Raw genomic sequence first — 230,686 nt, forward strand, 5'->3', positions numbered from 1 at the left:
TTCCAGTTCGATATCCGCTGACTTGACGGATACGCCTGCCCCGCCACGCCGGAAGTCTAGGATCCGGCGTTTAAGGGGGCATTAAACATGCGGCTCAATTGCTTTTCACAGGCACGATCTTGCCCTCGATCTTCGGCAGCTCGGCGCTGGCTTCCGGCCTGTCGGCGCCAGCCCGGCGGGCGAGCTCGACGGTGAGGCGCTCGGCCGCCTCCGGCGTCATCAGGCCGAGAATGTCGGACATTTTCCGCGGCGCGATCTGCGAGGCGATCTCGATCAGGACGGACATGTCGAGCCGGTCGAACACCTTGGCGGCGTCCTTCGGCTTCATGCCCTCGTACATGGTGACGATGCTCTTGAAGCGGGCGTTGTCGGCTTCGGCCTTGGCGGCTTGCGCGCCGGAGATACGGCCCTCGATCGCCTTCATCTCCTCGGTCTTGGACTGGATGCGCTGCTCGGCGGCGCGCAACAGGCTCTCGCGGATGTCGATCTCGCGCTGGCGCGCCTCGAGCTCCTGGCGGCGCGACTGCAACCGCTCGAGGATTGCCTTCTCCGCCGGGGAGACCTGCTGCTGGTTCTCCTCCGGCTTGATCACGATGCCGTCGGGTTTGGTGTCGGGAGCGGCAGGCTTCGGCGCCTCCTCCTTCTTCTCCTTCGGCGCGCCGTGGGTCGAGCCGGTAACGATGTCATTGTCCTCGCGTCCCGGATAGCCGAGGTTCTCCTGGGCCCAGGACCGCTTCGAGGATTGCGGATCATAGTCGAACACGTAGCCGCCATCGATCACGAGGCCGGCCACCTTCAGGACCGCGAGGCAAGCCACCGCGATCAGGACGACGGGAATGACGCGGATGTTACGGAACGCATTCATGCGGCAAGGCCACCGGTCCTTCGACGTTCAGAGAATGCCTGGGCCGCGGCGGCAACCGCCTTGGCGCCGGAGACGCGCACCGGCTCGGCCGTCGCGGCCGGCGCAGGCGCGGCCGCCGGCTCGGGCACGGCGTCAGGCGAGGTGATGGGCCGCGCAGCGCTCGCGATCCGCGACAGCCGGCGCACCACGCCATCGCTCTCGGCGAGCTGCTTCCTGAGCTGATCGGACATCTGCGTCGCCGCGGCGAGCTGATTGCCGAGATTGTCGTTGACGTCGCGCACCGCGAGCTTGAGGCCGCCGATCGCACGCTCGGCGATCTCGGTCGCGGTGATCAGCTCCGCGATCACGGCCTTCAACGAATGCTCGTCGGCCTTCAGCCGCTTCAGCCTGGAATTCAGCAGCATGCAATAGCCGATGGTCAGCACCAGAAGGACCGCCACCAGGCTTTCGATGATCAATCCGAGGGAGTGGTTCATTGGGCCTCCATCAACTTGTTCTGGCCTTCGGAGCCTTCGAACATCGCGAGCGTCGTATTCGGCTTGCGCAAATTCTTGGTGACACGGATCGCGACGCGGTCGCCGACGCGACCCATGCGTCCTTCCGTCAGCATGGTGCTGCCGCAGCGGACCGCGACCAGCGCATCGGGCCTGATGTCGAGCGGCAGGGTGTCGCCGACCTTCAGCTTCATCAGCTGCTTCAGCGGCACGTCGGCCTCGTAGAGCACGGCGTCGACGGCGATCTCGGCCTTGGTAATCTCGGTGGCGAAGTGGCCTTCCCAGACGGGATCGCGGCCGAACTTCTCACCCATGAACATCTGCAACAGCACGGGCCGGATCGGCTCGATGGTCGCATAAGGCAGCAACAACTCGATATTGCCGCCGCGGTCCTCCATGTCGATCCGGAGTTTCACGAGGATCGCGGCATTGGCGGGCCGGCTGATCGCGGCGAAACGCGGGTTGGTCTCGAGCCGGTCGATCGTGAAGCGCACCGGCGAGAGCGGCCGGAAAGCCTGTTCCGCATCGGCCAGCACCACCTCGATCAGGCGCTTGACCAGGTTGGTCTCGATGGTCGTGTAGGGGCGGCCCTCGACGCGCAGCTGGGTGTTGCCGCGGCGGCCGCCGAGCAGCACGTCGATGATCGAATAGATCAGCGTGGAATCGACGGTGGCGAGCCCGAAATTCTCCCACTCCTCCGCCTTGAACACGCTGAGCACGGCCGGAAGCGGAATCGAGTTCATGTAGTCGCCGAAGCGGACCGAGGTGATGCGGTCGAGCGAGACTTCGACGTTGTCGGAGGTGAAGTTGCGCAAGGAGGTCGTCATCAGCCGCACCAGGCGGTCGAAGACGATTTCGAGCATCGGCAGACGCTCGTAGGACACCATCGCCGAATCGATGATGGCGCGAATGCCGGAATGGTCGTCGAGGCTGACCTCGCCGGCGGTGAAGCCGAGGAGATTGTCGATCTCCTCCTGCGACAGCACCCGCTCGCCGCCGTTCTTGGTGGCGCCGAAATCGCGGCTGCCATCCTCGACCATCGCGGCCCATTGCAGGGCCATCGATTCCGTGAGTTCATTGGCTGCTGCGGCTTCCGCGGCCTCTGCGGGATCCTCCGAATCGAGCGAGGCCTCCCATTGCGCGGCTATCGCATCTTGGTCGACTTGATCGTTGCCCGCCATGATCTCTGAGCTTCTTTGCCTTACTGGACCACGATTTCCTTGAACAACACCGCGTTGACCTGGTTGGGCGCCAGCGCGACGTTGACCCGCTTGGTGAGCTCCTCCTTGAGCCGGAACAGGCCCGCCGAGCCGTTGAGGTCGCTCGGCCGGAGCTCGCGCAAATAGGTCTGGAAGATGTCGGTGACGCGCGGCAGGGTCGGCTTGATCGCCTCGACCTGCTTCTCCTCCTTCACCTCGAGCACGATCTTCACTTTCAGATATTGGACGCGGTCACCGGGATTGCCGACCAGGTTGACCAGCAGGTCCGGCACCTCGACGAAGGCCGGCGGCTTCGGCGGCGGCGCCGCCTCGGCGTGATGCTCATCGGCCTTGTGGCTGAAGAAGAAGAAATAGGCCGCGCCGCCGACTCCGAGCAGCGCCAGCGCACCGACGACCATGATGATCAGCTTGAGCTTGCTCTTCGGCGAGCCGAGTTGCTCCTCGCCTTCGCCCGCTCCGCCTTCATTCTCAGCCATGGCCTTCGGATCCTCTAGGACAGTCGAACCGATGCCGCCAGAAAGCTTGATGACGCGAAACTAACGCTCCCAGCGCATCTGCGCTTCGTTGAGGCAACGCTACGGTAACAATGGTTAACGGAAGCTTTCTTTTGTTGGGGAGGTGGGAAAATCTTGCCGGGCAATTATGGTTAGCGAGACGTTGTTGCCGGGTGTTTGGGACCCGATCGAAAATTCAAACCATTGATATCGGTACAGTTTTCGAGTTGGCACGGCTTTCGCTGTACCCCTTGCGAACCCGCCGGCTTGGGAGAGCCGAACGGTTCACAGAAGACCCGCTTCAGACCGCCTTGGGAGAGGCATCGGCTGCGGGATTCGTTAAGAGGGGAGATCGACCGGTGGAGAATGCGCTTCTCATCGGATTGTCGCGGCAGATGGTGCTGGAGCGACAACTCGACGTCGTTGCCAACAACGTTGCCAACGTCAACACCAACGGCTTCAAGGCCGATCAGCAGCTGTTCGAGGAGTATCTCTCCTCCGGCGCGCATGAAGACAATTTTCCGGGCGCCGCCCGCAAGGTCGCCTACGTCCAGGACCGCGGCACCTATCGCGACTTCTCGCAGGGCTCGATGCAGCGCACCGGCAATGCGCTCGACGTCGCCGTCACGGGAGACGGCTTCCTGACGGTGCAGACCGCAGCCGGCGAGCGCTACACCCGCGACGGCAACCTGCACATGAACAATCTCGGCCAGCTCGTCACGGCCGCAGGTGACCTGGTGCTCGGCACCGGCGGTCCGATCGTGTTCCAGCCGACCGACCACGACATCAACATCTCGCCCGACGGCACCGTCACCGTGGTCGAAGGCGTCAACCGCACCGACTCGATCCGCGGCAAGCTGCGCCTCGTCAACTTCGCCGACCCGCAACAGGCGCAGAAGCAGGGCAACAACCTCTACGCCGCCGTCGGCGGCGCCATCCCGCAGCAGGACATCAAGTCCACCGTGCAGCAGGGCTACATCGAGAAGTCGAACGTGAGCGCGGTCGGCGAGATGAGCAAGATGGTCGAAGTGATGCGTGCCTACACCCAGGTCGCCAACATGCTCCAGGTCCAGAGCGACCTGCGCAAGAGCGCGATCGAGAAACTCGCCGACGTTCCGGCCTGACCACGACAGACTTTGAAGGAGACGTGACATGCAGGCGCTTCATACCGCTGCGACCGGAATGGCGGCACAGGAACTCAACGTTCAGGTGATCTCCAACAACATCGCCAACCTCCGCACGACCGGCTTCAAGAAGCAGACGGCGGCATTCCAGGACCTGATCTACGAGCACATGCGCCGGGTCGGCGCGCAGTCCTCGGACCAGGGCACGATCCTGCCGGTCGGCATCGACATCGGCGGCGGCGTCAAGACCGTCGGCACGCCGCGCTCGATGACGCAAGGCACGCTGTCGCAGACCGGCAACGATCTCGACCTGGCGATCTCGGGCGAGGGCTTCTTCAAGGTCCTGATGCCGGACGGCACCTATCAGTACACCCGCGACGGCACCTTCCAGATGGACAATCAGGGCCGCATCGTCACCGCCCAGGGCAACCCGGTGCAGCCGACCATCACGATCCCGAACAACGCCTCGGGCATCACGGTCAACGCCCAGGGCCAGGTCTCGGTGACGCTGCCGGGCTCGACCACCTCGAACATCATCGGCCAGATCCAGGTCACCCGCTTCATCAACAAGGCCGGCCTGCAGCCGGTCGGCAACAACCAGTTCACCGACACGCCCTCCTCCGGCGCGCCGCAGGATGGCGTCGCCAACCAGGAAGGTTATGGCAGCATCACCCAGGGCAGCCTCGAGCAGGCCAACGTCGATGTCGTCAGCGAGATGAGCGAGCTGATCGCCGCCCAGCGCGCCTATGAGATGAACGCCAAGGTCATCTCCGCCGCCGACCAGATGATGCAGTCCACGACCGCGCTGTTCCGCTGAGGCCCGAGGGGAGATCACGACGATGACCCGCACCCGTCCCTTCCTGCTTGCAGCCGCCCTGCTCGCCTCGACCGCGCTGTCGGCCTTCGCCGGCGAGGCCGACGACCAGATCAAGGCGCCCGTGCTGCGCGCAGCCGTCAACGTCACCGGCGAGATCGTGCGCGTCGGCGACCTGATCGAGAATGCCGGCGTCGCGGCCAACGTGGCCGTCTACCGCGCGCCCGATCTCGGCACCACCGGCGTGCTGCCGGCGGCGCAGGTGGTCGCGGCGCTGCGCAGCCACCAGGTCATCGGCGTCGATGTTCGCGACATCAAGGAGGTCGCGGTGACGCGGCTCGCTCGCGCCATCGATGCCAAGGAGATCAGCGCCGCCGTGGCCCAGGCGCTCGACCACCGCAACGGGCTCGGCGACGCCGCCAGCCTCAACGTCAGCTTCGACCAGCCGGTGCAGGACCTGAAATTCGACGCGTCCACATCGGGCACGCTGGCGCCGACCAATGTCCGCTTCGATCCGCGCAGCGGCCGCTTCGACATCAGCTTCGAGCTCGGCCATGCCAACGGAACGAGCCCGACCAAGCTGCGCTACACCGGCACGGCGATCGAGACCGTCGAGGCCGTGGTGCTGACCCGCAACATGGATCGCAACGAGATGATCCGATCCGGCGACCTGCAGACCGAGCGGCGGCCGCGTGCCGACCTCGGCGGCGCCGAGCCCGCCTCGCGCGAGCTGGCGGTGGGCATGCAGATGCGCCGGCCGGTCCGCGCCGGCCAGCCGCTGAAGGCCACCGATCTCGCCAAGCCGGACCTCGTGCAACGCGACCAGGCCGTCACGCTGATCTATCAGACCGCCGGCATCTATCTCACCACGCGCGGCAAGGCGCTGGAATCCGGCACCGAGGGCGACGTCGTCAGCGTGCTCAATCTGCAGTCCAAGCGCACCGTGACCGGCCGCGTCTCGGGTCGCGGCCAGGTCTCCGTCGACATCGCCGTCGCCAAGCCTGCGCAGACCTCCGAGGCCGAAATCTCGGCGCCCGTCTCCGTCGCCAGCCGTCTTCCCACCTCCGCCACCCCGAAAGCCGAGTAAGTTTCATGTCCAAGTTCAAGTTCGATGGTCAGGGTGGCTCAAGCCTGCGGCGGATCGCGCTGGTCACGGTCTCCTTCGCGGTGCTGTCAGTGGCCGGCGGATGCTCCTCGATCGATCGCCTGTCGCAGCTCGGCGAAAAGCCGAAGCTGACGGAGATCGACAATCCGACCACCCAGCCCGGCTACAAGCCGGTGCAGATGCCGATGCCCAAGCCCGAAGCCGTGTCCTACGCGCCGAACTCGCTGTGGCGCAACGGCTCGCGCGCCTTCTTCAAGGACCAGCGCGCGCACCAGGTCGGCGACATCCTCACGGTCACGGTGAGCATCTCCGACCAGGCCAATTTCGCCAACGAGACCCAGCGCAGCCGCACCAACAAGGAGGATTCGGGCATCACCGACTTCATCGGCTCCAAGACGCTCGGCACCCAGGCGCTGAAGGTGCTGCCCGGCCGCATCCTGACCGCCGACGGCACCTCGTCTTCGGACGGCAAGGGCTCCATCCAGCGCCAGGAGACGTTGCAGACCAACGTCGCCGCCGTCGTGACGCAGGTGCTGCCGAACGGAAATCTGGTCGTCGAGGGCAAGCAGGAGATCCGCGTCAACTACGAGATCCGCGAGCTGATCGTGGCCGGCATCGTGCGGCCCGAGGACATCCAGAGCGACAACACCATCGAGAGCTCCAAGATCGCCCAGGCCCGCATCTCCTACGGCGGCCGCGGCCAGATCATGGACGTCCAGCAGCCGCGCTACGGCCAGCAGGTCATGGACATCCTGCTGCCGTTCTAAGGCGAACACCATGAGGCACCGGGCGGAGCCCCGCCCGGTCGCTCCACCAAGCCGCCGGCGAGCAAGTCGGCAACCGAAAACGAGGACGACGAGACGCGACAAAAATCCCTCCTGACTTCAGGAGGGTCGGACGAGGATTGGCCGAGCGCGAGTTCACGCCCCGAGATCACGGGGCCCGCAGCCGCCGCCCTTCTTCCTGAAACGAGCTCCCACATTGCCCAATGCGAACCTAGGCGCGGCGGGTGATGTATACGCGGCCTCCGGTAGCTCCCCTGCCGGAGGCCGTGTTCGTTTCGAGCCGACGTCGCTCGCAATTTAGTCATTCAAGAGTTGAGTTGCTCGACCGTTCGAAACGCGATCATCAGCTCTGGCCCTGAAGACTTCTGGCGTCGGGAAAGCAGCCGTTCACACTTACGGCCTTTCCCGAACCGAGTCGCCTGCTTTTCATGCACGCAATTTTTCCTCTCAAACGAATGGTGAAGACAATGGGCAGTTTTATTCCGAACGGAAGTTACGTTCGCTCATGTTTCCAGATCACCGTGAAGCTGACCTGCCAGGCCTGGTCGGCCGGAGACAATTGGGTCCCGGCGAGCTTCGATCTGACAAACGCTGAAGACGTTCAGCTTCTCAATGAAAACGGGGTTCTCAAGCCGGCCCCGGGGAGCGCCCCTCCGACAGGCTTCATTCCGGCAGGAAGCTACAAGCTCACCTGCAAGGATATTCACGTGACGTTGTCCTGCCGGGCCGAAAAGATCGATGGCAGCTACATCGATGCCACCTTCGATCTGACCCATGTGCCGGCTGCGGATCTGTGGAACGACAACGGCATTCTCAAGAACGCGTACAAGACGCTGGCGATCTATGTTCCCGGCCCGTTCTATCAGTCGTCGGGAGGGATCGAGCCGCTGATGTCGTCGAACTTCAACACGGTGATCGCCTGGGCGTTTCACGTCGAGGCCGACGGCAGCATCTTCAACGAGGGAATGGTCGTCAAAGGCGGCAAGTATGTCGGCGACCTCAAATGGGCCGAACGCCTTCACGCGCTCAAGGGCCCGACATCTTCGGTCAGACGACTTCTGTTCTCGCTCTGGGGTGAGGGCACCTTCAGCAACATTCAGAATTTGATCTGGGCCGACGGCCCCGGCGAGCCACAGACAGGACCCGGCACCCCGCTCTACGAAAACTTCCGCGCTCTCAAGGCTGCCATGCCTGCAGTCGACGGCATCGATCTCGACAATGAGAGCCTCTACGATACGCCAACGACTGTCGCATTCAGCCGCATGCTGGGTGTGCTCGGCTACCAGGTCACTTTCTGCACCTACACCGATCCGAGTTTCTGGTGCGACAGCCTGCAGGAGGTTCACGAACGGGATCCTCAGATCGTCGCGGAATTCAACCTGCAGTGCTACTCTGGCGGGGGAGGCAACAACCCCCAAGATTGGGTCGATGCCATCGAACGGAAGATGGCGCCTGGCTTCCATGCGGAGAGCTTTGTCTTTCCCGGCGTCGGCATCAATTACGGCGCGGAGACACCTGAGAAGGCCCAGGAGAAGTTTGCGTATTGGAGCAAACGTCACCCGCTGGCCGGCGGTTTTCTCTGGAAGGCCGACGAGATCCCCAGTGCCTACACCCTGAAACAGTTCGCGGATGCGATGAGAAGTGGACTGAACGCCTGAGATCGGTCCGGCATTGCTACGGATCCGACGTCCCACCGGTCATCGCCGGTCGGACGTCGCCCGCCGCAGGTCCAGGGGAGCACCCTACCGTCCAAACTGGCAAATCACCGCTCGGGCCGGATCTGGGCCGAACCACCTTTCAGAGCGTGCGGATTGGCATCCATCCGGCGTCCGGGATCGCACGGTATTGCACAACGTCCACAACGCTTGCCGACAGCCCGCCGGACGGCTCCTGCGCATGGCGCTGGCTCGATCGGCGAGCTTGCCAACCGACCGTCGGGCGAGGCATCACCCTTTTGAGGACGAGATCACACGATCGCCGCCTCGACGACGCCCAGCCCATCCAGCTCCATCCGCACCCGGTCACCCGGCTTGAGCCAGATCGTCTTGACGAGGCTGCCGGTCAGCACCAGTTGCCCGGCCTCGAGCCCGTCGCCGCGCGCGGCAAGATGATTGGCAAGCCAAGCGAGCGCGTGCAGCGGGTGGCCGAGCACGTCCGCGCCGGTGCCCTGCCCCGCCAGAGCCCCGTTCACGAAGGCGCGGCCCTGCACGGCGGCGAGGTCCCCGGCCGCATCGCGCGGGACGGCAGGCCCCAGCACGCACCCTGCGGCAAAGAAGTCGTCTGCCACCAGGGTCGGGGCGCCCATGGTCTCCCATTGCACGTAACGGTCGTCGACGATCTCGATCGCCGCGTGGCAGTCGCCAATCGCGTCGCCGACATGGGCGATGGTGAAGGGCGCGTCCAGTGGCAGCAGGTCCTTTGCCAGCCGCACCGCGATCTCGCACTCGACGCCGACGCGAATGAAATCGGCCGCGCGCAGTGCGACGCCCGAGGCATGCACGCCCCCTGCAAACACCCCGCCGGCGCAAGGATGCGGAATGCCAATGTAATCCTGCATCACCTTGCTGGTGCAGCCGATCTTGTAGCCGGCGAAATCGCCGGCATGCTCGGCGAGCAGCCAGTGAACCTCATGCTGGATCTCATAACCGGCCGCTTCATCCTTCGGCTGAAGGTGAGCCGGCAGCGCCGCCAGCGGCGTCCTCGCGCGGCGGGCGCCTACGATCAATTGCGCGGCAGCCAGGACCTCGTCTGCTCCCATGGTCGTTCAACTCCCGCTGCGAGCCGCTCGAAGCGGCCTCTCAAAACTTATGGTTAACCACCTGTTACTCAATCGCTTTTGACGGCCACCGATCTCGTATCGCGGGAGCTCGCGCCGCGCTTGAAGCGCGCCCCCGGTCGTTCGGAAGCTACTTCAACCACGGCCGCAGCAGCCGCCACATCAGCAGGCTCCCGGCCGTCGCGACGATGATCTCATCATTCGGTCGCGGATTCCAGCCGAGCAGCCGCCATACGCCACGGGAGACAGCACGGCGCAGCCCGAGCAGCGGTTCGACGTCGCGAAATTGCGCGGTCGGGGAGGCAAGACTGGCCGCGCGGCTACTTCGCTTCGCTGAGGGTTGCGTCGGCTCCCGGACTGCGCGTCTCAAGCCACGGCAGCTCGAACTGACAGATCAGGCCCCCTTCGGAAAAGGTGCGTTGCAGATGCCTCACGGTGCGGGTCAACAGGCGGCTGCCGAAGCCGACCACCGGAGGCTCGCGGGCCGGCGGACCGCCGCTCTCCTGCCAGCGGACGTGCAACGCGTCGGGCCCGAGCGACCAGGAGACCTCGACGCGACCGCTCGGCGTCGTCAGCGCGCCGTACTTGCTGGCATTACAGGCCATCTCGTGGATGACGAGCGCGAGCTGCGTGGTCAACTCGACCGGGACCAGGATAGCCGGACCGCTGAGCAACAGCTGATCGGGCGCGCCGGCGAACGGCGCCACCTGGCTGGTGACCAGCGAAGCGAGATCGGCACCCTGCCAGTCGTTCTCCGCGAGGCTGGTGTGAACCGTGGCCAGCGCGTGCAGCCGCGATGTGAAGTCGCGAACCTTGACATCGTGCCGCGGCAGCAGCTGGTGGGCCAGCGACTGCACCACCGCGAGGCTGTTCTTCACGCGATGGGCGAGCTCATGGACCAGCAATTCGCGCTTGCGGTCCGCCTCCTTGGCGGCGGTGACGTCGATATTGACGCCGATCATCTGCGGGTCGCTGCCGCCCTCGCCGCGCAACAGGCGCGCCCGCGCCTCGATCCAGCGGATCGAGCCGTCCGGCAGCGGCACCCGCCATTCCGAATTGAGCTCGCCGGTGATCAGCGCCTGCTTGTTGTCCCGGTCGGCGCGGGCCCGATCCTCGGGATGCACCAGCGCCAGCCAGGCGTCATAGGTCCCTGGGAAGGTTCCGGGCTGCAGCCCATAGAGCTCCTCGATCTCATCGGACCATTGGCTGGTGTTCGAGTTGCCGTCCCAGGAGAACGTCCCGAGCCGCCCATATTTGGCCGCGAGCTTGAGCTGCTCGGCGGTGCGCGAGGAGTCGTCCCTGGCCTTGGCGAGCAGCCTGAAATTGTCCTGGATGATGCGCGCGCTCTCGGCCTGAGCCCGGGCGGCGGCGGCAAGTCGTGCATTCAGCGCCCGCACCTCCGGAGGATCGGACGGAGCGGCCGCGCCGGGCGTGGAGCTCTTGATTGCGATGCCGTCGAGGGGCCGGGCAATGCTGCGGCCGATGCCGGCCGCAAGCAGCAGCGCCAGCGCGCAGATCGTCGTGGCCGCGATCGTGGCGGTCTGGACCGTCGAGGAGATCGCCTGGGCGAACACGCCCTGCTTGATGCCGACGCCGACGGTCCAGTCGCTCAGCTGAGGATGCGCATTGGCGTTGATGACGCGATCGCCTTCGATCGAGGGAAACTCCGCAATGCCGGCGACCTTGGCGCTCGCCCGCCAGCCGGCCGACGCGGGCTGCCCCGTCGAGGTCGCGTTCTTCGGGATGCGTGAGATGTACCGGCCGCTGCCATCCATGATGCCGACCAGCCAGTCGGCCGGCAGCTGCTGCTGGGCGAGCAGCCGCGTGTAGTTGGCCGCGGGCATCGCGATCGACAAACAGCGGAACGGCATGCCGTCCTTGAAGACGGGGATATCGACCGTCGCCACCCATTCGCCGGAATTGGGGCCGGTGAAGATGTCGGAGACCTGCGGCCGGCCCAGCTTGAACGCAAGATCCTGCGAGCGCTGGCCCTGCGGGGTGCGCTCGCCGAGCGGCTTGCCGGACGCCGCCAGGGTGTTGAGCAGCAGCCGGCCGCTGGGGTCGGAAACAATGATCCAGGCATCGCCGCTCACCAGCCCGACCCGGCGCGCCTCGGACTCGAACTGGTCGAGATCGTCTGCGGCGAGATCGGGTGACTTTGCCAGCACCTCCGCCAGCGCGATGTAGCGCCGAAGCTCGGCGTCGACAGCTCCGGAGATCGTCTGGGCTGCGTAAGACAGGCCCCGCCGGATCGAGGCATCCGCGGACTGCGCCATCGAGATGATGACATAGGCAATCAGCCCGACGCAGGGCAGGAACAGGATGCCCGCAAGCAGAAGCAGGCGTCCCTTGATGCTGAGAACGCCATACGAGCGCTGCAGCGTGACGAGCACGCCGCCGAGCGAGCCCGTCGGCATTGGTTCCTGCGCGCGCATGATCCCCCACGGCGTGTTCCAACACGGAACCCACTCCAATTCCGTGAGCGCCAAAAAGTTCCTGGCTTGTCCCGATAAACCGGTCCACGCGAGGGGGATGACAACGCGAGAATGCAGCTACCTTCGCGCTGCAGGGAGGCGCGAACTCAGCCGTCGCTCGGGCCTGCGGCCGCACCCGGCAGGCGGCCGCAAGGCTGGTCATGTCAGCATCGCGACCTACTCGTCGCGATAGACCTTCTCGCGCTTCTCGTGGCGTTCCTGCGCCTCCACCGACAGCGTCGCGATCGGACGGGCCTCGAGCCGCTTCAGCGAAATCGGCTCACCGGTCTCCTCGCAATAGCCGTAGGTGTTGTCTTCGATGCGCTGGAGCGCCGCGTCGATCTTGGAGATCAACTTGCGCTGGCGGTCACGGGCGCGAAGCTCGATCGCCCGGTCGGTCTCCGACGACGCCCGGTCGGCGAGGTCGGGATGGTTGACGTTCTCCTCCTGCAGAGCCTGCAGGGTGAGCTTCGATTCGCGCAGGATCTCCTCCTTCCATGCCAGCAGCTTGGCGCGAAAGTACTCGCGCTGGCGTTCGTTCATGAAAGGCTCTTTTTCGGAAGGTTTGTAGTTCTTCAACTTTTCCAAGGTCAGCCCATCTGTACGTGCTGGCGCCGGTTTCGGCACCGGCGGACGGAATACGCCCGTTCGCGGCCGCGTTATATAGCGGCCTCTTGTGACAGACAATATTTCCATCGACACGGGCGCCCCGCCATCAGGCCGTTGTCCAGCCAAAATCGCGACCGGACGGCGGGGGCGCCAGGGACTGCCTCAATAACCGACCGTGAAACGGGCCCGGCGGTGCGCCGGACGCTCGATTTCGTCGGCCATTGCGACCGCGAAGTCCTCGAAGGTGATGAAGCTCTTGCCGTCGGCATCGACCAGCAGCTGGTCCGTTCCGAGCCGGAACTTGCCCGTCCTGGCGCCAAAATCGATCATGGCCGAGGGCGACAGGAAGGTCCAGTCGAGCTCCTTCTCCTGGCGCAGCCGATCCAGGAACGCGGCGCCCTTCTCCGCTTCGGCCTTGTAGGCCGCCGGAAAGCCCGGCGTCGTCACCAGCCGCACACCCGGCGCGACCTCGAGCGAGCCGGCGCCGCCGACAACGAGGTAACGAGATACGCCGGAATCTTTCGCCGCCCCGATCAGCGCCTCGACGTCACTCGCCGAAAAATGGATCGAGCTGATCGCGACCTCGTGGCCGGCCCACAACTTCGCCAGCGCGGCGCGGTCGTTGGCATCGCCCTGCACGGCGGTGACGTTGGCGTGCTTCTCGATCTTGTCCGGATGCCGGGCAATGCCGGTGACCTGATGGCCGCGATTGGCCAGCTCGACGGTAATGCGCGACCCGGCACGGCCGGACGCGCCGGCGACGGCGATCTTCATGCTGCAACTCCATCGTTTGCGATCATTGGCTCGGATCGGGCCTCTGGACGAGACCCTCTTGGTATCCGATAGTGACTAGATAGCGAAACGAATGCTGGTGTTAAGAGCGCACTTTGAGATCACCTGGTCACGCCGGAGTAACCGATGCGAGCCCCGAACGTCTATTCGGCCGACTGTCCCACGCGAAGAATCCTCGATCGCGTCGGCGACAAATGGGCCGTGCTGATCCTGATCCTGCTGCGCAACGAGCCCTTGCGCTTCAATCAGTTGCGCCGTGCCATTGAAGGCATCTCGCAGAAGATGCTCTCGCAGGTGTTGAAGAGCCTGGAACGCGACGGTCTGGTGCGGCGGCGCGCGATCGCCACCGTGCCGGTCACGGTCGAATATTCGATCACGCCACTGGGACTGACGCTCGCCGCGGCGGTCGATCCGCTCCGTGACTGGGCGGAGCGGCATCTGAAGGACGTCACCGCCGCGCAACGGCGCTATGATGCGCAGGCGCCCTCGAAGGCCGCCTGAGCGCCCGATCCGGTTCAGCCCTGCCCCGCCTTGGCGAGCTCGACCTCGACCCGCAGCTCGATCTCGGACAGGATCGCATCCAGTCCCGGCTCGCCGGACGTCTGCTTCAGGTCGGCCGCCGCATCGCGCAGCCGCAGCGCCATCGCGGTGTCGAGCTTGCCGGACAGCAGCGAGAGCTTGAGATCGTCGAGCACGTCCAGCGCGCGCTTGCCGCGCTGGACCGAGCGCTTGCGGCGTTCGGCCGGATCCTCCTCGATGCCCTGCAGCGCCAGCAGCGCGTCGATGTTGGCGGTCTGCTTCGGCGCCAGCGTCGCGCGCGTCTCTTGCGTGGTGCCGACGTCGGGCAGCTTGAAGCCGCCGGACGAGGTCTTTCGCGTGGAGCTGGTCGACGTGTTGAGCGTCGTGCCGTTCGGTCCATAGATGCGCATCGGTGGCTCCCCGCAAGCTCTGCGTGTCGGAGCGGAGATTGGCCGCGTCGTGGTTAACGGTGCGTAAATGGCCCGGCAAATTCTGCCGGGGCGGCAGCTTCGTTCCTCCGGAGTAACCCTGGTTCGCAACAAAGCCCGCGATCGATTTCATACTCTTTCAATGAGTTAGCCGGGAGCATCACCCTGGCACGGCCCTCGCATAGTTAATGCCGATCGTGCGGTCATGGGAGTGGCCAAGTGATCACTTGCAGAGTTCGAGGGGAGCATAGGATGCGACGCGTCCGACTTACGCGCCTGTTTCAGGCCGCTTGCGCCGCCATGCTGGCGCTGGCCTCTATTGTCATGCCCGCGCATGCGACGTCGCGGATCAAGGATCTCGCCAATATCGAAGGCGTGCGCCAGAACCAGCTGATCGGCTACGGCCTCGTGGTCGGCCTGAACGGCACCGGCGATACGCTCAACAACATCCCGTTCACCAAGCAGTCGCTGCAGGCCATGCTCGAGCGCATGGGCGTCAACATCCGCGGCGCCACCATCCGCACCGGCAACGTCGCCGCCGTCATGGTCACCGGCAATCTGCCGCCCTTCGCGACGCAGGGCACGCGCATGGACGTCACGGTGTCCGCGCTCGGCGACGCCAAGAACCTGCAGGGCGGCACCCTGCTCGTCACCCCCCTGCTCGGCGCCGACGGCAACGTCTATGCGGTGGCGCAGGGCTCCCTGGCGATCTCCGGCTTCCAGGCCGAGGGCGAGGCCGCCAAGATCGTGCGCGGCGTGCCGACGGTCGGCCGCATCGCCAACGGCGCCATCATCGAGCGCGAGATCGAGTTCGCCTTGAACCGGCTGCCGAACGTGCGGCTGGCCCTGCGCAACGCCGATTTCACCACCGCCAAGCGCATCGCCGCGGCCATCAACGATTTCCTCGGCGTCAAGACCGCCGAGCCGATCGATCCGTCGACGGTGCAACTGAGCGTCCCATCGGAGTTCAAGGGCAATGTCGTCGCCTTCCTGACCGAGATCGAGCAGCTCCAGGTCGATCCGGATCTGGCCGCGAAGATCGTCATCGACGAGCGCTCCGGCATCATCGTCATGGGCCGCGATGTCCGCGTCGCCACCGTGGCCGTCGCCCAGGGCAACCTCACGGTCACGATCTCGGAGAGCCCGCAGGTCAGCCAGCCCAATCCGCTGTCGCGGGGGCGGACCGTGGTCACGCCGCGCACCAGCGTCGGCGTCACCGAGGACGGCAAGAAGTTCGCGATCGTCCGTGACGGCGTGTCGCTGCAGCAGCTGGTCGACGGCCTCAACGGCCTCGGCATCGGCCCGCGCGACCTGATCAGCATCCTGCAGGCGATCAAGGCCGCCGGCGCCATCGAAGCCGACATCGAGGTGATGTAATGGCCACGTCCTTCGTCGACTCCTACGCCGGCCGGGTTCCGCTCAGCACGCCCCACGCGACGGCCGCAGCCGCGCCGCGCACCGATCTGGACCTCGCGGAGGCCCTCACCAAGGTGTCTCCCAAGGCCCAGGCCAAGGCCAAGGCGACCGCGACCGATTTCGAGGCCATGTTCCTGAACTCGATGTTCTCGCAGATGACCAATGGTGTGAAGGGCGATGGTCCGTTCGGCAACACGCCCGGCACCGGCGTCTGGCGCTCGATGCTGACCGAGGAATATTCGAAGAACTTCGCCAAGGCCGGCGGCGTCGGCATTTCCAACGACGTCTTCCGCACCCTGATCCTTCAGCAGGCCAAGAGCAGCACTGCCGGCAGCAGTGCCGGCAACGGCAAAGCGTAACCGTAAGCGTAGACATCGCGGGGGTCCGCACCGCCCCACGCCGACAGGAGTAAAGAGATGACCGCACAGGGCCAGGCGAGAAACACGACCTACACGGCTGCCGCCAGCGCGGCGGAGGCGCGCGCGCTCGCTGACGAGATGGTCAGCGTCATGAGCGAGCTGATTGCAGTCATCGAGCAGGAGACCGAGCTGGTCCGCGCCGGCAAGTTGCGCGAGGGCATGGCGTTCGGACCAAGGAAGACCGAACTCTCGCGCCACTACGTCACGACGGTGGGCCGCCTCAAGGCCAGCCAGGCGTTCATGAAGCAGACTGCGCCGGAGCTGCTTGCCAGCCTGCACCGTCACCACGACACGTTCCGGGCGATGCTGCAGGTCAACCTGACGGTCCTGGCAACGGCGCATGCGGTCTCGGAGAAGATCGTGCGAGGGGTCAATGCCGAGGTTCAGCGCAGGAACATCCCGAGCACCTATACGTCGGGCGGCCACCGCGCCGCCCCGGGCAGCCGCCATCTGACCCCGCTCGCCGTCAGCCGAACGCTCTGAGCCCTCAGCCTGGCACAGGAATCGGTTCTCCAGAGCCGCGCCGCCCGAAAGGGTCGCGCGGCGCTCGCCGTTTAACGTTCGAACAAGCTTAAAAGGCCCCGGCGAATCACAACGCGCCGTTCATCCTATTTCCTAACATAACGTTGATTGGTGATCGGCATAGTTGCAAGCGGGATGGGTTGGGAATTGACTCGATGGCCATGAGGAGGCTGCCATGAGTTCCGATTTCAGCGTGAGACCGGTCGGCGCGCCAGCGTCTGTTCCGATCATTCAACCGTCGAGCCAGGCGGTGGTGAACGCTGTGCCGACGGACCTTCCTCCGAGCCAGACCGTGACCGCGGCCGAGGCCGGCGCCCCCGTGCGCAACGACGTCCAGCTCAGGGCCGCGAACGACTTGTCGGTCTCGCATCAGGCCTATTACGACCGCGCGGCCGCAGCGCTCGTGTTTCAGGTGGTGAACCGCAGGACCGACCAGGTCGTGGCGCAGTATCCGGATGAAGCCGTGCTGCGTCGCCGCGCCTACTTCAACACGCTCGACCTGCAGAAGGATCTGCAGAAGGAAGACGCGCCGCGCGTGATGCCCACCGATCGCACGGCCTGATCGCATCGCCGACGATCGACGTCCAGCCGCCCCGGCCGGCCGCCGCGGCGGTTCTCAGCATTGGAAAGATCAGCTGCTCTGCGTGGCGTTGGCGGCGTCGAGGCCGGTCTGGCCCGATGCGCCCTGCTCCGACTGCGCTGATGGAGCGCTGGACCGACGGCTTCGTACGTTCCGTCGCTCCAACACGTTCGATGTCTAGGACTTCGATGTCTAGGACATGGACAAGATGCTGGTGACGTCAGCCAAGGCGCTTCCTCCCGGTGTCCGGACCGGAAGGTCAGCTGCGTCCGGATAGCCCCGCCGCGATGTGGCAGTTGATGTCGATCAGCGACTTCAGCTTCGCCGGATCCGGATCCATCTGCATCTCGATCGTCTGCTTCATGACGAACACGCCAATATTGGCGATGTTCTGTCGGATATCGAGCGAGTTCGGATTGTCGTCCATCTCCATCGCGCTCATGAAGATCGTCCAGAGGCGACGATTGAAGAGCAGCGCCTTGTACATGTTGCGATCGGGGCCGCTCCAATTGGCCTGCACTTCCTGCAGCTGCCGCGCAGCCTTCAACAATGCCTGAGCTTCGATCTCCCGTGGTGATGCCGTCGTTTGCGACGTGCGTGCATAGGCTTGAGCGGCATATGACATCAAGTACTCCGGACTGACGCGGGGACACCAACAAACTGCACAGGTTTTGTACGTTGTGTGCCTTTAAAATATGGTTAGCAGCTATTAGCGGATTTCGCCTCTCGATATCGCCAGACGTCGAAAACAACCGCACCTGCGAGGCCTCTTAATTTGGTGCGAACGTGTTTGCTCAAATCGCTTGGAAAAATTCGGGAGTCTTTCGCCGCGGGCACGCACACCGCGCGCCGCATACCGAAGCATCGCGGGGGAGCCGGCGGACCGCGCGTGAGCGCGGTGGCCGAGGCGCAAAAAAGAAGCGGCGGGCCATGCCCGCCGCTTCGCTGGATGGAGATGCCGGTACGGTCGCGCTCAGCGGAGCAGCTGCAGAACGCTCGCCTGCGACTGATTGGCCAGCGCCAGGGCGGAGACCGCGATCGACTGCCGTGTCGACAGCGCCTGGCTGTTGGCCGCCTCCTCGTTGGTGTCGGCCAGCGTCAGGTTCGACGAGCCGGTCTGCAGCACGTTGATCAGGTTCTTGTTGAAGTCCTGACGGATCTGCACGATCGACAGGTTCGAACCGAGCGACGACGCTTCGGAGCGAATGGCCGTCGATGCGCTGTTCAACGTCGACAACACCTTGTTGGCCGAGTTGCTGTCGAGGAAGTCGGTTCCGACCACCAGCGCCGACAGACCGAGGCCGGTGCTGTTGAACGTCACGCCCGTGATGTTCAGGGTCGACCGGCCGGTCTCGTTGAAGGTCAGCTTCAGCGTGTCGCCGTTCAGCAGGTTGATGCCGTTGAACGATGCGTCCTGTGCGGTGGTGTCGATCTGCGCCAGCACGTTGTTGTATTGGGCAATCAGTCCGGCGCGCGTCGTCTGCGAGTTCGTGTCCGCCACCGGGGTCGATGCGGTCACGCCGTTGAAGGCCTGGCTCGCCGCGGTCGAGGAGCCCGCGACCGCGCCGATGGTCGACGAGGCCGCTTCGTTCGTGGTGAGGATCGTCAGCTGACCGGTCGTGCTCAGGCTGGCCTGCAGATTGTTCGCGGCAAGAGCGGTGTTGAGCTGGGCCAGCGTCGATATCTGAGAGGCGCCCGTGCCGAATGTTATGTTCGTTGCGACACCGCCTCCTGTCGAGGCGATCGTCAGCGTCTGCCCTGACAACGCCGGCGGATTTCGGGCCGTCGTGCCTGCTGTCAGCCCGAGCTTGGCCAAGGCGGTGCCCGATATCGTCAGGTCTTGCGCGGTGCCTGTGGCGATGGAGATCTGGCCGCCGCTCACCGAGGACGGCGTCGCGGTTGCGCCGGTCACCGAATCGATCGCGGCAAGAAGGTTGCTGACGGTGTCGCCCACGCCGATATTGGTGCCTGCCGAGACGGACCCGGCCACGAAGGTGAACACCACACCGTTGACGACCAGCGTGTCGCCGGTGGTGATGCTGCTCGCCAGGTCGTTCGAGGTGGAGCTCGCCGTACCCGACAGCCGGGTCGACCCGGTGATCGCCACCGCCGTGCTGAGATTGTCGTTGTTGACCACGCTGCCGGCCACGAAATTGTTCGAGGAGCTGCCGAGCAGGTTGTTTGCGGTCGCGCCCGGGATGACCGCGGAGGTCACGCTCGACTTGGTGGTATAGCCGGTGGGCGCCTGAAGGACCTGGCTCGCGATCGACTTCGCGCTATCGACCAGCTTCTGGAGCGAGGTCAGACCGGTATTCGCTGCCTGCAGAACCTGGACGCCGTTGCCGATGCTGTCGAGCAGGTTCGCAATGTCGCTCGCACGGTTGTTGAGCGATTGCGCAGTGAAGAATTCGGTGGGGTTATCGAGCGCCGTGTTGACCTTGTTGCCGGTGGCCAGGTTGTTTTGAGTCGTGGCCAGCAGCGATGCAGTATTTTGCAGCGCCAGCAGGTTTTGGCGAACCGAAGCCGAGAGAACGATACCGGACATGTGTGTGAAACCTTCCTAGTTATTCACCAGGAGGTTCTAGTCCACCCACTTTTAAAACATGGTTAATGGCGCTTTAAATTTCTTGCTTAACGTCTGGTTACGCTCCGTCCCGGGTCTCTGCCCCGCGTTCGGAGCCAGTATTGATACGGGCGGCAGCACCGAACCAGGCGCAAAAAAAGCGGCGGGGTCGCCCCCGCCGCCTTCGATCTCGATATGACGATGCCTGCGGATCAGCGCAGCAGCTGCAGCACGCTGGCCTGCGACTGGTTGGCGAGCGACAGCGCGGACACCGCGATCGACTGGCGGGTCGACAGCGCCTGGCTGTTGGCCGCTTCCTCGTTGGTGTCGGCCAAGGTCAGGTTCGACGAGCCGGTCTGCAGCACGTTGATCAGGTTCTTGTTGAAGTCCTGACGGACCTGCACGACCGACAGGTTCGAACCCAGCGTCGACGCCTCGTTGCGCAGCGTGGAGCTCGCCGTGGTCAGCACGCCGATCACCTTGTTCGCCGAGTTGTTGTCGAGGAAGTCGGTGCCCGAGGTCAGCGTGGTGAGCCCGAGCCCCGCCGAGTTGAAGGTCACGCCGGTGATCGACAGCGTCGACTTGCCGTTCTCGTTGAACGTCAGCTTCAGCGTATCGCCGTTCAGCAGGTTGACGCCGTTGAACGATGCGTCGCTCGCCGTCAGGTTGATCTGCGTCAGCACGTTGTTGTACTGCGAGACCAGGTTCGAGCGCTGCGTCTGCGCGGTCGTATCCGCCACCGGAGCCGCCGCGGTCAGACCGTTGAAGGCCTGGCTCGAGGCTGCCGACGTGCCGCCGATCGTGCCGATCGTGGCCGAGGCCGCGTCGTTGGTGGTGGTGAGCGTGATCTTGCCGGTCGACGAATCGATCGAGGCTTGCAGGTTGTTGGCTGCGAGCTTCTCGTTGAGGTCGTTCAGCGATTTCACCTGCCCTGTCCCCAGGCCGAAGGTGATGCTGGTCGCCGTGCCTCCTCCTGTGGCGCCGACCGTCAGCGTCTGTCCTGACAAGCCGTCGCCGACAGCAGTCAGCCCGAGCTTGGCCAAGGTGCCGCTGCTGCCCGAGAGCGTCAATCCCGCCGCCGGCGGCGTCAGGGTGATCGCACCTGCGGTGATCGACGAGGTCACGCCGGTCTGGGACTGGATCGCCGACAGCAGGTTGGTGACGCTGTCGCCGATGCCGATGCTGGTGCCCGTCGAGGACGTGCCGGTGACGAAGGTGAAGGTGGTGCCGTTGACGACCAGCGTCTCACCGGAGGTGATGCCGGTGGCGAGGTTGTTCGACGCGGTGCCCGACGTGCCCGACAGCTTGGTCGAGCCGGTGATGGCGGCCGGAGTCGTGTTGTCGTTCTGCACGACCGAGCCGGTCACAGCCGTCGAGCTGGAGCCAAGCAGGTCGGTGGCAGTCGCGCCGGTCAGAGCCGTCGAGGTCACGCTCGACTTGGTGGAGTAGCCCACCGCGCTCTGCAGAACCTGGTTGGCGATCGACTTGGCGCTGTCGACGAGCTTCTGCAGCGAGGTGATGCCGGTGTTGGCGGCCTGCAGCACCTGCACGCCGTTGCCGATGCCGTCGAGCAGATTGGAGATGTCGGAAGCGCGGTTGTCGAGACCCTGGGCGGTGAAGAAGTTGGTCGGATTGTCGAGCGCCGAGTTGACCTTCTTGCCCGTGGAGAGATTGTTCTGGGTGGTGGCGAGGAGCTGAGCCGTCGACTGAAGCGAGAGCAGATTCTGACGCACCGACGCCGAGAGAACAATACCTGACATTTTCATACCCTTCTGGTGTGAAACAAACGGCCGATCCTTCAGGATCGGTTGTGCCCGTATCGACTTCGCAACCGGGCGACGTGCGTTAAGGTAAATGGGACTGGCTAACAAAGGGTGAAGCCACCCGCCACAGCGGCCGCTTGCGGCCGCGCCGCCGCGCTCGACCATCGCAGAGCGCACCAGCGATCACATTGAAAACACCAGACATTTACCAAGCGCGCCGGTCATTTACCGATCATTAACCATGTTCGGAAAGGATCGCTGCGCGCCGAGCGATCGAGCGCGCAGACTGTTCGCGCGATTTAGACTGGCAGCACATGAGTGCCGGCCTCGCCGAAGCAGATTCGGCGCCGCGCCGATCGCGGCAACGGAGGACGAGAATGGCCCTGAAAGTCGAACTGAAGCCGCATGAGCGCATCATCATCGGCTCGTGCGTGATCACCAACACCGACCAGCGGGCACGGCTGCTGATCGACGGCGACAACATCCCGATCCTGCGCGAAAAGGACATCCTCACGCCGGAGACCGCCGACACGCCAGCCAAGCTCGTCTATCTCGCCGTCCAGCTGATGTACATCTCGCCCGGTGCAGATGCGGATCACGGCACCTACTTCAACCTGCTGCGCGACATCATCACGACGGTGCCGAGCGCCTGGCCCATCATCGAGGCCATCAACGGTCACATCCTCAACGGCGATCTCTATCAGGCGCTGAAGGAAGCCAAGAAGCTGGTCGCCTTCGAGAAGAAGCTGCTCGAGCAGGCCGAGGCGGAACAGGCCGAGCAGGCCGCCAAGACGGTCAGCTCCGCCGCCTGACCTCGGCGACAGCACTCCCACGAAGAGCCCGGTTCCGCGCCCGCGGAGCCGGGCTCTTCGTATGGACGCAAGACACGCAACGGCACGCGTGCTCCACAGACGCGAAAACGGCGGGGTCTCCCCCGCCGCCTTCGATCTCGAGATGACGATGCCTGCGGATCAGCGCAGCAGCTGCAGCACGCTCGCCTGCGACTGGTTGGCGAGCGACAGTGCGGACACCGCGATCGACTGGCGGGTCGACAGCGCCTGGCTGTTGGCCGCTTCCTCGTTGGTGTCGGCCAAGGTCAGGTTCGACGAGCCGGTCTGCAGCACGTTGATCAGGTTCTTGTTGAAGTCCTGACGGACCTGCACGACCGACAGGTTCGAACCCAGCGTCGACGCCTCGTTGCGCAGCGTGGAGCTCGCCGTGGTCAGCACGCCGATCACCTTGTTCGCCGAGTTGTTGTCGAGGAAGTCGGTGCCCGAGGTCAGCGTGGTGAGCCCGAGCCCCGCCGAGTTGAAGGTCACGCCGGTGATCGACAGCGTCGACTTGCCGTTCTCGTTGAACGTCAGCTTCAGCGTATCGCCGTTCAGCAGGTTGACGCCGTTGAACGATGCGTCGCTCGCCGTCAGGTTGATCTGCGTCAGCACGTTGTTGTACTGCGAGACCAGGTTCGAGCGCTGCGTCTGCGCGGTCGTATCCGCCACCGGAGCCGCCGCGGTCAGACCGTTGAAGGCCTGGCTCGAGGCTGCCGACGTGCCGCCGATCGTGCCGATCGTGGCCGAGGCCGCGTCGTTGGTGGTGGTGAGCGTGATCTTGCCGGTCGACGAATCGATCGAGGCTTGCAGGTTGTTGGCTGCGAGCTTCTCGTTGAGGTCGTTCAGCGATTTCACCTGCCCTGTCCCCAGGCCGAAGGTGATGCTGGTCGCCGTGCCTCCTCCTGTGGCGCCGACCGTCAGCGTCTGTCCTGACAAGCCGTCGCCGACAGCAGTCAGCCCGAGCTTGGCCAAGGTGCCGCTGCTGCCCGAGAGCGTCAATCCCGCCGCCGGCGGCGTCAGGGTGATCGCACCTGCGGTGATCGACGAGGTCACGCCGGTCTGGGACTGGATCGCCGACAGCAGGTTGGTGACGCTGTCGCCGATGCCGATGCTGGTGCCCGTCGAGGACGTGCCGGTGACGAAGGTGAAGGTGGTGCCGTTGACGACCAGCGTCTCACCGGAGGTGATGCCGGTGGCGAGGTTGTTCGACGCGGTGCCCGACGTGCCCGACAGCTTGGTCGAGCCGGTGATGGCGGCCGGAGTCGTGTTGTCGTTCTGCACGACCGAGCCGGTCACAGCCGTCGAGCTGGAGCCAAGCAGGTCGGTGGCAGTCGCGCCGGTCAGAGCCGTCGAGGTCACGCTCGACTTGGTGGAGTAGCCCACCGCGCTCTGCAGAACCTGGTTGGCGATCGACTTGGCGCTGTCGACGAGCTTCTGCAGCGAGGTGATGCCGGTGTTGGCGGCCTGCAGCACCTGCACGCCGTTGCCGATGCCGTCGAGCAGATTGTTGATGTCGGAAGCGCGGTTGTCGAGACCCTGGGCGGTGAAGAAGTTGGTCGGATTGTCGAGCGCCGAGTTAACCTTCTTGCCCGTGGAGAGGTTGTTCTGGGTGGTGGCGAGGAGCTGAGCCGTCGACTGAAGCGAAAGCAGATTCTGGCGCACCGACGCCGAGAGGACGATACCTGACATTTTCATACCCTTCTGGTGTGAAATCGACGCCGATCCCTTCGAGATCGGCGTGACGTCCAGCTCGACTTGGCGACCCGGACGACGGGCGTCACGGTGAATGGCAGTGGCTAACAAACGCTGAAGCGGTTGTGGGGCGGCCTCGCTTCAATCAACAGAACAGGCGCATCGACGCGTCTGATCGTCGCAGCGACGCGTAAAGCCGTCCGTTGAAAAGCCTCGCAGATTCACCAAAAACGGGTGTCGTTCACGACGCGTCAACCACCTTTGGAAACGGTTCGACACGCGCAGGCGTCATCGCTCCGGTGGTACTCGTCGACCAGCGGAGCGAAGCTGACAGGCCGTTTGCGATCAGAGCGCCAGCGGCGGCGCTTCGATCTCGACCAACGGCGTCAGGCCGGCCGCCCGTTGACGGCCGAACATGAGGACCGCTGCAATCAGCCGCTCGATGTCGCACACATCGGTGCGATGATTGACGATCGCGGCGCGGATCGCCAGCCGGCCGTCGAGCACCGTGGTCGACGGTGCCGCGAGGCCGGATTCGTGGATGTCGGCGACGATCTCGCCATTGAGCGCATCGGCGTCCTCACAGCGATAGCGAAAGCAGACGATGTTGAGATTGACCGGCGCCATCAGTTCGAGCTCGAGCTCGGCGCGCACCCGCGCTTCGAGGTGGCGCGCGAGCTCGCAGCTGCGCGCGATCATGGCGCCGAGCGCGTCGGTGCCGAACGTGCGCAGCGTGAACCAGGTCTTCAGCGCCCGGAAGCCGCGCGACAGATCGGGACCGAGATCGCACGGCCATTGCGCACCGGCTGCAAGGCCCCGCGTCTCCCGGCGCAGGTAGGCGGCCGGTGCGGCGAAGGCGTCGCGATGCTTGGCGCCGTTGCGCACCAGCAGGAAGCCCGCGTCGTAGGGCACCTGCCCCCATTTGTGGAAGTCGAGCGCGATCGAATCCGCCCGCTCGATGCCCGCAAGCATTGGTGCGAGCTCCGGCGACAGCATGGCGAGCGCACCGAACGCACCATCGACGTGAAACCACAGGCCCTCGCTGCGGCACAGCTCGGCCACCTGCGTGAGATCGTCGATCGCGCCGATATCGACCGTTCCTGCGGAGGCGACGACGAGGAAGGGTTTCAGGCCCGCGGCGCGGTCGGCTGCGATCGCAGCCCGCAGCGCGGCGACGTCGACGCGATGCGCCGCGTCGACGGCGATGCTGCGCAGCGCATCGCTGCCGAAGCCGCAGATATCCATCGCCTTGGCGATGCAGCCATGCGCGGCTTTCGAGGTGTAGGCGCGCAGGCACCGGCCGGTCTCACCCAGGCCAGCCGTGCGAACAGATGCGCCGAGCGCCGTGCGGCGAGCCACCAGCACCGCCATGAGATTGGCCATCGAGGTGCCGGTGACGAAGAGGCCGCTGGCGCCTTGCGGAAAGCCGAACAGCTGCCGCGTCCAGTCGACCACCTGCTGCTCGATCTCGATCGGCGCATGATCGCGGCCGCCGAGATTGGCATTCAGTCCAGCGGCGAGCATTTCGGCGAGCATGCCGACCACCGTGCCGCCGCCATGCACCCAGCCCATGAAGCCGGGGTGCACGTTGCCGGTGGCGTGGGGAACGACGAGCTCGCTGAAGTCGCGATAGACCTCGGCGAGATCGGTCGGCGCGTGCGGCAGCCGGCTGCGAAAGCGCTCGCGGGTCGGCGGTGACATCGGCTGCCACACCGGACGGTCGCGGATCCCGGCGACGTAGTCGAACATGTCATCGAGCATGCGATGACCTTGCGCGCGCAGCTCGTCCCAGTCCCGCGGATCGAGCGTCTCGGCCGGCTGCAACGTGACATCGCTGCGCAGCTCGGCGGTCACGCCGCCTGCTCCGCCGCCGCTGCCGCGCGCTTGGCGATCATGTCCGCGAAGGCCGCGAAGATCTTCCGCATCTGCGGCGGCTTGTAGGGGAAGACGTCAGGCGAATCCATATTGTGCACGACCGCCGTATTGTCGGCCTCGAACACCAGCAATGAGCCGTCCTTGGTCTCGGCGCAGTCGATGATGAAATAATCCAGACCGATGCGCTCGGCGATCTCCGCGAGCACACTGCGATGACGCCGGCCGAAGCCGATGTCGAAGGTCTGCATGAACGTCGCCTCTTCGAGGCGCTTGCTTTCGCTGGCCGCCATGCCGGCGTTGAGGTACCAGATGTCCCAGCGCCGCGCGATCGCCATGTGGCAGGCGTAGGCCACGCCGTCGACGAACACGATGCGGTACTTGCGGAACTGGCCGTCCTCGCTCGCATAGTCGACGAATCGCGCGAGGAAGAACTCCTGCTCGTCGCGCTCGTCGAGATAGAGCGACAGCTCGATCGGCTCCTCGACCCTCTCCAGGCCGACGCCGGCATGCGAGCCGCGCGGCCGGATGATCAGCGGAAAGCTCAGCGCGTCATCGACGTCGCCGATCCATTCGCACTCGTCCGCCACCGCGACCAGGCGCTCGCGGTCGACCGGCACCGTCGGCGGGATCGTCAGCCCTTCGATGCCGGCGAGCAGCGCATGCAGCTTGTCGCGGTCGAGATGCCAGATCCGCTGCGGCGGGTTGAGCAGCGGACGCGGCCAGCGCGCCGCGACGGCGTCGATCTCGTGCAGCGCGTGCTGACAATCCTCGGAATCGGAGGCGATGACGATGGCGACGTCATGCGCCGGCAGCGGCGCCGGCAGCTCCGCGCCCGGCACGACGTAGAGCAGCATCAGCTCGATGTCGGTGTCCTCGAGCAGGAACTCGATCGGCGTATTGCTGCCCATGTCGGTTGCCGCCGCGAGCGCGAGCACGCGCAGCCGCGGCGCCGGGTGATTGCCGGCCACGCGATAGAGCTGCTGCGACTGCAGCACGTCGTGCTGGATCGCGAGCCCGGACGATTTCTCGCCCAGCAGCTGTGCGATCAGCGCCAGATCGAGCCCCTCGCCCGGCGTGGCGCTGCCGTCGAGCAGCTTGCCGAGCAGCGCAGCCCATGTCGGCTTGAGATCCTGGCCGTCGAAGGCGGCCTTGGCGATCTTCGCCATGCCGGTGCGCTCGGCACATCCCGTGCGGCCGGCTTCGGCCAAAGCGAGCAGATCAGTTGGCATGGCAGATGTCCCTGAGATCGCGGCTGCTCAGATCCGATACGAGCAGCTCTGTTTTGGCGACCACGTCGGCGATGCGGTCGATTTCGGCTTCGAGATTGACGCGCGCGGTGGTGACGTCGTCGCACCATGTCTCCGTCAGCTGGCGCGCGCCGATGCACAGCCGCAGCGCGGCCGTCGGCGCCTCGCCGGGCCGCTCGATACGGACCGGCTGACCGATCAGGCACTGACGCGCGGCAACGGCCGCCGTCCGACCGCTGAAGCGGCTGCCGAGATCGTATTGGAGCGCACGATAGACTGCCTTCGTCTCGCCGAGATCGAGCGGCCGCCCCTCGCGCTGAAGCGCGAACGGGAAAATCGTCGGACGGCCGAACTCGTCATCGTCCTCGTCGGCGCTCGCATAGGGAGCGAACGGGCGCAGCACCGGCGACAGCAGCAGCAGGCTTTCGATCGCCTCTCCGAGTTGCCGGATCGCCATCCGGCGGAATGAAGCGGGCACCGCCTGATAGGCCGCGATCTCCTCGAGCGCGGCTTCCCAGCGCAGCCATTGTCCGACGTTGGCGCGCGGCGCCGAGCGGGCCCGCAGATCGGTCCAGGCCAGCGGCCAATCGCTGCGATTGACGTAGTCGAACAATCCGGACGCGACCGCGTGACCCTCGCCCAGGGCCGACGCCACGCGGCGCGGGACGAGCAGCGCGCCGCTGAAGGCCGGCCCGCCATAGAATTTGGAGCCCGACATCAGCACGAGATGGCCGCGGTCGAGATAGCAGCGCAGCCGGCCCGGGCCGAGCCGCATCTGGCAGGCGTCGACGACGACCTGGACGCGGCCCGGCCAGCGCCTGATCACCTCGTCCAGGCAAGCAAGTCCCGGCGCGCGCCAGCCGAGCTTGGAGGAGTCCATCACCTGCAGCAGGACGTTACGGCCGTCCCGGACGATCGCCTCGACCGTGTCGAGCACGGCCGGAGCGAGATCGCCGCGCGGCTGCATCGAGGCGCCGTCGAGCAGCGGCAGGAACACCGCCTCGCTCGCGAGGCCGTCGATCGGCGCATCTCTGGTCACCGCAAGGCCGTTCGCCGTCCGCGTGCTGAAATGACATCCGCGAGCGCTTGCCGCCGTGCCGCTGCCGGTCTGATCGCTCCCGACGACGACATGGGTGACGTGCTCGCCGAGCAGCGCGCGCGCCAGCGCCAGCGCATGGAGCTGCGCGTCGGTGCCCGATGGCGAGAACACGATGTCGACATCGTCGGCAAGACGCAGATGACCGCGCAATTCGCCGCGCATCTCCTCGGTGCGGCGGTCGAGCGCCTCGTCGACGCCGAGCGAGATCGCCGCATGCATCAATCGCTCGCGCGCCAGCTCGACGCGCGCATAGGCGCGCTCCGAGATCGGCGAGGCCGTGCTCGAGGCGAAGCACACCAGATCCGGCGCGGGCGATGGCGAGCAGCCATAGGCGTTGCGGCCCCAGGGCCGATCGAGCGCCAGGCGGGTGTCGCCGCCGTCGATCAGGAGATCGCCGAGCAAGGCGAAGAGATCGCGCAGCCCGGTCGCAGCGCCCTGCCCGCGCCGCTCGCTGCGGGACGATTGAAGACTTTCCGACCGGGTTGCCGCCGGGGTCATGTTGCGGATCGTCAGGCTGCGTCTGCCGCAGCAGCGGTGGGAACCGCCACCGCCGACGCAAACTGCGAGGCGACATTGCCGTGGAACACCGACGGACCGACATGATCCAGCCGACTGTCGAGATCGGCCCAGATCTCGCCGCCGAGATCGGTCCATCGCCTGCAGAAGGCGAAATCCTCGCTGAGATAGGTGCCCGTCTCCGGGTCGATCATGCATTCGAACAGCGCGAAGCGGTTCGGATTGCCGGCCAGCGCATCCTGCGAGTGCTCGCGGAAGAACTGCAGCGGAGCGTAGGCCGGATGCGCGATCATCGCCTCGATGACGCGGCGGCGGATCATCAGGAAGCCGGTGCCGGCATAGCGCACCCGCGTGAAGCCGTTGACCACCGCGACGTGGTCCGGATTGTCGATCTCCAGGACATAGTCGAGCGAGGCCGCCGGCACGTCCATGCGGTTGGCGTTGATGGCGCGCCGCGCTTTGTTCCAATTGACCTTCTTGACCGGATAGACGCCTGCGACCATGTCGCCGCCGGACTCGATCAGCCGGAACACCTGCTTGGGCGCGAAACCGATATCCGCATCGACGAACAGGAGATGCGTGGCGGAGGGATCGTTGAGGAACAAGGTGACGAGATTGGCCCTGGCGCGGGTGATCAGCGCATCGCCGTCGCGCATGTGGACGGTCAGGTCGACGTTCGACGTGGCGCGCAGCTCGCGCTGCAGGGCGAAGATCGAGCTTGCATAGATGCTCGACACTTGGCCGCCGAAACAGGGGGTGGCGATCACCAGGTGGATCCGCTCGTCGATCGGGTTACTCACGTCAGCCTCCAGAAAAAGAGGCTCTCGCCCCAGATCTGAACAAAAGCTAAAGAGACGTGGTTAACGAAAACCTAACCGCCGCCCCCGTTGCTTTACAGGAACTTCACCAGCGACAATTGCGACAGCATCGAGGTCGTCTGGTAGGACGCCTGGAGATTGGTCTGCAGCTGCAGGAGCTGGGCTGCCACCTCCTGCTGCGAGATGCCCTCGGTCTGGTCGACCAGTGCCTGCATCGCCGCCTTTGCCTGGGTCTGGCGGGCCGCGGCGTCCTTCATCGTGGTCTGCGCGTTGGCAAACTCGGTCTGGATGTCCGAGATCGACTGCTGGCCGATCCGCGCCGTCAGGTTGGCGGCAATGCGCTCGCTGAGCGCGCCGATCTGCTGCGGCGCGTTCGCGCCGGCCGGCGGCGTGTTGACGGCGGCGTACACCGCGGTCTGCTGCACGAGGTTGCGGATCGCGAACTCATTGCCCTGGGCGCCGAACTGAATGCTCTGCGCCGTGTCGATGCGGATGGTCGAGCTGGACCGTGCCGAGCCCGGGCCGCTGTTGCCGGTGTACCAGGCCACGGTGCTGGTCGAGCCGTTGACGAGGCTGGTCGCCGATCCCAGCGGCACGCCGGAAACCCGCAAAGGCGGGGTCGCGGCGGTGACGGTGCCCGAAAAGCCGAGCGCGGCGAAGGCACCGGCGTTCGAGCTCGAGACCGAGAAGGTCGCCGCATCGTCGGTGCGCAAGGTGATGGCGCCGCCGCTCACCGTGGAGGCCTTCGACGTCCCGCTCAGCGCATCGATCTTCGACAGCAGCGTCTGCACGCTGTCGCCGACGTTGATCTGGTTGTTGCCGCTCGCGCCCGAGGCAACGAAGGTCAGCGTCTGCCCGTTCACGGTGATGGTGTCGCCGGCGGTGAAGTCGGTCGCGATCGAATCGGTGCCGGCGATGCCCGACAGCAGCGTTGCCCCGGTGATTGGCGCCGGCGTCCCCGCCTTGTTGTTGACCGCGGTGCCCGACACCGAGCTGGCGGTGTTGAAGAAGTTGTCGCCCGCGGTCACGGCGGAGGCCGCCACGAGCGAGGTGTTGGCCAAGGTCGTGAGCGCCGTATTCAGCGCCGCATTCAGGTTGGCCGAGGTCGCGGCGGGAGTCGCGCCGATCGCAAACGTGTTGGTGGGCGCCGGCGTCGTGGTCGACGCCGTCAGCTTGATCGATTCCGAGGTTCCGTCGGGCAGCTTGAAGACGAAGCTGATCTGATCACCGGCGTTGGGATTGCCGGCGGTCAGGTCGACGGAGATTCCCGCCGGCGAGCCGGACGGTCCGGTCACGGTCGCATTGGTCAGCGACGAGGTCACCGAGCTCAGCTTGAATCCGAATGGTGAGCCGGCGACGTCCTCCGCCAGCGTGATCGGCATGGTCGCCGACGCGGAGAGATTGAGGCGGCCGAGACCGTTGAGGCCGAGATCGGCCTGCTGCCGCTCGGCGATCACCTGCTTCAGCCCGGCCTGGGTGGCGGTGCCGTTCAGGATGTCGTCGGCCGAGGCGATCGCCGGCCGGTCGGTGGCGCTGCCGGAGAAGATGTAGCGATCGCCGACCTGGGTGTTGAGGATGCCGGTGATCGCCGACAGGTTGGACGACGCCGTCAGTTGCCCCGTGGTCTGACCGGTGCTGGTCAGGTTCTGCGGCGTGGCCGAGGCACCGCTCTGGACCTGGCTTGCGATCTTGGACAACGACTGCAACGAGGTGTTGACCGCCCCGATGACGGTGTTGACGTGCGTCATCGTCGTGGTGAAGCCGGCGATGTTCGACAGCTGCGCCCGCGCCGCGATCGCAAACCCCTCGTCCGGCCCCATGCCGGCATAGTTGTTCGCCTTGACGCCGCTCGACAGCTGCGTCGAGAGGTCCGCGAGCTGGTTGGAGATGTTCCGCACGGACAGACCGAGCAGAGAGGTTCCGTAGTTGATACTGCTGATCGACATCTTACTCGCGCCTCACTAGAAAGCCTGGATCAGACTCTGCATCATGCTTTGCACGACCGACATGATATGAGCGTTGGCCGCATAGGTGTTCTGGACCTGGATCAGGTTGGACATCTCGCTGTCCATGTTGACCCCGGCGGTCGAGTTGAACTTTTCCTTCAGCGTGCTGACGACGACGCTCTGCCCCTGGCTGAGCTGGGTCGCGAGCGTCGAGGCGCTGCCCTGCTGGCTGACGAACTGCTGGAGATAGCCGGACACGGTGCCCTGGAACGGCTGCGCCGCCGAGCCGAGGCCGGTGGTCGGCGAATAGCTGAACGTCGCCGATGTCAGCTGCGCGAACAGGAAGTCCGGCCGCGTGGAGTCGCCCGCGGGTGTCTGCGGCGAGGTCGAATAGGTCGACAGCTTGGTCGCGTCGTTGAGCAGCGCCGGATTGACGTTGAGCCGCCCGGCGAGCCCGGTCATCTGCGATCCGGTCGAGGTGATCGCGCCGGTATACACCCCGCTGCCGTCGGTGAACACCGGCAGCTGCGGGTTGCCGCTGGCGAGCGTCTGCACCGTCACTGTCGACGAGGCCGACTTCACCGTCGCCTGGCTGGTGCCGTCATCGGTGATGCGCAGCGTGGTGCCGGAGGGATTGGCGAACTGCAGATGCGCGCCGCCGAGCGCGCTGTTGAGCTGCGTCACCACCGAGGCCATGCCGAGCGAGAAATCGACGCCGACATAGGACGGGTTGGCGCCGGTGGCGTTCTGCAGTGGCAGCGCGGCGGGATCGTTGACATTGACGATCTTGACCTGGCGCTGGACGTTGCTCGAATCCGTGTAGGTCAGGTTGATCGTGTTGCCGGCGAGCAGCCCCGTCGTCGAGACGTCGAAGCCGGCCGGAGGTCCCGTCACAGCCGTGCCGGCCGTGGTCTTGTCAGACAGCGCCGAGGCCATCGTCGCGGCGAGCTGATCGACCTGGGTCTGCGCCTGCACCAGGGTCTGGTCGCGCAGCTTGAGGTCGGCCGCGATCTGCCCGGAGTTCAGCAGATTGTTGGCCACGACGTCGAGCGAGACGCCATTCGACAGCTTGATGTTGAGCTGCCCGACGCCGCTCTTGGTCGGATTGCTGTTGTAGAGCGAGGTGGCGTCGAGCGTGCCGGGCGAGGAGAAGGTGAACTCCGAAGTCAGCCCCGCGCCGACCAGCTGAATGCCGGAATTGGTGAACACGCTGACGCCGTTGGTCGAGTCCGACACCACGCGGATGTCGACATATTTCGACAGCGTGTCGATGGCGTTGTCACGCTGGTCCTGCAGCGTCGCCGACAGCGGATCGGAGCTGCTGAGGCCCTGCAGCTGCGTGTTCAAGGTGGCGATCTGCTTGATCGCCGCGTTGGCCTGCGTCGCCGAGTTGCCGATGTCCTGCTCGACATTGGTGCGCAGCGTCTGGATGCCCTTGGTGGTCGCGTTGAGCTGCTGCGCCAGCCCTTGCGCAGCCGACAGCGCCACCGCTTGCGCGGACTGGTTGCTCGGATTGTTCGACAGCGACTGCAGCGCCGTGGTGAAGTTGTTGAGCGCCGTCTCCATTGTGCCGCTGCCGCCGGGCGTGCCGTACACGCTCTGCAGCTGCGTCAGGATGTTGGCCATCTGGTTGGCATAGGTTCCGCCCGACGTCTCGGTGCGGAGCTGGTTCTGCACGAACAGATCGAGCTGGCGGTTGACGCCCGTCGTCATCACCGTCGAGCCGAAGCCGCCGCTGGCGATCTCGATCTGGTTCGGGTTCTGTACAACGTAGCCGGGCGTATTGGCGTTGGCGACGTTCGACGAGATGATCGAGAGCGCGGCCTGCGTCGAGCGCAGGCCGGACATCGCGGTGGCGAGGGCGGAACTCAAACCCATGTTCGTTTGCCTTGTGTCAATTCAACCGCCACGCGCTGCGCCGTCAGCGCAGCACGTTCAGAAGATCCTGCACCATCGAATTGGCCGTCGTGATCACCTTGGTGTTGGCGGAATAAGCCTGCTGGGTCACGATCAGCTTGGTGAACTCGTCGGCGATGTCGGTGTTCGAGCCTTCCAGCGAGCCGCCCGAGATCTTGCCGGACGCGCCGATGATGGCCTGCCCCGACTGGTCGGTCGCCTCATAGGCGCCGCCGTCGAGCGCCTTCAGATAGTTGGTGCCGTTGAAGTGCGACAGCGTCACCTGGGCCAGATTGATGGTCTGGCCGTTGGAGAAGGTGCCGGTGACGATGCCGCTATTGTTCACGGCGACGGATTGCAGCTGGCCGGCGGCGAAGCCGTTCTGCGAGATCTGGTTGATCGTGGCCGAGCCGACGGTGCTGGCATATTGCGTCAGCGCGCCTGAGGAGATGTTGAGGCTGACGGTGCCGAGCGTGGTGCCGTCGACCACCACGTTGGGGATCGAGATGTTGGAGGAGGTCGGCGAGGTCAGCGAGCCGTCGGAGCCGAACACGAAATTGGTGCCGACGTTCTGCCAGGCCACCGTCGAGCCGGTCGCGTTGGAATCGGTCTGATAGAACAGGTTCCAGACGTCCTGATGGCCGGTGCCGAGCGTCGAGCTGTCGACCTTGCCCCAGCGCAGCTGCACGTTCACCGGCGTGCCCGCCGAGTTGTAGGTGGTGACCGCGCCGCCCGAGATGGTCTCGTTGTTGAAGTTGGTGAGGTCGTTGCCGATCACGATGCCGGTGCCGGCGCTCGCCGTTCGCGTCAAGGCCACCGGCGACGTCAGGCCAAGCGCCGCGAAGCCGCCCGCGGCGCTGCTCAGGCTCCAGTCCTCGCCGCTGCCCGAATGCAGCGTGATCTTGCCGGCGGTGATGGTCGGCGACACACCCGTCACCGCGGCGATCTTGGCCAGCAGCGTGCCGACGGAATCGCCGACATTGATCTGGTTGCCCGAGGCGCCGGAGGCGACGAAGGTGAAGGTAACGACGTCGCCCGCGCTGCCGGTCAGGGTGATGGTGTCACCGGCCGTGAAGTCGGTGGTGATCGAGTCGGTAAGCGCGCCGCCGGACAGCAGGGTCGAGGTGGTGATGCCCACCGCGTTCTTGTTGTTGGCCGTGGCGCCGGTGACCGTGGCATCGGCGTAGAAATTGGTGCCGACCGGCAGCGGCACGTTGGAGAGATCGGCCGAGTTGAGGCCGCCGGCCGCGACCAGCGTGCCGGTCGCCGCATTGCCGCTGGCGCCGGTCTTCGGCTGCGTCGGCAGGTTGGCGGCGTATTGGATCGCGGTGGTCGCCTGCGCCGGCACGAAATTGTTGGCGAACTGCAGCACCGTCGGCACGTTGCCGGTGGCGTTGCCGGTCTTGGCGTCGACCGCGACGCCCATCAAGTAATAGCCGGCGCCATTGATCAGGTTGCCGTTGGCGTTGAGCTGGAAGTCGCCGCGACGGGTGTAGTTGGTGACGCCGGTGAAGACCGGGACGTTGTCGACCACCGACGAGGCCTTCTGCACGTTGAAGAAGCCGTCGCCGTTGATCGCCATGTTGGTGGCGACCGAGGACGTCGAGACGGTGCCCTGGGTGGTGATGGTCGCCTTGGCGAAGGCGGTGACGCCGCCGGCATTCTGCCGGGTCGGGTTGGTGGCGTTCGGGATGAGGTCTTCGAAGCTGGTGCCGATGCCTTTGTAGCCGACGGTCGAGGCGTTCGCGATGTTGCCGGAAATGTTCTGCAGCGCGAATGATTGAGCGGACAGGCCGCTCACCGAGGTGTTCATCGCGTCGAAGATACCCATACCATTCTCTCCACATTGACCCGGCGGCCGGTCCGCCCATGGCCGCGTTTTCGTGGAGAGCATCGCAATCGCTGTGCCAGATGGCATTTCGCTGCGAAATCAGCGAGTTGGGAAATAACAACGTCAAAAAAGCGGTGCCGAAAGTGGTGAACAATTGCCGAGCCGGCAGTTCTTGCCGGGCCGAACGCGCACCATCGCGCTCCGGCCTGGCTGCTGCTCACAGGTGCCGGCGCGTCCTCGAAGACCCGCTTTTCAGGTCTTCAACGGACGCCGTCGACAATCCAGGCGCAGATTTTTCAGGTCGAGGACGGATTGGCCGGATGGAACACCAGCGACAGGCCGTCCATGCAATAGCGCAGCCCGGTCGGCTTCGGACCGTCGTCGAACACGTGGCCGAGATGGCCGCCGCAACGGCGGCAATGCACCTCGGTGCGGACCATGCCGTAGGTCTTGTCCTGCCGGGTGCCGACCGCATTGTCGAGCGGCTTGAAGAAGCTCGGCCAGCCGGTGCCGCTGTCGAACTTGGTATCCGAGGAGAACAGCGGCAGGTCGCAGCCGGCGCAGGCGAACGTGCCCTTGCGGTGCTCCTTCAAGAGCGGGCTGGTCCAGGGCCGTTCGGTGCCTTCTTTCCGCAGGATGTCGAACTGCTCCGGCGTCAGCTGGGCGCGCCACTCCGCCTCGGTCTTCTCGATCTCGAACTTCTCGGCGGCGCGTGCCGGCTCCGAGCCGCCGAACCAGCGCAGGGCGGCGAAGCCGAACAATCCGGCAGCGGTGGTGAACATCATGCGGCGGTCGATCATGGTTGTCTCCGTACGGCGGCTTGTTACCGGATTTACGGACGAGATCCCGCGAAGTTACGTCGGCTGCGGGTTCGATGCCTCACTTTCTTGCGAGCTACCCGCCCTCCCCGGCGTCCGGACGGCGGGTCAGGTCGGACGGCTGCGGCCGCAGCGGCAGGCGCGAGCCGGGGCGCTGCGCCGCCTGGCGGCGCGCCTCGGCGGCCCTGATCTCCCGGATCCGCTCCTGCGCCCGAGCCCGCTCGCGGTGCCGTGCCAGGGTACCTGCAGCCGCGGCGCGGCCTCGGACCCAGAGATTGACGACGTGGCCGGCGACCCGGCCGCTGACGCCGCCGGCCCAGACCAGCTCGAACGGCGAGAACAGCTTCCAGCGGTCGTCGCCGGCAAGGATGCCTTGCGCGATCAGCTGACCGGCCATCGCGGAGGTGTTCATCCCCTGCCGGCCGAAACCGCTCGCCACCCATAGGCCTTTGCGGAGCTGGCCGATCTGGGGCATGCCGTGCACCGTCTGGCCGGTCACGCCGCCGAAGGTCTCCGTGATCTCGACGCGGCCGAGCTGCGGAAACACGGTGCGGATCCGGCGCTGCAGCGCCGAGGCGAACCCGCTGGGACGCGCGTCCCAGGTCGTCTCCGGGCTCGCCCACATCAGCCGGTCGCCGTCCACGACGCGGAAATGGTCGATGCCGTCGGTGTCGTGGACCGAGCCCTTGAAGGCGATCGCCTCGGCGAGCGCCTCGCCGAGCGGCGCGGTGACGCCGCCATAGCGCCACACCGGCAGCAGCGTATCCGACAGCTTCTGCAAGGGCGCGCCCAGGTGGATGTTGCCGGCGAGCACGATGTGCGAAGCCCGCATCCGCGCCGACGGCGTCACGATGCGCTTGCGCACGCCGGACGCATCGATGCTGACCACCGGCGTGTCCTCGAAGATCCGCGCCCCGGCCTTGTGCGCCAGCCGCGCCAGCGCGTGGACATACTTGCGGCCGTCGAGCTGGAACGCCCGGGGGTAATGGACGCCATGAAAATAGCGGCTGGTCTTGAGCTCGCTCCTGACGCGCTCGACCTGCCAGCCCTCGACCTCGGTGGCGAAATCCTCGTGCAGCATCTGCAGGCGGCGGATCAGCGCATCGCCGGCGTCGACGTTGGAGACTTCGAGCGCGCCCTCGCTGAGGCCGATGCCGGGCATCGCGATCTCGGTGGCCTGGGCGCGGATGAACTCGGCGCCCGACCAGGACAGCGCCCACAGCGCGCGCGCATGCTCCAGGCCGACGCGCTCGATCAGGTCGGGGAGCGGCAGGTCGAATCCGGGCAGCACCGTGCCGAGCATGTGGCCGGAGGCGTTCCATCCGACCTGGCGGCCCTCCAGCACCGCGACGCTGGCGCCCTGCCGCGCCGCGCACAGCGCCGTGGTCAGCCCCGCCAGTCCCGCCCCGACCACACAGACATCGACGTCGAGGTCGAAATTCAGCCGGGTCCGGGTGATCGCACCTGCGGCATTCGCGTCATCGATCGCGCTTGTGAAAGTCTCGCTCATGGCGTTTTCTTAGCGAACCCTGCGCCGGTCTGTCACCTGACGTCATGCCGCTTCTAGTGGCGATAAAGAGACGTGATACAGGCTGAGACACCCTGACCGATTCGAGACCGGATTCCATGCGCCGATTGATGCTGCTGCGCCACGCCAAGACCGAGACTGACGCGCCCTCGGGCCGTGACCAGGACCGCCGTCTCGACGAGCGCGGGCACCAGGATGCCGCCATGATCGGCGACTTCATCGCCGGCCATCCGCTCGCGCCGGAGCTGGTGCTGGTGTCCACGGCGGTGCGGGCACAGCAGACCTGGGAGCTCGCGCTGGAGGCGATGAAGGACCGCATCGTCTCCCCGCAGGTCGAGTCCGTGCCGGAGCTGTACGGCGCCGAGCCGATGCAGATCCTGCATCAGATCCGCCTTGCAGCGGCGTTCGATCCGAAGCAGCTGCTGGTCGTCGGCCACAATCCCGGCCTGCATGAGCTGGCGCTGGCGCTGACCGGCCAGGGAGATCCCGAGGCGCGCCAGGAGCTGATGCGCAACATGCCGACCTCCGGCCTCGCCATCTTCGACTTCGACACCGACGATTGGGGGGATGTGAGCTTCGCGCGCGGCAAGCTCCTGATGTTCGTCACACCGAAGCTGCTCAAGCAGGGCTCCGATTGACAGGCCGCCGCGGCGGAGCGCGTAATGGTCGCGCCCAGTGAAGGAGGCCGCGATGTTCAAATCGATTCTGGTTCCCATCGATCTGGCCGATACCGACCTTGCCAAGCCGGCGATTGCGACCGCCGCCACGCTGGCGGAGACGTGGCAGGGCAAGGTGCATCTGCTCAACGTGATGCCGATGACGCCGGTGATGCTCGCCGAATATGTCCCCGCCGATTTCGACGCCCAGCAGCGCGAGACCGCCGAGGAAGCGCTGTCGATCGTGGCCCGCGAGTCCGGCATCCCGGCCGAGCGCATCAGCTACACGGTGCGCCAGGGCGGCATCTATCACGAGATCCTCGAGGAGGCCGCCAAGGTGCAGGCGGATCTGATCGTCATGACCTCGCACCGCCCGGCGATGCGGACGTATTTCCTCGGCAGCAATGCGGGGCATGTGGTGCGTTATGCGAAGTGCTCGGTGCTGGTGGTCAGGCCGTAGCAACGATCGAGCACATCACCGCAGCTCTTGGGCGCCAGAGCGACGCTGGTCAGATCAGCGCGCCGGCGCGAACCGCGCGGGCAAGCCAGAAGCTCCGCTCGCCATTCGAAGGATCGGCCGTCACATGCGTGATCGGCTCGAAGCCGTTGGCATGCAACAACGCCTCGTATTCCGACGGATCCAGGCTCGCGTGATATAGCGGATCGCCGCGATATGATCCCATCGCTTCGCCGTGCGCGGGACCGGCGTTGAACATCAGAACGCCGCCCGGCCCCGTGCAGGCTGCGAAGATCGGAAACATGCGTCGCTGATCATCGTGCGCGAGATGAAAGAAGCTGTCCCATGCCAGCACGCCGTCGAACTGCTGGTCTGAGGTGAACGAGCGCATGTCAGCGACGATCCACGTCTGCCCTGGCATCCGCGTTCGGCACAGGCTGATCATGGTCGGAGAGCTGTCGACGCCGGTGACCGAAAACCCCTGCCCCACGATGTGCGCTGCGACCGGCACGCCACCTCCGCAACCGACATCAAGCACGGTCGCCACCGGTCTGAGGAGAGATACAAAGCGGTCGATGGCTGGTCTATCGGTCCACGCCGCTGCGCGGCGGTCGGCGTCCCACGACAACGCACGGGTCTCATAGTGAGCGATGATGCGATGAGCTGCTTCGGTCATGGAAATGTCCTGGTACAGGCGTTGCTACGGCCACTCTGCAATGAAGCCCCTCTCCTTGTACGGCTCGATCTTGTCCCACTCGCTCAGCACGCGGCGGCGGAATTCCGGATGGGTGTGCCAGAGATGGCGCGGCACGCCGAAGCCGTCGACGGTCAGCAGCATCTTCTCGACCTGCGGCCAGTGCCGCTGCAGGGTCATTGCATAACGCCGCGCGGTCCAGCTGTTGCCGAGGCAGATGACGGTCCTGACATTGGCGAGGCCGAGCGTGGCCTCGATCACCGGCAGCGAGTACACGACGTTCTCGCCGGTGTTCATGGCGTGATGCTCTTCGAGGATGAGGTCCGCCGGTACGCCGCGCTTGACCATGGCGGCCTTGATCAGCGTGCACTCCGACAGCTCGGCGCCAGGCGTGATCCCGCCGCTGACGATGGCGTGGCGGAAACAGCCCTGCTCCCAGAGGCTGGCTGCCGTCTCGGCACGCAATTCCTCCTCGACGCGGGTGCCGAACACGAACAGCAGATCGGCGGGGCGCAGCGGCGTGTCGGCGAAATGCTGCGCGTTGATGGCGGCGATCTCACCGGCATCGGGCCAACGCTGCGCGCGATCCTGCATCGAGCTTCTCCAGCAGCGTCCTATCCTGCCTCGCGCGCCGTCATTCCGGGGCAAGGCCGCAAGGCCTTGAACCCGGAATACCGAGCTTGTCTTGCGCAACAACTTCGAGATTCCGGGTTCAATCGTCAACGCGCCGCCGCTTCGCGTCTGCGCATCGACGATTGCCCCGGAATGACCGTAGGGACGGACTCAACCGACATCGTCGCACGATGCGCCGCCAGCGCGGGTCACATTCGATGACCAGCGGTGACGTCCCGTGATCACGGCAGCAGCGCGGGCGGGATCGCTGCGAAAGTGTAGGTCTGCGGCTTGTTGCGGATGACGAAGCCGCCGACCTGCCAGGCGAACAGCGCGGCGAAGCCGATCAGGAACAGCGCTCCCGACCACTCGGTGATGACGAGCGCGCGCACCAGAAGCGCGGCCATGGCGACGGTCACCACCGCCATCACGGCCACCGCGGCGGCATAGACCGCACGACCGAGGCCGCCGGTCAGCCGCGCCGTGCTGCCTGCGGCTGCGAGCCGCGCATGCAGGGCAAGGATGAAGGTCCTGTAGGCCTCGCTCTGCGGCACCATCAGGGTCACGGTCTGCCAGGTGGTCGAGATGACGTTCAGTCGCCGGCCGTCACGGTGCGTGATCTCGGCGCGGAAGCGCTTGGCCTGCATCGACACCGGTCGGTAGGACAGCCGGATCGCGGCGATGTCGGCATAGGGCCATACCCCGGCGTGGCCGGCGAACCGCCACGACAGGCCCTGCTCGGTCAGCTCGAACTCCTGGGCGGAGCCGATCAGCGACGCCTTGTAGGCGTAGCCGATGGGCGCATCGGATGGTGTCGGTACGGAAATGGGGGCGGTCCTGTTGCGTGGGTCGGGCGCCTTATCCTACAAACGAACGATGAGCGAAACGATCCATTTTCCGCGCCACCTGATCCTGGCCGGCGCGATGGCCGCAGGCGTGCTGCTGGCGCTCGCCGTGCACATGCTCGGCGCCCGCTACGGCCTCGATCTCGGCGGCCTGTGGCAGAGCGAAGGTGCCTTCATGCCAGCCGGCTCGGCGATCGCCTGGTGGCTGATCGCGACGGTCGGCTTCTCGAGCGGCTATTTCATCGCCAACATCATGCACAGCGCGGTATCCGGCGAGATCCCGCAGCGTGCGCGCAACTTCCTCGTCGTGGTCGGCGTGCTGATGCTGGCCGGCATCGGCCAGGCGATCTCCGGACCGAGCCCGGTGCCGTCGGCCTCCGGCGTGCTGGCGGGACTTGCCGCGCTCTGCCTGGGCGCCCTGATGGCGTTCTGCGGCGCCAATTTCGCCCTGCGCAAGAGCTGATCACCCCCTCCGAAATGACGACGCCGCGCGGTGCTTCCGCGCGGCGTTTTGCCTCATCACGTCGTGCGGCGCGATCAGCTGGCCGCGCGCAAATTGACGGTGGTCTCGGCGAGCTTGGTGAGCTTCATGTCGGTCGCCTTCTCCTCGTCGAGCGTCTTCTGCAGCACCGCCGCGCAGTCACTGCGGCCGAGCTGCTTGGCCCAGGCGATCAGGCTGCCATAGCGGGTGATCTCGTAGTGCTCGGCCGCCTGGCCGGCATTGATCAAGGCGGCGTCGAGCACGGTCTTGTCGGCGACTTCGCCGGCGACCTCCTCGGCCTCCTCGATGATGCCGTCGATCGCCGGGCAGTCGACCGCCTTCGGCGCGATGCCGTGCATCTCGAACACCTGCTCCAGCCGCTTCACATGCGTCCGCGTCTCGTCGAGATGCGTGAGGAATCCCTGCTTGAGCTGCTGATCGGTCGCCTTGTCGGCCATCTTGGGCAGCGCTTTGATCAGCTGGTTCTCGGCGTAATAGATGTCCTGCAGCTGATGAACGAACAGGTCGTTCATCGTCTTGATGTCCTTGGTGAAGAGTCCCATTTGCCACTTGTCCTCTTGGTTCGGAACATGGCTTGCCCTCCCCGACCGATCGTGGCCATGTTCGCTACCCCCGCAGGCGCTAACCGGGTGACGCGTCCGTTGTTCCGGCCCGCGTCGGCGCGACCGCCGGAACCTCGCGGCCGGTCGTGACTTGCTTGGCGGGTAACCAATGGGACCGAACTAAGGCGGCCGCAGCTATGTGACTGGAGTGTGACAGACCCGCGGATCGACGCCGGAGCTGCGCTGTGTCAAGGACTGCACAAAGCGTCCGTTTTAGCTTAAGGAACAGGCTGTCACGGATTGCCCGCCCTCATCGTTCAATGGTTTTGTCCCTTCTCAAAGATCTAGTGCCGCCCCGCCGGGAGGATGAATGCAGCGCCTGCTGACCACGCTCTCGCGTGGCTTCAAGAAATGGATCGGCTGGAAGCGGCTGGGGATTGCAGCGAGCCTTGCGATCATCGCCTTCGCGATCACCACGCTCGTGCGCACGCTGAAGGGCGTCGACGGCGGCGTCATCCTGACGGCGCTGACCGAGATCCCGCCCGGTCACATCGCGCTCGCCGCCTTGTGTGTGGTCGGCGCGTTCTGCACGCTGACGTTCTATGACTATTTTGCGCTGCGAACGATTGGCAAGAAACACGTGCCTTATCGCATCGCGGCGATGAGCGCCTTCACCAGCTATTCGATCGGCCACAACATCGGCGCCACCGTGTTCACCGGCGGTGCCATCCGCTTCCGCATCTATTCGGATTACGGCCTGTCGGCGATCGACGTCGCCAAGATCTGCTTCCTGTCGGGGCTGACCTTCTGGCTCGGCAACCTGTTCGTGCTGGGCATCGGCATGACCCTGCATCCGGCCGCCGCCACCGCGATGGATCAGTTGCCGCCAGCGGTGAACCAGCTGATCGCGATCGGCATCCTCGGTGCCATCTTCGCCTATCTCGGCTGGCTCTATGCCGGCAAGAACCGGCGCCAGCTCGGACAGAACGGCTGGAAGGTGGTGCTGCCCTCCGCTCCATTGACCATCGTGCAGATCCTGATCGGTGTGGTCGATCTCGGCTTCTGCGCATTGGCGATGTACCTGCTCGTTCCCGCCAACCCGCCGATCGATTTCCTGTCGCTGTCGGTGGTGTTCATCCTCGCCACCCTGCTCGGCTTCGCCAGCCACGCGCCCGGCAGCATCGGCGTGTTCGACGCCGCGATGCTGGTGGCGCTGCCGCAGTTCGGCCGCGAGCAGCTGCTTGCCACCCTGCTGGTGTTCCGCGTGCTGTATTTCGTGATCCCGTTCGGCATCGCGATCTCGATCATGGGGGTCCGGGAACTCTGGCTCAACGTCGTCAAGCCATGGCAGGAGCGGCGCCGGCTGCAAGCGGCCGTCTCCGACGAGATCGCCGCCAAGCGCGCAACGGCGGCTGCAACCGCGCCGGTTCCGCAACGGATCAAGCGCCACTCACAAGGTTGACTTGGCGCTTCCGACCACCGTTTGTGATGGCGCGGTTGACGTTGCCAGCCGCCCTCTTATTTCCGCCCCATCGCTCACGTGAATCCTGGCGTATGACCCGATTTCTCTCTCGTCCGATGCTCGCCGCCTGCGTCCTGGGCGGCCTGCTCGCGCCTCTCGCCGCGACCGAGGCTGCCGCTCAGCTGGACGCAGCACCGCTGCAGATCAGCTGGGAGGTCCGCAACCGCTTCCGCCTGTTCCGCGAGGAGCGCGACTTCCTGCTCCACGTCGAGAGCACGCGCGACCGCTCCATCCTGTCCGCCGAGCAGGGACTGAGCATCCAGAGCGACGGCCGCGGCTGGGCGCGCAACGTCGTCAACCGGCTGTGCATCGACCTCGCAGGCCGCGTCAACGAGCCGTGCACACGTGACAACGTCAAGGAAAGCTATCTGACGCCGATCGACCATCCGGTCACGGTCCGCCTGACCGGCCCGGTGCCCGTCGGCGCCACCTGCGCGTGGTCGTTCGACGACGGCGATGGGCCGCAGACCTCGACCTTCGACTGCGCCGAGCCGGTCAATCTGCGCGTCCGCTATGGCCGGCAGACCGTCGCATCCGTCGACGTCACCAGCCCGGAAGGCACGCGGCAGGTCTCGACCGGGATCCAGGTGCGCGACGTCTTCATCGCCGGGCTCGGCGACAGCATCGCCTCCGGCGAGGGCAATCCGGACCGTCCGATCGCGCTGGCCGACGAAGGCTTCTGCTTCCGCTCCTATCTCGGCGGTCCGTCCGCGCAATATTATCGGCCGAGCCGCGCCGGCTTCAAGGGTGGCCGCGCCTGCGAGGCGCCGGACACGCTGCAGAACTGGCAGAAGCACAGCGCGGTCTGGTTCAATGCCGCCTGCCACCGCTCGCTATACAGCTACCAGACCCGCACCGCCCTGGCGCTCGCGGTGCGCTACCCGCACGTCGCCGTCACCTATCTGCCGCTCGCCTGCACCGGCGCCACCATCGCCGACGGCCTGTTCGGCAGCCAGCGCGCGCGCGAATGCCTTCCCGGCCGCTCGGTGGCGACCTGCGCCGGCGGCGTCAACGGCCAGCTCGGCGAGCTGCGCGATGCGTTGACCGCGGCCAAGCGCCGCCAGCCGGACCGCAAGCTCGATCTGGTGCTGCTGTCGATCGGCGCCAACGACATCAACTTCTCCGGTCTCGTCGCCGACGTCATCGTCGATACGCCGACCGAGCGCACGCTGTTCAAGCGCTCCGGCGTGATCGGCTCGGTCGAGGAATCGCGCAGCGAGCTGGCGCGCGACCTGCCGCAGGGTTTTGCCAAGCTGCGCGAGGCGCTCAAGCCGCTGGTCGGCGACCTCTCGCACGTCGTCTACACCTCCTATGGCAACCCGGCGCTGAGCGGCCCGGGCACGCCCTGCCGCGGCGGTCCGGCCGGCTTCGAGGTCCATCCCTCCTTCAACGCCAATCCGCAGCGTCTCGCCAACGTGGCCGGCTTCGTCGAGAACGAATTCCTGCCGACATTGCGCGGGCTCGCGCAGTGCACCGCCGGCATCCTCTGCCGCGACCCGCGTGCCGACCGGATGACATTCGTCGATGCGCATCAGGCCGCGTTCGCCGATCATGGCTTCTGCGCCCGCTCGCCGCAGGATCCGCCGTTCGACCGCGAATGCTTCTCCGCCAATGGCGAGAGCTTCGACTCGAACATCGTCAGCGCCGCCAACGAGCCGCTGCTGTGCGGCCGCGGCGCCAGCGAGTATCGGCCCTATCTGCCGCGCGCCCGCTGGATCCGCGACGCCAATGACAGCTACTTCTCGGCCATGACCTATCCGCAAGGGCTGCCGGCGGCGATGCAGCCTGCCGACATCCACGATGCGAGCTGGGGCGTGCTGTCCGCGGTCTATGGCGGCGCCGTGCACCCGACCGCCGAAGGCCACGCGGCGATGGCCGACGCGGCGTTTCCGGCCGCCGCACAAGTGCTCAACCTCGATGCGGTCGAAGCCAACGTCACCATCCAGCCGCTGCCCCCGGCAGGCGTGGTCAGGCAGTAGCGTGCCGGTCGGACCGGCATCTCGTCGCCGATGTCAGCGAGTCGCCCGTCGGGCGTGATGTCGCCACCGCGGATCGAACTAACAGAGCCTCGCGCATCCTGATCAGGATGCGACGGGCTGCGCCGGGAGATTAAATTCGCGTGCGGTCTCAGACAGATCACCCTTGTCCAGTCCCGCCGGACGAAAGAATTTCATTTCCCTTTTCCAGAAATCATGCTCTCTTGGCGCATCCCGTGCTCATGAGAGGGACGGTTCGCGGTCGTCACGAGCGTGGAGTGCGGGATGCGGTGGGCGCCATTGGTCGCAGCGTGATCCCGATCATGCCGACGAACGAGCGGTGGCGCACGGTGAAGTCGTATGGTCCTGGCACCCCGACGCTGGTGCCAAGCGGGTGGCGATGATCCGCCCGTGACGGGGGCAAGACAGCCCGGTCCCCGGGGAGAGTACGTATAAGCCGTCAAGCCATCGCGCAGGGAATGCCGGGTTGATCCGGCTGCACCTGTGGTACCTGCCGCCTGCATTTTCTTCAGCAGGCGGGCCATGGGTGAGGCCCTCACCCGGCATTCCCTGCGCCCTCTCACTTCGGAGGGCCGAGTTCAGCCTTCGCAACTCGGGCGCCATGCGCCGCGAGAGCGCGACAGCATGTCCATCGCGAGCAGAAATGACATGCAGGCCAGCCGCCAACTACTTCGCCGGCGCCGGCTTCTTCATCATCGGGGGGGCCTGCTTCGATCCTGGCGCGGTCGCCGTCGTCGCCTGGGCCGGGAGATACTTCGCGAGGATCGCGGGATCGATCTGCGCCATGTTGGTGTCCGGCAGGCGCGTCCAGGTCTCGTCCTTGCCGAGCAGCGAGAAGCCGAGATAGCCGCGCAAGGTCAGCGACTGGCCGTCCGGGCTGACCTTCATGTTGGCCTTCCAGATATTACCGTCGCGCGGATTGAGCACGTTGCCGCCTTCGTATTTCAAGCCTTCGCGCTTCATGTCACGCACGAAGGAGATACCGAGCACCGGCGCATTCTTGCGGTCGTCGGTGCACTTGGCGCAGACCTCGTTCGGATTGTCGCCCGGACGCGGAAACGTCTTGGCGATCACGCCCTCGAACACGCCGTCGTGGTCGATGAAGAGAAACCAGCCGACCGGCCTGCCGTCCTCGACCTTCTGCCACAGCCCGGCCGCGGTCGGCTCTGCCGCCAGCGCCGGCCGCGTCAGCAGCGCACCGGCGACGACGAGCGCGCCGACCGCGAGCGTCGTCACGCCAGGCACCAGCCGAAGTCGGGGAAACGCATTGCGCATCATCATCTCACCTTGACCAAGTCACAAAATGAATGGCCGCACAGTACGGCCGTTTCGCAGCTCCTTCCAGCCCATAACAGGTCTGGCGCGCCGGTGAAACCGGCACGCGCAGGAAACATTTCTTCACATTTGAGTTGGTGTGATGGTGCCGGGTTCCATGCCGCGAACGAATTAGTTGACGCCGAGCTTCTTCTGCAGGCTCGACGACGACGTCGTGTACTGGAACACCAGCCGCTTCTCCGGATACACGTAGCGGTGCGCCTTCTGCGCCATCAGCGCGCCCTCGTGGAAGCCGCACAGGATCAGCTTGATCTTGCCGGGATAGGTATTGATGTCGCCGATCGCGAAGATGCCGGGCACGGAGGTCTCGAACGCCGAGGTCTCGACGGGAATGAGATTGTGCTCGAGCGCGAGGCCCCACTCGGCGACGGGGCCGAGCTTCATCGTCAGGCCGAAGAACGGCAGCATCATCTCGCACGGGATGGTCTCGACGGCATTGTCGTTGCCCTTGATGGTCGCCGCCGACAGCTGACCATTGGCGCCTTCGAGCGCGGTCACCTGGCCGATGCGCAGATCCATCTTGCCGCCGGCGACCAGGGCGCGCATCTGCTCGACGCTGTGGGGCGCGGCGCGGAAGTCGTCGCGGCGATGAATGAGCGTGATGCGCTTGGCGATCGGATGCAGGTTGAGCGTCCAGTCGAGCGCGGAGTCACCGCCGCCGACGATGACGACATGCTTGTCGCGGAACTGCTCCATCTTGCGCACGGCATAAAAGACCGAGGTGCCTTCGTAGGCCTCGATGCCCGGCACCGGCGGACGCTTCGGCTGGAACGAGCCGCCGCCAGCGGCGATCACCACGACCTTGCACTCGAACACCTTGCCGGCATCGGTGGTGACGCGGAAACCGGGATCGCCGATCTTCTCGACGCTCGTGACCATCTCGCCGAGATGGAAGGTCGGGCTGAACGGCTTGATCTGCTCCATCAGCTGATCGGTGAGGCCCTGCCCCGTCACCATCGGCACGCCGGGAATGTCGTAGATCGGCTTCTCCGGATACAGCTCGGCGCACTGGCCACCGACCTTGTCGAGGATGTCGATCAGATGCGCCTTGATGTCGAGCAGCCCCAGTTCAAACACGGCAAACAGTCCGCAGGGGCCCGCGCCAATGATCAGCACATCGGTCTTGATCGCTTCGCTCATGTCGCTCTTCTCGTTGGAGACGCCGCTCGGAGGATGGCGGCAGGTGGCGGTTCCGAATTTGTAGCCAACAGGGCGGTCGCAGGGAAGGCACAAAAGCCACCCCTCGCGCGCGCCCGCGGCTTGCGGCGGCCGGTGTAGCGAGGTTTGAAGGGAGCATGAATGATGGAGATCAATCGGTGACAGAGACGGCCCGCCACGACCATGCGCCACGGCTCGAGGACTTCCCCTATCGCCTCGCGGATAATGTCCGCTTCGGCGACCTCGATCCCAACCAGCACGTCAACAACGCGGTCTATGCGACGTATTTCGAGACCGGCCGGGTGACCTTGATGAAGGACCCGCGCCATGGCCTGACCCAGCAGGGGCTTGCCTGGATCATGGTGCGGCTCGACATGCATTTCCGCGCCGAGCTGCGCTGGCCGGGCACAATCGAGCTGGGACTGGGAGTGGTGAAGCTGGGGCGCACGTCGGTGACCTGCGAGCAGGTCGTGTTCTCGGACGGGCGCTGCGTGGCCTCGGCCACCGCCGTGATGGTGCTGATCGACGAGGTGACGCGCAAGCCGGCGCCGCTGACCGAGCAGGTCGTCGCGGCGCTACGGCCCTGGGCTCGCCATGGCGCCACCCTCACGCCGGCGGCGTAGACCGCGCGGCGAAATTTCAAAGGAGATGTCAGCAGAAGATGCGCGCGACGACCCGACGATCAGGCCTGACGCTCGGGCGTCGCGACGACGAGACCATCGAGCTCGTCGGAGACCTTGATCTGGCAGGAGAGCCTGGAATTCGGCCGCACGTCGTAGCCGAAATCGAGCATGTCCTCTTCCATCGGGGTCGGCGGGCCGACCTTCTCGCGCCAGGCTTCGTCGACATAGACATGGCAGGTCGCGCAGGCACAGGCGCCGCCACATTCGGCCTCGATGCCCGGAATGGCGTTGCGGATCGCCGCTTCCATGACGGTCGCGCCGTTCTCGATGTCAACGGTTCGGGATTCGCCGGTATGGTCGACAAAGGTGATCTTGGCCATGTGTGCTCGTGCTGCGCAGGGAATGAGGTCGGGCTGTCCTATAACGGACCGCTCCGCTCCGCGCTAGTGCCGCGGACGGCCCGTCAGGCCGCGCCGAGCATGTCGGAAATGGCCGCGCGGGCCTGCGCCACGGCCGTGCCGAGCCAAGCCAGCGCATCGGCCGGATCGCCCGCCCGCAGTGCCGCTTCGAGGCCTTCGGCCGCGTCGGCGACGTCGAGCGCGCCGATGGCCCGGGCGGAGCCCTTCAGGGTGTGGGCGACCGAGGCGGCATCCTCGGGCAGCACCTGCAGCCGCTCCAGCAGGCGGACGGCCTGGGTCGAGAACATCGCGAGCACTTCACGCTCGAGCTCGGTGTCGCCCAGGGTCATGCGCCGGAGAAGGTCGAGGCTGATCGGCCCGTCGTCGGGAACCAGCGGGGGCGAGGGCATCCATTCGATCCGTGACAGGTCGGGAATCATGGCAGTCATCCGGTCCGGCGGGCGCGCATCGCGCCCCTGTGGTAACCCAAGCACGACAATGGTTAATGCATTGTTACCGTCCCAATTGCCGCGGGTTTGCCGCGATTTCGACCCGGCTCCGCCCCAATCACGGCCGAAACCGGAATTCGCAGACCTTCTAAAGTGTTAACGGCGGCTGCTGTTAACGATGATTAAGAATCTCTTAACCACGGCCATTTCTTTCAACAGGCACAGCCAATAGGATGATCCCCGGATGGAGTGGGTCACCTGGCGGAATTTGCCACCCCTGGTGCCTGCGAGGGATGACGTCCGGTTCGAGCGCGGCGAGGGGGTACTCGTACGCGGCTTGCCGGAACGAAATTAAGACGAGGGCTCGGACTCAACATGGCGAACACCCCCAAAAAGGTCAAAGACCCGACTGAAGTTGCGCTGTCCGCCATTCAGGAGGCTTTGAACATCAGCGATACGTCCGCGCCCCAGGACTCGCAGGGCCCGGTCCACGCTGACGGGGCGCCGCCGGTCATGCCGACCGGCGGATCCGCTTTCGATTCGTTCGACTCCCGTCCGGGCGTCGACAACCGCAGCCTCGACGAGATCGAGCCGCCGCCGCTTGCCGCTCGCCGTCCGGCCAATGACGACCGCGAGACCATCGGCCAGCTGCTGCAGGCGATCCAGAAGGGCCGCCCGTCGCGCGGCGTCTATACGCTGGCAACCGTGTTTGCAGGCATCTGGATCGTCGGCTGTGCCCTGCTCACGATCGGCTTCCTGCCGTCGTTGCAGGCCGTGATCGGCCAGAGCGGCGGCGTGCTGGTGCTCGCCGGCCTCGCCGCGGTGTTCTTCGCCCCCGTCCTGCTGTTCTATTTCCTGGCGAGTCTCGCATGGCGCGGCCAGGAGCTGCGCATGATCGCGCAGTCGATGGCGCAGGTCGCGATCCGCTTCTCCGAGCCGGAGGGCGCCGTCAGCGATTCCATCGTGACCGTCGGCCAGGCCATCCGCCGCGAGGTTGCGGCGATGGGCGACGGCGTCGAGCGCGCGATCGCACGCGCCGGCGAGCTCGAGATGCTGGTCGCCAACGAGGTGGCCGCGCTCGAACGCGCCTACAGCGACAACGAGGTGCGCATCCGCGCCCTCCTCCAGGACATCGCTCATCAGCGCGACAACCTGGTCGGCCAGGCCGAGCAGGTCCGCAGCGCCATCTCCGGCGTGCAGATCGACCTGCGCCACGACATCGCGCTGATCTCGGATGCGATCGCCTCGCGCGTGGATGAGGTCGCCAAGAGCATCACCGGCGCGCTCGAGGAGCGCGGCGCCCACATCACGGCGGCGCTCAGCAATGCCGGCGACAACATGATCCTCGCGCTCGGCGAGCGTGGCGGCGATCTCCTGGACCGTCTCGAAGAAGCGAGCGCCGAGACCACCCGCGCCGTGCTCGACGCCTCCGAGCGGCTGACGACCAGCCTCAATTTCAAGACCGGCCACGTCCACGACGAGTTCGCCGATCTGTCCGACCGTGTTCACGAGATGCTCAATGAGCGGATCGACCGGATCACCAACGAGTTCGAGCAGCGCACGGCTGCGATCGTCGACGGCATCTCGGTCCGCACCGAGCAAGTCCACGATTCGCTCAAGGCTTCCGGCGACTCCCTGCTGCTGGAGCTCGAGCTGCGCAGCGGCGACCTCGTCACCAAGATCGACGAGGCGAGCCAGCGCCTGTCGGGCCACATCGTCACGTCGGGCGAGAAGGCGAGCGAGTCGCTCGACGCGACCGTCACCTCGCTGGTCGCCAAAGTCGTCAGCCAGACCGAGAGCACGCACGACACGCTGTCGATGCAGATCAGCGCCTTCGACGAGCTGGTGAAGAACCAGGGCACCGAACTCGCCGAACGTTTTGCCCGCGACAGCTCGACTCTGGGCGCGCTGATCACCCGGCACATCACCGAGTTCGATCGCACCGTGAAGACCTATGGCGGCGAGATCGTCGAGCGCATGGGCCAGCGGACCCAGGAGATCTCCGACAATCTCAAGACCTATGTCGACAGCTTCGACACCCGTCTGTCGTCCAACAGCGGTGAGATCACGGCGACGCTGGACCAGCGGCTGGGCCTGTTCGAGACCAATCTGCAGGCTCGTATCACCGACTTCGACTCCACGCTCGATTCCAAGATCAAGACCTTCGACGACACCGTCGGGGGCCGTCTGAAGACGCTCGAGGAGAATTTCGACAACCGGGCGACCTCGGTCACTTCGACCATCGAGGGCCGGCTCGGAACGCTGTCGAACTCGCTGACCGACGGTGCGGCGCAGGTGCTGCACGCCATCGACTCGCGGCTGACCGTGCTGACCTCCTCGCTGACCGATGGCTCGGCCCAGGCGATCCAGTCGATCGATTCCCGCCTCAACATCCTGACCTCCTCGCTCACCGACGGCACCGACAAGGCGCTGGAGGCGATCGACCAGCGCATCGTCAGCCTGTCGAACATCATCGACGGCCGCAGCTTCGAGCTGACCGAGGCCGTCACCGCCCGCTTCCAGGACATCCATCAGGGCATCGAGACCCGCGTCGGCTCGATCGCCACCGAGATCGACCATCGCGTGTCGCAGTTCGAGGACCTCCTCGGCTCGCGCGTCGAGGCCGTGGCCGGCCGTATCGAGAGCAGCGGCCGCCAGGCCAGCGACGAGCTGATGACCCGCGCCGAGCTGCTGTCCGCCAGCATCAAGTCACATGTCGAGGATGCCGAGCGCGCGCTGACCAACCTCGTGGTCAACACCAGCGAGACCATCCAGACCGGCGCCCGCACGGCGCAGGAGGCGCTGCTCAACGTGTCGACGGACGTCGGCTCGCAGTTGAAGAATACGTCCGCCGAGGTCGAGCGCGCCCTCACGGGCGCTGGCAGCAACGCCGCCAATTCCATCCTGACCAGCGCACGCGAGGCCCAGGCGACTCTGGTCACGGCCTCCGGCGAAACCGCCGAGCAGATCAAGTCGCTGTCGGCCGATGTCGAGCGCACGCTCACGGCGGCGGGCTCGACCACCGCGGCCTCGATCCTCGCCGGCGCCCGCGAGGTCCAGAACACGCTGGTCTCGGCCTCCTCCGACGCCGCAATCCACGTGAAGTCGCTCGCCACCGATGTCGAGCAGGCGCTGACAGCCGCAGGCTCGGCCACGGCAGCCTCGATCCTGGCCGGTGCCCGCGAGGTCCAGAACACGCTGGTCTCGGCCTCCTCCAACGCAGCCGAGCACGTGAAATCGCTCGCGGCGGATGTGCAGCGTGCGCTGACCAGCGCCGGCACCGAGACCGCGGAGACGATCACGGCCGGTGCCCGCGAGGCCCAGAGCGCCCTGCTCGCCGCCTCCCACGAGGCCGCCGAGCAGGTCAAGGTGCTCACCGTCGACGTCCAGCGCTCGCTCTCGATCGCGGGAACGACCACCGCCGAGTCGATCACCGGCGGCGCGCGCGAGGCGCAGAGCACGCTGATCAGCGCGTCCTCGGAAGCGGCCAATCACGTCAAATCGCTGGCCGCCGATGTCGAGCGCACGCTCGCTGCCGTCGGCACCAGCACCGCGGCGACCATCGTCGACAGCGCGCGGGATGTGCAGTCCAAGCTGGTGAGCGCCTCGACCGAAGCCGCCGACCACGTCAAGTCGCTGGCGATCGACGTCGAGCGGACGCTCGCCGCGGTCGGCACCACCACGGCCACCGTCATCATCGACAGCGCCCGTGAGGTCCAGTCCAAGCTGATCTCGAGCTCGACCGAGGCGGCGGAGCACGTCAAGTCGCTCGCCGTGGACGTCGAGCGGACGCTGTCGTCGGTCGGCGCCGACACAGCGACCTCGATCCTCAACAGCGCACGCCAGGCGCAGATGTCGCTGACCTCGACCTCGGCGGACACCGCTGCGGCCCTGATCGGCAGCGCACGCGAGGCCCAGGCGGTGCTGACCACGACCACGACCGAGACCGTCGCGGTGATCGTCAGCGGCGCCCGCGAAGCGCAGAGCGTGCTCACGGCGACCTCCACCGACACGGCCGGCCAGCTCAAGGCGATTTCGACCGAGATCGAACGTTCGATCAACACGGTCGCCGCCAACACGACGGACGCGATCCAGAGCAGCGCCCTCAATGCCCAGAGCGCGCTGGTCGCGGCCTCCAACGAGGTCTCGACGCGGGTGAAGTCGACCTCGACCGAGATCGAGCGCTCGGTGCTCGCCGCCGGCAACTCGTTCGGCTCGGCCATGACCGGCAAGACCGACGAGATCGTCACCTATGTGCAGCAGCAGAGCGAGCGGCTGTCGCAGATCCTCGACGGCAAGCGCGGCACGCTGGTCGAGACGCTCAACTCGAAGACCAACCAGCTCACGATCGAGATCGATCGCGTCACCACCGATGCGCTGAAGCAGATCGAGATGCGCGGCCAGGCGTTCGCCCAGACCGTGAACGGCAACGGCTCCGAGGTCGCCCGCACCATCACCTCGGCCGGCGAGCTCGCGACCACGGCGATCACCAAGTCGCTGAAGGATCTCGAGCAGGCCTCGCGCGCCGCGATCGAGCAGTCGCGCCAGGTCTCGGTGGCGGCCGTCACCGAGATGCAGGAGACCAGCAAGATCCTGCGCACCGACACCGTCGCTCTGTTCGAGCGTCTGCGCGAGGGCAACATCCTGCTGCAGGAGGTGCTGACCGGCGCCCACGACAATCTCAACTCGCTGGAGCGTGCGCTGGTCGCCCGCGTGGCCGATTTCGTCACCGCGATGAACGACGTGACGTCGCGCAATGGCACGGCGACGCAGACCCTCGAAGATCAGCTCAACGTCTTCAACGCCAAGACGTCCCGTGCGCTCGAGGATCTCGGATCGCTGTCGAGCCAGTTCGATGCCCACGGCAAGGCCCTGATCGAGGCTGCCGCCATCGTCGAGCAGAGCAACCGCGATGCGACGGTCTCGATCTCGGATCGCAAGACGACGCTGGAATCGCTGGTCACCACCATCGATCTTCGCACCGCCGATCTCGACCAGCGCCTGACCCGCTTCACCACCCTGCTCGACGAGTCGCTCGCGGCCGCCGAGGAGCGGGCCCGCGACATCGCCCGGGTCGTGGCGGAAACGGCCGGCGCCGGCTCGACCGCGCTCAGCCGCCAGTTCGAGGCCATCCGCGCCAATGCGGAGGAGGAACGCCGCCTCACGACGTCGCAGATGCAGGAGATCTACCAGCAGAGCACGCAGGAAGCCGATGCGATGTTCAAGCAGTCGGCCGAGAGGTTCGCGACGCTGGTGTCGAGCATGAAGCAGATGACCGCCGAAATGCATCGCGAGCTCGAGGCGACGCGCAACGAGCTGCGCCGCGGCGTGCTGGAGATGCCGCAGGAGGCGGCCGAGAGCACGGCGCAGATGCGCAAGGTCATCGTCGACCAGATCGAGGCCCTGGCCGAGCTCAACCGGATCGTCGCACATCATGGTCGGGGTCTCGACGTGGTCAGCACGGCGCGTCCCGCCGCAGTCGCGCCGCCTGCTGCCGTCATGCGTCAGGAGGAGCCGGTGGTGGCCGCCGTCGGCGGCCGGACCGACATGCGCCTGCGCGAGCCTGCGGCGACCAGCGTCACCAATCTCCCGCCGCCGGATCTCGGGATGCAGCCGCCAGCCCCGCCCCCGCCGCAGCCGCGCAGGGTCGAGGCACCGCCGATGGGCCCGGTCGCCGATCAGCGCAGCGACAACTGGCTGTCCGACCTGCTCAACCGCGCCGACAACAGCACCGCCGGGCAGCCCCAGGCTCCGGCTCCGCGTGGCCGCGGAGCGGCGCAGCAGCCCGGCAATCCGCTGGAATCGCTGTCGCTCGACATCGCCCGGCTGATGGACCGCAACCTCGCGGCCGAGATGTGGGACCGCTATCAGCGCGGCGAGACCAAGGCGTTCTCGAAGCGTCTCTATACGCCGGCCGGCCAGAAGGCGTTCGACGAGGTCGCCCGCAAGTACCGCGCCGACCGCACCTTCAAGCAGACGGTCGACCGCTACATCACCGAGTTCGAGCGGCTGCTCGACGAGGTCGCCCGCGACGACCGCAACCCGCAGGCGCTGCGCACGCAGCTGACCTCGGAGACCGGCCTGGTCTACACCCTGCTCGCCCACGCCGCCGGCCGGCTGGCGTGAGGGGAGAGCGAGTAGCGAATGGGGGGTGGCGAATAACCGATGGCGACGAGCCCCCCACCGACAAGTCGAGAGCAACTCAGACGAACGGAGGCCGCGAGGCCTCCGTTTCGCTTTTGTCGATCCAATGAAGCCTTGTTCGGCTTTGCCCATGTCGGCCCGGCACCCGCACGCCCGGCCCCTGCCGCTTGGAGATCGCCACCGCATCCTGCGCTCGACCTTGCCAGCGACGCGTACATCGCCCGGCATCCGACAGGACTAAGCGGTGTCGAGCCAGGAGACGAGCAGCCATCGGCACACTGCGGCCGCCGGGTTCAAGCGCCCCTATTCGCTACTCCCAATTCGCTATTCGCCAGAGCCTCACCGCCGCCCAGGCGCGGGCGGTGCGGCCGCGGGCTGCGAGGCCTGGGCGTTGCTCGGGCTGGAGTTGCTGGCCCCGAACAGGACCCGGGTCGGATTGCGGTCGAAATTGTTCACGGCGCGGCTGATGTCGGACAGCGTCCGCCGTCCATCGGCCATCAGCGCGCCGGAGCGCTTGTCGAAATCCTCGGCAAGCTCGCGGATCGACTTCACCGTCAGGAACAGCTCGCCGCCGTCCTTGCCGCCGGCCAGCGAATTGAGACCGAGCATCAAGGTGTCCGCCTTGCCCATGATGCCGTCGACGCGGGACATGACGCCATCGATGCGCTCGGAGTTGCGGGCCAGCGACTGGGTGAAGACCTCGAGGTTCTTGATCGAGTTCTTCACGGCGTCCTGGTTGTCGGCGACCACCTTGTTGATGTTCTGCAGGGTGGCGCGGATCGCCTCGGTCACATCCTGCAGCCGGGTCGGATCGGCGCGCAGCAGCGGAACGCCGTCCTCGTCGAGCGGCGGCGGCGGCGCGGCCTCCTCGCCGCCCTTCAGCGCGATCGCGGCGACGCCGGTGAGGCCCTGGAACTCGAGGCCGACCAGGGTGTCCTTGCGGATCGGCGCATTGTTCTCGACCATCGCCAGCGCCACGACACGGCGCGGGTTGTCGAGCTTGACCGAGATGACCTCGCCGACCCGGATACCGTTGAAATTGACGCTGCCGCCATTGCGCAGCCCCGCGGCCGGGCCCTCGAACACGACCCTGAGCGGGCTGCGCTGCTTGGTGGTGTGCAGGCTCTGGAACCAGAGGACGAATCCGACCGCCGCGGCGATCACCGCCAACGTGAACGATCCGATCAGGACGTAATTCGCCCGCGTTTCCATTACCAACTCCGGTACCGGCACGTGGCCGCGAAGATCCCAGCCCCCGCTCCCGTGCGCTCTCGGTTGGCGCCGGACCGCGGCACCCACCTCATCAGCTTAGTCGCGGGAGTCTCCACTCCCGCTCACAAAAAATCGTCCCTGGGGCACATCGCGCTACCCCATCACGGCGCGGGCACGCTTGCCGTGGAAATACTGCCTGAGCCACGGATGCTCCGAGGCCTGCATGTCGGCCATCGATCCCGCGGCAATGATCTTGCCGTTGCCGAGCACGGCGATGCGGTCGCAGGCCGTGTAGAGGCTGTCGAGATCATGGGTTACCATGAAAACCGTCAGTCCCAAAGTGCGCTGCAGAGTGCGCACCAGCTCGTCGAAATCGCCGGCACCGATCGGATCGAGCCCCGAGGTCGGCTCATCCAGAAACACCAGTTCCGGATCGAGCGCGAGAGCCCGCGCCAACGCGACGCGCTTGATCATGCCGCCGGACAGCTCGCTCGGGAAACGATCGGCAACATCGGGCCGCAATCCGACCATCACCAGCTTGGCGACCATGATCTCGTCGAGCAGCCGCTGCGAGACCTTGAGATATTCCCGCACCGGAAACTGGATGTTCTGCCGCACCGTGAGCGAGGAGAACAGCGCGCCCTGCTGGAACAGCACGCCCCAGCGCCGCTCGACGGCCCGGCGACCGGCACGATCGGCGGCGTCGAGGTCGACGCCGAACACCTCGATGTTGCCCGACAATTTCGGCACGAGGCCGATGATGGTGCGGGTCAGCACCGATTTGCCCGCACCGGATGGACCGACGAAGCCGAGGATCTCGCCGCGCTTGACGTCGAGATCGAGACCGTCGAGCACGCGTGTCTTGCCGAACTGCACGGTGACGTCGCGGACGCGGATGATCGGATCAGAGACGGCCTGCATCATCTCGACTCACATCCCGACTGCTGCGAAGAAGATCGCAAACACGCCATCCATGACGATGACGAAGAAGATCCCCTTCACGACCGACGACGTCGTGTGGCGCCCGAGCGACTCGGCGCTGCCCTGCACGGCGAGGCCCTCGACGCAGGCAACGATTCCGATCACCGCCGCCATCACCGGGGCCTTGAGCAGGCCGACGGTGAAATGATCGATCGAGATCGCATCGCGCAGGCGCAGCAGGAAGGCTTCGGGATCGACGCCGCCATAGAACCAGGCCACCAGCCCGCCGCCATAGAGCGCAGCGATATCGCCGAGGAAGGACAGGATCGGCAACGCGATCACCAGCGCCAGCATCCGCGGCAGGATCAGGACCTCGATCGGATCGAAGCCCATGGTACGCAGCGCGTCGATCTCCTCACGCATCTTCATCGAGCCGAGCTCGGCCGTGTAGGCGCTGCCCGAGCGGCCGGCGATCATGATCGCCACCAGCAGCACGCCGATCTCGCGCAGCACCAGCACGCCGAGCATGTCGACGACGAAAATGTCGGCGCCGAACCTGCGGAAATGGAAGATGCCCTGCTGGGCGATGATGCAGCCGATCAGGAAGGTGATCAGCACGATGATCGGCACCGCGCGCCAGCACACCTGCTCCAGATGATGGATGGTCGAGGTCAGGCGGAAGCTGCGGGGATGGATGAGCACCCGGCCGCTGGCGACGATCACGGCCCCGAGCATGTCGATCAGCGCCGCCACCGTGCCGAAGATGCCGGCAACGCTGCGGCCGATCTGGCTGAGCATGCTGGTGACGGTCAGCGCGGTTGCATCACCCTCGGAGGCGATGCTGACCCGGCGCACCTCATCGACAAGGCTGGCGTAGTTGGCGGACAGGCCGTCGATCCTGGGCTCCGCGGTTCCGGTCGTGAAGCTGCGGCGCAGCCGCTCGATCAGCCAGGCCCCGAACGTATCGAGCTTGACCACCTGCGAGACGTCGATCGAGACGTCGACCTTCTTGCCGGCGAGCTTCTCGGCATCCGCGACGAGCCGCTCGAGCGACGGCGCAAAGGGCGCGGTCCATGCGCCGGTCGCGCGCAGCAGCAGCGCGTTGCCGTCGCCGCTTCGCTGCAGATCGGGGCGGCCGTTCACGACGACCATCCTCGGAGCCTCGGACGCCCGCTCCTTGACGAGAGAAATCCCACCGCGTCGCCACCACCTTGCCGGAGACCCCCATCAACAGCCATAGTCGCTCCCGTCGCGCAAGTCCCCAGCGCCCCATTCCGGTTCACAAATCGCCAGACTTTCAAATGACTTCCACCGGTTTTCCAATACTGGACGCCCAGATCGGCCACTGGCCCATCGCCGGCAGCTTCACGATCAGCCGCGGCGCCAAGACCGAAGCCGTCACCGTGATCGCGGAGCTGCGAGACGGAGCGATCGTTGGCCGCGGCGAATGCGTCCCTTATCCCCGCTATGGCGAAACACCCGACGCCACGCTGAGCGCCCTGCTCGCGATGCGCGATGCGATCGCCTCCGGCCTCGATCGCGAGGCCCTGCAGACGGCGATGCCGCCGGGCGCCGCGCGCAATGCCCTCGACTGCGCGCTGCTCGACCTCGAGGCCAAGCGGAATGGCCGACGGATTTGGGATCTGCTCGGGCGCCGGGCGCCGGAGCCTTGCGTCACGGCCTACACGATCTCGCTCGGCACGCCCGACGTGATGGCGAAGGCCGCGGCCAAGGCGGCGCACCGGCCTCTGCTCAAGATCAAGCTGGGTGGCGAAGGCGATCCGGCACGGATCTCCGCGGTGCGCGCGGCGGCACCGCAGTCGCAACTCATCGTCGACGCCAACGAGTCCTGGACCGACGCCAATCTGGAAAGCAATCTCGCGGCATGCGCCGCCGCGGGTGTCACCCTAGTCGAGCAGCCGCTGCCGGCGGAAAAGGACGAGGCTCTCGCAAACATCGCGCGCCCGCTCGCCGTGTGCGCCGACGAGAGCGTTCACGACCGCAGCTCGCTGGAAGCGCTGCGCGGCCGCTACGACGCCGTCAACATCAAGCTCGACAAGACCGGAGGGCTGACGGAAGCCCTGGCCATGGCGGATGCCGCACGCGCGCTCGGCTTCGACATCATGGTCGGCTGCATGGTCGCGACCTCGCTGTCGATGGCGCCGGCCATGCTGCTGACGCCGCTCGCGCGCTATGTCGACCTGGACGGTCCGCTGCTGCTGGCAGAGGATTGCACCCACGGCCTGTACTACGAGGATAGCCTGGTCTATCCGCCGGACGCCGCGCTGTGGGGATGACCCGCGAACCGGTTGCGCGCGGTCCACATCAGGAGGCCGCCGAGCCCGGCCATCGCCGCCATGACGAGATAGACGCCCGGCCCATATTGCGCGTAGATCGGACCTGACAGCGCCGAGGCCGCCGAGCCGACGATGCCGCTGGCAGCTGAATAATAGCCCTGCCCCCGCGCCGTCACATGCGCCGGCACCTGGCGGACGAGCAGCCCCATGGTCCCGACCAGTGTCAGCCCGAACGTGAAGCCATGGCTGATCTGGACCGCCGTGAGCCCAAGAGCGTGCGGCTCCGTCGCAGTGAGCGTCCAGCGCAGCACGGCCGCGACCGCGCCGATGACCACCAGCGTCGACGGCGCCAGCGTGAACCTCGGCGAGAGCGCGAACACCAGGATTTCGGCAAGCACGCCCATCGTCCACAGCCAGGCGATGGTCAGCCCGCTAATCCCCTGCGCCTTCCACTCGATCGCGGAGAACGTGTAGTAGGCCGCATGGCTGCCCTGGATCAGCGCCGAGGCCATGATGACGCAGAGAAAACCGGGATCGCTCAACAGATGCCGCCCGTCCTGCGCCGGGCCGGCGCTGCGCGGCAACGGAGGCAGCCGCTGGAGCAGCAGGCTGCTCGCGGCCCCGAGCAGCCCGACCGACACGATGATCCAGATCAGCTCGGTTGCCGCAACGACATCCGCCAGGCCGCCGCAGAGCAGCGTGCCGACGATGAACGCCGCGGAGCCCCACAATCGGAGCCGCCCGTAGTTCAAGCCATAGCTCATGACGCCGCGCAGCGCGTACGCGTCCGTGAGCGGGACCAGTGGCGTCCACAGGCAGCACGTGGCCACATAGACCAGAAATACGGGCCAGGCATCGTGCTGGAACGCCATCACGGCAAATCCGGACGCGGTTGCGAAGGTCACCAGCCGCATCGCGGCACGAAGCGCTTGACGGCGCTCGGCGCCGGCCGTGATCAGCGGCAGCACGGTAAACCGCGTCACCGCGGGAACCGCTATGATGACCCCGATCCAGGCGGCGTCCAGTCCGATCGCCCGTAGCCACACGGGGAAAAACGGCAGATGCGTCCCCGAGAGCGCGAACACCGCGCCGTAGAACAGCCCCAGCCGGCCCGCGAATCGACGCGACAATACCGGCGATGTGGTGGAGATTTGTCGGGACAGTGGCATCAATTCAATTGCGATTCGATCAATATCATGGTGATCGTTATGGCAACGCGCAGCAATTTGCGCGATGGGTTTGTCATGGTCGATGAAGTCTTCGCCCTCTCGCCGATTTCCGCCCGCGCGGCTCAGCCGAACGAGGCCGACTACGAGGCGATCCGCGACGCCTTCATGGAGACGTCCAGGGGGCGCTGGTTCCTCGGCGAATACGCCAAGCGCAACCGCAACGCCGACACCAGCATGGTGCTCGACGCGGTGGCGCGCATCGAGCATGCGCTGGCGTCGCAGCGCCAACAGCAGCAGGAATTCGATCAGGCCGACGGCAACGCGCTGCCCGAAGCCCTGGCCGCGATCCGCGCCACCGTCGAAGACGCCGCGTTGGCCGCGACCTCTGCGGTCGACAGCATGGCGCTCGAGCAGAACCTGGCGCCGGTGCGCAAGGGCATCCGGATCATCAAGGAGATTTCCTGGCGCTGGCGCGAGATCGGCGCAGACTCCCGAATCTGCGACCTGATCGATTCCCAGGTGATCTCGATCGAGGCCGCCTGTGACCAGCTCGCGAGCGCGGACCCCAAGGTTGCGTTGCTCGCGGCATTCGAGATCATCAGAACACGGCTGAAGGAGCTGGACGACGGACAAGCGGCAGCTTCGCCAGCGGCTGCCGAGGTTGTCGCAAGAGCCGACACTGTCGTCCCGCCCGCGCAGGAAGGCACATCAGCCGCAGCTGCAGAGCCCGTGAGGCCGGAGGCTCGAGACGAACGTCCGAGCGCGCAGCACGCGCCCATCGCGCCCGAGCCGATCATGCCAACGCACGTGGAGGCCGCTGTTCCCGCGCCTGCGGTGACCAGCTCGCTCGTCGCGGCCGTGGCCGCGATCGAGACGATCGAGACGCCGTCCGCTGCGGTGATCGTGGCGGCCGCGATGATCGCAAGCGAGGCGACCGAGGCCGTGATTCAGCCTGCGGCTTCGGTGGCGCCGACCGAGATCCTGGCCGAGCCTTCGATTGCCGAGGTTCTGGTCGAGATCGAGCAACAGGCTTCGGCGAATGCAGAGGATGCGGCAGCAGCAGAGGCGCAGGACGAAGCGATCCTCGAGCTGGTCGCGGCCGAGATGGGAGCGCCCGATCCGGTTGAGGACGAGGAGTTCGCTCGAGCCCGAACGCTCGGCTTCGACATCGAGGAGCCGACCTCGGTCGATGACGACATCGTGGCCAGCTTCAGCGAGCCCCCGCCCTCCGAGCCACAGCTCACCCTGACAACGCCCACTACGGAGACGACGGCGGCTCCAGCTGCCCCACCAATCGTGACGACCGTCGTCCCGCCGATGATGGCTCCGACCAACGAGCCGGTGGTCGCTCCGCCGCCGGCTCCCGCGCCCAGCGCGCCGATGCCGGCCCCGCTCCCGGAGTCCATTGCGGCGGAAACCTTGGCCGCCGTGGCCGCAGCGGTAGCAGTTCAAGCGCCGCCAGCGCCGCCGCAGGCCGAGGTGGCGTCGATCGGGCAGCCCTCTGCTCCAGTTGCTCCGGCTCCGAGCACGAGCGCCTACGCGATGCCGAAGCCGGCGTATGAACCGTCGCTCGGCTCGACCCTGCTGTCGAACGGCCTTCTGCAGCGTCCGCAGGCGCCGGCGAACGATCCATTGTTGCCGATCCGCCGCATGACACAGCCCGAGAAGATCGCCTTCTTCTCTTGAGGCTCGTTGCATCCGGGATTCACTCCCGTCGCGGCATCTTTCCTCCGGCTCCCACGAGCGGGCCCTGGCTGACCACCATTCAGAGGTGACGCGGGTCACGGACACGCCCGCCTGCCCCTCTTAGCCTGATCCTCAAGCCATTCGCTCTTTGCGCATGCTCGAGGAGAACGCCGTGTCCGCTCCGATAATTCGCGCTTCCCGTTTCGCTTGGAAATCCCTGCTCACGTCAGCGCTACTGGGCCTGATGGCCTGTGCCGTCCCGGGTTCGGCTTTTGCGGGTAGCAGTGAGATCGACGGCCTGCAGACGCCGCCGCGCGCACTTGCCGCGCCAGCGTCGGTCGCAGCAGACAGTGCAGCCGCCCCCTCGCAGCAAGGGCCCGAGCCGCGCGTCGCGCTCGTGATCGGCAATGCGAGCTATCAGAATGCTCCCCCGCTCGACAATCCCGACAATGATGCCCATGCCGTCGCGAAGCTGCTGAACTCGGCCGGCTTCGAGGTGATCACCGCGACCGATTTGACGCAGAACGAGATGCTCAAGGTCGTGCAGGATTTTTCCAGCCGGGTCGCGGCCCACGGGCCGAACGCGGTGGCGATGGTCTATTACGCCGGTCATGGTGTTCAGCTCGCAGGCGAGAACTATCTCATCCCGATCGACGCCCGCATCTCCGCTCCGTCGGACCTCACGACCAGCACGATCCGGCTGGTCGATCTGATGGCCACCCTCGATGCCATTCCGAGCCGGATGCGGATCGTGGTGCTCGATGCCTGCCGCAACAATCCGTTTCCTGCGGTCAATGACGCCGGACGCGGCCTCGCCATCGTCGATGCGCCGAACGGCTCCATCGTCGGCTATTCGACATCCCCCGGTGAAGAGGCGCTCGATGGCCGTGGCGAGCACAGCCCCTATACGCAGGCCTTCCTGAACCTGGCACGGCAGCCGAACCTGCCGATCGAGCAGTTGTTCAAGCGCGTCCGCCTGCAGGTCAACCAGACGACGGCGGGACGGCAGACCCCGTGGGAGAGCTCATCGCTCACCAGCGATTTCACCTTCTTCGGTGACTCCCTCGTCGCCGCGACGCGTCCGCCGGAAAAGGCGCCCGTGGTCCAGATGGCCGCCGACCTTCCCAGCCGGTCCGTGCGGCAGGCCTATGACTACGTGCTGTCGGAAAACCGTCCGCAATATTATCGCGAGTTCATCGAGATGTACCCGCGCGATCCGCTCGCCGAGCGCATTCGCGCCTTGCTCGCCGGCCTGGTGCAGGCTGCCGCGTGGCATCAGACGGTGCTGGCGAACTCGCCTGCCGCCTATAAGAGCTTCAGCGAATCCTACTCCGACAGCCCTTATGCCCCCATCGCGGTGCGGCTGCAGGTCCAGCCCCGGATCGTGCCGGTGCTGCAACCGACACGGCTGATGGTGCCGCCGCAGCTTGCCCCCGCAGGGCGTCCCCTCAACATCGGCAATCACATGCAGGGGCGTCCTGGACCAGTGCCAATGCAGCCGATCAACACCCCGCCGCCGCGCCAGACGCCGCCGGCGGTCCTCACCAACGGCGCACCCATCAACAATCTCCGTCCCGGCAAGGTGCTCGACGCGCGGCCGCTGGGCCAGAACAAGATCGGCAACAAGGTGGTGCCGCCGTCGAACACGCTGCCGGCTGCCAAGATCCAGCGCGATCCGTTCAAGCGGATGCCCGGTCGTCCGATCGACACCCGCGAGGTGCGCCGTCCCTTCCCCGGCAATTCCGGTCCGTTCAAGCCGAGTTTCAACGGGTCACGTCCATCGCTGGCCCGCGACCAAGGGCCGATGCGCGGCCCCGGCACACCGCATGTCGCGCAGTCAGGACCGCGGATCGGCGGTGGCGGATCCGGTCGGGGCAGCCTCGGCTTTCACTGACGGATGGGGAACGTCAGGCAATCAGCCTGGCAAACAGTTCGGCATCCACATTGCCGCCCGAGAGAACGATCACGACCGTCTTGCCGGTCACGTCGAGGCGGCCCGCCAGCAGGGCCGCCAGACCGACAGATCCGCCCGGCTCGACGACGAGCTTCAACTCCCGGAAGGCGAAGCCGACCGCGCGGCCCACCTCTTCATCCGAGGCCTCCACCGCCGCCGACAACAGCCGGCTGTTGATGGCGAAGGTGATCTCTCCAGGGATCGCAGCCATCAGGGCATCGCAGATGGTGCGGCCCTTGGCATCATGGGCCTCGCGGTGGCCGGCCCGCAGCGAGCGGGCATGGTCGTCGAAGCCCTTGGGCTCGGCGACCACCATCTGCGTCTCCGGAAAGCGCGCCTTGACCGCCGTCGAGACCCCCGCGAGCAGCCCGCCGCCTGACGCCGGCACGATCACGACATCCGGCGACAGGCCGAGGCCCGAGAAATCCTCGGCGATCTCACGGCCGACCGTGCCCTGCCCCGCGATCACATAGGGATCGTCGTAGGGCGGCACCACCGTCGAACCCCGCCTGCCGGCGATGTCGCGCGCAATCGCCTCGCGGTCCTCGCGGTCGCGATCGTAGAGCACGACGTCGGCCCCAAACGCCTTGGTCCGCTCGCGCTTGGCGGCCGGCGCGTCCGAGGGCATCACGATGGTGGCGTCCATGCCCAGCAGCGTCGCGGCGTGGGCGACGCCCTGCGCGTGATTGCCCGACGAGAACGCGACGACACCCTTGCCGCGGTCCTCCGGCGGGATCGACGCCAGCTTGTTGTAGGCGCCGCGGAACTTGAATGAGCCGGTCCGCTGCAGCACCTCCGGCTTCACGAACACATTGGCGTTCAAGCGCTCGCTGAGCACGGGGGCCGGCAGGAGCGGCGTCCGCAGTGCGACCGGCGCGAGAACGCGGGCCGCCGCCTCGATGTCGGCGACGGTGACGGGCAGGATCGGGGCATGAGCTGTCATACCCCTATTTTACCGCGCTCGATTGCCGAGAGGCAAGGGAGCCGGCGTCGACCGGCGTCAGGCTGCGCGGGCAGCGAGTTGCGGAACCGGCGCAGGTTGTCGCTGCGGATCAGTCCAGGTCAGGATCTCGAACCGGCCATCCTCGTGCTCGACGAGCGCCGTGCAGCTCTCGACCCAGTCGCCGCAATTCATGTAGCGGATGCCATCCTGGTCGCGGATGACGGCGCAATGGATGTGGCCGCAGATCACGCCGTCAGCGCCATGCCGGCGCGCCTCGGAGGCCAGCGCCGTCTCGAACGCGCCGATGTAGTTGACCGCGTTCTTGACCTTCTGCTTGGCCCATTGCGACAGCGACCAATAGGGCACGCCGAACATCCGGCGGAAGAAGTTGACCAGGCGGTTCATCTGGATCGCGAAGTCGTACGCCTTGTCGCCGAGATGGGCGAGCCAGCGGGCGTTCTGCACCACCAGATCGAAGATGTCGCCGTGGATGACCAGATAGCGTTTGCCGTCGGTGCCGGTGTGGACGATGTTCTCGACGACGTCGATGCCGCCGAAATGCGTGCCGTAATAGCCGCGCAGGAACTCGTCGTGGTTGCCCGGTACGTAGACGATCTTGGCGCCCTTGCGCGCCTTGCGCAGCATCTTCTGCACGAGATCGTTATGCGACTGCGGCCAGTGCCAGCTCGATTTCAGCGCCCACCCGTCGATGATGTCGCCGACCAGATAGATCGTATCGGCATCATGGTGGCGCAGGAAATCGACGAGAAGATTGGCCTGCGAGCCGCGGGCTCCGAGATGTACGTCGGAGATGAACAACGTCCGAAAGCGCTTCGTCGGGCTTTCTTCACCAGCAGTCTCGAGTCCCATGCGCGCCCACCTAACAGTCCCTGATGACACGGCGATGACGAGCGGCCGCACCGGCAGAACCCATCCTGCCGGACCGCGACGGACACCATTCGCATCACGACTCGCGGTGTCCTCGTCACGTTCCCGCGATACCAGCGCGGTGCGACAATCAGGCGACAAGCGGGCGGCGCAGACAGGGAATTCGGCTGCCTCCTATCTGGGCACGGCGACGACGCGCAGATTGTTGGTGGTGCCGGCCTGGGCGAACGGAATGCCGGCGACGACGACCAGCAGGTCGCCCTTGTCGGCGAACTCCTCCTGGACCGCGAAGAACGTCGCCCGCTCGACCATTTCCTCATAGCTCTGCACGTCCTGCGACAGCACGCTGTGCGCGCCCCACAGCAAACACATCCGTCGCGAGGTGTCCTCGTTCGGCGTGATCGCCAGGATAGGCAGGCTCGGCCGCTTGCGCGCGACGCGCGAGGCCGAGGTGCCGCTCGACGTGTAGGCCACGATCGCCTTGGCGTGGATCGCGGACGCGAGGTCGGCCGCCGCGGTCGCCACCGCATGCGGCGGCGTCTGCTCCTCGTCGGGCTGGGTGGCCTGAATGATCGAGCCGTACATCTTGTGCTTCTCGGTGCTCTTGATGATGCTGTCCATCATCGCCACCGCCTCGCGCGGATATTGCCCGCTGGCCGACTCCGCCGACAGCATCACCGCATCGGCCCCGTCATAGATCGCGGTCGCGACGTCCGAGACCTCGGCGCGCGTCGGCGTCGGCGTCGCCACCATGGAATCAAGCATCTGCGTCGCCACGATCACCGGCTTCACCGCGAGACGGCAGGCGCGCACCAGCTCCTTCTGCTTGCCCGGCACGTCCTCGTTCGGAATCTCGACGCCGAGATCGCCGCGCGCGACCATGATGGCATCCGACAGCTGGATGATGTCGTCGATCCGCTCCAGCGCCGCCGGCTTCTCGATCTTCGACATGATGCCGGCTCGGCCGTTGATAAGCCCCCTCGCCTCGATCACGTCGGACGGCTTCTGCACGAAGGACAGCGCCACCCAGTCGACGCCGAGATCGAGACCGAAAGCGAGATCGGAGCGATCCTTCGCCGTCAGCGGCGACAGTTCGAGAATGGTGCCTGGAAGATTGACGCCCTTGTGATTGGAGATTGCGCCGCTCACGATCACCTTGGCTTCGATCCAGTCGTCGCCGAGGCCGGTGACGCGCACACGCACACGGCCGTCATCGATCAGGAGATCGTGACCGGGCGCGACCGCCGCAAAGATCTCGGGATGCGGCAGCGGAATCGAATCCTTGTCGCCCTCGGTGCCATTCAACACGAAGCGGATCGTCTCACCGGCGTCGACCTGGATCTTCTTGTCGCGCAAGGTGCCGACGCGAATCTTCGGCCCCTGCAGATCCATCAGGATGCCGATCGGTCGCTGCACGTCCTTCTCCAGCGCGCGGATCGCGGCGTGGACCTTGGCGTGATCGGCCTGCGTGCCGTGGCTGAAATTGAGACGAAACGTATCGACACCGGCGAGGAACAGCGCCTTCAGCATCTCCGGTGAATTGCTGGCGGGGCCGACGGTCGCAACGATCTTGGCTCGACGGTGACGACGCATGATGTGTCCTTTCTCCCCAGCCCGCGTTTCACGTCTTAATGACACGCATGTGATTGTCATGCGCAGACGCCGTGGAAGCGCTGGTATACGCCCCGCAGCGTCCATTGCAAGTGTGCGGCGGAACACGCCGAAATTGCGCGAGGAAGCAGCACGCGTCAGACGTTGGAGCCGTGGATGGCGTCGATCACCGCGTCCGTCACCTCCTTGGTCGTCGCCTTGCCGCCCACATCCGGCGTCAGTATTCCGGCTGCACACACCTTCTCCACGGCCGCCATCAGTCTGATGGCCGCGTCCTTCTCGCCGAGATGATCGAGCATCTGCGCAGCCGTCCAGAACGTCGCGACGGGATTGGCGATGCCCTTGCCGGTGATGTCGAACGCCGAGCCGTGGATCGGCTCGAACATCGACGGGAAGCGCCGCTCCGGATCGATGTTGCCGGTCGGGGCAACGCCGAGGCTGCCGGCGAGCGCGCCGGCGAGATCGGAGAGAATGTCGGCGTGCAGGTTGGTCGCAACGATGGTGTCGAGGCTCTTCGGCTGCAGGGTCATGCGCACGGTCATCGCGTCGACCAGCATCTTGTCCCAGGTCACGTCGGGGAATTCGCGCGCCACTTCCGCGGCGATCTCGTCCCACATCACCATGCCGTGGCGCTGCGCGTTCGACTTGGTGACGACGGTGAGGAATTTGCGCGGCCGCGACTGCGCGAGCTTGAACGCATAGCGCATGATTCTGACGACGCCGACGCGGGTGAACACCGCAACCTCCGTCCCGACCTCCTCCGGCAACCCGCGATGCGCGCGGCCGCCCATGCCGGCATATTCGCCTTCGGAGTTCTCGCGCACGATCACCCAGTCGAGATCGCCGACGCCGACATTGCGCAGCGGCGAGGCGACGCCCGGCAGGATCTTGGTCGGGCGCACATTGGCGTACTGATCGAACCCCTGGCAGATCGGCAGCCGCAGGCCCCACAGCGTGATGTGGTCGGGCACGTCGGGCGCGCCGACCGCGCCGAAATAGATCGCATCGAAGTTCTTCAGCTCGGCGAGACCGTCGGCCGGCATCATCACGCCGTGCTTCTTGTAGTAGTCCGAGCCCCAGTCGAATGTCTTGACGTTGAAGCTGATGTCGCCCGCTCGCTTGGCGAGCGCCTCGAGCACGCGGACGCCGGCGGAGATGACCTCGGGGCCGATGCCGTCGGCGGGAATGGCGGCGATGGAGTGAGTGCGCATGGAATGAGCTCCGTGTGAACGTTAGGACTGCGTGGCCGGCACCGCCTTCGCGGCGTGTGATCGGGACAGCAACAGCGTCAGCACCGCCGATATCACCAGCAGCCCGGCGACGAAATAGAGGCCGCCATTGAAGCTGCCGGTCTGGTCCTTGATCCAGCCGATCATGGCCGGACCAACGAAGCCGCCGAGATTGCCGATCGAGTTGATGGTGGCGATGCCGGCGGCAGCGGCCGAGCCGGACAGGAACATGGTCGGCATGCTCCACAGCGGCGGCTTCGACGAGGAGATGCCGACATTGACCAAGGTGAGAGCGGCGAGCACCGCGGCGACGCTGGTCGAAAGCCCGGCCAGCCAGAGACCGACGGCGGCAACCACGCAGGCCAGCACGACATGCCAGGTGCGTTCGGCCGTGCGGTCGGAATGCCGCGCCCACCAGATCATGACGACGACTGCGATCGTCGGCGGCACCGCGTTGAGAAAGCCGACGGCGAACGACGACAGGCCGAACTGCTTGATGATCTGCGGCGCCCAGACGCCGAGCGTATACAGACCGGCCGAGGTGCCGAAATAGACCAGCGCGAGCGCCAGCACGCGGATGTCGGCAAGGCCGCGCCAGATGCTGTGGCCGGCGGTGGCCGCCTTGCTCGCCACCTCGGCATTCATGGTGCGCACCAGCCAGTCGCGCTCGTCGTCGGCGAGCCAGCGCGCCTGCTCCGGGCGATCGGTCATGTAAGCGAGGACGACGAAGCCGAGTAGCACCGCCGGCAGCGCCTCGATCAGGAACAGCCATTGCCAGCCTTTGAAGCCAAGGATTCCGTCCATCTCCAGCAGCGCACCGGAGAGCGGCGATCCGAGCACGGTCGACAGCGGCGCGGCGGCCATGAACAGCGCGGTGACGGCGGCGCGCTGACGCAGCGGAAACCAGTAGGACAGATAGAGGATGATGCCGGGAAAGAAGCCGGCCTCCGCCGCACCGAGCAGGAAGCGCAGCACATAGAAGCTCATCGGCCCCTGCACGAAGGCCATCGCGCCGGAGACGAGTCCCCAGGTGATCATCACCCGTGCAATCCATATCCTGGCGCCAAATCTGTCGAGCGCGAGGTTGGAGGGAACCTCGAACAGAAAGTAGCCCCAGAAGAAGATGCCGGCGCCGAAGCCATAGGCCGAGGCCGACAGACCGATGTCCTTGTTCATGGTGAGCGCGGCGAAGCCGACATTGACGCGATCGATGAAGGCCACGAAGTAGAGCAGCATGATGAAGGGGACGATACGCCACGTGATCTTGCGCAGCACGCGTGTTTCCAGCTCTCCGGCCATCGTCACCTCCCCGATCCGTTTGATTGATCGGAGCACCGTAGGCGGCGGTATGGGAGATCTTCAATGCTCGCATCATTATACAAAAAAATGATATAATCCGATCGTCGCCTCACGGGATCTGCTTCATGGAATTGCACCAGCTCCGCTGCTTCGTCGCCGCCGCCGAGGAGCTGCATTTCGGCAAGGCGGCGCAGCGGCTGCAGATGCTGCCCTCGGCGCTCGGGCGGCAGATCAAGCTGCTGGAGGACGACCTCGCGACACCCTTGTTCGCCCGTACCACCCGCGCGGTGGCGCTGACCGAGCACGGCACGGCGCTGTTGCGCGACGCCCGCGTGATCCTGGCCCGCGTGGAGTCCGTGGAGACCAGCTTCCGCCGCCGCGCCCGAGGCGCGAAGGCACAGCGGCTGCGGGTCGGCGCCATCGACAGCGCCGCCGCCGGCCTCCTGCCGCAGCTGCTGCACGATTTTCGCGAGGGACATCCGGAGATCGCGGTGCAGCTCACGGAGGACAAGACGATCCGGCTGCTGCCGAAGATTCTCTCCGGTGCGCTCGATCTTGCTTTCATCAGGCCGCCCGAACGCACCGACCCGCGGCTCGAATTCCGCGCCTTGCTCAGCGAGAGCGCCGTGGTGGCGCTGCCGCAGCGGCACCGGCTGGCGGCGCGCGCCTCGGTCTCGCTGGCTGACATCGCCGGCCAGCCGCTGATCGTGCCGGACAGGCGGTCGCGTCCGCACAGCCATGACCTCACGATGAAGCTGTTCGCGCAGGCCGGACTGTCGCCCGACGTGGCGCAGTTCGCCGACGAGAAGCAGACCATCGTGCATCTCGTCGCGGCTCGCCTGGGCATCGCCATCGTACCGCGCTGGACGGCGCGGCTGGCGGTGTCCGGCGTCCGCTTCGTGCCGCTGCGGCTGAAGCGCGGCAGCAGCGCCGGCCGGCTGCCGCTGGCGGCGGCCTGGCTGCGCGGCTCGCGCGACCCGGCGCGCGAGGCCATGCTCGGCGTACTCGACGCGAGGCTGGCGAAATACGCCCGTGGCGCGTGACGTGGAGCAATCCACGCAGCACGCCAGGAACGGCTGACGCGCCGATATCTCGGCCTCATGGTTCGAGACGCGCGCCAAGCGGGCGCGCTCCTCACCATGAGGGTCAAGCGCCGAGGGCGCTGCACACCGGACCATGAACACGCCAAAAGCGTGTTCATGGAGAGGGGTAAGGCTGTTGCCGCGCTCACAACCCTGATGCCGCAATCACCGCCCTCGTCCTGAGGAGCGCGCCGCTCGGCGCGCGTCTCGAAGGACGGCCACAGGCACGGTTGCCGCCACTCATCACCCAACTGTGGTCCCCCAAAAAATCCCTCTATCCCTGCAGCGGCGCCTCCGCGACGTCGAGCAGCGCGCCCAGGCCGTGGCGCAAGCCGCGCATCGGCTGTTGCTCCGAGGACAGGCCGAAGGCGAGCAGCGATCGCCCCGTCACGGCATAGACGTGGCCGAACGGAAACGACTGCGGCTGCGCATCCGGCTGATTGGTGTCGAGCAGCGCCAGCCAATTATGACCTTCGGGCACCGCGGGCAGCGTGAAGTTCACCACGTCGAAATGGGCGTTGTAGACCAGCAGCAGCGTCGCATCTGAGCCGCGCCGCTTCACGCCGGTCTCCTGGGCGCGACCGTCGAGCAGCATGCCGAAGCAGCGGGCGTGATCGTCGGTCCACTGCTCGGTCGCCATCTCCTCGCCCGAGGGATCGAGCCAGGTGACGTCCTTGACGTCGAGCTCCTCGTTGTGAGAGCCGACCAGAAAGCGGCTGCGATAGAGAATGGGGAACGCCTTGCGCATCGCGATCAGCTTGCGGGTGAACTCGCGCAACGCCCTGCCCTGCGGCGAGATGCCCATCCAGTCGAGCCAGGTGGTCTCGTTGTCCTGCGCATAGGCGTTGTTGCTGCCGTTCTGGCTATGGCCGAACTCGTCGCCGGCGAGCAGCATCGGCGTGCCATGCGACAGCAGCATCGTGGCCAGCAGATTGCGCTTCTGGCGCTCGCGCAACGCAGTGATCTCGGGATCGTCGGTCGGCCCCTCGACGCCGCAATTCCAGGAGTGGTTGTTGCTGTGGCCGTCGCGATTGTCCTCGCCATTGGCCTCGTTGTGCTTCTCGTTATAGGAGACGAGGTCGTTGAGATTGAAGCCGTCATGGGCGGTGATGAAGTTCACGCTCGCCCACGGCCGGCGGCCGCGCTTGTTGAACAGATCACCCGAGCCGGAGATGCGCTTGGCGAAGTCGGCCAACGTGCCGCCGTCCCCCTTCCAGAACGCACGCGCGGTGTCACGGAATTTGTCGTTCCACTCCGCCCAGCCCGGCGGAAACTGGCCGACCTGGTAGCCGCCCGGGCCGATGTCCCAGGGCTCGGCGATCAGCTTGACGCTGTTCAGCACCGGATCCTGACGGCAGGCGTCCAGGAAGCTGCCGCCTTCGTCGAAGCCATAGGGCTCGCGCGCCAGGATGGTGGCGAGGTCGAAGCGGAAGCCGTCGACCCGCATCTCGGTCGCCCAGTAGCGCAGGGAATCGGCGACCAGCTGCAGCACGCGCTGGTGCGACAGGTTCACGGTGTTGCCGGTGCCGGTGTCGTTGATGTAGTAGCGCTTCTGGTCGGGCATCAGCCGGTAGTAGCTGGCATTGTCGATGCCCTTGAACGACAGGGTCGGGCCGAGCTCGTTGCCTTCGGCGGTGTGGTTGTAGACCACGTCGAGAATGACCTCGATGCCGTTGGCGTGGAACTGATTGACCATGGTCTTGAATTCGGTCGCGAGCGGCGTCTTCAGATAGCGCGGCTCCGGCGCAAAGAACCCGATGGAATTGTAGCCCCAGTAGTTGCGCAGGCCTTTTTCGATCAGATAGCTGTCGTCGATGAAGGCGTGGATCGGCAACAGCTCGGCCGAGGTGATGCCGAGGGAGCGCAGATAGGCCGGAATGTCCTGATGCGCGAGACCGGCGAAGGTGCCGCGGTCGGCTTCGGGCACCATCGGATGCAGCTTGGTGAAGCCCTTGACGTGCATCTCGTAGAAGATGGTCCGCTCCCACGGAATTTCAGGCTTGCGCGAGGTGCCCCAGGTGAAGGCGGGGTCGATGACCCGGCACTTCAGCATCAAGGGCGCACTGTCGCGGTCGTCGAACGACAGGTCCTTGTCGGCGTGATCGAGCTGATAGCCGAACAGTTCCGGACCCCAGCGCAGGTTGCCGACGAGCTGCTTGGCATAGGGGTCGATCACGAGCTTGTTCGGATTGAACCGGTGCCCAACGTCGGGCTCATAGGGCCCGTGCACGCGATAGCCGTACACCGTGCCCGGACGTGCCGTCGGCAGATAGCCGTGCCAGACCTCGTCGGTGTATTCGGGAAGCTCGATCCTTTCGAGCTCGGTCTCGCCGGTTTCGTCGAACAGGCACAGCTCGACCTTGGTCGCGTGCGCGGAAAAGATCGCAAAATTGACGCCCAGACCGTCCCAGGTGGCGCCGAGCGGAAACGGCCGGCCTTCGCTGATCTTGGCCTTGCGCAGGCTGAACGCCGCCTGCGTCAGGGCGTCGGCCCTGTCGGTGAACTGATCCATAACTGCCCCCTGCCCGCTTACTCTGTCTAGCGTGTCTCGGACGTTGCGACGGCCTCGGCGGCGACCGTCTCCCTTGCCGCAATGACCGCGGCATCCGGCACATCGGCAGAGACAGACGGCTTGCTGCCACGCTGCTGATGGACTTCCTTCGATATCGCGGCGATGGAGTTGCCGATGCGGCCGACGATCTCGGTCAGCTCCGCCGGCGTGACGCGAAGCCGTCGCGTGACGATGCGGACCTGAACCCGATCGCTGAGATCGAGCTTGTTGCGGATGGGCTGAATTTTGGGGCGGCGCATTGGGCTTCCTCCTGCATGGGTGCTAACCGCGGCTGCAGAATATGGTTCCCGCGCTCGCGCCGCAGAAGGCTCAGAACCGTGCTCAAGGCATGAATCGACGGTCTCGCGGCGTGTTACGCCCGAGTGATGTCCATTGTGTTGCCCTCGGATCAGGCAGAGGGCACGGGGAATGCCGGGCGCTGGCCGCAACCCATGGCCCGCCTGCAAGAAAAAAAGCAGGCGGCAGTCACCACAGGTTCAGCCGAGACATCCCGGCATTCCCCGCGCGATGGTTTTCACGCTTACTTCGCGATCTCCCCGGTGTACCGGCTTGTTAGCCACCGTCGCCCAGCGGATCATCACCACTGGACTTAGCGCCAGCGTCGGGGCGCCAGGACCACGCGACTTCGCGTCCGCAAGCTGCCGTTCGTCCGCGCGAGTCTCCCCACGCTGCGGCATCCTGCGGCCACCGCATCCCGCGCCCAACGTTCCGTGACGATCGCGAAGCGCCCCTCTCGAGGAGCACGGGATGACGGCAATGAAGCATGAATTCCGAAAAACCGCAACAGATTTATTTTTCACGGAATCATCCATCCACGCCTCGCTTGGCCGAGCGCGTCAGCGCGAGCCCGGAATCCATCCTCACGATACCCATGAGGGCCGAGATGCTCGTGGCGAGCGGCTCGCGCTCCATCGGCGTCCGGGGTTATGGATTCCGGGCTCATCGCTTCGCGATGCCCCGGAATGACGCGGGGAGAGAGGCCGGCTGCCTCACGGAGCCAGGCGACACCACGAGCGGCGCGTAACCACCATCAACACCGCCCGAACCGCATGGTGACCCCCTCTCTCCCCGCATCGTCATTCCGGGGCGCGCGTAGCGCGAGCCCGGAATCCATACTCACGATACCCATGAGGGCCGAGATGCTCGTGGCGAGCGGCTCGCGCTCCATCGGCGTCCGGGGTTATGGATTCCGGGCTCATCGCTTCGCGATGCCCCGGAATGACGCGGGGAGAGAGGCCGGCTGCCTCACGGAGCCAGGCGACACCACGAGCGGCGCGTAACCACCATCAACACCGCCCGAACCGCATGGTGACCCCCTCTCTCCCCGCATCGTCATTCCGGGGCGCGCGTAGCGCGAGCCCGGAATCCATACTCACGATACCCATGAGGGCCGAGATGCTCGTGGCGAGCGGCTCGCGCTCCATCGGCGTCCGGGGTTATGGATTCCGGGCTCATCGCTTCGCGATGCCCCGGAATGACGCGGGGAGAGAGGCCGGCTGCCTCACGGAGCCAGGCGACACCACGAGCGGCGCGTAACCACCATCAACACCGCCCGAACCGCATGGTGACCCCCTCTCTCCCCGCATCGTCATTCCGGGGCGCGCGTAGCGCGAGCCCGGAATCCATACTCACGATACCCATGAGGGCCGAGATGCTCGTGGCGAGCGGCTCGCGCTCCATCGGCGTCCGGGGTTATGGATTCCGGGCTCATCGCTTCGCGATGCCCCGGAATGACGCGGGGGGAGAGGCCGGCAGCCTACCATCGTCGTCCCGTCGGATGACGTGCGGCGGGCACGATGCGACGCGGCGGTGCCGCGTGCGCCTTTTCGCCAGCCCTATGGCGCCTATCGGGGACGCAAACGGCGGCTTCGTTCCGGCGGGCGTTGCACATCAGGGTTCGGCGAGCACATGGCCGAAAGGCTTGCAGCCGCCGCTCGACACGCGTCCCACGACCTGTATTGGCACGAGACCGTGCTGGACCCGCCCCACTCCCAGGTCTGGAGGCACACCGGATCATTGCCATCGAACCGCTGGGCCGCGGCTGGAGCGGTGGCAAGCACCGTGATCGAAGTCATGAGGAGAAGCGCGCGTATCATCGCCCATCATGGCACGAGGCCGACCAATCCGAAAGGGTCAGCCGGCACGGCCACTTCCACGCGGGCTTGATCTGCGGGCGCGGCGGGTTTCGGTCTCCGCGTCGTCGGGTGACCCTCTCTTGCTCCGCGGAAAGCAGGCGATCGCAGCTAACTTCGGCGGCTCATGACCTAGAAATAGGAGCGCGGCTGCTGCTTGATATGTTGGCCGAGGTAGCGTCTCACGGTCGAAAGATTTTTCGCTTCAGAAAGCTTCTCAAATACCTGATGCAGCAACTCATCGTTATCGGAGGCAACCATTGCGACGGCGTGCTTCAGGTTTCTAAGCTGACGCCAGGAAAGAGCAGGCTCCGCTGCTGCCACCAAAGCCCAAAATACAGGGCGCCATAACCCGGTGTCGAACGGCTTCGACGCCTGAAATATGGAAAACAGCGCCTCTGAACGACTCCCCATGTTTTCAATGGCGCCAGAGGCAGCGACATACTTTAAAAGAAGTTCTTTGGCGGGCGGCAGGTTGCCGCGCTCAAGGTATGCCCTAATCGGCCATGCCGAGACGGCTACACGATTGAAAATCTCCTCCTGACAGTCGGCTGCCAGAATCGCCTCTTCAAGGAGGCGGCTATACGTTTCATCGGGCCAATGGCGTGCGACGTGAGACAACGCCTGACACTTGAACCAAGGCGCCTCTATCCCCCTTGCGACGCTTAGCGCTTCGTCAGGGCGAACCGATGCGAGGCGGATCGCGAGGTCTCTTGCTTTGGTCGGGGTCAAGGTCTTGCTCACGCAAACCGACTACCATACCTCCCTGCAACGGCCAATTGGATGGAAGTAACGTCAGATTCTCGCCTAGAGCTGAGCTATGCTGGTTCAAGGCTGACGCATGGTCTCAGACGACGCTGCCGTAGGTGGGCCAAGCGACGCACAGGCGGCGCGTGCCCACGTCCGCGCCGACGCGCCTGCCCCAAACCACTCCGTGGGGTTATGGGTCCCGGCGTTCGCCGGGACGACACCGTGCTCGTTGATCCAGCGTGCCACCATTCTTGATGCTTGCGTTGAGGTGGCACGCCCTGCCGTCAGGTCGCGCATGACCACCAATGCCGCCGCCCGAAACGCACGGTGGTCACGATGCGACGCGGCGTTGCCGCGTGCGCCTCTTTGCCAACCCTACGGGCTCCGGTGACGCGGATAATGACCGGCCCGGTGACCTTCTTCCGAATGGCCTCGACTGCAATCCCGTCCCACCCTCACCCGAACAGATGCGCCAGCCAGAAGGCAGCGCCGGCGGCGAGGCCGCCGACGAGGGCGGTCTGCAGCGCCGACTTGATCTTGTTGACGCCGGTAAAGTGGCCCTTGATGGCGCCGAAGATCAAGAGAGCGATGCCGGTCGCGACCACGGAGATGCGGAGCGCGGACGAGATGTCGGGCGCCAGCATGTAGGGGATCAGCGGGATCAGGCCGCCGATCACGTAGGAGCCGCCGATGGTCCCGGCGCTGATCGGCGCGCGTTTCGAATCCGGGCGTTCGAGGCCGAGCTCGAAGCGCATCATGAAGTCGACCCAGCGCTGGCGATCGGACGCGATGGCGTCGACCACGGTCGTCAGGGCCTGGCCCTCGAGACCGTAGCCGCGGAAGATCGCCGCAACCTCCTCGACCTCGCGGCCACGCAGGTGCTCGATCTCGTCGTGCTCCCGCTTCTCCTCGGCGGCGTAATGCTCGGCGTCGGAGCGGGCGGCGAGGTAGCCGCCGAGTCCCATCGCGATCGCGCCGGCGACGACCTCGGCGAGGCCGGCCGTGACGATCACGTCGGTCTTGGCGACCGCCGCCGACAGACCCGCGGCGAGCGCGAACGGCACGGTGAGGCCGTCGGCCATGCCGATGACGACATCGCGGACGACCTCCGACGCGGTGAAATGCTTTTCGATGTGCGGCGTTGCCGGCATGGCGGCCTCCGATGGCGTGAGCGACGGAGGCCTTTTAGCAGGCCGGGATGACGGCAGCGCTCACCGCAGCCCCGGCACCATGCGCTTCAAGGTCCGGTCGTGCAGCCAGTAGTGATGCAGCAGCGCAGCGCCGGCATGCAGGGCGATCAGGATCATCAGGCCGTTGGCCAGCGCCTCGTGCATCTCCTTCATGTCGTGGGCGAAGCCGCGGTCGCCGACCCAGGGCGAGGCGATCTCGAACAGGCCGAACACCGGCAAGCCGTAGCCGCGGGCGAACTGGGTGAGGATGCCGAGGACCGGAATGGCGAACATGATGCCGTAGATCAGCAGATGCACGATCTCGCCGGCATGAACGGTCCATGATCCGAACTTCGTCACCTCGGGGACCGGCGGCGGATCGGCCAGGCGCCAGGCCAGGCGCGCCAGCGCGAAGCCGAGCATCGACAGCCCGAGCGAGGCGTGCATCATCAGACCCACGTCGTGGGCGTTGCGCGGCAGCATGTCGCCGAGATGGCCCGAGATCCAGGCCGCGGGCACCAGCACGGCGACGATCCAGTGCAGGCCGATTGCGATCGAGCCATAGGTCTTGGCGGAGTTTCGAATACGCATGAGACAGCATCCTTCGGACGTGGGAGCCCTCGCTGCCGGCGGTCCGGCGCAGGGGCGGCATGGCCGAAGCAGATAGCTGATGCCGGGCGTCGCGCTGCTGACGTCGGCCGTCAGCCCGCTGTCAGGATGGAACGCGTCTCCCTGGTGTCGCGTGCCGGCGAGCGCCGACCTTCCGCTACCATCGCCGGGGCCTGCGCCATCGCCGGCCCGATCGTGATCTTCGCCCCGCCGAGCTCGGAGCTGCCGATCTGCAGCCGCCAGCCATAGGCTTCGAGCACGTCCTGCACGATCGCGAGGCCGAGGCCGCTGCCCGGCCCCTGCTCGTCCAGGCGGCCGCCGCGCTCGAGCACGCGGCCGATCTGCGCTGCCGGAATGCCCGGACCGTCATCCTCGACCACCATGCTGAGCGGGGTCGCGCGCGCGACGATGCGCACCGTGCTCGCCGCGTGGCGCGCGGCATTCTCCAGGAGATTGCCGAGCACCTCGGCAAGATCGGTGCGGTCCATGGCGACCCGCAAGCCCGCGGGCACCTCGCCGTCGAAGCTGACATGCGCCGCGGCCGGCGTGCGGCCGAGCGTGCCGAGCAGCGCCTCCACCAGCGGCGCCAGCTCGGTGGCCGCCTCCGGCGCGCCGCGCACCTTGCCGCGCAGCCGCGCCAGAGCCAGCTCGCGATCGACCTGCCGGCTCATGGCCTCCGCGACGTCCTCGACATTGCGCGCCAGCTCCAGCTGGCCGAGCTCCTTGAGCCGCGCGGCGTCCGCGGTGAGCGCGGCGAGCGGCGTCTTGAAGCCGTGCGCGAGATCGGCCGCGCGGCTGCGCGAGCGCAGGATCTCGCGGCTCTGCGCGTCCAGCAGCGCGTTGACCTCCTCGACCAGCGGGGCCACTTCGGTCGGCACCTCGACGGGGAGGTGCTGACGCTTGCCGCCGCGGATCTCGGCGACGCCCCGGCGCAGCACCGCCAGCGGACGGAGGCCGAGATTGACCTGAACGGTCGTACCGACCGCGAGGATGGTTGCAAGCACGGCAAGCGCGATCGACAGATCCTTGGCGAAGGCGCGCACCGCGCTGGTGGCACCGTCGAGATCATAGGCGACGGCGGCCCGCACGCGGATCTGGCTGCCCGGATTCATCACGATGCTGCGCTCGGCGACCAGCACGCGGACGCCGTCGGGACCGGCAAGCTCGTGCTGATGCACGTCGCTGGGTCCGGGCTCGTCGATCGGAAGCGGCAGGATCGTGTCCCACAGCGAGCGCGAGCGGAGCAGCTGGCCGTGATCGTCCGAGATCTGCCAGTACAGGCCCGACAGGGGCACGACGAAGCGGGGATCGGCCGGCGATCGCGACACGACGATGCGCCCCTCGGGATCCACCTCGAGGCCGTTCAGCAATTGCCGCAGATGCACGTCGAGATCGGCAGCGAGCGTGCGCGCGACATGCCGCTCGAACAACACGACCATGCCGAAGCCGGCGACGCCGAGCGCGACCAGCAGCGCGATGGTGCCCGCTGCCACCAGCCGCAGCCGCAGCGAGCCCAGCCTCACTCGACCGTCTCCGCAATCATGTAGCCGAAGCCGCGGCGGGTCTCGATGATGTCGGCGCCGAGCTTCTTGCGCACGCGCCGGATCAGCACCTCGAGCGCGTTGGAATCGTGATCGTGGCCGAGGCCGTAGACGTTCTCCTCAAGCTCATGCTGCGGCACCACGCGGCCGCTCTGCCGCAGCAGATAGGCGATCAGCCGGTATTCGAGCTGCGACAGCGCCACCGGCACGCCGGACAGGCTGACCTTCATCTGCCGCTCGTCGAGCGTCAGGTCGCCCGACGAGAGCACCGGGGCGGCATGGCCGGCGGAGCGCCTGACGATCGCGCGCAGCCGCGCCAGCAGCTCCTCGTTGCGAAACGGCTTCGGCAGATAGTCGTCGGCGCCGGCGTCGATGCCGTCGACCCGCTCGGCCCAGCTCGCCCGCGCGGTCAGGATCAGCACCGGCATGTGGCGCCCGGCGCTGCGCCAGCGCTTGAGCACCGACAGGCCGTCCATGCCGGGCAGGCCGAGGTCGAGGATCACGGCGCCATAGTCCTCGGTGTCGCCGAGAAACCAGGCCTGCTCGCCATCGTCGGAGCTCTCGACCAGATACCCGGCCGCCAGCAGCGTCCGCGACAGGTCGGACGACAGCCGCGGATCGTCCTCGACCAGCAGCACACGCATCTACTCATCCTACTTTTGGTCGATCCGCTCGATCTCTCCGCTGCGCGCATCGACATAGACTTCGAGCACACGGCCGTCGCGCCCGATCACCCGAAACTCATAGCGCCAGCGGCCGCGCTGACGCTCGATGTCGATCCCCGTTACATCACCCGCGATCCGGCCGCGCAACCTCGGCAGGATCTGCGACAGCGGCAGCACGTCGCCCGCCTCCACGGCGTGGCGCACCGCATCGCGGCGCTCGCGATCATCCTCGCGCGCATCGGTCGCCGCCGACGCCGCCGTCGAGATCAGCATCGCCAGCGACGTGACGCGCATGAACCGTCCGATTTGAGGCAAATGCATGATCTTCCCTGGACCTGGCGCTCTGATTGTCGAAGCTGGCGTTCATTCGTCGCGCCGGTTTCGGATTGCGGGGCATTCGCAAATGCTAGGAAACCGCTGAGGGTTTTAGTTTGAACTTCCGGTGTCGGAATTGCGCTCGGACCGAATGCGGGGGTGGAGACTCGCATATCGCCGTATCCTGCCCGAGCCAAGCTGACAATTCGCTGACGCCGCGCGACGGGATGCCGTCAGCGCGGTTGCGACATGCTCTCATGCAGGCGTCGCGCGAGCAGGCCGGCGCAAGCGAGTTCGGAGTATAGGCATGCGTAGAACGGTGATGCTGGCAACCTTGCTGGCGGGGCTCGGTGGCATTCTCGCGGTGGCGCAGGCGAGCCGGGAGACGGCGCCGGAGCCGGTGCCGGTGGCCCGCATCCATGACGGGGCCGCATCGCATCTGGTGCAGCTTGCGGCGCTGGCCGAGCGCGCCGACGGCCGGCTGCTGAGCTACGAGCCGTCCCGCCGGGAGCGCGAAGGCGACGACGACGAGCAGGACGAGCCGCGGCGGTGATGCCGATCGCCGCGCCGCGCGTCGCACGACGGGCTCAGGCCGGCAGTCCCGCTTCGTACCAGTCGCGACTCGCCTTGACGATGCGCACCACCGACAGCATCACGGGGACCTCGACGAGAACGCCGACGACGGTTGCCAGCGCGGCGCCGGAGTCGAGCCCGAACAGGCTGATGGCGGCGGCGACCGCCAGCTCGAAGAAATTGCTGGCGCCGATCAGGGCCGCGGGCGCGGCCACGCACCAGGCGACGCCGAGCCGGCGGCTCAGCCAATAGGCGATGCCCGCATTGAGATAGACCTGGATCAGGATCGGCACGGCGAGGATCGCGATCACGACCGGCTGCTTCAGGATCTGCTCGCCCTGGAAGCCGAACAGCAGCACGAGCGTCGCCAGCAGCGCCACGAGCGACACCGGCTGCAGCACGCGCAGGGTGCGCTCGAAGGCGCCGCCCTTGGCGCGCAGCAACGCCCGACGCAGGAGCTGCGACACGATCACCGGCACCACGATGTAGAGCAGCACCGACAGCAGCAGCGTGGTCCAGGGCACCGAGATCGAGGCGACGCCGAGCAGCAGGCCGACGAGCGGGGCGAACAGAAACACCATGATGACGTCGTTGAGCGCGACCTGGCTCAGCGTGTAGTGCGGCTCGCCCTCGCAGAGGTTGGACCACACGAACACCATCGCCGTGCAAGGTGCGGCAGCCAGCAGGATGAGGCCGGCGACGTAGGACGACAGCTGCCCTGCGGGGAGCAGCGGCGCAAACACGTGGCCGATGAAGATGCTGCCGAGCAAGGCCATGGAAAACGGCTTGACCGCCCAGTTCACGAACAAGGTGACGCCGATGCCGCGCCAATGCGCCCTGACGCCGCCGAGCGCGGCGAAATCGATCTTCAGCAGCATCGGAATGATCATCAGCCAGATCAGCGCCGCCACCGGCAGATTGACCCGGGCGACCTCGGCCGATGCGACGACCGCGAACAATCCAGGCATGAGATGGCCGAGACCGATGCCCACGACGATGCAGAGCAGCACCCAGACCGTCAGATAGCGCTCGAAGACGGTCATCGGTCAGGCCACGTCGGAGCGGAACGACGTCGCGCCCTCGCCTGCCCCGATCTCGCGCAGCCGCGTGCCGAGCGACAGCGCATCGATCCGGTCCAGCGGCAGGTTGATGAAGGCATCGATGCGGTTTTTCAGATAGCGGAAGGCGGTGGTGAACGCGGCGAGCTTCTCGAGCTCCGTGCCTTCGGCCGCCGCCGGATCCTCGATCCCCCAATGCGCGGTCATCGGCTGCCCCGGCCAGATCGGGCAGGCCTCGCCGGCCGCGTTGTCACAGACCGTGAACACGAAATCCATGACCGGCGCGCCCGCCACGGCAAATTCGCTCCAGCTCTTCGAGCTGAGATCGTCGGCCGGATAGTCCATGCGCGCGAGCAGCGCGAGCGCCAACGGGTGCACCGCGCCCTTCGGCGTGCTGCCGGCGGAGAAGGCGCGGAAGCGGCCGGCGCCGTCCTTGCGCAGGATCGACTCGGCGAGGATCGAACGAGCCGAATTTCCGGTGCACAGGAACAGCACGTTGTAGATGCGATCAGACACGGGTCTTCTCCTTCCGCTTCGGCGGACAGCATGGGGTGAGGCTCTCGATGACGGGCGCGCAGACCTCGGGGCGGCCGCCGCAACAGTCCTGCAGCAGGAACAGCGCGACCTCCCGGAATTGCACCAGGTCGGCCCGATAGACGATCGAGCGGCTGTACCTGATCGAGCTGACGAGACCGGCGCGCGCCAGCACCGACAAGTGCGCCGACAACGTGTTCTGCGGCACTTCGAGCAGGCGCGCGAGCTCGCCAGCGGGCAGCCCTTCGGGCTCGTGCTGCACCAGGGTGCGGAAGGCCTGCAGCCGCGTCGGCTGCGCCAGTGCCGCCAGGGCCAGAACTGCGCTCTCGTTTTCCATATATCCAGAATTATCGATATATAATCTGCACGTCAAGGCCGCGAGTCGGATTGTCCGATGCCGACGCGAACGATGATCCGGCTGATCCACTCAGCACAAGCGCAGGCGCGCGCCGCTGATGACAAGCTCGCCAGTCTGCGCCATGCGTGCCAGCGCGCGATAGAGCGCTTCGTGGGTGATGCCGAGCTCAGCGGCCCAGTCCTTCTTCGAGCGGTCGAGCGCGAGCTCGCCGCCCTCGCCTTCGGTCTCGATGAAGTGCACGATCCGCTCGCGGGCGGTCTTGAGGCTGAGCCGCTCCGACTGCGCGCGGACCTGGCGGAGCTCGCGGGCGAGATGGTCGCTCCATTTGTCCCGGATCTCCGGGCGGCGCAGCGCGTCGGCGAACGCCTGGCGGTCGATCGCGAGCAGTGCTGAATCCTGCGCTGCGACGGCGTCGCAATGATATGATGACTGATCGAGGCTGGCCTCGGCGAGAAAGCCCTGCCGCGCCCGCTGCAGGATGATGTCGTCGCCGGCGCGCGAGCGGCGCAGCAATCTCACCTCGCCCATCAGCACGAAATACATTGCCCGCGGGCGATCACCCCGACAGAACACCACGCCCTGGCGTGGCACCTCGATGCGACGCGTCCGCACCCTGGTAGCCGCGGGCATCGCGGCGAGCAATGGCGACAGAACCGCGAGGCGGCGCCAGTCGAGCGGACGCGCGCCGTCGGATGGGGAATGGTCGGTCGTCGGCATATGATCAGGATCATATGCGCTGCCCGGCCGGGAGGTCTAGAGAGGACATCACGCGATCAATCACATGGAAGGTTCTCATGCGCCTGCGTCTTGCCGCCATTACGCTGGCCTTGGTTGCGTCCGCTGGCATCGCCACGGCGCAGCATCACGGCCACCACGACCACGGCAGCCATGGTGGAGCGCTTCCCGCCGACACGCGCGAGCGCGTGGCCTTCCCGCCCGAGCTCGCCGAGCACACGCTCACCAACATGCGTGACCATCTGCTGGCGCTGCAGCAGATCAACGAGGCGCTTGCGGCGGGCGACATGGATGGAGCCGGCCGCATCGCCGAGCAGCGCCTCGGCATGACCTCGCTGCGGCTGCACGGCGCGGCCGAGGTGGCCAGATTCATGCCGCAGGGCATGCAGGAGGCCGGCACGGCCATGCACAAGGCGGCAAGCCGCTTCGCCATCGCGGCGCAGAACGCCGGCGTGACCGGCGAGTTCAAGCCCGCGCTGGCGGCGCTGGCGGAGACCATGGCCGCCTGCGTCGGCTGCCATGCCGGCTACCGGCTGAGATAGCCGTGCAGCGCCTGCCCGAAGCTTCCCGCAGCTCCCTTTCTTATTTCGAAGATACTAGAAATATCGATTGACTCCGGTTGCCCTCCGCCGCATCCTGCACCCCATGAAGCTCGACGACGCCGCCGCCCGCCTGGAAGCCCTCGGCAACACCACGCGCCTGAAGATCTACCGCGCGCTGGTGCGCGCCGGGCATGCCGGGATGCCGGTCGGACGGCTGCAGGAGCGGCTGAAGATTCCGGCCTCCACGCTGTCGCATCACGTCAAGGCGCTGGTCGCGGTCGGGCTGATCTCGCAGCTGCGCGAGGGCACGACGCTGGTCTGCCATGCCGAATACGACGTGATGCGGTCGTTGCTCGGGTTTCTGGTCTCGGAATGCTGTGCCGAGGAGCAAGGCTGCGGCACGGCGCGGCCGGCCGCATGATTCTCTTGGCCTTTAATTCGATAATTCTAGAAGCATGGGAGGTGCGTGATGACGGAAGCCAGGACGAGCACCAAGACGGTCGCGATCATCGGCGCCGGCCCGGTCGGACTCGCGGCCGCGGCGCATGCGCTGGAGCGCGGCCTGCGCCCGGTCGTGCTGGAAGCCGGGCCCGAGGCCGCGCATGCGGTGCGGCAGTGGCAGCACGTGCAGCTGTTCTCGCCATGGCGATACAACGTCGATACGGCGGCGGCGCGGCTACTCGCCGCCACCGGGTGGAATTCGCCCGAGCCGGAGGTCTATCCGACCGGGCGTGAGCTGATCGACTCCTATCTCGCGCCGCTGGCGACCCGCACGGCCCTGCGCGACGTCATCAAGACGTCGCATCGGGTGACCGCGATCAGCCGCGTCGGCTTCGACAAGGCCAAGTCGAAGGGCCGCGCCGCTGCGCCGTTCGAGATCCGCTACCGGAACGGCAAGGGCGAGGCGACGATGCAGGCCGATGCCGTGATCGACGTCTCCGGCACCTGGTTCTCGCCCAATCCGGCCGGCGGCAACGGCCTGCCCGCGCTCGGCGAGGCCGCGCACGCCGCGCGCATCGCCTACGGCATGCCGGACGTCCGGGGCGCGCGGCGCAGCCGCTACGCCGGCAGGACCGTCGCCGTGCTCGGCGCCGGCCACTCGGCCATCGGCAGCTTGATCGACCTCGCCGCGCTTGCCGAGGACGACCCCGGCACGCAGGCGATCTGGCTGCTGCGCAGCGACGATCCGGCCAAGGCGTTCGGCGGCGGCAGCGCCGACCAGCTCGCCGCGCGCGGTGAGCTCGGCATGGCGTTCGCCGCGCTGGTCCGCTCGGGACGCATCCGGATCGAGACCGGATTTCATGTCACGGAGATCAACGATGCGGACGGCCGACTGCAGATCGTCGCAGGCGGCGATCGCGGCATCGACGCGGACGAGCTGATCGTCGCCACCGGCTTCCGTCCGGATCTGTCATGGCTGTCGGAGCTGCGGCTGCGGCTCGATCCCGCGATCGAAGCGCCGGCAGCGCTGGCGCCGCTGATCGATCCCAACGAGCATTCCTGCGGGACCGTGCGGCCGCATGGCGCACGCGAGCTGGCGCAGGCCGACGAGCCCGGGCTCTATCTCGCCGGGATGAAGAGCTATGGCCGCGCGCCGACCTTCCTGATGATGACGGGCTACGAGCAGGTCCGCTCGATCACGGCCGACATCGCCGGCGACAAGGCTGCGGCGCATCGCGTCGAACTGCAGTTGCCGGAAACCGGCGTCTGCACCCGCGGCGGGCTCGAGAGCATTGCAGCCCTGTCCGGCTGCTGTGGCGGACCGCCGCCGTCCGGCGTAGACAGTTGTTGCGCCGACGACGCCAAGGCCAAGGCGGCCGGGCGCACGGGCTGCGGCTGCTCATGACGCAGAACTGACGAGAGGTCGAACGGAATGCAGGCACGACGGCTGGGCGTGGTCATCGCTCTCGGCACCGCCCAGACCCTGGCCTGGGGATCGAGCTATTATCTGCCGGCGATCCTCGCCGACCCGATCGCAAGGGATCTCGGCCTCTCCAACAACTGGTTCTTCGCCGCGTTCTCCGCCTCGCTGATCATCTCCGGCCTGCTCGGCCCGCGCATCGGCCGCCAGATCGATCGCGTCGGCGGCCGTCAGGTGCTCTGCGCCTCCAACATCGTGCTGGCGATCGGGCTCGCGCTGCTCGGCCTGTCGCATTCGCTTTGGGTGATGGCGATCGCGTGGCTGTGGCTCGGCGTCGGCATGGGGCTCGGTCTCTATGATGCCGCGTTCGGCGCGCTCGGACGCATCTACGGCCGTGATGCCCGCGGCGCGATCACCGGCATCACTTTGCTCGCCGGCTTTGCCTCGACGGTCGGATGGCCGCTGAGCACCTGGGGGCTCGCGACGATCGGCTGGCGCGAGACCTGCTTCGCCTGGGCGATCGCGCATCTCGTGATCGGCCTGCCGCTCAACCTGTCGCTGCCCCGCGCCAATGCGATGGCGCCCGGCGAGGTGCCGACGGGCAAACCGAACATTCCGCTCGATCGCCCGATGGTGCTGATCGCCTTCGCGATGGCGGCTGCCTGGACCGTGACCGCGGCGATGGCCGTGCACCTGCCGCGACTGATGGAGGCGTTCGGCGCGACGCCGGCGCAGGCGTTGTTCGCCGGCATGATGATCGGGCCGGCGCAGGTCGCCGCACGGGTGTTCGAGGCCGGTTTCCTCAGCCGCTTCCATCCGCTCGCCTCGGCACGGCTCGCCTGCATCACCCATCCGCTCGGCGCGCTGACGATCGGCTTGTTCGGCGGCGGCGCCGCGGCGGCCTTCGCGCTGCTGCACGGGTCCGGCAACGGCATTCTCACGATTGCCCGCGGCACGCTGCCGCTCGCGATCTTCGGCCCCGCCAACTACGCCTACCGGCTCGGCCTGATCGGCGCGCCGTCGCGGATTTGCCAGGCCTTTGCGCCGCTGCTGTTCGGACTGCTGATCGACGCGCTCGGCCGTTTCGTGCTGATCGTCTCGGCGAGCCTGAGCCTGTCGGCGCTCGCGGCCTTGATGCTGCTGTCGGCCGGGCGGGCCGAAACCGCCGTGCCGGGCAGCGCCCCCGACAAGGCGGCCTGAGCTGCCTCGGTAGCACTTCCTTAACCAGCTTTCGGCGGCCGCAGCTGCGCTGACCGCTGCGGCCGGCCCCGAGGTCGCGAATATACGAAAAGTTGAAGGTTGGGCTGAACGATGCTCCGTGGTCACACGGGGGGCGTTCACGGACACGATGGCATTGCAGCGCAAACACATGCTTCGTGTCGGGGCGGTGGTCGCCTGTGTCGGGATCTTCCTGGCCGGCGCCGATCTCGCCGTGACTGCGCTGATCGGCAACCAGACCGCGCGCCAGCTCAGCGACCTCAGCAAGGTGGCACTGCGCCGCTCCGAAGCCGCGATCGACTCCGCCGGCTCCATCCTGCATCGCCTCATCGCGAAGGGACCGATGGATTGCAGCGCCATCGCGCTGCAGGCGCTGCGCCTGCACGTCTACCAAGGCACCATCGTCAAGGACATCCGTACCGTCGACCGCGAGGGGTCCGTGCTCTGCGCGGCCTATTCCGAGACACTCGAATTCGACAATGGCTGGGCGCGGCGGGACGAGATGTTCCAGTCGGCCGACGGCCAGCTGCGGCTGTTCCGCGTCGCGCAGTTCACGGGCGCCGCGTTCGGCGTGCTGCGCGACATCGACGCACAGCGCTCATTGGCGGCGATCCTGCGCATCGACGGCAATCTGCTCGACGTGATGCCGGCCGGCCTGCGCGCCGAGAGCCACGTCACCCTCACGCTGCCCGATGGCGAGCAGGTCGCGGGCTATCATCCCGACGCGTCGTCCAAGCCGCCGACCCAGAGCGTCGCCTTCACCACGGTGTCCGATCGCTATCCGCTGCAGGCCACCATCCATGTGCGGCCGTACAGCCTCAGTGCGCGCCACGACATGTCCTATCTGCTGACGATGCTCGCCGCGGGCATGCTCGGCGGCGTGTTCGGGCTGCTGCTGGCGAGCTATCTGAGCCGCCCTGTCGATCCGGTGGCCGAGCTCGACCGCGCCCTCGCGGGCAATGAGTTCAAGCCCTATGTGCAGCCGACCTTCAGCCTGAAGACGGGCGACATCATCGGCTGCGAGATGCTGGCGCGCTGGGAGAAGCCGGACGGCCGGCTGATTCCGCCGATGAGCTTCATCCCGCTGGCCGAAAGCTCCGGCCGCATCGAAAGGCTGACCTGGCAGATCCTGAAAACCGCGCTGCGCGAGCTGCAGCCCGAGATGCGGCAGGACAAGCTGTTCAAGCTGTCCGTCAACATCACGCCGCGGCATCTGCTCGGCGCCGGCTTCATCGACGATCTGCGCAAGGTGGTCGCATCCTCGTCGGTCTCGACCCGCCAGGTCGTGCTCGAGGTGACCGAACGCGAGGAGCTCGCCGATCTCGACAAGGCGACCGACGTCGTGAAGGAGCTCAGCGATCTCGGCTTCCGCATCGCGCTCGACGACGTCGGCATCGGCCATAGCGGCCTGTCCACCATCCAGCGGCTCGGCGCGCGCATCCTGAAGATCGACAAGTTCTTCGTCGACGCGATCACCCGCGACCAGTCCGCCGTCGTCGTGGTGCAGATGCTGGTGGCGCTGGCGCGCGAGCTGGAGATGTCGGTGGTCGCCGAGGGCATCGAGCATCAGGAGCAGGTCGCTGCGCTGCTCGCCTGCGGGGTCGAGGAAGGCCAGGGTTATCTGGTCGCGCCGCCGATGTCGCTCGATCGCTTCAAGCACTTCCTCGACGTGCGCCGCGCCGCGGCCCCTGCGGAGCAGACCAAGACGCCGGTGCTGGCGGCCTGAGGGCCGCGGTCACTGCTTCGTCATCTGTCCACGGATCTCGCCGCCCGGATTGGCCTGGGTGTGGATGTTGGCGTACCATTTGCCGGCGAGCAGATCCGCCGCCTGTGCCTCGGTGAGCGCGGACGCCCCCGTGATCGGCGACTCCGGGCTCTTGAACGGCAGCACGATGCCGGCATTCTTGCCGGGCTCGCTGGGTCCGTGGAAATGCGCGCCGATCGGCGGGCCGCTCAGGCCGGAGAAGGTGATCGTCCAGATCAACGTCTTGGTGGTGGTGTCGAAGCTCGCTTCGGCCGTGCCGGACGCGGCGCTCGCATTCGGCGGGACCTCGTTGGCGGCCTTGAGCTCGGACTTCAAGATGGCGGTTTCGGCACGAGCCGACGGCAACCCCGCAGCGCATGTCGAGACGAGCACCGCCAAAACGAGCTTACGGTTCATGGCTTCCTCCCGGTCGTTGGTTGCAGTCTGGAGTCTGAGGACCCCGGAGGCAAGCCGATATTCCGCAATGCGCATGCGGGAGCCGCGGCCGCGGCGTTGATTGATCAATGCCGGCGGCTGTGCCAAACAGGATGAAACAACAACGAGCTCGACGGAAGGCAATGGCGGAACGGATGGCTGCTTCCAGGACGGCGCGCGGCAAGGTCGGGCGCCCCTCGCTCGAACGTGCCGGCGAGGTCGAGGAGCGCATCCTGGACGCCGCCAAGACGGTGTTCCTCGCCAACGGCTTCGAGGGCGCCAGCGTCGACGAGATCGCGCAGACGGCGCGCGCCGGCAAGCCGACGATCTATGCACGCTTTCCCAGCAAGGCGGCGCTGTTCGCGGCGGTGATCGGCCGCCAGGCGGCGCGCAATACGCAGTATGAGAACCTCGTTCCGCAAGGACGCAGCTTCCGGTCCAGGCTCGTGAACCTCGGCGTGACGCTGATCGAGCGCGCCTTCGAGGACGAGACCATCGGCCTGATGCGCACCGCCATTGCCGAGAACCCCCGCTTCCCGGACCTTACGCTGGAAATCCAGGCCTCGGCGCGCCAGCGCGCCACCCTCAATGTCGGTCACGTTCTCGGCGAGCTGGCGCGGGCAGAAGGCCTCGCCGGCAAGGGCGCCTTTGCGGCGGAGCGGATCGAGGACACGGCCAGGATCTTCATCGATCTGGTGGTGTTCTCCATGCTGATGCGGGCGCTGCTCGGCGAGGACATCCGTGCGCTGAAGAAGGAGCTTCAGGCTTGCGTCGAAGGAAGGGTCGCCTTTTTCCTGTCGGCGACGACGTGAGAGCGCGGCGCTGTTGGCAGCCGGCCTCGGCCTGCACGAACGGCACCTGATATCGCCTGCCGTCATTCCCGGGCATTCGCGCGCAAAATGGCGCTATTTCCCGGCGCTTTTTGCCTTCAGCTCCGGAAAGATCGTCTCGTCCTGCAGGATCACGTCGGCCGTGCGCTGATAGTGTGCGGTCAGCAAGGCGATCGCGCGCTCCGTGTCCGCATCGAGCACGGCCGCGACGATCTCCGCATGCTCGTCGCCCACCGGGCGCGAGGGAAACGCCTTGCGGATGGACAGCCTGCGATAGCGATAAAGCTGGTCGGCGAGCTGACCACAGAACCCGATCAGCGATTGCGAGCCGCAGTTCGAGATCAGGACCCGGTGATAGATCCGGTGCAGCTTCTCCCACTCCGGATTGTCCTCGAACGTCGTCGCGCTCAGCGAGCGCGGCGCGCGGCTCAGGCGATGCTGCGCCAGCACCAGTTGCTCCTCCCATTGCGGCGTCGCCGCCGCCATCGACTCGCGCAGCGCCAGCGCCTCGACCCAGCAGCGCGTCTTGGTCAGCTCGGCGAGCTCGGCGCGGCTGATGTCCTTGACGTAGAAGCCGCGCTGCTCGCGCACCTCGACCAGGCCGTCGGCCGTGAGACGGTTCAGCGCCTCGCGCAGCGGCGTCTGCCCGGTCTGATAGGTCTCGGTCAGGAAGCGCATCTGCAGCTTGCGCGATGGCGCGAGCCGCCCGGACAGCAGGTCCTCCCGCAGCCGGTCATACACATGGCTTGCCTGGGTCGACGGGCCCTGCCCCTCGACCTCGATCACCGCGTCCACGTTCGATCTCCCCTCGGAATCGCCGCTCTTGTATAGAGCTTCACCCTGAAACATAAAATTTATAAATTCTGATTGATTTCGATTTTTTATGTAATAAAAGAACTTCGCCGGATCGCCGGCCATGACAAGAAACATCGCGCGCTCCTCTCAGGGGGCGCGCCGGAGGACTCGTCCATGACCCGATTTCCGGTCACGGCTCTACGCAGCGTCGACCTCGGCACGCCCGATCTTGGCCGGTCCGAGGCGTTCTATCGCGACGTCTGGGGGCTGGAGCGGGTCGCCACCGCGGACGGCGTCATCTACCTGCGCGCCACAGGACGCGACCATCACGTCGTCGCGCTGCACCGGAGCGATCGCACCGAGCTGAAGGCCGTGACCTTCCGTGTCGCCGAAGCCACTGATTTCGACACCATCGCGCGCAACGCCCTTCAGCAGGGCGCGACCTTGATCGCGGCCGCCGCGTCGAACCCGGCGCCCGATGGCGGCGTGATCATGAGCCTGCGCAGCCCCGAGGGCTGCACGCTGCGCTTCGTGCATGGCGACGTCACGCACGAGGCCAGGCCATCACGACCGGAGCTTCCGGAGCGCCTCGCTCACGTCAATCTCAACAGCACCGATGTTGACCGTACCGCCGCCTTCTACGAACACGCGCTTGGCTTCAAGCTCACGGATCGCTCGGCGGCGATGGCCTTCGTGCGCTGCAATTCCGACCATCATGCCGTCGTCATCGCGAGCGCCAAGGTGAACGGCCTCAACCACGTCGCTTTCCTGATGCCGACCTGGGAAGGCGTGATGCGCGGATCGGGCCGCATGATCGATGCCGGCTATCCGATCGCCTGGGGCGTCGGCCGCCACGGCCCCGGCGACAACGTGTTCGCCTATTTCCTCGATCCCCAGGGCATCGTCATCGAATACACCGCCGAGGTGCTGCAGGTCGACGACGACTACGTCGTGCGCGGTCCCGAGCATTGGGTCTGGCCGCCCGGCCGCACCGATCAATGGGGCATCGCGCCGCCCAAGGCCGAGCACGTCAAGGCCGCGCAGCTCGCGGTCGGCTTCGCCGCCTGACCTTCTTCCAACGCCGAGATTCGCGCGCCATGTCCGCCACGTCGAACACAGAACATCATCAGGTCGTCATTATCGGCTTCGGGCCGACTGGCGCCTTTGCGGCAAGCCTGCTCGGCCGCGAGGGCGTCAGCGCGCTTGCGATCGACCGTGCCCGCGAGATCTACGACAAGCCGCGCGCGATCGCGCTCGATCACGAGATCATGCGGCTATTCGACAATCTCGGCATCGCCGAGCAAGTCAGCCGCTACGTCGCGCCGTTTCCGGCCTCGGAGCATTTCGGCGCACAAGGACAACTGATCCGCCGCATCGACATGGTAGGCCCGCCCTACCCGCTCGGCTACACGCCGAGCATGGTGTTCACCCAGCCGCCGGTCGAGCAGGTGATGCGCGACCGCGTCGCCGACTGCCCCTCCGTCACGGTCGAGCTCGGCACGACCCTGGTCGACATCCGTCAGGATGCGAACGCCGCGACCGTCGTTTTGAAGCGCGAGGACGGCAGCACGCGCGAGGTCACGGCCGACTACGTCATCGCCTGCGACGGCGCCTCCAGCACCGTCCGCCAGACGCTCGGCATCGGCTTCGAGGATCTCGACTTCGACGAGCCCTGGCTGGTCGTCGACCTGCTGGTCAACGACAGCGGTATGAGCAGACTGCCGGCGACCGCGGCCCAATTCTGCGATCCGGCGCGGCCGACCACCTACATCATCGGCCCCGGCAACCACCGTCGCTTCGAGATCATGCTGCGCCCGGGCGAAGACCGACATGCGATGGAGCAGCCCGGGCAGGTCTGGCAACTGCTCTCACCCTGGCTCTCGCCTGAGGATGGCCAGCTGTGGCGCGCGGCGAGCTACCGCTTCCATGCGCTGGTCGCCGGCCGCTGGCGCGACGGCCGCGTGCTGCTGGCCGGCGATGCCGCGCATCAGCAGCCGCCCTTCATCGGCCAGGGCATGTGCCAGGGCCTGCGCGATGCTGCCAACCTCAGTTGGAAGCTCGTTCGCGTGCTGCGCGGTCAATCGGGGCCGGCGCTGCTCGATAGCTACGAGGTCGAGCGCAGCACCCATGTCCGCGAGCTCACCACCCGCATCAAGGCGATCGGCCGCGTGATCTGCGAGCAGGACCCCGTGGCTGCCGCAGCCCGTGACGCGCGCATCCTCGCCGAGGGCGGCGGCGCGCCGCGCACCATCACCCGGCAGGAGATCGTGCCGCCGCTGACCACGGGCCTGCTGGCGACGAAGGCGAACGCCGCCAACGGCACGCTGTTTCCACAGCCCTGGATTCTGCGAGATGGGGAACGTGTCCTGCTCGATGCGGTCGCTGGAACCGGATGGCGGCTGGTCCTCGACGGACGGCGCGCACCAAGCGCGCAGGCGGACGCCCACATCCATGTGATCACCATCGGTGGCAGCGGCCTGACCGAAGAGAGCGGCGTGGTCGCGCGATGGTTCGAGCGCCATGGCTGCAGCGCCGCACTGGTGCGGCCCGATCACTACGTCTACGGCGTCGCCGCGGACACGCCGGAGCTCGCGGCGCTGCTGACCGAGCTGCACGAACGACTGAACTAATCAAAACAAAAACATCAAAGGGGAAGCGCCATGACGACAACGACCGAGACCGCGAGCGGATCAGCGGGAGGACGCGCGATCGCCGTCCTCATCATGCTGTTCCTGTTCCAGACGCTGAATTTCTTCGACAAGCTGGTGTTCGGCCTCTCGGCCGTGCCGATGATGAAGGAGCTGGGACTCAGCCCGAAGGATTTCGGCCTGATCGGCAGCAGCTTCTTCCTGCTGTTCTCGCTGTCAGGCATGGCCGTCGGCATGTTCGTGGTCGGCCGCTTTCCGGTGAAATGGCTGCTCTTGATCATGGCCGGCGTCTGGTCGGCGACGCAGATCCCGATCTTCTTTTCCGGCTCGATCGCGGTGCTGGTGATCTGCCGCATCATCCTCGGCGCCGGCGAAGGGCCGGGCCTGCCGACCGCTCTGCATGCCTGCTACAACTGGTTTCCGCAGGACAGACGCAGCGTGCCGAGCGCGGTGGTGCTGCAGGGCATCAGCGTCGGCCTGCTCGCCGGCGGCCCGATCCTGACCTATGTCATCGTCAACTACGGCTGGCGCACCGGATTCCTGTTCTGCGGCCTGCTCGGGCTGGCCTGGATGCTCGGCTGGTTCTTCATCGGCGGCGAAGGCCCCTACTCGGCCGCACATGCGCCGGAAGCTGTCGTGGCCAAGGACAAGGCGCTGCCCGCGCGCGTGCTGTGGGGCGATGCCACGGTGATCGGCGTCATCATCATGTCGACCGCGTCGTACTGGATCGTCGGCATGTCTGCGACCTGGCTGCCGCCCTATCTGCAGCTCGGGCTCGGCTACAAGCAGGTCGATGTCGGCTGGATCATCTCGGCCATCTACCTGTTCCAGTCGCCGCTGCTGCTCGGCGGCTCCTGGCTGACGCAAGTTCTGCAGCGCAAGGGCTTCAGCCTGCGCGCCTGCCTCGGCCACGCCTCGGGCCTCGCGCTGCTCGCTGCCGGCTGCGCACTGCTGCTCAGCATCGTCACGACGGGCCCGCTGCAGCTCGCCTGCGTCGCGATCGCCTTCGCCGCGCCAAGCCTCACGACGATCTTCGGGCCGGTCGCGCTCGGCGCCATCGCGCCGGCCGTGCAGCGCGGCCGCCTGATCGTCGTGATCTACTCGGGCAACGCCGCCTCGGCGCTGGTCTCGAACGCACTCACCGGCTGGATCGTCGGGGAGGCCGGCAGCAACGCGCCGCTGGGCTATGCCCATGCCATGACCTTCACCGCCGGCGTGCTCATCGTCGGCGCCCTCTCCGCCTTCGCCCTGATCTTCCCGGAGCGCACCATCGCGCGCTTCGCGCGGACGGCGCAGGAACCAACCTCCCCCTCCGCCGTCGCGGCGGTCTCGACCTGACCAGAGGACATCCCATGAAATTCGCGAGTTTTGAAATCAACAATGTCAAGTCCTGGGGACTGGTCGAAGGCGATGAGGTCGCCGATCTCGGCGCTGTCCTGCGAGACCGCTTTCCCGATTTGAAGTCGGTGATTGCCGCCGATGCGCTGAAGGAGGTCGCTGCCGCGACCAGCAGCGCCAAGCGGCATTCGCTCCCGGCCATCACCTTCCTGCCTGTCATCCCCAACCCCGACAAGATCCTCTGCATCGGCCTGAACTACGAGACCCACCGCAAGGAGACCGGCCGCTCCGAGGTCGAGAATCCCACGGTGTTCGGCCGCTTCGCCAACAGCCAGACCGGGCATCTTGCGAATATCATCCGCCCGCGCGTTTCGACAGATCTCGATTTCGAGGGCGAGCTCGCCGTGATCATCGGCAAGCCCGGCCGCTATATCCCGCGCAGGGAGGCGTTCCAGCACATTGCCGGTTATGCCTGCTACAACGAGGGCAGCGTGCGCGACTTCCAGCGCCATACGCATCAGTTCACCCCGGGCAAGAATTTCCCCGACACCGGCGCGTTCGGCCCGTGGCTGGTGACGGCTGACGAGATCGACGATCTCGGCCCGCTGAAGCTGCAGACGCGGCTGAACGGCGAGGTGGTGCAGGAGGCGACGATCAGCCAGATGATCTTCGATATCCCGCGCCAGATCGAATATTGCTCCTCCTTCACCCGGCTCGAGCCCGGCGACGTCATCGCCACCGGCACCCCCGGCGGCGTCGGCTCCCGCCGCACACCGCCGCTGTGGATGAAGCCGGGGGATGTGGTGGAAGTGGAGATCGACCGTATCGGACTGCTGCGGAACGGGATCGCGGACGAGGCGATTTAAGTCCGCTCGCTCGCCCTGCAGCGATCTCACTCGCTTTCTCCTCCGTCATTCCGGGGCGCGCGCAGCGCGAGCCCGGAATCCATAACCACGACCATCAATGGCGTACCACCGGTCTACGCACTGCAGCTCTCGCCCAACATGGCGGCCCGTGGGTATGGATTCCGGGCTCATTCGCGCTGCTTCAAAATGGCTTCGCCATTTTGCGCGCGAATGCCCCGGAATGACAGCGGAGACACCAACTCCCCCTCAATGCGCCATTGCCGGGCCGCCGCCGAGCTTCACCTTGCGCAAGGTCAGCGCCAGCGGGATGGCCGACAGCGAGATCAGCATCAAGGCCCAATACACATCCACATAGGCCAGCAGCGAGGACTGCATCTGCACGGTCTGGCCGATCCAGGCCAGCGCCTGCTGCTTCGCCAGCACCATCGAGCTGCCATGGGCGGCGAAGTAGTTGGTCACCTGGTTCAGCGTGTCCTGATAGGCCGGGTTCGACGGGATGGTGTTCTCGATGAGGCGGTTCTGGTGGAACTGCCCGCGATGCGCCAGGATGTTGGCGGCGAGCGAGACGCCGATCGAGCCGCCGGTGTTGCGCGCGGCGTTGATCAGCGCCGAAGCCTGGTCGGTCCTTTCAGGGGGAATGCCGTTGTAGGACGCGGTCGTGATCGAGAGGAAGATCAGCGGCAGGCCGATGCCGATCAGCATGCGGGACTCCGCGAAGAACCAGAAGTCGACATTGGCGTAGACCCGGGTGAGGTCATACATCGCGAACGCCACGACGGCCGCACCGGTCATGATCATGTATTTCGGCTGCACCTTGCCCGAGAGCCGCCCGACCGCGAACATCATGGCCATGGTGACCAGGCCACCCGGCGACAGCACGAGGCCGGCCCAGGTGGCGGTATAGCCGAAATCCTGCTGCACCATCTGCGGCAGCATCTGCGTGGTGCCGAGCAGGATGGCGCCGGTCGCGAGCATCACCAGGAAGCAGGCGCCGAACTGGCGCGACGCCAGCATGCGCACGTCGACCGTCGGGTTCTTCTGGTTCATCTCCCATGGGATCATGGCGATGAAGGCGGTGACGCAGACCGCGGCGGTGATCACGATGAAGCGGGAGTCGAACCAGTCATCCTCCAGGCCGCGGTCGAGCATCAGCTCGAGCGCGCCGAGGAAGGTCGCGACCAGGATGAAGCCGACGACGTCGAAGCCATGCGCCTGCTTGCGCCGCTCCTCGGTGACCTCCTGCGGCTCCTTGAGGATCAGTCCGATCAGCACCATCGCGGCGACGCCGACCGGGCCGTTGATCAGGAAGCACCAGTGCCAGGAGGCATTGTCCGAGAGATAGCCGCCGAGCGTCGGGCCGACCACCGGCGCGACGACAACGGCGACGCCGAACAGCGCGAACGCCTGGCCGCGCTTCTCCGGCGGGAAGGAGTCGGCGAGGATCGATTGCGCCACAGGCACCATGCCGCCGCCGCCGAGGCCCTGCAGGATACGGAACAGCAGCAGCACCTGCAGATTCCAGGCGAAGCCGCACAGCACCGAGCTCAGGGTGAACAGGCCGAGGCACATGATGAAGAAGGTCTTGCGGCCCAGCCTCTTGGCGAGATAGCTCGACGCCGTCAGGATGATGGCGTTGGAGACGAGATAGGTCGTCACCACCCAGGAGGATTCGTCCTGGCTGACGCCCATGCCGCCCGCGATATAGGGCAGCGCGACGTTGGCGATGGTGGTGTCGAGCACCTCCATGAAGGTCGCGAGCGCGACCAGCACCGCGATGATCCACGGACTGCCGGCGCGCGGCGCGGAGAGAGCAGCAGCCTCACTCATGGCGAACCTCTTACAGCACGGCCTTCAACCGCTCATAGAGCGACGGCTTGGGATCGACCCGCACGGTCGGCACCACCGACATGCCCGGGCCGAGCGCGACGTCGGTCGGCGGATCGTCCATGTCGATCCTTACGGGGACGCGCTGCACGATCTTGACGTAGTTGCCGGTCGCGTTCTGCGGCGGCAGCAGCGAGAACGCCGGGCCCGAGCCGGACTGCACGCTGGCGACATGACCGCGGATCTCGCGCTCCGGATAGGCATCGATCTCCAGTGTCACCGGCTGGCCGGGGCGCATCTGGTCGAGCTGAGTTTCCTTGAAATTGGCGGTGACCCAGACCTCGTCGGGCACGAACATCGACAGCGCCGTGCCTTGGGCTGCGAACTGCCCATCGGCGGCGCTGAGATTGACGATGCGGCCGGGCTGCGCCGCGGTCACCGTCGTGTAGGACAGATTGAGCTGCGCCTGGTCGCGCTGGGCCTGCGCTTGGGCGAGATTGGCATCGGCGCTCTCGCGCTGGGCCTTCAGCGATTCCAGCTGCCGCTGCGCGACCTGCAGGTTGGCCTGCGCCGAGGTCAGCCCGGCCTTCGCCTGCTGAAGCTGCGAGGTGTATTGCTGCTCACTCTGCACGGTGCCGGAGCCGGTGCGGGCGAGGTCCTGATAGCGCTTGGCCTGCTGCTCGGCAAAGGTCAGCCCGGCCTGCGACTGGTCGACCTGGGCCTGGCCCGCGGTGATCTGCGCCTGCTGAACCGCGATCTGGGCGTCGATATTGTGGATCGCCGCCTCCGCCGACCGCACCTGCGCCTCGGCCTGCGCCAGCGCCGTTCTGTAGTCGCGGTCGTCGATGCGCGCGATCACGTCGCCGGCTTTGACGTGCTGGTTGTCGGTGACGGGAATCGCGGTGATGTAGCCGGAGACCTTCGGCGCGATCGAGAACTGGCGGGCCGCGATGAAGGCGTCGTCGGTGCTCTCGAAATGGCCCGCCGCGTCGTAATAGATGTAGCCGCCGGAAGCGGCCGCCAGCAGCACGACGAGACCAAGCGCGGCGCCCACCGGGTGCCGCCGCAGCATGCCACGGCGCGGCTTGTCGCCTTGCTCGCTCTGCCCCTCCGGGGCGGGAGCAGTCTCATCCGGCTGATGCGTTTCTCGATCGGCCTCGCGGCGGAGCTCCTTGACGGCATCGCCGCGCCATTGCTTCAACGCGCGCTCGCGCGCCGGGACGGCCGTATCGGAAGGCTTGGAGGGCGGCGTGGACTCGGTGGTGGACGACTGGACGGCCATTGCGGCGCTCCGAAAAGAACGAAACTGTTCCGTTCTAAAATATAGAACGGATCTCAACAGGCAAGCCCGGAGGGCCGCTTCGGGATCGATAACTTTTCGTGAGCGGACCCTAAAATTTCCGTCATCCAATCGTAGGCACGATCGGATCGGCTCGACGCGATGACGATCTGGAGTTCAGCGCGCCGGCGGCGGACCAGCCATGCGCGCGACGAGCGTCAGCGCAGCGACAACAGGCGGGATCACGAAGCACCAGCTGCCGAGCCTGACGAACAGCAGCGCGGCCGCGCCGCAGCCGAGCGCGAAGGCCGCGACGTTGACCGCCATCTGCACCAACCGCGCGGGCGGCGGTGCTTGGCCCTTGTCGCCGACATAGATCCTGTCGGCGATGTCGATCATCACCTGCGTGGTGGTACCGGTCATCAGGGTGGAGGGCGGCGAGGTCGGCAGATGGATCCGATGCACGGCGTTCTGGATCGCCATCGCCGCCACCAGCACCATGCCGGTAAGGATCGCCTCGTGGCTGTCGCCGTTGTGGAACGGGCCGAAATGGATGGCGAGCGCGGCCCCGAGGACGAGCAGCACCAGCTTGACGGCGATCAGGATCTCGAACGCGCGCGACCATCTGCGCGACAGCAGCGTGCCGGTCAGCCGCGTCGCGATCACGACGACGCAGAACACAGGCAGCGCCAGCAGTTTTGCGATGGTGCCGGACGTTCCAAGCGCCAGCGCCGCGCCGAAGGTCACGAAGTTGCCGGTGACATGCGCGGTGAACAGGCCCTGCAGCGCGAGAAAGCCGGCGGTGTCGACATAGCCGGCATTGACGCTGAGCAGCAGCGGGACGATACGCGAGTCCGTGGTCGCCATGGGTTGCCTGCCTTCGTTGATCAGAGCGCGTATTTCAGCTCGACGCCGATGTAATTCGAATCGTGCCCACCGGCGCGGCGCAGCGTGTCGCCGATGTCGTAATGCACGGCCTCGATCGCACCGGTGAGGTTGGCATCGAAGCGATAGTCGGCGCGCAGCTGCGCATAGGCGCCGGACCAGAGACTGCCCTGCCCGGCGGTGCCGGCCACCGCGACATTGGGCTGGACGTAGATCGCGTCCGCAATCGTCGCGCGCCATTGCAGGCCGATCGCGGCCATGAACGACAGCGCCGCGGTGGGCTTCACGGTCAGCGACGGCTTGAGGTGAATCAGGTTGGTGTAGCCGGTGAAGCCGGCGAGCGAGAAGTAGTAGCCGTTCGGAAACAGCGGATTGAAGGTCTCGATCCGGCCGTCGCCGCGATGGCGGTCGCCGGAGGCGCCGTCGAGCTGGAGGCCGATCCGCGGCTGCCAGGCGATGTCGGCGAAGGTGTAGCCGGCGCGGGCGCCGGCACCCCAGGCGCGGATCTGCTTGGCGCCCACCGAGCCCGCCTGCCCCATGGCTTCGAGATCCCAATCGAAACCGGCGAGCTTGCCGGCGAAGCGGAGGTCGAGCACGTGGCGCTGCTCGAGGCCCGCGGCGTCGAGAAAGCGCGCATTGTCGCGCTGGTAGTAGGAGTAGTACGCGGACAGCTCGTTTGTGCCAAGCACCTGGCGTTCGACGCGAAAGGTATGGAACAGGAACTTGCCGTTGGACGTATCGTCGAACGGCCGCACCAGATTGTACTGCACCGGCTGGCTGACGAAGCCGATGAAGCGCCAGGGACCGCTCTCCCAATCGCCCCACAGCGCATCGAAGGACTGGCGCACGTTCGGCCCGTCGCGCGAGGAGACGAAGCGCTGCAGGTCGAAGTCGAAATCCTGCCGGCCGACACGGGCCTTGAACGTGCCCTGCTCCGTCGCGTTGACGTAGGCGAGGAAGGCCAGCCGGAGATCGAGCGGGTTCTGGTCGACCGAGGTGATGTTGGCCTTGCCGAAGGCTCTCGCGTCCTCGAGCTGGACGAAGGCCTGCCAGTGCTCGTCGAAATGCGCGTCGACGTGGATCTGCAGCCGTTGCAGGACATGGGAATCGGGCTTGGCGCCGCCGATGCCGAAGCTCGCCGCGTCCAGGCTCTCGAACCGCTCGCGCAAGGTCATGCCGAACGAGACGTAGCTCTGCGGCACGCCGGCCTGCAGCGGAATGTACTTGATCGGATCGAATGGCTGCGTGCGCAGCGCCGGACTGGCAAGAACGGACCAGTCCTCCTGCCAGCGATTGGTGCGAATGGCGGGACGGGCGTCCTCGGCGGCGGCGAGGCCGCACGACGCTGCGATCATCGCAACAGCGGCCGCCGTCCTCGTCAGTGCCTTACCCATCCGCACGCGTGTCCCCATCGAGTTACTTTACCAGCGCGTGGATCTCCGCGACATAGCCGCCGGGAAACTGCACCAGCGCCTGCTCGCGCTTGTCCGCCGTAAATGGCTCGACCAGCACGGTCGCGCCCGACGCCGTGGCCTTGTCGAGCGTCGCCTTGAGATCGGCGACCTCATAGCCGGTCATCTCGCGGCCGAACGGATATGGCAGATGGCCGTCGGTGACGAGCACGGTCATGCGGCCGAACACCGACTCGATGCGGATACGCCGGTAGTGATCGTTGGGACGGCCGATCTCGACGCCGGGCGCCTTGGCCTCGTCGGAGACGAGCTTGCCTTTCGCAAAGCGCAGGAAGGCGCGCGTGAAGGCTTCGGCGCGATCGGCCGAGACATAGACGCGGTTCTCCGGAACCGTCTCGAACGCCGCATAGGACGGCTTGGTCGTGTGCCAGTAGAGCTGCATGTTGACGCCGCCCGGCCACTGGATCACGGCATCGCGGCCGATCGGATCGGGGAACGGCGAGACCACGACGTCGGCGCCGGCGGCTTTGGCCGCCTTGATGGCGGCGTCCATGTCGGTGACGAGATAGCCGGTGCGCTCGGCGCCGAACGGATATGGGATCGGAGTCTTGAAGCCGAACAGCGACACCGTGCCGACCGGCGTCTGCAGCAGTTGCGAGGTCGTGCTGCTCGGCGTCGGCGTCACCGTCGCGACGACCTGCTTGGTGCTCTGGCCGCCGAAGGTCGCGAGGAAGCTCGTCACGAACTTCTCGACGTCGTCGGGCGCGACGTAGACATGCGTCGTGTCGTATTGCGCACCGACGCCGACGAGCGGCGCGGTGTCCTTGGCGAGCGCGGGAACGGCGAGCAGCGAGGTGGCGACGAGTGCGCCGAGCAGATGACGGGACATGACAACCTCAGACAGGAAGAAGCGGATCAGGCGCGGCGCGCGCGCCAGGACATGACGGAGACGAGCACGAGACCGGCGATCAGCCCGAGATGCTCGAAGAAGGCGTTGAGCGCCATGAAGCGGTCATGGCCTTGCATGTGCCAGAAGTCGTTTGCGGTCAGCATGGCGACAAAGGTGAGCACGCCGAGCGCACCGGCGCCGAGCCAGACGAACCGGTTGATGACGACGAGCAGCGAGCCGATCAGCTCGACGCCGATCGCCGCGACCGCCCACAGCGCCGCCGGCTGCAGGCCGAAATGGGCCTGCTCGGCGATCGCGCCCGGGAAATCCGCGAGCTTCTGGACGCCGCCGATCAGATAGGCCGAGACCAGCGCGAGCCGGGCCGCCGGCCACAGCCACGGCCAATCGAGCACCCCGGCGATCGGCCGCGGCGTATCGGACATTGCGGCCATTACACCGCCCAGCAGGCGCAGCCGAGCGCGCCCCAGAAGCTCTTGAGATCAGCGACCGGCAATTGGCTCGACCATGAGCGTGCATGGTCGTGGCCGTGCAGGCCGCAGCTATTGGCGCAGCCGCACATCTGCATCGCCTGGGCACGCACCGCGCCGGTCTCATCTTTCGCGAGCCACGCGCCGTAGCCGCCGAAGCGGCGCACCGGCGACCAGTCTGGCATCGCAGGCGGCGGCGCGGCGTCGTCGAGCGTCTTGAAGTCCGACGCCGCGTAGACCATGCGGCCGCCGACCATGGTGAGATCGCTGGTGATGTCGGCGATCTCGGACTCGGCGCAGGCGAAGAAGTCCCGATCCGGCACGACCAGGTCGGCGAACTGGCCGACCTCGATGCGGCCCTTCTTGCCCTCTTCATTGGAGAACCAGGTGACGTTCTCGGTCCACATCCGTAACGCCGTCTCGCGGTCGAGGCAGTTGCGCTGCGGGTAAAGCCGCAGGCCGCCAACGGTGCGGCCGGTCACCAGCCACGACAGCGAGACCCAGGGATTGTAGGACGCGACGCGCGTCGCATCGGTACCGGCCGAGACCTTGACGCCCTTGTCCAGGATCTTCTTCACCGGCGGCGTCGCCTCGGCTGCGCCAAAGCCATAGCGCTCGACGAAGTACTCGCCCTGATAGGCCATGCGGTGCTGCACGGCGATGCCGCCGCCGAGCGCGGCAATGCGGTCGATCGACTGGTCCGAGATGGTCTCGGCATGGTCGAAGAACCAGTTGATGCCGTCGAGCGGCGTGTCCTGGTTGACGGTCTCGAACACGTCGAGCACGCGCGAGATGGTCTCGTCATAGGTCGCGTGCAGCCGCCACGGCCATTTGTTCTGCACGAGGATGCGCACGACCTCCTCGAGCTCGCCCTCCATCTCGGCCGGCATGTCCGGCCGCGGCACGCGAAAATCCTCGAAGTCGGCGGCGGAGAACACCAGCATCTCGCCGGCGCCGTTGTGCCGGAAATAGTCGTTGCCCTGCTTGTAGGACGAGCTCTGCGTCCAGCGCAGAAAATCGTCCTTCTCGCCTTTCGGTTTCTGCGTGAACAGATTGTAGGCGAGCCGGATCGTGAGCTGGCCGTCATCGGACAGCTTCTGGATCACGGCATAGTCGTCGGGATAGTTCTGGAAGCCGCCGCCGGCATCGATCGCGCCGGTGACGCCGAGCCGGTTCAGCTCGCGCATGAAGTGGCGCGTCGAGTTGAGCTGATAGTCGAACGGCAGTTTTGGGCCTTTGGCGAGCGTCGCATAGAGAATGGCGGCATTCGGCCTGGCGAGCAGCAGGCCGGTCGGATTGCCCTGGGCATCGCGCACGATCTCGCCGCCCGGCGGCTGCGGCGTGTCCTTGTCGTAGCCGACGGCGCGCAAGGCAGCCCCGTTCAGGAGGGCGCGGTCGTAGAGGTGGAGCAGGAACACCGGCGTATCCGGCGCCACCGCATTGAGTTCGTCGATGGTCGGTAGCCGCTTCTCGGCGAACTGGTGCTCGGTGAAGCCGCCGACCACGCGCACCCATTGCGGCGGCGGCGTGATCGCGACCTGCGCCTTCAGCATCGCCATCGCATCAGCCAGCGAGCGCACGCCGTCCCAGCGTAGCTCCATGTTGAAGTTGAGCCCGCCGCGGATGATGTGGAGGTGATTGTCGATCAGGCCCGGCAGCACGCGCCGGCCCTTGAGGTCGATCAGCTTGGTCTTCGGGCCGGCGAGCTTCATCACGTCCGGCTCATGGCCGACGGCCGTGAACACGCCGTCCTTGATCGCCACCGCATTCACCTGCGGATTGGAGCGGTCGAGCGTCGTGAACAGGCCGCGATGCAGGATGAGGTCGGGATGATCGCTCATGAGGCCTTCTCGTCTGGCGCAGCGTTATTGGTGGTCTCCGCCCGGCCGTGATGGCCGGGCAGCAGGCCGAAGATATGCGTGGCGCAGGCCGCCTTCTGCCAGGCGGCAGCAATGCTGCTGCCGTCCAGGAGCTGCCTGCCCACGGGGATCACCTGCTCTCCGACGAGGATGCCGAGCAGGCCGACCAGCGCCACCAGCGGCGGTGCCGGCGAGCGGACCTGAAGCAGGCTGTAGATGACGCCGACCAGCAGCCCTGCCCCGAGCGAGAACAGATAGATCTTCATGGGATGCCTCAGCGCTACTTCGCGCCGCCCTCGGAGGCGTGCTCGCCGAGTGCCCATTTCGAGAAGCGGATCTGGATGCCGTAGGGCGAATGCGCCTTCAGGATCTCCATCATGCCGTCATAGGTCTCGGCGCGCGCCCAGTCCTGCTGCAGTTCGAAGGCGAACTGGCACGAGGTGATCGGCACGGCGCCGGCCTGCACCGCGCGATCCATCGCCCGGTTGTGCGCCTCCAGCGACAGATCGCCGCAGGCATCGGCCGGAATGTAGATCTCATAGCCCTCGCGCAGCATGTCGAGCGTCGGGAAGAGCACGCAGGCCTCGGTCCACAGTCCCGCGATGATGAACTTCTTGCGTCCGGTCGCGGCAACCTGTTTGCGGAAGCCGGCATCGAGCCAGGAGTTCATCGCCGTGCGGTCGACGATATCGTGATTGGGAAACAGCTCGGTGACCTCCGGCATGAAGGGACCGGAGAACGAATCCTTGGCGACCGTGGTGAGCACCGTCGGCAGCTTGAACAGCTTGGCCGCCTTGGCGACGATCTGGATGTTGTTGAAGACGCCGAGGCGGTCGTGCGACTGCACGCCCTGATACATCGCCGGCTGGTAGTCGATCAGCGCCACCGCGCAGTTCTGCGGGGTGAGCATTTCGAGCTTGGACATGAGGGTCTCCTTGGAAACGAGATGAGTCAGACGAGCGACGCGCGCGGCGCAGCCGCGCCCGGCGTGAAACGCCGCCACGAGAAAATTCCGAGAGCGATGAACAGAGCGAGCGTGACGAGCTGAGCAACGGCGAACGGGAGTTCGCTCTGCGTCGGCGCGAGCGCGTTGAGCACACCGATCTTCTGGAACGACTGCACGACCGCAACGAAGACGTTGAGATAGAGCGAGAGCAGCGCAGCGACGACATAGACCCGTCGCCACCACCCCGACAGCGCGAACACGTAGAGCGCGGCAGCGGCCGCGGTCAGCAGCGCCAGCAGGATGATGCCGATGATCCGCGGCGGGTCGAGACCGAATGGCGGCAGCGGAAACCCGGTCACGCCCGTGAGAAAGGTCGTGACCAGGAACAGCGCCGCCCAGACCGCCAGATGGCGGCCTGTCAGCATGCCGGCGAGCATGACGAGCCCGGTCGCGATTCCGATCAGGCTCAGCACCACGTGGATCTGAAGAAACAGAGTCGTCGGGATTCCCCAAGTCATGCCAGCCTCCTCTGATCAGCCCTTGATGAAGGCCAGCAGGTCGGCGTTGATGGTCGCGGCCTCGGTGGTCGGCATGCCGTGCGGAAAACCCTTGTAGGTCTTGAGCGTGCCGTTCTTGAGCAGTTTGGCCGACAGCGGCGCGGAATCCGCATAGGGGACGATCTGATCGTCCTCGCTGTGCATCACCAGCACCGGCAAGGTGATCTTCTTGAGGTCCTCGGTGAAGTCGGTCTGCGAGAACGCGACGACGCCGTCGTAGTGCGCCTTGGCGCTGCCCATCATGCCCTGCCGCCACCAGTTCTGGATCACGGCCTCGGACGGCTTCGCGCCGGGCTTGTTGAAGCCATAGAACGGTCCGGCCGCGACCTCGCGGTAGAACTCCGCGCGACGGGTTGCGGTCTGGGTCTGGAAGTCGTCGAACACCGATTTCGGCAGGCCGCCCGGATTGGCCGCCGTCTGCACCATCAGCGGCGGCACCGCGGCGATGATCGCAGCCTTGGCCGCGCGGCTCTCGCCGTGGCGCGCCAGATAATGCACGACCTCGCCGCCGCCGGTGGAATGGCCGACATGCACGGCGTTCTTCAGGTCGAGATGCGCGGTCAGCGCCGCGAGATCGTCGGCATAGTGGTCCATGTCATGACCATCAGGGACCTGCGCCGAGCGGCCATGACCGCGGCGGTCATGGGCGATGACGCGGAAGCCATGATTGAGGAAGAACATCATCTGCGCATCCCAATCATCCGACGACAGCGGCCAGCCATGGCTGAACACGATCGGCTGACCGGAGCCCCAGTCCTTGTAGTAAATCTCTGTGCCATCGTTGGTTTTCAGGACGGGCATGATTGTCTCCTGGGCCTGGGGGGGACGCGGTCGCCACGACGAAATACGTATCGCGATCGCCGATCCCAGATGCTATGCAGTCTCATGTGCACCTGCACAATGATCCGAGGACGCCAAAGCACTGGCTCCAGAAGGCCAAGGGGATGGCTCAGCAGATCCGAACCACGTCGTCGTCCTGGATGCGCGGAGTCGCGACCACGCTGAACGAGCAAGGCCTCGATGCGGCCGCGCTGTTTGCCGAGGTCGGACTTGCGATTGAGGAACTCGATGACTGCGATCGCCGCTGGCCGACCGAGGCGCTGAGCCGACTATGGGTGCTGGCGGCCGAGCGCTCGGGCAATCCGGACATTGGCCTTGCGAAGCTCGATGCGCCGCGGCCTGACAATTACGGCGTCGCGGGCTACGCCATGATGTCGAGCGCCACGCTTCTCGCCGGACTGACCCGTCTCATCCGCTACATGTGTCTTGTCAGCGACGCGGTGACCATCACGCTCGAACCCGGCGATGGGGGCCGCTGGGTACGCACCGACGTCTATGGTGGCGAATGTCCGATCCCGCGCCAGCGCTATGATTACGGCGTGGTCAATCTGCTCAATCTGTGCCGCTGGATGCTGGACCGGCGGCTGACGCCGCTCTCGACGCGCTTCTCGCACGCTGTGCCGCTGTCGATCGCGTCCTACAACAAGGCGTTCCAGTCGCCGCTCGAATTCGACGCGCCGTTCAACGGCTTTCTCATCGCGGAGCAGGATCTCGCGTGCAAGCTGACCACGTCGGCGCCCGAGCTCGCCGCGATCCATGATCGCATCGCCGACGAGGCGCTGGAGCGTCTCGTCAAGACCGACACCGCCCATCGGGCACGCACGGCGATCGCCAAGCTGCTGCCCGACGGCAGCCCGCTGCGCTCGGCAATCGCGGCCGAGCTCGGCTTGAGCGATCGCACCTTCCAGCGCCGGCTCGCCGACGAAGGCATTTCCTTCAGCGACCTCGTCGAGGATGTCAGGCGCGAGCTGGCGCAGCGTCACCTCGCCGATTCCCGCATGACGCTCACCGACATCGGCTATCTGCTCGGCTATGCCGACCAGAGCACGTTCTTCCGCGCCTCCAACCGCTGGTTCGGCGAGTCCCCGGGCGAATATCGATCGCGCGTGATGAACGGGCATCGACGCGAGATCGAGGCCGCTCAGCAGAAGTGAGCGGCGGATCTGCTCGGCTTGCGGGTCAGAACATGCCGTTGGTGTTGGCCGACTGCTCGGGGATCGGCTGCACGGAATCCCAGTGCTCCTCGATCTTGCCGTCCTTCAGACGGAAGATATCGACGATCGCGCTGCCGCGGGTGCCCGGCTCGCGGATCGCATGCACACGCAGGATGACGAAGTCGCCGTCGACCAGAACCTTCGTGATCTCGCTGCGGGATTGCGGATACTTGGCCTTCAGGAATTCGATGAACTTGCGGAATCCTTCCGGACCGTCCTCGGCGCTCGGATTGTGCTGGATGTAGGTGCCGAGATATTTCGAGGCCGCGGCGAAGTCCTTGCGGTTGAGGCCCTGCTCATAGAAGTCGAGCACGGTCTGCTTGTTGCGTTCTTCCTCCGCCGAATAGGCCCGCTCCGCCCGGACCGGAGTGGAGAGCACTCCGACCATGGCCAGCATCATCAGGATCGGGGCATGCCGCATCATCGAGGTCCTCCTGAGTGGAAAAGCTTGCGCGGCCGGACCGGATGCATGAACCACCGCGTCAATAGAACCGATGCAGATGATGCACCGGGCCGTGACCGTGACCGACCGTGAAGCGGTCGGCGGCAGCGATCGCGCCGGAAATGAAGGCCTTGGCGTTGCGCACGGCAGTCTCCAGCTCCTCGCCCTTCGCAAGCCCCGCAGCCACCGCCGACGACAGCGAGCAGCCGGTGCCGTGCGTATTCCTGGTGGCGACGCGCGGCGCTGACAGCGCGATGCTGGTCCCTGAGGTGATCAGGTAATCGGTGCTCTCGGCCCCCTGCCCATGACCGCCCTTGATCAGCACGGCCGGACAGCCGAGCGCCAGCAGCCGGCGCCCCTGCGCGGCGATGGCCTCGTCCGTATCGGCGACCGGCTCGCCGAGCAGCGCGGCCGCTTCCGGCAGGTTCGGCGTGATCAGCGAGGCCTGCGGGATCAGCCGGCTGCGCAGCGCCTCGATCGCGTCCTCCGGCAACAGCCGCGCCCCGGAGGTCGCCACCATCACCGGATCGAGCACGATGTGAGCGGGCCGCCAGCGCCCCAGGCTGTCGCTGATGGCCCCGGCGATTGGCGCCTGAGCCACCATGCCGATCTTGACCGCGCCGACGGTAAGATCGGCGAAGACGGCGTCGATCTGCGCCGCGACGAAATCGGGCGGCACCAGGTGCACCCCGGTCACGCCCGTGGTGTTCTGGGCGGTCAGCGCCGTCAGCACCGAGGCGCCATAGACGGACAGCGCCGCGAAGGTCTTCAGGTCGGCCTGAATGCCGGCTCCCCCCGAGGAGTCCGAGCCGGCGATGGTGAGTGCGACAGGGGTGCTCATGGCCTTTCCTAGCGCGGCGTCGACACGCCCGGCAAGCAGGCCGGGTCCCCTGAAATGCGTCTCGACTTCGTCCGAAAACGCTATATTGAGGCTTGGAACGTCCTCTGGAGACCGTCCGCAATGGTTCCCTTCTTCGTCCAGATCAAGTGCAAGCTCGGCCAGTCCTACACGGTCGCCAATGCGCTGGCAGAGGCCGAGATCGCGTCCGAAATCTATTCCACGGCTGGCAATTACGATCTGCTGGTGAAGTTCTACGTCGACAACGCCACCGACATCGGCCACTTCGTGAACGAGAAGGTCCAGGTGCTGCCGGGCATCCAGGACACCCACACCATCATCACCTTCAAGGCCTTCGGCGCTACCTGACGGCAGGCAGCTCCCGCAAGGATCGTCGCGAGACCTTCGGACCTCGCCGATAGACAAAGGCGCCCGTCGTTGCCGACGAGCGCCGAGGTCTTTGAAAATGGCACAAGCATGGTTTCGTCATGAAAGACGGTGAGCGGGCGGTCCCCTCTCCGGCCGATTTTCGTCCGGCCAAGTGCTTCGGCAGTTCGGAAAACCGGGCCTTTCGATCGCGAGGGGCAATCGGGGGGACCATCGAACGGCCCGGCTTTCCTTCTGGGCAACTTGGCGATAGGCCTCCTATAACCGGTGCGGGGTGCGGGAGGTCAATGCGAGCGAGCGGCCGGATACGATCGATCAAGAAGTTGAGACGAAAGCTCAAGACAGTCTGCGACGTCGTGTGAAGAGTGAGATGAACGCCGTTTCGTCCCTGCTGCCGAGTTACGGCTTCTCCGCCGAGCAGATGGACACCGAAACCAACATCGTCGCCTGGCGCGAGGCCACCTCGACGTTCTTCGACGTCGATGATCTCGCCGCCGGCGAAGCCGCCCCCTTCCGGGCGGACGTCCTGTCCTATGCGCTCGGCTCCGTCCTGCTCGGATCGGCCCGGGCCAGCGGCCAGCGCTTCCGGCGATCGGCCGAGACCATCGCGCGCAGCGGCGTCGATCACATCATCCTGCAGCTCTATGTAAGCGGCGGCTATGAGGGCGTTGCCGGCCAGCGCCCGATCCGGGTCGAAGCCGGCGATCTCTGCGTGCTCGACCTGGCCCAGACACTCGAGACGCGTGCGACGGCGTTCGAGAACGTCACCATGGTCGTGCCGCGGCCGATGTTCGATTCACGCCTGCTACAGGTCGATGATCTGCACGGGCTGGTGCTGCCGCGCGGCGGGGCCTTGGCGCCGCTGCTGGCGCGGCATTTCGGCGCACTGCTCGATTGCGCACCGCGGATGAGCTTCGATGAGTGCCAGGCCGTCGTCGACGGGACGATCTCGCTGATCTCGGCGTACCTGCGCGGCGAGCTCGAACGCCGCGATGCCGATCGCAGCGTGACGGCGGATGCCTCGCTGCTCCGCATCCGGCAATACATCGAATCGCAGCTGTCCAGCCCCGAGCTCAGCGCCGACGCCGTCGCGCTGCATTTCGGCCTGTCACGGGCATCGCTGTATCGGCTGTTCGCGCCGATCGGCGGCATCGCCGACTACATCCGCAGCCGCCGCCTGCACCGCGCCTTCTTCGATCTCGCGGGAAGCGGATCGCGCGGCTTGCGCGTCAGCGAGGTGGCGCGGCGCTGGCAGCTCGGCACGGATGCGCACTTCACGCGGCTGTTCAAGGCGGCCTATGGCATCACGCCGAGCGCCGCGCGCGAGGCGGCGATGCTCGGCCTGCCGCAGCTGTCGGCCGACGCCGAGGCGGACGTCGCCTCGCCGCTCAGCCGTTGGATGCGAGGGATAGCAGCGCCCCGGACCGGGGAATGAGCGCGACCACCGCGGCCGAGCGCGCATCGGCCTCCTGCGGGCCTTCGGCGTCCGGCACCGGCTCATCGGTCTCGTCCGACGCCCGCGTGATCTCCAGATGCTGCTCCAGCTGCCCGACCGGCATCGGCCGGCCCAGCAGGTAGCCCTGCGCGAAGTTGACTCCGAGCGCGCGCAGCTGCGCCAGTTGCTCCTCGGTCTCGACGCCTTCGGCCGTGATCTGAATCCCGAGCCCGCGCGCCAGCGTCACTACCGACGAGATCACGGCGGCGCTTTCGTCGCGCACGCTCAGATTGGCGACGAAGGACTTGTCGATCTTGATCTTGTTGAACGGGAACGCGGTCAACGAGCGCAGCGACGAGTAGCCGGTGCCGAAATCGTCCAGCGCCAGCGAGATTCCAAGGCCCTTGAGCCGGTCGATGAAGCTCTCGTTCTCTGCCGCACGCTCCAGCAGCACCGACTCGGTGATCTCGATCTCGAGCCGCTTCGGATCGAGGCCGGACCTCGCGAGCGCCGACTGAATGACGTCGAACAGCTCCGACTGCTTGAACTGCACGGGCGACAGATTGACCGCGACCTTGACGTCGTCGGGCCACGCCGTCGCATCGTCACACACGCGCCCGATGATCCACTCGCCGAGCGGCACGATCAGGCCGGTCGATTCCGCAAGTGGGATGAACTTGTCGGGCGGCACCAGCCCCTTGACCGGATGACGCCAGCGCACCAGCGCCTCGACGCCGCGGCGCTCGCGCGTCTCGGCATCGTAGAACGGCTGGTAGTGGACCTCGAACTGGCACTGCGCGATGGCGTCGCGGAGGTCGCCTTCCAGCGTGTTGCGCGCCTCGAGCTCGGCCGACATCGCATCGTCATACATCGTGTAGCAGCTGCGGCCGGCAGATTTCGAACGGTAGAGCGCAAGGTCGGCCTTCTTGAGCAGATGCTCCTGGTCACGGCCGTGCTGGGGCGCGAGCGAGATGCCGATGCTGGTGCCGATCTCGACGCGCTGGCCGCCGATCTGGAACGGCTCGGCGATCAGCTTGGTGATGCGCTGCGCCAGCTCGATCGCGGCGGCGCGCTGATCGCTGGAGCCGGCCTGGATCAGGGCGAACTCGTCGCCGCCGAGCCGCGCCAGCACATCCTCGTCGCGCAACTGCGAGCGCAGCCGCTGCGCGACCTGCACCAGCAGCTCGTCGCCGGCGCCATGGCCGAGCGAGTCGTTGACATTCTTGAAGCGGTCGAGGTCGAGCAGGAAGACGGTGAAGCGGCCGTTCTTGTCGTCGTTGATGCGCTCCATCTCCTCGAGGAAGAAGGCGCGGTTCGCGAGTCCGGTCAGCGCATCGGTCTGCGCCAGCTCCAGCACGCGGCGGTTGGCGAGCGCGAGCTGCAGCGCGTTGCGGCTCGACAGAGCGAGATAGACGGCGAGGAAGATCGTCGTCGCGATGCCCGCGGCGTACAGCGCCAGCGCGCGATTATGCGTCGCCATCAGGCCGCCGCCGGCGGGCGCGGCCTGGAACACCCAGTCGGCATCGCCGATGCGCAAGGTGGTCGACCAGATGTTGGGGTCGGCGGGCCAGCGCTGCGGATCGACGCCGGAAGCATTGATCACGCGCTCCGGCGGCAGCAGGTTGATCTGCAGCGCCGGGCTGTTCGGATTGTTCGCACGCACCGACTGCAGCAGCATCGGCAGGTCGAAAACGCCGACGATGAAGCCGGAGAGATTGCGGCGGCGGTCGGCGACGGTGGTGCGCGACGTGCCCTTGGCATAGACGGGGATGCCGATCATCACGGCGTTGTTGCGCTCGTTCTGATTGATCAGGTTCTGGCGGGTCCGCAGCGCGCCGATCATGTCGTAATCGCGCGACTGCTCCAGCACGGCGCGATGATCGGGGATGCTCCAGTAATCGAGGCCGTAGACCGGCGAGGTCTTTGCCTCGGTCGAGAAATAGACCGGATAGTACTCGTCGCTCTCCGGCGCCACCGTGCCGTCCGGATAGGACTTGATGCGGAAGGCGGGAACGCCGTCGGTGATCGCGGCCGCTTCGTACTCGCCGCGCTCCTTGCGCTTGATCCGCGGCAGCCAGGCCAGACGCAGCATGCCGCGATGCGCCTCGAACAGGCGCGCGCTGAACGTCTGGTATTCACTCCGCGTGATGTCGTCGTTGGCGGATTCGAAGCGGGTTCGCAGCGCCGTCAGCCGACTGACATATTCGTTGACGCCGTTCTGGACCAGGATCGCCTGCGCTTCGGCAATGCCTTCGAAATCGGTCCGCGCCAGCCGGTTCTCCCAGCGGCCGACCGCGACCGTTCCGGCAATCGACAGCACCACGCCGACGCATGCGGCGATGATCGCAGGACGATAGAGGCGGTATCGCGATAGCGACGCGCGCAGTCTCTCGCGCCCGCCACCGATGCGAGCACCATCATGTTCCTGCAGCGTCGGTGCGCTGTACTCTTCAACCTGCAATATGGCCCCCGCCAAACGGCTGCCCCTCACGACACGAGCGCCGATGCTCGGCTGGCTAAGTTAAGGACGGTCAAAGATGATCAGTCGTGGAGTACCGGAAACCGAGGCTTGGTTAACGACTGGCTTTTCGGGGCCACCCAAAACGCGATCAAGCGCGAGATACGTCTTTAGCGAGGTCTTCATTCAACGCGTGTAGGCTGAGTTCTCGTCAGGCGTACGCGTGAATCGAAGATCGCAATGAACTGGTTCTCAAGTTTCCGGAACTCCATCGTTCTCATCCTGGTTGCGGGCATGCTCCCGGTCGGGTCTGCCCGCGCCGACGAGCTCGGCGTGACCAACGACTCGATCCTGTTCGGCCAGGTCGCAGCCCTGGAAGGGCCGTCGGCAGCGTTGGGCCAGGCGGCGCGGCAGGGTCTGCTGGCCGCGTTCAGCGAGCTCAATGCCAAGGGCGGCGTCTATGGCCGCCGGCTCAAGCTGGCGAGCCGAAACGACGGCTACGACCCCGACCGCTCCGTGGTCGAGACCATCAAGCTGATCTACGAGGACAAGGTGTTCGCGCTGATCGGCGCCGTCGGCACCCCGACCGCGATGGCCACCGCGCCGATCGCAGCCTCGAACGACGTGCCCTTCATCGGGCCGGTGTCCGGCGCCGAATTCCTGCGCGCGCCGGAATTCCAGAACATCGTCAACATCCGCGCGAGCTACGCGGCCGAGGCGGAAGCCTCGATCAAGCATCTCACCGAGGAGCTGCGTCTCACCCGCATCGCCATCTTCTATCAGGACGACGCGTTCGGCCGCGACGTGCTGGCCGGGGTCAAGACCCATCTCGACCGGCGCGGGCTGGAGCTCGCCGCCGAGGGCACGTTCGAGCGCAACACGCGCGCAGTCGGCGCGGCGCTGAAGGTGATCCGCCGCGCCGAGCCGGAGGCCGTCATCCTGGTCGGCACCTACGGCCCGTGCGCCGAGTTCATCAAGATGGCGCATCGCTCGGGCTTCAGTCCGACCTTCTCGGCGGTGTCCTTCGTCGGCGGCAATGCGCTCGCCAAGGAGCTCGGCTCGGAAGGGCGCGGCGTCATCGTCTCCGAGGTGGTGCCGTTCCCGTGGGACACGGATCGCCGCATCGTCGCCGACTATCAGGCGGCCATGAAGACGCTGGATCCGAGCCAGACACCCGACTTCATCGGCCTCGAGGGCTACATCACCGGCCGCCTGGTGGCGCGCGCTCTGGCGATGACCGGGCCCAACCCGACGCGGGCCGAGCTGCTGCGGATCATCAACGAGGTCGGCCAGTTCGACATCGGCGGCCTGGTCGTCAGCTTTGGCAATGCGCGCAAGGAGAACCCGCCGCCGGTCTCGCTGACCGTGATTCAGAGCGACGGCACCTTCAAGCCGATCTAGAAGACGGTTTCCGGAGTCCTGGCACGTTGGTCATTTAACTCTCGCTGTCATCGTCCGCGAAAGCGGACGATCCAGTACGCCGTGACACCTCGGTCAATCTCTTCTGCCGCGGAGTACTGGATGCCCCGCTTTCGCGGAGCATGACGGCGGTGGGGATGGCGGGATCCCGAGACGGAAACAACCGGCTCGAAGGAAACGCTCGTCTCGTCAGCCCGCCGGCTTCTTCGGCTTCGGCGGCCCTTCGACCGGCGGCAAGGATTTCAGATAGATCGCCATCGCCTTACGGTCCTCGGGCGTCAGCTGCGACGTATTGCGGATCACCCGTGCCATCGAGCCGCCGGCGCTGTCGCCGTCGGGCAGCTGCCCGGTCTCCAGGAAATAGCTGATGTCGCTCTCGCTCCAGTCCGACAGGCCCTTCTGGGTGATGTTCGGCACGAAGCCCTGACCTTCCGGATCGGGGCCGCCGGCGAGGCGCTGTGCCGAAACGATGCCGCCGAGCGGGTTGCGCGGGCTGTGGCATTCGGCGCAATGGCCGAACGTGTTGACCAGATAGGCGCCGCGATTCCATTCCGCCGAGCGCGAGGCGTTCGTCACGAACGGCTTGTCGTCGAAGAACAGAAGTTTCCAAATACCGAGCGTGCGGCGAATGTTGAAAGGAAACGGCATGTCGTGGTCGCGCGACTTGCCGGCCACCGGCGGCAGCGTCTTCATGTAGGCGAACAGATCACGGACGTCGTCGACCTTGGCGCCGGCGTAAGAGGTATAGGGAAACGCCGGGTAATAGTGACTGCCGCCGGGCGAGACACCCTTGACCACCGCATTGACGAACTGCGCCTCGGTCCAGCGCCCGATCCCGTCATTGGGGTCCGGCGAGATGTTGGGCGCATAGAAGGTGCCGAACGGCGATGTCAGCGGCAGGCCGCCGCCGAGCTTCAAGCGATCCGGCTGGTTCGGCACCTGATGGCAGGAGGCGCAGCCGCCGATGTTGAACATCTCCTGGCCGTTAGCGAGATCGGGCGCCCGCGTCGTCGCTGCGAGCGCGATCGTGGACGGCTGGGTCAACCACCAGAACACCGCAAGGCCGGCGGCGCCGAGCACGCAGAGGGCAAGCAGGAGGCGTCTAAGCATGGTCGCTCCGTCACAGGCAGGAAGATCAGCGTCCGGCAGTCATCCGCCGCGAGCGCCGTGATACGACAAGACGCACGCGCCGAGCAAACCCGCGGGCCAGAAGCCAGTGCGGCAAAAACGAACGGAGGCGAACGCGCTGCCGCGTCCGCCCCCGTCGATGTCACGACAGATCAGCTGTTCTTGAGACGGAAGGTCTCGTGGCAGCCGCCGCATTCCTTGCCGATCGCGGGCGCAGTCGCCTTCAGGCTGTCGAGATCCTTGATCTTGGCCTTGGCCTCGGTGACGACCTTGGCGAAGCTGTCGATCTTGGCCTTGAAGCCGGCCTGGTCTTCCCAGATCTTCGGCGAAACGCCGTAGTCGCCCTCGAACTTCGCGCCCTTCATGCTCGCCGGATACATCGTCGGCAGCTTCTTGGCGGTATCCTCGAGCACGGCCAGAGCAGCATTGACGGCGGCCTGATCATACGGCTTCTCGCCCTTGACCATGGCGATCAGCACACCGCCGAGGTTCTTGGCGTTCGCCTTCATGGTGTCCTGGCTTTGCTTGACCAGGTTCTCCTGTGCCATCACGGCGCCGGCCCCCAGCAGCAACGCTGCTGCTACCACGACAGTCCGCTTCATCAATTCGCTCCTTTGTTGTCACAATCCCGTCCAGCCCACCTGGACGGGTCGCGCCTGGTTGGTCAACCCCTCGACCGGCGGGTTATTCCGGAATTGAGGCGGTTATCGGAGAGGTCCGGAGGGAAGGTACTCAGAGACTGTGACGGCGATGCTGCTCCCGGATCGCGATCCAGACCCGCTCGGGCGTCGCCGGCATGTCGATGTGGTCGATCTTGTACTCGCGCCACAGCGCTTCGACGATCGCGTTGACCACCGCCGGACACGAGCCGATTGCACCCGCCTCGCCGGCACCCTTCACGCCCATCGGATTGGTCTTGCAGGGCACGTTATGGGTCTCGAAGGTGAAGGTCGGCGCATCCGCGGCGCGCGGCAGCGCGTAGTCCATGTAGCTGCCGGTGACGAGCTGTGCATCGGAGTTGCTGTAGACCACCTGCTCCATCAGCGCCTGACCGATGCCTTGCACCGCGCCGCCATGGACCTGGCCGGCGAGCAGCAGCGGATTCAGCGTCACGCCGAAATCGTCGACGATCACGTAGTTGACGATCTTGATGATGCCGGTGGCCGGGTCGAGCTCGATCTCCGCGACGTGGGTGCCGTTCGGATAGGTGCCGTCGGCGCTGGCGAAGGTGGCGCTGCCGTTGAGCTTGGCCGGATCGACGCCGGGACGCTTGGCGAGATCGGCGAAGGAGATCGACCGGTCGGTGCCGGCGACGCGGATCACGCCGTCGGCGATCTCGAGATCGCCGAGGCCCGCTTCGAGCGCCTCGGCCGCGATCTGCTTGAGCTTGTCGCCGAGCTCATGCGTCGCACGCTGCACGCTGACGCCGCCCGAGGGGATCGAGGCCGAGCCGCCGGTGCCGAGGCCGGTCGCGATCTCCGCCGTGTCGCCCTGATGGATGTGGACGCGCTCCGGCGGCAGGCCGAACTGCTCGGCGACGATCTGGGCGTAAGCCGTCTGGTGGCCCTGCCCGCTCGACTGCGTGCCGATCAGGATCGTAACGTCGCCATTGGGGTCGAGCCGCACATTGGCGGTCTCCTCGCCCATGGTGCCACAGACCTCGACATAGCTCGCAAGCCCGATGCCCCGGATCAGGCCATGCTTCTTGGCGGCCTTGGCGCGCTTGGAAAACTCCTTCCACTCGGCGATCTCCATCGCGCGCTTGAGATGCGCGTTGAAATCGCCGGAATCGTAGACCTTGCCGGTCGCGGTCTTGTAGGGCAGCGCGCGCGGCGGGATGAAGTTCTTGCGCCTGATCGCATCGACCGACATGTCGAGCTTGCGCGCGCAGGCGTCGACCAGGCGCTCGACCACATAGGCCGCCTCGGGGCGGCCGGCGCCGCGATAGGCATCGACCGGCACCGTGTGAGTGAAGATCGTGCGCACCCGGCAGTGAAAATTCTGGATGTCGTAGAGGCCCGGCAGCATGCCGGCGCCGCCATGCGGGATGTAGGGCGCGAAGGTCGAGAGATAGGCGCCCATGTCGCCCATCAGATCGACGTCCATGGCGAGAAACTTGCCGTCCTCGGCGAGCGCCATCCGCGCGGTCGTGACGTTGTCGCGGCCCTGCGCGTCGCCCATGAAATGCTCGGAACGGTCGGCGGCCCAGCGCACCGACTTGCGCAGCCGCTGCGCGGCGACCGCAACCAGCGCGTATTCCCGGTACGGAAACAGCTTTGTGCCGAAGCCGCCGCCGACGTCCGGGCAGATCACCCGCATCTTCTCGGTCGGGATCTTCAGCACGTTCTGGCAGAGGATGTCGCGCAGGCGGTGGCTGCCCTGGCTGCCCGCGGTGAGCGTCAGATGATCGCGCTTGGTGTCGTATTCGCAGACCGCGGCGCGCGTCTCCATGAAGCTCGCGACCACGCGCGGATTGACGATGCGGATCTCGGCCACCGCATGCGCCTTCGCAAACGCCGCCTCGGTCGCCGACTTGTCGCCGATCGAGACGTCGAACAGCACGTTGTTCTTGTGATCGGCCCACACCTGCGGCGCGCCCGGCTTGATCGCATTGACGACGCCGGTGACCGCTGGAAGCGTCGTCCACTCGACCTTGATCGCCTCGAGCGCGTCGCGCGCATGGTCGAGCGTGTCGGCGACCACGAAGGCCACGGCGTCGCCGACGTGACGCACCTCGTCCTTGGCCAGGATCGGATAAGGCGGCGCGGTGAACGGATCGGTCTCGAGGTTGAACAGGCACGGCAGGCCGCCGAGTTCCGCGGTGTCCTCGGCGGTGAGAATCAGCGCCACGCCCGGCAGCAGCCGCGCCGCGGCGACATCGATGGTGAACTTGGCATGGGCATGCGGCGAGCGCAGCACCAGCGCATGCAGGGCAGCCGATGGCGCGAGATCGTCGGTATAGCGGCCCTTGCCGCGAATCAGCGCGTCATCCTCTTTCCGGAGAACGCTTTGTCCCATACCGAACTTGATTGGAGCTGCCATCTGGTTTCACGTCCCGCTTCGTTTTGGCGATGTTGGCGCCATATTGCAGCGGAACGCCAGCCCGCGCAAACGGCATATCCGCCGCAGGGGACCGCGAGCGGTCAACTCTCGTGGGGGTCGACGTGCGGCTCGCACCGGATCACGTGATATTGCATTGCAATGGACGCTCCGGCGCACGGTCCGGCGCCGGAGCCCCTGCCCTATCGGGCCCATCAATGATGCGCATGCTCTGCCTTGGCGCCGTCCGGCTGACCACCGGGCGCCTGGGCGCCGATACCGAGCACGTCGAGCAGCACGGCCATCTTGCCGGCCCGCTCGAATTGCAGCGTCACCGCGACCGACTTGCCCTCGACCAGCGGCGCCTTGAGGCCGGTGAGCATCAGGTGGATGCCGCCGGACGTCAGCGCAACGGTCTGTCCCGCCGAGATCGGCAGCCCCTCCTCGATCGGCCGCATCACCATGACGCCGTCGCGCGTCGACATCTCGTGGATCTCGACGGTCTCGGCAATATCTGCACTGGCCGCGACCAGCCGGTCCGGCTCGCGGCCCGTATTGGTGACGGTGAAATAGCCGGCGCCGACCTTGGCGCCACCGGGCGTCGCGCGGCTCCAGCCCGAGGACACGATGATGTCGCCCTTGGCGACACCGCGCGGCGGCTCGGCGGATGTCATCCGCAGCAGCGGCGCGGGATATTTCAGCGCATGTGGATCCTGGCCGGGCGCAGCGATCTCGACCCATTTCGCCGTGCCCTTCTCACAGTCCTGGATCGCGGGAATGGGAAGGACATCACCCGACTTGAACGTGTCGGCCACGAATCCCGTGAAGGTGAACTCGTCGTAATAACCGTCCTCCAGGCGGCCGCTCCAGCTGATCTCCTTCACCCCTTCGCTGAGCTGCGCGCCGTGGAAGAAATTATAGGCCCGTGCGTAAGCGCCCTTCTTGACGTCAACAGTCCAGCCCGGCTTCGGCATCGGCTTGATCGCGATCAAGCCTTCCGGCACCTGCACGGTCAGCCGCAGGGTCGCTGCGCCCTCGCAGCCATGCGGCACCGCGAGCACGGCCTTGAACGTCTTGCCGATGCGCGCCTCCGGCTTGTCGAGCACGACATGCGCCTGCGCCGGGACGCTGCCGACGGCGGCGGAGAGAGCGGCGAGGCCGATCAGGATCGATTTCACGAGAGTGGTCCTCCGCGAATGAGTGGTGTGATCACGCATGCTGTAGCTCCTCACAATTTGTAGCGGAGGCCGGCATAGACGCCGCGGCCATTGCCGGGGTTGAACAGCGTCGACGTCGGTGTCGCGCGATCGATGATGCTGGTGGTCGCGATGTACGCCTTGTTGGCGAGGTTGCGGCCCTCGAGATAGGCGGAGAAATGCTTGCCGTCGTCATAGGTCGCCTTCAGGCCCCACAGCAGATAGGGGTCGGTGGAGAGCGTGTTGGCGCTGTCGACGAAATAGGACTGCGGCACCCATTCGATGTTCGGCCCGAAGGCGAAGCCTGCCGGATGCTTGTACAGCAGCTCCGCGCGCAGGAAGTGCGGTGGTGCGCCCGGCAGGCGGTTGTTGCCCCAGGTCGCATCGTTGCTGTAGCGGAAGTCGTTGTAGGTGTAGGCGAGGTTGAGCCAGACGCGGTCGGGCGCATCGCTCTTCATCGCGAGCCCCTTCAGCAGGCTCAGGCCGAGCCCGGCCTCGATGCCCTGATGCATGGTCTTGTCGGCATTGGTGACGTTGCAATTGCCGAACGACGAATAGAAGCATTGCAGCTCGTTGCGGATATCGGCGTGGTAGAGCGCAAAATCCCAGGTGACATCCGGCCGCCGGCCGCGCGTGCCGATCTCATAGGTGGTCGCGGTCTGCGCCTTGATGTCGTAGAAGCGCACCAGCGCGCCCCTGCCCTCGCCGAAGCTCGGCGCCTCGCCGCTGCGCGAGATGTTGGCGAACACCTGCCAGCTCGGATCGACGTCCCAGAGCACGCCGACCTTGGGGCTCGCGAGGTCGTAGCTGGCGCGGCCCGCGGCGTCGCCGTTGAGCGTGAAGTTGACCTGCTGGCTGCGGACGGCATGCAGGAACTGTGCACCGGCGATCAGCGAGACGCTCGGCAGCGCGTACCAGGCATTCTCGGCATAGAGCGTGTAGTTCTCCGGATTCTGGGTCAACGAGGACAGCTGCATGCCCTTGTTGCCGCCGGTGTTGACGAACTGGTTGGCATCCGTGGTGCCGTTCTGGATGTTCAGCCCGACCGTGAAGCGGTTGCGATGGCCGCCGATCTCGCGATCGTCCACCGCGCGCACGAAGCCGCCATAGTCGTGATAGCGGTAGTCCAGCCATTGGAAGATCGGATGCATCAGATGCCGGTCGACGGCGAACACGCCGAACTCGACATCGGTGTTGTCGAGATGGATCGTCGACTTGTTGGCGACGCGCACCGTGTCGATGTTGCGCTGCCAGTCGTTGAGCACATTGTTGGCCGCGGCCGTCTGCGGCGAGTTGAGCGCGCTGGTCTTGCTCACCTCGCCCGGGATACGCTGCCGTACCGAGTTGGCGTTGAGATAGAAGCGGGTCTCGAAATCGGGCGAGACCTGGTAGCCGAGATTGGCGCTGCCGCGCTCGGACGTACCCCAGCTGTGGTCGCGATAGCCGTCGACGCGCGACGCCGAGCCGGTCACGAAATAATCGGCCGCGCCATAGACGCCGCCGGTCGAGGCCTGGCCGCGCAGGAAGCCGAAGGCGCCGCCGTCCAGCCGGCTCTCGAACGCGGAGGCGTCGCGTCCGGTGGGAGTGACGAAGTTGACGGCGCCGCCGAGCGAATTGGCGCCGTAGCGCAGCGCATTGGCCCCCTTGTAGACCTCGACATAGCGATAGGCAGTCGGGTCGATCTCCTGGAAATCGCCATAGCCGTCGGCGGTGTTGATCGGGATGCCGTCGAGATAGAGCTGCGTGCCGCGCAGGTGGAAGTTGCGCGACAGGCCGGAGCCGCGAATCGACAGCCTGGTGTCGTCGCCCCATTTCGGCTGGGCGAACACGCCGGGCACGTAGTCGAGCACATCCTTGACGGTCTGCGCCGCGCCAGTCTTGAACGCGGTATCGGGCACGACGGCGACCGCACCCGGCGTCTGCTGGATGCGCTGCGTCGCTGTTTGCGTGTTCGGCGCGGTCACGCTGGGCGCCGGACCGACTGGACCAGCCGCAACCGCCTGCGGTGCGGTCCCCGACCTGGGCACGCGCGTCCTCGATACGGACCGATCATTGCCGGACTGGACCGGGCGCGATGCGGCGCGCTTGGCCGGATCGACCGTGACCGTCGGCAGATTGGTCTCTTGGCGGGCTTGAGAAAAACAAGGGGAAGACAACGTGACGAGGCACGTCGCCGCGCACAGCGCGGTTACGGAACGGGACATGATGAACCTCTGAACGAACGAAACCGGACGAAAAACCGATGTCAGGCGTTCGCGGGAGGTCCTTGCGACAGTCGCGGTTCACGGAGGCGGGTATCGCGCGCGGCCCAGGCGGCGAAGCTGCCGAGGCGCAGCTCGCCGGCGCTGCGCACCAGCGTTTCCACCGCCATTGCCGGCACTGGCGCGGCATGGGCGGCAAAGGCACAAACGGCACAGAAATTCTTATGCAGGACGGCTGAGTTCGGTGCGCCGGTGTCGTGGGCCGCCCCACCATCCGCCTCGGCGCAGATGACACCGAGATCGTTGGCGGAAGCCGCGGCCATTTGCGCCGACATCGCCCCGGCGAGAACCATCTGCAGCGCGATCAGATAGGCGGCGACGATGCCGACCACCCTCCTCGTCCACGCTGCTGTCCCGCGCCGTCGCTTCACGCCGATGTCTCCCCGCAGCAGACAATATTGATGGTGGTTCGCAGGCGCAAGCCGGAATGGCTGCACGCGAACCGTCGACTCGGTTCGCGTGCAGGATCAGCGCCGCACGAGCGCCTTCAGCCAGCGTGGACCGAACAGCACCAGGATCGCCCCGGCATAGATGACGGCGCCGACCAGGATCAGCACGCCGAGCATCGCCTCGTCCTGCATGCGGCCGAGCGCGGCGAGATGCGGCGCCGCCACGAAGGCCGTGGCCCACAACGCCGCCGCCAGCACCACGCCGGTGCCGGCAAACTTCAGCAGCGATGCGGTGAGCCGCCGGTCGAAACGGAGATAGCCCTTGTGCACGGCGAAGCCGAGCACCAGCAGCAGATTGATCCAGGCGCCGACGGCCGTCGCCAGCGCCAGCCCGACCTGCGCCAGCGAGCCCATCAGCAGCACCTTGAGGAGGACGTTGACGGTCAGCCCCGTGAGCGACGCCTTCACCGGCGTTGCCGTGTCCTTGCGCGCATAGAAGGTCGAGACCGCGCTGCGGATCATCACGAAGGGAATGAGGCCCACGGCATAGGCGGCGAGCGTCGCACCGGCCGCGGCGGCATCGCCTTTGGTGAAGGCGCCGCGGGCGAACATCGCGCGCGTGATGACGTCGGGCACCGCGAGGAAGGCGGCGACGAACGGCACCGAGAACAGCAGCGTGAACTCGAAGGCGCGGCGCTGCTGCTCCATGGCGCCGTCATGATCACCCGCGGTCAGCCGCCGCGACATCTCCGGCAGCAGCACCGTGCCGATGGCGATGCCGATCACCCCGATCGGCAGCTGATTGAGGCGGTCGGCATAATACAGTGCCGAGATCGCACCCGCGGGCAGGAACGTCGCGATGATGGTGTCGGCGAACATCGCCACCTGCGTGCCCATCGAGCCGAGTGTCGCCGGGCCCAGCGCCTTGAAGAAGGCGCGGATGTCGTCATCGAGCTTGAGCGGCGCAAACCGCGGCAGCCCGCCATGGCGGGCGAGATCGCCGGCGAGCAGAAAATACTGCAGGAAACCGGAGATCAGCACGCCCCACGCCGCGGCATGGCCCGCATTCGGAAAGAACGCCGCGAGCGCCAGCGTGACCATCATCGCCAGATTGAGGAAGATCGACGCCGCTGCGGCGCTGGCAAAGCGCTGCATCACGTTGAGCATGCCGCCATACAGCGTCACCAGGGTGATCAGCAGCAGATAGGGAAAGGTGATCCGCGTCAGCGTGATCGCCATGTCCCGCTGCACCGGATCATCGGTGAAACCCGGCGCCAGGATGGTCATCGCCTGCGGCATGAACACCCATGCGAGGACCAGCAGTACGACCTGCGAGGCCAGCAGCAGCGTGAAGATCCGGTCGGCAAACAGGCTCGCCGACGCCGGCCCCTTCTCGCCATGGACATGCGCATAGGCGGGAACAAAGGCCGCGTTGAACGCGCCCTCGGCGAAGATCGCCCGGAAATGGTTCGGCAGCCGGAACGCGATGAAAAACGCATCGGCGATTGGCCCAGCGCCAAGAATCGCCGCCAGCATGATATCGCGGGCAAAGCCGGTGAGGCGCGACAGCAAGGTATAGCCGCCGACGGTGAAGATGCGTCCGAGCATGGGGGGCTTGTAGAGGATTGGGCGCAGAGTTTGAAGCGGGGAACGTGGGTTCAGCCTGCCGGCGGCTAAAGTGTGGCGTGAGACTGATGTCATGTCGATGCGGCAGACGCTGCATGCCTCATACTCCGCTGTCATCCCGTACCAGCCTGCCGACGCGAAGCGGCGGCGGGCGCCGATCCGGGATCCGTGCGCCGTGTCGTCGAAGGAACGCGCGGGACGAGCCGCCTGCCCGCTGCGGACATCACGCGGTATGGATCCCGGCGTTCGCCGGGACGACAATGGTGTGTGGAGCGGCCAGCGAGGCAGATCAGCCCAACGCGCCCTCCCCCACTGAGGTGGCGCCGCCTCCCCCAGGAACGGCGGCATCAACATGCGCGAACTTCCGATAAAAATAATCTCCTTGCGTTTTTTCGAAAATCATGATCATCTCCCCCCATCCCGCCTCATCGCGGAGGGGCGTTGCGCGCGATCGTCACGACACGCGAGGCGGGGATGCGGTGGCCGCGAGAGATCGCAGCGTCTTCTCACGAGGGCGCGGACGAACGATCTGTCGCGGACGCGAAGTCGCAGCGGCCTGACACCCCGATGCTGGTGTCAACAGCGCAATGCGCAAGCATTGTCGCGGCATGGTGGCCAACAAGCCCGGCGCACCAGGGCGACTGCGTATAAGCGTGAAGACACCGCGCAGGGAATGCCGGATGTTCGGCTGAACCTGTGGTACCTGCCGCCTGCATTTTTTTCCGCAGGCGGGCCATGGGTGAGGCCTTCACCCGGCATTCCCTGCGCCCTCTGCGCTGTTTGCGAGGGGCGGACTGATCGCAAGCCTCGGGCATCATGTGCCGCGAGACCGCGTCCCCATGCCGATCGCTGTTTGAGATGTAAATCGGAACTGAGCCCCGCTGCCGTAGGGCGGATTAGTACTACTGCGTCAGAAACACTGCCCGCTATCCGTCGTCATTCCGGGGCGCCCGAAGGGCGAGCCCGGAATCCATAGCCACAGACAGATGTTTGGCGACAAAGTGCCCACAACCAGCCTGCCTTACACTATTGCCTGTGGGTATGGGTTCCGGGCTCGCCCTTCGGGCGCCCCGGAACGACACGGAGGGAGCAAAGCCCTTTTCTGACGCAGTAGTACTAATCCGCCCGACGTTCTGCTGTTCAAAACTTGAACGACGCCTCATCCACCGCCGTCATCCCGGACAAGCCTGCCGGCGCGAAGCGGCGGCGGGCGCCGATCCGGGATCCATACGCCGCGGCGGGCGTGTTGGGCAAAAGGCCAATGACCAGCGTGGCCCAAACCGCTCCCTGGGGGGATGGGTCCCGGCGTTCGCCGGGACGACACTGATGTATGGGCCGCCGGTGGGGCAGATCAGTTCAGCGCGCGCGATTCACCGTAACGACGCGAGCCGGACGACGTGACGGTGCGAGAGGCCTCAGGCCAGCGCGCCGCGCACGACGTCGATGATGCGGGCCTGCGTCGCTTCGTCGAGATAGGCGTGCATCGGCAGGCTGATGACATCCGCGGAGAGTTGCTCGCTGACCGGCAGGCCGCCGTCGGCGCTCGGGAAGATGCGGTACGCCGTCTGCTGGTGCATCGACTTCGGATAGTAGATCGCGGTCGGGATGCCCTGCGCCTTCAGCGCGGCTGCGAAGGTGTCGCGGTCGACGCCGCGCGGCAGGCGAATGGTGTATTGCGCCCAGACCGAGGTGCAGCCTTCGACGAGGCGCGGCACCTTGACGACGTCGGCCAGCGCCGCCGTGTAGCGCTCGGCGACCTGATTGCGGACCGCGATCTCGTCCTCGAAGATCCTGAGCTTCTCGAGCAGCACCGCGGCCTGGATGGTGTCGAGGCGCGCCGTGAGGCCGAGGCGGACGTTGTCGTATTTGTCGCTGCCGCCGCCATGCGCGCGCACGCTGCGCAGGCGCTCCAGCAGGCCGGCGTCGTCGGTGAGGATGGCGCCGCCGTCGCCGAAGCAGCCGAGCGGCTTGGCCGGATAGAAGCTGGTGGCGGTCGCCAGCCCAAACGTGCCGATGCGTCGGCCCTTGTAGCTGGCGCCAAAACCCTGCGCGGCGTCGTCGAGCACGAACAGGCCCTCGGCTTCGGCGATCGCGGCGACCGAATCATGGTCCGCGCTCTGCCCGAACAGATCGACCGGGATCACGGCCTTCGGCTTCAGGCCGAGCCGCTTGGCGGTGGCGATGCCGCGGCGGAGCGAGGCCGGATCGATGTTGAAGGTGTCCTCGAGCACGTCGACGAACACCGGCGTCGCGCCGGTCAGCGCCACGGCCTCGCCGGTCGCGCAGAAGGTGAAGGACGGGCACAGCACGGCATCGCCCGGGCCGATGCCCTGGGCCATCAGCACCATCAGCAGCGCGTCGGTGCCGCTGGAGCAGCTCACCGCGTATTTGGCGCCGCAGAACTCAGCCAGTTGCTTCTCGAGCTGAATCACCTCGGGGCCGCCGAGAAACTGGCAGTGGGCGAGCACGCGGGCGACGGCGTCGTCGAGCGACTTGCCGAGCCGCTGGCGCTGCGCGGCGGTGTCGATGAACGGAATGGGCTGATGACGCAAATGCTGGTTCATGAGCTCTACAACGTTTCGAAAATGGAAATGGGTGGAGCGGACGCGAGACTAGCCCGCAGCACGGAGCTTGGCGGTCTCCGCAGGACGATGGCTCGATGTCTCCAGGCACTGCGTGGCGATGGCGAGACTCGCGACGCCCTCGTCCCCGGTGACGGCCGGCGCGGTGCCGGAGCGCACCGCGTGCAGGAACGCAATCAGCTCGGCGCGCAGCGGCTCGTCATGGCCGACCGGCAGATGGCGCATCGAGTAGCTGCCGTCCGGCTTGAAGCCGAAGCACTCGGTGACCTGGCGCGTGAGCAGGTCGCCCATGATGTACTTGCCGCGCGTCGCCACCGTGACGTTGCGCGCCTTGAACGGCGTCAGCCAGTTGGTGTTGATGTGCGCGAGCACGCCGGAGGCGGTGCGGAATTGCAGCAGCGCGATGTCCTCGCGCTCGGCCACCGCGCTCGACAGCTGCGGCTGCACCTCGATGATATCGGACTCGGTGAACCAGCGGATCAGGTCGATGTCGTGCACGGCGAGGTCGATGACGACGCCGACATTGGACATGCGCGGCGGGAACGGGCCGACGCGGGTGATTGCGATCGAGAGGAGGTCCTCGCCGGCGATCGCCTTCTTGATCGCGGCGACTGCCGGATTGAAGCGCTCGACATGGCCGATCATCAAGGTGACGCCGGCGCGATGCGCGGCCGAGACGATCTCCCTGCCCTCCTCGACCGTCGAGGCGATCGGCTTCTCCACGAGGAGATGCACTTTGCGCGCAATGCAGGCGAGCGCGAGCTCGTGATGCAGATGGGTGGGAGCGGCGATGGTGACGGCGTCGACACCTTCGGCGGCGAGCTGATCGAGCGTCTCGAAGGTCGGGCAGTTGGCGAGCTCGGTGACGCGGGTACGATGCGCCTGCAGCGGATCGACGACGCCCACGAGATGCACGTCGGGCAGTCCGGCGAGCACGCGGGCATGGTTGCTGCCCATCACGCCGGCTCCGATCACGCCGACCCGCAGCGCCTGCCTCAGTTCGGCCTTGTGGCCCGCCCCCTTGGAACTCATGTCCTCGACCCCATCGATGTCACGGTTCGGCCACAACAGTTAACGAACTGCAAATCAGCCGGTCGAAGCTCTCCTAGCATGGCACTTCCAGCGAGGCGAATGCGGAAACCCTTTTCAGGACACGATTTGATTCAGAAAGTTACATCGGAGGCAGACGAAAAGCGGAGTGTTTTGAGGGACCTGCAGCATGGCCTTCGCGTGTGCCGCGCGCCCTGGTCACGCGTTGGGACAGGCAGTGGACGGCGGATGATCCGCATCACGCCTGCGTGTTGGCAGCCCCCGGAGGTAACGCGATGGATCGGACTTGCGAAGGAGGTCATGTCACATCGCGGGAGAACGCCCATGGTCCAACACCTCGCCTCGCTTCGCTACGCGTCTCGCTTCGCCATCCTGCTCGCCTCCCTGGCGCCCTGGTCGCCGTCGGCCGCGGCCGCCGCGGAGCGACCGGTGGTGATCGAGCTGTTCACGTCGCAAGGCTGCTCGTCGTGCCCACCTGCAAATGCCTATTTGAACGAGTTGGTGCGCCAGCGGCGCGACGTGCTGCCGCTCGCCTTTCATGTGACCTATTGGGACCGGCTCGGCTGGAAGGATCCGTTCTCATTGCCGGCGGCGACCGATCGTCAGGCCCGCTACGGCAGCCGCTTCGGCGACGGCTCCTACACGCCGGAGATCGTGATCGACGGCGTGACCAGTCATGTCGGCTCCAACAGGGCCGAGATTGCACCGGCGATCGAGCGCGCCAGGGCCGCGCGCGCCGCGACGCCCCTGACGCTCGCACGCAGAGGCGAAAAGCTCACCGTCGAGGTCGGCGCCGGTGAAGGGCGCGGCCGCATCGTGCTGGTCGGCTTCGATCGCCGGCATGAAACGGCGATCCGCCGCGGCGAGAATGGCGGCCGCACGCTGGAGGAGCTCAACGTGGTGCGATCGGTCCGCACGCTGGCAGATTGGAGCGGCGCCGCGCTCCGCCTGACCGAGCCGATGCCGGAGGGCGAGGATGTTGCGGTCCTGCTCGAAGCGCCGGACGGCCGTATCGTCGGCGCCGCGCGGCTGTAGCTGCCGAGGTCAGGAGGAGGCGCAGTCGAGGCGCCAGAACCGGCGGTAGCCCTCCTCCACCTTGCGCGTGTAGGTCTCGACGTTGCCCGCCGCAGAGCCAGCAACCATCGCCGGCAGCTCAGCGCGCAGCTTCGCCAGCTCCGCAGGCTGCGCCGCATGCTTCAGGGCGATGGCGATGTAGCCGTCATCGTCCGCCGCCACGAACGCGGCGAGCCCGACCGCCGTGTTGATGGCGGCTGCTGCGCGCGCCGCCGCACCAAAGCCGAGCTTGGCGATGACGGGCACGCCGGCCTGCAGCGATTCCCAGGTGCTGACGCCGCCATTCTGCGGGAACGGATCGAGCGACATGTCGATCTCGGCGAACTGCGCGATGTGCCGGTCGCGCGTCGACAGACCAAGGCAGGTGATGCGCTCCTCGGCGACACCATGCGCCACGAACCGGGCGACGAGAGCGTTGCGCACCAGGGAATCGTCGAGTGCGCCGTTCTTGATGACGACCCGCGCATCCGGCAGCGCAGCCATCAGCCGCGACCACAGCGCGAGCGCAGGGTCCGAGATCTTGTCGATCCGGTTGAACACGCCGAAGGTGACGTGGCCGTTGCGCAGCATCGGCAGCGGCGTCGGCTGCCATCCCGGCAAGGGGTCGGTGGTGATCACCGCCGGCAGATCATAGACCCGCTCGGCAAACAGCGGACGCGCGGCCTCAGGCACGGTCACCGGATCGGCGAAGAAGTAGTCGATGGTCGGAAGTCCCGTTCCCGTGCCGCTGCCCCATGCCGTGACCTGCACCGGCGCCGGCTTGCGCGCGAACACCGGCAGGCGGTTGCCGGCGGAATGGCCGGAGAGATCGACGAGGATGTCGACTTGATCGGACTCGATGCGATCGGCCAGCTCCTCGTCGGACATCTGCCAGGCGTCGACCCAGATGTCGGCGGCGGAACGGCAGCGCTCGGTCATGCCATCCCGAAGCGGCGAGCAGGAGTAGCAGACGACCTTGAAGGCCTGATGGTCGTGATGCCGCAGCACCGGCAGGAACACCAGCGCCGCCGAGTGATTCCTGAAATCGGACGAGACGTAGCCGATGGTGAGCCGCCGCTCCGGATCGCGGTCGCGGACCGGCGGCGGCCGGCGCGTGATCTTGCTGCCGATCCTGGTCCACCATTCCCGGCGTACGGCCTGGTGCTGGGCGAAGCCGGTGTCCGGCATGAAGTCGAGCAGGAAGATCTTGGCGGTGATCGCATCACCGAAGTCCGGCTTGATCTCGAGCGCCCGCTCGAAGTGCTGCATGGCCGTGGCGAGATCACCCTGCTTGCAGAAGCATTCGCCGAGCCAGGTCCAGGCGACCTCCGACCGCGGGTTCTGCTCCAGCACCTTGCGGCAGGCGTCCATCGCCGGCGCGATGTTGTCCCTGATGACGCTCAGTTGCGCGAAGCCCAGCAGCGCCACGTCCTGCAGGGGGTCGATGGCCAGCGCGGCTTCGAAATCCGGCATCGCCTGGTCGAAACGCCCGGCCTGCTGGTGCAGCCGGCCGCGCTGCGCCAGCACCTGCGCCGCGCGCGGCCGGATCGCGAGCGCGGCATCGAATGCGGCCAGCGCGTCGTCGGAATGGCGCAGGTTGATGCTGGCGAGCCCCTTGCCGAACATCGCCTCCATGTGGCGCGGGTTGAGCGACAGCGCGCGATCGAAGCTCTGATTGGCCTCCGCATTGCGCGCGAGTGGCAGCAGCGCCATGCCGCGATTGCAATAGGCGTCGGCGTAGTCGGGCTTGAGCGCGATCGCCCGGTCATGCGCCGCGATCGCCTCCTCCGGCCGGCCCAGGCGCATCAGCGTATTGCCGAGGCCCGTGAGCGCCACGAGCAGGTTCGGCTTCAGCGCGAGCGCCCGCTCCTGGCATTTGCGCGCCTCCTCGAAGCGCTTGCGGTTGAACAGCGCGAGGCCGAGATTGGAGAGCGCCTCGGCGTGACGCGGCTCGATCTCGACCGCCTTCGTCAAGGCCTGCTCGGCGAGGTCGAGCTGACCGCTGTCCAGCGCCACCACGCCGAGCAAGTGCAAGGCATCGAAATGCTCCGGCAACAGCGCCAGGATCTGGCCGCAGATCGCCTGCGCCTCCGCCGGACGGCCAGCGCGATAGGCCGCCACCGCGTGCGACATCAGCTCGTCGGCCTGCTTGCGGTGCTTCTTCTGGAGCCTGGCGTTCTGGAACGCGCGAGAGCCGACATTGCTGGCCAAGGACTTGCCTCCACGGGGCGGCGTGCGGATTTCAACGGACGCGACGAACTCATGCGTGGCGTCGGCTTACACCGCCGCCACGACGCTCAGCCGGGGCCGGCGCAATGACGGCGCCAGAACTGGCGATAGCCCTCTTCGACCTTGCGGGCGTAGGTCTCGACATTGCCGGCTGCGGAGGCGGCCACCCGCGCCGGCAGTTCGGCCCGGAGCTTCGCCAGCTCGGCCGGCTGGCGCGCATGCTTGATGGCGATCGCAATGTAGCCGTCATCGTCCTCGGCCACCCAGTCGCCGAGCCCGACAGCGGTGACGATCGCGCCCGCGGCCCGCGACGCCGCGCTCAGGCCGAGCTTGGCGATGACGGGAACGCCGGCCTGCAGCGACTCCCAGGTGCTGACCCCGCCATTCTGCGGAAACGGATCGAGCGAGATGTCCACCTGCGCAAACTGCGCGATCTGCTGCTCGCGCGTCGACCAGCCGAGACAAGTGATGCGCTCGTGGCTGACGCCATCGGCGGCAAAGCGCGCCAACAGGCGGTCGCGCAGCAAGGGATCATCGAGCGAGCCGCTCTTGATGACGATGCGGGAGTCCGGCAGCTGCTGCATGAGCCGCGACCACAGCGCGAGCACCGGATCGGAGATCTTGTCGAGCCGATTGAACACGCCGAAGGTCACGTGGCCGTTGCGCAGCATCGGCAGCGGCGTCGGCGGCACATCCGGCAGCGCTTCGGTGGCGATGACCGCAGGCAGATCGTAGACCTGCTCGGCGAACAGATGGCGTGCGGCCTCGGGCACCGTCACCGGATCGGCGAAGAAATAGTCGATCGTCGGCAGGCCAGTGCCGGTGCCGCTGCCCCACGCCGTGACCTGAACCGGTGCCGGCTTGCGGGCAAACAGCGGCAGCCGATTGCCGGCGGAATGGCCGGAGAGATCGACCAGGATGTCGACGCCGTCGGCTTCGATGCGGTCGGCCAGTTCGTCGTCGGACATCTGCGAGGCATCGACCCAGACTTCGGCGCAGGCGCGGAACTGGGCGGTCACCGCATCCTGGACCGGCGAGCAGGCGTAGCAGCAGATCCGGAAGGCCTCACGATCGGCGTGCTTCAGCACGGGCAGATAGGTCAGAGCCGCCGAGTGAGTCCTGAAATCGGAAGACACGTAGCCAAGGGTGAGGCGCCGCTCCGGATCGAGGTCGCGCGGCGGCAGCGATCGCTGCGGGATGTGACGGCCGATCCGCTCCCACCACTCGCGCCGAGCGGCCTGATGCAGCGCAAAGTCGGCATCCGGCATGAATTCGAGTGTGAAGATCTTGGCGGTCATCGCCTCGGCAAAATCGGGCCTGATCTCCAGGGCACGATCGAAATGCGCGATGGCCGCAGCAACCTCGCTTTGCTTGGCGTAGCAGACGCCGAGCCACAGCCAGGCATCCTCGGAGCGCGGGTTCTGCTCCAGCACCTTGCGGCAGGCATCCACGGACTGCGCGACGTCCTTGAAATGTCCGAGCTGGGCCTTGCCGAGCAGCGCCATCTCCAGCATCGGATCATGGGCCAGCGCCGCCTCGTAGTCCGCCTTTGCCTGATCGAACCGCCCGGCCATCTGATGCAGCCGGCCGCGCTGCGCGAGCACCTGCGCCGCACCGGGCTTGACGGCGAGCGCCGCATCGAACGCCGCGACCGCGTCGTCGGCGTGATTCAGATTGATGCTGGCGAGCCCCTTGCCGAACATCGCCTCCATATGGCGCGGGTTGAGCGACAGCGCGCGGTCGAAGCTCGCATTGGCCTCCACGTTGCGGCCGAGCGGAAGCAGCGCCATGCCGCGATTGCAATGGGCATCGGCGTAGTCAGGCTTCAGCGCGATCGCCCGGTCATGTGCCGCAATCGCCTCGCGTGGCAGGCCGAGACGCATCAGGCTGTTGCCGAGGCCGGTCTGCGCGACCACGAGATTGGATTTCAGCGCGATCGCGCGCTCCTGGCATTTGCGCGCGTCGTCGAAGCGCTTGCGGTTGAACAGCGCGAGGCCGAGATTGGAGAGCGCCTCGGCATTCCGCGGCTCGATCTCGACGGCCTTGGTGAGCGCCTGCTCGGCGAGATCGATCTGGCCGCCGTCGAGCGCCGTCACGCCGAGCAGGTGCCAAGCATCGAAATGCTCGGGCAGCAGCTCCAGGATCTGGCCGCAGACCGCCTGGGCCTCCGCCCGCCGTCCGCCGCGATAGGCGGCGACTGCGGCGGGCATCAGGGCGTCCGCCTGCTTGCGGAGCTTCTTGTTCAGCCTCGCATTCTGAAACGCACGGGAACCGACATCGCTTGCCAAAGACGGCCTCCAGAATTGACGCGTCGATCTACGAAGCGGGCTCGCTCACGCGCCGCACGGTTTCCGGCCGGGCCGAAGGACTCAGCCGCCAGCCGCGCAATAGCGGCGCCAGAACTGGCGATATCCCTCCTCGACCTTGCGCGTATAGGTCACGACATTGCCGGCGGCCGAGCCGGCAACGCGCGCCGGCAGCTCGGCGCGGAGCTGGGCCAGTGCGGCCGGTTGCCCGGCGTGCTTCAAAGCGATCGCCACATAGCCCTCGTCGTCGTCGGCCACCCAATCGTCGAGCCCGATCGCCTTGACGATCGCGCCGCCGGCCCGAGATGCCGCGCTGTTGCCCAGCTTGGCGACCACCGGCACGCCGGCCTGCAGCGATTCCCAGGTGCTGACGCCGCCATTCTGCGGGAACGGATCCAGCGATATGTCGATATTGGCAAAGGCTGCGATGTGCTCGTGGCGCATCGATGCGCCGAGACAGGTCACCCGGCCCTCGCCGATGCCGAAGGCGGCGAAACGCGCGATCAGCCCGTCGCGCAGGAATGCATCCTCGAGCGCGCCGTTCTTGATGACGATGCGTGCCTCGGGCAGAGCCTGCATGAGCGCCGACCAGACCGTCAGCACCTCGTCGGAGATCTTGTCGACGCGGTTGAAGACGCCGAAGGTGACGTAGCCATTGCGCAGCATCGGCAACGGCGTCGGCTGCGCGTCGGGCAGCGGATCCGTCGTGATCAAGGCCGGCAGGTCGTAGACCTGCTCGGCGAACAGCGGCCGCACCGCCAATGGCACCGTCACTGGATCGGCAAAGAAATAGTCCATCGTCGGCAATCCCGTGCCGGTCGCATTGCCCCATGCCGTGACCTGGATCGGCGCGGGCTTGCGGGCAAACACGGTGAGCCGGTTGCCGGCCGAATGACCGGAGAGGTCGACGAGAATGTCGACCTGATCGGCCTGGATGCGATCGGCGAGCTCGTCATCGGACAACTGAGCGGCATCGACCCAGCCATCGGCCGCGGCCTTGCACTGCTCGGTGACGGAATCGACCAGCGGCGAGCACGAGTAGCAGATGACCTTGAAAGCGGCGTGGTCGTGGTGGCGCAGCACCGGCAGAAAGGTCAGCGCAGCCGAATGGCTGCGGAAGTCGGACGATACGTAGCCGACAGTGATGCGGCGCTCCGGATCGGGATCGATGCCGGCGAGCTGGCGCTGCGGGATGTGCGCGCCGATCCGCTCCCACCATTCGCGCCGGACGGCCTGATGCACGGCGACGTCGGCGCCGGGATAGAAGTCCAGCGCGAAGATCTTCTTCAGGATCGCGTCCTCGAAGTCCGGCTTGATCTCGAGGGCGCGGTCGAAATGCTGGATGGCGCCGGCCGTGTCGCCCTGCTTCGCCAGGCACGTGCCGAGCCAGATCAGCGCCACCTCGGACGCCGGATTCTGCTCCAGCACCCGCTTGCAGGCCAGCATCGCCGGCGCGATCCGCTCGGTGAGCACGCAGACATGCGCCTTGCCGAGCAGCGCCGCTTCCAGCGCGGGGTCGGTCGCGAGCGCAGCATCGAAATCAACCTCGGCCTCCTCGAACCGTCCCATCTGCACGTAGAGACGGCCACGCTGCGCGACGATGGCCGCGGTCGCCGGCTTCATGGCGAGCGCGGCGTTGAAGGCTGCGAGCGCCTGTTCCAGGTGGCGCAGATTGACGCTGACCAGCCCCTTGCCGAACGTCGCCTGCATGTGCCGCGGCGCCAGCGCCAAGGCGCGGTCGAAGCTCTGGCTGGCCTCCTGATTGCGCAGCAGGAGCAGCTGCGCCATGCCGCGATTGCAATAGGCGTCGGCGAAGTCCGGCTTCAGCGCGATGGCGCGGTCATGCATCTCGATGGCCTGCGCGAACAGCTGCATGTTCATCAAGGTGTTGCCGAGGCTCGTCAGCGCAGTGGCGAAATTGGGCTTCAGCGCGATGGCGCGCTCCTGCACCGCGCGCGCCTCCTCGTAGCGCTTCAGGCTGAACAGGACGAGGCCGAGATTGGCCAGAGCCTCGGCATTGCGCGGCTCCACCGCGATGGCGCTGGTCAAGGCCTGCTCGGCAAGGTCGAGCCGGCCGCTGTCGAGCGCGGAGGCGCCGAGAAGATGCAGGGCATCGAAATGATCCGGGACGAGGCTCAGCACTTGCCCGCAGATGGCCTGGGCATCGGCATGCCGGCCGGCCCGGTAGGCCTCGACGGCCTTCGGCAGCAGGCCATCGGCCTGCTTGCGGTTCTTCTTCTGCAGGCGCGCGTTCTGGAACGCGCGCGATCCGATCGTGCTTGACAAGGATGCTCTCCGGCGGAGGACGTCCGGGGCTGTCTAGCACGGCTCGCCTGATTCGAGGCGAGACCCCCGCTTTACTCGCGGCGGTAATCGTCCTCGATGCGGATGATGTCGTCCTCGCCGAGGTACGACCCGGTCTGGACCTCGATCAGCTCCAGCAGGATCTTGCCGGGATTCTCCAGGCGGTGCACCGCGCCCATCGGGATGTAGATCGATTCGTTCTCGTGCACCGTCTTGACGGTCTCGTTGACGGTGACCCGCGCCGCCCCGCGCACCACGATCCAGTGCTCGGAGCGGTGATAGTGCTTCTGCAGCGACAGCCGCTGACCGGGCTTGACGATGATGCGCTTGACCTGATGACGCTCGCCGTTGTCGACCGACTGATAGCTGCCCCAGGGCCGGTGCACCTTGATGTGCGCCTCGGTCACCTCGGGCGCGACGGTCTTGAGCTTGGCCACCAGCCGCTTCAAGCCGTTGGCATCGCGCTGGCGCGACACCAGTACGGCATCCTGCGCCGCCACCACGACGAGATCGTCGACGCCTTCGAGCGCGACCAGCGCCTTGTCGGTGACGACGTTGCAGTTGCGGGAATCCTCGAACACGGCGGTGCCGCGCGCGGCATTGCCCTGCCCGTCCTTGTCAGACAGCTCCCAGACCGCGTGCCAGGAGCCGACGTCCGACCAGCCGCACGACACCGGCGCCACGGCAGCCCGCTCGGTCTTCTCCATCACGGCATAGTCGATCGAGATCGGCTTGGCTGCGGCGAAGGCATCGGCGTCCAGGATGATGAAGCTGAGGTCGCGGCCTGCCTTGGCGACCGCGTCGGTCACCGTCTGCACGCTGGCCGTATCGAACCTGCGATATTCATCGAGCAGGACGGACGCGCGGAACATGAAGTTGCCGCTGTTCCAGAGATAGCCCTCGCGGATGTAGCGCTCGGCCGTCGGCTGGTCGGGCTTCTCGACGAATTTCGCGACAGCCCGAACCTCTCCCGATACCGGTGCCCCCGGGCTGATGTAGCCGTATTCGGTCGCGGCGCGTTCAGGATTGACGCCGAAAGTCACGATACGGCCGGCCTCTGCGGCGGCAAGGCCGGCACGGCAGGCCACGAGAAAGGCCGTGGTATCGCGCACCACGTGATCCGCGGCGAGCGCCAGCACCACGGCCTCCGGATCGCGCGATTGCGCGAAGGCGGCTCCCGCGGCGATGGCCGGACCGGAGTCACGCCGCATCGGCTCCAGCAGCACGTCGGCCTCGATGCCGATCTCGGCCAGTTGCTCGAGCACCATGAAGCGGTAGGCCGCATTGGTGATGATGATCGGCCGCGCGAACAGATCGGCGTCGGACACGCGCAGCAGCGTGTCCTGGAACGTCGAGCGGGCGCCGAACAGCGGCAGGAACTGCTTCGGGCGCACCTCCCGCGATGCCGGCCACAGCCGCGTCCCGGCGCCGCCGCACATGATGAGGGGAATGATACGTCCGGTCATGCAATCAGTCCGTCAAATCCGATGATAGTCGCGATACCATTCTGCAAAACGTCCGATGCCGTCGGCGATCGACGTCGCCGGCCGGAAGCCGATGTCGCGCTCGAGATCGCTGACGTCAGCATAGGTCGCCTCGACGTCTCCGGGCTGCATCGGCAGCATCTCCCTGATGGCCGGCCGCCCGAACTCCTTCTCCAGCAGCGCTATCACGTCCAGCAACTGCTCGGGATGATTGTTGCCGATATTGTAAATTCGCCATGGTGCCCGGCTGCTCGATGGGTCGGGCTTGTTTCCGTCCCAATCAGGGTTTCCCTGTGGCGGACGGCCGATTAACCGGACGATGGCCTGTACGATGTCGTCGACATAGGTAAAATCACGCCGCATCTGGCCATGATTGAACAGCCTGACCGGCTGGCCGGCGAGGATGGCTTTGGCAAAGATGAACATGGCCATGTCGGGCCGGCCCCACGGACCATAGACCGTGAAGAAGCGCAGGCCGGTCGCCGGCAGCCGGTACAGATGGCTGTAGGAATGCGCCATCAGCTCGTTGGCCTTCTTGCTCGCCGCATAGAGGCTGATCGGATGATCGACATTGTCCCGGACTGAAAACGGCAGCTTGGTGTTGGCGCCATAGACCGATGAGGACGAGGCGAACAGCAGATGCTCGCAGCCATTGTGCCGGCAGCCCTCGAGCACGTTGATGAAGCCCTCGAGATTGGCGTCGACATAGGCATGCGGGTTTTCCAGCGAATAGCGCACGCCGGCCTGGGCCGCGAGATGCACCACCGCGGGAAAGCGATGCGCGGCGAACAGCGCCTTGATGCCGGCGCGGTCGACGAGGTCGAGCTTGTGGAAAGTGAAACCAGGCTGCGCCTTCAGAATGTCGAGCCGCGCCTCCTTCAGCTTCGGATCGTAGTAGGCGTTGAGATTGTCGATGCCGATGACCCGGCGTCCCTCGGCGAGCAGCCGCTGCGACAGGTGAAATCCGATGAAGCCGGCGGCGCCGGTCACGAGGATGGGATGATCTGCCATGGTCGCTCCGTCAGGGTCGCCACAGTTCGATGGCGGCGGGTTTGCTCGCGCGGTCGAGCTTCATCTTCACGTCGAGCACGAGGCCGCTCGCCTCGCGCAGCAGGCCCTGCACCAAGGACCAGCCACCCGCGAGATACGCATCGTGCGACACGGCCAGCACGATGGCGTCGGCAGGACGCAACGCCTCGATCGCGGTCAGGCCGATGCCGTATTCCTCGTGCACGGCCGCGGCATCGGCCAGCGGATCGGCGACCTGCACCTCGACGCCGAACGACTGCAATTCGCTGATGATGTCGATCACCCGCGAATTGCGGATGTCGGGAACGTTCTCCTTGAAGGTCATGCCGAGGATTGTGACGATCCCGCTGCGGCCCCTGCGCTTCAGAAGACCACGAATGCATTCCCGCGCGATGCGCCGGCCCATCTCGTCGTTGATGCGCCGCCCCGCCAGAATGACCTCGGGATGATAGCCTGCCTTCTCGGCGCGGTAGGTGAGGTAATACGGATCGACGCCGATGCAGTGCCCGCCGACGAGGCCCGGCGTGAACGGCAGGAAGTTCCACTTGGTCGCGGCCGCCGCCAGCACGTCGCCGGTGTCGATCTCCAGCGCCTGGAAGATCAGCGACAGCTCGTTCATGAAGGCGATGTTGAGATCGCGCTGGGTGTTCTCGATCACCTTGGCGGCTTCGGCCACCTTGATCGACGGCGCGCGGTGAATCCCGGCCGTGACCACCGAACCATAGACGTCGGCGACGATCCCGAGCGTTTGCTGGTTCTGCGCCGAGACCACCTTGGTGATGGTCTCGAAGCGATGCGTCTTGTCGCCGGGATTGATGCGTTCCGGCGAATAGCCGACGTTGAAATCGGCGCCGGCCTTCAGTCCCGAGCTGCTCTCCAGCAGCGGAACGCAATCCTCCTCGACAGCGCCCGGATAGACGGTGGACTCATACACGACGATGTCGCCGCGCTTCAGCACGGCGCCCACGGTGCGCGTGGCGGCCAGCATGGCGCTCAGATCGGGCCGGCGTGCGCTGTCGATCGGCGTCGGCACCGTGACGATGAAGAAATCGGCAGCCTGCATGTCGCCCGGATCGCTGGTGAAGCGCAGGCCGGGGCGCCCGAGATCGGCGGCGTCGACCTCACAGGTGCGGTCCCTGCCGTCCCTCAGCTCGGCGACCCTGACAGCATCGATGTCGAAACCGATCGCCGGGCAGCCTGCACGCGCGAACGCTGCGGCGACCGGCAGGCCGACGTAACCAAGGCCTATCACCGCGATCTTCCGGCCATGAGACATAAATTGATATTCCGGTCGTTTCGGAGGCCATTGACGCCACCCCTGCGACTGTTTAGCCACCGGGGCATCAGGACCGCAAGGGGTCGGCCGCCGTGCCGGCCTGGACCTTGTCCGAGGTCCGGTCCTGCCAGGACGGGGAGTTGCGCGTCTCGCACTCGGCTTGGGCCCTTTCAACCAAGAGCGAAGCCGACCCTCGCATGCGTGCGTTTTTGATTCTCCTCCTTCGGATCGTGGTGTCGCTCGCCCTGCTGTATCTGGCGCTGCGCGGGATCAACTTTGCGGCCATCCGCGAGCGGCTCAGCCAGATCAATATCGGCTGGATCGTGCTGGCGGTGGCAATCACACTGCTGCAGATCTTCATCGGCGCGCTGCGCTGGCGCGAGATTTCCGCGCTGTGCGGCGCGCCGCTGACCGACCTCAAGGCGTTCCGCTACAACATGATCGGCGCCTTCTTCAACCAGACCCTGCCCTCCTCGATCGGCGGCGATGCGGTCCGGCTGTGGCTGATCGGCCGCACCGGCGCCGGCTGGCGCGCCGCGAGCTACTCGATCCTGACGGACCGCGCCGTCGGCTTCATCGCGCTGGCACTGATCATCGTGGCCAGCCTGCCGTGGAGCTACGGCATGATCGCCGACGAGCACGGCCGGCTCGCCCTGGTGCTGGTCGATGCGGCCGCACTGGCCGCCGGTGTCGGCTTTCTGACCGTGGGCTATCTTCCGGCGGCCTGGATGAAGGCGTGGTGGCCGACGCGCCACGTCTATGCCTGCTCGGTCATCGCGAGCAAGGTCATCTTCGGCAGGACCACGGCGGCCAAGATCGCCGTATTGTCGCTGTCGGTCCACGTGCTCGCCGTCGTGATCGCGTGGTGCGCCGTGCGCGCGATTGCTGCTCCCGCCGCGTTCCAGCAATTGTTCCTGCTGACGCCGCCGATCATGCTGATCACGATGCTGCCGATCTCGATCGCCGGCTGGGGCGTGCGCGAAGCGACGATGATGGTGGCGTTCGGCTATGCCGGGCTCGCGCCAGCCGACGGCACCGTGGTCTCGATCCTGTTCGGCGCGGTGTACTTCATCGTCGGCGGCATGGGCGGCGTGGTGTGGATCCTCAGCGCCGAGAAGGGCAAAGGCAACATGGCCGTGCCGGCCACGGTCGAAGACTGAGCTACCTGGCCCCGGCCCATTCGTCGTGCCAAGCCTCGGCCATCAGCACGTTCCACAGCCAGTAGGAATGATTGTGGCGACGGCTTTGATGCTCGTCGAACATCCGCGTCACCCGCGCCGGGTCGAACAGGCCCTGCCGCTTCAGCCGTGCCGGCGACAGCAGGTCCGCGGCCCATGATCTCAGCGGCCCGCGCAGCCAGGAATCGAGCGGAACGCTGAAGCCGGTCTTCGGACGGTCGATCATCGCAGCGGGCACATGGCGATAGAGCACCTGGCGGACCAGCCATTTGCCGCGGCCATCACGCACCTTCATCGCAGCGGGAACCCTGGTCGAGAACTCCACAACGTCCTTGTCGAGGAAGGGCACGCGAGTCTCCAGCGCCACGGCCATGGCTGCGCGATCGACCTTTTGCAGGATGTCGTCACTGAGATAGCTCAGGGAATCGGCCAACGTCATCCGGTCGAGCGGATCGATCTCCGTTGCGAGCTGTCGCATCTGCTCTCCGGCCCAGCTCGCACGCTCCTCCCCCGCCACGACCGTTCCGGCTGGATCCTGATCGATCGAGCACAGTGTCCGATACAGGCCGTCAAAGCCGTCGGCGGCAATGATGCGGCCGAGCTTGGCAACCTGGTCGCCGGCATGACGCAGCTTCAGGCGGGCCGGCAGCACGGGCTGCAGCGCCCTGAGAATGGTATCCGCCGGTTCCGGCGCGATGGCGCCGAACGCGGCGCCGATGGCACGGCGGAGCGGCATCGGCAGGCGTCCGAGACGCGCCTGCAGAGCGCCGCCCCAGACATGCCTGTTGTAGCCGCCGAACAGTTCGTCGCCGGCATCGCCCGACAGCGCGACGGTGACGTGCCGGCGTGCAAGCTGCGCCACCAGATGCGTGGGGATCTGCGAGGAGTCGGCGAACGGCTCGTCATAGATGCGCGGCAGCTTCGGCACGACGTCCATTGCCGTGCGCGCATCGACATAGAGCTCGGTATGATCGGTTCCGAGATGCTGCGCGACCCGGCGCGCATCCTCGGCCTCGTTGTAGCCATCCTCCGCGAAGCCGATGCTGAAGGTGCGCACCGGCTGCCCCGCCTGGGCCTGCATCAGCGCCACGATGGTCGAGGAGTCGACGCCGCCGGACAGGAACGCACCGAGCGGCACGTCCGACAGGCATTGCCGCTTGACCGCGATCGACAGCAGCTGTTCCAGGCGCGCGACGGCCTCCGTCTCACTGCTGATGCGATCGCTCTGCGCCGCAACGACCCGGTCGCGCAGCGACCAATAGGGCTGCGGCGCTGGCGAGTTCTCCCGTGCCGCATCGGCGGCGAAGCTCACGAACGAAGCCGGCGGCAATTTGCGGATGCCGGTCCAGATCGTGGCGGGCGCCGGCACATAGGAGTAGCGCATGAATGCGGTGAGCGCTGCGCGATCGAGCGAGGGCGCCCATTCGGGATGGGCGGCGAGCGCCTTCAGCTCGGAGCCGAACACCAGATCGCCGCCGCTCCAGCCGTAGAACAGCGGCTTCTCGCCGAAGCGATCGCGCGCCAGAATCAGGTGCCGCGTCTCCGCATCCCACAGCGCGAAGGCGAACATGCCGATCAGGCGCTGCAGCGCCGGCGCGACGCCCCATTGCCGGATCGCGGCGAGCAGCGTTTCGGTGTCGGAATGGCCGCGCCAGTTCGGCGCGCCGCCCTGCCTCTCCAGCTCGGCGCGGACCTCGAGATGATTATAGATCTCACCGTTGAACGTGATCGTGTAGCGCCCGCAGGCGCTATGCATCGGCTGCGCCCCGGCCTCGGAGAGATCCAGGACCGCCAGACGGCGCTGCCCGAGGGCAATGCCGTGCCGTCCGTCACGCCATGCTCCGGACGCATCAGGCCCCCGGTGGGCCAACGCAGCCGTCATCCGCTCGATGGTTCCGCTCAGCCGGCCCTCATCAGCTCCCCCGGGTCTCAACAGGCCCGCTATGCCGCACATGAGGCCCTCCTCGCAGCTTGGAGACGCCGTCGCATGACTCAGCTCACGTCCGTCGCATCGAGCAGAAACTCCTTCTCGTGCCTCGCCAGGAATCCGAGGCTCGGGCGGCTCGTCCCGTAATAATAGGGCAAAGCGAGCGCCTCTCTCCAGCGAGACAGCAATCGTTCGGCATCGTGATCGCCGTCGAACTCGGCCGTGCGACCATCCGCAATCGCCAAGACCTCTTCCACCGTGTCGTGAATCTCCTCCGCGGAATTGTTCTCCGGTTGCGCCCCGCTCCGGCCGAGCACGGCGGCATCGAACACGCGCCAGCGCCACGGCGTGCTCGTCAGCTGACGCTGCGTCAGCATGGTGCCGTCGGCGAGCCGGACCGGTTTGAGAGCAAAGCGGACATTCCCGTTCCACAATTGGGCGTCGGTGGTGATCGCATTGACGATTGCACAAGGGATGCCGAAGCTGACCGCCACGTTGGTCAGTCCGGACGTGGTCCCGATGAATGCCCTGGCGTGCCGGATCAGATGGATGTCCATCAGATCGGATCTGAACTCGCTGAGCGCATAGTCGATCGTACGCTGCAGCGGCGGGAGCTTCGGTGAATTCGGTCCGCCGAGCTTGATCACCCAGCCGCCACGCGCCGTGATCAGACGAATGGCATCCAAGGACGCCTCGATCGGCGCGTTGCGATGGGTCTGGCCGGTCCCCATGAACTCGAAATAATGTGCGGCATCCCGCGTATGCAGGCAGACATACCAATCATCCGGCTGCATGCCGAACCGCTCTCGCAACAGCCGAAGCGGGTCGCTTCCGTTTCCATCCCGGGTACATTGCCGGTCATAGGCATCGCGCAACGGATGCCCGCGCCCTTGCCGTTTCCAGGCATCGAGCGCAAGCGCACCAGCCTCCTGCCATGGAACGACCGGGCCTTGGGGCAGCCGGAAGGCATTGAAGTTCAAGCCGTACCATCTCTGCAGCGAAAGGAGTTCCTCCGCCAACGGCTCCGTCACCATGTCGCCGACGATGACGACCTTGCAACGGCCGTCGAACAATCGGAAGAACGAGGCGTTTGCGATCAGTCGCGGCCTGACCACCATGACAGGCTGGCCGGACCACCAGCCCAGCTCCTGCATGCGCAGGAGAATGTCGAGCATGCCGAGATGACCGATCTGCGTCGACCATTCCTCGGGGATCAGCTTCAAATCATCCAGCGAAACATCGAGTTCAGCGAGCAGTTGCCGAAGCGCTGCGGAGACGTCCGGCCTGCCCTGCTGCCGCAACCGGTCCTGCGCATCCAACGCACGCTCGAACAATCGTGGACCGACTTCGCCGCGCCCCACATGGGTCACACGCTGTCCGGCAAAGTTGCATAGGTCGAACATGCGTCCCGGCGCACCGCAGGCGACGTCCAACCGATTGGGTGAATAGAGCCAAGGCGACCGCGAGGCGATGTTCTGATGCGGCCGCAGCATCGACGGACCGAGATTGCAGGCGAGCTCCATGCTGCGCAACGCGGCCACCTCGTCGCCGGCGATGATCTCGATCATCGCAATCAGGTGAGCGAGGTGAGCCGTTGGCGCGAGGTCCGTCTGCCTGATGCCAAAAACGGCGTCATAAGCCTGCTCGAACTGGCCAAGCTCGAACAGTGACCTCAGCAACGCAAACGCGACGTCGGCAGACGCGGCTGCCAGCTTGTTATCGAGGATCCATGCGCAGGCCTCGCGGTATGCGCCGATCCCATGCAGCACGCGCGCCGTGGCCGGCTTGAAACCGGAGCTGAGCCTGCTCGAAAAGCGAAACGCCGGATCCTCTGCAAGGCGGGAGGTGACGTAAGGAAAATAGGCCTGATACAGCCGGCCACGGCCCTTCAGCTCGATGGCGTCGCAAACGACGAGCATCAGGAACACCAGGCGAGGCGGCAAGGCGTTGAGGCACATTCCTACAATGAGGAAGCCGAAATAGATGAAACGCCTGGAGCGTGGCCCCAGGAGCCTCCTCACGAAGGACATGCAGTCAAATCCTTGCTGACACCCACCGCCGCCCCGGTCCGGGCGCGCCAGCGGTCGGCAACGAGGCCATCCTTGAGAAAGCGCGAGGAATTGGCAGCCATCGCATCGGAACGAACCTGAGCTCGGTCATATCGCGCGCCGCCCGCGCCTGCATTGAGCACCGGACGGGCGGATCGCAAGTGAGCGCGAAAGCCCGTCGAATAACCGGGACCTATAACAGAAGGATCCGCAGCCGGAAAGCGCGAACAGGTCGGCAAACATCCCTCTCGGCTCCATCGCCACCGCTCCGCTCCAGAGGATAATCCCCGAGAGATCACGGCCCGGCCGCGTTCGCCAACTTGGCAGCCCCCTCAATCATTGATAAAGCAACGCTACACGCAGCAACATCAAGAAACTTCGTTATGCTCTTCACGCAGTTTGAGTTTCTGTTTCTGTTCCTGCCGGTGACCTTCGCCGGATATTTCCTGCTGGCAAGGTTTTTCGCATCTCCAGTGGCTCGCCTCAGCTGGCTCGCGGCCGCCTCGCTGGCGTTTTACGGCTATTGGGACCTTCACTTCGTTCCGATCATCCTGATCTCGATCGTCTTCAATTACACGATGGGTCTCTTGATCGCCGGTCAGACCGGCAAGGCACGCAGCGGATTGTTCGCAGCAGCGATCACGCTCAACCTCGCGGCGCTGGCGTTCTACAAATACACGAACTTTGGCATCCAGATCCTGAACGCGCTCACCGCGTCGAGATACCCGTTTCTCGCGATCGTGCTCCCGCTGGGAATTTCGTTCTTTACTTTCACGCAGATTGCCTATCTCGCGGACGTCTATGGCGGCTATTCCAGCGAACGGAGCTTCGTCAAATACGGGCTGTTCGTCACCTATTTTCCGCATCTGATCGCAGGCCCCATCCTTCATCATCGCGAGATGATGCCGCAATTCGGCTCGGAGAATAGCAGACGGATCTCGATCGAGAACGTTGCGGTCGGCCTCACGATTCTGACGATCGGTCTGTTCAAGAAGTCGTTCATTGCCGACGGCTTCGGGATGGTTGCAAGTCCGGTGTTCCAGGCCGCCAATTCAAGCCATCTTCAGCTGATGGACGCCTGGGGAGGCGCACTCGCCTACTCGCTTCAGATCTACTTCGACTTCTCCGGCTACTCCGACATGGCGATCGGCATATCGATCATGTTCGGGATCAGGCTGCCCTTCAATTTCGACTCCCCGTACAAGTCGCAGAGCATCGTCGAATTCTGGCGGCGCTGGCACATTTCGCTGTCGCGCTTCCTGCGCGACTATCTCTATATCCCGCTCGGCGGCAATCGACATGGCGAGAACAGGCGCAACGCCAACCTGTTCACCACGATGCTGCTTGGCGGCCTGTGGCATGGGGCGGGGTTCACCTTCGTCATCTGGGGCGCCCTTCACGGGCTGTTCCTGATCGTCAACCACCGCTGGGGCAAGTTCGTCCAGGCGCGGCCGGCACTTGCCCGTCATGCCGGCACGGCTTGGTACGCTGCGGCAGCGCTGCTCTTGACCCAGCTTGCCGTGGTTCTCGCCTGGGTGTTCTTTCGTGCCGACAATCCGAACGCAGCCATCCGGCTCATCAAGGGCATGATCGGCCTGTCCTCTCCGGAGAAGATCACCATGACCAATCTGGTCGATCCCCGAGTGATGATCGCGATCCTGGTTGGCTACGCCGCATGCCTAGCATTGCCGAACGTCAATGCGATGTTCGAGCGATGGAATGTCGGGCTGGAGACCTATCATAGCCCGCGCCCATGGAGCGTTCTTGCCTTGAAATGGCGCCCCTCCCTGACGTGGGCGATCGGCACGTCGGTGGCACTGGTTGCCGCCGTGCTCATGAACATCATCGCGGGCGATACCTCCCAGTTCCTGTATTTCCAGTTCTGACCGCCGACCAGCGCGGTGCTCTAGCGCTCATCTCCGACGGGCCCACGATGCGAACGGCATCCGAATGAAGGATCAGCGGCAACCGGGTCAGTCCCCCCCGCCGAATCCGGCGCGGCGCTACGTCACCACGGTTCTGGCGGCCTCCGCACTCGCCGGCTACCTGCCTCCGATCGGTCTCTTTCATGCCGCACGCCCGTTCGGCGCGTCGATGCGGCTGCAGGATCTCGCCGATTCCCAACGCGACAATCCGGAACAGATCCTGCTCCCCTTCGATCTGCGCTACAATGCGGCGTTCAAGCTGGCGCGGCTGGAGCAGGAGCGCCCGGAGGTCATCTGGATCAGCACGTCGCGCGCCGGCACCTTTCGTGCTGCCCTGTTCGCACCCTACCGCTTCTACAATCTTTCGTTCACGGCCTGGACCACCGGCCAGACGCTCGATCTGTTCGAGCGCGCCACGCAACGACAGCGCCCCAGGATCGCGATCCTCTCGCTCGATCATTTTCTGTTCGCCGACCGCTGGGAAGAGTGGTTCGCGATCACGCGCAAGATGCACTATGACCATCCTCTCACATATCTCAGGTCGAGCTTGCTGGATTTCGCACGGACGGCAACGCGCCGCCCGGCCGCCTTCAAGGACTACGTCGGCACGCAGAGCGCTTTCGTCGGAACCCAATCCATCGTTCAGCAGGAGGGCTTCCGCAACGACGGGTCATACCGCTATTCGCCCGGCCATGTCGCCGATGCCCGTTCACGCTTCATGAACGCGGCGACGCTCGCAGACACACTGCCACGTGCGGCGGGCCTATCGTCATCCCTGAAACAGCCGATCGCGCAGCTTGCCGAGATGGCAAGGTCGCGCGGCGTCAAGCTGATGGGCATCCAGCTGCCCTTCATTCGCGCCGGCATCGACCTGCTGGATCGCGAGCAGTACGGCCCTCGCGGGTTCGGCGCCTGGCGGGAGTTTGCGACCGCGCAGACCAGAGACTGGCTGCGCCAGCTCGGGATTCCGCTGTTCGATCTGGCGCGCCTGCCGATGAAGGATGAAAACTCCAGCTTCGTGGACGCCTATCACCTGGCCGACACCGGCGCTGCGGAGGTGATGTTGCATCTGCTGAGCGATCCTGACTTTCGGGACGCGTTCCCGAATATCGATCCAGCTCGGATCGCTGGCGACCTCGCGGATATCGCCCGGCGCTGAGTTCGGGAACCTCGAGACCGGACTTCGCACCGCGGCGTGGCCATACTTGCCGGCCGTGATAACACGGATTGCGGGGCATATTCGCCCCATCTAGAAGCATGAGGATACCATTGAGCGGGTACGAAGCCGTGGCGCGTTACGTTGCGATCATTGTAGCGCTGTTTGCCGCGCTCTTCTTGCCAGTGCTCGCCATTCTCGAATGGGTCGGGTGGCGCCTGGGCGCCACCGTTCCGCTCTCCGCCATCGCCACAGAGCAATCGCAAGACGAAAAGCTCGTCTGGCTGGGCGCCTTCAAGGACTACGCGCCGTACAAGCTTGAACGAATCAAGCAGGTGCAGCCCGAGGTGCTGCTGGTCGGCAGTTCGCGCTGCGGCCAGGCGCGTGCGCAGATCTTCCGTCCGTACGTTGCTTACAATGCCTGCCTGACCGCCTGGCCGCTCATCCATGTCGTCGATTTCGTCGATCGCGCGACGACGGCAGCAAAGCCGCGCGTCGTGATCGTGGCGCTGGACTACTTCCTGTTCGGCGATTTCCTCGCCGAGGCCTGGCGGAAGGAGCGCACGATGGACTTTGTCCAGGGCCTCGATTCGCATCGGCGAAAGCTGCACGACGTTGCCGACTTCGCCATTCGGACGGGCGTAGATGCTGCTGCGATCATGTCGGCCGCGATGACTCCGCAGATGGAGTCGATCGACCAGAACCGGCTGATCGGGACGGAAGCGATCCGCGGCAGGTTCGGCTTTCGCAGCGACGGCTCCGTGATGGTGGCGCCGCCCTATCGCGCAAGCGCCGCTGAGACGTTGTCCCGCGGCGCTCAATATGTGACGTCCTCGTTCCCCGGCGCCCCGCATTTGAGCGAACGCCAACTGGGCGAGATCGAGCGCTTGTCCCGGCTATCGCGTGAACGCGGTTTCTCCGTGATTGCCGTTCAATATCCGTTGCTGGAAAGTGCCGCGGCCTTCCTCGACACGGACGAAGCATATTGGCCCTATTCGGGACTTTGGCGCGAGCTCCGCAGCAAGCCGACGGCCGAGCGATTCTCGCAGCTCGGAATCCAGTTCTACGATATGAGCCGCACGCCGATCTCTCAGGACAAGCAGAACTTCTTCGATCCCGCACACCCCTCGGAACGCGGCATGCTGAAGACCTTTCTAGCCCTGCTCGCCCGGCCAGAGTTCGGCACGCAATTTCCCAAGATCGACCGTGATGCCTTGGCGAGCGACCTGGACCGGGCCAAGGGAGAGCAGTTCGATTTGTATCACTGACAGCGCCGACGGCGGGATCTATTTTCCAGTTGAACTCGACAAGAATACGTCCTTGAAGGCGCTCGTTTTGACAATCTCGGCGGCAAGATAGCCGGTAAACTTCTCCGCCCCCTTCTTGTCAAGGTGGCCTCCGCCATCGAGCGTCGTCAGGCCGTCGAACGGCGGGGCAATCAGCTCGACGCCGAGCGCTCTCGCCAGTTGCTCGGCCTGGCGCGCGCAGGACTGGCTATGCGGGACCAGCATGAAGACGACCCGGCCGCCTATCTCCTTCAAGAAGGCCTTGGCATAGCCGACGATCTCGGCGCTGGTGTCACAGGCCTGATCGCGTGCGGATCGCATCGGCATGTTGTTTGGCGCCACATAGCTCGGGTTGACGTCGAGAGCCATGTCGCCATTCGTAACGTTGCGATAGAGTCCGCTGTCGGAGAAATGCCCCGTGCGAGCCGCCGCGACGACGTCCTCGAGGCGCCACCGCAGATTGCGTCCGATGACGGTGAGATAGCCGCGCAACCGGTCGCGCGAAACCGCTGCCACCGGGACCTTCTGGGGCCCTAGAGTGACGTTCAAGTCGCTGCTGAAGAAATGGGCGAACTGATCGTCGACGTTGATGACCCAGAGCCGAGGCCGTACGTTCCAGCGCGCGATCACCCGGCGGGAGAACTCGCCACCGCGGATTCCGACGAAAGCCATGTTGTACAGCTTCAATCGGTCGAGCTGGTCCGACGCTTGCAAGGTCTGCCGGTCGATGGCGTAGCTGACGAAGGAGGGCCCGAGAAAAACGACGTCGGCAGCCCGGGCGGCGGCAATCGACGAGCCGATGTTGCTGTAGAAGATGTCCTGATCCTGGATTTGCGGAATGTGCTGCCCCCCGAAATCACGATACCAGTTTCGATCCCCTGCCCGCTCGATCTGGGAGAAGTGGTCAGGCAATGTCTGAGCATCGAAAAGAATCATGAAGGCGGCTGCGAGCGTCAGAGCGCCGAGGACCAAGCTTCCGACGACCACGACGTATTTGCGCAGGGCACCTTTCGAGGCCGCACTTTCGGGCATCCACTCGGCCCGTCTCAACATGATTCGTCTCTCAACTGTCGACTCGGACCGGCTGCGCACCTTACTCGCCACACACGAGCGATACAGACTGGCAGCCATGAACTCAAGCGCCCGGTCCGGCCCAAAGATTTACCCGCACGAGGCGCGGGCAAGCTCGCCGCAACTACATTGGCGGACCTGCACCGCATGCGTACACCGTGAGCATGTCCCAAACAGCAGCCTTTGCACCATTCAAGTTCCGCAACCCTTGTTCAGCTCAGAGGGGTTTGTGCTGCTGCGCACAGCTGATAAAGAGGTGAGCTGAGAGGTAGGCTCGCACGGTGTTCATCTGAGCCGACCATGAGAATGCATTGACTTTTCGCAATGAAATCAACGCCGACGATTGAAGCGAACCATGCCGCAACCGGTTCTCCAAAGCCGAAGCCCCCAATCGTCGAAGCGCTTATGGGTCTGCGATTCGGCCGAGCTGCCGGCGCGGTGACCGACCATACCACCTCAGCACGATCGAGCCGGAGGCGTATTTCTTGGATCAGGTGATCGATATGAGTCAGATGGATCTGGCCTGTCAGAATATTCGCGCCTCCTGTGAGGCCGGGCAGACCGTCGCGTTCGTGTCAGGCAACTTCAACGTCGTACACCCCGGACATTTACGGCTTTTGAAGTTCGCCGCCGAGCAGGCCGACGTCCTCGTCGTCGGCGTAAACCCGGATTCCACGCCCGGCGTGACGCTGGCGCAGGACATGCGGCTGGAAAACGTGCGTTCGATCGCGTTTGTGCACCATGCCGTGCGCTTGGAGACGAACGCATCGGACTTCATTTCGCACCTGAAGCCGACGGTCGTCGTCAAGGGCAAGGAGTTCGAGGACCGCGCCAATCCCGAGCAGGAGGCCGTCGACGCCTATGGCGGACGCCTGATCTTCTCGTCCGGTGAGTTGCGCTTTGCGTCCCTCTCGCTGCTGGAACGCGACGCCAACATCGACATCTCGACCGTCCGCAAGCCGCAGGAATTCCCCAAGCGGCACGGCTTCGAGATCTCGAATCTGAAGGACCTGCTCCGCAAGCTCGCCGGCATGCGGGTGGCCGTGATCGGCGATCTCATCATCGACGAATATGTCACCTGCGACGCCGTCGGTATGTCCCAGGAGGACCCGACCATCGTCGTGACGCCGCTGATGACCCGCACCTTCGTCGGCGGCGCCGGCGCGGTGGCCGCCCATGCGCACGGCCTCGGCGCAGACGTGAAGTTCTTCACGCTGGTCGGCGACGATGAAGCCGCGCGGTTCGCCCGCAACACGCTGGAGCAGCACGGCGTCAACTTCAACGCCTTCACCGACCAGAGCCGGCCGACCACGCGCAAGCAGCGGTTTCGCGCGCTCAACAAGACGCTGCTGCGCGTCAACCATCTGCGTCAGCACGCCTCTGACGCCGACCTGCAGCGGCAGATGCTGACCTCGGTCGAGCGCGCCCTGAAGAGCTGCGATCTGCTGCTGTTCTCCTGTTTCAACTACGGCTGCCTGCCGCAGGATCTTGTGGACGCAATCGCCGATCGCGCCCGCGCCCAAGGCGTGATGATGGCGGCCGACAGCCAGGTATCCTCGCAGACCGGCGACGTCTCCCGCTTCAAGGGCATGACCCTGCTGACGCCGACCGAGCGCGAGGCCCGCGTCGCGCTGAACGACTTCATCTCGGGCCTCGCCGTGATCAGCGAGCGGCTGGTCGAGCGCGCCCGCACCAAGAATCTGGTGATCACGCTCGGCGCTGAAGGCGCGCTGATCAACACCATGGCCGAAGGCGTCTTCACCTCGGACCGCCTGCCCGCATTCAACCCGTCGCCGAAGGACGTCTCTGGTGCCGGCGACAGCTTCTTCATGGCCTGCTCGATGGGCCTGCGCGCGGGCGCCGACATCTGGCAGGCCTCCTATCTCGGCTCGCTGGCCGCCGCCCTTCAGGTCTCGCGCGTCGGCAACCTGCCGCTGACGACGGCCGAACTGGTGCGGGAGATCGACGAGACCGGCTTCAGCCAGGAGTAGGATATCGTCATGCGTGCCCTTCTGCTCGCCGCCGGAATCGGAAGCCGGCTGCGTCCGCTGACCAATACGACGCCGAAATGCCTGGTGCGTGTGCACGACCGGCCCCTGCTGGACTACTGGCTCGATCTCGTCTTCGAAGGTGGCATCGAGCGGGCGCTGCTGAACACGCACTGGCTTGCCGAGCAGGTGCAGGCGCACGTCGCGCAATCGCGCTGGCGCGACCGCATCGATCTCGTTCACGAAGATGAACTGCTCGGCACCGGCGGCACCGTGCTGGCCAACCGCGCCTGGTTTGGCGACCAGCCCTTCATGGTCGCCCATGCCGACAACCTGACCGATTTCGACGTCGCAGGGCTGCTTTCCGCCCATCGCAACCGGCCCAACGGCTGCATCATGACGATGCTTGCCTTCCGGACCGACGATCCGAGCTCGTGCGGGATTCTCGAACTGGATGATCAGCACAGGGTGACCGCCTTCCACGAGAAGGTCAAAAATCCGCCTGGGAACCTCGCCAATGGCGCGGTCTACGTGTTCGATCCCAGCGTGATCGCCGACATCGCGGCGCTCGGAAAGCCGGTCGTCGATCTCTCCACCGAAATCATCCCCAACTATTTGGGACGGATTTTGTGCGTGGAAACCAGCGGTTATCATCGGGATATCGGCAACCCGGAAAGCTTGCGCCGGGCGCATTTGGAGTTTAAGCACGAACCGCGCCGTGGCGGGGACGCTTGACGGGCGATTTTCGCCGCTGGGCTGGTCGCCTTGCCCCGCCAATTTGTATAAATGTGCGCGCGACACGCCAGCTGGCGAGACGACAGGCGAGCCACGGGGATTGCTCAGATGAAAGTATTCGTGACCGGAGCGTGCGGCTACAAGGGCAGCGTGCTCGTGCCGAAGCTCCTGAAGGCCGGCCACAAGGTCGTCGCGTTCGACATCATGTGGTTCGGCAACTTCCTCGAGCCGCATCCTGATCTCACCGTGGTCCAGGGCGACGTACGCAATCCCGACGCGATCGACCTGACCGGCGTCGACGCCATCATCCATCTCTCCAGCGTCGCCAATGATCCCTGCGGCGACCTCGATCCGAAGCTGACCTGGGAGATCTCCTGTCTCGCCACGATGCAGCTCGCCGACCGCGCCTATCGCCACGGCATCAAGCGCTTCATCTACGCCTCCTCCGGCAGCGTCTACGGTGTGAAGGAAGAGGAGCAGGTCACCGAGGATCTCGAGCTGCTGCCGATCTCGGAATACAACAAGACCAAGATGTGCGGCGAGCGCATCGTGCTGTCCTACAAGGATGACATGGTGGTGCAGATCGTGCGCCCCGCCACTGTCTGCGGCTACTCCCCGCGCCAGCGGCTCGACGTCTCCGTCAACATGCTGACGATGCAGGCGCTGATGAACGGCCGCATCACGGTGTTCGGCGGCGACCAGACCCGGCCGAACATTCATATCGACGACATCACCGATCTCTATCTCTTCCTGCTCGATCATCCCGAACACACCGGTGTCTATAATGCGGGTTTCGAGAACATCTCGATCCTCGACATCGCCAATATGGTCACCAAGCACGTGCCGGCAGAGGTCATCGTGACGCCCTCGAACGATCCGCGCAGCTATCGCGTCAACTCCGATCGCCTGCTCGCGACCGGCTTCCGTCCGAAGAAGACGGTAGAGGACGCGATCAAGGAAATCATCGGCATGTACTCGCAAGGCCAGCTGAAGAATGACGACCGCTGGTACAATCTGAAATGGATGGAGAAGGAGGTCGTGAAATGAACGTCCTGGCCTTCAAGACCCCCGGCAGCCTCTTTGCCGACTACACCAGCCGCTTCAGCACCGTGCTGAAGGATTTCGACTGGGCTCCGGTCGAGAAGCTCGCCTACGATTTGCGCGACTGCTGGCAGACGGGACGTCAGGTGTTCTTCTGCGGCAATGGCGGCAGCGGCGGCAACGCCAACCACCTCGCCAACGATTTCCTGTACGCGCTGTCGAAGACGCCCGGCTCCGGCCTGCGCGTGCATTCGCTGTCGTCCAACCCGTCGGTGATCACCTGCCTTGCCAATGACGAAGGCTACGACCAGGTGTTCTCGCTGCAGCTCGCGGTGCTCGCGCGCAAGGGCGACGTGCTGATCACCTTCTCGGGCTCGGGCAACTCGCCGAACATTCTGAAGGCGCTCGAAGAGGGCAAGAAGATCGGCATGACCAGCTATGCTGTGCTCGGCTTTTCCGGCGGCAAGGCCAAGGCGCTCGCCGACGTGCCGATCCATTTCGCGGTCGACGACATGCAGATCGCCGAGGACGCGCAGATGGTGATCGGCCACATGATCATGCAGTGGCTGTACGCCCAGCGTGGCGACATCATCACGACGCGCGAGGTCTGACGGACAGGGACGATGGCTGCGAACGAAAAGTACCTGATCCTCGGCTCGAACTCCTTCTCGGGCGCAACCTTCGTCGACTTCCTGGCCGCGGCCGGCCACGACGTGATCGCGACCAGCCGCTCGGACGAGCCGCATGACGCCTTCCTGCCCTACAAATGGCAGAAGCGCCCCGGCAGCGTGCGCTTCAAGCGCGTCGACCTCAATCACGATCTCGAGGCGCTGAAGGCGCTGCTCGCCGCCGAGCGGCCGACCCATGTCGTGAACTTTGCCGCGCAGAGCATGGTCGGCGAGAGCTGGCTGTATCCGGACCACTGGATGATGACCAACGTCGTCTCCGCCGTCCGCCTGCACGACATCCTGCGCAACTATGACGGCTTGGACCGCTACGTTCATGTGACCACGCCGGAAGTCTACGGCTCGACCGAGGGCTGGGTCCGCGAGGACGCGCCGTTCAACCCGTCGACGCCTTATGCCGTGTCGCGCGCGGCCGGCGACATGAGCCTGCGCACCTACTTCGCCAACTACCAGTTCCCCGTGGTGTTCACCCGCGCGGCCAATGTCTACGGCCCGGGCCAGCAGCTCTACCGCATCGTGCCGCGCACCATTGTCGCCGCGATGACCGGGCAGAAGCTGCGGCTCGACGGCGGCGGCAAGTCGGTCCGCGTGTTCATCCACATGACCGACGTGTCGGACGCGACGGTGAAGATCGGCCGCAGCGGCAAGCTTGGCGAGACCTATCACATCTCCGGCTACGAGCTGGTCTCGATCCGCACCCTGGTCGAGATGATCCTCGCCCGCCTCGGCAAGAACTTCGAGGACTGCGTCGAGATCGGACCGGAGCGGCCCGGCAAGGACACCGCCTACACGCTCGACAGCTTCAAGCTGCGCACCGAGCTCGGCTGGCGCGACACCTTCTCGCTGGAACAGGGCATCGACGACGTCATCGCCTGGGCGCGGCGTTTCGAGGATGTCATGGCCAAGCTGCCGACCAAGTACGAACATAAACCCTGATTGATCACAGCGCTTCCCCTGGAAGCGCGCCCTGCGCCTCCCCGGGGGGCGCGACTGGAGAGCACGATGAACGTGGCAGTCCGGAACACCGCGGCCAAGCCCGACGTGGCCGCCCTGAAGGCGCAGGCCGCCAAGCTGCGCGGCAAGATCATCGAGATGTCGCACAAGGCCCAGGCCGCGCATCTCGCCTCGTCGCTGTCCTGCGCCGATGCGATGACCGCCGCCTATTGGCACGTCCTGAATATCGACCCGACAAACCCGACCGATCCGCTGCGCGACCGCTTCATCCTGTCGAAGGGCCACGCCGCCGCGGCGCTGTTCGCAACGCTGGCGATGAAGGGCTATTTCCCGATCGAGGAGCTCGACACCTATTGCCAGGACGGCGGCCGTCTCGCCGAGCATCCGCCGGCGAACCTGCTGCCCGGCGTCGAGGCCGCGACCGGCTCGCTCGGCCACGGGCTGCCGCTCGGCTGCGGCATGGCGCTCGCCGGTCGAATTAAGGGCGAGAGTTTTCGCGTGTTCGCCCTGCTCTCGGACGGCGAGAACAATGAGGGTTCGGTTTGGGAGGCCGCAATGTTCGCAGCCGCCCAGAAGCTCGAGAACGTCTGCGTCGTGGTCGACTACAACAAGTGGCAGGCGACCGCGCGCTCCAACGAGACCCTGATGCTGGCGCCGCTGCGCGACAAATGGGCCGCCTTCGGCTGGGATGCGCACGAGATCGACGGCCACGACGTCGGCGCGCTGGCGGAGGCCATGCAGAACATCCCGAACGGCTCGGGCAAGCCGGTGGCGCTGATCGCCCACACCGTGAAGGGCAAGGGCGTGTCGTTCATGGAGGACGACAACAACTGGCATTACCGCGCGCCCACCGCTGAGGAAGTCGTCAAGTCGTTCAAGGAGCTCGGCCTGTCATGAGAAACGCGTTCGCGGACGAACTGACCAAGCTCGGCAACGAGGACCCGCGCGTCGTCATGCTGTCGGGCGACATCGGCAACCGCCTGTTCGACAAGTTCAAGGACAGGCACCCGAGCCGCTTCTTCAACTGCGGCGTCGCCGAAGCCAACATGATGGGCGTCGCCGCCGGCATGGCCATGAACGGCCTGCGCCCGGTCGCCTATACGATCACGCCGTTCGTGACGACGCGCTGCCTGGAGCAGATCCGCACCGACGTCTGCTATCACGAGGCGCCGGTGACGATCGTCGCCGTCGGCGCCGGCCTCGCCTATTCCGGCCTCGGCCCGACCCATCACGCCTGCGAGGACATCTCGTTCCTGCGCTCGATCCCGAACATGGTCGTGATCTGCCCGGGCGATGCCTTCGAGGTGCGCGGCGCGCTGCGCGCGGCGATGCAGCAGGACCGCCCGGTCTACATCCGCATGGGCAAGAAGGGTGAGCCGGTCGTTCACAAAGGCCCCCTCACGGATTTCAAGATCGGCAAGGCGATCACGATCGAGGAAGGCAGCGATGTGTGCCTGCTCTCGACCGGCAACATGCTGCCGGAAGCCATTGAGGCCGCACATAAGTTGAAGGAAAAAGGCATCTCCGCCGAGGTCGTCAGCTTCCACACCGTGAAGCCGCTGGATGAGGACAAGCTCAAGCAGGCGTTCAGCCGCTTCAAGCTGGTCGCGACCATCGAGGAGCATTCGCTGATCGGCGGCTTCGGCGCCGCGGTCTCCGAGTGGCTCGTCGACAGCGAGACGCAGGCGAAGAAATTTCTGCGCTTCGGGACGCCGGATGCGTTCTTCAAGAAATCCGGTGAACAGGAATATGCCCGCGAGGTGCTCGGCCTGACCGGCCACCAGATCGCGGACAAGATCATCCACGCCTTGAGCTGAGACATCACATGAAGACCCAAGCTGCCCTCCTGGTCCAGACCGGCCAGCCGCTCGTGCTCGCCGAGATCGAGACGCCCGCCCTGAAGCCGGGCCAGGTGCTGGTCGAGATCGCCTATTCCGGCGCCTGCGGCACCCAAGTCATGGAGTGGCGCGGCGACAAGGGCGAGGACAAATGGGTGCCGCACTGCCTGGGACACGAGGGCACCGGCACGGTCATCGAGACCGGCAGCGCCGTCACCAAGGTCAAGGTCGGCGACAAGGTCGTGCTGTCCTGGATCAAGGGCACGGGCATCGAGGCCGGCGGCGCGGTCTATGACTGGGACGGCAAGAAGGTCAACGCCGGCGGCGTCACCACCTTCCAGCGCCATTCGGTCGTCAGCGAGAACCGCCTGACCCTGCTGCCGCCCGACCTGCCGATGGATGTCGCGGTGCTGCTCGGCTGCGCCGCGCCGACCGGCATGGGCGCGGTCTACAACGTGCTGAAGGTGCAGCCGGGCGACGCGGTCGCCGTGTTCGGCACCGGCGGCATCGGCCTCAACGCGCTGATGGCCGCAGCCCTCGCCGGCGCGATGCCGGTGATCGGCATCGACCCCAACCCGACCCGCCGCGCGCTCGCCCAGATCTACGGCGCGACGCATGTGATCGACGCTGGCAGCGACGTGCTGGCCGAGATCAAGAAAATCGTGCCGCAGGGCGTTGATCTCGCGGTCGAATCCTCCGGCATCCCCGGCGTCATGGATCAGGCGGTGAATGCCACGCGGCAGCAGGGCGGCCGTGCGGTCGTCATCGGCAACGCCAAGCATGGCGCGGCGCTGACGCTGAATCCCGGCGTCTTCAACCAGGGCAAGAGCCTGCTCGGCACCTGGGGCGGCGACAGCGTGCCGGACCGCGACTACGGGCGCTACGGCCGGCTGCTGAGCTCCGGCCGCTTCCCGGTGCGGGACCTGCTGTCGAAGCCCTACAGCCTCGCCCAGGCCGATCAGGCGCTGCAAGACCTCGCCGCCGGCAAGGTCGGCCGTCCGCTGATCGACATGTCGCTGGCTTAAGTTCTGGCCATGCGGATCGGGATCGACTTCGACAACACGATCGCCTGCTATGACGGCGTGTTTCATGCGGCCGCGCTGGAGCGCGGCCTGATCCCGGCCGATCTCGGCCGCGACAAGAACAGCGTCCGCGACCATCTCAATGGCTCCGGGCGCAAGGACGATTTCACCGAGCTGCAGGGCTACGTCTACGGCGCCCGCATGGACCTGGTCTCGCCCTACCCCGGCTTTGCCGAGTTCGTCACGGCCGCCCGCGGCGCCGGCCACGACCTGTTCATCGTCAGCCATAAGACCAAGCACCCCATTCTCGGTCCCAAGCACGACATGCATGCCGCCGCGCGCGGCTTCCTGACCGACCGCGGGCTGATGGGCACAGCGCCCAGCCAGATCGCGCCGGACCGGGTGTTCTTCGAACTGACCAAGGACGAGAAGGTCGCCCGCGCGCATGCGCTGGCTTGCGAGGTCTTCGTCGACGACCTGCCGGAGATCCTGGGGATGAGCGGATTCCCCGAGGGGATGCGCAAGGTGCTGTTCGACCCGGAGAACCAGTTCGCGGCCAAGGCCGTGCCTTACGAACGGCGCGCGTCCTGGGCCGAGATCGCGGCGGATGTCGTCCGTGACCGCGGCTGAGGCCAGCGCGGACGCCGCCCTGCTGGCGTTGGCGCAGCGTCTCACCGCGCAGGCCGGCAAGGCAAGCCCGACGGGGCTGACGCGGCTCGCCGGCGGCCGCAACAACCAGGTCTTCCGCCTCGACACCGCCGATGGCCCGCTGGTCCTCAAGCGCTACTTCACCGACGCCCGCGACACGCGGGACCGGTTGGGCGCTGAGTGGAGCTTCATCAGCCACGCCTGGTCGCACGGCGTCCGCGTCGTGCCCGAGCCACTCGCGTGCGATCGCGCTGAGCAGGCCGGCCTCTACAGCTTCGTCGACGGACGCAAGCTGACCCCGCTCGAACTGGCGCCGGCTCACGTCGATGCTGCGATCGACTTCGTGCTCGCGGTGAACGCGCCGCCCCGCCCTGCCCTGGCGCCGGGATCGGAGGCCTGCTTCTCGCTGGCCGAGCACCTCGCCACTGTCGAGCGCCGCGTGGCCCGGCTCGCGATGCTCGATGCCGATGTGCCTCATGTCGCCGAAGCCCGGCAGTTCGTAACGACGCAGTTGCAACCCGCCTGGGCCGAGGTGAAGGCGAACATCTTGCGCGGCGCCGCAGCTGAAGGGCTGGCTCAGGAAGCTTCCATCCCCGCCGACCAGGTCTGCCTGTCGCCGTCCGATTTCGGCTTCCACAACGCGCTGATCGACGACCAGGGCAAGCTCACCTTCCTCGACTTCGAATATGCCGGCCGCGACGATCCGGCCAAGCTGGCCTCCGATTTCTTCTGCCAGCCGGAGGTGCCGGTCCCACTCGCCGTGCACGAGCACTTCATCGACCGTTTGACGGAGGGCCTCGGGCTCGACGCCGCCAGCGTCGCGCGCTGCCGTCTCTTGATCGACGCCTACCAGGTCAAATGGACCTGCATCATCCTGAACGACTTCCTGCCGCTCGGCGCCACCCGCCGCGCCTTCGCCGACACCGGCGCCTGGGCGCAGCGCTGCGCCGCGCAGCTCGCCAAGGCCGAGGCGCAACTCGGCCTGATCGGCGCCACATCCGATTAACCGACAATCGTAACGCCCGGAGAGCTTCATGGCCTATCGCGAGTTCGTCAGTCTCGTCCACAAATCGACCAAGCGCGACTACCTTGCGCGCGTCACCCAGCGCGACAAGGCCGATGTCGCTGAGATGGCGATCAAGTTCGACTACGACTACTGGGACGGCAGCCGCGAGACCGGCTATGGCGGCTACAAATATGACGGCCGCTGGCGCAAGGTCGCCGATGCGATGATCGAGACCTACGGCATCAAGCCGGGCATGCGCGTGCTCGACGTCGGCTCCGGCAAGGGTTTTATTCTGCACGATTTCCGTGAGGCGATCCCGGACCTCGAAGTCGCCGGCATCGACATCTCCTCCTATGGCGTCGAGCACACGATGGAGAGCGTGAAGCCGTTCTGCCAGGTCGGCTCCGCCGCCAAGCTGCCCTACCCCGACAAGCATTTCGATCTCGTCATCTCGATCAACACGCTGCACAACCTTTACAACTACGATCTCGACGCCGCCTTGCGCGAGATGGAGCGCGTGAGCCGCGGCGCGAAGTATCTTTGCGTCGAAGGCTACCGCAACGAGCGCGAGAAGGTGAACCTGATGTACTGGCAGCTCACCTGCCGCATCTTCCACACCCCCGAGGAATGGGCCTTCGAGTTCAAGCGCTCCGGCTACACCGGCGACCACGAGTTCATCTTCTTCGAATGAGCTTGACTGAAGGCGTCGACAGACGCTCTCGCGGCGCATCGGCGTCCGAGTGATGCTCCGGTCACCGCCCTCTCGACAACGAGAGGGCGCGAGGAAGGCCGGACCTCGGCTGAGGCCCGTGGCCCGCCTGCTCAAAAGAATGCAGGCGGCAGGTACCACAGGTACAGCCGGACAGACCCGGCCTTCCCCGCGCGATAGTTTTACGGTGTCCTTCGTGCTCTCCCTGGGGATCGGGCTCTTTTGCCCCCATCGCCCGCGCGTGCCCATAAGCAACGACCACGGACTTGACCTCAGCGTCGAGAGGCCAGGACCACACGACTTCTCCGTCCGCACCGGCTGCGCTCGTCTGGCACAGCCGCCGCGTCCATCGCAGCCCACCCCCACGTATCGTGACGACGCGTACGTCCCTCTGCACGGGGCGGGATGGCCGAGAGAACCATATTTTCTGCAAAAACGAAACAGAAATATTTTTCGGCACCGATCTGGACAGAAGTCATCTCGTTGAGAAAACGCTCGAATTCGGCGCGGACGCGCAGCCGGAACAACCGGCGCGCCTCATCACGAAGAACAACGAAAATTTGAACCGAACGTGATCGCAGGCTAGGCTGCATCAGCGCGGTGTCGCGCCTGACCGCAGAGGCCATTCGAGTTCGCCCCATGCATTCGCCCCTCGCGGCCAACGACGAGAGCGCACGAGCGACGTCTCGCCTTCGCGGCTACAGGCCCGATATCGACGGGCTTCGCGCGGTCGCGGTGCTGTCGGTCGTGGGCTATCACGCCTTCCCGGCGGCATTCCCGAGCGGTTTCGTTGGTGTCGACGTCTTCTTCGTGATCTCCGGATTTCTGATCACCTCGATCATTCTCGACGAGGTCGCGCGCGATCGCTTCAGCTTCGTGACCTTCTATGCGCGACGGGTGCGGCGGCTGTTTCCGGCGCTGCTCCTGGTCACCGCGGTCTGCCTCGTCGCCGGATGGCTGGTGCTGTGGCCGGAGGACTTCCGCAGGCTCGGCAAGCACGCGCTCGCGGGGGCCGCGTTCCTGACCAATTTCGCGCTGTGGCGAGAGGCCAATTATTTCGACGTCGCCTCCGACACCAAGGTCCTGCTGCATCTGTGGTCGCTGGCCATCGAGGAGCAGTTCTATCTGATCTGGCCGGCGCTGATCGCCATCGCCTGGCGCATGCGACTGAACCTTTTCATGGTGTTTGCAGCCATCTTCGCCGCTTCGTTGGCCTATGGCATCAAGATCACGGCCACGAACCAGGTGGCGGCGTTCTTCTCGCCCGCCTCCCGTTTCTGGGAGCTGGCCGCGGGGGCCCTGCTCGCCCAGGCCAGTTTTGCCTGGCCAAGCCGTTTTGCCCGGCCAGAAAATCCGAGCGTCGGCCGCCCGAGAACCGGGCCTTTCAGCGCAGACGCTTTCGCACGGCAGGCGGCCGGCGCGCTCGGCCTCGTTCTGGTCCTGGCCGCGGTCTTTCTCATCAGCGTGCGCGATGCCTTTCCCGGCTGGTGGGCGCTCATGCCGGTGGCGGGCGCGGGCCTGATCATCTTTGGCGGCCCGGAGGGCTGGGTAAACCGCCGCCTGCTGTCGACGCGGCTCATGGTCTTCATCGGCACAATCAGCTACCCGCTGTATCTGTGGCACTGGCCGCTGCTGGCATTCGCCAAGGACATTCTCCACCACGAGACGTCGGCTGCCGTGCGCGGCGCGCTGGTCGCCGGCGCCGTTGGCCTCGCCTGGCTGACGTACCAATTCGTGGAGCGGCCGATCAGGATGGAACGGCGGGAGCGCAGAGTCGCCCCACCGCTGTGCGCGGCCATGCTGGCGATCGCCGCGTGCGGCGCGATCATCCTCGTCAGGGACGGGTTTCCCCAACGCTTTCCCGACGAGAAGAGCGTCTATGCCCAGTTCTTCGACCGCGGATCGCAACGCACGATCGACGAAGCCAGGCTGATCAACCAGCTGCCGTGCAACTTCTACAGCTTCGACAGCCCGACGCCAACGAGAGCGCCGCGTCCCGTCGACCCGGTCTGCTACACACGGCACACGCCACGCAGCGTGCTGATCCTCGGCGATTCCAACGGCGCGGATCTGTACCATGGCTTGAAGCAGGTGCTGCCCGAAAGCGTCTCCCTGTTGCTGCTCTACAGCTCCGGTTGCCGGGTCCAGCCCTTCTCGGAGGAGTTGATCGAGAGCGACCATTGTCACAAGGCGAACCATTTCGCCCTCGAGCGGATCAAGGCCGATCCGCCCGACATCGTGCTGATGGCATCGTACAATTCCTACGACATCGGCTATATCCGCGCCTATGCGACACTGATCAGGCAGCACGGTGTCAAGCACGTGCTCGTGCTGGGCCAGCGTCCGCATTGGCGCTACGACCTGCACCGCATCATTCTCGACGAGTTCTGGTCGTACACGCCCCGGCGCATTCCAGGGCGTCTCGACGAGAGTCTTCACGCCCTCGGCCGGCAATTCGAGGCGCAATTGCGCGCCGAAGAGCCGTTCGAATATGTCGACCAGATGCAGCCCTTCTGCAATTCCGACGGATGCCTCACCTATCTCGGCGACGACCGGCGCGATGGCCTCATCACCAACGATACCGCCCATCTGCGGCCGCACGCCTCGGTCTGGCTGGCCCGAGAGCATTTGGCGCCGCTGATTCTCAGCCGGCTCGAACGCTAGGGCCGAACACCCACGCAAAACGAGTGCAGAGCCTGCATGCCGCTTTTGCGATCTTGGCAAAATGTATCTATAAAATGGCAGCCAACATCGAGAGCGCAGGGAACGGGGCTGTCATGACCAAGTCATTGAAGGTGGCGATCGCCGAAGGCCTGCCGCCCCAGACCCTGTTCAAGCTGCGCTCGATCAAGCGCGCGCTGATGGGGCAGCCCCCGCCGGAACGGCCGCAGGCGGCCGCGGCGCCGGAGCCCGAACCCGAGCCTGAACCGGCCCCTGCGCCGGTCGCCGAAGTCTTGCCCGAGGTGCCCGAGCCGCGGACGCGACAGACCGAGGCGCTGGAACGGCTCGATGCGCACAAGATCAGCGCGCCGTACCTGTTCTTCGACATCGACGACGTCCTGATCCTGCCTGCCAAGGAGATCGCGCGCACCCTGACCTTGAGCGCGATGTACATCAACAGCGCCGACGTCAAGGGCGACATCGCCGAATTCGGCACGATGGGCGGGTTCACGGCCCGGACCCTGGCCAATGCGATGGTGTTCGATACGCGCTATCAGCCGAACCAGCCGCTGCGCAAGCTGCGGCTGTTCGACAGCTTCGAGGGATTGCCGGAGATCACGGCGAAGGTCGACCTCGAATCGCAGCACGTGAAATCCGGCACCTGGTCCAAGGGCGGCTGCCGGATTCTGAGCGCCGCTGAGCTGCGGACCATGGTGGAGGCGATCATTCCACCAAGCCGGGTGCAGATCTACGAGGGCTGGTTCGCCGATACGGTCAAGCAGCTGCCCGACGACACGCGGCTCGCGCTGATCCATTTCGACGGCGACCTCTACTCGTCGACCATGGATGCGCTGGTGCCGTGCTTCGAGCGCGGCTTCATCTCCAAGGGCGCCGTGCTCTGCTTCGACGACTGGAACTGCAACGAGGCGGACCCCGAGGCCGGCGAGCGCAAGGCCTGGGCCGACCTCGTCAGCCGCTTCAAGATCGTTGCCAGCCACTCCGGCGACTACTCGATCCAGGGCACCAAGTTCATCATCCATTCCTATCGCGGCATGAAGCCGAGGGCGTGAGCACCATGCGCGCGCGCTCGTCGTTGCGTCTCGCTGGGCCGTGCTGCCGGAAGGTGAATGCATGAGCTGTCCCTACACCACGCTGCCCGCAAGCAGCTTCTGGCGCCAGGCCGTCGCCGAGCGCAGCACCTCGGAGCTCGATCCTCATCTGACCGCGCGACTGCGGTTTGGTCCGGATCAACGCATCGCGTCGGCCGGCAGCTGCTTCGCGCAGCACATTTCGCGTGCCCTGAAGGCGCGCGGCTACAACTACTACGTCACCGAGACCGCACCGGGATATCTTTCGCCCGAGCAGGAGGAGCGCTTCGGCTACGGCATCTTTTCCGCCCGCTACGGCAACATCTACAGCACGCTGCAGCTGCTGCAGCTGTTGCAGCGTGCGTTCGGCGGCTTCCAGCCGGCCGATCAGTTCTGGACCGACCCCGACGGCCGGGTTTTCGATCTCCTGCGTCCCCGGATCACGCCGAAGGGCTTCGTCTCGATGATCGAGGCCGAGGCCGATCTCAAGCAGCATCTACGCGCAGTCCGCAAGCTCATCGAAACGGCCGACGTGTTCATTTTCACGCTCGGCCTCACGGAAAGCTGGGTTTCCAAGCTCGACGGCACTGTGTACCCGACCTGCCCCGGCTGCGGCAGCGCTGGCGACTATGACGACGCCAGATACGCATTCCACAATCTCTCGGTCACGGAGACCACCGGCTATCTCGCCGAGGCGATCAACCTGATGTCGGCCGCCAATCCGCGGCTGCAGATCATCCTGACGGTCTCGCCGGTGCCGCTCGCCGCCACCATGGAGTCCCGCCACGTGATGCAGGCGACGACCTATTCGAAGAGCGTGCTGCGCGTCGCCGCCGAGGAGATTGTCCGGCGCTACGACAACGTGCACTATTTCGCGTCCTACGAGATCATCACCAATGCGAAGAATGCCGGCACCTATTTCGCCGACGATGCCCGGTCGGTCACGCCGGAAGGCGTCGCGCGGGCGATGAACCTCTTCTTCGCCCATTTCACGACCGAGAGTGCTGGCGCCACGGCACGGTCGGCGGGCGACGGTGCAGGCAAGCGACCGGCGGCTCCGTCCGTCGAGCCGCAGATCGTCTGCGACGAGGACGACTTCTATCGGGCGCTGGCCGCCAGCCGGAAAGGCTGAGGACCAGCGGCGGATACGGGCCATTCTGTGACGTGAGGGGAACTATCAGCGTGGATACCGAGCTCGAAACGGTTCTGCCGGTCTATATCGTCGGCGACAGCCATTCCCTGCCCTATCGGAACATGGTGTTCCGGGAGCGCTGGACCGGCGCGTGGGTGATGGCCCGCACCAAGTACATTCCAGGCGCCACGGCCCGGGAGTTCTACAATCCCGCCACCGGCGAGTTTCATCCAGACTTCATCGCCTTCCTCGAATATGAGGGCCTGGTCCGCAACGGTCGTGCGACGCATTTGTCGATGGACGAGGTCGATTTTTCCATCGCCAAGGCCGTCGGCCAGGCCGTGCGGCCGCCGCTGATCATGATCACCGTCGGCGAGATCGACGTTCGCGGCCCGATCCTGCAGCTTCTCAAGGACAGCCACGATTTCGTTCCCCCGTTCGCGACCACGCTGCCTCTGCTCGACAAGCCGCTGGTGCCCTGGGACATCATCGACGAAGCGATAGAGGCTCGTCTCGGCCCCTTCATTGCCGGCCTCGACCAGTTGGTCCAGGCCGGCTTCAAGCGGGTCTACGTCCAGAGCGTGGTGCCTCCGACCCGGCAGGAAGCGCGCATCCGCGAGCTGCAGAAGTACGACTGCCCCGTCTCGGTCCGGACCAAGCTGGTTCAGGCCTTCAACTGGAAGCTGGCACAGAAGGTGCGATCGGTGAACCTGTTCATGGTCGACCGCTGGTCCGACCTGACAGAAGGCGATCTGCTGCGTCCGGAGTTCGATTTCGATGGGGTGCATCTCCCGCCCAAGGGCGCCCGCCTCCTGCTCGAGACCCTGATCGATGACGCGATCGACAGCCGCGGGCTCGTCGCCAATCATCCGCGTTATGAACTCTATTATCGGATGGCATGCGGTCTGGATCCGTTCCGGCCCGCCAAGTCAAACGCAGCATGAGGACGTCATGGCCGTCACATCGATGATCAGCACCGCCAAGCAGCGGCTCAAGGGCGGCATCAACCAGGCGCTCAGCGCCCTCGGCTATCGCCTGGTGCGCGCCGACACGGCGGACCGCCTGACCGGGCACTTCAATCCCGCATCCTGGGGCGGCAACGGCACGGCTCAGCCGCGTCGTCTGACGCTGCTGCCCGCTGCCAACGCGGCCCCGGCGATGTGCACCGCTCATGCGCCGAAGTTCGATCCGCAGAAAACGCCGAGCCAACTCGCCGACAAGATCGTCGCCTTTCAGCAGAACGGCGTCACGGTCATCAGCACGAACCCGGAAAAGGCCGCCCATTTCCGGGAGACCGAGAGCTTTGACCGCGACGTGAGCAACCGGCATTCGGCGTGGGACTGGGCAGGCAACGACGTGGCCCCGTACACGCAGGATCTGCAGACCGGCATGCCATCGGCGGCGCTCGTCGACTACCTCCACGCGCTGTTCAGCGGCGGCGATTTCGAGTCCTTTTTCCGGGGCGTGCTCGGCTGTCCGGCCAAGGTCGCCAACGTCAGGCTGGTGCGTTCAAAGCCGCATCTGACGGAAGGCGTCGGCCCGCAGGAATGGCACAGCGACGGCTGCCCGGCCGGCGTCATCCGCGGCGTGCTCTACCTCTGCGATGTGGACGAGCAGACCGGTCCGTTCCAATATCGGGACGCCAACCACCGCGAACATACCGTGCTCGGCAAGACCGGCGATCTGCTGGTGTTCGATGCGACGCGCCTCATGCATCGCGGCAGCCCGCCATCGCACAAGACGCGCTCGGCCATCGATCTGGTGTTCATGCCTCGCATGCCCGACGAGGACATGACGATCATGGTCGTCGGCATGAACCACTGGCCGGCAGACCCGTTCTTCGTCAAGCTTCCCAAGGAACGCGCCGCAGACGCCTACGATCCGATCTCCGAAGGACGCGGGGCAGCCAGCCTCTATTGACGCAGGGCCGCCTGCTTGCGTCGCGGACGTAGGACAGCTAAGCCAGCAGGGGCGGTGGATGAGCTTGCGCCTGGCAGAACAGTCGTCGCATCCGTCGCTGTCGACCTCTGGATGGACCATGAGCGGGATCGCTCGGAGATTTCGGATGTTCGTCCCGTTCCAGGCGATGCCTGCACATGGCCCGCGTCACGAGCGTCGGATCCACCGAGCCCGGCCTATGGCACACAGCCCATCGATCGGCGCTGACCGACGACCGCTTGCGTCGGCATCCCGACATTGGTCGCAAGCTGACACCACGTGTTCGGCGTCGCCGCCGACGACCTTTCTTCGGCGCAGCATCTCGTCTGCGTCATCCCTCAACGCCGTTTTGCGGTGATCGAACAGTGCCGCGTTGGAGAATTTGAATGCTGCAACCGTTGAAGAATGCGCTCGCGACCTCGCTTCCGCCAGACGTTGTGTATTGGATGCGCTCGGTCAAGCGGGCGATCATGTTCGAGCCGCCGCTGCCCTGGCCGTATGGCGCCGGTCGGAGCTCCAGCGCTCAGGACAGACCTCCGGCCGTTGCAATCGCCGCACCTGACTTCGACGGCTCCGAAGACGGACGTCTCATCCAGGACATCGCGCTGGAGAAATACAGCGCGCGGCAGCTTCCCTCGCCCGGGCTGTACTACACCTATGCCGACGTGCTGATCCTGCCCGCACAGGAAATTGCCAAGACGCTCACCCTGTGCGTCCAATACATCAACAGCTCTCACGTGATTGGCGATATCGCCGAATTCGGCACGATGGGAGGATTCAGCGCGCGGGCGATCGCCACCTCGATGGTGTTCGACCTGCAGCGGCAGCCGCTGAGCAAGAGCGCCTCGGGTGAAAATCCGTTCCGTATTCTGCGCCTGTTCGACAGCTTCGAAGGCCTGCCCGAAATCACCTCCCCGATCGATCAGGTCGCTCCGCACGTCATTTCCGGTGCATGGGCCAAGGGTGGCTGCAAGGTGCTGGCTGCGCCGCAGCTGCGCGCCCTGATCGGGAAGATCATTCCGCCGCACCGCTTCCAACTGTACGAGGGATGGTTCGCCGACACGGTCAAGACGCTACCGCCCGAGACGCGCTTTGCGATGATCCATTTCGATGGCGACCTCTACCAGTCGACCATCGATGCGCTCGTTCCGCTGTTCGAGCGCGGCATGATCTCGATCGGCGCGGTCATCTGCTTCGACGACTGGAACGCCAATCGAGCCATTCCCACCACGGGCGAGCGTCAGGCGTGGAAGGAGCTGGTCGAGATGTTCGCGATCGAGGCCTCCAGTGGCGGCGACTACTCGGTGGGCGGCACCCGCTTCATCATCCACTCCTATCGCGGCATTCCGGCCGATCCGATCTGACCTCGCTTACGGCGACGGCCGCTGGGCTGGTCCCAGCAGGCCGTCGATGGTGTGGCGCGCCAGGAAGATGGCGCCGGGCACGGTGAGGTGTCCCGGATCGAACGCCGTCAGTTGCGAGGCGCCCGGACCGATCCGGCTGAGACAGCCCTCGTCGTTGCAGAAGACGTCGCGGACGGAGATGTAGTCGATCCCGAGCTCACGGGTGAGTTCGCGAAACAGGGCATCCCGCCCGCGCGTCCATTCGTCGTTGGAACGGAAGAAGGTCCGCTCCGGCAACACCGCTCCGGTCTGCCGGTAGTAGTCCAGAACGTTGTGTGACAGGCCGACGCCCTGCCAGCTCGGCGGCGGTCCCATCACCACGATCCTCGCGATGCCGTTCGCCCTGAGCTGCGCGACCGTGCGGGGCAGGTCTTCGCGCAGCACCGCCTCGGCATGTCCCCAGGTGGCGTCGAGAATGACGACGTCGGGCTGCAGGCGGCCGATCCGCAGCACGACATCGTCGTTGATGCTCTTGCAGAACGGCCGGGCCGCCAGCGTGTAGCCGATCAGCGGCGGACAGGCCGAGGCGGTGTATTGCGCCACGTCATAACCGCGCTCCGCCGAAACGTGCAGCAGTCCCGGGTAGAGGGCCGCTCCGTAGGAATCGCCCCAGATCAGCAATAGCGGCCGGCCTCCCCGCCCCGCGCAGTCGGCGCCGAACGCGGACGCGGGCTGCAGCAGCAGCAGGCAGCGGCCGCGCCGCCAATGCGAGGTTGTCTCGCTGCCTGAGAGCATGAAGTTCCTGATCTCCGGCGCGAAGCGGACCGGCAGGCCGTGCGTGCTGGTCGCGGCGATGCCGACCGGGATCATTGCCGCCATCGCTGCCAGCAGAGCTCCGACCCGCCATCCGACCGGTGCGGCCCCGAACCTGATCGGCTGCTCGATGAAGCGATAGGTGAGCCAAGCGAGCACGGCGCTCAGCGCCAGCACCGCGAGCAGGCTCCATGCAGGCGCCGCTCCGCCGAAATGCAGCTTGGTGAAGGCGATCAGCGGGAAGTGCCAGAGATAGAGCGGGTAGCTGATGAGGCCGACGAACACCAAAGCAGGCCGCGCCAGCGCCCACTGAACCGGCGTGCCGCCGGTCGCAATCAGGGCCATGGTTGCGAGCACGGGGACGATGGTCCGAAGGCCTGGCCAGGGCGACGTCGCGCTGAAGCCGAACAGGGCAAAGGCGATCCCGGCCACGCCGAGAGCCGCGAGCAGGTTGCTGGTGCCCGGACCGATCCGACGATCGGCACGCTGGCGCAGCCACACCGCCAGGAGCGAACCCGCCAGCAGCTCCCAGCCACGCGTGGTCGGGGAATAGAACGCCCAGGCCGCCTCTCTCGCCGGGGTCGTCAGGCAGACCACCAGGGAACCAAGCCCGAGCGCGGCCACGATCGCCGCTTTCTGCGACGGCCATCGGGCAATCAGCACGAACGCCGCCGGCCAGACGATGTAGTACTGCTCCTCGATGCCGAGCGACCACAGATGCAGCAGCGGGAGACGCTCCGCGCCGGGATCGAAATAGCCGACGATCTGCTCGTGCAGCATGAAGTTCTCGATGAACGCCGCCGCACCCTTGATATTGGATCCGAGCGCTTCCATCGCGGCCACCGGAAGAACGAACCAGGCGATCGCGAACGTCGCCACGACGACGGTGATGAGCGAGGGAAAGATTCGCAGGATGCGGCGGGCGTAGAAGGTCGCGAAGCCGAAGGTTTTGTCGGCGCATTGCCGATCGATGATGCCGGTGATGAGATAGCCGGAGATCACGAAGAACACGTCGACGCCGGCAAAGCCGCCGGGCATCAGCTGCGGAAAGGCATGGAAAACGAGCACCGCGATCACCGCAGCGGCGCGCAGCCCGTCGATGTCAGGCCGATAGGGCAGCGTGTGCGCTGGACTCGGAGACGGCGGGGTGCGTCCCGTTGCAGCCCGGCCGTCAAGGCTTCCGGCGATCGTCATTGTCACGCATCCCCTGAAACGCCCGCGTCTGTTCCAGCGCGTTGATGAGGTCTCGGGTGAAATCCGCGGCACCCTGGCCGTCGAGATGACCGCCGCCATCCCAGCTGGAATAGTCGGTTCGTGACGGAAGCGCCGTCTCGATGCCGATGGCCGCCGCGATCTCGCGCACCTGGGTCAGGCAGCCGTGAAAGTTGGGAACGAAGGCCAGCACCACGGGTGCGCCCAGAGACCGGACCATGTCGCGGGCGTTGGCGATCACATCGGGCGTGGTGTGACAGTCTGGATCGCGCGTCATCTTCACACGTGGATTGCCCTGGCTGAGAAAGCGCGGAAACGTGCTCATGTCGGCCGCCCCCGTCCGATCATCACGATCGAAGCGCGGCAGCGGTCCGGATCGCGGGCCGGCAAGCGCCTCGCGCCAGTGCCGCGTCGCGTCCTCGAAGCGCCAGCGCAGATTGCGCCGGATGATCTCGTAGGTCGCGCCGTAGCGGCTGAGCTTCGTGCTCGGGATCGGCCGGACGTCGGCGCCGAACGCACGCGTCAGGTTGCGGAAGAAGAAGTTGCCGCCCCCGCCGCCGTCGTCGGCGTTCAGGATCCACAACCGTGGACGGAGATGATGCCTGAGTGCGATCTGCCGTGCGAACTCGCCGCTGGCAACACCGACGAACGCCATGTTGTAGAATTTCAGGCCGTATGGCTTTTCGAGACGCTCGTGCATCACGGCCTGGTCGATCGCGAACGACACCAGGGAGGAGCCGAGGATGATGACGTCGGCCTGCCGCGCATTGTCGATCGAGCGGCCGATCCCATGATAGAACAGATCCTGGTCCTGGATCTCGGTGACGCTGTCGCCGCCGAAATTGCGGTACCAGGCCGGATCGCCGGGCCTGCCGATCGCGCTGAAATGGTCGCCGCCTTGCGCAGCCAGCCAGACGCCGAGTCCGCCCAGCATCGCTGCCGCCAGTCCGAGCAGGCAACCGAGATAGCGGCGTCCGGCCGGGCCGAGGCACTCAGGATCGACCTGGTGTCCGGCACGATCGGTCCGCTCTGCCCGACGATCCATGTTGCCCCCGAGGCGCCCGGACAAGCGACTATTTCGGCAGGCCCGGCACGGTGTCGAGCACGTGCCGGGCAACGAGGAGCGACGCGGGATAGGTCAGATGCCCGGAATCGAAGGTGGTGAGCTCCGATGCGTTCGGCCCGATCCGGGTGAGGCAGCCATTGTCGTCACACATGAACTGACGCAGCGAGACATAGTCGGTGCCGAGGCGTTTGGCCTGAGCGGCAAGAAACGCGTCGAACGGCTTGGTCCACTCGTCGACGGTGCGAAACCAGGTTCGCTCCGGCAGCACCGTGCGAGTCCGGAAATAGTAATCCAGCATATTCGCCGGCAGCCCGTCGCCCTGCCAGGTCGGCGGCGGCCCGACGATCACGACGGCCGGCACCCCCGCTTCCTTGACCAGGGGGATGGTGCGCTCGAGGCCGGCACGGACCTCGTCGTCGCTGGCCCGCCAGGTGCCGTAGAAGATCACGACGTCGGGCTTCAATTCGGTCAGATGCCGTAGCACCGCATCGTTCGACGGCTTGCAGAGCGGACGTTGAGCATTGACGTAGCCGATCAGCGGCGCGCAGGCGGAGATCGCAAATTCGGCGACGTCGAAGCCGCGCTCGGCGCCGAACTGGGCCAGTCCCGGATAGAGCGAGGCGGCATAGGAATCGCCCCAGACCGCAACGAGTGGACGGCGGCCCGTGCCCAGACATTCCGGTGCAAACGCACTCTGATCAGCCATCAGCAGGCATTTGCCGTTCCGCCAGCGGAACGCGGTCTCGCTGCCATCCAGCATGAATCCGCGGATCTCGGCCGGGATGCGCGCCGGCCAGCCGTTGGAGCGGTCGGCGATCACACCGACGATCCCCAGCGCGGCCATGCCGCCGAGCAGGCTGCCAACCTTGAGCGGCACCCGCCGCCGCCCGAAGCGGATCGGCCGCTCGATGAAGCGATAGGTCGCGAAGGCGAGCAGCAGGCTGGCTGCGATGATCGCGATCATGACCCACGCCGGCACCTGATCGACGAACTGGATGCGCGCATAGGCCATCAGCGGGTAGTGCCAGAGATAGAGCGGATAGCTGATCAGGCCGACGAAGACGGCCGGCGTCGAGGACAGGACGTAGCGATGCACCAGCGTGCCGCTGGTCGCGATCAGGGCGGCCGCGCCCAGAACGGGAAGCAGCGTGCGGACGCCCGGATGCGGGGTGAGGCGGCCGAAGCGCCAGAATGCGATCACGATCGCGAGCATTGCAGCCAGCGCGATGAGCTCGCGGACCATCGGACCGTCGATCAGCGGCTGCGGGCGGGCCTCGACGCTGCGTCCATTGACCCAGAGCGCCAGCCCCGAGCCGACCAGCAGCTCCCACGCGCGCGTCACCGGCAGATAGAAGGCGTAGTCCGGCGCCCGCGGCTGCACGATCAGGCATGCAATGAACGAGGCTGCCGCCAGCGCGATCGTGATGGCGAGGCTCCAGCGCCGCCACGCCCCGATCAGCATCAGGAGCAACGGCCAGACGATGTAGTACTGCTCCTCGATCGCCAGCGACCACAGATGCAGCAAGGGCTTCTTCTCTGCCGCCAGGTCGAAATAGCCGACCTGACCGAGCAGAATGAAGTTCTGGATGAAGACCGCGCCGCCGGCGATGTTGGTGCCGAGCGACTTGAGCTCGCGCGGCGGCAGCAGGAACCATGCGATCAGGAAGGTGACCAGCACCACCGCGATCAGCGCCGGAAAGATGCGGCGGATCCGGCGCGCATAGAAATCAGCGATGCTGAAGCTGTTCGACAGCATCTGCTTATGGATGATTCCCGTGATCAGATAGCCCGAGATGACGAAGAAGATGTCGACGCCGTAGAAGCCGCCGGGCACGGCAGTGGGAAAGGCGTGGTAGAACAGGACCGGAAGCACGGCGACGGCGCGCAGCCCGTCGATCTCCTCGCGATAGCCGAGCGGCGTGGCACGGGCTTCTTCCAGCGAAAGGTTGGGATGGGCGAAGTTCATCGGAGCTGATCGATGCGTTTCAGGAGCGGTTGAGAAGCGACGCCGAGTACTTCTCCAGGAAGTAGCGGGAGGGTCGCGAGCTGCCGAAGAATCCGGGAATATTGACACATTTCTCCCAGGCATCATCCACCGGCTTGATGACGGGCGGCGCCCCGGACGACAGATCCAGCACCTCCCGGGTGGTCTCCAGGATCTCGTCGGCGCTGCTTTCGCTGACGGTCAGGCCTGCGGCCTGGACGGTCTCGTAGGTCGGGAACGTCCAGCGCCAGGTCTCGGAGGTGACATCGCTCAAGGACAGCAAACGCCCGTCCCTCGTATGCACGGGCTTGAGCGAGAAGCGGGTATCCTTGGACCATAGCAGCCCGACCGAGCTGAGGGCGTTCACCATCGCCGTCGGAATGCCGAAACTGGTCGCGACATAGGCGAAGCCCGACGTCGTGCCGATGAACATCCGTGCGCGACGCATCAGGTGGATGTCCATCTCAGGCACCTGATCCTCGCAGCGCGCATAGTCGACGACGCGCGGCATCTCCGGCAGTGGCGGCGCCTTGCGCCCGCCCATGCGGATGACCCAGCCGCCCTGATCGGTGATGAAGCGCACGGTGTCCAGATAGTTGCCGATCGTGGCACTGCGAATCGACTCGCCAGTCCCGAGCGTCTCGCCACGGGCCTCGGCGTCTCGCATGTGGAGACAGACGAACCAGTCGTCTGGCCCAAGCCCCCATTTCTGCCGCAGCGACTGATAGAGGGTCTCGACGCGATCATCGACACGAAGCCGTGCGTCATAGATGTCCCGCAGCGGAAAACCACGATTCTCGCGCTCCCATTGCTGGAGCGCCATCGACCCGGCGTCGTTCCAATAGACGCTATGGCCGTCCTTGAACTGAAACGCCTGATGGGAATCGCCGAGGAACGGCGTCAGGCTGGCGAGTTCGTGCCAGACCGCCGGCGAGACCCCCTCGTCGCCAAGCGTGAGCGTCGGGCAGATGTCGGAGAACAGCGACAGGAACGGCTTGTTGGCGATTCTCTCATTGTAGGCCAGAAGCACCGGCTGGCCGGACCACCACCCCATCTTGCGCATCATCAGGTGAACGTTGAGATGCCCGTTGTGGCCGATCAGCGCGCTCCAATCCGGCGACAGCAGCCTGACGTTCGACAGCTCGGTGCCGATCCGGTCGAGCTCGCGCTTGAGCTCCCGCGACGGCGACGGAAGCGAGCGGCGCAGACGGCGCTGGGTATCCATGCAGCGCGTATAGACCAGCGGCACGAGGTCGCCTTCGCCGAAGTGATAGGTCCGCAGCAGCAGATGGCGGTAGGCGTAGAACAGGTAGACGTCGAACGCGAGCTCCCGATCGATCGTCCGTTCGGGAAGCTGCTCCCACTGATGGCCGCCCTCCTCCAGCTGGCCAATCACGCCATTGATGTCGCGAAGGCCGAGATCCCTCATCAGGCGGTCGACAATGTCGCGGTCACGAAAGAAGTAGGGAATGTATTCCGCGGCCAGCACGTCCGGCGACACCTGCTCTGCCTCGACGCGCCCGTTGAAGATGCGCTCCTCATATTGAAAGTTGCGGTGCTCGAGCATCAGCCGGACAAAGGTCCGAAGCTGCGGCGAGCTGCCTGCGAGCTTGGACCAGTTCAGGGTGTGGATCTGCGTCAGCAGATCCATCGAATAGCCATTGCCGAAGGGGTCGACGCCCTGCACGCCCCGGCTCTTCTGCTGCGTGACGCCGCGAAACACGGTGAGGGCTTCGGTCCGATAGCCGGCCAGCAGCAGATAGAATGCGACCTCGTCCGCATGGCGGCGCGTGAACGGACCGTGCAGGATCCAATCGAGATGCGCCTTGACGAAGGGCCCGCAGAAAAACACGAAATGCCGGTCGAGCGCACCATGATTGAAGAAATGGCGAAACCACACGGTCAACCGGAACCGCGCCTTGAACGGAAGGCAGGAAAAAGCGATGTTGCGCGCGAAATGACGGGCGCGACTCTTTCTCAGCACGCGGAAAGCGAAATGCGCGAGGCGCAGCACAATAGGCTTGATGCGAGCTTTGATGCGACGCGTGAGACGTTCGATGGTGCTCTCCTCGGGTGAGATTGTATCGTACATTGCTGCCCGCCCGAACCGTCGCCTGAAAAAGTCTCAGGACACGCTTACTTCGGGGCAGTTCGGCGATCAACACCCGATCGGCTATTTGACCGCGCCAACCGCGCCAATCCCTGGGACAAATCGATATCGACCGTGTGCGCGGGCCAACCGCAATTGCGTTCAGTGATCCGACAGCGTAAGATTGAGCGGCCGCGCGGATTCCGCCGCTAGAGCACGTCAGTGGTACCGCTACGTTCAGGGCCGGCCCCGGGGCGATCGACCGAATTTCAACGAGGCAAGCGCGTTCATCGCGAGGCCAGGGCACCTTCAAGGCACCTTGATGACATCGACCTGCCGCCTGTGCGGAAGCGACATTGCCACGCCCGCTCTTTCCCTCGGTCCAGTTCCGGTCTGCAATGCATTCAGCAAATCTGGGCGGGCTGACCGTCGTGTCGATCTCGACGTCGTGGAATGCGAGACGTGCCGGCTGATCCAGCTCCTTCAAGCCCCGCCGCCCGCTCTGTTGAGCCCCGAGGTGCCCTGGATTCGCTATCGGGAACCGGAAGGCCATCTCGATGAGCTCGTCGCCAGCCTGACGTCGCTGCGTCCCGGCGCGCGCCGCGCGGTCGGCACCGGCCCGTTCGAGCAGCCGCTGTTGTCTCGGCTCGCCGCGCACGGCCTGCACACGCGGGCTCTCTCGCTCGACACCACCGCCGCAGGTGGCCGCTATCCCTACCTGGAAAGCTGGCAGGCCACCCTTGGCAACGAGCATCTGGCGACGGTCTCGGCGCAGCATGGCACGTTCGACATCGTCTCGTGCCGCTACATCGTCGAGCACAGCCCGACACCCGTTGCAGCCTTGCAAGCCCTCAAACAGCTGCTCTCTCCCGACGGCGTGCTGCTGATCGAGGTCCCCGACAGCAGCAAGTTTCTCGCGGCGCGCGACTATTGCTTCCTGTGGGAGGAGCACAGCTGCTACTTCGTTGAGGACACGTTGCGGCAGCTGGCGCACGCGAGCGGGTACCAGGTGCTGGCGCTGCTGCGCTATCCCGGAGCGCTCGAAGATGCCCTCGTCGCCGTGCTGGCCCCGGGTCACGGGACCGCCCCATCGCCCGCGCAAGGTCCCTCGACGCTGTTTGAGACCTATCGCAGCAGCTTCCCGGAGCAACGGGCCCTGGTGCAGGCGCGGCTGCGCGCGGGCGCCGGCCCGCGGCGGGATGGGCTGGCGCTGTTCGGCATCGGCCATCACGCCATCATGTTCGCCAACGCCTTCGGCGTTGCGGACTTGATCGCCCTGGCCGTCGACGACGACGCGGACAAACGCGGCTTTTTTCCACCCGGCTTTCGCGTCCCCGTGGTAGGCTCGGAGCAGCTCCTGGCCGATGAGCGGATCACCACCTGCCTGTTCGCCGTCGCCCCTCACATCGAGGGCAAGGTGCGCGACAAGCTCGCGCCGCTGGCAGCACGGGGCGTGGCGTTCCACTCCATCTACGCCGCGCTCGACAATGCAATCACGAAGGATCTCGCCTGATGAGCCTGGTTCAGAAATCCCCTGAGGTATTCCTCGCCGAGGGGCCCATTGCGGCCGTCGGCCAGGCGGAGATCAACACCCTGAAGGCCGCCGTCAAGGCCAGCCCGAAGCGCCGCGCCCGCATCAACGCGCATCCGGATGGTGACGATTCGCTGCACGAGATGATCATCGCGATCGATGCGAGCTCCTACATCCGTCCGCACAAGCATCCGGGCAAGAGCGAAGCGTTCCACATCGTCGAGGGCGAGGTGGACATCGTGGTCTTCAATGACGACGGCGAGATCGAACGCGTCGTCGAGCTGGGGCCGCCGGGCGGCACCCGTCCATTTTATTATCGCATGTCCAACGCCTTCTTCCACACGCTGATCATCCGCAGCGATCTGTTGATCGTGCACGAAATCACCAATGGCCCGTTCCGCCCCGGCGCCAGCGTGTTCGCCGATTTCGCGCCCGAGGACAGCGACACCGCCAAGGCCACGGCCTACCAGGCCGATCTCGTCCGGCGCGTCGCAGCGCTGCAGGACGCCGCGGCATGACCCACCATGCCGTCGTGGTCGGCGGCACCCGCGGCCTCGGCCGCGTGGTCGTCGAGCGCTTCCTGGCGCGCGGCTGCGCGGTCAGCGTGGTGTCGCGGCAGCGTCCGGCCGAATTCCCGGATCGAGCCGACCTGAAGCATTTCTCCGCAGATCTCGAGCGGAGCGACAGCTTCGCCGGGCTGTGGAGCCAGATTGCCGAGGCCAACGGCCCGATCCGCTACCTCGTCCTGAGCCAGCGTTTCCGCGGCCAGGGCGATCCCTGGGCCGGCGAAATCCAGGTCGGCCTGACCGCATCACGCGACCTGATCGAGGGCTTTTCCGGTCATTTTGCCGGGGATGGCGACCGCGCGATCGGCGTGGTCAGCTCGGTCTATGCCGAGTTCGTCGGCTCCTCGCAGCCGGTCGGCTATCATGTCGTGAAGGGCGGCCTCAACGCGATGGTCCGGCACTACGCCGCGACGCTCGGCCGTCGCGGCATCCGCGTCAACGCGATCATGCCGCTGACCTATCTGAAGCGCGAATCGCGCGTGTTCTACGAGCAGAACGAGAAGCTGATGGAGACCTACCGGAAGCTGGTCCCGCTCGGCCGGCTCGGGACGGCCGAGGAATGCGCCGACGCGCTCGACTTCCTGTGCAGCGAGCGCGCCTCGTTCATCAACGGGCAGAGCCTGTTCCTCGATGGCGGAGTGTCCACAGTCTGGCAAGAAGAGGTCGCCAAGAGCTTCGCGGGGCTGTAAAACGCGCCGCAAATTCCTCTTCGGCCGACATCCCGCCTGCGGGATCGCCAACCCAGGATCGACACGTCATGCAGCACGTCAAGCACAAGACCGATTGCCGCCTGTGCGGATCGACCTCGCTCGATCACGTGCTGCCGATCAGGCCTTCCGCGATTGGCGACGCGTTCGTGACGGCGGACCGGCTGAGCGAGAAGCAGGATCTCTACCCGCTCGACTGCTATCTCTGCCTGAGCTGCGGGCACTTGCAGAATCTCGACGTCGTCGACCCCGACATCCTGTTTCGTGACTACACCTACCGCACCTCGGTCTCGCTCGGCCTGGTCGAGCATTTCAAACGCTACGCGCAATCCGTGGTCTCCACGCTCGGTATCCCCAAAGGCAGCCTGGTTGCGGAGATGGGCAGCAATGACGGCTCGCTGCTGAAGGCGTTCAAGAACGAAGGCATGCGGGTACAGGGCATCGACCCCGCCCGCGACATCGCCGCGACCGCCACGGCAGAGGGCGTGCCGACGATCCCGGATTTCTTCACCAGCGCGCTGGCTGCCCGAATCAAGGCGGAACAGGGCGAGGCCAAGCTGTTCTGCGCCAACAACGTGTTCGCCCATATCGACAACATGTCGGACGTGGTGAAGGGCATCCGGCTGCTGCTCGCCGACGACGGCGCCTTCGTGTTCGAGGTCTCCTACATCGTCGACATGATCGACAACATGGTGTTCGACACCATCTACCACGAGCACGTCTCACACCACGCGCTGATCCCGCTTGAGACCTTCCTGAACCGACACGACATGACGCTGTTTCATGTCGAACGGACCGGCACCAAGGGCGGCTCGATCCGGGCCTTCGCGCAGCCGAAATCGACCGGCCAGCGGCCGCGCTCGGCGGAGCTGTCGAAACTGATCGCCGAGGAGGAGCGGCGCGGCGTGACCAAGCCGCAGATCTACCGCGACTGGTTCGTGGCCATCGAGGACTGCAAGCGCAGGGTGCTCGCTTATCTCGACCAAGCCATCGCTGCCGGCAAGCTCGTCGCCGCCTATGGCGCCTCGACCACCACGACCACCCTGCTCTACCATTTCGAGCTCGAGGGCCGGGTCAAGTTCATCGTCGACGACAACCAGCTCAAGCACGGCCGCTTCAGCCCGGGCGCCCACATCCCGGTGCTGCCCTCCAGCGAGCTCGCCACCCGGAAGCCCGACGTCGTGGTGATTCTCGCCTGGATCTATGCCGACCCCATCCTGAAGCGGAATCAAGCGTTTCTGGATGCCGGCGGCCGGTTCCTGGTGCCGCTGCCGGAGCCCCGGATCGTCGATGCCTCAGGATCGGCCGCAATCTGAGCAGCGGCCCGGACGGTGGTGGCCGCCTTCGAAGCTGCCCTGTTGACAGTCCCTGCGTAACATGGTCCAGCAAGCGCGGCGATCGGCCGCCGGCGCGCGCGGAGATGGCCGCTTTCGTCTGGCAGGCCAGATACTTACGGCATTCGCGAGGTAGCAGGAATGACCACCTTGACCGATGGACAGGTCGAGCGCTTCGTGGTTGCGGATCAGCGTCGCGTCTCCTGGGCAAGGTGCCGCGAGGACATTGCTCCGTTCATCACCCGCCATGTGACCTGGCGCGCGCTCGCAGCCGGCGACATCCGCTCGAAATACCGCCGTACCATGCTGGGCCCGTGGTGGATCACGGCCACCAATGCGATCACGGCGCTGATCATGGGCGCGGTGGCCGGTCGCTTCCTCGGCGCCGACATGAAGACCTATCTGCCGCATTTCATGGTCAGCATGACCATCTGGAACTTCATCGCCTCCTCGCTCGGCGAGTCCTGTTACACGATGATCAATGCGGGCGGCATGATCAAAGCGGTGGACATGCCGATCCTGATCCACGTGATGCGCATGGTTCAGCGCAACCTGATCATCTTCCTGCACAACATCGCCATCATCCCCGTCATCTGGCTGATCTATCCGTGGTCGATCGGCTTCGTCAGCCTGCTGAGCCTGTTCGGATTGGCCCTGGTCTACGTCTTCATCGTCAGCCTGACCACGATCGTGTCCATGATCTGCGTGCGTTACCGCGACGTACCGCCGGTGATGAATGCGATCATTCAGCTGCTGTTCTTCATCTCACCGATCATCTGGGCGCCAGGACAGATCAAGGGCGGCACATTCATCGTCGCGCTCAATCCGATCGCCTATCTCCTGGCCGTGACGCGCGACCCGCTGATGGGCATCGTTCCCAGCCTCGCAAGCTGGGCCGGCGCGATCGGATGCGTCGCCGTCTTGACCGCCGCCATGGTCTATATCTACACGCGCTATCGCTCGCGCGTCGTGTACTGGGCCTGATGTTCAGGCCATCCGGGATCCCTCATGCCTCTGATTGAAGCCAAGCAAATCGGCATCGAATTTCCGGTCGCGCCGCCGAACGCACGATCCTTCCGGCATCTGGCCATCAAGGCGGCGTCCCGCGTCGGTGGCCGGGTCTCGAAGAACGAGGGCTCGTTCCAGTTCGTTCAGGCGCTCGACGACATCAGCTTCACCCTGAAACACGGCGACCGGCTCGGCCTCGTCGGCCACAACGGCGCCGGCAAGACCACGCTGATCCGCGTGCTCGCCGGGATCTACGAGCCGACGCGCGGCTCGTTGCGGGTCGTCGGGCGCAACGTTCCGATGTTCGACATCGGACTCGGCATGGATGAGGAGGCCTCCGGCTACGAGAACATCCGCACCCGAGGCCTGATTCTGGGGCTGTCGCCCGAGGAGATCGAGCAGCGCGTGCCGGAGATCGCCGAGTTCGCCGAGCTCGGCGACTATCTCGAGCTGCCGATCCGGACCTATTCTTCCGGCATGCTGCTGCGCCTGGTGTTCTCGATCGCGGCCTCGATCCATGGCGACATCATCCTGATGGACGAGTGGATCGCGGTCGGTGATGCGCAGTTCCGCAAGAAGACCCATGGTCGGCTGCAGGAGATCACGAACCGCTCGGGGATCGTCGTGCTCGCCTCGCATGATCATGGCCTGCTGCGCGACACCTGCAATCTCGGGCTCTATCTCGACGGCGGCCGCGTGCGCGCGTTCGGCGCGCTGGACGACGTTCTGAAAGAGCTGCCCAAGGTTTGAGCGGCCAGGCTCGACAGCATGCGGCAGGAAGCTCGCCGAACCATGACCACGACGACCGCCAGCGCCGCCTCTCCGACCGTCCCGACCGTCACGCTGGTCGTCCCGAACTTCAACCATGCCCACTACCTGTCCGAGTCGCTCGGCAGCATCGCGAACCAAACCCGCGCCCCGGACCGCGTCATCATCATCGACGACTGTTCGACGGATGACAGCATCGCGGTGATCTCACGCTTCCTGGCCGACCGGCCGAGCTGGCGGCTGATCCGCCACGAGATCAACCAGGGCGTCGTACGCGGCCAGAACGAAGCGCTGGCCATCGCGGACACCGATTGGATCGGCTTTCTCGGCGCCGACGACGCGCTGCACCCGACCTATCTCGAGAAGGCGATGGCGCAGGCCGCCGATCACCCGGACGCCGGCCTCATCTTCGCCTGCTGCGAGATCATCGGGCCGAACGGGCCATCTGCAAGACGCATGCTGCGGCCGATCATGCTGCCGGCGTCCGCCTCCACGATGCTGGCGCCGGCGGACGTCCGCCGCATCCTGCGCGTCGGCGACAACTACTTCTCCGGCACCACATCGCTCTATCGCCGCAGCGCATTGCAGGCGCTGGGCGGGTTCGACGTCAAGCTCGGCTCTTTCTCCGATGCGTTTCTGGCGCGACGGCTGGGGCTGACCTATGGGTGCTACTTCATTGCCGATGCGCTGGGCTATTGGCGCATTCACGGCCAGAATTATTCGACGGCGACGGCCACCGATCCAGCCTCGCTCAATTCCAAGCTCGCGGAGATCGGCACATTGATCGCTGAAAGCCAGCTGTTTCCGCAAGGCTATGGCGCGCTGTTCGCGCGGCGCAACCGCTTCGGAGCCGCGCGAACCGTGCTGGGCGGCGATACGGCGCCGTCGGCCAAGGCGGCGCGCGTGTCCGCCCTGCTCGGCGGCACGATGCTCGATACGCAGCTGCTGCGGCTGACGTTGAGCTTCGGAGCCATCGGCCGTGTTGCCGCGCTGGCCTGGGTGACCCTGCGGACGCGGCCGATGTCGCTCACGCGCCTGCTCGCCCAGACCGCAGCGCGACGTTCGATCATCTCGGCGACGCCGGGCTACCGCGCACGATGACGGTTCGTGCGCCCATCGGCTCGCTTCGGCACCGCCTCGGCAAGCGGCAGGCGACCACGGCCTCGATCCGCGTCGTTCCACCGAGACAACCATCACCGCAGCCGCCGCGAAGCCGTTGGTCGCCGAGAACCTGGCTGACCACATCGGCGTTTCGCCTCTACGCGTTCCTCAGCGCGAGACGCCGGCAATTGCTGCCGCTGACCACCCGCGCCGCAAACATCGTCGACAGCAGGCTCATCGTCGCCCCGGCCGGCGCCAGGTTGCTGCGACTGATGGATCGGCAGCTGGCAAAGGGCTCGCGTGTCGGCGGGCTGCTGGCCCGCTTGATCTCGACGTCGCTGGCGGCGGCCGCTCAGGTCCATCTCGCTGCGAGCCGCAAGCCGAGCGCGATGCGTGCGGTGCGCGTGTTGAACCTGATCTTCCGCGGCCAGGTCCGATCCCGCGCCGGAATCGGCGCCCAGGCCTATTTCACCACGCTGGCGCTGTGCAGCGCCTATGACCGGATCGTGCGCGAGGTGCCGCGGCCGGAGACGATCGACAGCTTCGCGATCAATTTCGCGGTCGGCGTCGCCCACATGTATCGCGGCAATCTGCCGGTGGCGGCCCATTTCCTCACAGCCGCCGCAGCCTCGGACGACGGCAACGCGTTGCGCAAGCTCGGCGCCGTCCATGCCTTGGCCGGCGACCACGCCCGAGCCGCCGCCTGCTTCGAGGCATCGGTCGCGCGCGATCCCCGCTCCGTGATGGCGCATCAGAACTATGCTGGCGGCTACGATCCGTCGACCTACACGCCGAGCGCCTGGGAGCTGGAGAATGCCGGCGAGCTGCTGATCTACGATAATCTGATCCAGCTCGGCGAGAACTTCTATCACCAGGGCCGCTACGACGACACGTTCCGCAGCTACCAGGCGGCGCTCGATCACCAGGATGCGCTGGCGCGCAAATGGTCGATTCCCGAGACGCTCGTGCAGCGCATCGCCGCCTCCAGCAGCATCTTCGATCCGACGCTCCCAGTGCGGCTGCTCGGCTACGAATGGGTGACGCTGATCGGCCATGTCGGCTTCATCGATTGCCATTTGCGCATGGCGGCGCTGGGCATGCTGCCGCGCGCCAACTACGTGCTGCTCGCCCCGCCCGGCAAGGTGGTCAACCAGCCGTTTCTCAGGCTGTTCGCGCCGCATGTCACGATCATCGAGGAGCCCGCGCTCGTCGACGATCTGCTTCCCTATCAACGGCTGGTCGGCGACCAGTTCATCGCGGTGCGCGGCCAGAATGGCGTGGCCGAGCCGTGGGCCCACGCGGCCTCGCGCGCGCAGGTCGCCTGGGCTGCGCAGCAGCGCGGCCCGATCGTGAAGGTGCCGCCGGAGCTGATGAAGGCAGGCACGGCCCGACTGCGCGCGGCGGGCGTCACGGCGAGCTGGTTCGTCGCGATGCACATCCGCGAGGGCGGCTATCACGGTGACGGGCCGGGCACCACGCGGCAGCATCGCTCCGCCAATGTCGGCGACTACCTCGCCGCCATCGCTCACATCGTCGCACGCGGCGGCGTGGTCGTGCGCCTCGGCGACCGCAGCATGACCCCGCTCAGCGAGGTGCCCGGCGTGTTCGACTATGCGCATAGCGACATCAAGTCGGCGGAGATGGACCTCTATCTCTGCGCGGCCGCGCGTCTGTTCGTCGGGACGACGTCGGGGCTGACCACGGCGGTGCAGGCGCTGGGAACGCCGATGCTGCTCGTCAACTGCATCTCCAACGACTGTCAGTTCTGGCACGAGCGCACCGACTTCACCGTGCGTCCGGTCTACGACCGGCGCAACAGGCGCTATCTGTCGCTGAAGGAAACCTATCGCCAGCCGCTGCAGGCGCTGCTGATCGACACCGCCGTGCTGTCGCGCCATGGGCTCGAGATCCACCCGAACAGCGCGCAGGACATCACCGACGCCGTTCGCTACAAGCTCGACTGCCTGGACGATGCCGGCAGATCGCTGCGCGCGGGCGGGCCCCTGCTCGATCGCTATCACGCAGCTCTCGCTGGCAACCCCTATAATTTTGGTGCTGCCTTACCAGTGCCGGCATTTCTCGACCGGCTGCCGGAACTGCTCGGTTGAACGTGCAAGCGAGCCTTCGTTCAATGGACGCCCGCAGCAGCCATCGCCAGTAGTTTTCCTGTCCCTCGGAAGAGCCATTAACCTTCGGGCAAGACGATCGGCCTGATAGGTAGGTCTAGCACGGTCGCGAATCGCACGCTGCGCGATTCGGAATTGACGATCTGTGCTCCGCTCGATGCGAATGGCAGGAACCGACGCAATGCCAGGGCAGTTACAGGGCTCCCCGATCGCAGACCCCTACGACGCAGGGGTCGGCCCACCTCCGTCGAATCCCGTCGAGCTTCCGGAAGAGGCCGTCGAATCGCTGCTCGCGCAGGGCGATTTCGCCGGTGTCGGTGCCGTTACGGCGGTGAGCGCCGGCGGATTGACGATCAACCTGTTGTTCGACACCGCCGCGATGAACGCGCCCGCGAGCTTCCGGGCCGGCATTCAGCAGGCGGCGGCGATCCTCACGTCGGTGATCTCGGATCGGATCACGGTCAACATCAAGATCGACTATAGCGGCGTCGGTGGCGGCGCAGCAGCGGGCCCTGACGGCGGTCAGTGGATGACCTATTCCAGCGTCAGGTCCAACCTGATCAACTATGCCAGCCCCGGCGATACCACCTTCAACGCCTTGCCGGCCGGTTCCAGCATCCAGGGGCAGTCCTATGTCGCGGTCTGGAACACCCAGCTGAAGCTGTGGGGCGGGCTCGGCGCCAACGACACGACCACCGACGATGGCAGCGCGACGTTCGCGACCGATATCAATCCGAACCTCCTGGTCGGCGTGGCGCTGCACGAGCTGACGCACGCCTTCGGCCGCGTGCCCTACGGGCCGCAGCCCGACATCTTCGACCTGTTCCGTTTCTCCAGTCCGGGCGTCCGGCTGATGACCGGCGGCGCAACGGCGGGCACGGCCTACTTCTCGCTCGATGGCGGCACGACGAAGCTGGCGGATTACGGTCAGTCCTCGGATCCCAGCGACTTCCTGAACAGCGGTGTGCAGGGAGCGAATGATCCCTTCAACGAGTTCTACACCTACAACACGCTGCAGACGCTGACGGCGGTGGATCTCAAGCAGATGGATGCGCTCGGCTTCCATCTCATCTCCGCCACGCCAGTCACGATCGAGGCTCTGGGATCGATCAGCCTGGTTCAGCTGGGCATGAGCTACTTCCTCAATCCGGTCGGCGGCGGCACCGGCCCGCAGATCAAGTTCGGCGGCAGCATCGTCCAGCCCGGACAATTGGGCGGCTGGGCCCCGATCGCGGCCGAGACCAGCGGCAGCGGCTACCAGGTTGCCTGGAAGATGTCCGGTGCCGACCTCTATACGGTCTGGAACCTCGACGGCAGCGGCAATTACACGGGTAACCCGATCGCCGGCATTTCGGGAAGCTCGGCTGCGTTCGAGGCGTTCGAGCCGCTCTTTCATGAGGACTTGAACGGCGACGGCACGATCGGTGTACCGACCACGGTCATCGAGGCAATCGGTTCGACCAGTCTGGTTCAGTCCGGCAACGGCTACTTCCTCAATCCGGTGGGCGGCGGCACCGGTCCGCAGATCAAGTTTGGCGGCGCCAATCTCGTGGTCGGTCAACTCGGCGGCTGGACCCCGATCGCTGCCGACGTCGTCGGCAGCGGCTATCAGATCGCCTGGAAGATGACGGGGGCCGACCTCTACACGGTCTGGAATGCCGACAGCAGCGGCGCCTATATCGGCAATCCGATCGGGGCCCTCAGCGGCAGCAACAGCGCGCTGGAAGCGCTCGAACCCAACCTCCACCAGGATCTCAACGGCGATGGCACGATCGGAATTCCAACCGTCGTGATCGAAGCGCTGGGATCGACCAAGCTCGTCCAGTCCGGATCGACATACTATCTGAATCCCGTGGCCGGCGGCACCGGACCACAGATCATGTTCGGCGGCAGCGTCGTTACCGTCGGTCAGCTCGGCGGCTGGGCCCCCATTGCCGCCGACGTCTTCGGTAGCGGCTATCAGATCGCCTGGAAGATGGCCGGGGCCGACCTCTACACGGTTTGGAATGCCGACAGCAGTGGCAGCTACACCAGCAATCCGATCGGGGCCCTGAGCGGCACCAATAGCGGCCTGGAAGCGCTGGAGACCAACCTCCACCAGGATTTGAACGGCGACGGCACGATCGGCATTCCGTCAGCCGTGATCGAGGCGCTGGGATCGACGAGCCTGGTGCAGTCCGGCTCGACCTATTTTCTCAATCCGGTCGGCGGCGGCACCGGGCCGCAGATCATGTTCGGCGGCAACGTCGTCACCGTCGGTCAGCTCGGCGGCTGGAGTCCGATCGGCGCAGAGGTCTCAGGCGGCGGCTACCTGGTCGCCTGGAAGATGGCGGGCGCCGATCTCTACACGGTCTGGAACACCAACAGCAGCGGCGCTTATGTCAGCAACGCAACCGGCGCCGTTCCCGGCGGCTCGGCAGCCCTCGAGACGCTCGAGACCAGCTTGCACCAGGATCTGAACGGCGACGGTACGATCGGCGTGCCGTCTCACGTCGTGGCGAGCACGCAATCCCTGACGTCCGCGAGCAGCCCCGACGTGATGCTGACGCTGTCCGGCAGCTTCAGCGGTTATCTGGTCGGCTTCGGCGGCACCGGCGATCAGATCGACCTTGGCGGCATGGCCTATGCGTCGCTGCAGACGCATTTCGACGCCGGAAGCGGGCTGCTGTCGCTTCGCGACGCCACAAGCAGCACAGCGCTGCACTTCCTCGGTCCGCTGTCCGAGGACAGCTTCCACTTCAGCGATGACGGCCACGGCGGAACGATGATCTCAGGCGCCCCGGGTCCCGCAAGCGGCACTGCGCCGCAATCCGTCTCTTTGGCCGGACACGACACCTTCGTCTTCGCCGAGCATTTCGGACAGGTCAGCATCGCCGATTTCACCCTGGGCAGCGACACGATCGTCGTCAGCCACAACGTGTTCGCGAGCCAATCGGCACTGTTGGCGTCGATCCATGACGATGCGGCCGGCAACGCGGTCATCACCGACGCGGCGCAGGACAGTATTTCGATCCAGCATGTCACGACCGCGGACCTGCTGGCCCATCTGTCCAGCTTCCATCTCGTCTGATCGGACCACACCGCTCATCTGCGCCTGCCAAAGACGCCTGATTGAGCGACCTTCGCCGACGACGAAGCGGCCTGGGGCAAAGCCCGGCCAGCCGACGCCGACAACCGCCGCCATGAACGCCACCGGCGGTTGAATTCAATCACACAAATCGAACCGTGACATATGGCCGACGGCGCCATTCTTCAGTAACATTTTACACAAATTCGCAGGGCATCACTGCGCGATGCTCAACTTTCATCTCTCCTGTCGGACTCCGGGGCGGGATCAACAATAATTTCATGCATGCTGTACGAATCTGATCGCGCCGAGGAAACGTCCCACCGCTGGCGAGAGGCCGCTCAGTCCCTGATGTTCGATCCCGTTGCCGGCGGGCATCACACCCCTCTCGAGCCTGCAGCGGATGCATCCGGCGCCGGCGATGTCTCCGCGCCGGTCGTCAGGCCGATGCCGCATCGGCCGGCCGATTCGGCGCCAGCGCAATCGACCACGGACTCTCCGGCTGAAGCGACGAGCCAGGCCAGCGGCATCACCTCCCATGCCCATGGTGAGACGATGGTGTCGATCGGGCAGCTGTCGGAAGTGACGGTGCAGGCCCAAACGTCGGGTTACGATGCGGCCGGCCAGACCGTCTGGACGGCGGTTGTCACCAGCTCCACCTGGCAGATCAGCCAGGAAACGTCGTTCAATCCGCCCGCACTGGCTGCGGACGCCGCCGCCGAGACCGCGCATGCCGCCGCACAGAGCTTCGGCTCAGGCGGATTCATCATCTCGACCGCCGCCCAGATGTGGTACGGCGCCAGCGCATCGCTGCAGGCAAGGTCGCTCGGCGGGTCCGAACAGGTCGCATCGGGCGAGACTGGACCGAGCGGCAGTGTCCATACGTCGATACAGGACGCGGTGGCCGAAGCCATCACCTCGGCGGTCTCGGGACAGGCCGCAAACGGCGCACAGATCGTGCAGGCGCTCGGCGGAAACTCCACGGGCGTGACCGGCGCCGGCATCAAGATCGGCGTCCTCTCGAGCAGCTTCAACAATCTCGGCGGCGCCGCGGCGGACGAAGCCAGTGGCGAACTGCCATCCGCCTCCAAGATCCAGATCCTGAAGGACGCGCCGTCCGGCGGATCGGACGAAGGCCGTGCGATGATGCAGATCATCCACGACATCGCGCCCGACGCCAGCCTGGCCTTCTACACGGCGACGCAGAGCGAGCAGGACTTCGCCGCCGGCATCATCGCGCTGGCCAATGCCGGCTGCAAGGTCATCGTCGACGACGTCAGCTACACGGATGAGCCGTTCTTCCAGAACGGCATCGTCGCCCAGGCGATTCAGACCGTTCAGGCCATGGGCGTGACCTATGTGACCTCGGCCGGCAACAACGGAAGCTCGGCCTATCAGACGTCCTGGACGTCGACCTCCGGCAGCATCGGCGGAAATTATTTCGCCGGCAATGCGCTGAGCTTCGGCGGCAATGTCGCGCAAACGATCACCGTGACCGCGGGCGCCCGCCTGCTCGTGCAATGGGACCAGCCCTGGGGTCAGGCCGCGTCGCACCTCGCAGTCAGCGTGTACAAGGACGGGCAGTACCTCGGATACGCTCCCAACTACAACCAGAATCCGTTCATCGGCTTGCAGTTCGGGGTCTCCGGCACGTACCAGATCGTGATTGCAGACGTGTCGGGTCCCACGCCGTCCACGATCAAGGAGATCCTGGCCGGCAATGGTCTCTCGGTCTCCATCAGCGGCGCCAATGCAGGCACGGTTTTCGGTCACGCGATGACGCCGGGAGTGATCACCGTCGGAGCCGTCAACAGCGCGTATACGCCGGCCTTCGGCTATACCCCCGTCCCGGAAAGCTTCTCGTCATCGGGAGCCGGGACGGAAATCCTGTTTGCCAATGACGGCACACGCCTCACGACGCCGCTGCAGCTCAGTCCTGTCGTGGTCTCCGGCATCGACAACATCGCGACCACGGTCTCGGGCTTCAGCGCCTTTTACGGCACGTCTGCAGCCGCCCCCAGCGTTGCCGCGATCGCCGCCTTGATCCTGACGGCCAACGCAACTCTGAGCTACGCCGACGTCTCGGTGATCCTGCAGCAGACCGCCATCCCGATGAGCAACCAGGCGGTGGCCGGAGCGGGCCTGGCCCAGATCAATCCAGCCGTCAGCTCGGCTCCGTACTATGCCAATACCGTCATCGAGGCGCTCGGATCGATCAGCCTCGCGCAGGTCGGCGTCATCTACGATCTCAACACCGTCGGTGGCAGCACGACGGTGGCGTTGCGGTTCAACGGTGCCAACGTCGTCGTTCACCAGCTCAGCAACTGGATGCCGATCGGCGTCGAGTCCAATGGCAGCGGCGGCTATCAGGTCGCGTGGAAATTCCAGGGCCAGGATCTCTACACCGTCTGGACCGTGGACGGCAGCGGCAACTACACCGGCAACGCGATCGGCGGCGTCTCCGGCGGATCGGCGGCGTTCGAAGCATTCGAAACGTCATTCAGTCAGGATCTCAACGGCGATGGCACGATCGGCCTTGCCAGCACCGTCATCGAGGCGGTGGGGACGACGAGCCTCGTTCAATCCGGCAACAGCTATTTCCTCAATCCCGCCGGTGGCGGCACCGGACCACAGGTGAAGTTCGGCGGCTCCGCGGTCGCGCCGGGACAGTTGGGCGGCTGGACCCCGATCGCGGGCGAGGCCGTGGGCGGCGGCTATCAGATCGCCTGGAAGATGACGGGCGCCGACCTTTATACGGTCTGGAACGTCGACAGCAGCGGCAACTACACGGGCAATCCCATTTCCGCCGTCAGCGGCAGCAGCGCCGCGTTCGAGTTGCTGGAGACGAATTTCCAGCAGGATCTGAATGGCGACGGGACGATCGGCATTCCGAACACCGTCATCGAAGCGGCCGGATCCACTAGCCTGGTGCTGGCCGGATCGAGCTATTTCCTCAACCCCGTCGGCGGCGGCACCGGTCCTCAGGTCATGTTCGGCGGCAGTCTCGTCGTCGCCGGACAGCTCGGCGGCTGGCAGGCGATTGGCGCGGAGGCCACGGCGAGCGGTTACCAGATCGCCTGGAAGATGGCCGGCGCCGACCTCTACGTGGTCTGGAACACCGATAGCAGCGGCAACTATGTCGGCAACGCGACCGGCGCGGTTTCAGGCAGCGCCGCCTCGCTCGAAGCTCTGGAGGCCAGCTTCCACCAGGACCTCAATGGTGACGGCACGATCGGGGCCCCGAACGTGACGCCGAGCGTGACCGTCGTCGAAGCCTTGGGGTCGACGAGCCTGGTGCTGTCCGGCACGACCTACCTGATGAATCCGCTCTCCGGCGGCACCGGCCCGGAGGTCAAGTTCGGCGGCAGCGTCGTCGTCGCGGGCCAGCTCGACGGCTGGGCGGCGATTGCAGCAGAAACGTCCGGCAGCGGCTACCAGGTGGCCTGGAAGATGGCGGGGGCCGATCTGTACACCGTCTGGAACACCGACAGCAGCGGCAACTATGTCAGCAACGCCATCGGCGCGACATCGGGCGGCTCCGCCGCGCTCGAGCAGCTCGAGACCGGTTTCCAGCAGGACCTGAACGGCGACGGCACGATCGGTATCCCGGCGTCCAGCAGCTCCGTGGCGGCAAGCGCGCAGGCCGTGACGTCGAGCGCGGCCGACGTGGTCCTAGCCTCGCCGTCCTTCAGCGGCGAGCTCGTCGGATTCGGCAGCACCGGCGATCAGATCGACCTCACGAGCATCGCCTTCACGTCGCTACAGGCCCACTTCGATGAAACCAGTGGGGTGCTGTCGTTGAGCGACGGAACGAACAGCGCATCGCTGCACTTTATCGGCTCCCTGTCACAGGACAGCTTCCACTTCGCGTCCGACGGCCAAGGGGGCACGTTGATCTCCGGCACGCGAACCGCCGCGGCAGCTACAGGCGGCACGGCATCCCCTTCGGTGTCACTGGAGGGGCACGACACCTTCGTCTTCGCCCCGCATTTCGGGCAGGTCACGGTCTCGGACTTCAACGTCGGCGCCGACAAGATCGTGTTCAGCCAGAGCATCTTCGCCGACGCCTCCGCACTGCAGTCGGCGATCCATGAGGATGCTGCGGGCAATGCCGTGATCACCGATGCGGCGCTGGATACGATCACGATCCAGCACGTGTCGGCGGCCGATCTGTTGGCCCATTTGTCGAGTTTCCATCTGGTCTGAGACCGGAGTTCCGAACCGCTGGCGGCGGGCGGTATTCAAGCCATGGCAAAGCAGATCATGGCAAGGCAGATAACGGCTCGCGCAAGGCCCGCTCTTGGCCTATACGGCGCTTCGACCGCCTGAGACCGTGAGTTTGATGCCCCCGCCCCGCTCCCCCCAGCCGCGCCGCCTGCTCTACGTGGCCAACGAGGATTTCGCCTTTCTCATGCATCGCCTGCCGATGGCGCGTGCTGCGCGCGACGCCGGCTACGAGGTGCATGTGGCGACCAACGTCAATGCGGGCGCGGCCGCAATCGCGGCCGAGCGCTTCGTCCTGCACCCGATCCCGTTCCGGCGCGGCGGCCTGTCGCCGGCTTCGGCCCTGCCCACGGTCCGCGCCATCCGTGCCGTCGAGGCCGCGATCAGGCCTGACGTGATCCACCATTCCGGACTGCAATCGAGCGTGCTCGGCTCGCTGGCCGCGCTCGGAAAGGCCACGCCGGTCGTCAACGCCATGACCGGGCTTGGCTACATCTTCACGTCGTCGAGCTGGCGCTCGCGCCTGCTCAAGCAGGGCCTGCTGTGGCTGCTGCCGCAGCTGATGAACCGGGCGCCGAGCTGCGTGTTGGTGCAGAATCCGGACGATCGCGACGCCCTGCAGACCATGGGCGTCCGGGCCGACAAGATCACGCTGATCCCAGGCTCCGGCGTCGACACCGAGCGCTTCCAGCCGCTGCCCGAGCCGGCCGGACCGATCACGTTCGGCTTCGCCGGACGTCTGCTGACCGACAAGGGGGTCCGCGCCCTGGTCGCCGCGCACCGCCTGCTGCGCCAGCAGGGACACGACCATCAGTTGCTGATCGCCGGCTCGCCTGATCCGGCCAACCCGGCCTCGGTCTCGGCCGAGGAGGTTGCTGCGTGGCGCAGCGAACCCGGCATCACCCTGCTCGGCCAGATCAAGGACATCACCGAGCTCTGGCGGCGCTGCCACATCGCCGTGCTGCCGTCCCATCGCGAAGGGCTACCGGTGAGCCTGCTGGAGGCCGCCGCCTGCGGCCGGCCGCTGGTCTCGACCGATGCGCCCGGCTGCCGCGAGATCGCGATCCCCGACCAGACCGGACTTGCGGTACCGGTCGAAGATTCCGCTGCGCTGGCGGAGGCGATGGCGCGGCTTGCCGCCTCGCCCGAGCTGCGCGCGCGTTACGGACGCGCCGCACGACAGCTCGTCGAGGACAAGCTCTCGGCCAGGATCATCGGGCGCTCGGTGGTGGCGCTCTATGATCGTCTCGCCTCGGCGTCGGGCGCGCCGAGATGATCGCCGATCCCGCCGCCATTCTCGTGGGCATCGCCCTGCTCTCGGCCGCGATGTGCGCCGTGCTGATCGTGCTGCTGCGCCCGCTGTTGCAGCGCTACGCGCTGGCGCGGCCGAATGCGCGCTCCTCGCACAAGATTCCGACGCCGCAAGGCGCAGGCATTGCGGTGGTCGGCGCGACGCTCGTGGTCGGCGGTGCGTTTGCCTCGGTGATGGGCTTTGCACCGCTGCTCATGCTGTTCATCGCGGTGCCGCTGCTGGCGCTGATCGGCCTGGTCGACGACGTCAGGCCAATCCCGGTGCTGCCGCGATTCGTCCTGCAGGGGCTCGCCGTCGCCCTGGTCGTTTTCACCGCACCGGACGACCTCCGGCTGTTTCCAATTCCGCTCGCGCTCGAACGCAGCTTGCTGCTGATTGCCGGCCTCTGGTTCGTCAACCTCGTCAACTTCATGGACGGGCTCGACCTGATGACGGTGGCGGAAGCGGTGCCGATCACGGTGACGCTCGTCCTGTTCGGCTTGTCCGCATGGCTGCCGTGGCCGGCGACCGCAATCGCCGCGGCGCTGGGCGGCGCGATGCTCGGCTTCGCGCCCTTCAACCGTCCAGTGGCGAGAGTCTTTCTCGGCGATGTCGGAAGCCTGCCGATCGGGCTGCTGCTGGGCTGGTGCCTGCTGCATCTGGCCTGGCAGGGATACGTCGCCGCTGCGCTGCTGTTGCCGCTGTATTATCTCGTCGATGCCACCCTCACCCTGCTGCGGCGCATCGCACGGCGCGAGCCGTTCTGGGCCGCACACCGCACGCATTTCTACCAGCGCGCCACCGACAACGGCTTCACCGTCGCCGGCGTGGTCGGCGAGGTGTTCGTCCTCAACATCGTCCTCGCTGCCCTCGCCGGCGTCTCGATCGCGTCGGGCTCCATGGCGATCGATGCCATTCTGATCGTCACCGGCCTCGCGGCGGTTGCTGTCGTGCTCCGCCGCTTTTCGCGTCCGCGATCAGGCGGCGCTTGAGCCGAACTCCGGCACGGCATCCTTCAGCACCGACTTGATCGTCACCGGGTCGTTGCGCGCGATCGCCTGATCGAGCGCCGCGATCCACGCCTTCAGCGTCGGCATCGGCGGCTCGTTCGGCGTCGCCGCCATGACGCCGGCCACGCCGATCTCGACCGGCGGCTCCTCGCTGGCAAACAGGATCTCGTTGAGGCGCTCGCCCGGACGGATGCCGGTGAACTTGATCTCGACGTCGTAGCCCGGCTGCAGGCCCGACAGGCGGATCATGCGCTCGGCGAGCTCGACGATGCGAACGGGCTGGCCCATGTTCAGCACATAGACCGAGACGTCCGGCCGCTGCGGCGCCAGCGCATGCGACGCCGCGGTGATGACGAGGTCGCAAGCCTCGCGGATGGTCATGAAGTAGCGCACCATGTCCGGGTGGGTGACGGTCACCGGACCTCCGGCCTCGATCTGGGCCTTGAACTTCGGCACCACCGAGCCGTTCGACGCCAGCACGTTGCCGAACCGCACCGAGATCAGCCGCATCGGCGGCCGGCCCGCCGGCCGCTCGGCGAGTTGCCGATCGAGCGCCTGACAATACATCTCGGCGAAGCGCTTGGTGAGACCGAGCATCGAGACCGGCTCGATCGCCTTGTCGGTCGAGATCATCACCATCGCCTCGGCGCCTGCGGCCACCGCGGCGTCGGCCACGTTGATCGAGCCGAAGATGTTGGTCTTGACGCCCTCGCTCCAGTCACGTTCGAGGATCGGCACGTGCTTCAGCGCGGCGGCGTGAAACACCAGGTCAGGCTTGAACTCGCCGACCAGCGCGAACACCCGGTCGCGATCGCGGATGTCGGCGATGCGGCCCTCGACGGCGACATTCGCCTCGCTGTCCGCCGCGAGCACCTCGGTGATCGCGTAGAGTGCCGGCTCGGAGTTCTCGAGAATGAGCAGCCGCGCCGCACCGAACGCCACGACGCGTTGGCAGATCTCGGCTCCGATCGAGCCGCCACCGCCGGTCACGACGACCGCTTTGCCCCGCACCAGCGCCTCCAGCCGGCCGTAGTCGATCTTCTCGCTCGGCCGCAGCAGGAGATCCTCGACGGCAACGGGGGCCAGCCGCGGCGCATCACCGCTCTCCAGCGACGGCAGGCGGCTGACGATCAGGCGCAGTCGGCGCGCCCGCATCAGAAAGGTCTCCGGATGGCAGTCTGGCTCGAATGCCGTCGGCATCATCAGCGCGCGCGCGATCGGCCGCTCGCGCCGGGCGAAATCAGCCGCAACGTCCTCCACGTCATCGATGCCGCCGAGCACGGGAACGCCGCGGATCAGCTGTCCACGATCGGCCATCGACGGCGACAGGATCCCGATCGGCCAGATCCGCTTGACCGCGCCGCTCTCGATGCCCCGCAGCACGACCTCGGCATCGGCGGCACGCCCGATCAAGAGCGCCGGTGCAGCGTCCTCGGACCTCGCATGCCTCCGCACCCGCGTGTAGCGGAAATAGCGATAGGCAAAGCGCAGTGCGCTCAGACCGAAGATCTCCAGGAACCAATAGAGGATGATCGTCAGCTTGCCGAAGAAGAAGCTGCCGCGGACATTCGGCGCGACGATGATGTAGTCGAGCACCAGCAGCGCCAGCGTCAGCACGGTGGCGACGCGAACGATGTTGAGGGCATCAGGCAGCGAGATGAAGCGCCACTTCGTCGTCAGCAGATTGGAGAAATAGAAGACCACGAAGCTGAAGGCGATGAAGTAAGGCAGCAGCTGCAGCAGCAGCGGCACCCGCTCCCAGAACGTGCTGGCGCCTTCGAAGCGGATGTAGAACGCCGCGAACAGCGCGACGACGCTGACCACAAGGTCATGCGCGGCGATCAGCAGGTTGCGGGAGGTCAGCTGGGACAGACGTGTCATGGCGCGAGCGGCCCCTGCGCCACGTCCGGCTTCGTCCGTGATCGCAGCACCATGCCGCCGGCCACGCCGACGCCGATCACGTACATCCATCCCTCGTGAAAATCGAAGATGTGGGAGTTGAACAGCGAAGTGAAAATGTTCTGCACGACCACGAGAAGCCCGATCCACGGCACGAGACCATCGCCGCGGAACAGCAGCAGATGAGCAGCCCACATCGCATAGAGAATGACGACCCCGAGCGTCCCCCATTGGACGGCGACGTTGAGCGTCTGGTTGTGCGGATTGCCGACCACGGTGCTGCCGGCGAGATCCGTGCGGCCGCTCGCGGCCAGCTCGAACAGATGCCGCGTGGAGCCCGAGCCGTGCCCGATCAGCGGGGCATCGGCGAAGAAGCGCAGGGACTTGCGCCAGAACTCCAGCCGCTCGCCGATCGACGTGACCCCGCGATCGTTCCGGTAGTCCTGATACTGCGTCGTGAAGGTCGCGACCTTGCTCTGGAATTGCGGCGAGACGAACCAGGCGGCCAGAGCAAGCACGAGCGCGCTGACGGCGATCATGAGGTTGGCGCGCCATTTCAGGTGGATCAACCCGAACACGGCGAGCAGAATCGGAATCGTCACCAGCGCGGTGCGCGAGACGACGATGAAGATCATGTTGGCCAGGAAGGCGAACATGATCGCGGTGAGAACGCCGGCCGGCACGAAGCGGCGGGCGCGCAACAGCTGCGCGATGGGATAGGCCAGCGCGACGGCGCAGAGCGAGAATTCCTGGCCCTGATCGATGTAGTTCTTCACGAAGATGCCCCGATCGGCGTTGGCTTTCAGCGCCAGCGCCGGATTGAACGCGACCGCCGTCGACATCACGACCATCAGCACGCAGGAGGCGAGAAAGGCGGAGAACACCCACAGGCCACGCTCGGAGCGCTGGAAGTGATAGAGCAGCGCCGGCAGCACCAGGAGCTTGGCTGCCGGCCCGACCGCGTAGAGCCGCACGCCCCAGGCTGCGTCAGACCACAAGGTCCCGACCAAGGCCAGCACGAACAGCGCGATCGGCGCCAGCGCGATCGGCTGCTTCAGAATCTTCAGCAGGCGCTCGATATCGAGATACGGCACCATCGTGATCAGCATGACGACGCCGAGGATCGACACCAGCGATGTCGACCATGGCAGCGACGCCGCCAGCAATATCGCCACGACGTCGACGGTGGTGCGCCACGCCGCGGGATCGCGCCACCGGCGCGCCAGCAGCGCCGGGCCGGGATGACCTGCGAGCGCGCTCATCGCACCTCGCTCCGGGCGCGGTCCACCAGCGCAGTCGTGCTGTGTCCCCTGAGGATGTCGATCAGGATCACCTCGCCGCCCGCCGCTTCGACGACCTCGTGTCCGACGACCTGCTCGCGCGTGTAGTCGCCGCCCTTGACCAGCACGCTCGGCCGCACGAGCTCGATCAAGCGCAGCGGCGTATCCTCGGCGAAGATGGCGACCAGATCCACGGCCTCCAGCGCAGCCAGCACCTCGGCGCGGGCCCGCTCATCCTGCACGGGCCGGCTCTCGCCCTTCAGCCGCTTGACCGAGGCATCGCTGTTCAGTCCGACCACCAGGCGGTCGCAGGCGGCCCGCGCGGCCGTCAGCACCTTCACATGGCCCGGATGCAGAATGTCGAAACAGCCATTGGTGAAGCCGACGCGCAGGCCCTCGCCTCGCCAAGCGGCGACGCGAGCCGCGAGCTCGCTATCGCTCTCGATGATTTTCTCCTCGGCCGCACGATAGGCATGCGGCAGAATCTTCCGGCGGAGCTCAGCCGAGGTCACGCTGGCTGTGCCCTGCTTGCTGACGGCCACCGCCGCTGCCGCGCTCGCCATCCGCAAAGCGTCCTCCCAGCCGGCTCCGGCCGCCAGCGTCGCGGCGAGAACGGCCACCACGGTGTCGCCGGCGCCGGAGACGTCGCGCACCTTGACCGGGTAGGCCGGCACGTGAATCGGGTTGGCCTGCCGAGGCACCAGCGTCATGCCGCGCTCGCTCTGGGTGACCAGGATCGCCTCGCAGTCCGCGAGATAGATCGCATCCTGCGCCGCGACCGCAATCTCCTGCTCCGTTTCGGCGCGGCTACGGGTCGCTTCGGAAAACTCCTTGCGGTTCGGCGTGAGCACGCTGGCGCCGCGATAGATCGCGAGATTTGCGCTCTTGGGATCGACGATCACGCGCTTGCCGGCCTTGCGCGCCGCGTCGATCACGTTGCGCAAGACGCGCGCCGTCAACACGCCCTTGGCGTAATCCGACAGCAGCACGATGTCGGCACGCGCAAGCAATGGCAGGATGGCCGCAATCAGCTTCTGTTCGATCTCACCCGATGCCGGGGCGGCGCGCTCCCAGTCCGCGCGCAGCATGTGCGTGGAGAAATGCTCGGACACGAAGCGCACCTTGCGGGTCGTCGGCCGCGACGGATCGCGCACCAGCACGCTTTCGATACCCGCCTCCTTGGCGAGCTCGGCCCCGAGCTGGTCGCCGGCCGAGTCCTGGCCAATCAGGCCGACGAAGATGCAGCGGGCGCCGAGCGCGGCAATGTTGCGCGCGACATTGCCGGCGCCGCCGATATTGATCTCGCTGCGCTGGACCGCGATCACAGGCGCAGGCGCCTCGGGTGAAATCCGCGAGACCTCGCCGTAGACGAACTCGTCCAGCATCAGGTCACCGACGCATAGCACCGTCTGGCGGGCGATCGCTTGCGAGAGATCGTCGAAGTCGAACATCAGCGGCAGTCTCGGTGCAGGTGGTTCAATGTGGGCGTCTAGCGGAAGCGGTCGGCGGAATCGAGGTAGTCCCGGACATAGCCGGCGACCGCATCCTCGAGCGGCGTGAAGCCGCCGTTGTAGCCGGCCGCCACGAGGCGGTCGACCTTGCTCTGGGTGAAATACTGGTAGCTGCCGCGAATCGCCTCGGGCATGTCGACATACTCGATCCGGGGCGTCGTTCCGATGGTCGCATAGGCCGCCAGCATCATGTCCTTGAAGCTGCGCGCCTGGCCGGTGCCGACGTTGAACAGGCCGGAGACCGATGGCGAGGCGAGGAGCCACAGCATCACGCGCACGACGTCGTCGACATGGATGAAATCGCGGCGCTGGTCGCCGTCGGCGATCCCCTCTCGATGCGACTTGAACAGCTGCAGGGTGTGCCCGGCCTTGATGTCGTCGAAGCGGCGGGTCAGCACGCTCATCATCGATCCCTTGTGGTACTCATTGGGACCGAACACGTTGAAGAATTTCAGGCCGGCATATTGCGGCGGCAGCCGCTCGCCGCGCGCGGCGCGCGCTGCGACCGCCATGTCGAACAGATGCTTGCTCCAGCCATAGAGGTTCATCGGCCGCAGCGTCTTGAGCGCCGCGAGCGAGGGATCATCGTCGAACCCCTGCGCGCCATCGCCATAGGTGGCCGCCGAGGACGCGTAGATGAACGGCGTCAGGTTGGCCGTGCACCAGTCGAGCAGTTGCAGCGAGCTGCGAAAATTGCGCTCCATCACGAGATCGCCGTCGGTCACGGTGGTGGCGGAGATGGCGCCCATGTGCAGGACGGCGTCGAGCCGGCGGCCTCTGAGCCATTCGGCAAGCTCGGATGGCGGCACGACATCCGCCAGCTGCCGCTTGGCCAGATTGCGCCACTTGCCCTCGCTGCCGAGCGTGTCGCAGACGACGACGTCGGTGCGGCCGGCGTCGTTGAGCGCCGCGACCAGATTCGATCCGATAAAGCCGGCGCCGCCGGTCACCAGCAACATTGCGCAACCCGTCCTGATCCCGAAAAACCCGGCCCTCGCGTAGCGCATGCGAGGGGAAAGTGTAAGCGCTTTGGTGACGGCCAGGCCCGGCCCACTTTACCTGCGGCGGCCGAGCGGCTACCAGCGCCGCGGAGCCAGGCAGTCAAAGAATGAACTTGAATTCGTCCAAGATCGAGGTCGACACGGCGGACACCAGCCCGATCCTGATCATTCCCTACATGTGGATCGGCGACTTCGTCCGTGGCCACACCGTGGTGCGGGTGCTCAAGGAGCGCTGGCCGAATCGCCCGGTGGACCTGCTCGTCACCTCGCTGTGCGCGCCGCTGGTCGAATACATGCCCGGGGTCCGCGCCGGCATCGTCTGGGACCTGCCGCGCAGCCGGCTGGCGCTCGGCCGGCAGTGGCAGCTCGCCAGCCTGTTGCGCGAGCGCCACTACCGGACCGCGCTGGTGATGCCGCGGACCTGGAAATCGGCGCTGGCGCCCGCCCTTGCCGCCATTCCGGAACGGGTCGGCTTTGTCGGCGAGGTCCGCTTCGGCTTGCTCAATCGCTGGCGCTGGGGCGAGAAGGCGCTGCCCCGCTTCATCGACAAGAACGCCGCCCTCGCCTTGCCCGACGGCGCGCCGCTGCCGCCGGAATGGCCGGTGCCGCAACTGCGGGTACCGCAGGGGGACGTCGCGCGCTGGCGCGAGGCCAATGGCCTGGGGAACCGGCCGGCCGTTGCGCTGGCGCCGGGGTCTGTCGGCGCCGCCAAGCGCTGGCCGTTCTACGGCGAGGCCGCCCGGTTGCTGCTCGAAGCCGGCCTCGACGTCTGGGTGGTCGGCGGCCCCGGCGAGAAGGCGCTGGCTGCCGAGATCGTCGCGACTGGCGGCCCTGCTGTCCGGGACCTGACCGGAACTGATCTGCGCAACGGCATCCTGGCCATGGCCGCCGCCGGTGTCGCCATCTCCAATGATTCGGGCCTCATGCACATCGCCGCGGCGTTGGGGACGCCGACCATGGGCATCTTCGGCCCCACCAGCCCGTACCATTGGGCGCCGCTGAACGGTCTGGCCGCGACCGTGCAGACCAAGACCCAGGTGCCCTGCCAGCCTTGCCACCGCCCGGTCTGCCGGATGAACGACCATCGCTGCATGCGCGACATCCCGGCCACCGATGTCGCCGCCATCGCCCGGCGCGTGCTGGCTGACGCGGCGATCCCGGTCGCGCCCTAGCTTGCGCTGGGGCATCGTGCCCCATACACCAGCCCCATCGCCACCCGAGCCATCATCGTGACCTGCGCACCGGACGACCTGATCGCCAGCCATCTCGCCCGCTCCCGCGCGGCGATGGAGCGCGCGGCCGGCGATGCCGCGATGCTGGCCAGCGCCGGACGGATCGCGGCTGAGATCGTCACGGCGCTGCGCGGCGGCCACAAGCTCCTGATCGTCGGCAATGGCGGCAGCGCGGCGGATGCGCAGCACATCGCCGCCGAGATCGTCGGCCGCTACAAGCAGGAGCGGCCGGCCTGGGCGGCGATCGCGCTGACCACCGACACCTCGGCGCTGACCGCGATCGGCAACGATTACGGCTTCGATCAGATCTTCGCCCGCCAGGTCGAGGGGCTCGGCGCACGGGACGACGTGCTGCTGGCGATCTCGACCTCCGGGCGCTCGCCGAGCATCCTCAATGCGCTGCGCAAGGCGCGCGAGCGCGGGCTGGTCACAATCGGCTTCACCGGCGCCAAGGGCCTTTCGATGGGCGATCTCTGCGACGAGCTGCTGGTCGCGCCGAGCGACGATACGCCGCTGATCCAGCAGATCCACCTCGCCACCGCACACGGCATCTGCGAGGCGATCGAGGCGGCGCTGATGCGGGACGAGACCTAGATGACCACCGCTCCCCTGAAGCCGGCGGCGTTTCTCGACCGCGACGGCGTCATCAATCATGACGACAACTATATCGGCTCGCCCGAGCGCATCCGCTGGATGCCGAACGTGGCGGCTGCGATCCGGCGGCTCAATGAGGCCGGTTATCACGTCTTCCTGTTCACCAACCAATCCGGCGTCGCGCGCGGGCTGTTCAGCGAGGACGACGTGCTCAGCCTGCACGACTGGATGCGGGCCGAGCTTGCGGCGCAGGGCGCAGTGATCGACGACATCCGCTATTGCCCGTACCACACCGAGGGCTCCGTCGCGGAATATCTGCGCGAGCATCCCTGGCGCAAGCCGGCGCCGGGCATGATCCTCGATCTGATGCAGCACTGGCCGATCAGGCGCGAGGGCAGCTTCGTGATCGGGGACCGCGCCTCCGACATCGCGGCCGCGGAAGCCGCCGGCCTGCCCGGCTTCCTGTTCGCCGGCGGCGACCTCGATGCGTTCGTCGCCGAGGTCATCGCTCAGACCAATCCGCGATAGACCGCGGCGATCTTCTCCGCCTCGGCCTCGAGGCTGAACCTTTCCACCACGCGCGTCCGCGCCCGCTCTCCCATCGCGCGCGCCGCGGCCGGATCCCGCATCAGCGGCTCGAGCGCTGCGACCAGCGCGTCGACGTCGCCCGGCGGCACCAGCTTTCCCGTCACGCCCTCCTCCACCACGATCTCCGCAGCACCTGCGCGCGCCGCGACCAGCGCAGCGCCGGCGGCCATGGCTTCGATCAAGGTCAGGCCGAAACCTTCGTTGCGCGAGGTGAAGGCGTAGATCGTCAGCCGCTGATACCAGCGCTGGACCTCGGCGATGTCGAGCTCGCCGGTGATGACGATGCGCTGCTCGAGGCCTGCGGCGGCGATCTGCTTCCTCAGCTCGGCCGCGAACGGCATCTGCTCGGGCGTCACGGCGCCGACCAGCACGGCGGAGAAATCCGGATGGCGCGGCAAGAGCCGGCACATCGCCGCGACGAACACGTCGCTGCCCTTCTGCGCGCGCACGCGGCCGAAGCAGCCGATGGCGTATTTGCCGGGAAGGCCGCTCTCGGCAAACGCCGTGGCGCGATCGGCCGGCGGCGTGTAGACCTCGGTGTCGACGCCATGCGTGATGACGGTCGCCGCGCGCTTGAGATAGGACGCGGAGATGTCGCTGGTGGCGATGATCGCGTCCATGCGGCGGATCAGCCAGCGCGTGATCCAGCTGTGATGGCGCTGCGCGGCCGAGGTGAACACCAGCTTGAACGGCCAGCCGAGCGCGCGCAGGAGCACGCCGATGATCATCTCGTCATTGCGGCGCGCGTGCCAGATCAGCGGCCGGCGCCGGCGCCAAACGGCAAGAAGATCGCGCGCGGTCATCCGCGCGATCCCCTCCGGCGCGTAGGTGCCGAGCCACGCCGCACGCACGAGTTTCGCCAGCTTCGGCGCCACCATGCGGTTGGTCGCCGTCACGCCGGAATAGCGCCGGTGCAGGTTCGGCACGATCACGTCGAGATCCCCAGCGGAAAAAGGCTCGGCTTGCACCATCAACTCCAATTGTAGCGGTTCCCTATACGCAACATTAAGCACGCCCGCCAGTTCGCCATTCCCGCAACAGGTCCTTCATTTCGGCGGCGTTAGTCTGCCGCAAAACAAACAGGGATCGCGTCAAGCAATGACCGTGCTCGTGACCGGCGGCGCCGGCTATATCGGCAGCCACATGGTGCTGGCGCTGGCGGAAGCCGGCGAGAGCGTCGTGGTGATCGACAATCTCTCCACCGGCTTCTCCGGCTTCGTGCCCGACAGCGTGCCGCTGTTCATCGGCGATGCCGGCGACGAGAACCTCGTCGACGGCGTCATCAGCCAGCACGGCGTCGACAGCATCATCCATTTCGCGGGCTCGATCGTGGTGCCGGAATCGGTGCGCGATCCCCTGCTGTACTACCGCAACAACACCATGACCACGCGCAGCCTGCTGAATGCGGCGGTCAAGCGCGGCGTCAGCCGCTTCATCTTCTCCTCCACCGCCGCGGTCTATGGCAATCCGGAGCAGATCCCGGTGCCCGAGACCGCGCCGACGCGGCCGACCTCGCCCTATGGCAGCTCGAAGCTGATGACCGAGATCATGCTGCATGACGTCGCCGCGGCGCACGATCTCAACTACGCCGTGCTGCGCTATTTCAACGTCGCTGGCGCCGATCCGCACGGCCGCATCGGCCTCGCCTCGGTCGGCGCCACGCATCTGATGAAGATCGCGATGGAGGTCGCGACCGGCCAGCGCGCCAAGATCGACGTCTACGGCACCGATTATCCGACGCCGGACGGCACCTGCGTCCGCGATTTCATCCATGTCAGCGACCTCGCCCAGGTGCACCGCGCCGCGCTGGCCTATCTGCGCGGCGGCGGCAGCTCGGTCACGCTGAATTGTGGGTATGGCCGCGGCTATTCCGTGCTCGAAACCATCGAGGCCGTCCGCCGCGTGTCCGGCCGGGCCATTCCGGTCCAATACGGGCCGCGCCGGCCGGGCGACATGATGGCCATGGTCGCCGATACCAGCCGTTTGAGGGCGCTGCTCGACTGGACGCCGGCCTATGACGATCTGGAAACGATCGCCGCCCACGCGCTGGCCTGGGAGCAGAAACTGTTCCTGGAACGCCACAGCGATCAGGAGCAGCGGGCCTCGGCCTAGAATCAACGACTTAGCAGAGCGACGGGGGGCTTGAAAAAGCCGCCCCGAGCGGGCAAGCACACTTGACCGCCCGGCGATTTGCCCGCGCGGCCAGGGACCAGAATGGCCGAATTTCCGAAGAAGATCACCGACGATCCCTATGGCGCCGCGATCCTGATCCGCCGCCTGGTCATGGAACAGGGCATCGTCTACTGGCGCCGCTATCTCACGGCCTTTGCGCTGATGGCGGTCTCGGCCGGCGCCAGCGCCGGTGCGGCCTACATCCTGGGACAGGTCATCAACAAGGCCTATGTCGACCGCAGCATCCCCGGCATCGCGGTGCTCTCCGGCGTCACCGTCATCCTGCTGTTCGTCAAGGGCGTCTCGACCTACGGCTATGCGGTGATCCTGTCGAAGATCTCGAACGCGATCCTCGCCAACAACCAGCGCGCGCTGTTCGCCAAGCTGATGAGCGAGAGCATCAGCTTCTTCTCCGAGCGCCACTCCTCGGAGTTCCTGGCGCGCCTCACCGCCGGCGCCAAGTCGATCACCGACGTCCTGACCATGCTGATCAACGCGATCGGCCGCGACCTCTTGCTGCTGATCAGCATGATCATCGTGATGATCTCGCAGGACCCCTGGATGTCGCTGCTCGGCCTCGTCGTGGTGCCGCCGGCGATGATCGTGCTGCGCAAGCTGGTCAAGCGCATCAAGGGCCTCGCGCACAGCCAGTTCACCGGCAATGCCGACATCCTCGAGACCATGCAGGAATCGTTGCAGGGCATCCGCACCGTCAAGGCGTTCACGCTCGAGGACGCGATGCGCGCGCGCATCGACGAGAACATCGCGGTGGTCGAGCGCAACGCCAACAAGATGGCCCGCGTCTCCAACCGCTCCAACCCGCTGATGGAGATGCTCGGCGGCTTCGCGGTCGCCGGCTGCCTGATGTATGGCGGCTATGCGGTGATCGCGCTGAACGCCACGCCCGGCCAGTTCTTCTCCTTCATGACCGCCTTCCTGATGGCGACCGAGCCGGCGAAGCGGCTGGCGCGGCTCAACATCGACCTCAACAGCCAGCTCGTCGGCGCCCGCATGCTGCTCGAAGTGGTCGACAGCCCGGCCAGCGAGCAGCCCGACGACGACAAGCCGGCGCTGAAGCTGACCCAGGCTAGAATCGAGCTGCGCGACGTCTCCTTCGCCTATCGCGACAACGAGCCGGTGCTCAACCGCATGAGCTTCACAGCCGAGCCCGGCAAGGTCACCGCTTTGGTCGGCCCGTCCGGTGGCGGCAAGTCCACGGTGCTGGCGCTGCTGCTGCGCTTCTACGAGGCGACCGAGGGCGACATCCTGATCGACGGCCAGTCGATCTCGCAGGTGTCGCGGCGCTCCCTGCGCGAGCAGACCGCCTATGTCGGCCAGGACGTCTATCTGTTCCGCGACTCGATCCGCGCCAACATCGCCTTCGGCAAGCCCGGCGCCACCGAGGTCGAGATCATCGAGGCGGCGAAGGCGGCCTGCGCGCACGACTTCATCATGAGCTTCCCGCTCGGCTACGACACGCCGGTCGGCGAGCACGGCACGCAACTGTCCGGCGGCCAGCGCCAGCGCATCGCGGTGGCGCGCGCGCTGATCCGCAACGCGCCGATCATCCTGCTCGACGAGGCCACCGCGGCGCTGGATTCGGAATCCGAGCGGCAGGTGCAGGAGGCGATCGAGCATCTCTGCCAGAACCGCACCACGATCGTCATCGCGCATCGCCTGCACACCATCATGAACGCCGACGCCATCCTCGTGGTCGAGGCCGGCGACATCGTCGAGCGGGGCCGGCACGACGATCTGTTGCGCCGTGGCGGCCGCTATGCTTCGTTCTTCCGCCTGCAACAGCGCGACATGGGGCCGAACGTCATCCCCATGACCGCGACATCCTGAAAAGCCCATTTCACCGCATCGAGACCTTTCATGAGCTTCACCGTCATCCCGGCCTTCCCGCAGCCCTCTCTTCCCGTCGTCGGCGAAGCCGGTGTCTTCCCGGTCCGCCGCATCTGGTGCGTCGGCCGCAACTATCTCGAGCACATCCGCGAGATGGGCAATGACGAGCGCGATCCGCCGTTCTTCTTCGCCAAGCACGCCGACATGCTGGCGCCCGAGGGCGCCGTCATCCCCTACCCGCCGCTGACCCAGGACATGCATCACGAGGTTGAGCTGGTGGTCGCGCTCAAGAGCGGCGGCCTGAACATTCCGACCGACAAGGCGCTGGACCACGTCTACGGCTACGCCGTCGGCATCGACCTCACCCGCCGCGACCTGCAGCTCGCCTCCCGCAAGATGCAGCGCCCCTGGGAGGTCGGCAAATCGTTCGACCATTCCGCGCCCTGCTCCGCCATCCAGCCCGCCGCCAAGATCGGCCACCCGGCGAAGGGCAAGATCTGGCTGTCGGTCAACGGCACCGAGCGCCAGACCGGCGACCTCTCCGAGCTGATCTGGAACGTGCCGGAGATCATCTGGAAGCTGTCCCAGCAGGTCCAACTCGCCGCCGGCGACATCATCATGACCGGCACCCCTGCCGGCGTCGCCGCGGTGGTCGCCGGCGACAAGATCGAATGCGGCGTCGACGGCGTCGGAACGCTGAAGGTGAGCATCGGGCCGGCGGCGAAGTAAGCGATTCAAAACTCGATATCTGCAAGGCCGCGCTGCTGCGCGGCCTTTTCCACAGCTGTCATGCCCGCGAAGGCGGGCATCCAGTACGCCGCGGCTCCTCGATTCATCACCACCGCCTCTGGAATACTGGATCGTCCGCCTCCGCGGACGATGACACCTGGTGGCTTGGCAGAGCGCCCGCCCCAAACTCCGTCATTGCGAGCGCAGCGAAGCAGTCCAGGGCGTCACGAGGACGCTGGTTTGCTTCGCTGCGCCGCTGCGCTCGCGATGACGCGAGCGGCAACACTGATCCACAATCTCAAACAGCATCGCGTCGAGGGAACGAGCATCCACCTTCTCGCGACGCATTCCGCGCCCGAGTGATGCTCCAACTCCCGCCCTCTCCAGATGGAGGGCGCAGGGAAGGCCGGGCGCTGGCCGCGCCCGTGGCCCGCCTGCGGAAAAAAATGCAGGCGGCAGGTACCACAGGTCTGGCCGAGAACGCCCGGCCTTCCCCGCGCGATGGTCTTAACAGGCTATAGCGTGCTCTTCCTGGTGCACCGGGCTTTCTGGCCACCATGTCGCGCAATGCGCTGTCGCGCATTACGCTGGATACTAGCATCGGAGTATCAGAACCACACGCCTTCACCGTCCGCGAGCCAAGCGTTCGTCCGTGCTCATCACACGCCGCCCGCCCGCGTCCACCGCTCCCCGCTGCCAACGTCCGTGACGACCGCGAACCGTCCCCTACCGTGCAACGGGATGGGCGAACTGTAATGCTGATTTGGCGAACAAATCAATCGATTTATGTTTTACGGAAGTACTTGACCGAGACCATCAGGTGGCGAGTGATTTGCCCGACGTGTCCGACGAACCACACCGAGCGACGCTCAGGGGCGCAAGCAGACTTCACTAACTTACAATCCCTGCCCACGCCCGCAGAATTGCTCCACACGAAATTTTTTTCTCAATACCTGTGCTTGCCCAACTAGGGACCCTCGGTACATCTGCAGGCCTTCAATTTACTAAAGGAAATCCTCGACAGCGATAGATCTCCTCTCGCGAGCTAAAAATCATGCTGACTTAATGAAAAAGGCCATCGGAACGTTTGATGTATGTCGCTCCGAGCTCGACATCAAAAGGAGGCGGTTAACGGTATTGTCTTGAATTCCTTCCGGAGGGAAGACGCACATAATGCGCCCCTCCTTCACGCGCTTGCCCAACTTTTTTAGTCTTGGCTGCGCTGCGGTATGCGCTCGAGCGAACCGGCCGATAAACTGCGCCTCGCGATTAGGCTTTGCCCCGCGTTCTTCAAGTTTGGAAAGATACTTGAAGACGTCTCTAAACAACTCCGGGTAGCCTAAGCTGGCCCTGCTCAAAGCTGCGGCCACAACATCCGCAGCACTCTGTAAAAACGCAAATTGTGAACCCTCTATGCCGGTCACGAGCGGGGCGAGACCGGGAGTCGCGGACTTGTACCGTCGCCGGATCGCACCCTGGACTTCGCGCCAGCGGAAGGGGCTATCGGTGACTATGCAGGCGCCAGTTGCTTGAGCCAAGTACATGGTCATCTCGAAGTTTGGTGCGAGCTTGAACATATTCAGCTGACCGCCACCCTTCCCGCCTTCCAGGGAGCCCTCCTGCAGGACTGCCAGGGGGTCATCCTCCCGCATCAGTACGCTGGCGCGCATGACCGCCTGGACTTCCTCCTTACCGAGGTCCGGCTTGAGGTGACGGAGCTGCCTGCTGATCGCGTCAGGCGGCATCAGCATGATGCCGCGTCGGTAGTCCTCCTCGATCGTCGTTTGTAGGCGCGGATCATCCTTCGGATCGAACTGAGGCGCCCGAGCCCATGCCATGCTCATCATCTGCTGACGAAGATGGAAGTCGAAGTCGCACGGATCCGGTATCAGGTTGATCAAGCCGAGCTCCACGAGCGGCATTACGTTCAGGAAGAATAAGATCGTCTTCAGGAACTCCTGCCGGTAAGACTTCGGATTTTCGGTCGGGCTCATCTCCTTTTTCATGATTCCGGGGTGGATAAACGGGTGCGCCACCATTAGCTCGCCGAAGTACAGTGGGGCCGCCAAGGCGAAGTCTGTGATCGACGACGGGTGGATAGACCCAGTGTAGACAGCGCGAGCCTCGCCGTCTGGCTTTGGCAGCAGTGCGAGCAAATCGGTTTCAAGCGGCCACAGCCCTTCGTAAAGACTATAAATCTTGCTAATCTTCTCGTCCGTCAACTCGCGGCGGACTTGTACCCAATCCTTACCGGAATCAAGCTCAAGCACTTTCACGATGGCGTGCTGGAGCATCAGGTTGCGCTCACGGATACTCTTCTCAGTCCAAGCCGGCCGCAAAGCCTCGGGCTTAGACTGGCAGCATTTCCCAAACGATCTTCCTTGCCCGCATCCGCAATAATCGCCCGGCCGCAAGGCCTTGTCCGGAACCTTCTTGATCAGAAATTCGCGCTGTTTTTCAGTTCGACCATACTCGTCTTGATAGTGAACATCACCATTGTCGTATTTGACAAATACCTCCCCACCGAAATGGTGCATACCACTCTGCGGCGGCAAAAGCACCTTCCGTAGATCGCTCCAAGGCTCCGTCACAGTGGCTTCCGGATAAAGCCATTCCTTGCGGCCGCCACCGACGAATCTGCGCGCGCGCTTCTTGATGATGAAGTTGATTTGAGCAACTTCGTGCGCGCTGAGCTTTCGCGACCGAATGAACGCGTCGATTCGCGTCAAGGACTGCCGGTAGTTGCGGGCGAATATCCTCTTCTCAAGGGGAGCGACGCCTGGATTCTTAGCATATTCCAAGTTCGTGAGGACAAGGCAGTGGTTGCGGTCCATCGGATAGATTGTCTGCGATCCCCGTAACGCAATTCCGGGATCCAGAGGGTACCTACAAGCCTCATCCGAGGGAGGAACAGCGTAGTTATAGATCGTGACAGGATGGTCGCTGGTGACGAACTTCACGTTCGAGTCTTCGGCGGAGACAATCTCCCTCACACCGCCGACCCAAATCGTGCAGTGCAACATTCGAATTCCCTGCATTTCGAACATGAGCTCGTTCTGCGTGAGCGCGGGATATTGAGCCTTAAGCCAGTCCAAGCCCTTCGGCGTGCGAATTTTCTGAATATCGAGAAACTGAAATAGGTCTTGAAAAGTCTCGTGCCATTCACGCGTATCCGTGCCGATGAAAGCGCGCACGGCTCTTGAGCCCCTGGCGTCGATATCGCCGAATAGACGGCGCTCTATGTCATCGTTGACTGACGTTCCGAAGAAAGTTGAATATAAATCCTTATGAACAAACGCCCTAGAGGTTGGTGTGTCATTCCACACGCCATTTTGCGTGACCACTCGCCCGTCTGGGAGCTTCTTTTGGACCGGTGTCATATCGACATATGCGAGCGACTTCCGGCCGGGCTCAAAGAAGCCCTCCTGATACCATTGGGGAACGTAGTGGTTGTTTCTCGTGACTGACATCGTGCCGATTCGTTCGAGAGCGAAACATACTAACGCACTTCGTCGTTTCACTCATGATCGTCATGGGCAAATTGTATGCGCCAGCTGCCAAGCTCTGTCTCTGGGGATAGGCAGGCCGCATCAGCAGTTAGCATCGCTTTTTGACCACATGCCCCAGCAAAGACCATGTTCACCAGGAATGGCAGCGCATCGGGCGTCAACTAAAGCGGCCGTTCAAGAAGTATGGCTAGCTAAACTCGTACGCAGACTTGTCACGCAAATTAATCGCCAGATAGTACTCTTTTTCAGAGATTTCGCCCCTCATTGCTTCCATCGCCTGGCCAATTGAACAGCGTCGAAGCTCGATAGACTGCTGAAGCACTCCGTCTTTCCAGTAAACCGAATAAATCGAATAATCGGCCAATCTGGCAAGCACACGATCTTCAAATTCGCCTGCTCGCTCAATTTCAACAGCATAGATAATTTCCCAGTCTCTGGCATCCCGGTGGCGCTCGTTGCAGATTTGGCGAATCCGTTGGCTCAAGTCCTTGCACACGCCAATTTTGATGAGTCTCGCCTGTATTGAACCCGCAATGTATAGATATTGTTTGAGACCAAACCGCGCGGCAAACGCCAGAACTTTCGTGTCGCATTGAACACAGTGGCCCTTCGTGGACCTTAACCTGTGACCAGCCTTTCGACATCGGCTACCGAGCGCAATCGTCTTACCTTTCTCCTTAATGCGCTCGAACCAGAGCCACTGAGGCAATTGGCGAACATCCATAACGTCGTCCGGGCCGAGACCCTGACTCCTGAGAAAACTCAGTTCGTTTTCGGTGAGAACGTCTTTCATCACCCGCTCAACGGAAGAGCCGCAGCATACCAAAGCTAAGCAAGCGTAGGGCGGATTAGCGGAGCGTAATCCGCCGCGTTTCGCGGCGAAGAACGGCGGATTACGCTCCGCCAATCCGCCCTACTCCGTTTCTCACCGAAAGGTCGGCGCCCCGGCTCACGTGATCGCAATCGGGCAGCCGTTGCTGCCCGTGGCGCCCTTGATGGGGGACGGGGTGAAGGAATAGACGAACTGGTACTTCTTCGCGGCGATCAGCTCGTCGAACACCAGGTTCTCGTGGTTGAGGATGCCGTGCTTGGTCTGCAGTTCGGCATGAACGGCGAAGGCGAGCGACTTGTCGGGATTGGGGACCACCTCGACGGCCCAGGTGTCGGCGCCGGTCAGCGCCAGATCCTTCTCGATCACCCATTTGGCGGCATCGAGCCCGATGCCGGGTTCGCCGCTGTTGAAGCGGTCGTTGTTCTTCATCCACAGCGAGCCCCAGCCAGTGTGGAAGAAGATCGCGTCGCCGGGCTTGATGTCGGCCTCGCTCATGTTCTGCTTCTGCAGGGCCGCCTTGATGTCGGCCGCGGTGATCTCCTGGCCGGCGTCCATCATGCCGCCCTTGAGAGCGACCATGTCGATGAGGTGGCCGCGGGTGAACAGCGGCTTCAGCTTCTCGACGCCGAGCTTCTTGAGGCCATAGGCGTCGCTGATCTCCGCTGCGGAAAAGCCGTTATAGAACTTCATCTCACCCTTGTCGCCGTCCTTGCCGAGCTGGAGGCCGATGTGGCCGAGACCGTCGAACTGGGTGCCGGTCTGGCCGATCTCGGTGGCGAGAAACTCGTCGTGATAGACCAGCCGGTTGTCGCCGAACGGGCCGCCGGTCGGGCTGCCGGGAATCCGCAACGCAAACACGCGCGCACCGAACAGCGGCATGCCGGTCTCGTAGACGCGGCCGATCTTGTAGATCTTGCCGTCCTTGATCCATTTGACGGTGTCGAGCACCTTCTCGGGCGTCATGTGGTTGGACGCGCCGGCCTCGTCGTCCTTGCCCCATTTCGACGGCCACCACGGCTTGTCGGTCCCCTTCGGCATCGGCGCGGTCTGCGCCTGCGCTTCGCTGATCGGCGCCAGCGAGAACTTGCCGTGCATGGAGCCCGCAAGCGCGGCGCCGGCGGCGCCGGCGAGACCCGCCGTGCGCAGCAATGTGCGGCGATCGGTGGCCGGTCCCTCGTTGCGATCCTGATTGGTCTGCTGACCCCTGACCCCGTCGTCCATCGTCACCTCCCCAGGTTGAGCTCATTTGCTGAGCCTTAAAAAATCATTTTCGCCATGCTCCTCCTCCGTTAGTCTGATGTCCAGCGACAAAAATACGACAGTGGGTGGAAGCGCGATGAGCCTGTTCGAGAACGACAAGTCGGCCCAGCGTCTGCCCGTGTCGTTGATCACCGGCTTTCTCGGCAGCGGCAAAACGACGCTGCTCAATCGCCTGCTGCGTCACGACGACATGGGCGACAGCGCCGTCATCATCAACGAATACGGCGAGATCTCGCTCGACCATCTCCTGGTCGAACGCATCGACGGCGAGGTTGCCGTACTCGCGAGCGGATGTATCTGCTGCACGATCCGCAGCGATCTCGAAGAGACCCTGCGCACGCTGCTGGTGCGGCGCGACCGCGGCGAGGTGCCGCCGTTCCGGCGCATCCTCATCGAGACCACCGGGCTCGCCAATCCCGCGCCGATCCTCCAGCTGCTGTTGAACAATCCGCTGGTCTCGCATTTCCAGCGGCTCGACACGGTCGTGACGACGGTCGACGCCGTCAACGCGACACATCAGCTCGACCGGCACTATGAAGCGGTGAAACAGGTCGCGCTGGCCGATCGGCTGTTGGTCACCAAGTCTGACCTGGTCAGCGATGTTGCCACATTGGAGCAGCGGCTGCGGCGGCTCAATCCGGGCGCCAGGATCGAACGGGTGAGCCATGGTGAGATCGATCCCGCCGACCTGTTCGGGGCCGCGCTGATCGATCCCGAGAAGAAGGCGGTGGACGTCGCGCGCTGGCTCAACGAACACGCTTTTGCGGAAGGGGGCGGCGGCGCGCATGAGCATCACGCCCACGATCATGCCGGTCACGGCCATCACGATCACGGCCACGCTCATGAGTCGTCGGTCACGAGCTTCATGATCGCATTCGACGAGCCGCTGGACTGGATGACCGTGTCCGACTGGCTCGCTTATCTTCGCAAGGTGCGTGGCGAGGATCTGCTGCGGGTGAAGGGCATCCTCAATCTCCACGGGGAACCGACACCGGTGGTCATCCACGGGGTTCACCACGTCTTCCATCCGCCGGTGGCGCTTTCCGCATGGCCCGACTCCGACCGCCGCTCGCGTATCGTGTTCATCACGCGGGGAATTGCGCGGGACGATGTGCTGGCGTTGTGGGAGGCCGGCCGCGCAGCGGCGTAGGCGTGTAGGGCGGATCAGCCGAAGGCGTCATCCGCCGCGCTTCACGACGAAGAACGGCGGATTACGCTTCGCTCATCCGCCCTACTCCGTGCCTCACCGAAACGCCGACACCACGATCGCGCCCACGATCGCGACCGTCAGCGTATACTTCGCCGCGTAGTACACCGTCCTGTTCCACGCCTTCACCTTGCGCGTCGCCAGGTGAAACTCGTAAAGCTTGCCGAACACCTTGTTCAGCACGCCGACGTGCTCGCCCTCGACGTTCTGCGTCGCGGAGGCCTTGACGATATGGTGGCTGACCCAGCGATTGATGGCAGCGATGAAGCCGAGCTTCATCGGGCGCTCGACGTCGCAGAACAGGATGATGCGGTTGACGTCGGTCGCGTTCTCGGCGCTGTGGATGAAGGTCTCGTCGAACATGAAGGCCTCGCCGTCGCGCCAGACGCAGGGCACGCCGTCGACCAGGATGCGGCACTTGTCCGAGTTCGGGGTGACCAGGCCGAGGTGATAGCGCAGCGAGCCGGCGAAGGGGTCGCGGTGGGCGCCGAGCTTGCCGCCGGGCGGCAGCATCGCGAACATCGCGCCGTGGACGTTCGGGATGGAGTTCAAAAGCTCCACCGTCTTCGGGCAAAGCGTGCGCGCCGAGGGCAGGAAGTCGTCGTACCATTTCAGATAGAAGCGCTTCCAGCCGCTCTTGAAGAACGAGTAGAAGCCCCAGTCGTTGTTCTTGGCGGCGGCGCGGATGAAGCCTTCGTCGAACAGGCGAACCGCCTCCTCGCGGATCTCCTGCCAATTGTCGGTGAGCTTCTTGAGTTCCGGAAACTGCTCGACAGGGATCACCGGCGTGTTCGGCACGGCCGAGCCGGCATACATCAGCACGTTGTAGGGCGCGAGATAGGTCGAGTGGTCGCCGAGCTGGCGGGCGAAGCGCAGCCGCTCCTTGCCGCGGAAATGGACGTAGATGGTGGCCCCGATCAGGATGTAGAGGCCGATGAGCTGTGGCGCGAAGAGCTGTCTGAGCATGCCCGGTACCCATGATCCGGCCGCTCAGAGCGTGTTGCGCAGAACCGTGTCGCCTTATGGGCGAGATCGAAGGTGGTGCTCTGATGCCGACCGCGAAAGCCACAATTTAGCCGGAAGCGCGGCAGGCCGCATCCCCCGGGACACGGGTTGTGACGGGAAACAGACGGCAATAGTTTCTCGCCGTGCTCTGGCGGCAACAGCTGGGCTTGGCCGGCTCGCGCTCAGCGCCGGGGCGTCACCCCCGCGCCATCTCCTGCAGCCCCTTGAAGGTCAGCCGCTTCGGATCGCGTACGCCGGCCAGATACATCCGGCGGATGAAGGCGGCGACAGCCTCGCGGTCGCACCCGGTCAGGATGACGACGGCATCCACCGCGGTCTTCTGGGCCTCCATGGGACTGGTCCTCCTGGCATTGCACCCGGCACCGGCAAGCTTTCACGAGGCCGATTAACAGCGCGTTAACCGTGCGGACGGCTGCCAGTTCCCAATGCCCGGATTCGGCTCCTCGCCCAATACGCGAAACCGCGGATGTTGCTCGGCGGACTCAGTCGGGGGCGTGATGCTCACCCTTCCCTGGAGGGGGAGGGTGAAGAACCGTCTTCGCCGTGGTCACAATCAGACCATGAAGAAGTCCTGGGGCGTCTCGACGCCTCGCTCATCGTCATGGTGCGAGGCGAGCTTCTGCCGCGTCGGCCGGGTCGGCGGGGTGATGACGCGCCGCTCCAGCTCGGACGACGCCGGGATCGTATCCACAAACCTCACGGCGAAACCGTCGGGGAAATGCCGGACCACGCGTCCGATGCAGCTGCCGACGGCGAGCGGCGTGCCGATCTCCGGCTGGACCGCCGCCGAGACGGCCGCGCCCGACATCGACGCATCGATGACGAGACACGGGATGCAGCTGCCGTCGGCGAGCGTCAGTTCCGAATGCGGCGAGTTCGGCACGAAGCGCGCGTCGCGGCGGGAATCGCGGAGCGTCGGATCCTTCTGCTTCTTCTCCAGCCAGACCAGCTTCTCGGCGAGCTTGGCGCGCTCGGCGCGCGTCATCTCCAGCTCGAGCAGGAAGCCGCCATGCACGGTGTCGCTGATCTCGCCTTCGAACTTGCCGAAGTCGCGGAAGTACGAGGTCAGGCGGTCGCCGACCTTGCCGACCACGGGCACGTCGAGCAGCGCGCGAAACGGCGACACGCGCGTGGTGCGGCAGGCGAAGGAGCGCAGGCGCCCCTGCGGATCATACCAGTTCGGCAGCGTGTAGGTACCGACCGTCTGAATCCGGACCGCGCGCTGCTTCAGGAATCGAGCAACCGACATTGCACGCCTCCCCTCGCCCATCCATCCCCAAGACCCGCGACCGCCCGCAGCTCTCGCCGCGGCGCAACAAATACAATCTTTGCGTGTATTTTTGAGCAGAATACAACGCGCAGAACAATCCCAGCCATCATGCCCGGACCGTGCGCGTAAAAGACTAAGAAAGTCTGAAAATGAGACCGGAATTCCCGCCCAACGGAATCGTAGGGCGAACCCGTTTCGGCTTTCTGAATTTGCGGCCCCGTCCGATTACGGTGCAGCGCGGCAGGCAGTGTCGGCATCATCGCCCCCCATGGTGAGTGCAGCGCGGACGTTCCACGCAACGCAGAGGCAAGTCGGGATCCGCCGATCGCGTTCGCGCGCGACGGCACAACCTCGCCGACGACGTGGTCGTTCCTAAGCAAGCGTTGTTAGCAAACGATCAAGCTTAACGAGATGCCCACTGAGGCGCGGCTGCAACTCACGATCTCATTCTGCTGAGCGCAAGACGACGGATGCGTGCAGACGCGTCCCGCGCAAATAGCTAACACATTCGCGGCGTTTCACTATTTGCACGCTAACAACCTGTTCACCACTTGCGCAATCGTTGCTTGAGGCGGGTGCTGCAGCCCGCCTCGTTCAAGTCTGCTTATACCATTGGCGCTTAGTCGTTAGTCAGGGAGAACCGCTGTCGATCGATGCGCGCGTTTGCTCCCTGTGTATGAGTAGAAAGTAGTCCGCGCATGATGACCGCACGCATCGTGGTGTTAACCATCGCTCTCGGCGCTGGCGGCGTTGCGGCCTATCTCGTCAGCAACTCCGAAGGCCAGCAGCCGGCGCCGGCGGCGCCGGTCGTGCAGCTGCCGACCGTCGAAGTGCTCGTCGCCAAGGGCGACATCGGCCTCGGACACGCGATCAAGCCCGGCGACCTCGTCTGGCAGACCTGGCCGGAGGCTGCGAGCAACATCTTCATTCGCCGCGGCGACCGTCCCGAGGCGGCCAATCAGCTGGTCGGCTCGATCGCACGCGCCCCCTTCGTCATCGGCGAACCCATTCGCGAGCAGAAGCTGGTCAAGTCCGACGGCTCGGGCTTCATGGCCGCGATCCTGCCTGCGGGCATGCGCGCCATCTCCACCGAGATCTCGCCCGAGACCGGCGCCGGCGGCTTCATCCTGCCGAACGATCGCGTCGACGTCATCCTGTCGAAGCGCGACAAGAATCCGGACAAGCCGGGCGCGGCCGACGCCGTCAGCTCGGAGACCATCCTGACCAATGTGCGCGTGCTCGCGATCGACCAGGCGCCGAAGGAGAAGGAAGGCCAGAACACCGTCGTCGGCAAGACCGTGACGCTCGAGCTCAAGCCCGATCAGGCCGAGACGCTGGCCCGCGCACGGCAGGCCGGCACGCTGGCGCTGGCGCTGCGCAGCATCGCCGACGTGAACGCGGCCGAGACCAACACCGCCGAGGCCCAGCAACAGCAGCAGATGGCGCGGCGGGGCAACGCCATCGAGATCATTCGCTACGGGGTTTCGACCTCGCAGACCGCGCAGAAGTAAGGACGGGGAAGATGACGGGGCATCAACGCGCAAAGATGGGGATGGGGATCGTCCGCGCGCTCTCCATGTCGGCAGCCGTGGCGCTGGCGCTGACTCCGGCGATCACGCCGGTGAAGGCCGCCGAGGACAGGCTGGATACGCCGGTCGTGTCGGTCGGCTCGTCGAAGGTCCGCTACATGTCGCTCGGCATCGGCAAGTCCGTGGTCGTCGACTTTCCGCAGGACGTCAAGGACGTGCTGGTCGCCGATCCCAAGATCGCCAACGCCGTGGTGCGCTCGGCGCGCCGCGCCTACATCATCGGCGCCGCCGTCGGCCAGACCAACGTGGTGTTCTTCGACGGCGAGGGCCAGCAGGTCGCTGCCTACGACATCGCGATCAAGCGCGATCTCAACGGCGTGCGCCAGGCGCTCAGCCAGAGCATTCCCGGCGTCAAGATCGACGGCGTCGGCGACGGTGTGATCCTGACCGGCTCGGTGTCGAGCCCGGTCGAGGCGCAGCAGGCCGGCGAGATCGCGGCAAGGCTGGTCGGCGGCGCCGACAAGGTCGTCAACTCGATCGCCGTGCGCGGCCGCGACCAGGTGATGCTGAAGGTCAACGTCGCCGAGGTCAGGCGCGAGATCGTCAAGCAGCTCGGCATCGATCTCAGCGCCTCCATGACCTGGGGCACCGCCGTCGTGAACTTCAACCAGACCAACCCGTTCACGGCCTATGGCAAGTCGCTGGTGTCAGGCAACGGCCTCTCCGCGATCGGCGGCGGCAACCTGTCGTCGGTGGCGGCGACGATGCGCGCGATGGAGACCGCGGGCGTCGTCAAGACGCTGGCCGAGCCGAACCTGACCGCGATCTCCGGCGAGTCCGCGACCTTCATCGCCGGCGGCGAGTTTCCGGTCCCCGGCGGCTACGCCTGCGATCCCAAGACGGGCCTGTGCAGCACCTCGGTCATGTTCAAGAAATTCGGCATCTCGCTGAACTTCACGCCGGTGGTGCTCAGCGAAGGCCGCATCAGCCTGCGCGTCATGACCGAAGTCTCGGAGCTGTCGAACGACAACGCGATCACCGTGTCCTACGCGCTGAGCGCGGGCGCGACCTCGTCGGTGACGATCCCCGCGATCCGCACCCGCCGCGCCGAGACCACGCTCGAGATTCCCTCGGGCGGCTCGATGGCGATGGCCGGCCTGATCCAGAACCAGACCAAGCAGGCGGTCAACGGCCTGCCCGGGCTCAACCAGCTGCCGGTGCTCGGCCAGCTGTTCCGCAGCCAGGACTACGTCAACAACGAGACCGAGCTGATGGTGATGGTGACGCCCTATGTCGTGCGCGCCGTCGCCCAGAAGGAGCTGTCGCGGCCGGATGACGGCTTTGCGCCGGCGACCGATTCGGAATCGGCGCTGCTCGGCCGCATGAACCGGCTCTACGGCATCGCCGCCAAGGTCGACGCGACCACGGGGCAGCCGGCCGGCTTCGGCTTCATCATCGACTGAGACGACGGGGACCATGGGGCACGGGGGAACGATCATGTCGGGATCAATTGGAGACGACGGACGGCGCGCGTCATGGCGGGTCGGCGCGCTGGCGAGCCTCGCGCTCACGCTCGGCGCCTGCAACTACACCAGCGGCGAGGTCGTCGCGACGATCCCCGACGACTACCGGATGCGCCATCCGATCGCGATCGAGGAAGGCCGGCAGTCGATCGTCGTGTTCGTCGGCCAGGGCCGCGGCGGCCTCACCGGCCCGCAGCGCGACGACGTCATCGGCCTCGCCCGCTCCTGGAAGCGCGAGGGCACCGGCGCCATCGTCGCCGAGGTGCCTGCCGGCACGCCGAATGCGCGCGCCGCCGCCGACGTCTATCACGACATCCGCGCCATGCTGACCGCCAGCGGCGTGCCCTCGCGCGCCATCACGATGCGCAACACCATGCCGGACGACCCGCGGCAGCTCGCCGTCATCCGGCTGAGCTATCCGAAGATCGCCGCCGTCGCCGGCCCCTGCGGATTGTGGCCGGACGATCTCGGGCCGAACATCAACAATCCCGGCTACAGCAGCAATCAGCACTATCAGAATTTCGGCTGCGCCACGCAGCGCAACCTCGCCGCGATGATCGACAACCCGGCCGACCTCGAGCAGCCGCGCTCCGAGACCGCCGCCTACACGCCGCGCCGCTCCGCGCTGTTCGAGAAGTACCGCAAGGGCGAGTCGACGGCGATCACCTATCCGGATGCCGACAAGGCCAAGCTCAGCGATACAGGCAAATGATCAAAGCGTCGCGCCACAGCCAGGATGAGCAGCCCGTGCCGAGCGGCCCGGTGCTCGACGATCACATCGCGCCGGTGCCGCGCGTTTCGGTGCAGGCATTCTGCGAGACCGACCAGACCTCGTCCGCGATCCTCGCCGCGAGCCAGGACCGCAGGCTCGGCAAGGCGCATATCACGATCAAGGCGGGCGGCATGCCGCGCGCGATCGAGACCTACAATTCTCAGCCGACGCCGAACGTCATCGTGCTGGAGACCAAGCCCGGCGGCGACATTCTCGGCGGCCTCGACGATCTCGCCAGCGTCTGCGATCCCGGCACCCGCGTGGTGCTGATCGGCAGCCCCGCCGACGGCGTCGCCTATCGCGAGCTGGTGCGGCGCGGCGTCAACGACTACGTGGTCGGCCCGGTCGAGACCATCGACATCATCCGCTCGATCTGCAGCCTGTTCTCGGCCTCCGAGGCCGTCATCACCGGCCGCATCATCGCGGTGGTCGGCGCCAAGGGCGGCGTCGGTGCCTCGACCGTGGCGCACAACGTCGCCTGGAGCATGGCGCGCGACCTGACGCTGGATTCCGTGGTCATCGACCTCGACATGGCGTTCGGCACCGCCGGCCTCGACTACAACCAGGACCCGCTGCAGGGCATCGCCAACGCCATCTTCCAGCCTGACAGGCCGGACACCGCGCTGATGGACCGCCTGCTCGCCAAATGCACCGAGCATCTCAATCTGCTCGCCGCGCCGGCGACGCTCGACCGCGTCTATGATTTCGGCGCCGAGGCGTTCGACGCGATCTTCGACACCTTGCGCCTGACGCAGCAATGCATCGTGCTCGACGTGCCGCACCAATGGTCGGCCTGGACGCGCCACGCGCTGATCAATGCCGACGACATCCTGGTGGTGGCCGAGCCGGATCTCGCGAACCTGCGCAACGCCAAGAACCTGCTCGGCGTGCTCAAGGCGTCGCGCCCCAACGACCGGCCGCCGCTGTACTGCCTGAACCAGGTCGGCATGCCCAAGCGGCCGGAGATCGACCTGAAGCGCTTCGCCAAGACGGTCGAGGCCGAGCCGGTCGCGGTGATCCCGTTCGACTGCAAGCTGTTCGGCACGGCCGCCAACAACGGCCAGATGATTGCGGAGGTCGGAGCGCTGAGCCGCACGCCGAAGCTGTTTCAGGAGATCGCCAACCGGCTCACCGGCCGCGTCGATGCGAGGCCGCAGCGCAGCTCGCTGCTGGCGCCGATCGCCAGGCTGCTCGGCGCGAAATAGCGCTCAGTCGTCGGAACGGCTCAGCGCCTTCGCCAGCGCCTTGTCGGGCTGGCCGGCCACGGGGCGGTCGTGGCGCGGCGTCAGTTCGCGCTGCGCCATCTGCCTTCGCACCAGGATCTTCTTCACATAGGCGACGTTGGCATTGGCCTGCTCGGGCGGCAGCCCGGTTCGCGCGATGCTCTCCGCCTCGCTCATGCGGCCCTGCAGGCCGACGATGACGGCGAGATTGGTGCGCACCCGCGGGCTCGCCTCGGGATTTGCGCTTGCCTTGCGCAACTGCTCCTCGGCCTTCGGCAGCTCGTTGGACAGCGCGTAGGACAGGCCGAGATTGGACAGCACGGAAGGGTCGTCGGGGGCGATCTTGAGCGCGGTGATGTAGTACTGCCGCGCCTCCTCGTTGCGCCCCATCTGGTCGAGCGCGGCGCCCTGCGCCGAGAGGATGCGCCAGTCGGGATCCTCCGGCGAATGCGCACGGCTGAGGACGTCGAAGGCCTGCTGGAAATTGCCATTGTCGGCGAGCGCGCGGCCGTAGGCGGCCAGCAACGCCTTGTTGCCGGGATTGGCGATCGTCGCCTGCTCGAGCACGGCGACCGCCTGCGAGCGTTGGCCGGTGGCGCGCAGCGCGCTGCCATAGCGAAGCGAGACCTCGGGATCGTTCGGCGCGGCGCGGAAGCGCTCGCGGAGCTGGTCGAGCTCGGCGCGCGGATCGGATGCGGCTCCGCCGGACTTTTCGGACTTGCCGCCGAGTGCGCCGGTGATGTCGCCGAGATCGGTGGTCTGGCAGGCGCCGAGGCCGAGCAGCACGACGCCGAACGACAGCGCGAACGCGGCCGGCCGGAGCAGAGGGAGGGAGCAGGAGGGCCGCGTACGCATGCAACTGAACTACTTCGGGACCAGATGATCTGCACGCTGGCAGATTAACCCTAAGGTCCCGTTAAGCAGCCGCGCGAGGGGCGCCTCAATCGATGAACTCGGCGCCGAATTCGCAACCGATGCGCCAGGCCAGCCGGCATTTCCGCTGGTGGTCGGGCGAGAAGACGATCGTGAACTGCGGTGGGATCTCAACGAATTCGGCGACCACCTTCACGCCGCCATCCGAAATATCCGTCACCGTGCAGTCACGCGGCAAGCTGCCGTTGCCGTAGTGTATCTTGGCAATTCTCTTGCACAGCCGACGTTCGCTCTTGCGACGGTTCGCCAACATCAACATTCGACGTCTCACCCACTCAATCGTCCATCCGGAGACTCATGCTTGTAGCGGCAAAACGTTGGGATCCGGCTAGCGCGAGGTCCGGGAATCCGGCGCCGCGGTTTGCATTTTGTTTACCATGGTCCCTCACCCGGCCGGCAGCATGATGCCGTCGAAATACGCCGACAGCCTCCTGACATCGTCGAGCGGCATGACGTCGGCGACATACTGGTCGGGCCGCACGATCACCAGGCAGCCTGCCGTGCGATCGATGCCGCGCATCGCGAAGATGTCCTGGCCGCCCTTGAGATCGGGACAGAACATCTTCTCGTAGTCGATCAGGCCGTAGCGGCCCTTCCGCGGCTTGAGCAGCTCCGGCATCGTCTCGAGCGCGAGCCCGCGATGGCCCTGCTGGAACACCGCGCGCAGGTCGATGACGGCATCGATATCGGCGCCGGCCGGCGTGAAGCGACGCACGGGTGAGGCTGCATCCTCGGCCAGGAACCGGCACAGGCGGCGGATGGCGGAATCAGCCGCGGAGGGATCTTCGGCTCCGGCAAATGCGAACAGGCGGAAGCGGCCATCGGCCTGGACCACGTGACCGAGCTGCACCGGCTTGGCGTCACCCAGCCGGATCACGGGTGCAGAATGGAAGCGCTTGCCGATCACGAAGCCCGAAGCGAGTTGCTGGAAGGTGTCGTCGCCGGTGAGGAGGGACGGCCGGTAGTGGGTCGCGGTGCCCGCGGTGTAGCGGCCGTGACGCACGAAATAGTCCTGCGTCTGCGCTGCATCCGCTCCGCCCTGCTTGGCGGCAGAGGCGAGGATCGCGGCCCATTCGCGGTCGAAATCGATCAGCTCCTGAGCGATCGCCTGCCGCTCGGCCGAGTAGCTGTGCAGCAGCTCGGGCGCGCAACGCTTGCCCAGCACGGCCGCGAGCTTCCAGCCGAGGTTGAAGGTGTCCTGCATCGACACGTTCATGCCCTGCCCCGCCTTCGGGCTGTGGGTGTGGCAGGCATCGCCGGCGATGAAAACGCGCGGCAGCCGCGTCGCCACCTCGGCCTCCGGCACGTCGTCGAACTTGTCGGTGATGCGCTGGCCGATCTCATAGACCGACCACCACGCCACCTCCTTCACCTCGAGCGTATGCGGCGCCAGGATGCGCTGCGCCTTCTCGATCAGGGTATCGACGGTGATGTTGCGGCCCGCCACGCGCTCGCCGACATCGAGCTTGGCAAGCTCGACATAGAGCCGCACCAGATAGCCCCCCTCGCGCGGGATCACCAGCAGGCTGCCGTCCCGGGCCGACTGGATCAGCGACTTGAAGCGGATGTCGGGAAAGTCAGTCACGGCGAGCACGTCCATCACGCCCCAGGCGTGATTGGCGGAATCGCCCTGCAGCTCGCGGCCGATCGCCTTGCGCACCACGCTGCGGGCGCCATCGCAGCCAATGACGTAGCGCGCTCTGATCGTTTCGACCTGGCCTTCATGCGCGGCATCGATGCGGTCGAAGCCGACGGTCACGCCATGCGCGCCCGCGGGCGCCGCGCGATCGATCGTGAGATCGCGCAGCCGCCGCGAATAATGAGGTTCGAGCCTCGATGCCGAGCGACGCATGACGTCCAGGAAGAAGTCGTGCACGCGGGCCTGGTTGAGCACGACATGCGGCATCTCCGACAGGCCGTCCTCGACGTCCTGCACGCGGCCGCTGCGGACGATCTGCGCGCTGTTGGCGTCGTCGGGCTTCCAGAACGTGGTCTCGTTGATCCAGCACGCCTCTTTCAGCACCTTCTCGGCAAAGCCATAGGCCTGGAACATCTCCATGGTGCGGCAGGCGATGCCGTCGGCCTGGCCCAGCAGCAGCCGGCCCGGCTTCTGCTCCACGATGCAGGTCTTGACGTCAGGAAAGGCGGAGAGCTGGGCGGCGAGGTTGAGCCCCGCCGGCCCGCAGCCGACGATCAGGACGTCGACCTCCGATGGCAGCGGACCGCTCGCGCCGTGGCTGGCGACGCGCTCATCGGGGTCCGCAATCTCGGGGTCGCCCGGCTGGAATCCATTCAGATGGAATTGCATGTCGCGCCCTCCCGCGTTGTTCCTTATTGATCAGTATGCTGATCATCAGTATGCTTGTCAAGGCAAGGCGGGAGATTCACGGTGAGCGAAATGCAGGACATGCCGGGGCACCTGGCGCGGCGGTTTCAGCAGATCGCGGTGGCGGTGTTCCTGGCAGAGGTGGAGGCGGCGGGCTTCGACCTGACGCCGGTGCAATACGCCGCGCTGGCCGCGATCGCCGCCAATCCGGCCATCGACCAGATCACCCTGGCCGGCCTGATCGCCTATGATCGCACCACCATCACCGGCGTGATCGATCGCCTGGCGCAGAAGGGTCTGGTTGTGCGCCGCGCGAGCGCTCGCGACCGCCGCTCGCGCGAGCTGCTGATCACCGAGAACGGCCGGCGGACGCTGGACGCGATCACCCCTGCGGTGGAGGCCGCGCAGCGGCTGATGGTGCGCGGCCTCACCAGGGCCGAAGCGAAGGAGCTGGTGCGTCTGATGCAGAAGGCGATCGCCGCCGGCAACGAGCTCAGCCGCGCGCCGCTGCGCGAGGGCGCGGCGGAGCGGTGAGTGCTTATACGAGGCCGTATGATCGCGGCGAAAAGGAGCTTGGCCCACACCGTCCCTGCAGCCATCCTTCGAGACGCCCGCCTTCGGCGGGCTCCTCAGGATGAGGATCGGTCGCGCGGCGATATGTTCACCCTCATGGTGAGGAGGCGCGCAGCGCCGTCTCGAACCATGAGGCCCCTGTCCTCACAGCAGCAGCGCAGGCCGCGAGATTCTCTTCCTCACGAATACCGCATCACGCCGTCGTCCACCTTGCCGAAGCGCAGCGAGACGATGTCCAGCGCGTAATTCTGGTACAGCCGCCACGGCCGCTTCGAGCCCTGCTTGGGCAGGTCCGCGATCGAGCGCTGCACATAGCCGGAGCTGAAGCTCAGCGACGGCAGCGGCGTGACGCTGCTGTCGTCATTGTGCGGCACGCATTGGCGGTAGCCGTGCCGGTCCATGTAGTTGAGCAGACGGCAGACATACTCGCAGGTCAGGTCGCATTTCAGCGTCCAGGACGCGTTGGTGTAGCCCAGCGTCGCCGCGAGGTTCGGCACGTCGGAATACATCATGCCTTTGTAGTTCAGCGTCCTGGCAAAATCGACCTTGCGGCCATCGACGATCACCTCGATGCCGCCGAGCACCTGCAGCACCAGCCCGGTCGCGGTGACGACGACGTCGGCTTCGAGCTCGCGGCCATCGGACAGGCGCAGGCCGCGCTCGGTGAACGTCTCGATCCCGGCGGTCACCACCGAGGCCCGCTGCTCTCGGATGGTCTTGAACAGGTCGCCGTCCGGCACCAGGCACAGCCGCTGATCCCAGGGGTTGTAGCGCGGCGTGAAATGGGTGGCGACGTCGTAGTCGGCGCCGAGCGCGGCGCGCACGCCGCCGAGGATCAGCTGCTTGACGCGTTCCGGCTTGCGCCGGCTGAGCTGGAAGAAATACATCCCGAACAGCACGTTGCGCCAGCGGATCAGGTGGTAGGCCAGGCTTGCCGGCAGATGCGCGCGCAGCTTGTTGGCGAGCGCGTCCTGTGCCGGGCGCGATACCACATAGGTCGGCGAACGCTGCAGCATGGTGACATGGGCCGCGGTCTTGGCCATGGCCGGAACCAGCGTGACGGCGGTGGCGCCGGAGCCGATCACGACGACGCGCTTGCCGGCATAGTCGAGATCCTCAGGCCAGGCCTGCGGATGCACGATACGGCCCTTGAACTCGGCCATGCCCTTGAAGTCCGGCAGATAGCCGTTCTCGTAGCGGTAGTAGCCGGAGCACATGAACAGGAAGCCGCAGGTCATCAGCACGTTCTCGATCGTGCCCTGCTCCGTCTGTCGCTCGGCCTCGACGGTCCAACGGGCGTCCGCACTCGACCAAGCCGCGCTGACGACGCGATGGTTGAAGCGGATGTGGCGGTCGATACCGTTCTCCGTCGCGGTGTCCCTGACATATTTCAGGATCTGCGGCCCGTCCGCGATCGCCTTCGGATCCGTCCAGGGCTTGAACGAATAGCCGAGCGTGTACATGTCGCTGTCGGAGCGGATGCCGGGATAGCGGAACAGGTCCCAGGTGCCGCCGATCGCGCTGCGCCCCTCCAGGATCGCAAAGCGCTTGGCCGGGCATTTGTGCTGCAGATGATAGGCAGCGGCGATGCCGGACAGCCCGGCGCCGACGATCAGCACGTCGACATGCTCTGTTGACATCGCCTCTGTTGACATGGCGCTTTCCTGGCGTTCCCTGGTCCAGCTTCTTGCTTCTGGCCACGAACAGTCGCAACCCTGCCCGCCCCTGTCAAATCGGCGGCGCGTTGATCGTCGGTCGACCCGCCTCCGCGATCAGCGGGTCACGCGCATGGAGATGGACCTCGCGATGAACGCCCCCTACCCAAGCGACCATAGGCCCGGCGACGAGCACAGCCGGGAGCGCGGGAGCGTGCAGGCGCAACGCCTTGCCCTCGGCTTTACGGTCGCAGCCATCGGGCTCGCGGCCTGGTCGCTCTTCCCGAGCTTTCCGGCCGGCCAGCTGATTGCGGTCGTCACGATCATCCCGCTGCTGGCGCTGGTCCTCACCCTGCGCTTTCCGGACCGGTTCCGCATCGGCCTCGGCTCCGGCTACGGCGCCAATCTCGGCACCGGCTGCATCGTGGCAGCCGGCACACTCGCCGCGCGCACGCTGTCGGACCTCAACCTCGTCAGCTGGCTGCCGCTGACGGCGTTCGCGATCGCGGTCGCCCTCGTCTTCCTCATCGTCGCCGCCCGCTTCGAGACCCAGCTCCGCCGCCGCGGCTGGCGGCTGCTGGTCGCGGCACTGTTCGTCGGCGCCTATGCCTTCGGGACGCTCGGCCAGTTCAACGCCGCGCTCGACCGCTCGGCGCCGGCGCTGCTGCGCAGCCGCGTTCTCGGCAAGCATGTCGGCCACAGCCGGCTCGCAACCTATCGCGTCACGCTGGAGGCCTGGGGACCGTTTGCGACGGCGACCGACGCCCATGTGGCGCAGGCCTTGTACGAACGGCTGCAGCCCGGCGACACCGTCTGCCTGCGCCTGCGCGACGGTGCATTTCGCATGGCGTGGTTCACGGCCGCGGCGTGCCGGTGAAGCGCGGCGCGACGCAAGTTGCGCGGAGCCGCGATCCTGCGTATGTCTGGACACGATCGTAGCCCGCATGAGCGCAGCGACATGCGGGATCTCACGCGCTATCTCGGTGAACCCGGATGTCGCCGCGCTCATCCGGGCAAAGACAGCGACCGGTTCGCATGACCGAACTTCTTCCGCGCCCCTTCGCCGTCGATCATCCCGAGATTCGGACGCTGGACGTCACCGCGCTGGACGCGCGTCCTGGAGCGGTGCTGCTGGCGCACTCGCCGTTCTATCCGGGCGGCGGTGGCCAATTGCCGGACCGCGGCACCATCGCGTGGAACGGGATCGTGCGCGACGTCGTGGGCTTCGAGCCGACCGCTGACGGCATCTGGCACCTGATCGGGGACGATGCCATTCCCGACGGAACGATCGAGCTGCGCGTCGATGCCGCCTTCCGCCAGCGGATGTGCGAGCAGCATACGGTCGCCCACCTCGTCAACAGTGCGGTCTACACGCTGTTCGACGGCGCGCTGCTGACCGGCGTCCGCATGACCGACAGCGAC

General features: G+C 65.9%; 192 protein-coding genes (1 of these 192 running past the window's edge). 86 read left to right on the plus strand and 106 right to left on the minus strand.

Translation table 11 applies throughout. From position 1 onward, the window contains the following. Positions 1-94 precede the first annotated feature (94 nt). From QXZ94_RS14860 to fliL, 4 genes are read right to left on the minus strand one after another with little or no spacing between them, the layout of a single operon-like run. Entirely contained in the window at positions 95-865 is a 771-nt protein-coding gene (locus QXZ94_RS14860; RefSeq protein WP_172114401.1) for a MotE family protein, read from the minus strand. Then, on the minus strand, positions 862-1,341 hold the full coding sequence (locus QXZ94_RS14865; RefSeq protein WP_315721029.1) for a DUF6468 domain-containing protein: 480 nt from the start codon (positions 1,339-1,341) through the stop codon (positions 862-864). Before QXZ94_RS14865 ends, QXZ94_RS14860 begins: the two co-directional genes overlap by 4 nt. Continuing rightward, positions 1,338-2,540, minus strand: coding sequence for a flagellar motor switch protein FliM (fliM, locus tag QXZ94_RS14870; RefSeq protein WP_315721030.1), 1,203 nt, complete (start codon positions 2,538-2,540; stop codon positions 1,338-1,340). Before fliM ends, QXZ94_RS14865 begins: the two co-directional genes overlap by 4 nt. Before the next feature lie 20 nt (positions 2,541-2,560). Beyond that, the gene (gene fliL / locus QXZ94_RS14875) at positions 2,561-3,055 is read right to left on the minus strand and encodes a flagellar basal body-associated protein FliL (RefSeq protein WP_315721031.1); all 495 of its coding nucleotides are present in this window, start codon (positions 3,053-3,055) and stop codon (positions 2,561-2,563) included. 377 nt (positions 3,056-3,432) lie between these two features. Here fliL and flgF point away from each other — a divergent pair, with 377 nt between their 5' ends. The 5 genes from flgF to QXZ94_RS14900 all read left to right on the plus strand — a co-directional run bounded on the left by flgF (position 3,433) and on the right by QXZ94_RS14900 (position 8,559). After that, positions 3,433-4,197 carry a flagellar basal-body rod protein FlgF gene (flgF, locus tag QXZ94_RS14880; protein ID WP_172134699.1) on the plus strand — a complete coding sequence of 255 codons (765 nt, stop codon included), beginning with the start codon at positions 3,433-3,435 and terminating at the stop codon, positions 4,195-4,197. Between the two features lie 28 nt (positions 4,198-4,225). Beyond that, the gene (gene flgG, locus QXZ94_RS14885; protein WP_172114406.1) at positions 4,226-5,014 is read left to right on the plus strand and encodes a flagellar basal-body rod protein FlgG; all 789 of its coding nucleotides are present in this window, start codon (positions 4,226-4,228) and stop codon (positions 5,012-5,014) included. 22 nt (positions 5,015-5,036) lie between these two features. After that, positions 5,037-6,098: a flagellar basal body P-ring formation chaperone FlgA gene (gene flgA / locus QXZ94_RS14890; protein WP_315721032.1), complete on the plus strand. Its 1,062-nt coding sequence runs from the start codon at positions 5,037-5,039 to the stop codon at positions 6,096-6,098. Positions 6,099-6,103: 5 nt separating this feature from the next. After that, positions 6,104-6,883, plus strand: coding sequence for a flagellar basal body L-ring protein FlgH (flgH, locus tag QXZ94_RS14895; protein WP_315721033.1), 780 nt, complete (start codon positions 6,104-6,106; stop codon positions 6,881-6,883). A 485-nt stretch (positions 6,884-7,368) separates the two neighbouring features. Continuing rightward, positions 7,369-8,559, plus strand: coding sequence for a hypothetical protein (locus QXZ94_RS14900; protein ID WP_315721034.1), 1,191 nt, complete (start codon positions 7,369-7,371; stop codon positions 8,557-8,559). Between the two features lie 308 nt (positions 8,560-8,867). Here QXZ94_RS14900 and QXZ94_RS14905 read toward each other — a convergent pair whose 3' ends face one another. From QXZ94_RS14905 to QXZ94_RS14920, 4 genes are all read right to left on the minus strand, one after another. Then, complete coding sequence (locus QXZ94_RS14905; RefSeq protein ID WP_315721035.1) at positions 8,868-9,659, minus strand: 2-keto-4-pentenoate hydratase; 792 nt, start codon at positions 9,657-9,659, stop codon at positions 8,868-8,870. A gap of 338 nt (positions 9,660-9,997) precedes the next feature. After that, positions 9,998-12,094, minus strand: coding sequence for a sensor histidine kinase (locus QXZ94_RS14910; RefSeq protein ID WP_315721036.1), 2,097 nt, complete (start codon positions 12,092-12,094; stop codon positions 9,998-10,000). A gap of 234 nt (positions 12,095-12,328) precedes the next feature. Next, positions 12,329-12,694 carry an RNA polymerase-binding protein DksA gene (gene dksA / locus QXZ94_RS14915; protein ID WP_172114412.1) on the minus strand — a complete coding sequence of 122 codons (366 nt, stop codon included), beginning with the start codon at positions 12,692-12,694 and terminating at the stop codon, positions 12,329-12,331. A 228-nt stretch (positions 12,695-12,922) separates the two neighbouring features. Beyond that, entirely contained in the window at positions 12,923-13,534 is a 612-nt protein-coding gene (locus QXZ94_RS14920; protein WP_315721037.1) for an NAD(P)-dependent oxidoreductase, read from the minus strand. Between the two features lie 144 nt (positions 13,535-13,678). Between QXZ94_RS14920 and QXZ94_RS14925 the strand changes: the two genes are divergently transcribed. Continuing rightward, on the plus strand, positions 13,679-14,053 hold the full coding sequence (locus QXZ94_RS14925) for a helix-turn-helix domain-containing protein (protein WP_315721038.1): 375 nt from the start codon (positions 13,679-13,681) through the stop codon (positions 14,051-14,053). Between the two features lie 14 nt (positions 14,054-14,067). On the opposite strand, the gene QXZ94_RS14930 is transcribed toward QXZ94_RS14925, so the two are convergent. Next, complete coding sequence (locus QXZ94_RS14930; RefSeq protein WP_315721039.1) at positions 14,068-14,481, minus strand: flagellar assembly protein FliX; 414 nt, start codon at positions 14,479-14,481, stop codon at positions 14,068-14,070. A 270-nt stretch (positions 14,482-14,751) separates the two neighbouring features. Here QXZ94_RS14930 and QXZ94_RS14935 point away from each other — a divergent pair, with 270 nt between their 5' ends. The 4 genes from QXZ94_RS14935 (at position 14,752) to QXZ94_RS14950 (ending at position 17,418) form a co-directional block, all read left to right on the plus strand. Further along, on the plus strand, positions 14,752-15,876 hold the full coding sequence (locus QXZ94_RS14935; RefSeq protein WP_172134694.1) for a flagellar basal body P-ring protein FlgI: 1,125 nt from the start codon (positions 14,752-14,754) through the stop codon (positions 15,874-15,876). Further along, positions 15,876-16,274 (plus strand): flagellar assembly peptidoglycan hydrolase FlgJ, encoded by a 399-nt coding sequence (gene flgJ, locus QXZ94_RS14940; protein WP_315721040.1) that lies wholly within the window; start codon positions 15,876-15,878, stop codon positions 16,272-16,274. The genes QXZ94_RS14935 and flgJ overlap by 1 nt, the downstream gene beginning before the upstream one ends. A 57-nt stretch (positions 16,275-16,331) precedes the next feature. Further along, the gene (locus QXZ94_RS14945) at positions 16,332-16,817 is read left to right on the plus strand and encodes a hypothetical protein (RefSeq protein WP_315721041.1); all 486 of its coding nucleotides are present in this window, start codon (positions 16,332-16,334) and stop codon (positions 16,815-16,817) included. 214 nt (positions 16,818-17,031) lie between these two features. Next, the gene (locus QXZ94_RS14950) at positions 17,032-17,418 is read left to right on the plus strand and encodes a hypothetical protein (protein ID WP_315721042.1); all 387 of its coding nucleotides are present in this window, start codon (positions 17,032-17,034) and stop codon (positions 17,416-17,418) included. 277 nt (positions 17,419-17,695) lie between these two features. Here QXZ94_RS14950 and flaF read toward each other — a convergent pair whose 3' ends face one another. The 3 genes from flaF to QXZ94_RS14965 all read right to left on the minus strand — a co-directional run bounded on the left by flaF (position 17,696) and on the right by QXZ94_RS14965 (position 21,759). Continuing rightward, positions 17,696-18,061 carry a flagellar biosynthesis regulator FlaF gene (gene flaF / locus QXZ94_RS14955; protein WP_172114420.1) on the minus strand — a complete coding sequence of 122 codons (366 nt, stop codon included), beginning with the start codon at positions 18,059-18,061 and terminating at the stop codon, positions 17,696-17,698. Between the two features lie 348 nt (positions 18,062-18,409). Beyond that, positions 18,410-19,981 (minus strand): flagellin, encoded by a 1,572-nt coding sequence (locus QXZ94_RS14960; RefSeq protein WP_315721043.1) that lies wholly within the window; start codon positions 19,979-19,981, stop codon positions 18,410-18,412. 230 nt (positions 19,982-20,211) lie between these two features. Continuing rightward, the gene (locus tag QXZ94_RS14965; RefSeq protein WP_315721044.1) at positions 20,212-21,759 is read right to left on the minus strand and encodes a flagellin; all 1,548 of its coding nucleotides are present in this window, start codon (positions 21,757-21,759) and stop codon (positions 20,212-20,214) included. Between the two features lie 380 nt (positions 21,760-22,139). On the opposite strand from QXZ94_RS14965, the gene flbT reads away from it, so the two are divergent. Next, positions 22,140-22,574 (plus strand): flagellar biosynthesis repressor FlbT, encoded by a 435-nt coding sequence (flbT, locus tag QXZ94_RS14970; RefSeq protein ID WP_315721045.1) that lies wholly within the window; start codon positions 22,140-22,142, stop codon positions 22,572-22,574. Positions 22,575-22,733: 159 nt separating this feature from the next. Here the strand turns inward: flbT and QXZ94_RS14975 are convergent, their stop codons facing one another. The 10 genes from QXZ94_RS14975 to QXZ94_RS15020 all read right to left on the minus strand — a co-directional run bounded on the left by QXZ94_RS14975 (position 22,734) and on the right by QXZ94_RS15020 (position 37,840). Beyond that, positions 22,734-24,281: a flagellin gene (locus tag QXZ94_RS14975; protein ID WP_315721046.1), complete on the minus strand. Its 1,548-nt coding sequence runs from the start codon at positions 24,279-24,281 to the stop codon at positions 22,734-22,736. A 348-nt stretch (positions 24,282-24,629) separates the two neighbouring features. Next, a complete protein-coding gene (locus tag QXZ94_RS14980; protein WP_315721047.1) occupies positions 24,630-26,138 on the minus strand; it encodes a pyridoxal phosphate-dependent decarboxylase family protein in 1,509 nt (502 codons plus the stop codon). Next, positions 26,135-27,325 (minus strand): hypothetical protein, encoded by a 1,191-nt coding sequence (locus QXZ94_RS14985; RefSeq protein ID WP_315726284.1) that lies wholly within the window; start codon positions 27,323-27,325, stop codon positions 26,135-26,137. Before QXZ94_RS14985 ends, QXZ94_RS14980 begins: the two co-directional genes overlap by 4 nt. A gap of 52 nt (positions 27,326-27,377) precedes the next feature. After that, a complete protein-coding gene (locus QXZ94_RS14990) occupies positions 27,378-29,003 on the minus strand; it encodes a hypothetical protein (protein WP_315721048.1) in 1,626 nt (541 codons plus the stop codon). Positions 29,004-29,014: 11 nt separating this feature from the next. Next, positions 29,015-29,821, minus strand: a complete 807-nt coding sequence (locus tag QXZ94_RS14995) for a hypothetical protein (protein ID WP_315721049.1) — start codon at positions 29,819-29,821, stop codon at positions 29,015-29,017. 92 nt (positions 29,822-29,913) lie between these two features. Further along, a complete protein-coding gene (locus tag QXZ94_RS15000; protein WP_315721050.1) occupies positions 29,914-31,785 on the minus strand; it encodes a flagellar protein in 1,872 nt (623 codons plus the stop codon). Positions 31,786-31,800: 15 nt separating this feature from the next. Next, positions 31,801-33,663, minus strand: coding sequence for a flagellar hook-associated protein FlgK (gene flgK / locus QXZ94_RS15005; RefSeq protein WP_315721051.1), 1,863 nt, complete (start codon positions 33,661-33,663; stop codon positions 31,801-31,803). A gap of 43 nt (positions 33,664-33,706) precedes the next feature. Continuing rightward, a complete protein-coding gene (locus tag QXZ94_RS15010) occupies positions 33,707-35,512 on the minus strand; it encodes a flagellar hook-basal body complex protein (RefSeq protein WP_315721052.1) in 1,806 nt (601 codons plus the stop codon). A gap of 296 nt (positions 35,513-35,808) precedes the next feature. Further along, positions 35,809-36,312 carry a peptide-methionine (R)-S-oxide reductase MsrB gene (gene msrB / locus QXZ94_RS15015; RefSeq protein ID WP_172115093.1) on the minus strand — a complete coding sequence of 168 codons (504 nt, stop codon included), beginning with the start codon at positions 36,310-36,312 and terminating at the stop codon, positions 35,809-35,811. Positions 36,313-36,406: 94 nt separating this feature from the next. Continuing rightward, positions 36,407-37,840, minus strand: a complete 1,434-nt coding sequence (locus QXZ94_RS15020) for an FAD-binding oxidoreductase (protein WP_315721053.1) — start codon at positions 37,838-37,840, stop codon at positions 36,407-36,409. A gap of 116 nt (positions 37,841-37,956) precedes the next feature. On the opposite strand from QXZ94_RS15020, the gene QXZ94_RS15025 reads away from it, so the two are divergent. Beyond that, a complete protein-coding gene (locus QXZ94_RS15025; RefSeq protein ID WP_315721054.1) occupies positions 37,957-38,496 on the plus strand; it encodes a histidine phosphatase family protein in 540 nt (179 codons plus the stop codon). A 52-nt stretch (positions 38,497-38,548) separates the two neighbouring features. Beyond that, positions 38,549-38,974 carry a universal stress protein gene (locus QXZ94_RS15030; protein WP_315721055.1) on the plus strand — a complete coding sequence of 142 codons (426 nt, stop codon included), beginning with the start codon at positions 38,549-38,551 and terminating at the stop codon, positions 38,972-38,974. Positions 38,975-39,023: 49 nt separating this feature from the next. Here the strand turns inward: QXZ94_RS15030 and QXZ94_RS15035 are convergent, their stop codons facing one another. The 3 genes from QXZ94_RS15035 to QXZ94_RS15045 all read right to left on the minus strand — a co-directional run bounded on the left by QXZ94_RS15035 (position 39,024) and on the right by QXZ94_RS15045 (position 41,104). After that, complete coding sequence (locus tag QXZ94_RS15035) at positions 39,024-39,647, minus strand: class I SAM-dependent methyltransferase (RefSeq protein ID WP_315721056.1); 624 nt, start codon at positions 39,645-39,647, stop codon at positions 39,024-39,026. A gap of 24 nt (positions 39,648-39,671) precedes the next feature. Further along, positions 39,672-40,259: a YdcF family protein gene (locus tag QXZ94_RS15040; RefSeq protein WP_315721057.1), complete on the minus strand. Its 588-nt coding sequence runs from the start codon at positions 40,257-40,259 to the stop codon at positions 39,672-39,674. A 260-nt stretch (positions 40,260-40,519) separates the two neighbouring features. After that, complete coding sequence (locus QXZ94_RS15045; RefSeq protein ID WP_315726286.1) at positions 40,520-41,104, minus strand: hypothetical protein; 585 nt, start codon at positions 41,102-41,104, stop codon at positions 40,520-40,522. 49 nt (positions 41,105-41,153) lie between these two features. On the opposite strand from QXZ94_RS15045, the gene QXZ94_RS15050 reads away from it, so the two are divergent. After that, positions 41,154-41,585, plus strand: a complete 432-nt coding sequence (locus tag QXZ94_RS15050; protein ID WP_315721058.1) for a hypothetical protein — start codon at positions 41,154-41,156, stop codon at positions 41,583-41,585. 74 nt (positions 41,586-41,659) lie between these two features. Here QXZ94_RS15050 and QXZ94_RS15055 read toward each other — a convergent pair whose 3' ends face one another. Then, on the minus strand, positions 41,660-42,166 hold the full coding sequence (locus QXZ94_RS15055) for a ferritin-like domain-containing protein (protein WP_172115079.1): 507 nt from the start codon (positions 42,164-42,166) through the stop codon (positions 41,660-41,662). 370 nt (positions 42,167-42,536) lie between these two features. On the opposite strand from QXZ94_RS15055, the gene QXZ94_RS15060 reads away from it, so the two are divergent. Both QXZ94_RS15060 and QXZ94_RS15065 read left to right on the plus strand, forming a co-directional pair. Next, complete coding sequence (locus QXZ94_RS15060; RefSeq protein ID WP_315721059.1) at positions 42,537-43,628, plus strand: YbhN family protein; 1,092 nt, start codon at positions 42,537-42,539, stop codon at positions 43,626-43,628. 92 nt (positions 43,629-43,720) lie between these two features. After that, positions 43,721-45,667, plus strand: coding sequence for a hypothetical protein (locus tag QXZ94_RS15065; RefSeq protein WP_246741556.1), 1,947 nt, complete (start codon positions 43,721-43,723; stop codon positions 45,665-45,667). Between the two features lie 684 nt (positions 45,668-46,351). On the opposite strand, the gene QXZ94_RS15070 is transcribed toward QXZ94_RS15065, so the two are convergent. Further along, positions 46,352-46,960: a DUF2147 domain-containing protein gene (locus tag QXZ94_RS15070; protein ID WP_315721060.1), complete on the minus strand. Its 609-nt coding sequence runs from the start codon at positions 46,958-46,960 to the stop codon at positions 46,352-46,354. Positions 46,961-47,131: 171 nt separating this feature from the next. Beyond that, entirely contained in the window at positions 47,132-48,160 is a 1,029-nt protein-coding gene (locus tag QXZ94_RS15075) for an NAD(P)/FAD-dependent oxidoreductase (protein ID WP_315721061.1), read from the minus strand. A 176-nt stretch (positions 48,161-48,336) separates the two neighbouring features. On the opposite strand from QXZ94_RS15075, the gene QXZ94_RS15080 reads away from it, so the two are divergent. Further along, complete coding sequence (locus tag QXZ94_RS15080) at positions 48,337-48,801, plus strand: thioesterase family protein (RefSeq protein ID WP_315721062.1); 465 nt, start codon at positions 48,337-48,339, stop codon at positions 48,799-48,801. Positions 48,802-48,860: 59 nt separating this feature from the next. Here the strand turns inward: QXZ94_RS15080 and QXZ94_RS15085 are convergent, their stop codons facing one another. Both QXZ94_RS15085 and QXZ94_RS15090 read right to left on the minus strand, forming a co-directional pair. Beyond that, positions 48,861-49,181: a 2Fe-2S iron-sulfur cluster-binding protein gene (locus QXZ94_RS15085; RefSeq protein ID WP_172115065.1), complete on the minus strand. Its 321-nt coding sequence runs from the start codon at positions 49,179-49,181 to the stop codon at positions 48,861-48,863. An 83-nt stretch (positions 49,182-49,264) separates the two neighbouring features. Further along, positions 49,265-49,639, minus strand: a complete 375-nt coding sequence (locus tag QXZ94_RS15090; RefSeq protein ID WP_315721063.1) for an Hpt domain-containing protein — start codon at positions 49,637-49,639, stop codon at positions 49,265-49,267. 384 nt (positions 49,640-50,023) lie between these two features. Here QXZ94_RS15090 and QXZ94_RS15095 point away from each other — a divergent pair, with 384 nt between their 5' ends. Then, entirely contained in the window at positions 50,024-55,774 is a 5,751-nt protein-coding gene (locus QXZ94_RS15095; RefSeq protein ID WP_315721064.1) for a methyl-accepting chemotaxis protein, read from the plus strand. A gap of 357 nt (positions 55,775-56,131) precedes the next feature. Here QXZ94_RS15095 and QXZ94_RS15100 read toward each other — a convergent pair whose 3' ends face one another. The 3 genes from QXZ94_RS15100 to QXZ94_RS15110 form a co-directional block, all read right to left on the minus strand. Further along, entirely contained in the window at positions 56,132-57,004 is an 873-nt protein-coding gene (locus QXZ94_RS15100) for an MlaD family protein (protein WP_315721065.1), read from the minus strand. Positions 57,005-57,157: 153 nt separating this feature from the next. Beyond that, complete coding sequence (locus QXZ94_RS15105; RefSeq protein WP_172115057.1) at positions 57,158-57,928, minus strand: ABC transporter ATP-binding protein; 771 nt, start codon at positions 57,926-57,928, stop codon at positions 57,158-57,160. A gap of 6 nt (positions 57,929-57,934) precedes the next feature. Then, positions 57,935-59,068: an ABC transporter permease gene (locus tag QXZ94_RS15110; protein ID WP_315721066.1), complete on the minus strand. Its 1,134-nt coding sequence runs from the start codon at positions 59,066-59,068 to the stop codon at positions 57,935-57,937. 158 nt (positions 59,069-59,226) lie between these two features. On the opposite strand from QXZ94_RS15110, the gene dgcA reads away from it, so the two are divergent. Then, positions 59,227-60,222, plus strand: a complete 996-nt coding sequence (dgcA, locus tag QXZ94_RS15115; RefSeq protein ID WP_315721067.1) for an N-acetyl-D-Glu racemase DgcA — start codon at positions 59,227-59,229, stop codon at positions 60,220-60,222. On the opposite strand, the gene QXZ94_RS15120 is transcribed toward dgcA, so the two are convergent. Beyond that, on the minus strand, positions 60,192-61,391 hold the full coding sequence (locus tag QXZ94_RS15120; protein WP_315721068.1) for an MFS transporter: 1,200 nt from the start codon (positions 61,389-61,391) through the stop codon (positions 60,192-60,194). The genes dgcA and QXZ94_RS15120 overlap by 31 nt on opposite strands. 75 nt (positions 61,392-61,466) lie before the next feature. On the opposite strand from QXZ94_RS15120, the gene QXZ94_RS15125 reads away from it, so the two are divergent. Both QXZ94_RS15125 and QXZ94_RS15130 read left to right on the plus strand, forming a co-directional pair. Beyond that, on the plus strand, positions 61,467-63,077 hold the full coding sequence (locus QXZ94_RS15125; RefSeq protein ID WP_315721069.1) for a hypothetical protein: 1,611 nt from the start codon (positions 61,467-61,469) through the stop codon (positions 63,075-63,077). Positions 63,078-63,249: 172 nt separating this feature from the next. Beyond that, positions 63,250-64,971: a caspase family protein gene (locus QXZ94_RS15130; protein ID WP_315721070.1), complete on the plus strand. Its 1,722-nt coding sequence runs from the start codon at positions 63,250-63,252 to the stop codon at positions 64,969-64,971. 13 nt (positions 64,972-64,984) lie between these two features. Here the strand turns inward: QXZ94_RS15130 and QXZ94_RS15135 are convergent, their stop codons facing one another. From QXZ94_RS15135 to QXZ94_RS15155, 5 genes are all read right to left on the minus strand, one after another. Beyond that, the gene (locus tag QXZ94_RS15135; protein WP_315721071.1) at positions 64,985-65,974 is read right to left on the minus strand and encodes a threonine/serine dehydratase; all 990 of its coding nucleotides are present in this window, start codon (positions 65,972-65,974) and stop codon (positions 64,985-64,987) included. Between the two features lie 57 nt (positions 65,975-66,031). Beyond that, on the minus strand, positions 66,032-66,844 hold the full coding sequence (locus QXZ94_RS15140) for a UDP-2,3-diacylglucosamine diphosphatase (protein ID WP_172115044.1): 813 nt from the start codon (positions 66,842-66,844) through the stop codon (positions 66,032-66,034). Between the two features lie 192 nt (positions 66,845-67,036). Further along, a complete protein-coding gene (pyk, locus tag QXZ94_RS15145) occupies positions 67,037-68,455 on the minus strand; it encodes a pyruvate kinase (RefSeq protein WP_315721072.1) in 1,419 nt (472 codons plus the stop codon). 155 nt (positions 68,456-68,610) lie between these two features. After that, the gene (locus QXZ94_RS15150) at positions 68,611-69,684 is read right to left on the minus strand and encodes a tartrate dehydrogenase (protein WP_315721073.1); all 1,074 of its coding nucleotides are present in this window, start codon (positions 69,682-69,684) and stop codon (positions 68,611-68,613) included. Positions 69,685-69,705: 21 nt separating this feature from the next. Continuing rightward, positions 69,706-71,001, minus strand: coding sequence for an MFS transporter (locus QXZ94_RS15155; protein ID WP_315721074.1), 1,296 nt, complete (start codon positions 70,999-71,001; stop codon positions 69,706-69,708). A 125-nt stretch (positions 71,002-71,126) separates the two neighbouring features. Here QXZ94_RS15155 and QXZ94_RS15160 point away from each other — a divergent pair, with 125 nt between their 5' ends. Continuing rightward, complete coding sequence (locus tag QXZ94_RS15160; protein WP_315721075.1) at positions 71,127-72,044, plus strand: LysR family transcriptional regulator; 918 nt, start codon at positions 71,127-71,129, stop codon at positions 72,042-72,044. 313 nt (positions 72,045-72,357) lie between these two features. On the opposite strand, the gene glgX is transcribed toward QXZ94_RS15160, so the two are convergent. From glgX to QXZ94_RS15205, 9 genes are all read right to left on the minus strand, one after another. Beyond that, the gene (gene glgX / locus QXZ94_RS15165) at positions 72,358-74,595 is read right to left on the minus strand and encodes a glycogen debranching protein GlgX (RefSeq protein ID WP_315721076.1); all 2,238 of its coding nucleotides are present in this window, start codon (positions 74,593-74,595) and stop codon (positions 72,358-72,360) included. Between the two features lie 26 nt (positions 74,596-74,621). Continuing rightward, complete coding sequence (locus QXZ94_RS15170; protein ID WP_315721077.1) at positions 74,622-74,894, minus strand: DUF3606 domain-containing protein; 273 nt, start codon at positions 74,892-74,894, stop codon at positions 74,622-74,624. A gap of 1,605 nt (positions 74,895-76,499) precedes the next feature. After that, positions 76,500-76,751, minus strand: coding sequence for a DUF3551 domain-containing protein (locus QXZ94_RS15175; protein ID WP_315721078.1), 252 nt, complete (start codon positions 76,749-76,751; stop codon positions 76,500-76,502). A gap of 168 nt (positions 76,752-76,919) precedes the next feature. Then, complete coding sequence (locus QXZ94_RS15180) at positions 76,920-77,519, minus strand: hypothetical protein (protein ID WP_315721079.1); 600 nt, start codon at positions 77,517-77,519, stop codon at positions 76,920-76,922. Between the two features lie 473 nt (positions 77,520-77,992). Further along, the gene (locus tag QXZ94_RS15185; RefSeq protein ID WP_315721080.1) at positions 77,993-78,688 is read right to left on the minus strand and encodes a VIT1/CCC1 transporter family protein; all 696 of its coding nucleotides are present in this window, start codon (positions 78,686-78,688) and stop codon (positions 77,993-77,995) included. A 60-nt stretch (positions 78,689-78,748) separates the two neighbouring features. Next, positions 78,749-79,297: a cytochrome b gene (locus QXZ94_RS15190; RefSeq protein ID WP_315721081.1), complete on the minus strand. Its 549-nt coding sequence runs from the start codon at positions 79,295-79,297 to the stop codon at positions 78,749-78,751. Positions 79,298-79,407: 110 nt separating this feature from the next. Beyond that, entirely contained in the window at positions 79,408-80,838 is a 1,431-nt protein-coding gene (locus QXZ94_RS15195; protein ID WP_315721082.1) for a sensor histidine kinase, read from the minus strand. Next, positions 80,835-81,500 (minus strand): response regulator transcription factor, encoded by a 666-nt coding sequence (locus tag QXZ94_RS15200; protein ID WP_172112796.1) that lies wholly within the window; start codon positions 81,498-81,500, stop codon positions 80,835-80,837. Before QXZ94_RS15200 ends, QXZ94_RS15195 begins: the two co-directional genes overlap by 4 nt. A gap of 9 nt (positions 81,501-81,509) precedes the next feature. Then, positions 81,510-81,815 carry a PepSY domain-containing protein gene (locus tag QXZ94_RS15205; protein WP_315721083.1) on the minus strand — a complete coding sequence of 102 codons (306 nt, stop codon included), beginning with the start codon at positions 81,813-81,815 and terminating at the stop codon, positions 81,510-81,512. 328 nt (positions 81,816-82,143) lie between these two features. Between QXZ94_RS15205 and QXZ94_RS15210 the strand changes: the two genes are divergently transcribed. After that, positions 82,144-82,389 (plus strand): hypothetical protein, encoded by a 246-nt coding sequence (locus QXZ94_RS15210; protein ID WP_315721084.1) that lies wholly within the window; start codon positions 82,144-82,146, stop codon positions 82,387-82,389. 34 nt (positions 82,390-82,423) lie between these two features. On the opposite strand, the gene arsB is transcribed toward QXZ94_RS15210, so the two are convergent. From arsB to QXZ94_RS15230, 4 genes are all read right to left on the minus strand, one after another. After that, positions 82,424-83,452, minus strand: coding sequence for an ACR3 family arsenite efflux transporter (arsB, locus tag QXZ94_RS15215; RefSeq protein WP_315721085.1), 1,029 nt, complete (start codon positions 83,450-83,452; stop codon positions 82,424-82,426). Between the two features lie 3 nt (positions 83,453-83,455). Beyond that, a complete protein-coding gene (locus QXZ94_RS15220) occupies positions 83,456-83,983 on the minus strand; it encodes an arsenate reductase ArsC (RefSeq protein ID WP_315721086.1) in 528 nt (175 codons plus the stop codon). Further along, positions 83,976-84,338, minus strand: coding sequence for an ArsR/SmtB family transcription factor (locus QXZ94_RS15225; RefSeq protein ID WP_172182586.1), 363 nt, complete (start codon positions 84,336-84,338; stop codon positions 83,976-83,978). Before QXZ94_RS15225 ends, QXZ94_RS15220 begins: the two co-directional genes overlap by 8 nt. A gap of 90 nt (positions 84,339-84,428) precedes the next feature. After that, on the minus strand, positions 84,429-85,076 hold the full coding sequence (locus QXZ94_RS15230; RefSeq protein ID WP_315721087.1) for a Crp/Fnr family transcriptional regulator: 648 nt from the start codon (positions 85,074-85,076) through the stop codon (positions 84,429-84,431). Positions 85,077-85,153: 77 nt separating this feature from the next. Here QXZ94_RS15230 and QXZ94_RS15235 point away from each other — a divergent pair, with 77 nt between their 5' ends. The 5 genes from QXZ94_RS15235 to QXZ94_RS15255 all read left to right on the plus strand — a co-directional run bounded on the left by QXZ94_RS15235 (position 85,154) and on the right by QXZ94_RS15255 (position 90,441). Then, positions 85,154-85,636, plus strand: a complete 483-nt coding sequence (locus tag QXZ94_RS15235) for a hypothetical protein (protein WP_315721088.1) — start codon at positions 85,154-85,156, stop codon at positions 85,634-85,636. A 103-nt stretch (positions 85,637-85,739) separates the two neighbouring features. Further along, the gene (locus tag QXZ94_RS15240; protein ID WP_172112829.1) at positions 85,740-86,057 is read left to right on the plus strand and encodes an ArsR/SmtB family transcription factor; all 318 of its coding nucleotides are present in this window, start codon (positions 85,740-85,742) and stop codon (positions 86,055-86,057) included. A gap of 48 nt (positions 86,058-86,105) precedes the next feature. Then, positions 86,106-87,482, plus strand: coding sequence for an FAD-dependent oxidoreductase (locus QXZ94_RS15245; protein ID WP_315721089.1), 1,377 nt, complete (start codon positions 86,106-86,108; stop codon positions 87,480-87,482). 27 nt (positions 87,483-87,509) lie between these two features. Further along, a complete protein-coding gene (locus QXZ94_RS15250) occupies positions 87,510-88,697 on the plus strand; it encodes an MFS transporter (RefSeq protein WP_172133041.1) in 1,188 nt (395 codons plus the stop codon). Positions 88,698-88,866: 169 nt separating this feature from the next. Next, the gene (locus QXZ94_RS15255) at positions 88,867-90,441 is read left to right on the plus strand and encodes an EAL domain-containing protein (protein WP_315721090.1); all 1,575 of its coding nucleotides are present in this window, start codon (positions 88,867-88,869) and stop codon (positions 90,439-90,441) included. A 9-nt stretch (positions 90,442-90,450) separates the two neighbouring features. On the opposite strand, the gene QXZ94_RS15260 is transcribed toward QXZ94_RS15255, so the two are convergent. Next, entirely contained in the window at positions 90,451-90,876 is a 426-nt protein-coding gene (locus tag QXZ94_RS15260) for a CHRD domain-containing protein (protein WP_315721091.1), read from the minus strand. 173 nt (positions 90,877-91,049) lie between these two features. Here QXZ94_RS15260 and QXZ94_RS15265 point away from each other — a divergent pair, with 173 nt between their 5' ends. Then, positions 91,050-91,706, plus strand: coding sequence for a TetR/AcrR family transcriptional regulator (locus QXZ94_RS15265; RefSeq protein WP_172112784.1), 657 nt, complete (start codon positions 91,050-91,052; stop codon positions 91,704-91,706). A 93-nt stretch (positions 91,707-91,799) separates the two neighbouring features. Here QXZ94_RS15265 and QXZ94_RS15270 read toward each other — a convergent pair whose 3' ends face one another. Then, entirely contained in the window at positions 91,800-92,519 is a 720-nt protein-coding gene (locus tag QXZ94_RS15270) for a GntR family transcriptional regulator (protein ID WP_315726288.1), read from the minus strand. Between the two features lie 174 nt (positions 92,520-92,693). Between QXZ94_RS15270 and QXZ94_RS15275 the strand changes: the two genes are divergently transcribed. Genes QXZ94_RS15275 through QXZ94_RS15290 form a run of 4 tightly spaced genes read left to right on the plus strand, consistent with a single transcriptional unit; the run spans position 92,694 to position 97,371 of the window. After that, on the plus strand, positions 92,694-93,587 hold the full coding sequence (locus QXZ94_RS15275) for a VOC family protein (protein WP_315721092.1): 894 nt from the start codon (positions 92,694-92,696) through the stop codon (positions 93,585-93,587). A gap of 29 nt (positions 93,588-93,616) precedes the next feature. Continuing rightward, a complete protein-coding gene (locus QXZ94_RS15280) occupies positions 93,617-95,149 on the plus strand; it encodes a bifunctional 3-(3-hydroxy-phenyl)propionate/3-hydroxycinnamic acid hydroxylase (RefSeq protein WP_315721093.1) in 1,533 nt (510 codons plus the stop codon). Between the two features lie 30 nt (positions 95,150-95,179). Next, positions 95,180-96,505: an MFS transporter gene (locus QXZ94_RS15285; RefSeq protein ID WP_315721094.1), complete on the plus strand. Its 1,326-nt coding sequence runs from the start codon at positions 95,180-95,182 to the stop codon at positions 96,503-96,505. Positions 96,506-96,519: 14 nt separating this feature from the next. Continuing rightward, positions 96,520-97,371: a fumarylacetoacetate hydrolase family protein gene (locus tag QXZ94_RS15290; protein WP_315721095.1), complete on the plus strand. Its 852-nt coding sequence runs from the start codon at positions 96,520-96,522 to the stop codon at positions 97,369-97,371. Between the two features lie 246 nt (positions 97,372-97,617). Here QXZ94_RS15290 and QXZ94_RS15295 read toward each other — a convergent pair whose 3' ends face one another. From QXZ94_RS15295 to QXZ94_RS15345, 11 genes are all read right to left on the minus strand, one after another. Beyond that, positions 97,618-99,198 carry a DHA2 family efflux MFS transporter permease subunit gene (locus QXZ94_RS15295; protein ID WP_315721096.1) on the minus strand — a complete coding sequence of 527 codons (1,581 nt, stop codon included), beginning with the start codon at positions 99,196-99,198 and terminating at the stop codon, positions 97,618-97,620. 10 nt (positions 99,199-99,208) lie between these two features. After that, positions 99,209-100,477 carry an HlyD family secretion protein gene (locus QXZ94_RS15300; protein WP_315721097.1) on the minus strand — a complete coding sequence of 423 codons (1,269 nt, stop codon included), beginning with the start codon at positions 100,475-100,477 and terminating at the stop codon, positions 99,209-99,211. Between the two features lie 174 nt (positions 100,478-100,651). Further along, positions 100,652-101,341 carry a YoaK family protein gene (locus QXZ94_RS15305; RefSeq protein WP_315721098.1) on the minus strand — a complete coding sequence of 230 codons (690 nt, stop codon included), beginning with the start codon at positions 101,339-101,341 and terminating at the stop codon, positions 100,652-100,654. 20 nt (positions 101,342-101,361) lie between these two features. Continuing rightward, positions 101,362-102,771 (minus strand): alginate export family protein, encoded by a 1,410-nt coding sequence (locus tag QXZ94_RS15310; protein WP_315721099.1) that lies wholly within the window; start codon positions 102,769-102,771, stop codon positions 101,362-101,364. A 4-nt stretch (positions 102,772-102,775) separates the two neighbouring features. Further along, positions 102,776-103,660, minus strand: coding sequence for a glyoxalase (locus tag QXZ94_RS15315; RefSeq protein WP_315721100.1), 885 nt, complete (start codon positions 103,658-103,660; stop codon positions 102,776-102,778). A 26-nt stretch (positions 103,661-103,686) separates the two neighbouring features. Next, positions 103,687-104,112 (minus strand): DoxX family protein, encoded by a 426-nt coding sequence (locus QXZ94_RS15320; protein WP_315721101.1) that lies wholly within the window; start codon positions 104,110-104,112, stop codon positions 103,687-103,689. Further along, positions 104,112-105,989 carry an amidohydrolase gene (locus tag QXZ94_RS15325; RefSeq protein ID WP_315721102.1) on the minus strand — a complete coding sequence of 626 codons (1,878 nt, stop codon included), beginning with the start codon at positions 105,987-105,989 and terminating at the stop codon, positions 104,112-104,114. The genes QXZ94_RS15320 and QXZ94_RS15325 overlap by 1 nt, the downstream gene beginning before the upstream one ends. After that, positions 105,986-106,273 (minus strand): XapX domain-containing protein, encoded by a 288-nt coding sequence (locus tag QXZ94_RS15330; RefSeq protein ID WP_315721103.1) that lies wholly within the window; start codon positions 106,271-106,273, stop codon positions 105,986-105,988. The genes QXZ94_RS15325 and QXZ94_RS15330 overlap by 4 nt, the downstream gene beginning before the upstream one ends. 14 nt (positions 106,274-106,287) lie before the next feature. Continuing rightward, a complete protein-coding gene (locus QXZ94_RS15335; RefSeq protein WP_315721104.1) occupies positions 106,288-106,932 on the minus strand; it encodes a hydrolase in 645 nt (214 codons plus the stop codon). A 26-nt stretch (positions 106,933-106,958) separates the two neighbouring features. After that, positions 106,959-107,471 (minus strand): hypothetical protein, encoded by a 513-nt coding sequence (locus QXZ94_RS15340; RefSeq protein WP_315721105.1) that lies wholly within the window; start codon positions 107,469-107,471, stop codon positions 106,959-106,961. Between the two features lie 15 nt (positions 107,472-107,486). Beyond that, a complete protein-coding gene (locus tag QXZ94_RS15345) occupies positions 107,487-108,311 on the minus strand; it encodes an alpha/beta hydrolase (protein WP_315721106.1) in 825 nt (274 codons plus the stop codon). Between the two features lie 143 nt (positions 108,312-108,454). Between QXZ94_RS15345 and QXZ94_RS15350 the strand changes: the two genes are divergently transcribed. Continuing rightward, a complete protein-coding gene (locus QXZ94_RS15350; protein WP_315721107.1) occupies positions 108,455-109,504 on the plus strand; it encodes an AraC family transcriptional regulator in 1,050 nt (349 codons plus the stop codon). A gap of 25 nt (positions 109,505-109,529) precedes the next feature. Here the strand turns inward: QXZ94_RS15350 and QXZ94_RS15355 are convergent, their stop codons facing one another. Continuing rightward, positions 109,530-109,988 (minus strand): ester cyclase, encoded by a 459-nt coding sequence (locus QXZ94_RS15355; protein WP_409998489.1) that lies wholly within the window; start codon positions 109,986-109,988, stop codon positions 109,530-109,532. Between the two features lie 58 nt (positions 109,989-110,046). Further along, positions 110,047-110,847: a bifunctional hydroxymethylpyrimidine kinase/phosphomethylpyrimidine kinase gene (gene thiD / locus QXZ94_RS15360; protein ID WP_315721108.1), complete on the minus strand. Its 801-nt coding sequence runs from the start codon at positions 110,845-110,847 to the stop codon at positions 110,047-110,049. A gap of 120 nt (positions 110,848-110,967) precedes the next feature. Here thiD and QXZ94_RS15365 point away from each other — a divergent pair, with 120 nt between their 5' ends. Next, entirely contained in the window at positions 110,968-111,213 is a 246-nt protein-coding gene (locus QXZ94_RS15365) for an Lrp/AsnC ligand binding domain-containing protein (protein ID WP_172112765.1), read from the plus strand. 388 nt (positions 111,214-111,601) lie between these two features. After that, on the plus strand, positions 111,602-112,666 hold the full coding sequence (locus QXZ94_RS15370) for a helix-turn-helix domain-containing protein (RefSeq protein ID WP_315721109.1): 1,065 nt from the start codon (positions 111,602-111,604) through the stop codon (positions 112,664-112,666). On the opposite strand, the gene QXZ94_RS15375 is transcribed toward QXZ94_RS15370, so the two are convergent. After that, positions 112,620-115,127: an EAL domain-containing protein gene (locus QXZ94_RS15375; RefSeq protein ID WP_315721110.1), complete on the minus strand. Its 2,508-nt coding sequence runs from the start codon at positions 115,125-115,127 to the stop codon at positions 112,620-112,622. The genes QXZ94_RS15370 and QXZ94_RS15375 overlap by 47 nt on opposite strands. Before the next feature lie 237 nt (positions 115,128-115,364). On the opposite strand from QXZ94_RS15375, the gene QXZ94_RS15380 reads away from it, so the two are divergent. Further along, the gene (locus QXZ94_RS15380) at positions 115,365-116,525 is read left to right on the plus strand and encodes an ABC transporter substrate-binding protein (protein WP_315721111.1); all 1,161 of its coding nucleotides are present in this window, start codon (positions 115,365-115,367) and stop codon (positions 116,523-116,525) included. 207 nt (positions 116,526-116,732) lie between these two features. On the opposite strand, the gene QXZ94_RS15385 is transcribed toward QXZ94_RS15380, so the two are convergent. The 9 genes from QXZ94_RS15385 to QXZ94_RS15425 all read right to left on the minus strand — a co-directional run bounded on the left by QXZ94_RS15385 (position 116,733) and on the right by QXZ94_RS15425 (position 129,796). Beyond that, a complete protein-coding gene (locus QXZ94_RS15385; RefSeq protein ID WP_315721112.1) occupies positions 116,733-117,653 on the minus strand; it encodes a cytochrome c in 921 nt (306 codons plus the stop codon). Between the two features lie 170 nt (positions 117,654-117,823). Continuing rightward, complete coding sequence (locus tag QXZ94_RS15390) at positions 117,824-118,273, minus strand: cytochrome c (protein WP_315721113.1); 450 nt, start codon at positions 118,271-118,273, stop codon at positions 117,824-117,826. A 130-nt stretch (positions 118,274-118,403) separates the two neighbouring features. Then, positions 118,404-120,713: a xanthine dehydrogenase family protein molybdopterin-binding subunit gene (locus QXZ94_RS15395; protein ID WP_315721114.1), complete on the minus strand. Its 2,310-nt coding sequence runs from the start codon at positions 120,711-120,713 to the stop codon at positions 118,404-118,406. 212 nt (positions 120,714-120,925) lie between these two features. After that, a complete protein-coding gene (locus QXZ94_RS15400) occupies positions 120,926-121,888 on the minus strand; it encodes a DUF1775 domain-containing protein (RefSeq protein WP_409998794.1) in 963 nt (320 codons plus the stop codon). 50 nt (positions 121,889-121,938) lie between these two features. Continuing rightward, on the minus strand, positions 121,939-124,110 hold the full coding sequence (locus tag QXZ94_RS15405) for a TonB-dependent receptor family protein (protein WP_315721116.1): 2,172 nt from the start codon (positions 124,108-124,110) through the stop codon (positions 121,939-121,941). A 41-nt stretch (positions 124,111-124,151) separates the two neighbouring features. Beyond that, positions 124,152-124,499, minus strand: coding sequence for a hypothetical protein (locus QXZ94_RS15410; protein WP_315721117.1), 348 nt, complete (start codon positions 124,497-124,499; stop codon positions 124,152-124,154). A gap of 135 nt (positions 124,500-124,634) precedes the next feature. Next, a complete protein-coding gene (gene murJ, locus QXZ94_RS15415) occupies positions 124,635-126,164 on the minus strand; it encodes a murein biosynthesis integral membrane protein MurJ (protein ID WP_315721118.1) in 1,530 nt (509 codons plus the stop codon). Between the two features lie 1,433 nt (positions 126,165-127,597). After that, positions 127,598-128,746 carry a DegT/DnrJ/EryC1/StrS family aminotransferase gene (locus QXZ94_RS15420; protein ID WP_315721119.1) on the minus strand — a complete coding sequence of 383 codons (1,149 nt, stop codon included), beginning with the start codon at positions 128,744-128,746 and terminating at the stop codon, positions 127,598-127,600. Between the two features lie 48 nt (positions 128,747-128,794). Beyond that, on the minus strand, positions 128,795-129,796 hold the full coding sequence (locus QXZ94_RS15425; RefSeq protein ID WP_172112756.1) for a Gfo/Idh/MocA family protein: 1,002 nt from the start codon (positions 129,794-129,796) through the stop codon (positions 128,795-128,797). Positions 129,797-130,138: 342 nt separating this feature from the next. Here QXZ94_RS15425 and QXZ94_RS15430 point away from each other — a divergent pair, with 342 nt between their 5' ends. Next, positions 130,139-130,849 (plus strand): DUF1223 domain-containing protein, encoded by a 711-nt coding sequence (locus QXZ94_RS15430; protein ID WP_315721120.1) that lies wholly within the window; start codon positions 130,139-130,141, stop codon positions 130,847-130,849. Between the two features lie 9 nt (positions 130,850-130,858). On the opposite strand, the gene QXZ94_RS15435 is transcribed toward QXZ94_RS15430, so the two are convergent. The 6 genes from QXZ94_RS15435 to QXZ94_RS15460 form a co-directional block, all read right to left on the minus strand. Further along, the gene (locus tag QXZ94_RS15435; RefSeq protein ID WP_315721121.1) at positions 130,859-133,078 is read right to left on the minus strand and encodes a tetratricopeptide repeat protein; all 2,220 of its coding nucleotides are present in this window, start codon (positions 133,076-133,078) and stop codon (positions 130,859-130,861) included. An 86-nt stretch (positions 133,079-133,164) separates the two neighbouring features. Further along, positions 133,165-135,384: a tetratricopeptide repeat protein gene (locus QXZ94_RS15440; RefSeq protein WP_315721122.1), complete on the minus strand. Its 2,220-nt coding sequence runs from the start codon at positions 135,382-135,384 to the stop codon at positions 133,165-133,167. Between the two features lie 81 nt (positions 135,385-135,465). After that, positions 135,466-137,688 (minus strand): tetratricopeptide repeat protein, encoded by a 2,223-nt coding sequence (locus QXZ94_RS15445; protein ID WP_315721123.1) that lies wholly within the window; start codon positions 137,686-137,688, stop codon positions 135,466-135,468. A gap of 71 nt (positions 137,689-137,759) precedes the next feature. Continuing rightward, on the minus strand, positions 137,760-139,172 hold the full coding sequence (locus tag QXZ94_RS15450) for a mannose-1-phosphate guanylyltransferase/mannose-6-phosphate isomerase (protein ID WP_315721124.1): 1,413 nt from the start codon (positions 139,170-139,172) through the stop codon (positions 137,760-137,762). A gap of 12 nt (positions 139,173-139,184) precedes the next feature. Continuing rightward, entirely contained in the window at positions 139,185-140,201 is a 1,017-nt protein-coding gene (locus QXZ94_RS15455; protein ID WP_315721125.1) for an NAD-dependent epimerase, read from the minus strand. A 10-nt stretch (positions 140,202-140,211) separates the two neighbouring features. Then, entirely contained in the window at positions 140,212-141,495 is a 1,284-nt protein-coding gene (locus tag QXZ94_RS15460) for a nucleotide sugar dehydrogenase (protein WP_315721126.1), read from the minus strand. Between the two features lie 197 nt (positions 141,496-141,692). On the opposite strand from QXZ94_RS15460, the gene QXZ94_RS15465 reads away from it, so the two are divergent. Continuing rightward, entirely contained in the window at positions 141,693-142,655 is a 963-nt protein-coding gene (locus tag QXZ94_RS15465; RefSeq protein ID WP_315721127.1) for a lysylphosphatidylglycerol synthase transmembrane domain-containing protein, read from the plus strand. A 1-nt stretch (position 142,656) separates the two neighbouring features. On the opposite strand, the gene asnB is transcribed toward QXZ94_RS15465, so the two are convergent. Together asnB and QXZ94_RS15475 are read right to left on the minus strand one after the other, a co-directional pair. Further along, positions 142,657-144,627: an asparagine synthase (glutamine-hydrolyzing) gene (asnB, locus tag QXZ94_RS15470; protein ID WP_315721128.1), complete on the minus strand. Its 1,971-nt coding sequence runs from the start codon at positions 144,625-144,627 to the stop codon at positions 142,657-142,659. Between the two features lie 38 nt (positions 144,628-144,665). After that, positions 144,666-146,630, minus strand: a complete 1,965-nt coding sequence (locus QXZ94_RS15475; RefSeq protein WP_315721129.1) for a TIGR04372 family glycosyltransferase — start codon at positions 146,628-146,630, stop codon at positions 144,666-144,668. A gap of 401 nt (positions 146,631-147,031) precedes the next feature. Here QXZ94_RS15475 and QXZ94_RS15480 point away from each other — a divergent pair, with 401 nt between their 5' ends. The 3 genes from QXZ94_RS15480 (at position 147,032) to QXZ94_RS15490 (ending at position 150,997) form a co-directional block, all read left to right on the plus strand. Continuing rightward, on the plus strand, positions 147,032-148,534 hold the full coding sequence (locus tag QXZ94_RS15480; RefSeq protein ID WP_315721130.1) for an MBOAT family protein: 1,503 nt from the start codon (positions 147,032-147,034) through the stop codon (positions 148,532-148,534). A gap of 64 nt (positions 148,535-148,598) precedes the next feature. Further along, positions 148,599-149,732, plus strand: a complete 1,134-nt coding sequence (locus tag QXZ94_RS15485; RefSeq protein WP_315721131.1) for a hydrolase — start codon at positions 148,599-148,601, stop codon at positions 149,730-149,732. A gap of 110 nt (positions 149,733-149,842) precedes the next feature. Then, positions 149,843-150,997, plus strand: coding sequence for a hypothetical protein (locus tag QXZ94_RS15490; RefSeq protein WP_315721132.1), 1,155 nt, complete (start codon positions 149,843-149,845; stop codon positions 150,995-150,997). A gap of 18 nt (positions 150,998-151,015) precedes the next feature. Here QXZ94_RS15490 and QXZ94_RS15495 read toward each other — a convergent pair whose 3' ends face one another. Next, the gene (locus QXZ94_RS15495; protein ID WP_315721133.1) at positions 151,016-152,068 is read right to left on the minus strand and encodes a hypothetical protein; all 1,053 of its coding nucleotides are present in this window, start codon (positions 152,066-152,068) and stop codon (positions 151,016-151,018) included. A gap of 521 nt (positions 152,069-152,589) precedes the next feature. On the opposite strand from QXZ94_RS15495, the gene QXZ94_RS15500 reads away from it, so the two are divergent. From QXZ94_RS15500 to QXZ94_RS15550, 11 genes are all read left to right on the plus strand, one after another. Next, positions 152,590-154,077 (plus strand): PfkB family carbohydrate kinase, encoded by a 1,488-nt coding sequence (locus tag QXZ94_RS15500; protein WP_409998490.1) that lies wholly within the window; start codon positions 152,590-152,592, stop codon positions 154,075-154,077. A 9-nt stretch (positions 154,078-154,086) separates the two neighbouring features. After that, complete coding sequence (locus QXZ94_RS15505; RefSeq protein ID WP_315721135.1) at positions 154,087-154,809, plus strand: nucleotidyltransferase family protein; 723 nt, start codon at positions 154,087-154,089, stop codon at positions 154,807-154,809. A 108-nt stretch (positions 154,810-154,917) separates the two neighbouring features. Beyond that, positions 154,918-155,856, plus strand: a complete 939-nt coding sequence (locus QXZ94_RS15510) for an NAD-dependent epimerase/dehydratase family protein (protein ID WP_172112740.1) — start codon at positions 154,918-154,920, stop codon at positions 155,854-155,856. Continuing rightward, on the plus strand, positions 155,853-156,461 hold the full coding sequence (locus tag QXZ94_RS15515; RefSeq protein ID WP_246739260.1) for an SIS domain-containing protein: 609 nt from the start codon (positions 155,853-155,855) through the stop codon (positions 156,459-156,461). Before QXZ94_RS15510 ends, QXZ94_RS15515 begins: the two co-directional genes overlap by 4 nt. 12 nt (positions 156,462-156,473) lie before the next feature. Continuing rightward, positions 156,474-157,472, plus strand: coding sequence for an NAD-dependent epimerase/dehydratase family protein (locus QXZ94_RS15520; protein ID WP_315721136.1), 999 nt, complete (start codon positions 156,474-156,476; stop codon positions 157,470-157,472). Between the two features lie 66 nt (positions 157,473-157,538). Next, entirely contained in the window at positions 157,539-158,387 is an 849-nt protein-coding gene (locus QXZ94_RS15525; RefSeq protein ID WP_315721137.1) for a transketolase, read from the plus strand. Continuing rightward, a complete protein-coding gene (locus tag QXZ94_RS15530; RefSeq protein WP_315721138.1) occupies positions 158,384-159,307 on the plus strand; it encodes a transketolase family protein in 924 nt (307 codons plus the stop codon). The genes QXZ94_RS15525 and QXZ94_RS15530 overlap by 4 nt, the downstream gene beginning before the upstream one ends. An 8-nt stretch (positions 159,308-159,315) precedes the next feature. Next, positions 159,316-160,353, plus strand: coding sequence for a zinc-binding dehydrogenase (locus QXZ94_RS15535; protein ID WP_315721139.1), 1,038 nt, complete (start codon positions 159,316-159,318; stop codon positions 160,351-160,353). A gap of 9 nt (positions 160,354-160,362) precedes the next feature. Continuing rightward, entirely contained in the window at positions 160,363-160,980 is a 618-nt protein-coding gene (locus tag QXZ94_RS15540) for a hypothetical protein (RefSeq protein ID WP_315721140.1), read from the plus strand. Further along, positions 160,958-162,004, plus strand: a complete 1,047-nt coding sequence (locus QXZ94_RS15545) for an aminoglycoside phosphotransferase family protein (RefSeq protein ID WP_315721141.1) — start codon at positions 160,958-160,960, stop codon at positions 162,002-162,004. The genes QXZ94_RS15540 and QXZ94_RS15545 overlap by 23 nt, the downstream gene beginning before the upstream one ends. Before the next feature lie 28 nt (positions 162,005-162,032). Then, positions 162,033-162,695: a class I SAM-dependent methyltransferase gene (locus tag QXZ94_RS15550; protein ID WP_172112733.1), complete on the plus strand. Its 663-nt coding sequence runs from the start codon at positions 162,033-162,035 to the stop codon at positions 162,693-162,695. 290 nt (positions 162,696-162,985) lie between these two features. Here the strand turns inward: QXZ94_RS15550 and QXZ94_RS15555 are convergent, their stop codons facing one another. Next, positions 162,986-163,339: a hypothetical protein gene (locus QXZ94_RS15555; protein WP_315721142.1), complete on the minus strand. Its 354-nt coding sequence runs from the start codon at positions 163,337-163,339 to the stop codon at positions 162,986-162,988. 13 nt (positions 163,340-163,352) lie between these two features. On the opposite strand from QXZ94_RS15555, the gene QXZ94_RS15560 reads away from it, so the two are divergent. The 6 genes from QXZ94_RS15560 (at position 163,353) to QXZ94_RS15585 (ending at position 170,896) form a co-directional block, all read left to right on the plus strand. Then, positions 163,353-165,377, plus strand: coding sequence for an acyltransferase family protein (locus tag QXZ94_RS15560; protein ID WP_315721143.1), 2,025 nt, complete (start codon positions 163,353-163,355; stop codon positions 165,375-165,377). Between the two features lie 113 nt (positions 165,378-165,490). Next, the gene (locus QXZ94_RS15565) at positions 165,491-166,444 is read left to right on the plus strand and encodes a TylF/MycF/NovP-related O-methyltransferase (protein WP_315721144.1); all 954 of its coding nucleotides are present in this window, start codon (positions 165,491-165,493) and stop codon (positions 166,442-166,444) included. Between the two features lie 61 nt (positions 166,445-166,505). Then, positions 166,506-167,594, plus strand: a complete 1,089-nt coding sequence (locus tag QXZ94_RS15570) for a GSCFA domain-containing protein (protein WP_315721145.1) — start codon at positions 166,506-166,508, stop codon at positions 167,592-167,594. 50 nt (positions 167,595-167,644) lie between these two features. Continuing rightward, positions 167,645-168,538 (plus strand): hypothetical protein, encoded by an 894-nt coding sequence (locus tag QXZ94_RS15575; RefSeq protein WP_315721146.1) that lies wholly within the window; start codon positions 167,645-167,647, stop codon positions 168,536-168,538. A gap of 7 nt (positions 168,539-168,545) precedes the next feature. Then, positions 168,546-169,514 carry a hypothetical protein gene (locus QXZ94_RS15580; protein ID WP_315721147.1) on the plus strand — a complete coding sequence of 323 codons (969 nt, stop codon included), beginning with the start codon at positions 168,546-168,548 and terminating at the stop codon, positions 169,512-169,514. Between the two features lie 404 nt (positions 169,515-169,918). Further along, positions 169,919-170,896: a TylF/MycF/NovP-related O-methyltransferase gene (locus QXZ94_RS15585; protein WP_315721148.1), complete on the plus strand. Its 978-nt coding sequence runs from the start codon at positions 169,919-169,921 to the stop codon at positions 170,894-170,896. Between the two features lie 6 nt (positions 170,897-170,902). Here the strand turns inward: QXZ94_RS15585 and QXZ94_RS15590 are convergent, their stop codons facing one another. Genes QXZ94_RS15590 through QXZ94_RS15605 form a run of 4 tightly spaced genes read right to left on the minus strand, consistent with a single transcriptional unit; the run spans position 170,903 to position 177,802 of the window. After that, positions 170,903-172,882 (minus strand): acyltransferase family protein, encoded by a 1,980-nt coding sequence (locus QXZ94_RS15590; protein ID WP_315721149.1) that lies wholly within the window; start codon positions 172,880-172,882, stop codon positions 170,903-170,905. Further along, positions 172,860-173,945, minus strand: coding sequence for a hypothetical protein (locus tag QXZ94_RS15595; protein WP_315721150.1), 1,086 nt, complete (start codon positions 173,943-173,945; stop codon positions 172,860-172,862). Before QXZ94_RS15595 ends, QXZ94_RS15590 begins: the two co-directional genes overlap by 23 nt. A 28-nt stretch (positions 173,946-173,973) precedes the next feature. Continuing rightward, on the minus strand, positions 173,974-175,932 hold the full coding sequence (locus QXZ94_RS15600; RefSeq protein WP_315721151.1) for an acyltransferase family protein: 1,959 nt from the start codon (positions 175,930-175,932) through the stop codon (positions 173,974-173,976). A 19-nt stretch (positions 175,933-175,951) separates the two neighbouring features. Next, positions 175,952-177,802 (minus strand): TIGR04372 family glycosyltransferase, encoded by a 1,851-nt coding sequence (locus tag QXZ94_RS15605; protein ID WP_315721152.1) that lies wholly within the window; start codon positions 177,800-177,802, stop codon positions 175,952-175,954. Between the two features lie 3 nt (positions 177,803-177,805). On the opposite strand from QXZ94_RS15605, the gene QXZ94_RS15610 reads away from it, so the two are divergent. The 13 genes from QXZ94_RS15610 to QXZ94_RS15670 all read left to right on the plus strand — a co-directional run bounded on the left by QXZ94_RS15610 (position 177,806) and on the right by QXZ94_RS15670 (position 196,754). Next, complete coding sequence (locus QXZ94_RS15610) at positions 177,806-178,027, plus strand: hypothetical protein (RefSeq protein WP_315721153.1); 222 nt, start codon at positions 177,806-177,808, stop codon at positions 178,025-178,027. Positions 178,028-178,361: 334 nt separating this feature from the next. Further along, positions 178,362-179,552, plus strand: coding sequence for a class I SAM-dependent methyltransferase (locus QXZ94_RS15615; RefSeq protein WP_315721154.1), 1,191 nt, complete (start codon positions 178,362-178,364; stop codon positions 179,550-179,552). Then, positions 179,552-180,088 carry a WbuC family cupin fold metalloprotein gene (locus QXZ94_RS15620; protein WP_315721155.1) on the plus strand — a complete coding sequence of 179 codons (537 nt, stop codon included), beginning with the start codon at positions 179,552-179,554 and terminating at the stop codon, positions 180,086-180,088. The genes QXZ94_RS15615 and QXZ94_RS15620 overlap by 1 nt, the downstream gene beginning before the upstream one ends. Beyond that, entirely contained in the window at positions 180,085-180,825 is a 741-nt protein-coding gene (locus QXZ94_RS15625) for an SDR family NAD(P)-dependent oxidoreductase (protein WP_172112720.1), read from the plus strand. The genes QXZ94_RS15620 and QXZ94_RS15625 overlap by 4 nt, the downstream gene beginning before the upstream one ends. A 68-nt stretch (positions 180,826-180,893) precedes the next feature. Further along, positions 180,894-182,159: a class I SAM-dependent methyltransferase gene (locus QXZ94_RS15630; protein WP_315721156.1), complete on the plus strand. Its 1,266-nt coding sequence runs from the start codon at positions 180,894-180,896 to the stop codon at positions 182,157-182,159. A gap of 159 nt (positions 182,160-182,318) precedes the next feature. Beyond that, complete coding sequence (locus QXZ94_RS15635; protein WP_172112718.1) at positions 182,319-183,161, plus strand: ABC transporter permease; 843 nt, start codon at positions 182,319-182,321, stop codon at positions 183,159-183,161. Between the two features lie 24 nt (positions 183,162-183,185). Then, the gene (locus QXZ94_RS15640) at positions 183,186-183,935 is read left to right on the plus strand and encodes an ABC transporter ATP-binding protein (protein WP_172112717.1); all 750 of its coding nucleotides are present in this window, start codon (positions 183,186-183,188) and stop codon (positions 183,933-183,935) included. A 42-nt stretch (positions 183,936-183,977) separates the two neighbouring features. Then, positions 183,978-185,054: a glycosyltransferase family 2 protein gene (locus QXZ94_RS15645; protein WP_172112716.1), complete on the plus strand. Its 1,077-nt coding sequence runs from the start codon at positions 183,978-183,980 to the stop codon at positions 185,052-185,054. Beyond that, on the plus strand, positions 185,051-187,162 hold the full coding sequence (locus QXZ94_RS15650) for a TIGR04372 family glycosyltransferase (protein ID WP_315721157.1): 2,112 nt from the start codon (positions 185,051-185,053) through the stop codon (positions 187,160-187,162). Before QXZ94_RS15645 ends, QXZ94_RS15650 begins: the two co-directional genes overlap by 4 nt. A 199-nt stretch (positions 187,163-187,361) precedes the next feature. Continuing rightward, positions 187,362-190,250, plus strand: coding sequence for an NF038122 family metalloprotease (locus tag QXZ94_RS15655; protein WP_315721158.1), 2,889 nt, complete (start codon positions 187,362-187,364; stop codon positions 190,248-190,250). 282 nt (positions 190,251-190,532) lie between these two features. Beyond that, a complete protein-coding gene (locus QXZ94_RS15660; RefSeq protein WP_315721159.1) occupies positions 190,533-194,453 on the plus strand; it encodes a S8 family serine peptidase in 3,921 nt (1,306 codons plus the stop codon). Positions 194,454-194,589: 136 nt separating this feature from the next. After that, positions 194,590-195,747, plus strand: coding sequence for a glycosyltransferase family 4 protein (locus QXZ94_RS15665; protein WP_315721160.1), 1,158 nt, complete (start codon positions 194,590-194,592; stop codon positions 195,745-195,747). Further along, a complete protein-coding gene (locus tag QXZ94_RS15670; RefSeq protein WP_315721161.1) occupies positions 195,744-196,754 on the plus strand; it encodes a glycosyl transferase in 1,011 nt (336 codons plus the stop codon). The genes QXZ94_RS15665 and QXZ94_RS15670 overlap by 4 nt, the downstream gene beginning before the upstream one ends. Here QXZ94_RS15670 and QXZ94_RS15675 read toward each other — a convergent pair. The 4 genes from QXZ94_RS15675 to rfaD are packed head-to-tail and all read right to left on the minus strand — an operon-like array spanning position 196,740 to position 202,421. Beyond that, the gene (locus QXZ94_RS15675; protein ID WP_315721162.1) at positions 196,740-198,653 is read right to left on the minus strand and encodes an SDR family NAD(P)-dependent oxidoreductase; all 1,914 of its coding nucleotides are present in this window, start codon (positions 198,651-198,653) and stop codon (positions 196,740-196,742) included. The genes QXZ94_RS15670 and QXZ94_RS15675 overlap by 15 nt on opposite strands. Continuing rightward, a complete protein-coding gene (locus QXZ94_RS15680; protein ID WP_315721163.1) occupies positions 198,650-199,933 on the minus strand; it encodes an O-antigen ligase family protein in 1,284 nt (427 codons plus the stop codon). The genes QXZ94_RS15675 and QXZ94_RS15680 overlap by 4 nt, the downstream gene beginning before the upstream one ends. Then, positions 199,930-201,402, minus strand: a complete 1,473-nt coding sequence (rfaE1, locus tag QXZ94_RS15685; RefSeq protein ID WP_172132985.1) for a D-glycero-beta-D-manno-heptose-7-phosphate kinase — start codon at positions 201,400-201,402, stop codon at positions 199,930-199,932. The genes QXZ94_RS15680 and rfaE1 overlap by 4 nt, the downstream gene beginning before the upstream one ends. 38 nt (positions 201,403-201,440) lie before the next feature. Next, complete coding sequence (gene rfaD / locus QXZ94_RS15690) at positions 201,441-202,421, minus strand: ADP-glyceromanno-heptose 6-epimerase (RefSeq protein ID WP_315721164.1); 981 nt, start codon at positions 202,419-202,421, stop codon at positions 201,441-201,443. A gap of 149 nt (positions 202,422-202,570) precedes the next feature. Here rfaD and waaF point away from each other — a divergent pair, with 149 nt between their 5' ends. From waaF to QXZ94_RS15705, 3 genes are read left to right on the plus strand one after another with little or no spacing between them, the layout of a single operon-like run. Beyond that, complete coding sequence (waaF, locus tag QXZ94_RS15695; RefSeq protein WP_315721165.1) at positions 202,571-203,635, plus strand: lipopolysaccharide heptosyltransferase II; 1,065 nt, start codon at positions 202,571-202,573, stop codon at positions 203,633-203,635. Between the two features lie 57 nt (positions 203,636-203,692). Further along, entirely contained in the window at positions 203,693-204,289 is a 597-nt protein-coding gene (locus QXZ94_RS15700) for a D-sedoheptulose 7-phosphate isomerase (RefSeq protein ID WP_315721166.1), read from the plus strand. Next, on the plus strand, positions 204,290-204,817 hold the full coding sequence (locus QXZ94_RS15705) for an HAD family hydrolase (RefSeq protein ID WP_315721167.1): 528 nt from the start codon (positions 204,290-204,292) through the stop codon (positions 204,815-204,817). On the opposite strand, the gene QXZ94_RS15710 is transcribed toward QXZ94_RS15705, so the two are convergent. Next, positions 204,799-205,848 carry a glycosyltransferase family 4 protein gene (locus QXZ94_RS15710; RefSeq protein WP_315721168.1) on the minus strand — a complete coding sequence of 350 codons (1,050 nt, stop codon included), beginning with the start codon at positions 205,846-205,848 and terminating at the stop codon, positions 204,799-204,801. The genes QXZ94_RS15705 and QXZ94_RS15710 overlap by 19 nt on opposite strands. Positions 205,849-205,975: 127 nt before the next feature. Here QXZ94_RS15710 and galE point away from each other — a divergent pair, with 127 nt between their 5' ends. The 3 genes from galE to QXZ94_RS15725 all read left to right on the plus strand — a co-directional run bounded on the left by galE (position 205,976) and on the right by QXZ94_RS15725 (position 209,626). Further along, positions 205,976-206,989 (plus strand): UDP-glucose 4-epimerase GalE, encoded by a 1,014-nt coding sequence (gene galE, locus QXZ94_RS15715; protein WP_172112702.1) that lies wholly within the window; start codon positions 205,976-205,978, stop codon positions 206,987-206,989. 102 nt (positions 206,990-207,091) lie between these two features. Continuing rightward, positions 207,092-208,897, plus strand: a complete 1,806-nt coding sequence (locus QXZ94_RS15720; RefSeq protein ID WP_315721169.1) for an ABC transporter ATP-binding protein — start codon at positions 207,092-207,094, stop codon at positions 208,895-208,897. A gap of 30 nt (positions 208,898-208,927) precedes the next feature. After that, complete coding sequence (locus tag QXZ94_RS15725) at positions 208,928-209,626, plus strand: fumarylacetoacetate hydrolase family protein (protein ID WP_315721170.1); 699 nt, start codon at positions 208,928-208,930, stop codon at positions 209,624-209,626. Between the two features lie 1,052 nt (positions 209,627-210,678). On the opposite strand, the gene QXZ94_RS15730 is transcribed toward QXZ94_RS15725, so the two are convergent. From QXZ94_RS15730 to QXZ94_RS15740, 3 genes are all read right to left on the minus strand, one after another. Beyond that, the gene (locus QXZ94_RS15730) at positions 210,679-213,096 is read right to left on the minus strand and encodes a DUF4238 domain-containing protein (RefSeq protein WP_315721171.1); all 2,418 of its coding nucleotides are present in this window, start codon (positions 213,094-213,096) and stop codon (positions 210,679-210,681) included. A 226-nt stretch (positions 213,097-213,322) separates the two neighbouring features. Beyond that, positions 213,323-214,042 (minus strand): GIY-YIG nuclease family protein, encoded by a 720-nt coding sequence (locus QXZ94_RS15735; RefSeq protein WP_315721172.1) that lies wholly within the window; start codon positions 214,040-214,042, stop codon positions 213,323-213,325. 42 nt (positions 214,043-214,084) lie between these two features. Continuing rightward, complete coding sequence (locus QXZ94_RS15740) at positions 214,085-215,188, minus strand: cyclase family protein (protein ID WP_315721173.1); 1,104 nt, start codon at positions 215,186-215,188, stop codon at positions 214,085-214,087. 115 nt (positions 215,189-215,303) lie between these two features. Between QXZ94_RS15740 and QXZ94_RS15745 the strand changes: the two genes are divergently transcribed. Then, entirely contained in the window at positions 215,304-216,377 is a 1,074-nt protein-coding gene (locus QXZ94_RS15745; protein ID WP_315721174.1) for a GTP-binding protein, read from the plus strand. A gap of 93 nt (positions 216,378-216,470) precedes the next feature. On the opposite strand, the gene QXZ94_RS15750 is transcribed toward QXZ94_RS15745, so the two are convergent. From QXZ94_RS15750 to QXZ94_RS15760, 3 genes are all read right to left on the minus strand, one after another. After that, positions 216,471-217,400 carry an aspartyl/asparaginyl beta-hydroxylase domain-containing protein gene (locus QXZ94_RS15750; protein ID WP_315721175.1) on the minus strand — a complete coding sequence of 310 codons (930 nt, stop codon included), beginning with the start codon at positions 217,398-217,400 and terminating at the stop codon, positions 216,471-216,473. Between the two features lie 235 nt (positions 217,401-217,635). Continuing rightward, positions 217,636-217,791 (minus strand): hypothetical protein, encoded by a 156-nt coding sequence (locus QXZ94_RS15755; protein ID WP_172112695.1) that lies wholly within the window; start codon positions 217,789-217,791, stop codon positions 217,636-217,638. Positions 217,792-218,013: 222 nt separating this feature from the next. Then, entirely contained in the window at positions 218,014-218,709 is a 696-nt protein-coding gene (locus tag QXZ94_RS15760) for a PilZ domain-containing protein (protein ID WP_315721176.1), read from the minus strand. A gap of 719 nt (positions 218,710-219,428) precedes the next feature. Here QXZ94_RS15760 and cpaB point away from each other — a divergent pair. Genes cpaB through QXZ94_RS15780 form a run of 4 tightly spaced genes read left to right on the plus strand, consistent with a single transcriptional unit; the run spans position 219,429 to position 223,759 of the window. After that, the gene (gene cpaB / locus QXZ94_RS15765; RefSeq protein WP_172112693.1) at positions 219,429-220,241 is read left to right on the plus strand and encodes a Flp pilus assembly protein CpaB; all 813 of its coding nucleotides are present in this window, start codon (positions 219,429-219,431) and stop codon (positions 220,239-220,241) included. Positions 220,242-220,252: 11 nt separating this feature from the next. After that, positions 220,253-221,722, plus strand: coding sequence for a type II and III secretion system protein family protein (locus QXZ94_RS15770; protein WP_172132971.1), 1,470 nt, complete (start codon positions 220,253-220,255; stop codon positions 221,720-221,722). Between the two features lie 34 nt (positions 221,723-221,756). After that, a complete protein-coding gene (locus tag QXZ94_RS15775; RefSeq protein WP_315721177.1) occupies positions 221,757-222,494 on the plus strand; it encodes a CpaD family pilus assembly protein in 738 nt (245 codons plus the stop codon). After that, positions 222,491-223,759, plus strand: coding sequence for a CpaE family protein (locus QXZ94_RS15780; RefSeq protein WP_315721178.1), 1,269 nt, complete (start codon positions 222,491-222,493; stop codon positions 223,757-223,759). Before QXZ94_RS15775 ends, QXZ94_RS15780 begins: the two co-directional genes overlap by 4 nt. Positions 223,760-223,762: 3 nt before the next feature. On the opposite strand, the gene QXZ94_RS15785 is transcribed toward QXZ94_RS15780, so the two are convergent. The 3 genes from QXZ94_RS15785 to QXZ94_RS15795 all read right to left on the minus strand — a co-directional run bounded on the left by QXZ94_RS15785 (position 223,763) and on the right by QXZ94_RS15795 (position 227,018). Continuing rightward, complete coding sequence (locus QXZ94_RS15785; protein ID WP_315721179.1) at positions 223,763-224,632, minus strand: tetratricopeptide repeat protein; 870 nt, start codon at positions 224,630-224,632, stop codon at positions 223,763-223,765. An 85-nt stretch (positions 224,633-224,717) separates the two neighbouring features. After that, positions 224,718-224,963 (minus strand): PilZ domain-containing protein, encoded by a 246-nt coding sequence (locus QXZ94_RS15790; protein ID WP_172112826.1) that lies wholly within the window; start codon positions 224,961-224,963, stop codon positions 224,718-224,720. A 132-nt stretch (positions 224,964-225,095) separates the two neighbouring features. Then, a complete protein-coding gene (locus tag QXZ94_RS15795) occupies positions 225,096-227,018 on the minus strand; it encodes an FAD-binding monooxygenase (protein WP_315721180.1) in 1,923 nt (640 codons plus the stop codon). Between the two features lie 99 nt (positions 227,019-227,117). On the opposite strand from QXZ94_RS15795, the gene QXZ94_RS15800 reads away from it, so the two are divergent. Further along, positions 227,118-227,570, plus strand: coding sequence for a MarR family winged helix-turn-helix transcriptional regulator (locus QXZ94_RS15800; RefSeq protein WP_315726293.1), 453 nt, complete (start codon positions 227,118-227,120; stop codon positions 227,568-227,570). A 218-nt stretch (positions 227,571-227,788) separates the two neighbouring features. On the opposite strand, the gene QXZ94_RS15805 is transcribed toward QXZ94_RS15800, so the two are convergent. After that, entirely contained in the window at positions 227,789-229,249 is a 1,461-nt protein-coding gene (locus QXZ94_RS15805) for an NAD(P)/FAD-dependent oxidoreductase (protein ID WP_315726295.1), read from the minus strand. A gap of 166 nt (positions 229,250-229,415) precedes the next feature. Between QXZ94_RS15805 and QXZ94_RS15810 the strand changes: the two genes are divergently transcribed. Both QXZ94_RS15810 and QXZ94_RS15815 read left to right on the plus strand, forming a co-directional pair. Continuing rightward, a complete protein-coding gene (locus QXZ94_RS15810; protein ID WP_315721181.1) occupies positions 229,416-230,141 on the plus strand; it encodes a hypothetical protein in 726 nt (241 codons plus the stop codon). Between the two features lie 158 nt (positions 230,142-230,299). Further along, on the plus strand, positions 230,300-230,686 hold the 5' portion of the coding sequence (locus QXZ94_RS15815; protein ID WP_315721182.1) for an alanyl-tRNA editing protein. It continues 345 nt past the right edge of the window; the window shows 387 of its 732 coding nt (coding positions 1-387); it begins with the start codon at positions 230,300-230,302; the stop codon falls past the right edge of the window.

It is taken from the genome of Bradyrhizobium sp. SZCCHNS2022 (assembly GCF_032377575.1).
Taxonomy (GTDB): Bacteria; Pseudomonadota; Alphaproteobacteria; order Rhizobiales; family Xanthobacteraceae; genus Bradyrhizobium; species Bradyrhizobium aeschynomenes.

Bases quoted from the DNA above. Each gene is read 5' to 3' on its own strand.
- QXZ94_RS15570 (WP_315721145.1), top strand. From the start codon at position 166,506: ATGAGCTGTCCCTACACCACGCTGCCCGCAAGCAGCTTCTGGCGCCAG.
- QXZ94_RS14960 (WP_315721043.1), bottom strand. From the start codon at position 19,981: ATGTCCGGTATCGTTCTCTCGGCTTCGGTTCGCCAAAACCTGCTGGCG.
- flaF (WP_172114420.1), bottom strand. From the start codon at position 18,061: ATGTCATATGCCGCTCAAGCCTATGCACGCACGTCGCAAACGACGGCA.
- QXZ94_RS15190 (WP_315721081.1), bottom strand. From the start codon at position 79,297: ATGCGTATTCGAAACTCCGCCAAGACCTATGGCTCGATCGCAATCGGC.
- pyk (WP_315721072.1), bottom strand. From the start codon at position 68,455: ATGCGTCGTCACCGTCGAGCCAAGATCGTTGCGACCGTCGGCCCCGCC.
- QXZ94_RS15385 (WP_315721112.1), bottom strand. From the start codon at position 117,653: ATGCTTAGACGCCTCCTGCTTGCCCTCTGCGTGCTCGGCGCCGCCGGC.
- QXZ94_RS15315 (WP_315721100.1), bottom strand. From the start codon at position 103,660: ATGTCCCGTCATCTGCTCGGCGCACTCGTCGCCACCTCGCTGCTCGCC.
- dgcA (WP_315721067.1), top strand. From the start codon at position 59,227: ATGACTTCCACCGGTTTTCCAATACTGGACGCCCAGATCGGCCACTGG.
- QXZ94_RS15310 (WP_315721099.1), bottom strand. From the start codon at position 102,771: ATGGGGACACGCGTGCGGATGGGTAAGGCACTGACGAGGACGGCGGCC.
- arsB (WP_315721085.1), bottom strand. From the start codon at position 83,452: ATGACCGTCTTCGAGCGCTATCTGACGGTCTGGGTGCTGCTCTGCATC.
- QXZ94_RS15160 (WP_315721075.1), top strand. From the start codon at position 71,127: ATGGAATTGCACCAGCTCCGCTGCTTCGTCGCCGCCGCCGAGGAGCTG.
- flgK (WP_315721051.1), bottom strand. From the start codon at position 33,663: ATGGGTTTGAGTTCCGCCCTCGCCACCGCGATGTCCGGCCTGCGCTCG.
- QXZ94_RS15025 (WP_315721054.1), top strand. From the start codon at position 37,957: ATGCGCCGATTGATGCTGCTGCGCCACGCCAAGACCGAGACTGACGCG.
- QXZ94_RS15300 (WP_315721097.1), bottom strand. From the start codon at position 100,477: ATGGCCGTCCAGTCGTCCACCACCGAGTCCACGCCGCCCTCCAAGCCT.
- QXZ94_RS15200 (WP_172112796.1), bottom strand. From the start codon at position 81,500: ATGCGTGTGCTGCTGGTCGAGGACGATCCGCGGCTGTCGTCCGACCTG.
- QXZ94_RS14985 (WP_315726284.1), bottom strand. From the start codon at position 27,325: ATGGCGAAGATCGCCAAGGCCGCCTTCGACGGCCAGGATCTCAAGCCG.
- QXZ94_RS15140 (WP_172115044.1), bottom strand. From the start codon at position 66,844: ATGGGACTCGAGACTGCTGGTGAAGAAAGCCCGACGAAGCGCTTTCGG.
- QXZ94_RS15660 (WP_315721159.1), top strand. From the start codon at position 190,533: ATGCTGTACGAATCTGATCGCGCCGAGGAAACGTCCCACCGCTGGCGA.
- QXZ94_RS15560 (WP_315721143.1), top strand. From the start codon at position 163,353: ATGCATTCGCCCCTCGCGGCCAACGACGAGAGCGCACGAGCGACGTCT.
- QXZ94_RS15275 (WP_315721092.1), top strand. From the start codon at position 92,694: ATGACCCGATTTCCGGTCACGGCTCTACGCAGCGTCGACCTCGGCACG.
- QXZ94_RS15810 (WP_315721181.1), top strand. From the start codon at position 229,416: ATGAACGCCCCCTACCCAAGCGACCATAGGCCCGGCGACGAGCACAGC.
- QXZ94_RS15365 (WP_172112765.1), top strand. From the start codon at position 110,968: ATGGTTCCCTTCTTCGTCCAGATCAAGTGCAAGCTCGGCCAGTCCTAC.
- QXZ94_RS15030 (WP_315721055.1), top strand. From the start codon at position 38,549: ATGTTCAAATCGATTCTGGTTCCCATCGATCTGGCCGATACCGACCTT.
- QXZ94_RS14900 (WP_315721034.1), top strand. From the start codon at position 7,369: ATGGGCAGTTTTATTCCGAACGGAAGTTACGTTCGCTCATGTTTCCAG.
- QXZ94_RS15540 (WP_315721140.1), top strand. From the start codon at position 160,363: ATGCGGATCGGGATCGACTTCGACAACACGATCGCCTGCTATGACGGC.
- QXZ94_RS15210 (WP_315721084.1), top strand. From the start codon at position 82,144: ATGCGTAGAACGGTGATGCTGGCAACCTTGCTGGCGGGGCTCGGTGGC.
- QXZ94_RS15260 (WP_315721091.1), bottom strand. From the start codon at position 90,876: ATGAACCGTAAGCTCGTTTTGGCGGTGCTCGTCTCGACATGCGCTGCG.
- QXZ94_RS15535 (WP_315721139.1), top strand. From the start codon at position 159,316: ATGAAGACCCAAGCTGCCCTCCTGGTCCAGACCGGCCAGCCGCTCGTG.
- QXZ94_RS15090 (WP_315721063.1), bottom strand. From the start codon at position 49,639: ATGATTCCCGACCTGTCACGGATCGAATGGATGCCCTCGCCCCCGCTG.
- QXZ94_RS15430 (WP_315721120.1), top strand. From the start codon at position 130,139: ATGGTCCAACACCTCGCCTCGCTTCGCTACGCGTCTCGCTTCGCCATC.
- QXZ94_RS15770 (WP_172132971.1), top strand. From the start codon at position 220,253: ATGACGGGGCATCAACGCGCAAAGATGGGGATGGGGATCGTCCGCGCG.
- QXZ94_RS14910 (WP_315721036.1), bottom strand. From the start codon at position 12,094: ATGCCGACGGGCTCGCTCGGCGGCGTGCTCGTCACGCTGCAGCGCTCG.
- QXZ94_RS14950 (WP_315721042.1), top strand. From the start codon at position 17,032: ATGAGTTCCGATTTCAGCGTGAGACCGGTCGGCGCGCCAGCGTCTGTT.
- QXZ94_RS15340 (WP_315721105.1), bottom strand. From the start codon at position 107,471: ATGACTTGGGGAATCCCGACGACTCTGTTTCTTCAGATCCACGTGGTG.
- QXZ94_RS15650 (WP_315721157.1), top strand. From the start codon at position 185,051: ATGACGGTTCGTGCGCCCATCGGCTCGCTTCGGCACCGCCTCGGCAAG.
- QXZ94_RS15725 (WP_315721170.1), top strand. From the start codon at position 208,928: ATGAGCTTCACCGTCATCCCGGCCTTCCCGCAGCCCTCTCTTCCCGTC.
- QXZ94_RS14925 (WP_315721038.1), top strand. From the start codon at position 13,679: ATGCGAGCCCCGAACGTCTATTCGGCCGACTGTCCCACGCGAAGAATC.
- msrB (WP_172115093.1), bottom strand. From the start codon at position 36,312: ATGATCGACCGCCGCATGATGTTCACCACCGCTGCCGGATTGTTCGGC.
- QXZ94_RS15640 (WP_172112717.1), top strand. From the start codon at position 183,186: ATGCCTCTGATTGAAGCCAAGCAAATCGGCATCGAATTTCCGGTCGCG.
- QXZ94_RS15390 (WP_315721113.1), bottom strand. From the start codon at position 118,273: ATGAAGCGGACTGTCGTGGTAGCAGCAGCGTTGCTGCTGGGGGCCGGC.
- QXZ94_RS14965 (WP_315721044.1), bottom strand. From the start codon at position 21,759: ATGTCAGGTATTGTTCTCTCGGCGTCGGTGCGTCAGAATCTGCTCTCG.
- QXZ94_RS15055 (WP_172115079.1), bottom strand. From the start codon at position 42,166: ATGGGACTCTTCACCAAGGACATCAAGACGATGAACGACCTGTTCGTT.
- QXZ94_RS15135 (WP_315721071.1), bottom strand. From the start codon at position 65,974: ATGACAGCTCATGCCCCGATCCTGCCCGTCACCGTCGCCGACATCGAG.
- fliL (WP_315721031.1), bottom strand. From the start codon at position 3,055: ATGGCTGAGAATGAAGGCGGAGCGGGCGAAGGCGAGGAGCAACTCGGC.
- QXZ94_RS15710 (WP_315721168.1), bottom strand. From the start codon at position 205,848: ATGGTGCAAGCCGAGCCTTTTTCCGCTGGGGATCTCGACGTGATCGTG.
- rfaD (WP_315721164.1), bottom strand. From the start codon at position 202,421: ATGTTGCTGGTGACCGGCGGCGCCGGCTTTATCGGATCGAATCTGGTC.
- QXZ94_RS15665 (WP_315721160.1), top strand. From the start codon at position 194,590: ATGCCCCCGCCCCGCTCCCCCCAGCCGCGCCGCCTGCTCTACGTGGCC.
- QXZ94_RS15775 (WP_315721177.1), top strand. From the start codon at position 221,757: ATGTCGGGATCAATTGGAGACGACGGACGGCGCGCGTCATGGCGGGTC.
- QXZ94_RS15460 (WP_315721126.1), bottom strand. From the start codon at position 141,495: ATGTCTCATGGCCGGAAGATCGCGGTGATAGGCCTTGGTTACGTCGGC.
- murJ (WP_315721118.1), bottom strand. From the start codon at position 126,164: ATGCTCGGACGCATCTTCACCGTCGGCGGCTATACCTTGCTGTCGCGC.
- QXZ94_RS15355 (WP_409998489.1), bottom strand. From the start codon at position 109,988: ATGATGCGGCATGCCCCGATCCTGATGATGCTGGCCATGGTCGGAGTG.
- QXZ94_RS15010 (WP_315721052.1), bottom strand. From the start codon at position 35,512: ATGGGTATCTTCGACGCGATGAACACCTCGGTGAGCGGCCTGTCCGCT.
- flgH (WP_315721033.1), top strand. From the start codon at position 6,104: ATGTCCAAGTTCAAGTTCGATGGTCAGGGTGGCTCAAGCCTGCGGCGG.
- QXZ94_RS15755 (WP_172112695.1), bottom strand. From the start codon at position 217,791: ATGGAGGCCCAGAAGACCGCGGTGGATGCCGTCGTCATCCTGACCGGG.
- QXZ94_RS14905 (WP_315721035.1), bottom strand. From the start codon at position 9,659: ATGGGAGCAGACGAGGTCCTGGCTGCCGCGCAATTGATCGTAGGCGCC.
- flgG (WP_172114406.1), top strand. From the start codon at position 4,226: ATGCAGGCGCTTCATACCGCTGCGACCGGAATGGCGGCACAGGAACTC.
- QXZ94_RS15420 (WP_315721119.1), bottom strand. From the start codon at position 128,746: ATGAACCAGCATTTGCGTCATCAGCCCATTCCGTTCATCGACACCGCC.
- QXZ94_RS15230 (WP_315721087.1), bottom strand. From the start codon at position 85,076: ATGCCGACGACCGACCATTCCCCATCCGACGGCGCGCGTCCGCTCGAC.
- QXZ94_RS15240 (WP_172112829.1), top strand. From the start codon at position 85,740: ATGAAGCTCGACGACGCCGCCGCCCGCCTGGAAGCCCTCGGCAACACC.
- QXZ94_RS15265 (WP_172112784.1), top strand. From the start codon at position 91,050: ATGGCTGCTTCCAGGACGGCGCGCGGCAAGGTCGGGCGCCCCTCGCTC.
- QXZ94_RS15585 (WP_315721148.1), top strand. From the start codon at position 169,919: ATGCTGCAACCGTTGAAGAATGCGCTCGCGACCTCGCTTCCGCCAGAC.
- QXZ94_RS15225 (WP_172182586.1), bottom strand. From the start codon at position 84,338: ATGGAAAACGAGAGCGCAGTTCTGGCCCTGGCGGCACTGGCGCAGCCG.
- QXZ94_RS15285 (WP_315721094.1), top strand. From the start codon at position 95,180: ATGACGACAACGACCGAGACCGCGAGCGGATCAGCGGGAGGACGCGCG.
- QXZ94_RS15475 (WP_315721129.1), bottom strand. From the start codon at position 146,630: ATGTCCTTCGTGAGGAGGCTCCTGGGGCCACGCTCCAGGCGTTTCATC.
- QXZ94_RS15670 (WP_315721161.1), top strand. From the start codon at position 195,744: ATGATCGCCGATCCCGCCGCCATTCTCGTGGGCATCGCCCTGCTCTCG.
- QXZ94_RS15255 (WP_315721090.1), top strand. From the start codon at position 88,867: ATGCTTCGTGTCGGGGCGGTGGTCGCCTGTGTCGGGATCTTCCTGGCC.
- QXZ94_RS15760 (WP_315721176.1), bottom strand. From the start codon at position 218,709: ATGTCGGTTGCTCGATTCCTGAAGCAGCGCGCGGTCCGGATTCAGACG.
- QXZ94_RS15065 (WP_246741556.1), top strand. From the start codon at position 43,721: ATGACCCGATTTCTCTCTCGTCCGATGCTCGCCGCCTGCGTCCTGGGC.
- QXZ94_RS15745 (WP_315721174.1), top strand. From the start codon at position 215,304: ATGAGCCTGTTCGAGAACGACAAGTCGGCCCAGCGTCTGCCCGTGTCG.
- QXZ94_RS15655 (WP_315721158.1), top strand. From the start codon at position 187,362: ATGCCAGGGCAGTTACAGGGCTCCCCGATCGCAGACCCCTACGACGCA.
- QXZ94_RS15805 (WP_315726295.1), bottom strand. From the start codon at position 229,249: ATGTCAACAGAGCATGTCGACGTGCTGATCGTCGGCGCCGGGCTGTCC.
- QXZ94_RS15780 (WP_315721178.1), top strand. From the start codon at position 222,491: ATGATCAAAGCGTCGCGCCACAGCCAGGATGAGCAGCCCGTGCCGAGC.
- QXZ94_RS15645 (WP_172112716.1), top strand. From the start codon at position 183,978: ATGACCACGACGACCGCCAGCGCCGCCTCTCCGACCGTCCCGACCGTC.
- flgJ (WP_315721040.1), top strand. From the start codon at position 15,876: ATGGCCACGTCCTTCGTCGACTCCTACGCCGGCCGGGTTCCGCTCAGC.
- QXZ94_RS15590 (WP_315721149.1), bottom strand. From the start codon at position 172,882: ATGACGATCGCCGGAAGCCTTGACGGCCGGGCTGCAACGGGACGCACC.
- QXZ94_RS15730 (WP_315721171.1), bottom strand. From the start codon at position 213,096: ATGTCAGTCACGAGAAACAACCACTACGTTCCCCAATGGTATCAGGAG.
- QXZ94_RS15250 (WP_172133041.1), top strand. From the start codon at position 87,510: ATGCAGGCACGACGGCTGGGCGTGGTCATCGCTCTCGGCACCGCCCAG.
- QXZ94_RS15740 (WP_315721173.1), bottom strand. From the start codon at position 215,188: ATGGACGACGGGGTCAGGGGTCAGCAGACCAATCAGGATCGCAACGAG.
- QXZ94_RS15480 (WP_315721130.1), top strand. From the start codon at position 147,032: ATGCTCTTCACGCAGTTTGAGTTTCTGTTTCTGTTCCTGCCGGTGACC.
- QXZ94_RS15580 (WP_315721147.1), top strand. From the start codon at position 168,546: ATGGCCGTCACATCGATGATCAGCACCGCCAAGCAGCGGCTCAAGGGC.
- QXZ94_RS15520 (WP_315721136.1), top strand. From the start codon at position 156,474: ATGGCTGCGAACGAAAAGTACCTGATCCTCGGCTCGAACTCCTTCTCG.
- QXZ94_RS15175 (WP_315721078.1), bottom strand. From the start codon at position 76,751: ATGATACGCGCGCTTCTCCTCATGACTTCGATCACGGTGCTTGCCACC.
- QXZ94_RS15465 (WP_315721127.1), top strand. From the start codon at position 141,693: ATGCGTGCGTTTTTGATTCTCCTCCTTCGGATCGTGGTGTCGCTCGCC.
- QXZ94_RS15675 (WP_315721162.1), bottom strand. From the start codon at position 198,653: ATGACACGTCTGTCCCAGCTGACCTCCCGCAACCTGCTGATCGCCGCG.
- QXZ94_RS15295 (WP_315721096.1), bottom strand. From the start codon at position 99,198: ATGAGTGAGGCTGCTGCTCTCTCCGCGCCGCGCGCCGGCAGTCCGTGG.
- QXZ94_RS15345 (WP_315721106.1), bottom strand. From the start codon at position 108,311: ATGCCCGTCCTGAAAACCAACGATGGCACAGAGATTTACTACAAGGAC.
- QXZ94_RS15280 (WP_315721093.1), top strand. From the start codon at position 93,617: ATGTCCGCCACGTCGAACACAGAACATCATCAGGTCGTCATTATCGGC.
- QXZ94_RS15530 (WP_315721138.1), top strand. From the start codon at position 158,384: ATGAGAAACGCGTTCGCGGACGAACTGACCAAGCTCGGCAACGAGGAC.
- QXZ94_RS15070 (WP_315721060.1), bottom strand. From the start codon at position 46,960: ATGCGCAATGCGTTTCCCCGACTTCGGCTGGTGCCTGGCGTGACGACG.
- QXZ94_RS15615 (WP_315721154.1), top strand. From the start codon at position 178,362: ATGACATCGACCTGCCGCCTGTGCGGAAGCGACATTGCCACGCCCGCT.
- QXZ94_RS15800 (WP_315726293.1), top strand. From the start codon at position 227,118: ATGCCGGGGCACCTGGCGCGGCGGTTTCAGCAGATCGCGGTGGCGGTG.
- QXZ94_RS15610 (WP_315721153.1), top strand. From the start codon at position 177,806: ATGCCGGTCGAGCGCACCATGATTGAAGAAATGGCGAAACCACACGGT.
- QXZ94_RS15020 (WP_315721053.1), bottom strand. From the start codon at position 37,840: ATGAGCGAGACTTTCACAAGCGCGATCGATGACGCGAATGCCGCAGGT.
- QXZ94_RS15565 (WP_315721144.1), top strand. From the start codon at position 165,491: ATGACCAAGTCATTGAAGGTGGCGATCGCCGAAGGCCTGCCGCCCCAG.
- QXZ94_RS15085 (WP_172115065.1), bottom strand. From the start codon at position 49,181: ATGGCCAAGATCACCTTTGTCGACCATACCGGCGAATCCCGAACCGTT.
- QXZ94_RS15040 (WP_315721057.1), bottom strand. From the start codon at position 40,259: ATGCAGGATCGCGCGCAGCGTTGGCCCGATGCCGGTGAGATCGCCGCC.
- QXZ94_RS15120 (WP_315721068.1), bottom strand. From the start codon at position 61,391: ATGCCACTGTCCCGACAAATCTCCACCACATCGCCGGTATTGTCGCGT.
- QXZ94_RS15450 (WP_315721124.1), bottom strand. From the start codon at position 139,172: ATGACCGGACGTATCATTCCCCTCATCATGTGCGGCGGCGCCGGGACG.
- QXZ94_RS14860 (WP_172114401.1), bottom strand. From the start codon at position 865: ATGAATGCGTTCCGTAACATCCGCGTCATTCCCGTCGTCCTGATCGCG.
- QXZ94_RS15060 (WP_315721059.1), top strand. From the start codon at position 42,537: ATGCAGCGCCTGCTGACCACGCTCTCGCGTGGCTTCAAGAAATGGATC.
- flgA (WP_315721032.1), top strand. From the start codon at position 5,037: ATGACCCGCACCCGTCCCTTCCTGCTTGCAGCCGCCCTGCTCGCCTCG.
- QXZ94_RS15075 (WP_315721061.1), bottom strand. From the start codon at position 48,160: ATGAGCGAAGCGATCAAGACCGATGTGCTGATCATTGGCGCGGGCCCC.
- QXZ94_RS15500 (WP_409998490.1), top strand. From the start codon at position 152,590: ATGAGTCAGATGGATCTGGCCTGTCAGAATATTCGCGCCTCCTGTGAG.
- QXZ94_RS15505 (WP_315721135.1), top strand. From the start codon at position 154,087: ATGCGTGCCCTTCTGCTCGCCGCCGGAATCGGAAGCCGGCTGCGTCCG.
- waaF (WP_315721165.1), top strand. From the start codon at position 202,571: ATGAACTTGAATTCGTCCAAGATCGAGGTCGACACGGCGGACACCAGC.
- QXZ94_RS15495 (WP_315721133.1), bottom strand. From the start codon at position 152,068: ATGTTGAGACGGGCCGAGTGGATGCCCGAAAGTGCGGCCTCGAAAGGT.
- QXZ94_RS15350 (WP_315721107.1), top strand. From the start codon at position 108,455: ATGGCTCAGCAGATCCGAACCACGTCGTCGTCCTGGATGCGCGGAGTC.
- QXZ94_RS15095 (WP_315721064.1), top strand. From the start codon at position 50,024: ATGGCGAACACCCCCAAAAAGGTCAAAGACCCGACTGAAGTTGCGCTG.
- QXZ94_RS15790 (WP_172112826.1), bottom strand. From the start codon at position 224,963: ATGTTGGCGAACCGTCGCAAGAGCGAACGTCGGCTGTGCAAGAGAATT.
- fliM (WP_315721030.1), bottom strand. From the start codon at position 2,540: ATGGCGGGCAACGATCAAGTCGACCAAGATGCGATAGCCGCGCAATGG.
- cpaB (WP_172112693.1), top strand. From the start codon at position 219,429: ATGATGACCGCACGCATCGTGGTGTTAACCATCGCTCTCGGCGCTGGC.
- QXZ94_RS15555 (WP_315721142.1), bottom strand. From the start codon at position 163,339: ATGGCCTCTGCGGTCAGGCGCGACACCGCGCTGATGCAGCCTAGCCTG.
- QXZ94_RS15750 (WP_315721175.1), bottom strand. From the start codon at position 217,400: ATGCTCAGACAGCTCTTCGCGCCACAGCTCATCGGCCTCTACATCCTG.
- QXZ94_RS15320 (WP_315721101.1), bottom strand. From the start codon at position 104,112: ATGGCCGCAATGTCCGATACGCCGCGGCCGATCGCCGGGGTGCTCGAT.
- flbT (WP_315721045.1), top strand. From the start codon at position 22,140: ATGGCCCTGAAAGTCGAACTGAAGCCGCATGAGCGCATCATCATCGGC.
- glgX (WP_315721076.1), bottom strand. From the start codon at position 74,595: ATGGATCAGTTCACCGACAGGGCCGACGCCCTGACGCAGGCGGCGTTC.
- QXZ94_RS15455 (WP_315721125.1), bottom strand. From the start codon at position 140,201: ATGGCAGATCATCCCATCCTCGTGACCGGCGCCGCCGGCTTCATCGGA.
- QXZ94_RS15245 (WP_315721089.1), top strand. From the start codon at position 86,106: ATGACGGAAGCCAGGACGAGCACCAAGACGGTCGCGATCATCGGCGCC.
- QXZ94_RS14975 (WP_315721046.1), bottom strand. From the start codon at position 24,281: ATGTCAGGTATCGTCCTCTCGGCGTCGGTGCGCCAGAATCTGCTTTCG.
- QXZ94_RS15630 (WP_315721156.1), top strand. From the start codon at position 180,894: ATGCAGCACGTCAAGCACAAGACCGATTGCCGCCTGTGCGGATCGACC.
- QXZ94_RS15150 (WP_315721073.1), bottom strand. From the start codon at position 69,684: ATGCGCACTCACTCCATCGCCGCCATTCCCGCCGACGGCATCGGCCCC.
- QXZ94_RS15405 (WP_315721116.1), bottom strand. From the start codon at position 124,110: ATGTCCCGTTCCGTAACCGCGCTGTGCGCGGCGACGTGCCTCGTCACG.
- QXZ94_RS15185 (WP_315721080.1), bottom strand. From the start codon at position 78,688: ATGCCGGCAACGCCGCACATCGAAAAGCATTTCACCGCGTCGGAGGTC.
- galE (WP_172112702.1), top strand. From the start codon at position 205,976: ATGACCGTGCTCGTGACCGGCGGCGCCGGCTATATCGGCAGCCACATG.
- QXZ94_RS15205 (WP_315721083.1), bottom strand. From the start codon at position 81,815: ATGCGCGTCACGTCGCTGGCGATGCTGATCTCGACGGCGGCGTCGGCG.
- QXZ94_RS15795 (WP_315721180.1), bottom strand. From the start codon at position 227,018: ATGCAATTCCATCTGAATGGATTCCAGCCGGGCGACCCCGAGATTGCG.
- QXZ94_RS15785 (WP_315721179.1), bottom strand. From the start codon at position 224,632: ATGCGTACGCGGCCCTCCTGCTCCCTCCCTCTGCTCCGGCCGGCCGCG.
- QXZ94_RS14865 (WP_315721029.1), bottom strand. From the start codon at position 1,341: ATGAACCACTCCCTCGGATTGATCATCGAAAGCCTGGTGGCGGTCCTT.
- QXZ94_RS15705 (WP_315721167.1), top strand. From the start codon at position 204,290: ATGACCACCGCTCCCCTGAAGCCGGCGGCGTTTCTCGACCGCGACGGC.
- QXZ94_RS15380 (WP_315721111.1), top strand. From the start codon at position 115,365: ATGAACTGGTTCTCAAGTTTCCGGAACTCCATCGTTCTCATCCTGGTT.
- thiD (WP_315721108.1), bottom strand. From the start codon at position 110,847: ATGAGCACCCCTGTCGCACTCACCATCGCCGGCTCGGACTCCTCGGGG.
- QXZ94_RS15525 (WP_315721137.1), top strand. From the start codon at position 157,539: ATGAACGTGGCAGTCCGGAACACCGCGGCCAAGCCCGACGTGGCCGCC.
- QXZ94_RS14930 (WP_315721039.1), bottom strand. From the start codon at position 14,481: ATGCGCATCTATGGACCGAACGGCACGACGCTCAACACGTCGACCAGC.
- QXZ94_RS15595 (WP_315721150.1), bottom strand. From the start codon at position 173,945: ATGGATCGTCGGGCAGAGCGGACCGATCGTGCCGGACACCAGGTCGAT.
- QXZ94_RS14945 (WP_315721041.1), top strand. From the start codon at position 16,332: ATGACCGCACAGGGCCAGGCGAGAAACACGACCTACACGGCTGCCGCC.
- QXZ94_RS15550 (WP_172112733.1), top strand. From the start codon at position 162,033: ATGGCCTATCGCGAGTTCGTCAGTCTCGTCCACAAATCGACCAAGCGC.
- QXZ94_RS15620 (WP_315721155.1), top strand. From the start codon at position 179,552: ATGAGCCTGGTTCAGAAATCCCCTGAGGTATTCCTCGCCGAGGGGCCC.
- QXZ94_RS15370 (WP_315721109.1), top strand. From the start codon at position 111,602: ATGAACGCCGTTTCGTCCCTGCTGCCGAGTTACGGCTTCTCCGCCGAG.
- QXZ94_RS15635 (WP_172112718.1), top strand. From the start codon at position 182,319: ATGACCACCTTGACCGATGGACAGGTCGAGCGCTTCGTGGTTGCGGAT.
- QXZ94_RS15000 (WP_315721050.1), bottom strand. From the start codon at position 31,785: ATGTCGATCAGCAGTATCAACTACGGAACCTCTCTGCTCGGTCTGTCC.
- QXZ94_RS15290 (WP_315721095.1), top strand. From the start codon at position 96,520: ATGAAATTCGCGAGTTTTGAAATCAACAATGTCAAGTCCTGGGGACTG.
- QXZ94_RS15335 (WP_315721104.1), bottom strand. From the start codon at position 106,932: ATGTCCAAGCTCGAAATGCTCACCCCGCAGAACTGCGCGGTGGCGCTG.
- QXZ94_RS15155 (WP_315721074.1), bottom strand. From the start codon at position 71,001: ATGGCCGGAGAGCTGGAAACACGCGTGCTGCGCAAGATCACGTGGCGT.
- QXZ94_RS15395 (WP_315721114.1), bottom strand. From the start codon at position 120,713: ATGGCAGCTCCAATCAAGTTCGGTATGGGACAAAGCGTTCTCCGGAAA.
- QXZ94_RS15600 (WP_315721151.1), bottom strand. From the start codon at position 175,932: ATGAACTTCGCCCATCCCAACCTTTCGCTGGAAGAAGCCCGTGCCACG.
- QXZ94_RS15105 (WP_172115057.1), bottom strand. From the start codon at position 57,928: ATGATGCAGGCCGTCTCTGATCCGATCATCCGCGTCCGCGACGTCACC.
- QXZ94_RS15510 (WP_172112740.1), top strand. From the start codon at position 154,918: ATGAAAGTATTCGTGACCGGAGCGTGCGGCTACAAGGGCAGCGTGCTC.
- QXZ94_RS15515 (WP_246739260.1), top strand. From the start codon at position 155,853: ATGAACGTCCTGGCCTTCAAGACCCCCGGCAGCCTCTTTGCCGACTAC.
- QXZ94_RS15330 (WP_315721103.1), bottom strand. From the start codon at position 106,273: ATGAAGATCTATCTGTTCTCGCTCGGGGCAGGGCTGCTGGTCGGCGTC.
- QXZ94_RS15050 (WP_315721058.1), top strand. From the start codon at position 41,154: ATGAGCGAAACGATCCATTTTCCGCGCCACCTGATCCTGGCCGGCGCG.
- QXZ94_RS15170 (WP_315721077.1), bottom strand. From the start codon at position 74,894: ATGCGCCGCCCCAAAATTCAGCCCATCCGCAACAAGCTCGATCTCAGC.
- QXZ94_RS15485 (WP_315721131.1), top strand. From the start codon at position 148,599: ATGAAGGATCAGCGGCAACCGGGTCAGTCCCCCCCGCCGAATCCGGCG.
- QXZ94_RS15235 (WP_315721088.1), top strand. From the start codon at position 85,154: ATGCGCCTGCGTCTTGCCGCCATTACGCTGGCCTTGGTTGCGTCCGCT.
- QXZ94_RS14990 (WP_315721048.1), bottom strand. From the start codon at position 29,003: ATGACCCCGGCGGCAACCCGGTCGGAAAGTCTTCAATCGTCCCGCAGC.
- QXZ94_RS15720 (WP_315721169.1), top strand. From the start codon at position 207,092: ATGGCCGAATTTCCGAAGAAGATCACCGACGATCCCTATGGCGCCGCG.
- rfaE1 (WP_172132985.1), bottom strand. From the start codon at position 201,402: ATGTTCGACTTCGACGATCTCTCGCAAGCGATCGCCCGCCAGACGGTG.
- dksA (WP_172114412.1), bottom strand. From the start codon at position 12,694: ATGAACGAACGCCAGCGCGAGTACTTTCGCGCCAAGCTGCTGGCATGG.
- QXZ94_RS15125 (WP_315721069.1), top strand. From the start codon at position 61,467: ATGGTCGATGAAGTCTTCGCCCTCTCGCCGATTTCCGCCCGCGCGGCT.
- QXZ94_RS15035 (WP_315721056.1), bottom strand. From the start codon at position 39,647: ATGACCGAAGCAGCTCATCGCATCATCGCTCACTATGAGACCCGTGCG.
- QXZ94_RS14920 (WP_315721037.1), bottom strand. From the start codon at position 13,534: ATGAAGATCGCCGTCGCCGGCGCGTCCGGCCGTGCCGGGTCGCGCATT.
- QXZ94_RS15325 (WP_315721102.1), bottom strand. From the start codon at position 105,989: ATGAGCGATCATCCCGACCTCATCCTGCATCGCGGCCTGTTCACGACG.
- QXZ94_RS15305 (WP_315721098.1), bottom strand. From the start codon at position 101,341: ATGGCGACCACGGACTCGCGTATCGTCCCGCTGCTGCTCAGCGTCAAT.
- QXZ94_RS14935 (WP_172134694.1), top strand. From the start codon at position 14,752: ATGCGACGCGTCCGACTTACGCGCCTGTTTCAGGCCGCTTGCGCCGCC.
- QXZ94_RS15625 (WP_172112720.1), top strand. From the start codon at position 180,085: ATGACCCACCATGCCGTCGTGGTCGGCGGCACCCGCGGCCTCGGCCGC.
- QXZ94_RS15680 (WP_315721163.1), bottom strand. From the start codon at position 199,933: ATGAGCGCGCTCGCAGGTCATCCCGGCCCGGCGCTGCTGGCGCGCCGG.
- QXZ94_RS15425 (WP_172112756.1), bottom strand. From the start codon at position 129,796: ATGAGTTCCAAGGGGGCGGGCCACAAGGCCGAACTGAGGCAGGCGCTG.
- QXZ94_RS15100 (WP_315721065.1), bottom strand. From the start codon at position 57,004: ATGGAAACGCGGGCGAATTACGTCCTGATCGGATCGTTCACGTTGGCG.
- asnB (WP_315721128.1), bottom strand. From the start codon at position 144,627: ATGTGCGGCATAGCGGGCCTGTTGAGACCCGGGGGAGCTGATGAGGGC.
- QXZ94_RS15545 (WP_315721141.1), top strand. From the start codon at position 160,958: ATGTCGTCCGTGACCGCGGCTGAGGCCAGCGCGGACGCCGCCCTGCTG.